The 230,686-nt window shown below is 70.1% G+C and carries 203 protein-coding genes, 3 tRNA genes and 2 pseudogenes (2 of these 208 running past the window's edge); 106 read left to right on the top strand and 102 right to left on the bottom strand.

Annotated features, from left to right (window positions below):
- Positions 1-451 carry the 5' portion of a MerR family transcriptional regulator gene (locus ISO16_RS17600; protein ID WP_072633829.1) on the bottom strand. The gene continues 281 nt to the left of window position 1, outside the view, so the window shows 451 of its 732 coding nt (coding positions 1-451); it begins with the start codon at positions 449-451; the stop codon falls past the left edge of the window.
- A gap of 54 nt (positions 452-505) precedes the next feature.
- Between ISO16_RS17600 and ISO16_RS17595 the strand changes: the two genes are divergently transcribed.
- Positions 506-814: a hypothetical protein gene (locus ISO16_RS17595; RefSeq protein ID WP_006942158.1), complete on the top strand. Its 309-nt coding sequence runs from the start codon at positions 506-508 to the stop codon at positions 812-814.
- Between the two features lie 78 nt (positions 815-892).
- Here the strand turns inward: ISO16_RS17595 and ISO16_RS17590 are convergent, their stop codons facing one another.
- The 5 genes from ISO16_RS17590 to ISO16_RS17570 form a co-directional block, all read right to left on the bottom strand.
- Entirely contained in the window at positions 893-1,807 is a 915-nt protein-coding gene (locus ISO16_RS17590) for a cutinase family protein (RefSeq protein ID WP_072633828.1), read from the bottom strand.
- A gap of 91 nt (positions 1,808-1,898) precedes the next feature.
- Positions 1,899-2,678, bottom strand: coding sequence for a YncE family protein (locus tag ISO16_RS17585; protein ID WP_230304378.1), 780 nt, complete (start codon positions 2,676-2,678; stop codon positions 1,899-1,901).
- A 106-nt stretch (positions 2,679-2,784) separates the two neighbouring features.
- Positions 2,785-4,236: a glutamate synthase subunit beta gene (locus ISO16_RS17580; protein WP_050034272.1), complete on the bottom strand. Its 1,452-nt coding sequence runs from the start codon at positions 4,234-4,236 to the stop codon at positions 2,785-2,787.
- Entirely contained in the window at positions 4,229-8,824 is a 4,596-nt protein-coding gene (gene gltB, locus ISO16_RS17575; RefSeq protein ID WP_072633826.1) for a glutamate synthase large subunit, read from the bottom strand. Before gltB ends, ISO16_RS17580 begins: the two co-directional genes overlap by 8 nt.
- Positions 8,825-9,144: 320 nt before the next feature.
- A complete protein-coding gene (locus ISO16_RS17570) occupies positions 9,145-9,696 on the bottom strand; it encodes a TetR/AcrR family transcriptional regulator (RefSeq protein ID WP_072633825.1) in 552 nt (183 codons plus the stop codon).
- Positions 9,697-9,751: 55 nt separating this feature from the next.
- Between ISO16_RS17570 and ISO16_RS17565 the strand changes: the two genes are divergently transcribed.
- From ISO16_RS17565 to ISO16_RS17555, 3 genes are all read left to right on the top strand, one after another.
- Positions 9,752-10,783, top strand: a complete 1,032-nt coding sequence (locus ISO16_RS17565) for an FAD-dependent monooxygenase (protein WP_072633824.1) — start codon at positions 9,752-9,754, stop codon at positions 10,781-10,783.
- 146 nt (positions 10,784-10,929) lie between these two features.
- Entirely contained in the window at positions 10,930-12,576 is a 1,647-nt protein-coding gene (locus ISO16_RS17560; protein WP_072633823.1) for an acetolactate synthase, read from the top strand.
- A gap of 320 nt (positions 12,577-12,896) precedes the next feature.
- Positions 12,897-13,229: a hypothetical protein gene (locus ISO16_RS17555; protein WP_029546827.1), complete on the top strand. Its 333-nt coding sequence runs from the start codon at positions 12,897-12,899 to the stop codon at positions 13,227-13,229.
- Positions 13,230-13,440: 211 nt separating this feature from the next.
- Here the strand turns inward: ISO16_RS17555 and ISO16_RS17550 are convergent, their stop codons facing one another.
- On the bottom strand, positions 13,441-14,184 hold the full coding sequence (locus ISO16_RS17550) for a methyltransferase domain-containing protein (RefSeq protein ID WP_083662356.1): 744 nt from the start codon (positions 14,182-14,184) through the stop codon (positions 13,441-13,443).
- Between the two features lie 283 nt (positions 14,185-14,467).
- Positions 14,468-14,553: transfer RNA gene (locus tag ISO16_RS17545), tRNA-Leu, on the bottom strand.
- Between the two features lie 138 nt (positions 14,554-14,691).
- Between ISO16_RS17545 and ISO16_RS17540 the strand changes: the two genes are divergently transcribed.
- From ISO16_RS17540 to pknB, 7 genes are all read left to right on the top strand, one after another.
- A complete protein-coding gene (locus ISO16_RS17540) occupies positions 14,692-16,053 on the top strand; it encodes an FhaA domain-containing protein (RefSeq protein ID WP_072633822.1) in 1,362 nt (453 codons plus the stop codon).
- A gap of 160 nt (positions 16,054-16,213) precedes the next feature.
- Positions 16,214-16,678: an FHA domain-containing protein FhaB/FipA gene (locus ISO16_RS17535; RefSeq protein ID WP_006942182.1), complete on the top strand. Its 465-nt coding sequence runs from the start codon at positions 16,214-16,216 to the stop codon at positions 16,676-16,678.
- The gene (locus tag ISO16_RS17530) at positions 16,675-18,126 is read left to right on the top strand and encodes a PP2C family protein-serine/threonine phosphatase (RefSeq protein WP_029546826.1); all 1,452 of its coding nucleotides are present in this window, start codon (positions 16,675-16,677) and stop codon (positions 18,124-18,126) included. Before ISO16_RS17535 ends, ISO16_RS17530 begins: the two co-directional genes overlap by 4 nt.
- Positions 18,126-19,577 (top strand): FtsW/RodA/SpoVE family cell cycle protein, encoded by a 1,452-nt coding sequence (locus tag ISO16_RS17525; protein ID WP_072633877.1) that lies wholly within the window; start codon positions 18,126-18,128, stop codon positions 19,575-19,577. Before ISO16_RS17530 ends, ISO16_RS17525 begins: the two co-directional genes overlap by 1 nt.
- The gene (locus ISO16_RS17520; RefSeq protein WP_050034268.1) at positions 19,574-21,058 is read left to right on the top strand and encodes a peptidoglycan D,D-transpeptidase FtsI family protein; all 1,485 of its coding nucleotides are present in this window, start codon (positions 19,574-19,576) and stop codon (positions 21,056-21,058) included. The genes ISO16_RS17525 and ISO16_RS17520 overlap by 4 nt, the downstream gene beginning before the upstream one ends.
- A gap of 2 nt (positions 21,059-21,060) precedes the next feature.
- A complete protein-coding gene (locus ISO16_RS17515; protein ID WP_044476249.1) occupies positions 21,061-22,584 on the top strand; it encodes a serine/threonine-protein kinase in 1,524 nt (507 codons plus the stop codon).
- Positions 22,581-24,494, top strand: a complete 1,914-nt coding sequence (gene pknB / locus ISO16_RS17510) for a Stk1 family PASTA domain-containing Ser/Thr kinase (RefSeq protein WP_072633821.1) — start codon at positions 22,581-22,583, stop codon at positions 24,492-24,494. The genes ISO16_RS17515 and pknB overlap by 4 nt, the downstream gene beginning before the upstream one ends.
- A gap of 35 nt (positions 24,495-24,529) precedes the next feature.
- Here the strand turns inward: pknB and ISO16_RS17505 are convergent, their stop codons facing one another.
- Positions 24,530-25,192, bottom strand: a complete 663-nt coding sequence (locus tag ISO16_RS17505; protein WP_006942196.1) for an aminodeoxychorismate/anthranilate synthase component II — start codon at positions 25,190-25,192, stop codon at positions 24,530-24,532.
- A gap of 20 nt (positions 25,193-25,212) precedes the next feature.
- A complete protein-coding gene (locus tag ISO16_RS17500) occupies positions 25,213-25,938 on the bottom strand; it encodes a DUF881 domain-containing protein (RefSeq protein WP_043799077.1) in 726 nt (241 codons plus the stop codon).
- A 114-nt stretch (positions 25,939-26,052) separates the two neighbouring features.
- Here ISO16_RS17500 and crgA point away from each other — a divergent pair, with 114 nt between their 5' ends.
- The gene (crgA, locus tag ISO16_RS17495) at positions 26,053-26,316 is read left to right on the top strand and encodes a cell division protein CrgA (protein ID WP_006942200.1); all 264 of its coding nucleotides are present in this window, start codon (positions 26,053-26,055) and stop codon (positions 26,314-26,316) included.
- 45 nt (positions 26,317-26,361) lie between these two features.
- Positions 26,362-26,832 carry a PH domain-containing protein gene (locus tag ISO16_RS17490; RefSeq protein WP_037201274.1) on the top strand — a complete coding sequence of 157 codons (471 nt, stop codon included), beginning with the start codon at positions 26,362-26,364 and terminating at the stop codon, positions 26,830-26,832.
- Here ISO16_RS17490 and ISO16_RS17485 read toward each other — a convergent pair.
- Entirely contained in the window at positions 26,817-27,743 is a 927-nt protein-coding gene (locus ISO16_RS17485; RefSeq protein ID WP_072633820.1) for a rhomboid family intramembrane serine protease, read from the bottom strand. The two genes, ISO16_RS17490 and ISO16_RS17485, sit on opposite strands and share 16 nt — an antisense overlap.
- A gap of 19 nt (positions 27,744-27,762) precedes the next feature.
- Complete coding sequence (locus ISO16_RS17480) at positions 27,763-28,290, bottom strand: peptidylprolyl isomerase (RefSeq protein ID WP_006942206.1); 528 nt, start codon at positions 28,288-28,290, stop codon at positions 27,763-27,765.
- Between the two features lie 89 nt (positions 28,291-28,379).
- On the opposite strand from ISO16_RS17480, the gene ISO16_RS17475 reads away from it, so the two are divergent.
- The gene (locus tag ISO16_RS17475; RefSeq protein WP_230304377.1) at positions 28,380-29,222 is read left to right on the top strand and encodes an alginate biosynthesis protein AlgP; all 843 of its coding nucleotides are present in this window, start codon (positions 28,380-28,382) and stop codon (positions 29,220-29,222) included.
- A 13-nt stretch (positions 29,223-29,235) separates the two neighbouring features.
- Here ISO16_RS17475 and ISO16_RS17470 read toward each other — a convergent pair whose 3' ends face one another.
- Positions 29,236-29,403, bottom strand: a complete 168-nt coding sequence (locus ISO16_RS17470; RefSeq protein ID WP_164528058.1) for a hypothetical protein — start codon at positions 29,401-29,403, stop codon at positions 29,236-29,238.
- A gap of 241 nt (positions 29,404-29,644) precedes the next feature.
- On the opposite strand from ISO16_RS17470, the gene ISO16_RS17465 reads away from it, so the two are divergent.
- Positions 29,645-31,588, top strand: a complete 1,944-nt coding sequence (locus ISO16_RS17465; protein ID WP_072633817.1) for an acyl-CoA dehydrogenase family protein — start codon at positions 29,645-29,647, stop codon at positions 31,586-31,588.
- 93 nt (positions 31,589-31,681) lie between these two features.
- Here the strand turns inward: ISO16_RS17465 and ISO16_RS17460 are convergent, their stop codons facing one another.
- The gene (locus ISO16_RS17460) at positions 31,682-32,974 is read right to left on the bottom strand and encodes a lipase family protein (RefSeq protein WP_170914004.1); all 1,293 of its coding nucleotides are present in this window, start codon (positions 32,972-32,974) and stop codon (positions 31,682-31,684) included.
- 169 nt (positions 32,975-33,143) lie between these two features.
- Between ISO16_RS17460 and ISO16_RS17455 the strand changes: the two genes are divergently transcribed.
- The gene (locus ISO16_RS17455; RefSeq protein WP_043799086.1) at positions 33,144-33,824 is read left to right on the top strand and encodes a hypothetical protein; all 681 of its coding nucleotides are present in this window, start codon (positions 33,144-33,146) and stop codon (positions 33,822-33,824) included.
- 24 nt (positions 33,825-33,848) lie between these two features.
- On the opposite strand, the pseudogene ISO16_RS17450 reads toward ISO16_RS17455, so the two are convergent.
- A pseudogene (locus ISO16_RS17450) lies at positions 33,849-34,132 on the bottom strand (alpha/beta-hydrolase family protein); the annotation flags it as partial.
- A 155-nt stretch (positions 34,133-34,287) separates the two neighbouring features.
- On the opposite strand from ISO16_RS17450, the gene ISO16_RS17445 reads away from it, so the two are divergent.
- On the top strand, positions 34,288-35,469 hold the full coding sequence (locus ISO16_RS17445) for a hypothetical protein (RefSeq protein WP_072633815.1): 1,182 nt from the start codon (positions 34,288-34,290) through the stop codon (positions 35,467-35,469).
- Between the two features lie 27 nt (positions 35,470-35,496).
- Here ISO16_RS17445 and ISO16_RS17440 read toward each other — a convergent pair whose 3' ends face one another.
- The 4 genes from ISO16_RS17440 to ISO16_RS17425 all read right to left on the bottom strand — a co-directional run bounded on the left by ISO16_RS17440 (position 35,497) and on the right by ISO16_RS17425 (position 38,873).
- Positions 35,497-36,456 (bottom strand): R2-like ligand-binding oxidase, encoded by a 960-nt coding sequence (locus ISO16_RS17440; RefSeq protein ID WP_006934498.1) that lies wholly within the window; start codon positions 36,454-36,456, stop codon positions 35,497-35,499.
- A gap of 152 nt (positions 36,457-36,608) precedes the next feature.
- Positions 36,609-37,793: a Dyp-type peroxidase gene (locus tag ISO16_RS17435; protein ID WP_006934496.1), complete on the bottom strand. Its 1,185-nt coding sequence runs from the start codon at positions 37,791-37,793 to the stop codon at positions 36,609-36,611.
- The gene (locus ISO16_RS17430; RefSeq protein ID WP_006934494.1) at positions 37,786-38,295 is read right to left on the bottom strand and encodes a copper chaperone PCu(A)C; all 510 of its coding nucleotides are present in this window, start codon (positions 38,293-38,295) and stop codon (positions 37,786-37,788) included. Before ISO16_RS17430 ends, ISO16_RS17435 begins: the two co-directional genes overlap by 8 nt.
- A 77-nt stretch (positions 38,296-38,372) precedes the next feature.
- Complete coding sequence (locus ISO16_RS17425; RefSeq protein WP_006934492.1) at positions 38,373-38,873, bottom strand: hypothetical protein; 501 nt, start codon at positions 38,871-38,873, stop codon at positions 38,373-38,375.
- Positions 38,874-38,990: 117 nt separating this feature from the next.
- Between ISO16_RS17425 and ISO16_RS17420 the strand changes: the two genes are divergently transcribed.
- Genes ISO16_RS17420 through ISO16_RS17400 form a run of 5 tightly spaced genes read left to right on the top strand, consistent with a single transcriptional unit; the run spans position 38,991 to position 42,524 of the window.
- Positions 38,991-40,121, top strand: a complete 1,131-nt coding sequence (locus ISO16_RS17420; RefSeq protein WP_072633814.1) for an FtsX-like permease family protein — start codon at positions 38,991-38,993, stop codon at positions 40,119-40,121.
- Positions 40,118-40,804 carry an ABC transporter ATP-binding protein gene (locus ISO16_RS17415; protein ID WP_006934488.1) on the top strand — a complete coding sequence of 229 codons (687 nt, stop codon included), beginning with the start codon at positions 40,118-40,120 and terminating at the stop codon, positions 40,802-40,804. The genes ISO16_RS17420 and ISO16_RS17415 overlap by 4 nt, the downstream gene beginning before the upstream one ends.
- A 17-nt stretch (positions 40,805-40,821) precedes the next feature.
- Positions 40,822-41,409 carry a TetR/AcrR family transcriptional regulator gene (locus ISO16_RS17410; protein ID WP_006934487.1) on the top strand — a complete coding sequence of 196 codons (588 nt, stop codon included), beginning with the start codon at positions 40,822-40,824 and terminating at the stop codon, positions 41,407-41,409.
- Between the two features lie 54 nt (positions 41,410-41,463).
- Positions 41,464-42,075, top strand: a complete 612-nt coding sequence (locus tag ISO16_RS17405) for a type 1 glutamine amidotransferase family protein (protein ID WP_072633813.1) — start codon at positions 41,464-41,466, stop codon at positions 42,073-42,075.
- Positions 42,072-42,524 carry a MarR family winged helix-turn-helix transcriptional regulator gene (locus tag ISO16_RS17400; RefSeq protein WP_006934485.1) on the top strand — a complete coding sequence of 151 codons (453 nt, stop codon included), beginning with the start codon at positions 42,072-42,074 and terminating at the stop codon, positions 42,522-42,524. Before ISO16_RS17405 ends, ISO16_RS17400 begins: the two co-directional genes overlap by 4 nt.
- A gap of 68 nt (positions 42,525-42,592) precedes the next feature.
- On the opposite strand, the gene ISO16_RS17395 is transcribed toward ISO16_RS17400, so the two are convergent.
- The 18 genes from ISO16_RS17395 to dnaA all read right to left on the bottom strand — a co-directional run bounded on the left by ISO16_RS17395 (position 42,593) and on the right by dnaA (position 63,863).
- Positions 42,593-42,665 (bottom strand) — tRNA-Ala (locus ISO16_RS17395).
- Positions 42,666-42,803: 138 nt separating this feature from the next.
- Positions 42,804-42,877, bottom strand: a tRNA-Ile gene (locus ISO16_RS17390).
- A gap of 75 nt (positions 42,878-42,952) precedes the next feature.
- Positions 42,953-44,146, bottom strand: coding sequence for a DUF3566 domain-containing protein (locus tag ISO16_RS17385; protein WP_072633812.1), 1,194 nt, complete (start codon positions 44,144-44,146; stop codon positions 42,953-42,955).
- Entirely contained in the window at positions 44,147-46,651 is a 2,505-nt protein-coding gene (gene gyrA, locus ISO16_RS17380; RefSeq protein ID WP_006934483.1) for a DNA gyrase subunit A, read from the bottom strand.
- A 150-nt stretch (positions 46,652-46,801) separates the two neighbouring features.
- Positions 46,802-47,635: an MHYT domain-containing protein gene (locus ISO16_RS17375; RefSeq protein ID WP_006934482.1), complete on the bottom strand. Its 834-nt coding sequence runs from the start codon at positions 47,633-47,635 to the stop codon at positions 46,802-46,804.
- A 157-nt stretch (positions 47,636-47,792) separates the two neighbouring features.
- Positions 47,793-48,629, bottom strand: a complete 837-nt coding sequence (locus ISO16_RS17370) for an MHYT domain-containing protein (RefSeq protein WP_006934481.1) — start codon at positions 48,627-48,629, stop codon at positions 47,793-47,795.
- Positions 48,629-49,183 carry a GTP-binding protein gene (locus ISO16_RS17365; protein ID WP_006934480.1) on the bottom strand — a complete coding sequence of 185 codons (555 nt, stop codon included), beginning with the start codon at positions 49,181-49,183 and terminating at the stop codon, positions 48,629-48,631. Before ISO16_RS17365 ends, ISO16_RS17370 begins: the two co-directional genes overlap by 1 nt.
- A gap of 13 nt (positions 49,184-49,196) precedes the next feature.
- Entirely contained in the window at positions 49,197-49,571 is a 375-nt protein-coding gene (locus ISO16_RS17360) for a DUF742 domain-containing protein (RefSeq protein ID WP_006934479.1), read from the bottom strand.
- Between the two features lie 13 nt (positions 49,572-49,584).
- Positions 49,585-50,001, bottom strand: a complete 417-nt coding sequence (locus ISO16_RS17355; protein ID WP_006934478.1) for a roadblock/LC7 domain-containing protein — start codon at positions 49,999-50,001, stop codon at positions 49,585-49,587.
- Positions 49,998-53,171: an ATP-binding protein gene (locus ISO16_RS17350; protein WP_195886167.1), complete on the bottom strand. Its 3,174-nt coding sequence runs from the start codon at positions 53,169-53,171 to the stop codon at positions 49,998-50,000. Before ISO16_RS17350 ends, ISO16_RS17355 begins: the two co-directional genes overlap by 4 nt.
- 338 nt (positions 53,172-53,509) lie before the next feature.
- On the bottom strand, positions 53,510-55,543 hold the full coding sequence (gyrB, locus tag ISO16_RS17345; protein WP_072633810.1) for a DNA topoisomerase (ATP-hydrolyzing) subunit B: 2,034 nt from the start codon (positions 55,541-55,543) through the stop codon (positions 53,510-53,512).
- Positions 55,544-55,709: 166 nt separating this feature from the next.
- The gene (locus tag ISO16_RS17340; RefSeq protein WP_072633809.1) at positions 55,710-56,612 is read right to left on the bottom strand and encodes an alpha/beta fold hydrolase; all 903 of its coding nucleotides are present in this window, start codon (positions 56,610-56,612) and stop codon (positions 55,710-55,712) included.
- An 8-nt stretch (positions 56,613-56,620) separates the two neighbouring features.
- A complete protein-coding gene (locus ISO16_RS17335) occupies positions 56,621-57,709 on the bottom strand; it encodes a PDR/VanB family oxidoreductase (protein WP_072633808.1) in 1,089 nt (362 codons plus the stop codon).
- Positions 57,706-58,596 (bottom strand): metal-dependent hydrolase, encoded by an 891-nt coding sequence (locus ISO16_RS17330; protein ID WP_029546805.1) that lies wholly within the window; start codon positions 58,594-58,596, stop codon positions 57,706-57,708. The genes ISO16_RS17335 and ISO16_RS17330 overlap by 4 nt, the downstream gene beginning before the upstream one ends.
- Positions 58,597-58,685: 89 nt before the next feature.
- Complete coding sequence (locus ISO16_RS17325; protein WP_006934465.1) at positions 58,686-59,234, bottom strand: DUF721 family protein; 549 nt, start codon at positions 59,232-59,234, stop codon at positions 58,686-58,688.
- Positions 59,231-60,484 carry a DNA replication/repair protein RecF gene (gene recF / locus ISO16_RS17320; protein WP_029546804.1) on the bottom strand — a complete coding sequence of 418 codons (1,254 nt, stop codon included), beginning with the start codon at positions 60,482-60,484 and terminating at the stop codon, positions 59,231-59,233. Before recF ends, ISO16_RS17325 begins: the two co-directional genes overlap by 4 nt.
- Before the next feature lie 27 nt (positions 60,485-60,511).
- Positions 60,512-61,696 (bottom strand): DNA polymerase III subunit beta, encoded by a 1,185-nt coding sequence (dnaN, locus tag ISO16_RS17315; protein ID WP_072633807.1) that lies wholly within the window; start codon positions 61,694-61,696, stop codon positions 60,512-60,514.
- A gap of 535 nt (positions 61,697-62,231) precedes the next feature.
- Positions 62,232-63,863 (bottom strand): chromosomal replication initiator protein DnaA, encoded by a 1,632-nt coding sequence (gene dnaA / locus ISO16_RS17310; protein WP_044475805.1) that lies wholly within the window; start codon positions 63,861-63,863, stop codon positions 62,232-62,234.
- Positions 63,864-64,471: 608 nt separating this feature from the next.
- Here dnaA and rpmH point away from each other — a divergent pair.
- From rpmH to ISO16_RS17265, 9 genes are all read left to right on the top strand, one after another.
- Positions 64,472-64,615 carry a 50S ribosomal protein L34 gene (rpmH, locus tag ISO16_RS17305; protein WP_006934459.1) on the top strand — a complete coding sequence of 48 codons (144 nt, stop codon included), beginning with the start codon at positions 64,472-64,474 and terminating at the stop codon, positions 64,613-64,615.
- 22 nt (positions 64,616-64,637) lie between these two features.
- Positions 64,638-65,015, top strand: coding sequence for a ribonuclease P protein component (rnpA, locus tag ISO16_RS17300; protein ID WP_006934454.1), 378 nt, complete (start codon positions 64,638-64,640; stop codon positions 65,013-65,015).
- A gap of 11 nt (positions 65,016-65,026) precedes the next feature.
- The gene (yidD, locus tag ISO16_RS17295) at positions 65,027-65,308 is read left to right on the top strand and encodes a membrane protein insertion efficiency factor YidD (protein ID WP_006934452.1); all 282 of its coding nucleotides are present in this window, start codon (positions 65,027-65,029) and stop codon (positions 65,306-65,308) included.
- 70 nt (positions 65,309-65,378) lie between these two features.
- Positions 65,379-66,497, top strand: a complete 1,119-nt coding sequence (gene yidC / locus ISO16_RS17290) for a membrane protein insertase YidC (RefSeq protein ID WP_072633806.1) — start codon at positions 65,379-65,381, stop codon at positions 66,495-66,497.
- Positions 66,498-66,518: 21 nt separating this feature from the next.
- Positions 66,519-67,064: a Jag family protein gene (locus ISO16_RS17285; protein WP_029546800.1), complete on the top strand. Its 546-nt coding sequence runs from the start codon at positions 66,519-66,521 to the stop codon at positions 67,062-67,064.
- 115 nt (positions 67,065-67,179) lie between these two features.
- The gene (gene rsmG / locus ISO16_RS17280) at positions 67,180-67,860 is read left to right on the top strand and encodes a 16S rRNA (guanine(527)-N(7))-methyltransferase RsmG (protein ID WP_029546799.1); all 681 of its coding nucleotides are present in this window, start codon (positions 67,180-67,182) and stop codon (positions 67,858-67,860) included.
- An 839-nt stretch (positions 67,861-68,699) separates the two neighbouring features.
- The gene (locus ISO16_RS17275; RefSeq protein ID WP_029546798.1) at positions 68,700-69,704 is read left to right on the top strand and encodes a ParA family protein; all 1,005 of its coding nucleotides are present in this window, start codon (positions 68,700-68,702) and stop codon (positions 69,702-69,704) included.
- The gene (locus tag ISO16_RS17270; protein ID WP_029546797.1) at positions 69,701-70,759 is read left to right on the top strand and encodes a ParB/RepB/Spo0J family partition protein; all 1,059 of its coding nucleotides are present in this window, start codon (positions 69,701-69,703) and stop codon (positions 70,757-70,759) included. The genes ISO16_RS17275 and ISO16_RS17270 overlap by 4 nt, the downstream gene beginning before the upstream one ends.
- Before the next feature lie 57 nt (positions 70,760-70,816).
- Entirely contained in the window at positions 70,817-71,506 is a 690-nt protein-coding gene (locus ISO16_RS17265; protein WP_006934444.1) for a hypothetical protein, read from the top strand.
- A gap of 9 nt (positions 71,507-71,515) precedes the next feature.
- On the opposite strand, the gene ISO16_RS17260 is transcribed toward ISO16_RS17265, so the two are convergent.
- The 3 genes from ISO16_RS17260 to trxB all read right to left on the bottom strand — a co-directional run bounded on the left by ISO16_RS17260 (position 71,516) and on the right by trxB (position 74,157).
- Positions 71,516-72,700, bottom strand: coding sequence for an N-acetylmuramoyl-L-alanine amidase (locus ISO16_RS17260; RefSeq protein WP_065923256.1), 1,185 nt, complete (start codon positions 72,698-72,700; stop codon positions 71,516-71,518).
- 127 nt (positions 72,701-72,827) lie between these two features.
- On the bottom strand, positions 72,828-73,157 hold the full coding sequence (gene trxA / locus ISO16_RS17255) for a thioredoxin (protein WP_006934442.1): 330 nt from the start codon (positions 73,155-73,157) through the stop codon (positions 72,828-72,830).
- A 31-nt stretch (positions 73,158-73,188) separates the two neighbouring features.
- A complete protein-coding gene (gene trxB, locus ISO16_RS17250) occupies positions 73,189-74,157 on the bottom strand; it encodes a thioredoxin-disulfide reductase (RefSeq protein WP_072633805.1) in 969 nt (322 codons plus the stop codon).
- Positions 74,158-74,408: 251 nt separating this feature from the next.
- Between trxB and ISO16_RS17245 the strand changes: the two genes are divergently transcribed.
- Positions 74,409-75,104 carry a hypothetical protein gene (locus ISO16_RS17245; protein ID WP_072633804.1) on the top strand — a complete coding sequence of 232 codons (696 nt, stop codon included), beginning with the start codon at positions 74,409-74,411 and terminating at the stop codon, positions 75,102-75,104.
- Here the strand turns inward: ISO16_RS17245 and ISO16_RS17240 are convergent.
- Entirely contained in the window at positions 75,049-78,234 is a 3,186-nt protein-coding gene (locus ISO16_RS17240) for a BTAD domain-containing putative transcriptional regulator (protein ID WP_170914003.1), read from the bottom strand. The two genes, ISO16_RS17245 and ISO16_RS17240, sit on opposite strands and share 56 nt — an antisense overlap.
- A gap of 47 nt (positions 78,235-78,281) precedes the next feature.
- On the bottom strand, positions 78,282-79,481 hold the full coding sequence (locus tag ISO16_RS17235; protein ID WP_072633803.1) for an NADH:flavin oxidoreductase: 1,200 nt from the start codon (positions 79,479-79,481) through the stop codon (positions 78,282-78,284).
- Positions 79,482-79,562: 81 nt separating this feature from the next.
- Here ISO16_RS17235 and ISO16_RS17230 point away from each other — a divergent pair, with 81 nt between their 5' ends.
- Positions 79,563-80,138, top strand: a complete 576-nt coding sequence (locus ISO16_RS17230) for a TetR/AcrR family transcriptional regulator (protein WP_029546793.1) — start codon at positions 79,563-79,565, stop codon at positions 80,136-80,138.
- Positions 80,139-80,150: 12 nt separating this feature from the next.
- Here ISO16_RS17230 and ISO16_RS17225 read toward each other — a convergent pair whose 3' ends face one another.
- From ISO16_RS17225 to ISO16_RS17205, 5 genes are all read right to left on the bottom strand, one after another.
- Positions 80,151-80,849 carry a hypothetical protein gene (locus ISO16_RS17225; protein WP_072633802.1) on the bottom strand — a complete coding sequence of 233 codons (699 nt, stop codon included), beginning with the start codon at positions 80,847-80,849 and terminating at the stop codon, positions 80,151-80,153.
- 52 nt (positions 80,850-80,901) lie between these two features.
- A complete protein-coding gene (sigM, locus tag ISO16_RS17220; protein WP_006934425.1) occupies positions 80,902-81,447 on the bottom strand; it encodes an RNA polymerase sigma factor SigM in 546 nt (181 codons plus the stop codon).
- An 83-nt stretch (positions 81,448-81,530) separates the two neighbouring features.
- Positions 81,531-85,367, bottom strand: coding sequence for a murein biosynthesis integral membrane protein MurJ (gene murJ / locus ISO16_RS17215; RefSeq protein ID WP_072633801.1), 3,837 nt, complete (start codon positions 85,365-85,367; stop codon positions 81,531-81,533).
- Positions 85,364-87,703 carry a DUF6049 family protein gene (locus ISO16_RS17210; RefSeq protein WP_072633800.1) on the bottom strand — a complete coding sequence of 780 codons (2,340 nt, stop codon included), beginning with the start codon at positions 87,701-87,703 and terminating at the stop codon, positions 85,364-85,366. The genes murJ and ISO16_RS17210 overlap by 4 nt, the downstream gene beginning before the upstream one ends.
- A complete protein-coding gene (locus tag ISO16_RS17205) occupies positions 87,700-88,293 on the bottom strand; it encodes an NUDIX hydrolase (protein WP_006934418.1) in 594 nt (197 codons plus the stop codon). The genes ISO16_RS17210 and ISO16_RS17205 overlap by 4 nt, the downstream gene beginning before the upstream one ends.
- A 98-nt stretch (positions 88,294-88,391) precedes the next feature.
- Between ISO16_RS17205 and ISO16_RS17200 the strand changes: the two genes are divergently transcribed.
- From ISO16_RS17200 to ISO16_RS17165, 8 genes are all read left to right on the top strand, one after another.
- Positions 88,392-89,846 (top strand): CCA tRNA nucleotidyltransferase, encoded by a 1,455-nt coding sequence (locus ISO16_RS17200; RefSeq protein ID WP_072633799.1) that lies wholly within the window; start codon positions 88,392-88,394, stop codon positions 89,844-89,846.
- Between the two features lie 132 nt (positions 89,847-89,978).
- Positions 89,979-90,422 (top strand): Fur family transcriptional regulator, encoded by a 444-nt coding sequence (locus ISO16_RS17195; RefSeq protein WP_072633798.1) that lies wholly within the window; start codon positions 89,979-89,981, stop codon positions 90,420-90,422.
- 40 nt (positions 90,423-90,462) lie between these two features.
- Entirely contained in the window at positions 90,463-92,649 is a 2,187-nt protein-coding gene (katG, locus tag ISO16_RS17190; protein ID WP_072633797.1) for a catalase/peroxidase HPI, read from the top strand.
- A gap of 266 nt (positions 92,650-92,915) precedes the next feature.
- Positions 92,916-96,971 carry a bifunctional nitrate reductase/sulfite reductase flavoprotein subunit alpha gene (locus ISO16_RS17185; protein ID WP_072633796.1) on the top strand — a complete coding sequence of 1,352 codons (4,056 nt, stop codon included), beginning with the start codon at positions 92,916-92,918 and terminating at the stop codon, positions 96,969-96,971.
- A gap of 60 nt (positions 96,972-97,031) precedes the next feature.
- A complete protein-coding gene (locus ISO16_RS17180; RefSeq protein ID WP_072633795.1) occupies positions 97,032-97,436 on the top strand; it encodes a TOBE domain-containing protein in 405 nt (134 codons plus the stop codon).
- A gap of 38 nt (positions 97,437-97,474) precedes the next feature.
- Positions 97,475-98,206, top strand: coding sequence for a molybdate ABC transporter substrate-binding protein (modA, locus tag ISO16_RS17175; RefSeq protein WP_072633875.1), 732 nt, complete (start codon positions 97,475-97,477; stop codon positions 98,204-98,206).
- Positions 98,203-98,997 carry an ABC transporter permease gene (locus ISO16_RS17170; RefSeq protein ID WP_072633794.1) on the top strand — a complete coding sequence of 265 codons (795 nt, stop codon included), beginning with the start codon at positions 98,203-98,205 and terminating at the stop codon, positions 98,995-98,997. Before modA ends, ISO16_RS17170 begins: the two co-directional genes overlap by 4 nt.
- Positions 98,994-100,052 carry a sulfate/molybdate ABC transporter ATP-binding protein gene (locus ISO16_RS17165; RefSeq protein ID WP_072633793.1) on the top strand — a complete coding sequence of 353 codons (1,059 nt, stop codon included), beginning with the start codon at positions 98,994-98,996 and terminating at the stop codon, positions 100,050-100,052. The genes ISO16_RS17170 and ISO16_RS17165 overlap by 4 nt, the downstream gene beginning before the upstream one ends.
- Before the next feature lie 78 nt (positions 100,053-100,130).
- Here the strand turns inward: ISO16_RS17165 and ISO16_RS17160 are convergent, their stop codons facing one another.
- The gene (locus tag ISO16_RS17160) at positions 100,131-101,675 is read right to left on the bottom strand and encodes a DUF4185 domain-containing protein (protein WP_072633792.1); all 1,545 of its coding nucleotides are present in this window, start codon (positions 101,673-101,675) and stop codon (positions 100,131-100,133) included.
- A gap of 73 nt (positions 101,676-101,748) precedes the next feature.
- Complete coding sequence (locus ISO16_RS17155) at positions 101,749-103,026, bottom strand: MFS transporter (RefSeq protein WP_029546780.1); 1,278 nt, start codon at positions 103,024-103,026, stop codon at positions 101,749-101,751.
- A gap of 122 nt (positions 103,027-103,148) precedes the next feature.
- Here ISO16_RS17155 and ISO16_RS17150 point away from each other — a divergent pair, with 122 nt between their 5' ends.
- Positions 103,149-104,018, top strand: coding sequence for a class II glutamine amidotransferase (locus ISO16_RS17150; protein ID WP_072633791.1), 870 nt, complete (start codon positions 103,149-103,151; stop codon positions 104,016-104,018).
- Between the two features lie 3 nt (positions 104,019-104,021).
- On the opposite strand, the gene ISO16_RS17145 is transcribed toward ISO16_RS17150, so the two are convergent.
- Positions 104,022-104,948: an NAD-dependent epimerase/dehydratase family protein gene (locus ISO16_RS17145; protein ID WP_050036214.1), complete on the bottom strand. Its 927-nt coding sequence runs from the start codon at positions 104,946-104,948 to the stop codon at positions 104,022-104,024.
- A gap of 129 nt (positions 104,949-105,077) precedes the next feature.
- Here ISO16_RS17145 and ISO16_RS17140 point away from each other — a divergent pair, with 129 nt between their 5' ends.
- On the top strand, positions 105,078-105,773 hold the full coding sequence (locus tag ISO16_RS17140; protein ID WP_072633790.1) for a TetR/AcrR family transcriptional regulator: 696 nt from the start codon (positions 105,078-105,080) through the stop codon (positions 105,771-105,773).
- A 55-nt stretch (positions 105,774-105,828) separates the two neighbouring features.
- Positions 105,829-106,437 carry a YqgE/AlgH family protein gene (locus ISO16_RS17135; RefSeq protein ID WP_006934398.1) on the top strand — a complete coding sequence of 203 codons (609 nt, stop codon included), beginning with the start codon at positions 105,829-105,831 and terminating at the stop codon, positions 106,435-106,437.
- Positions 106,438-106,449: 12 nt separating this feature from the next.
- Here the strand turns inward: ISO16_RS17135 and ISO16_RS17130 are convergent, their stop codons facing one another.
- Both ISO16_RS17130 and ISO16_RS17125 read right to left on the bottom strand, forming a co-directional pair.
- Positions 106,450-107,838, bottom strand: a complete 1,389-nt coding sequence (locus ISO16_RS17130) for a glutamate decarboxylase (RefSeq protein ID WP_072633789.1) — start codon at positions 107,836-107,838, stop codon at positions 106,450-106,452.
- A 97-nt stretch (positions 107,839-107,935) separates the two neighbouring features.
- Positions 107,936-108,889 (bottom strand): DUF1648 domain-containing protein, encoded by a 954-nt coding sequence (locus ISO16_RS17125; RefSeq protein ID WP_072633788.1) that lies wholly within the window; start codon positions 108,887-108,889, stop codon positions 107,936-107,938.
- A 133-nt stretch (positions 108,890-109,022) separates the two neighbouring features.
- On the opposite strand from ISO16_RS17125, the gene ISO16_RS17120 reads away from it, so the two are divergent.
- A complete protein-coding gene (locus ISO16_RS17120; protein ID WP_072633787.1) occupies positions 109,023-109,676 on the top strand; it encodes a hemerythrin domain-containing protein in 654 nt (217 codons plus the stop codon).
- A gap of 34 nt (positions 109,677-109,710) precedes the next feature.
- On the opposite strand, the gene ISO16_RS17115 is transcribed toward ISO16_RS17120, so the two are convergent.
- Together ISO16_RS17115 and ISO16_RS17110 are read right to left on the bottom strand one after the other, a co-directional pair.
- Positions 109,711-110,856, bottom strand: coding sequence for a response regulator transcription factor (locus ISO16_RS17115; RefSeq protein ID WP_072633786.1), 1,146 nt, complete (start codon positions 110,854-110,856; stop codon positions 109,711-109,713).
- A 121-nt stretch (positions 110,857-110,977) separates the two neighbouring features.
- Positions 110,978-111,382 (bottom strand): SdpI family protein, encoded by a 405-nt coding sequence (locus tag ISO16_RS17110; RefSeq protein WP_072633785.1) that lies wholly within the window; start codon positions 111,380-111,382, stop codon positions 110,978-110,980.
- A 104-nt stretch (positions 111,383-111,486) separates the two neighbouring features.
- On the opposite strand from ISO16_RS17110, the gene leuS reads away from it, so the two are divergent.
- Positions 111,487-114,366: a leucine--tRNA ligase gene (leuS, locus tag ISO16_RS17105; RefSeq protein ID WP_072633784.1), complete on the top strand. Its 2,880-nt coding sequence runs from the start codon at positions 111,487-111,489 to the stop codon at positions 114,364-114,366.
- 30 nt (positions 114,367-114,396) lie between these two features.
- Here the strand turns inward: leuS and ISO16_RS17100 are convergent, their stop codons facing one another.
- Positions 114,397-115,212, bottom strand: coding sequence for an alpha/beta hydrolase (locus ISO16_RS17100; protein WP_006934383.1), 816 nt, complete (start codon positions 115,210-115,212; stop codon positions 114,397-114,399).
- Positions 115,213-115,504: 292 nt separating this feature from the next.
- On the opposite strand from ISO16_RS17100, the gene ISO16_RS17095 reads away from it, so the two are divergent.
- From ISO16_RS17095 to ISO16_RS17075, 5 genes are all read left to right on the top strand, one after another.
- Positions 115,505-116,875 (top strand): hemolysin family protein, encoded by a 1,371-nt coding sequence (locus ISO16_RS17095; RefSeq protein WP_072633783.1) that lies wholly within the window; start codon positions 115,505-115,507, stop codon positions 116,873-116,875.
- Complete coding sequence (locus ISO16_RS17090) at positions 116,868-117,881, top strand: hemolysin family protein (protein WP_072633782.1); 1,014 nt, start codon at positions 116,868-116,870, stop codon at positions 117,879-117,881. Before ISO16_RS17095 ends, ISO16_RS17090 begins: the two co-directional genes overlap by 8 nt.
- A gap of 126 nt (positions 117,882-118,007) precedes the next feature.
- On the top strand, positions 118,008-118,391 hold the full coding sequence (locus ISO16_RS17085; protein ID WP_072633781.1) for a nuclear transport factor 2 family protein: 384 nt from the start codon (positions 118,008-118,010) through the stop codon (positions 118,389-118,391).
- Positions 118,392-118,536: 145 nt separating this feature from the next.
- The gene (locus ISO16_RS17080) at positions 118,537-119,823 is read left to right on the top strand and encodes a hemolysin family protein (RefSeq protein WP_072633874.1); all 1,287 of its coding nucleotides are present in this window, start codon (positions 118,537-118,539) and stop codon (positions 119,821-119,823) included.
- 51 nt (positions 119,824-119,874) lie between these two features.
- Positions 119,875-120,906, top strand: a complete 1,032-nt coding sequence (locus ISO16_RS17075) for a DUF6777 domain-containing protein (RefSeq protein ID WP_083662354.1) — start codon at positions 119,875-119,877, stop codon at positions 120,904-120,906.
- A gap of 7 nt (positions 120,907-120,913) precedes the next feature.
- Here the strand turns inward: ISO16_RS17075 and ISO16_RS17070 are convergent, their stop codons facing one another.
- On the bottom strand, positions 120,914-121,585 hold the full coding sequence (locus ISO16_RS17070) for an SDR family oxidoreductase (protein ID WP_043799138.1): 672 nt from the start codon (positions 121,583-121,585) through the stop codon (positions 120,914-120,916).
- A gap of 9 nt (positions 121,586-121,594) precedes the next feature.
- Complete coding sequence (locus tag ISO16_RS17065) at positions 121,595-122,257, bottom strand: SanA/YdcF family protein (RefSeq protein ID WP_170914002.1); 663 nt, start codon at positions 122,255-122,257, stop codon at positions 121,595-121,597.
- 39 nt (positions 122,258-122,296) lie between these two features.
- On the opposite strand from ISO16_RS17065, the gene ISO16_RS17060 reads away from it, so the two are divergent.
- Positions 122,297-123,325 (top strand): PHP domain-containing protein, encoded by a 1,029-nt coding sequence (locus ISO16_RS17060; RefSeq protein WP_006947543.1) that lies wholly within the window; start codon positions 122,297-122,299, stop codon positions 123,323-123,325.
- Between the two features lie 4 nt (positions 123,326-123,329).
- Here the strand turns inward: ISO16_RS17060 and ISO16_RS17055 are convergent, their stop codons facing one another.
- Complete coding sequence (locus ISO16_RS17055; RefSeq protein ID WP_043799140.1) at positions 123,330-124,217, bottom strand: spermidine synthase; 888 nt, start codon at positions 124,215-124,217, stop codon at positions 123,330-123,332.
- Between ISO16_RS17055 and ISO16_RS17050 the strand changes: the two genes are divergently transcribed.
- The 3 genes from ISO16_RS17050 to ISO16_RS17040 all read left to right on the top strand — a co-directional run bounded on the left by ISO16_RS17050 (position 124,216) and on the right by ISO16_RS17040 (position 126,191).
- A complete protein-coding gene (locus ISO16_RS17050; protein WP_072633779.1) occupies positions 124,216-124,476 on the top strand; it encodes a hypothetical protein in 261 nt (86 codons plus the stop codon). The two genes, ISO16_RS17055 and ISO16_RS17050, sit on opposite strands and share 2 nt — an antisense overlap.
- Positions 124,477-124,902: 426 nt before the next feature.
- Complete coding sequence (locus tag ISO16_RS17045; protein ID WP_029546763.1) at positions 124,903-125,730, top strand: alpha/beta fold hydrolase; 828 nt, start codon at positions 124,903-124,905, stop codon at positions 125,728-125,730.
- Between the two features lie 86 nt (positions 125,731-125,816).
- On the top strand, positions 125,817-126,191 hold the full coding sequence (locus ISO16_RS17040; protein WP_029546762.1) for a helix-turn-helix domain-containing protein: 375 nt from the start codon (positions 125,817-125,819) through the stop codon (positions 126,189-126,191).
- 107 nt (positions 126,192-126,298) lie between these two features.
- Here ISO16_RS17040 and ISO16_RS17035 read toward each other — a convergent pair whose 3' ends face one another.
- A complete protein-coding gene (locus tag ISO16_RS17035) occupies positions 126,299-126,961 on the bottom strand; it encodes a TetR/AcrR family transcriptional regulator (protein ID WP_029546761.1) in 663 nt (220 codons plus the stop codon).
- 141 nt (positions 126,962-127,102) lie between these two features.
- Between ISO16_RS17035 and ISO16_RS17030 the strand changes: the two genes are divergently transcribed.
- Genes ISO16_RS17030 through mhpA form a run of 5 tightly spaced genes read left to right on the top strand, consistent with a single transcriptional unit; the run spans position 127,103 to position 132,948 of the window.
- Positions 127,103-128,236 carry a VOC family protein gene (locus ISO16_RS17030; RefSeq protein WP_029546760.1) on the top strand — a complete coding sequence of 378 codons (1,134 nt, stop codon included), beginning with the start codon at positions 127,103-127,105 and terminating at the stop codon, positions 128,234-128,236.
- On the top strand, positions 128,233-129,171 hold the full coding sequence (locus ISO16_RS17025; protein ID WP_072633778.1) for a fumarylacetoacetate hydrolase family protein: 939 nt from the start codon (positions 128,233-128,235) through the stop codon (positions 129,169-129,171). The genes ISO16_RS17030 and ISO16_RS17025 overlap by 4 nt, the downstream gene beginning before the upstream one ends.
- Positions 129,168-131,057 carry an acyl-CoA synthetase gene (locus ISO16_RS17020; RefSeq protein ID WP_072633777.1) on the top strand — a complete coding sequence of 630 codons (1,890 nt, stop codon included), beginning with the start codon at positions 129,168-129,170 and terminating at the stop codon, positions 131,055-131,057. The genes ISO16_RS17025 and ISO16_RS17020 overlap by 4 nt, the downstream gene beginning before the upstream one ends.
- Positions 131,054-131,410, top strand: coding sequence for a DoxX family protein (locus tag ISO16_RS17015; protein ID WP_065923265.1), 357 nt, complete (start codon positions 131,054-131,056; stop codon positions 131,408-131,410). The genes ISO16_RS17020 and ISO16_RS17015 overlap by 4 nt, the downstream gene beginning before the upstream one ends.
- On the top strand, positions 131,407-132,948 hold the full coding sequence (gene mhpA / locus ISO16_RS17010; RefSeq protein ID WP_072633776.1) for a bifunctional 3-(3-hydroxy-phenyl)propionate/3-hydroxycinnamic acid hydroxylase MhpA: 1,542 nt from the start codon (positions 131,407-131,409) through the stop codon (positions 132,946-132,948). The genes ISO16_RS17015 and mhpA overlap by 4 nt, the downstream gene beginning before the upstream one ends.
- Positions 132,949-133,696: 748 nt before the next feature.
- Here the strand turns inward: mhpA and ISO16_RS17005 are convergent.
- Positions 133,697-133,939, bottom strand: a complete 243-nt coding sequence (locus ISO16_RS17005; RefSeq protein ID WP_230304594.1) for a hypothetical protein — start codon at positions 133,937-133,939, stop codon at positions 133,697-133,699.
- A 484-nt stretch (positions 133,940-134,423) separates the two neighbouring features.
- Between ISO16_RS17005 and ISO16_RS17000 the strand changes: the two genes are divergently transcribed.
- The 3 genes from ISO16_RS17000 to ISO16_RS16990 all read left to right on the top strand — a co-directional run bounded on the left by ISO16_RS17000 (position 134,424) and on the right by ISO16_RS16990 (position 135,621).
- On the top strand, positions 134,424-134,909 hold the full coding sequence (locus tag ISO16_RS17000; RefSeq protein ID WP_072633774.1) for a hypothetical protein: 486 nt from the start codon (positions 134,424-134,426) through the stop codon (positions 134,907-134,909).
- Complete coding sequence (locus ISO16_RS16995; protein ID WP_072633773.1) at positions 134,906-135,196, top strand: hypothetical protein; 291 nt, start codon at positions 134,906-134,908, stop codon at positions 135,194-135,196. The genes ISO16_RS17000 and ISO16_RS16995 overlap by 4 nt, the downstream gene beginning before the upstream one ends.
- Before the next feature lie 137 nt (positions 135,197-135,333).
- Positions 135,334-135,621 carry a hypothetical protein gene (locus ISO16_RS16990; RefSeq protein ID WP_006947522.1) on the top strand — a complete coding sequence of 96 codons (288 nt, stop codon included), beginning with the start codon at positions 135,334-135,336 and terminating at the stop codon, positions 135,619-135,621.
- Positions 135,622-135,798: 177 nt separating this feature from the next.
- Here the strand turns inward: ISO16_RS16990 and ISO16_RS16985 are convergent, their stop codons facing one another.
- The 4 genes from ISO16_RS16985 to ISO16_RS16970 all read right to left on the bottom strand — a co-directional run bounded on the left by ISO16_RS16985 (position 135,799) and on the right by ISO16_RS16970 (position 141,014).
- Positions 135,799-137,034 carry a fatty acid desaturase family protein gene (locus tag ISO16_RS16985; protein WP_006947521.1) on the bottom strand — a complete coding sequence of 412 codons (1,236 nt, stop codon included), beginning with the start codon at positions 137,032-137,034 and terminating at the stop codon, positions 135,799-135,801.
- 255 nt (positions 137,035-137,289) lie between these two features.
- Entirely contained in the window at positions 137,290-137,517 is a 228-nt protein-coding gene (locus ISO16_RS16980; RefSeq protein WP_006947519.1) for a hypothetical protein, read from the bottom strand.
- A gap of 1 nt (position 137,518) precedes the next feature.
- Entirely contained in the window at positions 137,519-139,249 is a 1,731-nt protein-coding gene (ctaD, locus tag ISO16_RS16975) for an aa3-type cytochrome oxidase subunit I (protein ID WP_075288596.1), read from the bottom strand.
- 655 nt (positions 139,250-139,904) lie between these two features.
- Entirely contained in the window at positions 139,905-141,014 is a 1,110-nt protein-coding gene (locus tag ISO16_RS16970; RefSeq protein ID WP_072636735.1) for an alcohol dehydrogenase catalytic domain-containing protein, read from the bottom strand.
- Positions 141,015-141,228: 214 nt separating this feature from the next.
- Here ISO16_RS16970 and ggh point away from each other — a divergent pair, with 214 nt between their 5' ends.
- Entirely contained in the window at positions 141,229-142,566 is a 1,338-nt protein-coding gene (gene ggh / locus ISO16_RS16965; protein ID WP_006932115.1) for a glucosylglycerate hydrolase, read from the top strand.
- A 46-nt stretch (positions 142,567-142,612) separates the two neighbouring features.
- Here the strand turns inward: ggh and ISO16_RS16960 are convergent, their stop codons facing one another.
- Together ISO16_RS16960 and ISO16_RS16955 are read right to left on the bottom strand one after the other, a co-directional pair.
- Positions 142,613-144,070, bottom strand: coding sequence for a catalase (locus ISO16_RS16960; protein ID WP_006932116.1), 1,458 nt, complete (start codon positions 144,068-144,070; stop codon positions 142,613-142,615).
- A 118-nt stretch (positions 144,071-144,188) separates the two neighbouring features.
- Positions 144,189-146,005, bottom strand: a pseudogene (locus ISO16_RS16955) (sigma-54-dependent Fis family transcriptional regulator).
- A 164-nt stretch (positions 146,006-146,169) separates the two neighbouring features.
- Between ISO16_RS16955 and ISO16_RS16950 the strand changes: the two are divergent.
- From ISO16_RS16950 to ISO16_RS16910, 9 genes are all read left to right on the top strand, one after another.
- On the top strand, positions 146,170-147,801 hold the full coding sequence (locus ISO16_RS16950) for a methane monooxygenase (RefSeq protein WP_029546748.1): 1,632 nt from the start codon (positions 146,170-146,172) through the stop codon (positions 147,799-147,801).
- Between the two features lie 84 nt (positions 147,802-147,885).
- Positions 147,886-148,929, top strand: a complete 1,044-nt coding sequence (locus ISO16_RS16945) for a 2Fe-2S iron-sulfur cluster-binding protein (RefSeq protein WP_072636734.1) — start codon at positions 147,886-147,888, stop codon at positions 148,927-148,929.
- Positions 148,930-148,979: 50 nt separating this feature from the next.
- Entirely contained in the window at positions 148,980-150,086 is a 1,107-nt protein-coding gene (locus ISO16_RS16940) for an aromatic/alkene monooxygenase hydroxylase subunit beta (RefSeq protein WP_072636733.1), read from the top strand.
- A complete protein-coding gene (gene mimD, locus ISO16_RS16935; RefSeq protein ID WP_029546745.1) occupies positions 150,083-150,424 on the top strand; it encodes a propane 2-monooxygenase effector subunit MimD in 342 nt (113 codons plus the stop codon). The genes ISO16_RS16940 and mimD overlap by 4 nt, the downstream gene beginning before the upstream one ends.
- 78 nt (positions 150,425-150,502) lie before the next feature.
- On the top strand, positions 150,503-151,546 hold the full coding sequence (locus ISO16_RS16930; protein ID WP_072636732.1) for an amidohydrolase family protein: 1,044 nt from the start codon (positions 150,503-150,505) through the stop codon (positions 151,544-151,546).
- Positions 151,543-152,301, top strand: coding sequence for an iron-sulfur cluster assembly protein (locus ISO16_RS16925; RefSeq protein WP_072636731.1), 759 nt, complete (start codon positions 151,543-151,545; stop codon positions 152,299-152,301). Before ISO16_RS16930 ends, ISO16_RS16925 begins: the two co-directional genes overlap by 4 nt.
- Complete coding sequence (locus ISO16_RS16920) at positions 152,298-153,323, top strand: NAD(P)-dependent alcohol dehydrogenase (protein WP_029546743.1); 1,026 nt, start codon at positions 152,298-152,300, stop codon at positions 153,321-153,323. Before ISO16_RS16925 ends, ISO16_RS16920 begins: the two co-directional genes overlap by 4 nt.
- A 39-nt stretch (positions 153,324-153,362) precedes the next feature.
- Positions 153,363-155,012: a chaperonin GroEL gene (gene groL / locus ISO16_RS16915; RefSeq protein ID WP_072636730.1), complete on the top strand. Its 1,650-nt coding sequence runs from the start codon at positions 153,363-153,365 to the stop codon at positions 155,010-155,012.
- Between the two features lie 106 nt (positions 155,013-155,118).
- On the top strand, positions 155,119-155,439 hold the full coding sequence (locus ISO16_RS16910) for a putative quinol monooxygenase (RefSeq protein ID WP_072636729.1): 321 nt from the start codon (positions 155,119-155,121) through the stop codon (positions 155,437-155,439).
- A gap of 105 nt (positions 155,440-155,544) precedes the next feature.
- On the opposite strand, the gene ISO16_RS16905 is transcribed toward ISO16_RS16910, so the two are convergent.
- Positions 155,545-158,691, bottom strand: a complete 3,147-nt coding sequence (locus ISO16_RS16905) for an NAD-glutamate dehydrogenase domain-containing protein (RefSeq protein ID WP_083662353.1) — start codon at positions 158,689-158,691, stop codon at positions 155,545-155,547.
- A gap of 177 nt (positions 158,692-158,868) precedes the next feature.
- Between ISO16_RS16905 and gabT the strand changes: the two genes are divergently transcribed.
- The 4 genes from gabT to ISO16_RS16885 are packed head-to-tail and all read left to right on the top strand — an operon-like array spanning position 158,869 to position 164,066.
- The gene (gene gabT, locus ISO16_RS16900; RefSeq protein ID WP_029546739.1) at positions 158,869-160,227 is read left to right on the top strand and encodes a 4-aminobutyrate--2-oxoglutarate transaminase; all 1,359 of its coding nucleotides are present in this window, start codon (positions 158,869-158,871) and stop codon (positions 160,225-160,227) included.
- Positions 160,228-160,261: 34 nt separating this feature from the next.
- Complete coding sequence (locus tag ISO16_RS16895; RefSeq protein WP_006932150.1) at positions 160,262-161,455, top strand: acyl-CoA dehydrogenase family protein; 1,194 nt, start codon at positions 160,262-160,264, stop codon at positions 161,453-161,455.
- A 32-nt stretch (positions 161,456-161,487) separates the two neighbouring features.
- Positions 161,488-162,954: an aldehyde dehydrogenase family protein gene (locus tag ISO16_RS16890; protein ID WP_072636728.1), complete on the top strand. Its 1,467-nt coding sequence runs from the start codon at positions 161,488-161,490 to the stop codon at positions 162,952-162,954.
- Positions 162,951-164,066 carry a CaiB/BaiF CoA transferase family protein gene (locus ISO16_RS16885; protein ID WP_006932154.1) on the top strand — a complete coding sequence of 372 codons (1,116 nt, stop codon included), beginning with the start codon at positions 162,951-162,953 and terminating at the stop codon, positions 164,064-164,066. Before ISO16_RS16890 ends, ISO16_RS16885 begins: the two co-directional genes overlap by 4 nt.
- A 112-nt stretch (positions 164,067-164,178) precedes the next feature.
- Here the strand turns inward: ISO16_RS16885 and ISO16_RS16880 are convergent, their stop codons facing one another.
- Positions 164,179-165,333, bottom strand: coding sequence for a hypothetical protein (locus ISO16_RS16880; RefSeq protein WP_006932156.1), 1,155 nt, complete (start codon positions 165,331-165,333; stop codon positions 164,179-164,181).
- Between the two features lie 403 nt (positions 165,334-165,736).
- On the opposite strand from ISO16_RS16880, the gene ISO16_RS16875 reads away from it, so the two are divergent.
- Together ISO16_RS16875 and ISO16_RS16870 are read left to right on the top strand one after the other, a co-directional pair.
- Positions 165,737-166,027: a type II toxin-antitoxin system Phd/YefM family antitoxin gene (locus tag ISO16_RS16875; protein ID WP_006932157.1), complete on the top strand. Its 291-nt coding sequence runs from the start codon at positions 165,737-165,739 to the stop codon at positions 166,025-166,027.
- Positions 166,024-166,305, top strand: coding sequence for a type II toxin-antitoxin system RelE family toxin (locus tag ISO16_RS16870; RefSeq protein ID WP_006932158.1), 282 nt, complete (start codon positions 166,024-166,026; stop codon positions 166,303-166,305). Before ISO16_RS16875 ends, ISO16_RS16870 begins: the two co-directional genes overlap by 4 nt.
- A 61-nt stretch (positions 166,306-166,366) precedes the next feature.
- Here ISO16_RS16870 and ISO16_RS16865 read toward each other — a convergent pair whose 3' ends face one another.
- Together ISO16_RS16865 and ISO16_RS16860 are read right to left on the bottom strand one after the other, a co-directional pair.
- Positions 166,367-167,917 carry a PucR family transcriptional regulator gene (locus tag ISO16_RS16865; protein WP_072636727.1) on the bottom strand — a complete coding sequence of 517 codons (1,551 nt, stop codon included), beginning with the start codon at positions 167,915-167,917 and terminating at the stop codon, positions 166,367-166,369.
- Between the two features lie 28 nt (positions 167,918-167,945).
- Complete coding sequence (locus ISO16_RS16860) at positions 167,946-169,505, bottom strand: PucR family transcriptional regulator (protein ID WP_083662352.1); 1,560 nt, start codon at positions 169,503-169,505, stop codon at positions 167,946-167,948.
- 111 nt (positions 169,506-169,616) lie between these two features.
- Between ISO16_RS16860 and ISO16_RS16855 the strand changes: the two genes are divergently transcribed.
- The 9 genes from ISO16_RS16855 (at position 169,617) to ISO16_RS16815 (ending at position 183,787) form a co-directional block, all read left to right on the top strand.
- Positions 169,617-171,680 carry a hydantoinase/oxoprolinase family protein gene (locus ISO16_RS16855; protein WP_072636726.1) on the top strand — a complete coding sequence of 688 codons (2,064 nt, stop codon included), beginning with the start codon at positions 169,617-169,619 and terminating at the stop codon, positions 171,678-171,680.
- Positions 171,677-173,638 carry a hydantoinase B/oxoprolinase family protein gene (locus ISO16_RS16850; protein WP_072636725.1) on the top strand — a complete coding sequence of 654 codons (1,962 nt, stop codon included), beginning with the start codon at positions 171,677-171,679 and terminating at the stop codon, positions 173,636-173,638. Before ISO16_RS16855 ends, ISO16_RS16850 begins: the two co-directional genes overlap by 4 nt.
- A gap of 157 nt (positions 173,639-173,795) precedes the next feature.
- On the top strand, positions 173,796-175,169 hold the full coding sequence (locus tag ISO16_RS16845) for a purine-cytosine permease family protein (protein WP_072636724.1): 1,374 nt from the start codon (positions 173,796-173,798) through the stop codon (positions 175,167-175,169).
- Between the two features lie 171 nt (positions 175,170-175,340).
- Positions 175,341-176,810: an amino acid permease gene (locus tag ISO16_RS16840; RefSeq protein ID WP_072636723.1), complete on the top strand. Its 1,470-nt coding sequence runs from the start codon at positions 175,341-175,343 to the stop codon at positions 176,808-176,810.
- Positions 176,811-176,970: 160 nt separating this feature from the next.
- Complete coding sequence (locus tag ISO16_RS16835) at positions 176,971-178,431, top strand: class I adenylate-forming enzyme family protein (RefSeq protein WP_072636722.1); 1,461 nt, start codon at positions 176,971-176,973, stop codon at positions 178,429-178,431.
- 87 nt (positions 178,432-178,518) lie between these two features.
- Complete coding sequence (locus ISO16_RS16830; protein WP_072636721.1) at positions 178,519-180,318, top strand: DUF3556 domain-containing protein; 1,800 nt, start codon at positions 178,519-178,521, stop codon at positions 180,316-180,318.
- Entirely contained in the window at positions 180,315-181,742 is a 1,428-nt protein-coding gene (locus tag ISO16_RS16825) for a phytoene desaturase family protein (RefSeq protein ID WP_072636720.1), read from the top strand. Before ISO16_RS16830 ends, ISO16_RS16825 begins: the two co-directional genes overlap by 4 nt.
- Positions 181,735-183,030 (top strand): PucR family transcriptional regulator, encoded by a 1,296-nt coding sequence (locus ISO16_RS16820; protein ID WP_072636719.1) that lies wholly within the window; start codon positions 181,735-181,737, stop codon positions 183,028-183,030. Before ISO16_RS16825 ends, ISO16_RS16820 begins: the two co-directional genes overlap by 8 nt.
- A 37-nt stretch (positions 183,031-183,067) precedes the next feature.
- Positions 183,068-183,787 carry a haloacid dehalogenase type II gene (locus ISO16_RS16815; protein ID WP_072636718.1) on the top strand — a complete coding sequence of 240 codons (720 nt, stop codon included), beginning with the start codon at positions 183,068-183,070 and terminating at the stop codon, positions 183,785-183,787.
- A 52-nt stretch (positions 183,788-183,839) separates the two neighbouring features.
- Here the strand turns inward: ISO16_RS16815 and ISO16_RS16810 are convergent, their stop codons facing one another.
- The 4 genes from ISO16_RS16810 to ISO16_RS16795 all read right to left on the bottom strand — a co-directional run bounded on the left by ISO16_RS16810 (position 183,840) and on the right by ISO16_RS16795 (position 189,571).
- Complete coding sequence (locus ISO16_RS16810) at positions 183,840-185,915, bottom strand: PhoX family protein (protein WP_072636717.1); 2,076 nt, start codon at positions 185,913-185,915, stop codon at positions 183,840-183,842.
- A 193-nt stretch (positions 185,916-186,108) separates the two neighbouring features.
- Positions 186,109-187,116 (bottom strand): VOC family protein, encoded by a 1,008-nt coding sequence (locus ISO16_RS16805; protein ID WP_072636716.1) that lies wholly within the window; start codon positions 187,114-187,116, stop codon positions 186,109-186,111.
- Entirely contained in the window at positions 187,113-187,976 is an 864-nt protein-coding gene (locus tag ISO16_RS16800; RefSeq protein WP_072636715.1) for an alpha/beta fold hydrolase, read from the bottom strand. Before ISO16_RS16800 ends, ISO16_RS16805 begins: the two co-directional genes overlap by 4 nt.
- Complete coding sequence (locus ISO16_RS16795; RefSeq protein WP_072636714.1) at positions 187,973-189,571, bottom strand: bifunctional 3-(3-hydroxy-phenyl)propionate/3-hydroxycinnamic acid hydroxylase; 1,599 nt, start codon at positions 189,569-189,571, stop codon at positions 187,973-187,975. The genes ISO16_RS16800 and ISO16_RS16795 overlap by 4 nt, the downstream gene beginning before the upstream one ends.
- 149 nt (positions 189,572-189,720) lie before the next feature.
- Between ISO16_RS16795 and ISO16_RS16790 the strand changes: the two genes are divergently transcribed.
- Positions 189,721-190,347, top strand: a complete 627-nt coding sequence (locus ISO16_RS16790; protein WP_072636713.1) for a TetR/AcrR family transcriptional regulator — start codon at positions 189,721-189,723, stop codon at positions 190,345-190,347.
- A gap of 72 nt (positions 190,348-190,419) precedes the next feature.
- Here the strand turns inward: ISO16_RS16790 and ISO16_RS16785 are convergent, their stop codons facing one another.
- The 6 genes from ISO16_RS16785 to ISO16_RS16760 form a co-directional block, all read right to left on the bottom strand.
- Complete coding sequence (locus ISO16_RS16785; protein WP_065923277.1) at positions 190,420-191,163, bottom strand: amino acid ABC transporter ATP-binding protein; 744 nt, start codon at positions 191,161-191,163, stop codon at positions 190,420-190,422.
- A gap of 3 nt (positions 191,164-191,166) precedes the next feature.
- Positions 191,167-192,969: an ABC transporter substrate-binding protein/permease gene (locus tag ISO16_RS16780; RefSeq protein WP_050036180.1), complete on the bottom strand. Its 1,803-nt coding sequence runs from the start codon at positions 192,967-192,969 to the stop codon at positions 191,167-191,169.
- Between the two features lie 50 nt (positions 192,970-193,019).
- Positions 193,020-193,961 carry a winged helix-turn-helix transcriptional regulator gene (locus tag ISO16_RS16775; protein WP_170914001.1) on the bottom strand — a complete coding sequence of 314 codons (942 nt, stop codon included), beginning with the start codon at positions 193,959-193,961 and terminating at the stop codon, positions 193,020-193,022.
- A 10-nt stretch (positions 193,962-193,971) separates the two neighbouring features.
- Positions 193,972-195,489: a carotenoid oxygenase family protein gene (locus tag ISO16_RS16770; RefSeq protein ID WP_072636711.1), complete on the bottom strand. Its 1,518-nt coding sequence runs from the start codon at positions 195,487-195,489 to the stop codon at positions 193,972-193,974.
- A gap of 10 nt (positions 195,490-195,499) precedes the next feature.
- Positions 195,500-196,726 (bottom strand): acetyl-CoA acetyltransferase, encoded by a 1,227-nt coding sequence (locus ISO16_RS16765; protein ID WP_072636710.1) that lies wholly within the window; start codon positions 196,724-196,726, stop codon positions 195,500-195,502.
- Positions 196,727-196,862: 136 nt separating this feature from the next.
- Positions 196,863-197,657: an LLM class F420-dependent oxidoreductase gene (locus ISO16_RS16760; protein ID WP_072636709.1), complete on the bottom strand. Its 795-nt coding sequence runs from the start codon at positions 197,655-197,657 to the stop codon at positions 196,863-196,865.
- Positions 197,658-197,749: 92 nt separating this feature from the next.
- Here ISO16_RS16760 and ISO16_RS16755 point away from each other — a divergent pair, with 92 nt between their 5' ends.
- Complete coding sequence (locus ISO16_RS16755) at positions 197,750-198,253, top strand: nitroreductase family deazaflavin-dependent oxidoreductase (protein WP_072636708.1); 504 nt, start codon at positions 197,750-197,752, stop codon at positions 198,251-198,253.
- Here ISO16_RS16755 and ISO16_RS16750 read toward each other — a convergent pair.
- Positions 198,234-198,872, bottom strand: coding sequence for a TetR/AcrR family transcriptional regulator (locus ISO16_RS16750; RefSeq protein WP_072636707.1), 639 nt, complete (start codon positions 198,870-198,872; stop codon positions 198,234-198,236). The two genes, ISO16_RS16755 and ISO16_RS16750, sit on opposite strands and share 20 nt — an antisense overlap.
- A gap of 203 nt (positions 198,873-199,075) precedes the next feature.
- On the opposite strand from ISO16_RS16750, the gene ISO16_RS16745 reads away from it, so the two are divergent.
- Positions 199,076-200,248, top strand: a complete 1,173-nt coding sequence (locus tag ISO16_RS16745) for an acyl-CoA dehydrogenase family protein (RefSeq protein ID WP_029546726.1) — start codon at positions 199,076-199,078, stop codon at positions 200,246-200,248.
- 9 nt (positions 200,249-200,257) lie between these two features.
- Positions 200,258-201,394, top strand: coding sequence for an acyl-CoA dehydrogenase family protein (locus tag ISO16_RS16740; RefSeq protein ID WP_072636706.1), 1,137 nt, complete (start codon positions 200,258-200,260; stop codon positions 201,392-201,394).
- A gap of 11 nt (positions 201,395-201,405) precedes the next feature.
- Here the strand turns inward: ISO16_RS16740 and ISO16_RS16735 are convergent, their stop codons facing one another.
- The 10 genes from ISO16_RS16735 to ISO16_RS16690 are packed head-to-tail and all read right to left on the bottom strand — an operon-like array spanning position 201,406 to position 206,897.
- On the bottom strand, positions 201,406-201,699 hold the full coding sequence (locus tag ISO16_RS16735) for a gas vesicle protein K (protein WP_072636705.1): 294 nt from the start codon (positions 201,697-201,699) through the stop codon (positions 201,406-201,408).
- Complete coding sequence (locus ISO16_RS16730) at positions 201,692-201,925, bottom strand: gas vesicle protein (RefSeq protein ID WP_065923282.1); 234 nt, start codon at positions 201,923-201,925, stop codon at positions 201,692-201,694. Before ISO16_RS16730 ends, ISO16_RS16735 begins: the two co-directional genes overlap by 8 nt.
- Positions 201,922-202,710 (bottom strand): GvpL/GvpF family gas vesicle protein, encoded by a 789-nt coding sequence (locus tag ISO16_RS16725; protein WP_072636704.1) that lies wholly within the window; start codon positions 202,708-202,710, stop codon positions 201,922-201,924. The genes ISO16_RS16730 and ISO16_RS16725 overlap by 4 nt, the downstream gene beginning before the upstream one ends.
- Positions 202,703-203,092: a gas vesicle protein gene (locus tag ISO16_RS16720; protein ID WP_006932229.1), complete on the bottom strand. Its 390-nt coding sequence runs from the start codon at positions 203,090-203,092 to the stop codon at positions 202,703-202,705. Before ISO16_RS16720 ends, ISO16_RS16725 begins: the two co-directional genes overlap by 8 nt.
- The gene (locus tag ISO16_RS16715) at positions 203,089-203,421 is read right to left on the bottom strand and encodes a gas vesicle protein GvpO (RefSeq protein ID WP_072636703.1); all 333 of its coding nucleotides are present in this window, start codon (positions 203,419-203,421) and stop codon (positions 203,089-203,091) included. Before ISO16_RS16715 ends, ISO16_RS16720 begins: the two co-directional genes overlap by 4 nt.
- Entirely contained in the window at positions 203,418-203,681 is a 264-nt protein-coding gene (locus ISO16_RS16710) for a gas vesicle protein GvpG (protein WP_043800940.1), read from the bottom strand. Before ISO16_RS16710 ends, ISO16_RS16715 begins: the two co-directional genes overlap by 4 nt.
- A gap of 3 nt (positions 203,682-203,684) precedes the next feature.
- Positions 203,685-204,482, bottom strand: coding sequence for a GvpL/GvpF family gas vesicle protein (locus ISO16_RS16705; protein ID WP_072636702.1), 798 nt, complete (start codon positions 204,480-204,482; stop codon positions 203,685-203,687).
- Positions 204,482-204,898: a gas vesicle protein GvpJ gene (gene gvpJ / locus ISO16_RS16700; RefSeq protein ID WP_072636701.1), complete on the bottom strand. Its 417-nt coding sequence runs from the start codon at positions 204,896-204,898 to the stop codon at positions 204,482-204,484. The genes ISO16_RS16705 and gvpJ overlap by 1 nt, the downstream gene beginning before the upstream one ends.
- Positions 204,895-206,178, bottom strand: coding sequence for an SRPBCC family protein (locus ISO16_RS16695; protein ID WP_072636700.1), 1,284 nt, complete (start codon positions 206,176-206,178; stop codon positions 204,895-204,897). Before ISO16_RS16695 ends, gvpJ begins: the two co-directional genes overlap by 4 nt.
- A 5-nt stretch (positions 206,179-206,183) precedes the next feature.
- Positions 206,184-206,897 carry a hypothetical protein gene (locus ISO16_RS16690; RefSeq protein ID WP_072636699.1) on the bottom strand — a complete coding sequence of 238 codons (714 nt, stop codon included), beginning with the start codon at positions 206,895-206,897 and terminating at the stop codon, positions 206,184-206,186.
- 292 nt (positions 206,898-207,189) lie between these two features.
- On the opposite strand from ISO16_RS16690, the gene ISO16_RS16685 reads away from it, so the two are divergent.
- Positions 207,190-207,411 carry a CsbD family protein gene (locus ISO16_RS16685; RefSeq protein WP_006932247.1) on the top strand — a complete coding sequence of 74 codons (222 nt, stop codon included), beginning with the start codon at positions 207,190-207,192 and terminating at the stop codon, positions 207,409-207,411.
- A gap of 26 nt (positions 207,412-207,437) precedes the next feature.
- Here the strand turns inward: ISO16_RS16685 and ISO16_RS16680 are convergent, their stop codons facing one another.
- The gene (locus ISO16_RS16680; RefSeq protein WP_050036166.1) at positions 207,438-207,953 is read right to left on the bottom strand and encodes a TIGR04338 family metallohydrolase; all 516 of its coding nucleotides are present in this window, start codon (positions 207,951-207,953) and stop codon (positions 207,438-207,440) included.
- Positions 207,950-208,759, bottom strand: coding sequence for a DUF2786 domain-containing protein (locus ISO16_RS16675; RefSeq protein ID WP_072636698.1), 810 nt, complete (start codon positions 208,757-208,759; stop codon positions 207,950-207,952). The genes ISO16_RS16680 and ISO16_RS16675 overlap by 4 nt, the downstream gene beginning before the upstream one ends.
- An 85-nt stretch (positions 208,760-208,844) precedes the next feature.
- Here ISO16_RS16675 and ISO16_RS16670 point away from each other — a divergent pair, with 85 nt between their 5' ends.
- From ISO16_RS16670 to ISO16_RS16645, 6 genes are all read left to right on the top strand, one after another.
- Positions 208,845-209,918 carry an ABC transporter ATP-binding protein gene (locus ISO16_RS16670; protein WP_072636697.1) on the top strand — a complete coding sequence of 358 codons (1,074 nt, stop codon included), beginning with the start codon at positions 208,845-208,847 and terminating at the stop codon, positions 209,916-209,918.
- A gap of 146 nt (positions 209,919-210,064) precedes the next feature.
- Positions 210,065-211,342: an ABC transporter substrate-binding protein gene (locus tag ISO16_RS16665; protein WP_006932272.1), complete on the top strand. Its 1,278-nt coding sequence runs from the start codon at positions 210,065-210,067 to the stop codon at positions 211,340-211,342.
- 14 nt (positions 211,343-211,356) lie between these two features.
- Positions 211,357-212,439, top strand: a complete 1,083-nt coding sequence (locus tag ISO16_RS16660; RefSeq protein ID WP_029546719.1) for a carbohydrate ABC transporter permease — start codon at positions 211,357-211,359, stop codon at positions 212,437-212,439.
- Positions 212,436-213,287 (top strand): carbohydrate ABC transporter permease, encoded by an 852-nt coding sequence (locus ISO16_RS16655; protein WP_006932281.1) that lies wholly within the window; start codon positions 212,436-212,438, stop codon positions 213,285-213,287. The genes ISO16_RS16660 and ISO16_RS16655 overlap by 4 nt, the downstream gene beginning before the upstream one ends.
- On the top strand, positions 213,284-213,481 hold the full coding sequence (locus ISO16_RS16650) for a hypothetical protein (RefSeq protein ID WP_006932283.1): 198 nt from the start codon (positions 213,284-213,286) through the stop codon (positions 213,479-213,481). The genes ISO16_RS16655 and ISO16_RS16650 overlap by 4 nt, the downstream gene beginning before the upstream one ends.
- A gap of 170 nt (positions 213,482-213,651) precedes the next feature.
- Positions 213,652-215,793, top strand: a complete 2,142-nt coding sequence (locus tag ISO16_RS16645; protein ID WP_072636696.1) for a transglycosylase domain-containing protein — start codon at positions 213,652-213,654, stop codon at positions 215,791-215,793.
- On the opposite strand, the gene ISO16_RS16640 is transcribed toward ISO16_RS16645, so the two are convergent.
- Complete coding sequence (locus ISO16_RS16640) at positions 215,696-216,472, bottom strand: TetR/AcrR family transcriptional regulator (RefSeq protein ID WP_072636695.1); 777 nt, start codon at positions 216,470-216,472, stop codon at positions 215,696-215,698. The genes ISO16_RS16645 and ISO16_RS16640 overlap by 98 nt on opposite strands.
- A 116-nt stretch (positions 216,473-216,588) precedes the next feature.
- Here ISO16_RS16640 and ISO16_RS16635 point away from each other — a divergent pair, with 116 nt between their 5' ends.
- On the top strand, positions 216,589-217,308 hold the full coding sequence (locus ISO16_RS16635) for a class I SAM-dependent methyltransferase (RefSeq protein ID WP_072636694.1): 720 nt from the start codon (positions 216,589-216,591) through the stop codon (positions 217,306-217,308).
- Here the strand turns inward: ISO16_RS16635 and ISO16_RS16630 are convergent.
- Complete coding sequence (locus ISO16_RS16630) at positions 217,286-217,849, bottom strand: TetR/AcrR family transcriptional regulator (RefSeq protein WP_006932287.1); 564 nt, start codon at positions 217,847-217,849, stop codon at positions 217,286-217,288. The two genes, ISO16_RS16635 and ISO16_RS16630, sit on opposite strands and share 23 nt — an antisense overlap.
- An 82-nt stretch (positions 217,850-217,931) precedes the next feature.
- On the opposite strand from ISO16_RS16630, the gene ISO16_RS16625 reads away from it, so the two are divergent.
- The 3 genes from ISO16_RS16625 to ISO16_RS16615 are packed head-to-tail and all read left to right on the top strand — an operon-like array spanning position 217,932 to position 220,998.
- Positions 217,932-219,182: an acyl-CoA dehydrogenase family protein gene (locus ISO16_RS16625; protein ID WP_029546715.1), complete on the top strand. Its 1,251-nt coding sequence runs from the start codon at positions 217,932-217,934 to the stop codon at positions 219,180-219,182.
- Positions 219,179-220,249, top strand: a complete 1,071-nt coding sequence (locus ISO16_RS16620; protein WP_043800920.1) for a phosphotransferase family protein — start codon at positions 219,179-219,181, stop codon at positions 220,247-220,249. The genes ISO16_RS16625 and ISO16_RS16620 overlap by 4 nt, the downstream gene beginning before the upstream one ends.
- Entirely contained in the window at positions 220,246-220,998 is a 753-nt protein-coding gene (locus ISO16_RS16615; protein WP_072636693.1) for an SDR family oxidoreductase, read from the top strand. Before ISO16_RS16620 ends, ISO16_RS16615 begins: the two co-directional genes overlap by 4 nt.
- A gap of 96 nt (positions 220,999-221,094) precedes the next feature.
- Here ISO16_RS16615 and ISO16_RS16610 read toward each other — a convergent pair whose 3' ends face one another.
- The 5 genes from ISO16_RS16610 to ISO16_RS16590 all read right to left on the bottom strand — a co-directional run bounded on the left by ISO16_RS16610 (position 221,095) and on the right by ISO16_RS16590 (position 225,083).
- Positions 221,095-222,183, bottom strand: coding sequence for an inositol-3-phosphate synthase (locus ISO16_RS16610; protein WP_006932291.1), 1,089 nt, complete (start codon positions 222,181-222,183; stop codon positions 221,095-221,097).
- On the bottom strand, positions 222,176-222,733 hold the full coding sequence (locus ISO16_RS16605) for a PadR family transcriptional regulator (protein ID WP_006932293.1): 558 nt from the start codon (positions 222,731-222,733) through the stop codon (positions 222,176-222,178). Before ISO16_RS16605 ends, ISO16_RS16610 begins: the two co-directional genes overlap by 8 nt.
- A gap of 120 nt (positions 222,734-222,853) precedes the next feature.
- Positions 222,854-223,405 carry a hypothetical protein gene (locus ISO16_RS16600; RefSeq protein WP_230304375.1) on the bottom strand — a complete coding sequence of 184 codons (552 nt, stop codon included), beginning with the start codon at positions 223,403-223,405 and terminating at the stop codon, positions 222,854-222,856.
- Positions 223,402-224,229, bottom strand: a complete 828-nt coding sequence (locus ISO16_RS16595) for a DUF1707 SHOCT-like domain-containing protein (RefSeq protein WP_072636691.1) — start codon at positions 224,227-224,229, stop codon at positions 223,402-223,404. Before ISO16_RS16595 ends, ISO16_RS16600 begins: the two co-directional genes overlap by 4 nt.
- Positions 224,230-224,252: 23 nt before the next feature.
- Positions 224,253-225,083 carry a DUF1707 SHOCT-like domain-containing protein gene (locus ISO16_RS16590; protein WP_072636690.1) on the bottom strand — a complete coding sequence of 277 codons (831 nt, stop codon included), beginning with the start codon at positions 225,081-225,083 and terminating at the stop codon, positions 224,253-224,255.
- Positions 225,084-225,177: 94 nt separating this feature from the next.
- Here ISO16_RS16590 and ISO16_RS16585 point away from each other — a divergent pair, with 94 nt between their 5' ends.
- From ISO16_RS16585 to ISO16_RS16575, 3 genes are all read left to right on the top strand, one after another.
- Positions 225,178-225,600 carry a DUF5318 domain-containing protein gene (locus ISO16_RS16585; protein WP_065923290.1) on the top strand — a complete coding sequence of 141 codons (423 nt, stop codon included), beginning with the start codon at positions 225,178-225,180 and terminating at the stop codon, positions 225,598-225,600.
- Positions 225,601-225,934: 334 nt separating this feature from the next.
- The gene (locus tag ISO16_RS16580) at positions 225,935-228,463 is read left to right on the top strand and encodes a transglycosylase domain-containing protein (RefSeq protein WP_230304374.1); all 2,529 of its coding nucleotides are present in this window, start codon (positions 225,935-225,937) and stop codon (positions 228,461-228,463) included.
- A 9-nt stretch (positions 228,464-228,472) separates the two neighbouring features.
- The gene (locus tag ISO16_RS16575) at positions 228,473-230,050 is read left to right on the top strand and encodes a glycosyltransferase family 87 protein (RefSeq protein ID WP_050036158.1); all 1,578 of its coding nucleotides are present in this window, start codon (positions 228,473-228,475) and stop codon (positions 230,048-230,050) included.
- A gap of 99 nt (positions 230,051-230,149) precedes the next feature.
- Here the strand turns inward: ISO16_RS16575 and ISO16_RS16570 are convergent, their stop codons facing one another.
- Together ISO16_RS16570 and ISO16_RS16565 are read right to left on the bottom strand one after the other, a co-directional pair.
- Positions 230,150-230,563 (bottom strand): DUF2752 domain-containing protein, encoded by a 414-nt coding sequence (locus ISO16_RS16570; RefSeq protein ID WP_072636689.1) that lies wholly within the window; start codon positions 230,561-230,563, stop codon positions 230,150-230,152.
- An 11-nt stretch (positions 230,564-230,574) separates the two neighbouring features.
- A protein-coding gene (locus ISO16_RS16565; protein WP_006932305.1) for a CD225/dispanin family protein crosses the window boundary here: on the bottom strand, positions 230,575-230,686 show its 3' portion. It continues 239 nt past the right edge of the window; 112 of the gene's 351 nt are visible here — the last part of the coding sequence; its start codon lies off the right edge, out of view; its stop codon occupies positions 230,575-230,577.

Below are 230,686 nucleotides of genomic sequence, written 5' to 3'. Positions count from 1 at the left end.
TCGCGCGGTCCGGGTGGGTGGCGAACACGAGGATCCACAGGTCGCGTTGCAGCTCCACCCATCGAGGCGTGAAGCCCCAACGATCCAGGCGCTTCAGATGGGTACCGACCTCGGGGGGCAGCGGTGTCAGATGCCCGGCGGCGAGCTGGCGCAGGCGCCCTTGCGTTGCCCGCAGGCCACGGATGCGGGCGGTGAGCTCGTCGTCGATCTCGCGCAGCGCCTGCTGGAACTCCTCGCCGGTCGCTGATCTCAGATCCCGGATACGGGCCAGAGGGACGCCGGCTTCGGCGAGCGTCCGGATCTTGATCAGGTCGATGGCGTCGTTCGCGCCGTACCGCCGGTAGCCGGACGCATCGCGGTTCGGCTCGGGGAGCAGCCCCTTGTCGTGATAGACGCGGACGGTCTTGATCGACACACCCACGTACCCGGCCAGCTGCCCGATGGTGATCACCCGGCCATCGTCCCACTTGACCTTTCCCCAGGGGCAGGGTTGCACGATGGAGTCATGGCGAACACGAACTTCGATCGGGAGACCCTGCGCGAACTGGCCGATGCGGGCAACGAGACCGCTCTGGACCGGCTGGCCGACCTCGCCGACGCAGCCGGTGACCTCGGGGAGCTGAACGAGCTGTTGGACGAGGGATCCGTGCGCGCCGGGTTCCTGCTCACTCGGCGCGCGGCCGCGGCCGGCGACCTGCGCGAGCTGCAACGGATCTCCGACGCCGGGTACGACGAGGCCGGGAACGAACTGGACCGGCTGCTGAAGGCGCCGGCCGACGAACACCGGGATCGAGGATCCGATCGCCCGCTGTAGCGGCGCTCCAGGCGCCGCCCTGCCCGCCGCGCGCGGCATCACCGTGCGCGCACGACGCGGCTCGCGGACCGGCCGGCGTCAGACCTTGGAAGCCAGCCAGTTCCGCAGCCACGTCGTCGCCGAGGTGCCGCTCACGTCGACCGCGTAGTTGGAGTAGTCCTGGTGGATCTGCGACTCGTAGAACTGCCGGAGCTTGATCTCGCGTTCGTCGTTGGCCTGCTCGGTGAGCTGGGACTGCAGGATGGGCAGACCGCCCGCGTTCATCAGGTCCAGGTAGATGGCGTCGGCCTCGGCGCGGTACCGGTCGACGGCGGACGGGTCGCCGCCGGAGGCCATCGCGAGGAATCCGGCGGCGCGGGTGACGAAATCGTCCTTGGGCGTCGAGCAGTACAGGTCACCCACGGCGCAGAAGGTGCGGACATCGCCGCTGACGAACCCGAACCCGCCGATGCGGGGCCCGCCGGCGCCGTTGCCCGCGACGGGCGGGCCGACCAGGATGTCCGCCTCGGAACGGCGCGGGTCGGAGAGCAGGCCGACCGCGGCGAGCCGATGCGGCGGGACCACGCCGAAGCCCGTGCCGATCTCGGCGGCGAGATCGCCGGCCGCGTCGGCGCCCTGGCTGTAGCCGACGAGGGCGAACCGGGCGCCGGGGCACGCGGCCGCGGTGGCGGCGACGATGCCACGGGCGTTGTCGACGGCCTCCTGCCGCGAGGCACCGTAGACTTCACCCTCCCACGGGAACGCCGTCGCGGCGTACCGGACGTAGTCCACCCGGGTGCCGGCGGGAAGGCCGGAGGTGACCGCGGCGAGCATGCCGTTGCCCCGCTGAGGATCGGGAGTATTCGAGGTTTCCCACGTGCCGGGCACGGCGACGACCTGTAGCTTCGGGCATCCGGCCGGGTCGGCCTGGACCGCGGGAGCCGTCGCGACCGACCCCACCACGGTCGCCGCGGCGACCGCCACCAGCGTCAACGTACTTCTCAACCCCACCACGGCCCCCTGAGGTCTCCTGCCGATCTCGACTCCGTCACGAAATGATGCCTAAGAAATATGACACAAAGATGAACGGGATGGGAGAGCATCTTTACTCGCGCAGGACGGTCACCACTCCTCCGCCGATGTTGGTGACGAACACGTTCCCCGCCCCGTAGTCGACCGCCGTCCCCACCGTGCCGCGGTCCACCACGCGCTGCAGCTGCCCCGGACGGTCCACGACGGTCACCGCAGAGCCGCCGATGTTGGTGACGAAGACGTTGCCGGTCAACGGATCCGTGACCACGACACCGGGAGGCAGCAGCTCCGCCGGCAGCGGTCCGACGGTCGGATCGTGGTCCGCGATCGTCACGTTGCCGGCGCCGATGTTCGTCACGTAGACGCCGTCGGTGCCGGCGTCGAGCGTGAGTTCGGGGGTGAGGCCCGCGAGCGGGGACCCCGCCGGCCGCTCCGGGGACGGCGGCGGCCCGGCGAGAGTGCGGTCGCGGTCGACGGTGACCGTGCCGACGCCGAGGTTGGTGACCGCGACGTTGCCGTTACCGCCGTCCACGCGCATCTCGACGGGCGCGCCGGAGGATTCACCGGCCGCACCGGCGGCCGGGCGCGGCGGGACGGTCACCGACACGCCGCCCGGACCCACGTTCGTGATGCACGAGTTCCCCGCTCCCCCATCGACTCCGAGGAGGCGCAGGCCGTCGTACCCGACCACCGGCGGCGCCTGCGGCGTGCCGTTCACGGTGACGGCGCCGCCGACGTTGCGCACGCACTCGCCGGGGGCCTGCGCGGCGGCGGGAGCGGCCGCCAGCGCCGCCAGGGTTCCGGCCCCGAGCATTCCTGCCGCAAGTGATCGTCTCGTGATCCGGTGACCCATGCGCACGACCATAACGCGCGAACCGTCCCGAACGGACGAAACGGGACGGGCGCGCCCACCGGATTTCCGGTGGGCGCGCCCGTCGTGGGTTCTGCTACCTCAGCGCTCAGCGCTGCGGCATCGTGGTGGTGGTGATCGGCGAAGGGAGCACCGTTGCACCCTCGAGGTACCGATCGACCGCCGCCGCGCAGGAACGACCCTCCGCGATGGCCCACACGATGAGCGACTGACCACGGCCCATGTCGCCGGCGACGAACACGCCGTCGACGTTGGTGGCCCACTCCGTCGAGCGGGCGACGTTGCCGCGCTCGTTCAGGTCCACGCCGAGGTCGGTGAGCAGGCCCGGCTTCTCGGGGCCGACGAAGCCCATGGCGAGCAGCACCAGGTCGGCCTCGAGTTCGAAGTCGGTGCCCTCGACCTTCTCGAAGCGGCCGTTCACCATCTTCACCTCGTGCGCCTTCAGGGCGGCGACCTTGCCGTCCTTGCCGACGAACTGCTCGGTGTTGACGGAGAACACGCGCTCGCCGCCCTCCTCGTGCGCGGAGGACACGCGGTACATCAGCGGGTAGGTCGGCCACGGGGTCGACTCGGCGCGCTGCTCCGGCGGACGCGGCATGATCTCGAACTGGTGCACGCTGGCCGCGCCCTGACGGTGCGAGGTGCCGAGGCAGTCGGCGCCGGTGTCACCGCCACCGATGATGACGACCTTCTTGCCCTTCGCCGTGATGGTCGGCTCCGGCAGGTCGCCGAGCTGCACGCGGTTGGCGATCGGCAGGAACTCCATCGCCTGGTGGATGCCGTCGAGCTCACGACCGGGGATCGGCAGGTCACGGGCCTCGGTGGCGCCACCGGCGAGCACGACCGCGTCGAACTGCTCGCGCAGCTCGTCGGCGGTGATGTCGACACCGACGTTGACGCCCGCCTTGAAGACGGTGCCCTCGGCCTCCATCTGCGTGAGGCGGCGGTCGATGACGGCCTTCTCCATCTTGAACTCGGGGATGCCGTAGCGCAGCAGACCACCGATGCGGTCCTCGCGCTCGAACACGGTCACCGCGTGGCCGGCGCGGGTGAGCTGCTGCGCTGCAGCCAGACCCGCCGGACCGGAGCCGACGACCGCGACCTTCTTGCCGGTCAGCTTCGACGGCATGACCGGCGCGACCCAGCCCTCGTCGAAGGCCTTCTCGATGAGCTCGACCTCGACCTGCTTGATGGTCACCGGGTCCTGGTTGATGCCCAGGACGCAGGAGGCCTCACACGGTGCGGGGCACAGCCGGCCGGTGAACTCCGGGAAGTTGTTGGTGGCGTGCAGGCGCTCGATGCCGTCGTTCCACTTGCCCTTGTAGGCCAGGTCGTTCCACTCGGGAATCAGGTTCCCGAGGGGACAACCGTTGTGGCAGAACGGGATACCGCAGTCCATGCAGCGGCTGGCCTGGACCTGGAGGGTGTCGAGCGGGAACGGCTCGTACACCTCCTTCCAGTCGAGCAGCCGCAGCGGAACCGGCCGGCGCACAGGGGTTTCGCGCGAGCCGTGCTTGAGGAAACCGGTCGGATCAGCCACGAGCCGCCTCCATGATCGCCTCGTCCACGTTTGCGCCTCGAATCTCGGCGTCCTTGATTGCCATGAGTACCTTCTTGTAATCGCGAGGCATGACCTTCGCGAAGTGACTGACCTGCTGCGACCAGTCGGCCAGAATGCGGGCTGCAACCTCGGAGCCCGTCTCGTCACGATGGCGCTCGATGGCGCCCTTGAGCCAGAGGAAGTCCTCGCCCTCGAGGTCCTCGAGATCGACCAGCTCGGTGTTCAGGTTGTCCTCGAAGTCGCGATCGGGGTTGTACACGAACGCGACACCCCCGGACATGCCGGCGCCGAAATTGCGGCCGGTCTTGCCCAGGATGACCACCTTGCCACCGGTCATGTACTCGCAGCCGTGGTCGCCGACGCCTTCGACGACGGCCGTGGCACCCGAGTTACGCACGGCGAACCGCTCACCCGCCACGCCGCGGATGAGAGCCTCGCCACTGGTGGCACCGAACAGGATCACGTTGCCGGCGACGATGTTGTCCTCGGCGACGAAGCCCGGCGCCGCGTTCAGCGGCGGGCGGACGACGATCCGGCCACCGGACAGGCCCTTTCCGACGAAGTCGTTGGCGTCGCCGAACAGCCGCAGCGTGATGCCCTTGGGCACGAACGCGCCGAAGCTGTTGCCGGCCGAACCGGTGAAGGTGATGTCGATCGTGTTGTCCGGCAAGCCCTCCCCGCCGTACACCTTGGTGAGCTCGTGGCCGAGCATGGTGCCGACGGTGCGGTTGACGTTGGCGATCTTGGTCTCGATCGTCACCGGCGTACCCGACTCGAGCGCCGGCCTCGCCTGCGTGATGAGCTCGTTGTCGAGCGCCTTGTCCAGGGCGTGGTCCTGCTCCTTGGTGCAGTGCAGGTCCTGCTCGCAGAAGATCGGCGAACGGGTCTGCTCCAGCAGCGGCGACAGGTCCAGCTTCGAGGCACGGTAGTGGTCGACGGCCTTGGTGGTGTCGAGCATGTCGACCCGGCCGATCGCCTCGTCGAGGGAGCGGAAGCCCAGCTCGGCCAGGTACTCGCGCACCTCCTCGGCGATGTAGAGCATGAAGTTCTCGACGAACTCCGGCTTGCCGGTGAACCGCTTGCGCAGCACCGGGTTCTGCGTCGCCACGCCCACCGGGCAGGTGTCGAGATGGCACACGCGCATCATGATGCAGCCGGACACCACCAGCGGAGCGGTGGCGAAGCCGAACTCCTCACCGCCGAGCAGGGCGGCGATGACCACGTCGCGGCCGGTCTTCATCTGCCCGTCCACCTGCACGACGATGCGGTCGCGCAGACCGTTGAGCAGCAGCGTCTGCTGCGTCTCGGCGAGGCCGAGCTCCCACGGCGCACCCGCGTGCTTGAGCGAGGTCAGCGGGGAGGCGCCGGTGCCACCGTCGTGACCGGAGATCAGCACCACATCGGCGTGGGCCTTCGACACACCCGCGGCGACGGTGCCGACACCGATCTCGGAGACCAGCTTCACGTGGATGCGGGCCTGCGGGTTGGCGTTCTTCAGGTCGTGGATCAGCTGCGCGAGATCCTCGATCGAGTAGATGTCGTGGTGCGGCGGCGGCGAGATCAGGCCCACGCCCGGCGTCGAACCACGCACCTCGGCGACCCACGGGTACACCTTGTGCGGGGGCAGCTGACCACCCTCACCCGGCTTGGCGCCCTGCGCCATCTTGATCTGGATGTCGGTGCAGTTCGTCAGGTAGTGCGCGGTGACACCGAACCGGCCGGAGGCGACCTGCTTGATCGCCGAGCGACGCCAGTCGCCGTTCGCGTCCGGGGTGAAGCGGTCCGGATGCTCGCCGCCCTCACCGGAGTTCGAGCGGGCGCCGAGGCGGTTCATCGCGATCGCGAGGGTCTCGTGCGCCTCCGCGGAGATCGAGCCGTAGCTCATCGCACCCGTGGAGAACCGCTTGACGATCTCGCTCGCCGGCTCGACCTCCTCGAGCGGCACCGCCGGGCGGGCACCCTTGCGGAACTCGAACAGGCCACGCAGCGACGCGAGCCGCTCCGACTGGTCGTCGACCAGCCTGGTGTACTCCTTGAAGATCGAGTACTGCCCGGTGCGGGTGGCGTGCTGGAGCTTGAACACCGTGTCCGGGTTGAACAGGTGGAACTCACCCTCGCGGCGCCACTGGTACTCGCCGCCGACCTCGAGCTCGCGGTGGGCGTGCTCCGACGGACGGTCCATGAAGGCGAGGGAGTGCCGGGCGGCGACGTCCTGGGCGATCTCGTCGAGGCCGATTCCGCCGAGCTGCGACTGCATCCCGGTGAAGTACTCGTCGACGACCTCCTGCGAGAGGCCGATCACCTGGAACAGCTGCGCACCGGTGTAGGAGGCGAGCGTGGAGATGCCCATCTTGGACATCACCTTGAGCACGCCCTTCGAGGCGGCCTTGATGTAGTTCGCGAGGGCCTTGTCGAGGGTGATGCCGTCCGGCAGGTCGCCGTTCTGCAGCAGCTCGTCGATGGTCTCGAAGGCCATGTACGGGTTGACCACGGCCGCACCGAAACCGCACAGCGCGGCGATGTGGTGCACCTCGCGGGCGTCGCCGGCCTCGACGAGCAGGCCCACCTTGGTGCGGGTCTTCTCGCGGACGAGGTGGTGGTGCACCGCGGAGGTGAGCAGCAGCGACGGGATCGGCGCGAGGTTCTCGTCGGACTCGCGGTCCGACAGCAGGATCAGGCGCGCGCCCTTCTCGATGGCCTCGGAGACCTCGCCGCGGATGTTCTCGAGCGCGCGGCGCAGACCCTCGCCGCCCTCGGCGACGGGGTACAGACCGCGGATGATGACGCTGTTGAAGCCGGGGAACTTGCCGTCGTCGTTGACGTGGATCAGCTTCTGCAGGTCGTCGTTGTCGATGACCGGCGCGGAGACGAGGATCTGCCGGCACGAGTCGGCGGTCGGGTTCAGCAGGTCGCCCTCGGGCCCGAGCATGCCGCCCAGGCTCGTGACGACCTCCTCCCGGATGGCGTCGAGCGGCGGGTTGGTGACCTGCGCGAACAGCTGCGAGAAGTAGTCGAACAGCATTCGCGGACGCGCGGAGAGCACGGCGATGGGGGTGTCGGTGCCCATCGAACCGAGCGCCTCGCCGCCGGTCGCGGCCATCGGCTTGACCAGGAGGTTGACCTCCTCGCTGGTGTACCCGAACACCTGCTGCCGCAACACGACCCGCTCGTGCGACATGTAGGTGTACTTGCTCTCGGGCAGATCCTCGAGCCGGGCGATGCCCTGGTCGATCCACTCCTGGTAGGGGTGCTCCGCGGCGAGGGCGCTCTTGATCTCCTCGTCGTCGATGATGCGGCCCTGCGAGGTGTCGACGAGGAACATGCGACCGGGCTGCATGCGCAGCTTGCGCACGACCTTCTGCGGTTCGATGTCGAGCACGCCCACCTCGGAAGCCATGATCACGAGGCCGTCGTCGGTGACCCACACGCGCGACGGGCGCAGGCCGTTGCGGTCGAGGACCGCGCCGACGACGGTGCCGTCGGTGAAGCACACCGACGCCGGGCCGTCCCACGGCTCCATGAGCGCCGCGTGGTACTCGTAGAACGCGCGACGGGCCGGGTCCATGGACTCGTGCCGCTCCCACGCCTCGGGGATCATCATGAGCACGGCGTGCGGCAGGCTGCGGCCGCCGAGGTGCAGGAGCTCGAGCACCTCGTCGAAGCGGGCCGTGTCGGACGCGCCCTCGGTGCAGACCGGGAAGATCTTCTCGAGCTTCTCGCGGCCGCCGAACACGTCGGAGTCGATGAGCGCCTCGCGGGCACGCATCCAGTTGGCGTTGCCGGTGACGGTGTTGATCTCGCCGTTGTGGGCGACGCGGCGGAACGGGTGCGCCAGCGGCCACGACGGGAAGGTGTTGGTGGAGAAGCGCGAGTGCACCAGGCCCAGCGCCGACTCGACGCGCTCGTCCTGCAGATCGCGGTAGAAGCCCTCGAGCTGCGGCGTGGTGAGCATGCCCTTGTAGACGAAGGTCGACGCCGACAGGCTCGGGAAGTACACCGTCTCGCTGCCGGGGCCGTCCTGGCCAGCGCCCTCGCGGCCGAGCTCGTGCTCGGTGCGCTTGCGGACCACGTAGGCCCGCCGCTCGAGCTCCAGGCCACCGAGGGTCCGGTCGGGCGAGGCGATGAAGATCTGGCGGAAGCTCGGCATCGCCTGCCGGGCCAGCGTTCCCAGGTCGGAGGGGTCGACGGGAACCTCGCGCCAGCCGAGGACCTGTAGGCCCTCCTCGGCGACGATCGCGTCGACCGCGGCGACGGCCTCGTCGGCGGCCTTCTCGTCCTGCGGCAGGAAGGCGATGCCGGTGGCGTAGAAGCCGATCGGCGGCAGGTCGAAGTCGACGACCTCACGGAGGTAGCGGTCCGGGACCTGGATGAGAATGCCGGCACCGTCGCCGGTGTTCGACTCGGAGCCCGCCGCGCCGCGGTGCTCGAGGTTCACCAGAGCGGTGATCGCCTTCTCCACGATGTCCCGGCTGCGGCGACCATGCATGTCGACGACGAATGCGACACCACAGGCGTCGTGCTCGTTCGCCGGGTGGTAGAGCCCTTGCGGCCCGGGAAGATGCTTCATACCTAGCCTTCGTTGCGTTAGATTGCAGCGACGACCAGCAGCGCTGATGGCCATCTACTTGCGTGAGCAAGTACCGACACGTGGTGGATCGGCACCGATCACCGTTCAGTATCCGCCCTTCCGCGACGATGCGGGTGCCAATTTTCGGCAGCTCGGGCCGGACCTCCCGGTCGGCTTGGACGTCGTGTGTCCACCGTGTTGCGTACAACGATATGTCAGCCGCCGGGGGACGACGCAACCAAGGCTATCCTATCCATCCCTAACGAGCCGGTGACCGCCCGTTAACACGCGGTTGACGCACGACCGGGCGGCGCGCCTCGTCACCGCAGCGCGCGCACCATCCGGCGGAGGTCGTCGCGCGGGTCGAGATCCACATCGTCCGAGGTCAAACGGTGCAGGATCATCCCGTCGAGGTGGTCGGTGAGCACGCGCGCCCCGGCGACGGGATCCGAGGATCCGAGGGCGGTGAGCACCGCCAGGCCCATGCTCCGCAGTTCGTCGCGGCGGCGCTGCACGGACCGTCGCAGCGACGGCGAGGCGGTGGCCTCGACGAACAGCGCGAACCGGGCGCGGGTACGTACGGCATCGGGGCCTGTCGCGAACATCACGTACCCGGCGAGCATGTCGACGAGCTCCTCCTCGGTGCGCGGGAGGTTTCCGCCGCCGAGGACGGCGACGTCGGCCCGGTCGCGCTCGACGAGGCGGTCGAGGACGCCCCCGAGCAGGGCCCGGCGGGTGCGGAAGTAGTTCGACGTGGAACCGGCCGGCACGCCGGCGGCCGCGTCCACCCCGCGATGAGTGAGCCCGCGCAACCCTTCCCGGCCGAGCAGGTCGATCGCGGCGTCGAGCACCGCTGCGCGCTTGTCGGTCACATCTCGACACTACAACAGTAGTGACATGACACTACATCCGTAGTACTTTGACTTCATGACCAGGAACAACGGCGGCAAGGCAGCGATCCTCGGCGGGGGCATCGGCGGGCTCACCGCAGCGAATGCACTGATCCGGCAGGGCTGGCACGTCGACGTGTTCGAGCGCTCCCCCGCGCTGCCGCCCACCGGGACGGCCCTGGGAATGTGGCCGGCCGCGCTCGACGCACTCGCCTCGGCAGGGCTCGGCGGCGGCGTCGAGCGGCTCGGCGTCGTACTGGACCGCGGTGCGATCCTGCGGCCCGACGGCCGCGAGCTCGCACGGTTTCGCACCCGGCGTCCCGCCGTACTGCTCTCCCGGCCGGCCCTGCTGGGCCTGCTCGCCGCGGGCCTGCCCGACGAGGCGGTACGGCTCGGCCGGCCCGCTCCGCCGCTGACCGAGCTCGCCGGCTACGACGTCGTGATCGGCGCGGACGGCCTGGGCAGTCCGACCCGTGACGCCCTCTTCGGCCCGGACCACCGGCCCGTCCACGCCGGCATCGCGGCGTGGCGCGGCTGGGTGGACGGCACCGTGGACACCGCGACCGAGACGTGGGGGGCGGGTGCGCTGTTCGGCATCACGCCCCGCGAGGGCGGCCTGATCAACTGGTTCGCCGCCGTCCGCGCGCCGGCCGGCACCACCGGCGGCGTCGACGACCTCGTCGCCCGGTTCGGCGACTGGCATCCGGCCGTGCGCGACGTGCTGAACCGCCTGGATCCGGCGACGGTCCTCCACCACGAGATCTACCAGTCCCCGCCGCTGCCGTCGTACGTGCGCGGCAACGTCGCACTGCTCGGCGACGCCGCCCATGCCATGACCCCCAACCTCGGCCGCGGTGCCTGCGAGGCGATCGTCGACGCGGCCACCCTCGCGGATCTGCTCGCCCGGTTCGACGTGCGCGACGCGCTCGGCCGGTACGACCGGGCCCGGCGACGCGCCACCCGGCTTCTCGTGCGGGCGTCGTACGCGGCGAGCCGGGTGACCACCGCCGAGCACTGGACGGGCCTGCGCGACGCCGTGGTCGGCCTCGCGACCCGGCGAGGGGCGTGACGCATCCATCTGTGCGTCTTTCCAGCTGTACTGCAACAACTTTCGATGGGAAGTCGGCCTCCGCCCCGGACCCCCGGCCCGGCGACCACGCTCGTGTTCCCCCGAACCCGCCCCACGGCAGTGCCCGCGGCCGTACCCTTCGCGCCATGAGCCCGGACCTCGAGGGGCACGGCGGCGATCACGCCGCGGCGGTGGCCCGCGCCCACGGCGTCGAGACGATGTTCACCCTCTCCGGCGCGCACGTGTTCCCGCTGTACGACGCCGCGGTCAAGGGTGAAGCACGCATGCGGCTGATCGACGTGCGCCACGAGCAGACCGCGGTGTTCGCCGCCGAGGCCACCGGCAAGCTCCTGCGGCATCCCGGGCTGGCCGTGCTCACTGCCGGGCCGGGCGTGACGAACGGCGTCAGTGCCGTCACCCAGGCATACTTCGCGGGGTCGCCGCTGGTGGTGCTCGGCGGCCGCGCGCCCAACGCCCGCTGGGGCACGGGCAGCCTGCAGGAACTCGACCAGCCGCCGCTGCTGTCTACCGTCACGAAGCTGTCCGAGACGGCGGCGACCGTGGATCGCGTCGGCCCGCTGGTCGACGAGGCGTTCACGACGGCCCGCACGTCGCACCGGGGGCCGGCGTTCGTGGACGTGCCGATGGACGAACTGTTCGGCCGTGCCACCCTGCCGCGTCCGTCGCCGCCGGCCGCGGTCCGGCTCGAGCCCGACTCCGAGTCGCTGGCGGAGATCGCCGCCCTGCTCGCCGGGGCACGGCGGCCGCTGCTGGTGCTGGGTACCGACGTGTGGGCCGATCACGCCGAGGAGGCGGCACTGCGGTTCGTCGACGAGGCCGGCATCCCGGTGATCACCAACGGCATGGGCCGCGGGGTGGTCCCGGGTGGCCATCCCCTGCTCGTCACCAAGGCCCGCGGCACCGCGGTGGGGACCTGCGACCTGGCGATCGTCGTGGGCACCCCACTGGACTTCCGCCTCGGCTACGGCCGGTTCGGTGGGCGCGACGGCGCGCCCGCGGCCCGGGTGGTGCACGTGGCCGACTCCCCCGGTCAGGTGTCGGCGCACGCCGAACTCGCCGGCTCGGTGTCCGGCGACCTCACGGCGTGCCTCGACGGCATCCTGTCGGCGCTGTCGTCGCGCCCGGACACGGACGTCTGGGTGACCGGACTGCGCGACGAAGTAACTGCCACCGCGGCGCGCGACGCCGCCCTGCTGGCCGCCGAGGCCGATCCGATCCACCCGGCCCGGATCTACGGCGAACTGCTGCCGCGGCTGGCCGAAGACGCCGTGGTCATCGGCGACGGCGGTGACTTCGTGTCGTTCGCGGGCAAGTTCGTCGAGCCGAAGCGGCCCGGGCAGTGGCTCGATCCGGGGCCGTACGGCTGTCTCGGCGCCGGGCTCGGCGCGGCGGTCGCGGCGCGGGTGGCGCGGCCGTCGAGTCAGGTGGTGCTGCTGCTCGGCGACGGTGCTGCCGGTCTGTCGCTGATGGATATCGACACCCTCGTGCGGCACGAGCTGCCCGTGGTGATCGTGGTGGGCAACAACTCGGCGTGGGGACTCGAGAAGGGACCGATGCAGCTGCTGTACGGGTACGACGTGGCAGCCGACCTGGCGCCGGGCACGCGGTACGACCTGGTCGCGACCGCTCTCGGGGCGGGCGGTGAGCTGGTGACGGATCCGCGGGAGCTCGGTCCGGCGCTGGACCGGGCCTTCGCGTCCGGGGTGCCGTATCTGGTGAACGTGCTGACGGACGTCACGGCGGCGTATCCGCGGGGCACCACAGGAATCTGAGAGCGGCCGGATCACCTAGCACGCGAACGTAAAAACCCCATAAATAACAACTGACCGCAGCGATTAAATCAGCTGCGGTCAGCGGTATCGAAAGGGTAACAGGGGGTGGTTAGGGTACGGAAACAAAAGTTCCGTGAAGTGAGTCACATCAGGTTTGGCCCTGTTCAGCCCCGGGAACCGTCCCCGGACGCGGATGCGCGGAGATGTCCGTCACAGGGCAACTGATTGAACACTCAACCATCTGGGCAAACGTCCCGAGTCGGGCAAAACAGTCCGTGCATCCTGCATGCAGGACGCGGGTACGTGCCAGACTGCTCGCCATGAGCACGACCCGCACGGCAACCCGCACGACCGCCCGGCCCGCGCGAGGGGGCGCGACGAACCTCGTCGACCTCGCGGCGGCCGGCGACGAGCACACCGTCGCCGACGCCCATCAGGGCCAGGTGTTCCTCGGCATCCTCCACCGCGAGAACGACAGCGTCGCCGCGGCACTCACGACCGCCGAGACCTGCGCGCGGATCGAACGCGGCAGCGGCTCTGTCGCCGCCGCACAGCGATACGAGGCGGAGGCCCGGCGGCTGCGCGAGACCCAGCGGGAACTGCACTGCATGATCGCGAACCTGCGGACGCGCTTCGCCGGCTCCGGCTCCTGAGCGGGCGCGCCGAGCGACCGGACAACGACTCGGGCCCCCGATCCGTATGGATCGGGGGCCCGAGGTGATGGTGTGCGGTTCGCAATACCTGGTCGGCAGCACTTTCTGCAGAGGCGTTCCAGAGCTTTTCCCTGAGTTCTCCGGAGCATTACCCGTCCTGCTCGGCGAGGGCCACCCTTGCGGACTTCCTGACCCGAGACGCGAGTCCGTATCAGGCCGAACCTGCAGCTTCCGGATCATGCGAGGTGATGTGGCGGCACACCAGCATGTGGTGAGCGCCCCTTTGGAACCGGTAGTCGACCTCGACGACTTCACCGGCGATGTCGTGGTTCCGAAGGTCGGTGAGCAGCTCGTCCACGCGGGGATAGCGAACCGAGGAACCCGAGACCACGAGCGGAAAGACCCGCAGTTCACCGCGGGCGACACGCATCAGTTCCCGGATCGCGTCGAGGTGGAAGGTGTGATCGAGGCGGTCGGAATAGCTGAACAGCAGGTGCGAGCTGAGCACGAGATCGAAAGCGGCATCGGGGAACGGCAAGGACGGCAACCGCCCGGCAACGTAGCGGCGCGGATGCCGGCGGATATCTGCGGCGAATTCCTCGACTGCCTGCCGACGCACGCGTGCATGCTCGTCGGGATCGGCGAAGAACGTCCAGTCGTAATGTTCGGCGTGGGCTCGGATGTACCGGTTCCCACGATCGGTTTCAGCTACCGCAACGACGGCGAGTTGTTCGGTCTCGCGGTCGAAATAGGCCATATCGCATGCGGTCACGTCACCGCCGAGGCGGTTCACTGCGCTGGTGAACCCCGCGGCGCCGCCCGGACAGTCCAGGATTGTGCGGGACAGGTCCTCGTCGGTGAGATTGAACATCGACCGGTACTCGTCCAGTGAACGGGAGCTGATCAGCATCTCGCCGATACCTGTCGTGGGTGCGGTATCGATGTCGTGGGTCACGGGGTGGTTCCTCTCGGATCGAGGCCACCTCACCCGCCGACCGGTATCACCGTCGTACAGGAAAGTGAGCGTCACCGACCGCGGAGAAGGCGGCCGGACAACACAGTCGACAAGGCCGCTAGAAGTACGGCCACCAGGGCTGTGTCAGGGTCATCACCGCTCTATGACAACACGGCCGAAGACCGAATCCGAATCGGACCGCCCGTCCGATCGATCAACGAAACGAGGCCACGACCTCTTTCGAGTTCGTGACCTCGTCCGTCGCAGTTCGTGGAACTGCTCATGGTGGGCGAAGGGGGACTTGAACCCCCACGTCCCGAAGGACACTGGCACCTGAAGCCAGCGCGTCTGCCATTCCGCCACTCGCCCGAGCGACTGGAGAACAGTAACACACCCTCCCGCCGAACAACGATTCGCCTGCACAGAGGCCCTTTGCCGACGCTGCACCGGCCCGCCGGGGCAGCGCCGCCCCCTCCACCGGGCCGGATCGGACGAAAAGTCGATACCATGCAGAAGCGAGCTCTGCATTGCGACACGCAGACCGGAAAGGGGGTCGCCGTGGGTATCGCGCAGCGATTCGAGCGCAAGCTGCAGGCTGCCGTCAGCGACGTGTTCGCGCGCGTCTTCGGTGGCGGTGTAGTTCCGCAGGAAGTGGAGGCCGCGCTCCAGCGCGAGGCCACCGACGGCGTCCAGCAGCTCGACCGGGGCCACATGCTGGCTCCCAACCGGTACGTGATCACGATCAGCGAATCCGATCACGAAGCCCTCGCCGCGGATCGGGACTTGACGGTGAAGGCGTTCGCGCGTCACCTTGAGGACTTCATCCGCGAGCAGGGGTGGCAGACCTACGGTCAGATCCAGGTCGCATTCGAGTCGTCGGCGGCACTGCACACCGGGCAGTTCCGCACGCACGGGTCGGTCGACCCCGACGTCGGGCGCTCACCGGTGCGCGCCCCGGCCTCGCGGACACCGCACAACCGTTCAACCGTGACCCCCGACCCAGGAGTTGGCTCGATGACGCAGAATCCAGGCTACGACCCAAGCCGTGACCCCGCCGAGAGCGCCGAACCGCAGTACGCGCGGAACGGTCACGCGCACGTAGGCCAGGATCAGCGCTACCAGCAGGGCCAGCGGAACGGCGGGGCGTATCCCGCCGCGCAGGCGCCCTACGGCGGCGAGCAGCAGGGCGGTTACGACGCCGGCGGCTACGACCAGCAGGACTACGGCCGGGCCGGCGGCCACGAGGACCGGGGCTACGGCGAGGAGCGGGGCTACGGCGGCCACTCCGGACAGGCGTACAGCCAGGACTACGGGCGCGACTACTCCCCGCAGTACCCGTCGCAGCAGGCCTACGGCGACGACCGCTACCAGGGCGGGTACGCCCAGCCCGGCGGCTACGACCAGGGCTACGCCGACCAGGCTTACGGCCAGCAGGGCTACGCCGGACAGGGTTACCCCGACCAGGGCTACGCGGAGCAGGGTTACGGCCAGCAGGGCTACCCCGACCAGGGGTACGCGGATCAGGGCTATGCGGATCAGGGCTACGGCGCCGGCGCGTACCAGCCCCCGCAGGCCGGCCGGGTGCTGACCGCGACGCTCCAGCTCGAGGACGGCAGCGGGCGCTACTACCAGCTCCGGGAGGGCAGCAACATCGTCGGACGCGGGCAGGACGCCCAGTTCCGGCTGCCGGACACCGGTGTCTCCCGGCGCCACATCGACATTCGCTGGGACGGGCAGGTGGCCATGCTCTCGGATCTCGGTTCCACCAACGGCACCACCGTCAACGGCGCGCCCGTGCAGGACTGGCAGCTCGCCGACGGCGACGTGATCCGGGCGGGACACTCGGAGATCCTGGTGCGCATTCTCTGAACGCCGGGGACCGAGACCCGATCGGAACCGGCACGAGACCCATCCGACGCGTCGGCAACGCGCCGGACGATGCGTCTCGTCGCCCGGGGTCCGTATTGTGGGTGACCGCAGCGCACCGGACGACACCGCACCGGGCCGATACGCAGAAGGAGGGCGAGCCGTGCAGGGGCTGATTCTGCAGCTGACCCGGGCGGGGTTCCTGCTCCTGCTGTGGTTGTTCATCTGGGCGATCCTGCGCACGCTGCGGTCGGACATCTACGCCGGTGCCGCGCGTCCGGTCCCGCGTTACTCGCCGCGCAACCAGTCGGTGCTGCCCTCGCTGGGCCGCGGCAAGTCCGCGAAGTTCCTGGTGGTGACCCAGGGCGCGCTTGCGGGCACCCGCATCACGCTCGGCACCCAACCCGTCCTGATCGGCCGGGCCGACGACTCGACCCTCGTCCTCACCGACGACTACGCCTCCACCCGGCACGCCCGCCTGTCGCCGCGCGGGTCGGACTGGTACGTCGAGGACCTGGGCTCGACCAACGGCACGTACCTGGACCGTGCCAAGGTCACCACCGCCGTCCGCGTACCCCTGGGCACACCTGTCCGGGTCGGGAAGACCGTGATCGAGCTCCGCCCGTGACCCTCGTACTGCGTTACGCCGCCCGCAGCGACCGCGGCTTGGTTCGTTCCAACAACGAAGATTCCGTGTACGCGGGGGCCCGCCTGCTCGCCCTCGCCGACGGAATGGGGGGCCACGCCGCCGGCGAGGTCGCCTCGCAGCTGATGATCGCGGCGCTCGCCCACCTCGACGACGACGAACCCGGCGGGGACCTGCTCGGCAAGCTCGCCGCCGCCGTGCGCGAGGGCAACGCCGCCATCGCCGATCAGGTCGAGGAGGAACCCGAACTCGACGGCATGGGCACCACGCTCACCGCCATCCTCTTCGCCGGCAGCAAGCTCGGCCTCGCCCACATCGGCGATTCGCGCGCCTACCTGCTGCGCGACGGCCAGCTCACCCAGATCACCCGCGACGACACCTTCGTGCAGTCCCTCGTCGACGAGGGCCGCATCACGCCCGAGCAGGCGCACAGCCACCCGCAGCGATCGCTGATCATGCGCGCCCTCACCGGCAGCGAGGTCGAACCGACCCTCACCGTGCGCGAGGCGCGCGCCGGCGACCGCTACCTCATCTGCTCCGACGGCCTGTCCGACGTCGTCAGCGACGAGACCATCGCCAACACCCTGAGCGAGGGCACGCAGGACGAGTGCGCCGACCGGCTCATCGAACTCGCGCTGCGCAGCGGCGGCCCCGACAACGTCACCGTCGTCGTCGCCGACGTCATCGACCTCGACTACGGCCAGAGCCACCCGATCGTCGCCGGCGCCGCGTCCGGGGACGACGAGGACACCCCGCCGCCCAACACCGCCGCGGGCCGCGCCGCCGCGATGCGTCCGCCGCGGGCCACGCCCAAGCGCGTCGTCGTGCAGAACGAGCCCGAGCCCAAGCGCAAGCGCAGCCGGATGTGGTGGCCGCTCGTCGCGGTCGTGGTGCTCGGACTGCTCGTCGCCGGGGCAGCCGTGGGCCGCACGATGATCCGCAGCTACTACTACGTCGGCGACGACGACGGCCGCGTCACGGTGCTGCGCGGCGTACCCGGCAACATCCTCGGCTACTCGCTGCAGGAGCAGTCCCTCGTCGGCTGCCTCGCCGACGACGGAACCTTGACCCTGACCTCCCCGCAGGAGGCCGACTGCCGCGTCATGCTGGTCGACGACCTGCAGCCGACCGCCCGCGAGCAGGTGCGGGCGGGCCTGCCCTCCGGATCCCTCGACGACGCGCGCACCCAGATGAACCGTCTCGCCGAGAACGACCTGCTCCCGGTGTGCGTCGAGGAACAGCCGGCGCCCGCACCGGCTCCGGCTCCGGCGCCCGAACCGGCGCCCGCACCGGCCCCGACGACCCCGCCGGCAGCTCCCGCGTCGGAGCCCGCACCCGCCGCGGCACCGGCCCCCGCACCGACCCCGACACCCGAGCCGACGCCGGCGGTTCCGCAGGTGCCGGGCCAGAACTGCCGGGTGGGCGCCTGATGTCGGTGTCCCACGCACCCGGAGCTTCCTTCCCCAGTCCTCCCGGAGGTTTCGCCCCGGCTCCCGCCGTGTCCACCCGGCGGGGCACGGAGCTGCTGCTCATCGTCGCCGCCATCGCGATCACCACGGTGTCGCTGATGCTGGTCGAGGCGAGCCAGGAACAGACCGTGACCCTGGATCTGGCCAAGTACGGGCTGACGTATGCGGTGCTGTTCCTCGCCGCGCACCTGGCGGTGCGCCGGTTCGCGCCGTACGCCGACCCGCTGCTGCTGCCGATCGTCGCGCTGCTCAACGGCCTCGGACTGGTCCTGATCCACCGGCTCGACCTCGCCGACGAGGAGAACGCGCTCTACCTCGGGCAGCCGATCCCCTCCCCCGACGCCAACCAGCAGGTGCTGTGGACGGCGCTCGCCGTCGCCGGCTTCGTCGCGGTGCTCGCGCTGCTTCACGACTACCGGCTCCTCGCCCGGTTCAGCTACACGCTGGGCCTGATCGGCCTCGTCGCCCTCGCGGTCCCGGCCCTGCTGCCGTCCCGCTTCTCCGAGGTCAACGGCGCCAAGATCTGGATCCGGCTGCCCGGGTTCAGCATCCAGCCCGGCGAGTTCGCCAAGATCCTGCTCATCATCTTCTTCGCCTCCGTGCTGGTGGCCAAGCGCGACCTGTTCACCACCGCCGGCAAACACGTGCTCGGCATGGACTTCCCCCGCGCCCGCGACCTGGGCCCGATCCTGGCCGCGTGGATCCTCTCGATCGGCGTCATGGTGTTCGAGAAGGACCTCGGCACGTCGCTGCTGCTGTTCAGCACGGTGCTGGTGATGCTGTACATCGCGACCGAGCGGGTGGGCTGGCTGCTCATCGGCGGTGCCCTGCTCGTCGTCGGCTTCTACTTCGCCTACCAGATGTTCGGGCACGTGCGGGTGCGGGTGGAGACGTGGCTCGACCCGCTGGCCGACTACAACAACACCGGCTACCAGATCTCGCAATCGCTGTTCGGTCTCGCCACCGGCGGCGTCGCCGGCACCGGGCTCGGCAGCGGACGTCCCGCGCAGGTGCCGTTCGCCAAGACCGACTTCATCGTCGCCGCGATCGGTGAGGAACTCGGGCTCATCGGCCTCAGCGCCATCCTCCTCCTGTTCCTGATCCTGATCATGCGGGGAATGCGCACCGCGATCGCCGTCCGCGACAGCTTCGGCAAGCTGCTGGCCGCCGGCCTGTCGTTCACCATCGCGATCCAGTTGTTCGTCGTCGTCGGCGGCGTCACCAAGCTGATCCCCCTCACCGGGCTCACCACGCCGTTCATGTCCTACGGCGGCTCGTCGCTGCTGGCGAACTACCTCCTGCTGGCACTGCTGGTGAAGATCTCCAACGCGGCCCGCGAACCCGCCGCCCCACGCAAGAAGGCACCGCCACCGATCGCGGACGCGCCGACGGAAATGCTGGGGCGCGGATGAACGCACCGCTCCGCAAGGTCGCGATGGCGGTGATGTTCATGGTCGTCGCGCTGCTCGCAAACGCCACCTACGTGCAGGTCATCAAGGCCGACGACCTGCGCACCGACCCGCGCAACTCCCGGGTGCTCATCGACGAGTACTCCCGCCAGCGCGGCCAGATCTCCGCGAGCGGACAGGTCCTGGCGGTGTCGGTCCCCACCGACAGCCGCTACAAGTACCTGCGCACCTACCCGGCCGCGCCCGAGCAGCCGATGAGCCCGCTCGCGTATGCACCCGTGACCGGGTTCTACTCGATGCAATACGGCAGCACCGGGCTCGAGCGCACCGAGGACGAGGTCCTCAACGGCTCCGACAACCGGCTGTTCGGCCGGCGCTTCTTCGATCTGGTCTCCGGGCGGGACCCGCGCGGCGGGAACGTGGTCACCACCGTCGACCCGGTCATGCAGCAGGTGGCCTACGACGAGCTCACGTCCAAGGGCTACACCGGCTCGGTCGTGGCCATCGAGCCGAGCACCGGCCGCATCCTGGCGATGGTGAGCACCCCGAGCTACGACCCCAACAGGCTCTCGGGTCACGACGGCGCCGCCACCTCGCAGGCGTGGGAGGAACTCAACGCCGACCCCGACAAGCCCATGCTCAACCGCGCCATCTCGCAGACCTACCCGCCCGGCTCGACGTTCAAGGTCGTGGTGACCGCCGCGGCCCTCGCCGCGGGCACCACCCCCGACGACCAGTTCACCGCCGCGCCGAACATCACCCTCCCCGACACCGCGACCACGCTGGAGAACTACGGTGGCGCGACGTGCGGCGGCGGCCCCACCGCCACCCTGCGCGAGGCCTTCGCCCGCTCCTGCAACACCGCCTTCGTCGAGATGGGCCTGAAGACCGGCAAGGACGCCCTCGCCGAGCAGGCCGAGGCGCTGGGCGTCGGCGAGTCCGTGGACATCCCCGTCCCCGTCGCGGCGAGCACGATCGGGCCGATCCCCGACGGCGCCGCGCTCGGCCAGTCCAGCATCGGTCAGCGTGACGTCGCACTCACCCCGCTGCAGAACGCCGTGATTGCCGCCACAGTCGCCAACGGCGGCGTCCGGATGCAGCCGCATCTGGTGTCGCAGTTGCAGTCGCCGGACCTGTCGGTGCTGGCGGAGACCACGCCGGTGTCGGCGGGACAGGCGATGTCACCGCAGGTCGCGGCCACCCTGACCGACCTGATGATCGGATCCGAGAACTTCTCCGGCGGCGAGGGGAAGATCCCGGGGGTCCAGATCGCGTCGAAGACCGGTACCGCCGAGCACGGCGACGACCCCCGTAACACTCCCCCGCACACGTGGTATATCGCCTTTGCGCCCGCCCAGCAGCCGACAGTTGCCGTGGCGGTCATCGTGGAGGACGGCGGCGACCGCGCACTCGCCGCCACGGGAGGCTCGGTTGCCGCGCCGATCGGACGTGCCGTGATCGCGGCGGGAATGCAGAGAGGCTGATTATGGCTTTGCACAGCGGCGCCATGATCGCCGACCGATACCGGCTGCAACGGCTCATCGCCACCGGCGGCATGGGACAGGTGTGGGAGGGGCTCGACACCCGTCTCGACCGCCGGGTGGCGGTGAAGGTCCTCAAGGCCGAGCTCTCCGGCGACGCGGACTTCCTGACCCGTTTCCGGTTCGAGGCGCGCACCACCGCGCAGCTCAACCACCCCGGCATCGCCGGCGTGTTCGACTACGGCGAGACCACCGACGCCGAGGGCCAGTCCATCGCGTACCTCGTGATGGAACTCGTGCACGGCGAGCCCCTCAACGCCGTCCTCGCCCGGGTGGGCCGGCTGTCGCTGCCGCACACCCTGGACATGCTCGAGCAGACCGGACGGGCGCTGCAGGCTGCCCACGACGCCGGGGTCGTGCACCGCGACGTCAAACCCGGCAACATCCTCATCACCCCCACCGGCCAGGTGAAGATCACCGACTTCGGCATCGCCAAGGCCGTCGACGCGTCGCCGGTGACGCGCACCGGCATGGTCATGGGCACCGCTCAGTACATCGCGCCCGAGCAGGCTCTCGGCCAGGAGGCGACGTCGGCGAGCGACGTGTACTCGCTCGGCGTCGTCGGGTACGAGGCCCTCGCCGGCCGGCGACCGTTCCTCGGCGACAGCGTCGTCACCGTCGCGATGAAGCACGTGCAGGAGACGCCCGCGCCGCTGCCCACCGACCTGCCGGCGGGGGTGCGTGAACTCATCGAGATCGCCATGACGAAGGATCCGGCGTACCGGTACACCAGCGGCGGCGAGTTCGCCGACGCCGTCTCCGCGGTGCGCGCCGGGCGGCCGGTGCCACCGCCGGGCAACGTGCCGCCGGTCACCGGTGCCACGCGGATCCTGCCGCCCGGGGTGCCGGGCACCACCGCGCCCACCGCCGCGACCCGCGCGCTCGGTCCGACCCCCCCTCCGCCGTCGCGGCCGTACTACGCCCCGACGTACGCGAACGGCGGCGACCAGCCGCCCACCGGACCCACCCCGTCCGGCGACAAGCGCTCCCCCAGCCCGAAGACCCTCGCCTGGGCGGCCGGGGCGGCGGTGGCCCTGGCGCTCGTCGCGTTGGCGCTGGTGCTGCTGGGCGGCGACAATTCGGGTGACGCGGGCCCCGCGCGGTCCACGACGACCACGCAGGCCCCGACGACCACCACCCGCGCGACGACGACCACGCGGCCGCCGCGGACCACCACCACGACGGAGGAACCGACCACCACGGCTCCTCCCACCACGACGCAGGCGCCCACCACGACCCCCGAGCCGACGACGACCACCCCGCCGCCGCCGACGACGACGGAGGCGCCGACGACCACCGCGCCGCCGACCACGACGACGGCCACGACGACCACAGCCGCCACCACGACGACGGCCGAGACGACCACCACCACGGTCTCGTTGCCGGATGGCGGCGACGGTGGTCTCGAACCCGGAGCCATAGACAACCCGTTCACCCCGATCGAGCCAGTCACCCGAGGACAGTCATGACCACACCCCGCAAGCTCTCTTCCCGCTACGAGTTGGGTGAGATCCTCGGCTTCGGTGGCATGTCGGAGGTGCACCTGGCCCGGGATCTGCGGCTCGACCGCGACGTGGCGATCAAGGTGCTGCGCGCCGACCTCGCCCGCGACCCCACGTTCTATCTCCGGTTCCGCCGCGAAGCCCAGAACGCGGCCGCGCTGAACCATCCGGCGATCGTCGCCGTGTACGACACCGGCGAGGCGGAGACCGAGGCCGGCCCGCTGCCGTACATCGTCATGGAGTACGTCGAGGGCGATACGCTGCGCGACATCGTGCGCTCCCAAGGGCCGATGACCCCGAAGCGGGCCATGGAGGTCGTGGCCGACGTGTGCGCCGCCCTGGACTTCAGCCACCGCAACATGATCGTCCACCGCGACGTCAAGCCCGCGAACGTCATGATCACCCGTTCCGGCGCGGTCAAGGTGATGGACTTCGGCATCGCCCGGGCCATCTCCGACGCCGCGAGCCCGATGACGCAGACGGCCGCGGTGATCGGCACCGCCCAGTACCTGTCGCCGGAGCAGGCCCGCGGCGAGCAGGTCGACGCCCGCTCCGACGTGTACTCGGTGGGCTGTGTGCTGTTCGAGATCCTCACCGGCAAGCCGCCGTTCCAGGGCGACTCCCCGGTGGCCGTCGCGTACCAGCATGTCCGGGAGGATCCGCCGCTGCCCTCGTCGGTGAACTCCGCCGTCCCGCCGGAGCTGGACTCGGTGATCCTCAAGGCGATGGCGAAGAACCCCGCCAACCGCTACCAGAGCGCCGCCGAGATGCGCAGCGACCTGATCCGCGTGCTCAGCGGCCAGAAGCCCAGCGCGCCGATGGTGATGACCGACGAGGACCGCACCACCATCCTCGGGGCCGTCGACGGCGCCGGGACACCGCGCAACGGCACGGACCGCGGGGCCGCCGGAGTCGTCGCGGGTGGGACCGCGGCCGCGCCGCAACGTTCCCGGGCACTGCGCAACACGCTGCTGGGCCTGGCCGCGGTCGTGATCGTCGGCATCGTCGGCGTGTTCCTGTGGACCTCGGGCCCCGGCTCGAGCGCCGCGCAGATCCCCGTCCCCGACGTGCGCAACCTCGCCGCGGAGATCGCGGAGAGCAGGCTGCAGGATGCCGGGTTCGAGGTGTCGGTGCAGATGAAGCCCGACGCGGTGGTCGCCAGCGGCAACGTCGTCAACACCCGGCCGGTCGCCGGGGTCCAGGCCGAGGAGGGCAGCACCGTCACCCTCGAGGTCTCGAGCGGGCCCGAACAGGTGCAGATCCCGCGGCTCGCGGGCATGAACCAGCAGGAGGCGCTGCAGACCCTGACCGAGGCCGGGCTGCGGCTCGATCCGAATGTGGCGCGGGCGCCGTCGTCGGCGGCCGAACGCGACACCGTCGTCGACCAGAGTCCCGCCGCGGGAGCGGACGCCGACCGCGACAGCGCGGTGAGCGTGACGCTCGGCAGCGGCCCCGAGCAGATCCGCGTGCCCAACGTCGTGGGCCAGGCCACCGAGGTGGCGCGCGACAACATCGAGGCCGCGGGCTTCACCGTCGTGGTCGACGAGATCGACTCCAGCCAGCCGGCCGGGACGGTCGTGTCGAGCAGCCCGGCGGGCGGAACCAGCGCCACGAAAGGCGACACGGTCACCATCCAGGTGTCCAACGGGAACCGCATCGAGATGCCGGCGTTGACGAACAGGACGGTGTCCGAGGCGCTGACAGCGCTGCGGGCGGCCGGCTGGACGGGTTCGCCGGCGCAACTCGTGCAGAACCGTGAGGCCACCCTCGACCCGGAGCTCGTGGGCAAGGTCATCGCCCAGCAGCAGCCCCCGGGGTCGGAGATCTCCAACTCGGAGACCATCACCGTGGGCGTGGGCGTGCTGGGTATCCGCTGAGCTGCGCTCGGATATCGGTCCGCGGAGCGGACGGCTCAGGCGGCGCCGCCCGCGAGCGCCTTCGCCATCTCCGCCTCCAGCCGGGCCACCAGCTGCTCGTCCGGCGCCTCGCCGCACACGGCCAGCCAGTTCGCCAGCATCCGGTGACCGCCCTGGGTGAGGACCGACTCGGGGTGGAACTGGACGCCGTGGATCGGCAGCTCGCGATGCCGCAGGGCCATGACGATGCCGCTCTCGGTGTATCCGGTCGGCACGAGCTCGTCGGGCATCGTCTGCGGCAGCACCGTGAGCGAGTGGTAGCGCGTCGCGGTGAACGGATCCGGCAGGCCGGCCAGCACACCGGTGCCGTCGTGCCACACCGAGCTGGTCTTGCCGTGCAGCAGCTCCGGGGCACGGTCGACCGTCGCGCCGAAGGCGGCACCGATCGCCTGATGGCCCAGGCAGACGCCGAGCAGCGGTGTGCTCGCGGCGGCGCAGGCACGCACGAGGTCCATGCTGGCGCCGGCCCGCTGCGGGGTGCCCGGACCGGGGCTGAGGAGGATCCCATCGAACTCGGCCGCGATCCGGTCCGCGGCGCCGGGGCCGGTGAGCCGCTCGTCGTCGTTGCGCCACACCTCGGCGCGGGTACCGAGCTGCCCCAGGTACTGCACGAGATTGAAGACGAAGCTGTCGTAGTTGTCGACGACGAGGATGCGCATGCGGAAAGGGTACCGACCCGTCAGCGCAGCGTCGTTCCGCCCGTGTAGGCGGGTACCGACAGGGCATCCGACGCCTGCTGCGTGTAGCCCAGCCCGTAGCGGGCCGCGTACTGCCTGTACACGCGGATGCCCGGCTCGGCGGCCAGCGCCGCCTCGAGCCGGGCGGGGTCGCCCAGCGCGGTGATCACGTACGGCGGGGAGTAGGTGCGGCCGTGCAGCAGCAGGGTGTTGCCGATGCAGCGCGGCGCCGACGTCGCGACGATCCGCTGATCCTGCATGGCGATCGCCTCCGCCCCGCCGGCCCACATCGCGTTGAGCACGCTCTGCACGTCCTGCTGGTGCACCACGAGATCGTCGGGCGACGCGTCCGCCGGATACCGGCCGTCGGCGCCGCGCGGGGCATCGGTGAGGCTGACGGTGACGCCCGGGCCACGCCGTGCGGTCAGCCCGGCGGGGTCCTCGAGGGCGGCGGTGTCGGCGAGCACCGCGGCGACGTCGTCGTCGGTGGCCGCGGCCTGCGCCTGCAGCTCGGCGACGCGTCCCGCGAGGTCGTCGCGGGTGGCGGCGAGCTCGTCGGCCTTGGCCTGCGCCGCCCGCACGAGATCGGACAGCCGCGCGGAGTCGCTCACGCGCAGTTCCGCGCCGTCGGAGACCCCGCGGGTGGTGCCGAGCAGCAACCCGGCGAGCAGGCACACGGCCAGCGCGGCGGCAGTCCACCCGAGCGCGCGGGCCCGGCCGTCCGACACGTGGACCCTCCGTTCCGGATTCTGCGTTAGCGTGTACTCACACTGGCAGTACACATCAGGTAGCTGCCCAACCTACCTGTCCGCCCCGCGCGGTACCGCACGAACGAGGACGTCATGCCCAAGTCGAAGGTCCGGAAGAAGACCGACTACACGATCAACCCGGTGAGCCGAACCCCCGTGAAGGTGAAGGCGGGCCCGTCGAGCACCTGGTACGTCGCGCTGATGCTCGGCTTCATGCTCGTCGGCCTGGCCTGGCTGGTGGTGTACTACCTCGCGGCCGAGCAGATCTCGTGGATGAACGACCTCGGTGCGTACAACTTCCTCATCGGCTTCGGGTTCATGATCGTCGGCCTGATCATGACCATGAGATGGCGGTGAGGTTACAGGGATGTAGTTCATCCCCACCTGTGGACAAACCTGTGGATGAACTGGGGAAAGCTCCCCGTGGCGACTGAATCGCTCCGCTGGTCCACACCCCCGCTCGCGATCGCCGCGCTCACGGCGGGCGGCATCGTGCTCGCCGTCGCCGCGGCGACGACGGCCGATGCCGCCGGTCGCACGCTCGTCGGGCTCGCGGCCGTGGTGGCGTTCGCGGTCGCGGCCCTCGCGGTCCGTCAGCGTCCGCGGCTCGAGGTGCTTCCGGACGGCGCCGGGCTGGCCGTCACCCGTCTGTCGGGACGACGCGAGCTGCCCCGCGCGGCCCTGATGCGGGTGCGGATCGTCGCGTATCCGCGGCTCGGCCGTCGCGTGCCGATGCTGGAGATCGACGTGCGCGATCCCCGCGGCGACGAGCAGCTGCTGATCTTCGGGCGCTGGGACCTGGGCACCGACCCCCGCACGGTGTACGACGCGCTCGCGGTGCGGGGGCTGGCGCCGGATCAGACGCCGAGCTGAGCCCGCAGCCGCAGGACCGCCAGCACGAGGACCAGCACGGTGACCCCCGTGACGGCTGCCAGCGCGAGCCAGCCCGTCCGGACGAAGCGGGCACGGTCGTCGCCCGCGCCCAGCGCCCGCGGCGCGAACAACAGCGCCGCCGTCGCCGCCGCACCCGCGGCCAGGCCGCCGAGGTGTCCCCACAGGGAGATGCCCGGGATGGTGATGCTGATGACGACGTTGAGGACGACGATCATCAGCACCGGCGCGGGGCTGCGCCGCAGCCGCATCAGGATCACCGCCTGCGCGCCCAGCAGGCCGAACACGGCGCCGGAGGCACCGGCGGTCACGGCGTCGGTCTGGAGCAGCATCACCGCGGCGGATCCGCCGAGGATGGACACCAGGTATACGGCCAGGTACCGGAGCCGGCCGAGGACGAGTTCGGTGTCACGCCCGATCACGTACAGCGCGAACATGTTGACCGCGAGGTGCAGCACACCGAAGTGCAGGAACCCGCTGCCGAGCACGCGGATGTACTCGTCGCGCACCGCGATCATCGGCGGCCACAGCGCCCACTCGAAGAACAGGCTCGACGAGCGCTCGTTGTTCATCACGCTGCCGGACTGGGCGGCGGTGATCGCGAAGATCGCGGTGTTCAGCGCGATCAGGATGTAGGTCACGAGGGGCGTGTTCGTCTGCGCCCGCATGGGCGCCCCCGCGACGGTGCGGGCCTGCGGGACATCGCGCTGGGCGGCCGCGACGCAGTCGACGCACTGCTGACCCACCGCGGCGAGCCGCAGGCAGTCGGGGCAGGCCGGTCGCCCGCATCGGCTGCACGAGAGCAGGGTCGGGCGATCGGGATGCCGGACGCACCGCGGCTGGGGCGGGTGGCCGCCCCCGCCGGCCGCGTGGCCCCAGCCGGGGTTCGTCATATCGGTCTCTTCCGGAGATTCAGGAGATGGTGATGCTCTCGATGACGACGGGCTCGACCGGGCGGTCCGCGCGGTCCGTCGCCGTCGTGGCGATCGCGTCGACGACCTTCTTCGACGCCTCGTCGGCGACCTCACCGAAGATGGTGTGGCGTCGGTTCAGGTGGGGGGTCGGCCCGACGGTGATGAAGAACTGCGAACCGTTGGTGCCCGGGCCGGCGTTGGCCATGGCCAGCAGGTAGCTGCGGTCGAACTGCAGCTCGGGGTGGAACTCGTCGGCGAACTGGTAGCCCGGGCCGCCACGACCGGTGCCGGTCGGGTCGCCGCCCTGGATCATGAAGCCGTCGATGACGCGGTGGAAAACCGCACCGTCGTAGAACGGGCCACTGGTCTCCCCCTTGGCGTTCTGAGTCTTGTACTCCTTGGTGCCGTTCGCGAGGCCGACGAAGTTCTCGACCGTCTTCGGAGCGTGGTTGCCGAAGAGCGAGATCACGATGTCGCCGCGGTTGGTGTGCAGAGTCGCGGTTGCGGTCTTTTGAGGTGAAGTCACCCCTCCATCGTGCCATCCGGGTCTGCGACACCGGGGCGGTCCGTCTCGCGAACCCCGGCCGCGGGGGTCCGCTGTGCAAAAGTGGGTACATGACGAGTGTGAGCGAGTCCAGAACCAAGATCGGGTCCGGCGGCGGCAGCGAACTCGTGCGCCCCCCGAAGAAGTCCGAGGGCGCCGGTGGCTACCTGAAGCTCGCAGGGCAGGGCGCTACGGCCCTCGCGCGGGGGCCGCTCTTCACCGGCCTGCTGGTCGCCCGCAAGGGTCTCGACCTCGCCCGGAACATGGCCGGAAGCCGAGAGTGCCGCCGCGCGCGAGCCGCGGCGACGATCGAGGCAGCACCCCGCGGGCGGGGCCGCAGGATCCTGGTGACGGTCGGCGCGCTCGGCGTCGTCGCCGCCGGCGGAGTGGTGTTCTACCGCAGCCGTCTCGGGGATCATCCGCCTGTCGCGCCGGAGCCGCCGCGGATCGAGCCGGTCACCCCCGAGCCCGGGCCCGTCGCGACACCGGAGGCTGCCACACCGAAGCCGGAGGCTGCCACACCGAAGCCGGAGGCTGCCGCACCGAAGCCGGAGGCTGGCGCACCCGAGGCGAAGCCCGGGCCGGCCGCGACGCCCGAGGCCGTGGTCCCGAAGCCCGAATCGGCCGCGCCGGGGAAGGCCGCACCTCGGGCCGAGGGCGGGACGGCTGCCCCCGCGGTGCCCGCGCCGACGCCGAAGGCGACCCCGACGGCAGCCGCGACGCCGAAGGCCGAGCCCACCACCGTCCCGAAGGGGACGGCCGAGGCGCCCCCGGCCGGAAAGCACGCGGCCAAGGAGGAAACGGCTCCGAAGCCGGCCGCCGAGCCGAAGAGCGAGGCCGCCGGCAGCAAGGGAACCGCGGCGAAGCCGAAGCCGTCGGCCGGTCCCGCGGGGGGCCCGAAGAAGCAGGACTGAGTTCCGCCCGGGGTCACGGGACGGAATCGGATCCGGGGCAGGTCGCGTCGATCGCGGCCTGCCCTTCCTTCTGCAGTTGTCGTTCGGTGACGCGCACTTCCAGGTCGACGATCCGGCCGGCCACGACATAGATCAGGACGGTCAGCAGCAGCACAACGGGTACGGACGCGAGGAATTCCATGTCGGCCTCCAGCGGTGGTCCGCGCGAGCGGGAAGGTGGAGGTGCTCGGGTACGTCGTCGATGACATGTCCAGCCTACGGACGCGGGTGGGGGCTCTGTCGCGCCGGCAGCCCCGTCGGACCGTGATCCGCCCCACCCCGCGCCGTCGGTTACTCATGGGTACCGATCCGCCGAATCGCGTGATGTGCATCACAGAACAGGTGGATACTCGCCGGTAGCAGTCCTATCGGGGAGGCATCACATGGCACAACAGGTACACGCCAGCGAGGAACAGTCGCGCGCGCTCGCAGAGGAGTCCCGCGAGACCACCTGGCACAAGCCGTCGTTCGCAAAGGAGTTGTTTCTCGGACGTCTGACCCTCGACCTCATCCATCCGTTCCCGCGGCCCACCCCCGACGAGGAGGCCCGTACCGAAGGGTTCCTGGCAGAGCTTCGCCGCTTCTGCGAGGGTGTGGACGGCAGCCGCATCGAGCGCGAGGCCCGGATCCCCGACGAATACGTCGCCGGATTGGTCGAGCTCGGCTGCTTCGGCATGAAGATCTCCCAGGAGTACGGCGGCCTGGGACTGTCGCAGGTGGCCTACAACCGCGCGCTGATGCTCGTGGCCAGCGCCCACCCGAGCCTGGGCGTCCTGTTGTCGGCGCATCAGTCCATCGGAGTGCCCGAACCCTTGAAGCTGGCCGGGACACCCGAACAGAAGCGCGCTTTCCTCCCGCGGTGTGCGCGGGGGGCGATCTCGGCCTTCCTGCTGACCGAACCCGACGTGGGTTCCGATCCCGCCCGTCTCGCCTCGACGGCGGTGCCGGTGGAGAACGGCGACGCGTACGAACTCGACGGCTTGAAGCTGTGGACCACCAACGGAGTGGTCGCCGAACTGCTGGTGGTGATGGCGCGGGTGCCGCGCAGCGAGGGCCACCGCGGTGGCATCTCGGCGTTCGTCGTCGAGGCGAACACCCCGGGCATCACCGTCGAACGCCGCAACTCGTTCCTGGGTCTGAAGGGGATCGAGAACGGCCTCACCCGGCTGTACAAGGTGCGGGTGCCGAAGGAGAACCTCATCGGCCGCGAGGGCGACGGCCTGAAGATCGCCCTGACCACCCTCAACGCCGGCCGGCTCGCGATCCCGTCGATGTGCGCCGGTGCCGGCAAGTGGGCGCTCAAGATCGCCCGGGAATGGTCCGGCACCCGCGTCCAGTGGGGTCGGCCGGTGGGCCGGCACGATGCGATCGCCGGCAAGATCGGATACATCGCCGCCACCACGTTCGCCCTCGAGGCCGTGGTGGAACTGACCGGCCAGATGTGCGACGAGGACCGCAACGACATCCGCATCGAGGCGGCCCTGGCCAAGCTGTGGTCCAGCGAGGTGGCCTGCGAGATCGCCGACGAGTTGATGCAGATCCGAGGGGGACGCGGCTACGAGACGGCGGCGTCGCTCGCGGCCCGGGGTGAGCGGATGGTGCCCGCCGAGCAGCTCCTGCGGGACCTGCGGATCAACCGGATCTTCGAGGGCTCGAGCGAGATCATGCGGCTCTTCGTCGCCCGCGAAGCCGTCGACGCCCACCTGCGGGTGGCTGGTGAGCTGGCGGATCCGAAAGCCACTCTGGACACGAAGGCCCGGGCCGCCGCCAAGGCGAGCGGCTTCTACGCCAAGTGGCTGCCCCAGTTGGTGGCGGGCAGGGGCCAGCTACCCACCTCGTACGGCGAATTCGGTCCCCTGGCACACCATCTGCGCTACGTGGAGCGGTGTTCACGCAAGCTCGCTCGGTCCACGTTCTACGGCATGGCCCGGTGGCAGGGCGGTCTGGAGAAGCGGCAGAATTTCCTGGGGCGGCTCGTCGATATCGGCGCGGAGCTGTTCGCCATGTCGGCGAGTTGCGTGCGGGCGCAGATGTACCACACCGACGGCCACCCCGATACGGACGCGGCCTACGAACTCGCCGACGTCTTCTGCCTCCAGGCGAAGCTCCGCGTGGACTCGCTGTTCGCCGCGTTGTGGACGCACACCGACGATGCCGACCGGCAGCTCACGGCCGACGTCCTCGACGGACGCTACACCTGGCTGGAGAAGGGCGTGATCGATCCCAGCGAGGGTACGGGCCCGTGGATCGCCGAATGGTCGCCCGGGCCGTCGGTGGAGCAGAACCTCGCCCGCAGATTCCTCGGCGCCGACCATCCGGTGGTGTGAACGGGCCGCCGGCCGCGCGGGCTCCGGTCAGCCGCGACAGCAATCGCTGTCGCGGCTGACCGCCCCTTGCGGCGGATCCGACGCCGTCGTGGGTCAGAAGGCGCCGCAGTTGGACGGGGCGGGCCGATTCGCGAACCGGTCGTTCAGGTAGGCGACCGCCTCGGGCATCCCCGCGACCATAGGAAGCGCGTGATTGACGGCCAGGCCCGGCAGGACGGGCGGGGTGGTGTTCGGGGAGAACTGGACGGTGGCGCCGAGGGCGCACCAGTCCGCCGCGAGCTGGCGACCCTGTCCGTAGGGCACGATGTCGTCCATCGTCCCGTGCTGCACGAGTACCGGCACCGACGGCTGCAGACGTCCGATCCGCTGCGCGGCGATGGCTTCCTTCGCCTCCGGCAACCGATCGACGACCACGCTCAGCGGCTCACCCGTACGGGTGTAGTCGCTCGTGCGCTGGAAGCCGTAACGGAAGATCGTCTCCGGCGCGCACTGGTTCGCCACCGAATGCAGCATCTCGCGTCCACGGTCGTTGACCTCGGCGTCGATGAGATCCCGGAGCTCGGGGTAGGCCTCGCCGAGGCCGTTGATCGTGTAGCCGATCACGCCGGTGAGCGCCGTTCCGTCGACCTGGCTGAGCGTGGCCTCGAGGTCCGCGGGCGGCGCGCCGGCATAGGCCCCCACGACGTTCAGCTCGGGCGCGTAGGTCGGCTGCAGTTCTGCGGCCGCAGCCACGGCACCGCCGCCCTGGGAGTACCCCCACAGACCGACAGGACCGTCGGGGGTGATGGACGTGGCGGGCAGGCTCTGCGCCGCCCGGACCGCATCCAGCACCGCGTGCGCCTCGGCGAGCCGGTTGACGTACGTGTGGTGCCCCGGTGTGCCGAGCCCGTCGTAGTCGGTGACGACGACGGCGATGCCCTGCAGCAGCATGGTGTTGATCGAGAGCAGTTCGTACTCGGTGAACAGGTCGAGCGGCGGGGTGTAGGACACGAGCGAGTTCAGCTGCTTGGACGGGGCACACTGGTCGCCCTGGCCCTGGGTGCCCGGCGCGATGGCGACGAGCGGTCGCGGCCCCGGCCCGTTCCACGGCAGCGACGGCTCGAGGTAGGTGCCGCCGACGGCGCTGGGTTCGCCGGTGGCGTCGAGGCTGCGGTACAGCAGCCGGGTGCCCTGCGCGGGGAACACGCCCTGCGGCGACGGGACGCGAATGGAGAGGTCGGACGGCCCGCTGCGGAGGACGTCGCCGGAGGCTCCGACCAGGTCGAGCGGAGGATCGTAGAAGTTCGCATCCGCGCTCGCCGTCGCCGGCGTGGCAAGCATCGCTCCTGTCAGTGCCGCGGCCGTCGCCGCAGCGCCGATCCACCGTCTGGTGATCCCCATCCCCATGGTCCCTTCACAGGTAGCTGTCCGTGTGTCGGACGACACAAGCGGTACGCACTGTAACACCTAACTTACCGGCGCGTAAGTACGTGATCCGGGGGCTCGCGAACCCCGATTCGCACCGCGGTCCGTCGTTCGCCCCCGGGCATCGCCGCTGGTCGGGGACAATCCGGTCATGACCGGGGAGCGCAGCGAACCGCAACTGCACCGACTGACCACACCGCACACCGCCGCCGTCGTCGGGATCGTGTTCGCCGTCCTGTTCGCGACGAGCATCGTCCTGATCCGTCAGGCGATCCCCGCCGATCCCTTCGGCAGCACCGAGTGGCTGGACGCCGGCCGCTCACGGCTCACCGTGGCGCTGACGCTGGCCCAGTTCGCCTGCATCGCGTTCCTGTGGTTCATCGGTGCGCTCCGGCACCGGCTGGGAGACCTCGAGGACCAGTTCTTCTCGACGGTCTTCGTCGGTAGCGGCCTGTTGTTCCTGGCGCTGATTCTCGTCACGATGGCCAGCGCCGGCGGGCTGCTCCTGGCGGACCGGGCGGAGGCGGTGCCCGCCCAGGAATCCGCCGCCTTCGCGCACGCGCTGATCCTGCAGATCAGCAACGTCTATTCGATCCGCATGGCCGCGGTCTTCATGATCTCGCTGGCCACCATCTGGCTGCGCACCGGACTCATGCCCCGATGGCTGGTCCTACCCACGTACCTGCTCGCCCTGGTCCTGCTGTTCGCGGTGACCGAGGCGCTGTGGCTCACGCTCGTCTTCCCTGCGTGGGTGATCGTGATCAGCGTGTTCCTGCTGACCCACGCCCGGCAGGCGTTCCCGCCCCGGCGGGCGTTCCGGCCGAGAACCTGACGGTGCCACGGCGACGGAGCGGCGTCACTCGTCGCCGGGCTGGGCGGACAGGGCGTTCTGCACCCGGTGGGTGACCGCGTCGTCCCAGCCGTCGGGGGCGAGGATGTCCGCCCACAACTGCGCGGCCTCCGGCCCGTAGGCGTGGCCGAACCCGGACGGGACGTCGGCGAGAACACCATGTCGAGCGTGACCTGCCAGAACGTGCCGAAGGGCAGCCACCGCATGCCCGGATCCACATCCGGGCCGAGCGGCTCCCGCAACCAGTCCGGCTCCCGCAGCAACAGCTCGAACGACCACCGGGTGATCGGCCTGGTAACCGCAGGGGCATACGGGCTGTGCTTACGTCACGCGCGGATCCTAGTGGGCACGGCAATCTCCCGCGCGGTCCTACGGCGCGGCTTCCCCGGACGTGGCCGAGTCGGTAGCAAGATGTACGCCGATCGTTGTCTACGGGAGGTGTGACATGGCTGTGGGAGTCGGTCTCCGGATCGGGAGCGTGGTGTCCACCGCGGTGCTCGCCTCCAACGACCCCGGCAGCCCCGATCCCGTCGTCATAGCCCGTGACACCGTCCTGCACATCGATTCCGACGGCACCACCGTCCTCGGCGGCGCCCCGCATCCCGCCGGCGAGGCCCGCTACCTGTCGGGCTTCCTCGGCCGCGTCGGAGATCCCGCCGGCGTCACCGCCAGTGACGGGCGTATCTACCGGGCCGAGGACTCGATGGCCACGGCGATCGCCTGCCTGTTGCACGAGTGCCAGCCGCTGCCGCCGGACGGCGGGCCCGACGGGGGTCTGCCCGCTGTCACCGCCACCTACCCGTCGCGGTGGGACCAGTCCACGGTGGCCGCGCTGCGGGCCGCGCTCGACTACGCGGATCTGCGGCACATCGCCCTCGTCTCGGACGCCGAGGCCGCGGCCACCTGGTACGCGTCGGAAATCTCGGAGACCCCCGGACAACTCGTCGGCATCTTCCACGTCGACGACGGCGGCTCGACCGTCAATCTCGTGCGCTCCGGTGTGTCGGCCGGCAAGGCGTTCCGCTTCGCCGCCAAGAGCGCCCCGTCTCCCGCGGCCCAGCTGGCCACCGCGCTCGGCGCGTTCGGCTGGCTTTCGCACAACCTCGACGCCGTGGTGGTGATGGGCGACGGGTTCGTCGCGCGCGACCGCTCGCATGTGCAGTCCATCGCGGACAGCCTCGCCGCGAAACTCGGCGTGCGCACTCTCGTCGGCCCCGGCCCCGAGCAGACCGCCGCCCTCGGTGCCGCCATCCTGGCGGCGGGTTTCACGCCCGCGCGCGTGGTCAAGGCGCGGATCGGACTGCCACCGTCGTACGACGTCACCGACGTCCTCACCGGTGGCATCCCACGGATCCGGGAACTCGAAGCGGCCGAACGAGCGAGGGCCGAGGCGGCCGCGGAACGAGACAGGGCGGCCGGCGCACCGGGGAGCCCCGCACCCGTCCCGGCGACGACCGCCTCCGACCCCCGGTCCGGCGACACCCGGTCCGATGACAGCAGCGCCGACGAGGCCTTCGGGACGACGGTCACCACCGTCACCACGCGGCCGAGCAGGAACTACTCGGCGATCGGGGCCGTGGTGGCAGTGATCCTGCTGCTGGCCTTCGCGGCCGTCGCGCTGCTCTGACCGTTCGGATTGTTACTACCGCGGAGTTCAGCCCTCCGTGAGCGAGTTCAGCTCCGCGGCGTCCTCCGCGCCGAACTTGTCCTCGAGCACCTCGGGGCTGTAGTCGAGGTCGATCTCCTCGACTGGCCGGCCGCGCGCGGATTCGATGGCCCCGAGGCGCCGCTGGGCCCGGTCGGCCGCGTAGGCGACGAACTCGTCGGGGTCGAGGCCGAAGGGCTGCTCCTCGAACTGGTCGTTGACCCACTGGATCATGCCGAGCGCCAGCGGCAGCAACTCCCCCATGCGCTGCTGCACGACATCCCAGTTCGAGTCGTCGGCTGCGACGTGGCGGCGGCAGGTGAACGTGCCCCACGCCATGTGCCGGCGTTCGTCGTCGCCGATCCGGCGTACGAGTTCCTGCATGCCGGGCAGGATTCCGCGTTTCGTGCACACCTTCTGCCAGGCGTAGTACCCGGTGAGGGCGAGACTGCCCTCGATGACGTGGTTGTAGGTGACGCTGGCGCGGACCTGATTGGCAGGACTCGGATCGGTCTCGAGGACGCGCAACGAATGGGGCAGTTCCTCGTAGAACAGCTGCCGGTAGTACGGATTGTCCGCGACGTAGGAGTGCAGGTCCGCGGTCAGGCCCACCGCGTCCATCCACAGGCGGAAGACCTGGGTGTGCTTGGCCTCCTCGAAGCAGAACTGGGTCAGGTACATCTCGTCGCCGAGCCGGCCCTCGGCGGCCATCGCCCGTAGGAACGGCTGGATGTCCTGTGTGACGGCCTCCTCGCCGGCCACGAACTGCGCGACGAGATAGGTGGCGCTGCGGTGCTGTTCGCTGTTGAGCTCGTTCCAGTCGGCCGCGTCCCGGCTGAAGTCCAGCTCGAGCGGATCCCAGAACTTCGCGTTACCCTTCGCGAACAGCCGCAGCGGGAAGGCGTCCCAGTGCAGACCTCCCGCGCGCAGCGTTCCGAAGCCCTGACGTTCCGGCAGTGCTGTGGTCATGAGCGTGCCCGCCTTCCCTCGCCCGGATGGACGCGTGTCCATCTCGACGGTAGCGCCATTTCGGCGGGGCGTGACGGGAACCATACAAACTGTAGGTACGACGGACCCCCGGCCGGGATCGTCGAGCAGATCCCGGCCGGGAGCGCTGCCCGTCAGCCCTCGAGCAGGGTGTCCCCCGGGTATCCGCCGGGGCCGAATCCGGGTGGGACGGCGAACACCGCCGACCCGATCGGCGTGATCCACGGGTTCAGCGCGTCGTGCTCGGCGAGCCGCTGCTGCACCGGAACGAACTGGGCGTCCACGTCGGCCTGGTACGACGCGAACAGCAGCCCGGCGCCGTCCGGGTCGTCGTAGTTGTAGCCGCGCCGCAGGAACCGCTCGTTCGCGTTCCGGGGCCGCGCCCGCGCGACGTGCGATTCCGGGGGGATCACCGGAATGCCGTGCACGTCGGTGGCGGCGAAGTCCGGATCGTCGTGCTCCCGGTTGCCGGTCAACGGCGCCCCCGAGGCCAGGTCCCGGCCTACGGCGAGTTCACGGGCCGGCCGGTCCAGCTCGTCCCACGTGTCGAGTTCCATGCGGATACGCCGCACCACCACGGACGTGCCCCCGGCCAGCCAGGCCGGGGTGCCGGGATTCCACACCTGCCGGTCGAAGTCCGTGCTTCCCGCGGCCGGGTTGACCGTGCCGTCGACCTGGCCCATGAGGTTGCGCATCGTGGTGCCGGCGGGCTTGGTGCCCGCCGCGTTGCGGAACCCGCGCTGGACCCAGCGCACGGTGGCCAGCGACCGCACGCTCTTGGCGAGGGTGCGGGTCGCGTGCGAGACGGTGACCGGGTCGTCGGCGCAGACCTGCACCAGCAGATCACCGCCCGACCAGCGCTCCTCGAGGCGATCGATCGAGAACGCGGGCAGCGGCCGCAGCCACTCGGGCCGCTGCGCCGCGAGGCCGGCCGCGTCGAACACGGCGGGACCGAATCCGACGGTCACGGTCAGCCGCGCGGGATCGTGGGCGAGTTCGGGCTCGGTGTCGCCGAGGGCAGGGCTGCCCTCGGTGAGCCGGCGGCCGTCCTCGGCCCACACCTTCATGATCCCGACGAGCGCCCGCCGGTCGAGGCCCGGGCGCAGATCCAGGGCGACGAACGCGGCGAAGGCCTGCGGTTCGGTGTCGATGCCGGCCTGGTGCACGCCGTGGAAGGCGACGGTGCGCCCGCCGGTGGGCTCGGGCTCCCGCGTGGCGGCATAGCCGAGGCCCGTCCCGATCCCGGCCGCGCCGATGCCCGCGACGCCGAGGACGGCGGCGCCGCCCCCGAGGAGGCGCCGCCGGCTCAGCTCAGCCACCGTGGTTCGCCCCCATGCCGGCGCTCGGCTGGTAGTTCTCCCGTGCGCCGGAGAAGTCGCGGACCTGCGCGGTGAACTCGGTGGTCGAGCCGTCCTCGAAGGTCAGCTCGAAGGTCACCTCGGTGCCGGGCAGGACGGGCTCGACGAGGTCCATCAGCATCAGGTGGTCGTTGCCGGGCGCGAGGGAGTGGGTGCTGTGCGCGGGAATGACCAGGCCGTCCTCCTTTTCGCGCATCACCATGGCGCCGCCGTCGCCGGCCGCCATCTCGTGGATCTCGGTGCGGGCCGAGCTGGGGCTGGCGGCGGAGACGATGTGGATGTCGGAGTCGCCGGTGTTCTCGAGCTCGGCGAAAGCACCGGTCATGCCGGATTCGGCGGCCTTCGCCCACGCCGAGGAGACGGTGAGCGAGTCCGCGGAGGCGGCGGCCGGCTCGTCGGACGAGCATCCGGCGGCGAACAGGGTCGCGGCCGCGGCGGCAGCGAGGAACAGGGTCTTCTTCATGAGGTTCTCCGAAATCGGTCCGGGTGCGCACGCGTGCGCGCGGTCCCGCGTAGCGGTGACCGTGAGGTGGGCTGGGATCAGACCGTGAGGGGAGGACCTCGGGTGCCGAGACCTGCGGCGACGAGCAGGCCGCGCCGCACCCGGGGATGGTGTGCGACGGGCGTCCAGCCGGGAACGGCGACGGGCGCCGGCGCGAACGGCGGCACACTCGCGCGCCGCACCGCGGTGAGCCCGACGCGGCAGCCGTGTTCGGCGCCGCGGACGAGCAGCGCCGCGACGACGATCGCGGCCGTGTGGGCGGCCAGCATGCCCGCGCCGGGGACGTGGACGTGTCCCGTGTCGAGGGAGAGGACGCCGTGGCCCACCACCTGCCCGGCGGCCAGCACGCCGACGATCGGCAGGCGCGTGCCCGCGGCGAGCAGACCCACCGCGGCCGCGGCGGCGAGCAGCAGCACCGCGGATGCCTGTCCCGGCGCGGCCCCGCCGGCGAGCGCATGGGCGGCGATACTCACCGCCCCCGACATGCCGCCGACGAAGGCGCCGCGCACGCGTGCGGCGAAGTCCTTCTCGGCAGACATGCAGCCAGGATACGCGCCTCCTACTACCGGAAGTAGTAACCGGCCTCACAGAACTTGCCGACACATTGTCGATAAGATGTCGACCGTCCGTCGATAAAATCTTCCTCAGGAGCCCGTATGTTCCTCGCGCTGCGCGAACTATGGTTCGCGCGCACCCGCTTCCTCCTCATGGGAACCGTCGTAGCCCTGGTGGGGGTGCTGATGGTCATCCTGTCCGGCCTGTCCTCCGGCCTTGTGGCAGACGGCGTCTCGGCCCTCCAGCGCACCCCGGTCCAGGCCTTCGCCTTCGCCGAGGGCACCCGCACCGACTCGGCGTTCTCGCGATCCGTCGTCACCGAGGACCAGGCCGCCGCGTGGCGCGCCCGGCCGGACGTCGCCGACGCCGCGCTGCTCGGCAACGCCATCGTCAACGCCCGGACCGCGTCCGGCACACCGGTCGACCTCACCCTCTTCGGCGTCGAACCCGGCTCGTTCCTCGAACCGGCGCCCGCCGAGGGGCGTCCCCTCACCGGCGACACCGACATCCTGGTCAGCGACACCGTGCGCGAGGCGGGCATCGCCGTCGGCGACACCATCGTCCTCGAGCGCCTCGGCACCGAACTCACGGTCGCCGGCTTCACCGCCGACAAGCGCACCTTCGGCCACGTCGACGTCGCCTTCCTGCCGCTGCGAACCTGGCAGGCGATCCACGCCGGAACGCGGGCCGGCGAGCTACCCGATCCGCGCGTCTACACCGAGGCGAGCGTCGTCGCCGTCCGGGGTGTCGACGACCGGCTGCCCGACCTCGCCGCGGGCGATGCCGCCGCCGGCACCGCCGCCAAGACCCTCGAGGAATCCTTCGACGCCTCCCCCGGCTACTCCGCCGAGATGATGACGATGTCCCTCATCAAGGGCTTCCTGTACGCGATCTCCGCCCTCGTCGTCGGCGCCTTCTTCAGCATCTGGACCGTCCAGCGCTCCCGGGAACTGGCCGTGCTGCGGGCCATGGGCGCCTCCACGGGTTTCCTCCTGCGCGACGGCCTGGCACAGGCGACGGTCGTGCTCCTCGCGTCGGTGACCGTCGGAGTCCTCCTCGGCCTCGGCCTCGGGTCGGGCCTCGAGGGCAGCGGCATGCCGTTCGCGCTCGAGACCGGCCCCGTCGCGTCCGGCGCCGCGATCCTGGTCCTGCTGGGACTGCTGGGCGCGGCCGTTGCCGTCGTCCGCGTCACCCGCGTCGATCCCCTCACCGCACTCGGAGAGAACCGATGACCACCTCGACCATCCCCACCACCGGCCTGGCCCTGTCCGGCGTCACCCTCCGCTTCGGCGACGGCGACAACACCGTCGTGGCACTGGACGACGTGAACCTGCACGTCGCCGCCGGTGAGCTCGTCGCGATCGTCGGACCCTCGGGCGCCGGCAAGTCGAGTCTGCTGGCCGTCGCCGGCGGTCTCACCCGCCCCACCACGGGTGTCGTCACGCTGGCGGGGATCGACGTCTCCGCCCTGCCGGATCGGGCGCTGACCCGGCTGCGGCGAGAGCGGGTGGGCTTCGTCTTCCAGTCCGGGAACCTCGTTCCCGCCCTGACCGCCCGCGACCAGCTCCGGCTGGTCCCGAAGATCACCGGTCGCCCCGGACGTGATCCGGACGAGCTGCTCGGGGCGGTCGGGATGAGCCATCGCGCCGACCGGCGACCCGGACAGCTCTCCGGCGGCGAACGCCAGCGGGTCGGCATCGCCCGGGCCCTCGTCTCGCGGCCGGCGCTGCTGCTCGTCGACGAACCGACCGCCGCCCTCGACCGCACCCGCAGCCATGAGGTGGTCGAGTTGCTTGCCCGGGAAACCCACGATGCGGGGGTGGCTGGCATCATGGTCACCCACGACCACGACGTGCTGGAGCACTGCGACCGCATCCTGGAGATGGTGGACGGCAGGCTGCACGCCCGCGGCTGACCGCACGAGGAGGGCCCGTGCCGAAGATCTCTGCGGCTACCGTCGCCGAGCATCGCGCAACCCAACTACGGGCACTCCTCGATGCGGCTCACGCACTGTTGACCGAGTCGCCGGAGCGCCCGCCGAGCCTGGGCGAGGTCGCGGCCCGGGCCGGGCTCGCCCGCTCCAGCGTCTACCACTACTTCCGGTCGCGGGAGGATCTGCTGCGCGCGGTCGTCGAGGACATGTTCCCGCGCTGGAACGCGAAGGTGATCGCCGCCATGGACGAGGCCGGCGATCCGGCCGGCCGGGTACTCGCGTACGTCGACGCCAACCTCCGGCTCGTCGCCGAGGGCGAGCACGCGCTCGTCGGAGCGCTCGCCACGGTCACGCCGCAGGCCTTCACCGACGAACGCATGCAGACGCTGCACCGCGAGCTCGTGCTCCCCCTCGTCGAGGCCCTGCGTGAGCACGGGACCACGCATCCGGAACTGGCCGCCGAACTGGTCGGCGCCGTGGTCCACAAGGGCACCGAGCTCATCGAATCCGGCCGGAACCTGGAGGAGGTCCGCCGGGCGGTCCGCGATCTGCTCGAGCTCATCGACGTTTCACGTGAAACGGGCTGAGATCTTTCGGATGCCCCTATTGACAATAGACTGTCAAATCGACAGCATATTGTCATGACTGAGACAGTGCATGTCGCCGTGTACGACACCTTCGCCGACTGGGAGGTCGGTCATGCGATCGCCCACATCAACAAGCCCCTCTGGCACAAGCACCCCGGCCGCTACGCCGTCGCCACCGTCGGCGCCACGCGCGAACCCGTCACCACCATGGGCGGAATCCGCATTCTCCCCGACACCACCCTGGACGAGGTGCGGCCGGAGAACAGCGCGATGCTCGTCCTGGCGGGCAACGACATCTGGAACACCGAGCAGTTCACCCCCTTCGCCGAACGGGCGCGCGACTTCCTCGAGGCCGGGGTCCCGGTGGCCGCGATCTGCGGGGCCACGGGCGGGCTCGCCCTCGCCGGCCTGCTCGACGATCGCGCGCACACGAGCAACGCCGCCGAGTTCCTGGCGAGTGTGGGCTACGCGGGCGGGAATCTCTACCGCGACGAACCGGCCGTCACCGACCGGAATCTGATCACCGCGAGTGCCACCGCCCCGGTCGAGTTCGCCCGCGCGATCCTCGAATGCCTTGAGGTGTTCGAGCCGCACGTCCTCGAATCCTGGTTCAAGCTCTACGGCCGACGCGACCCCGCCGGCTTCTACGAACTCATGGCCGGATGAGCGAGCGCCCGGAACAGGAACTGCTCAGCGGCCTCGCTCTGACGTCGTTCCGGCTCAACGGACAGTTCCTCGAGGTCGCCGAATCCCTCGCGCGTCCGGCCGGGCTCACCGCGGCGTGGTGGCAGGTCCTCGGTGCCGTGCTGCGCGAACCCCTGCCGGTCGCCGGCATCGCCCGCGCGATGGGGATCACCCGCCAGAGCGTGCAGCGGATCGCCGACCTGCTGGTCGAGCGAGGCCTCGCCGAGTACCTGCCCAACCCGGCCCACCGGCGCGCCAAGCTCGTCGCGCCGACCCCGGCGGGACGCGAGGCGGTGTCCGGGATCGATCCGGCGCATGCCGCCTTCGCCCGTCGCCTGGCCGACGCCGTGGGCGAGGAAGTCTTGGCCGGCGCACTGGCCGCGATGCGCCGGCTCTCGGCGGTCCTCGACGAGCTCGCCGAGGAGAAGTGACCGGGCACGACCACAGGCCCGGACATCCGTGATGTCCGGGCCTGTCGTCGATATTCGAGTGTGCGTTGTGGAGCCTAGGAGATTCGAACTCCTGACATCTGCCTTGCAAAGGCAGCGCTCTACCAACTGAGCTAAGGCCCCGTCTGCCGCCTCAGCGGCCGGTGACCTCGTGCCATTCGTCCTCGCTCCGCAACATCCGAGCGAGTCCGACGGCCACCAGCACCACGGTTCCCACAGTGAGAAGAACCTTCATGCTCGCTGCCCTTTCGGCACGGGGAGTGGGCCTAGGAGGACTTGAACCTCCGACCTCTTCGTTATCAGCGAAGCGCTCTAACCGCCTGAGCTATAGGCCCTCGAACCGAGTTGGAACACTACCCCACCGAGCCGCGAAGTCCAAAATCGGCTCGGCGGGGTCACGTTTTCCCAGCTCAGTCCGGGTCTGCGAGGGTGACCTGCACGCCCCCGACGAGGTCGGTGCACAGGTTGTAGATGAACGCCCCCAGGGTGGCCAGAGCGGTCAGCAGGATCGTGTTGACCAGACCGATCACCGTCGCGTACCCGAAGACCTGGCCGGCGGTGATGAGGCCACCCCCACCGGTGTCAGACACCATGTCGGTGAAGGCGCTGTTGAGCCGTTCCCACACGCCCATGCCCGCGAGCACGCCGTACAGCAGACCCACGGCGACCATCCACACGAAGAACAACGAGACGGAGATCACCGAGGAGATCTTCAGCATCGACCACGGATCGATGCGGCGCAGCTGCACGGTCGCCCGCAGCGGCTCACCCGGGACCCGGGCCGCGGCCGCCACCACGGCAGCCGGTTGCGCAGCCGCGGATTCCTCGGCCGGCGCGGACGGCAGCGGATGCTTCACCGTCGACAGGTCCGGCAGGTCCTTCGCCAGGTCCTTGCGTTCGATGTGCCGCGTCGGGCCGTCGATGACGGCCGCCTTCGTCTTGGCCGCCGACCGGTCCGCACCCGGCATCCCCGTCGTGGGCGCGTTCATCGAGGCGGCCGCCGTGCCGGTGACCACCGGACGGGTCGGCGGCGTCGCGGCACCGGACCGGCCGCCGGCCGGATTCACGCCGGGGCGAGCCGCCGCCGGCTTCGCCGGGCCCGGCTGCTGTCCTGCGGGCTGCGCCGATCCGGTCGGGGCCGCGCCGGGCCGCGGGGCGGTCTTGTCACCCCCGGGCCGCGTGGCGGTCTTGTCACCCACAGCGCCGCCCGAGGTGGGCACCGCGGGACGCCCGGTCGAGGACGACATCTGACCCGGGCGGGCCAGATTCGTCTGCGGCACGTTCTGCGGCGCCTCCTGCTGACTCCCGCGCTGCCACGGCGGCGTGGGGGGGCCACCCGGCCGTTGCTGCCCGGGACGCCCCGCCGGCGACGTCCCGCTCTCCGGCGTGGCGGGACCCTGCTTCGCCGCGCCGTCGGCCGGCGCGCCCGGGTTCGCTCCCGCGGCGGGATTCCGGGCGGCACCCGGCGCGTCCGACGGCCCCGCAGCGCCCTCCGGCTTCACCTCGGGAGCCTGCTTCCCGGGCACCTCTCGTCCGTTCTGTCCCTTCGGCGGCTGAGCGGGCGGCCCCTGCTCGGCCCCGTTCGGTCCCTGGGGAGTGCTCACTTACGACTCCTTCGCTTCGAGTACGGCGCTCTCCTCGGGCTCGTCGGCGTTGCGTGCGATCGCCAGCAACGTGTCCCCCTCCCCCAGGTTCATCAACCGCACACCCTTCGTCTGTCGGCCGGCCTTGCGCACCTGCTTCGCGGGGGTCCGGATGACGCCACCGCCCGAGGTGATCGCGTACAGCTCGTCGTCGTCGTCCACGATGAGCGCTCCGACCAGAGTGCCACGCTTGCGGTCGTACTGGATGGTCAGCACGCCCTTGCCGCCGCGGCCCTGCGCCATGTAGTCCTCGATCGGGGTGCGCTTGGCGTACCCGCCGGACGTCGCGACCAGCAGGTACGTGCCCTCGCGGACCACATTGAGGGAGAGCAGGGCATCGTCCTCGTTGAACCGCATGCCCTGCACACCGGAGGTCGCCCGGCCCATCGGCCGCAGCGCCTCGTCGCTCGCCGCGAACCGGATCGACTGTCCCTTCGCGGACACCAGCAACAGGTCGTCGTCCGACGAGCACAGCACCGCGCCGACCAGTTCGTCGTCGCCGCGCAGGTTGATCGCGACGATGCCGCCGGACCGGTTGGAGTCGAAGTCCGACAGGCGCGACTTCTTGACCAGGCCGTTGCGGGTCGCGAGCACCAGATACGGGGCGTCCTCGTAGGACTTGAGCCGGATGACGCCCTGGATCCGCTCGTCCGGCTGGAAGGCCAGCAGGTTGGCCACGTGCTGGCCGCGCGCGGTGCGGTTGGCCTCCGGCAGCTCGTAGGCCTTCGCCCGGTACACCCGGCCCTTGGTGGTGAAGAACAGCAGCCAGTCGTGCGTGGACGTCACGAAGAAGTGCTTGACGATGTCGTCCTGCTTGAGGTCGGCACCCTTGACGCCCTTGCCGCCACGCTTCTGGGACCGGTACAGGTCGGTCTTGGTGCGCTTGGCGTAGCCGGTCTCGGTGATGGTGACGACCACGTCCTCGCGGGCGATGAGGTCCTCGTCGGAGACGTCGCCGTCGGCCGCGACGATGCGGGTGCGACGGTCGTCGCCGTACTTGTCGACGATCTCCTTCAGCTCGTCCCGCACGATCGCGCGCTGGCGCTCGGGCTTGGCGAGGATGTCCTTGAGGTCGTCGATCTCGCGCTCGATCTCGGCGAGTTCGTCGACGATCTTCTGGCGTTCCAGGGCGGCGAGGCGGCGCAGCTGCATAGCCAGGATCGCGTCGGCCTGGATCTCGTCGACGTCGAGCAGTCCGATCAGGCCGGTGCGCGCGTCCTCCACCGTCGCCGAGGCGCGGATCAGCGCGATGACCTCGTCGAGCGCGTCGAGCGCCTTGACGAGTCCGCGCAGGATGTGGGCCCGCTCCTCCGCCTTGCGCAGCAGGTACCGCGTCCGGCGGACGATGACCTCGACCTGATGGTTGACGTACAACCGGATCATCTGGTCGAGCCGCAGGGTGCGCGGCACGCCGTCGACGATCGAGAGCATGTTGCAGCCGAAGCCGGTCTGCAGCTGCGTGTGCTTGTAGAGGTTGTTGAGGACGACCTTCGCCACGGCGTCACGGCGGACGGTGACGACGATGCGCATGCCCACACGGTCCGACGACTCGTCGTGGATGTCGGAGATGCCGGCGATCTTGCCGTCCCGGACCTGCTCGGCGATCGAGGTGATCAGGTTGTCCGGGTTGACCTGATACGGCAGTTCGGTGATGACGATGGAGGTCTTCCCCCGGGCGTCCTCCTCGATCTCCACGACACCGCGCATCCGCACCGAGCCGCGGCCCGTGGTGTACGCGTCCTTGATGCCCTGGCCGCCGACGATCAGGCCCGCCGTCGGGAAGTCCGGCCCCTTGATGCGCTCCATGACGGCCGCCAGGGTGGCTTCCTCGTCGGCCTCGTAGTTCTCGAGCGCCCAGTAGATCGCCTCGGCCACCTCACGGAGGTTGTGCGGCGGGATGTTGGTGGCCATGCCCACCGCGATGCCGCCGGAACCGTTGATCAACAGGTTGGGGATACGGCTGGGGAGAACCACCGGCTCGAGCGTGCGGCCGTCGTAGTTCGGCTGGAAATCGACCGTCTCGTGGTCGATCTCCCGCAGCATCTCCATCGCGAGCGGCGTGAGCCGGCACTCGGTGTACCGCATCGCGGCCGCACCGTCGTTGCCGCGGGAACCGAAGTTGCCCTGGCCGTCCACGAGCGGGTAGCGCATCGACCACGGCTGCGCGAGTCGCACGAGCGTGTCGTAGATCGAGGCGTCGCCGTGCGGATGGTAGTTGCCCATCGTCTCGGCGACGGCACGTGCCGACTTCACGTAGCCGCGGTCCGGGCGGAACCCGTTGTCGTACATTGCGTACAGGACGCGGCGGTGCACCGGCTTGAGACCGTCCCGCACATCGGGCAGGGCGCGGCCCACGATCACGCTCATCGCGTAATCGATGTAGCTGCTCTGCATCTCCTGCTGGATGTCGACGGGCTCGATGCGGTCGTGCCCCGGCCCCTCCGGCGGCAACGTGGTGTCGGTCATGAGCTCCTTCTTCTACTCGGCTCGAACGCCGCGGGCTTCCGCCCGGCGCGCGTCTCGCAACCACACGAGTCTATAGGTGCAGGTCAGCTCGCACACCGACCGATGCGGCGATTCCGCTCGACCGACCCTGCACGTCGCCCGGAATTCGCGTCACGATCGCGCCGGAACGGTCCGCGACGAGTCGGTGCCGTCGTCGTCGGTGGTCCAGCGGGCGAACTCCTGTTCCAGTGCCAGATCCCTCCGGCTGGGCGCGAGCAGCAGCGCCGCGATGGGCACGGTGAGAACGACGATGCCGAGCACGAAGGAGGGGAACAGCAGGGCGGTGACGGTCTGGCCCGCCGGCAGCGGGACGGTCGGGTCGACCTGGACGCGCACACCGGCCATGCCGGTGTAGTGCAGCGCGACGACCGCGCAGCCCATGAGCAGGGCGGCCGGCACCCGGAGCGTCCACCGGTCCGCGGCCTGCGCGAGCCACAGGGCGACCGTGGCCGCGACGACACCGATGGCCACCGAGGCCACGACGAACGCCGTGTCGTGCTCGAGCGAGCCCTGGATCCGGATGGCCCACATGCCGCTGTAGTGCATGAGGCTGACCGCCAGGCCCATCCCGACACCGCCGACGAACAGGCGGACGAGAGACGGGACGCGGTTCACCCACGCGGCGCGGGAGCTCACGAGCCAGAGCCCGAACCAGGTGGCGGCCACCGACAGCGCGACGGAGAAGACGGTCGGTCCCAGCGCGTAACGGACCGCGGTACCCGGGACGTCGAAGCCCATCATCCCGATGAAGTGCATGAGCCAGACGGCCACACCGCCGACGGACAGGGCGGCCATGGCCATCCAGCGGCGGTGGCCGCGGCCGGTCGGGGCGATCAGCGCCTGGCGGGCGCAGGAGAGCCCGACGAACGATCCGACGACGGAGGTGGCATAGGCGAGGAAGAACACCCACATCCCCATGGAGAAGTGGTGCATTTCGTGCGACATCGTGACCTTCTGAGCGTGGCACGCGGAAGTCGGTCCGCACTCGTGCGGTGGCGCGCCACACCGAATCGATACGGGCTGCGACTTCGCCCCCTCGACAGCGATCGGAGCGTATCGCATCGATGTAATTCGAACAGGGGCAGGTCCCGCCCCCGTGCGCTCAGGTGGCCGGACGCCGGGGATCGGCCGGGCTGTGCTGCTGCGCCCACGCCTCGGCCTCGGCCTCCAGTGCGGCCGCCACCCGGTCGGGAGCCATGAGCAACGCCATGATCGGGACCGTCAGGATCAGCATGCCGAGCACGAACACCGGGAAGAGGACGGCGAACACCTCGACCCCCGACGGGGCCGCGGTCGCCGGATCCACCGTCACCTGCACCGCCGCCATCGCGAGGAAGTGCACGCCGATCACCGCCGCGCCGGCGAAGATGCTGCCGCCGATCCGCATCCACCTGCTGTCGGCGACCGTGACCAGCCACAGGACCACCACCGCGGTGAGGCAGGCCGCCACCACGGACGCCGCCACGTAGGTCAGGTCGTATGCGACGGTGCCCTGCAGTTCCATCGCCCACATGATCGAGTAGTGCACGCCGGCGATCCCGGCGCCGAGGACCAGCGACCCGCCCAGCAGCCGTGCCGCCACGGCACCGCGCGACGGCCGGGCCCGGCGCGACACCCGCTTCGGCTGCACGACCACCATGGCGACGAAGGCGGACACCAGCGCCACCGCCATCGAGAAGACGATGCCGAGCAGGTCGTATCGGATGATGCTGCCGTCCACCGTGAAACCCGCCATCGGCAGGAAGTGCGCCAGCCACACCCCGACGCCCCCGGTCGAGAGCGCGGCTCGCATCAGCCAGTACAGCCGCGCCCGTTCCGAACCGGCGGACAACGACTTGCGGGCACTGGCCAGTCCCACGAGCAACCCGATCGCCGACGTCGCGTACGCCAGGACGATCACCCACGTGCCCATGCCGAACAGGTGCACGTGCGTGTCCATCAGGGCGCTACCGGCTGATGCAGCTTGCGCAGCGCGTACTCGGTGACCGTCACGAGCGCCGACTTGGCGGACTCGCGCTGCCGAGCGTCGATCGAGACGATCGGCACGTCCGCCGAGACCGCGAGGGCCTGACGGATGTCCTCGGTCGGGTACCGCGGGGCGTCGTCGAATTCGTTGATCGCGACGATGAACGGCAGGTTCCGGGCCTCGAAGAAGTCGACCGCCGCGAAACTCTCGTCCAGACGCCGGGTGTCGATGAGCACGATGGCACCGATCGCACCTCGGATCAGGTCGTCCCACATGAACCAGAACCGGTGCTGCCCCGGCGTACCGAACAGGTACAGCACGAGATCCTCGGCGAGGCTGATCCGGCCGAAGTCCATCGCGACGGTGGTAGTGGCCTTCTGCGGCGTCGCGCTCAGGTTGTCGACGCCGTCGCTGGCGTTGGTGACCAGCGCTTCGGTGCGCAGCGGAACGATCTCCGAGACCGCCCCCACCAACGTGGTCTTGCCGACACCGAAGCCCCCGGCGATCACGATCTTCGTCGAGGTCACCCGCTTCGGGGAGTTAGAGTTCGCGAAGTCCACTGAGGACCCTTTCAATCAGCTCACGACGCTCCGCGTCGCTCGAATCGTCTTTCAGGGTGGCCAGGATCCGTACGTGCCCGGCTTCGACGAGATCCGCCACGAGTACGCGCGCCACCCCGATCGGCACACCCACCCGCGCCGCGATCTCGGCGACCGACGGGGACTCTCTGCACAAAGCCACGATCGTGGCATTGATGTTGTCCAGGTCCCGGGCACGGTCGTCCGTGCCCGGGAGGACCTGGATCAGTGCCTCCAACGCCAGCTCGACCGCGGGGCTGGTCCGTCCCGAAGTCAGTGAGTACGGCCGGACCAGACTGGGCTGGGCCGGCGGCGACTCCGGCTTGCGTTCTTCCATGGCCACCTCGACGTCAGGACCCCAGACCGATGCGCGGAGTGGCCTCGACCGACGCCCCCACACGATCGACCAGGAGTGCCATCTCGTAACCGACCTGTCCGATGTCGCATTCCGAGGCGGTCAGGGTCGCAAGGTGCGAGCCGTCACCCACGCTCATCAGCAGCAGGTAACCGTGCTGCATCTCCACGACGGACTGGAGCACTCCGCCGCCCTCGAAGAGCTGGGACACGCCGTTGGACAGGCTGGCCAGGCCGGACGTGACGGCAGCGAGCTGCTCGGCACGGTCGACAGGCAGGTGTGCGCTGGCCGCCATCAGGAGGCCGTCCGCGGACACGAGCACGGCGTGGGAGACGCCGGGAACCTCGCGCGCGAAGTTCGACACCAACCAGTCCAGAGGACGAGTTACGTCGGATCCATGGTCAATGTTCATCGAACTCCCTGTTCGTCGGTCTGGGTGGACGCGTGCGCGGAGGCCCGCCCGTTGCGAACCCCTTGCTGGTGACGGCTCAGGTTGGCCCGGATGGCCTCCGGGTCGCGCCGCCGAACAGCCGGCACAGATCCGGTCGCCGGGGAGGCGACCGCACCGGGCACCAGCCTATGACCGGGTGCACGTCGCGGAAGACCCGCGGTGGTGAGTTGCTCCACCGGGGCTTGCGCCGCCTCCTGGGCGGCCCTCCAACCGACGTCCGCCCGCGAGTTCCACTCCGGCCGACGGTCCTCCGGCAGGCTCGTCGGATCGACGAGCCAGCTCGACATCATGTCGGCGAAGATCGGCGTGCCGGCACCCGGACGCAGCGTGTTGACGTCGGGCCGCGGCTGGAAGAACGCGGCCGTCTTGGCCGGGTTCGTTCGGTACCGATGCCGTGCGGCGCGGCCCGGCTGCCCGTCGGCTGCTGCGCTGCCGTGGCCGGCGGACGCGGCGGCCGGGTCTGCGGACTGCTCGGAATGCTGCTGCGGCAGGGAGGAATCGGCGGCGGCCGGCGGCGTCGGCAGCCCGGGAGTGCTCCCGGGGCGGCGCTGCGGCAGACCGTTGCCCGACGCACCGCTGCCCGACGCACCGTTCCCCGACGCACCGTTCCCCGACGCACCGCTGCCCGGCACAGCAGCGGACGGCTGCGGCGACAGGCCCGGCGTGGCACCCGGCCGGCGCTGCGGCAGACCATTGCCCGCGGTGGCCGGAGCCGGCTGCGGCGACAGACCCGGCGTGGCACCCGGCCGGCGCTGCGGCAGACCGCTGCCCGCGGTGGCCGGAGCCGGCTGCGGCGATAGGCCCGGCGTGGCACCCGGCCAGCGCTGCGGCAGACCGCTGCCCGCGGACGACGGAGCCGACTCGGGCGAGGCCGGAGCGGCCGCGGCGGGAGCAGGAGCAGACGAGACCGTCTCCGAGCGGCGCGGCGGCAGGACCGGCGTCGGACCGGGTTGCCGTCGGGGCAGTTCCGACAGCGGCGTGGGCTGGCGCGGCGCAGGACCCGGGATGACACCCGGCTGACGCTGCGGCAGACCGGGAGTCGAGCCGGGGCGGCGCTGCGGCAGACCCGGAGTGGTCCCCGGCTGGCGCTGCGGCAGACCCGCGGATGGCTCCGGAGGAACGGGTGCCGGCTGGCGCTGCGGCAGCGGCGATTCCGGCGCGGGGGTGCGTTCCGGCAGGGCCGGGGCCGCGACGTCGCGCGGCGGCCGCGGAGCCAGGGCCTCGGCCGGACGGCCGTCCTCGCCCATGCGCGGCTGCGGCCCGGTCTGCGACAGGGCGAGCGGCGAGACGAGGAGCACGTCGGGAATGTGGACGCTGGCGGTGATGCCCGGGTTGCGTGCGGTGTCGAACGTCGGGCGCAGCCGCACGGTGAGGCCGTGCCGCGCCGCGAGGCGCGAGACCACGAACAGACCCATGTGGCGGGCGGTGTCGGGACCGACCTCGCCACCGAGAGCAAGCCGCTCGTTGATCGCGTCGAGTTCCTCGGCCGGGATCCCGATACCGCGGTCGGCGATCTCGACGAGCAGGCCACCGTCGACGGCCCGTGCGAAGCTGAACGTCACGGTGCTGTCCGGCGGGGACGCCCGCAGCGAGTTGTCGACGAGCTCGGCGAGCAGGTGGACGATGTCCGTGGCGACCGTGCCGCTGAGTGCGCCTTCCGGCGTCGAGCCGATCTGGACGCGCTGGTAGTCCTCCACCTCGGACATCGCGGCACGCAGGATGTCACCGAGCTGTACGGGCGCGGAGTGGCCGCGCCGCATCCGGGTGCCCGAGAGGATCAGCAGGTTGTCGCCGTTACGGCGCATGCGCGCCGCGAGGTGGTCGAGGCGGAACAGGCTCTCGAGCCGGGCCGGATCCTTCTCCTCGTACTCGAGTCGTTCGATGAGGCCGAGCTGCTGCTCGACGAGCGACTTGCTGCGCCGGGCGAGGGTCTCGAACATGTCGTTGATCTGCAGGCGGAGGTGGGCCTGCTCGCCGGCGAGGCGCAGGGCCTGCCCGTGCATGTCGTCGACGGCGCGGGCGAGCTGGCCGACCTCCTCGGTCGTGTGCACCGGGACCCGCGTGAACTCGATGTCCTCGACGTTGTCACCCACCTTGATGCGGTCGATGGCGTCGGGGAGTTCCTGCCGGGCGACCTTGAGAGCGCCGTAGCGCAGGCGGCGGATCGGGCCGACGAGCGACCGCGACACGAGAAGCGCCAGGACGAGCGCGGCGAGCAGGGCACCGAGCACGATCGCGGTGTCGCGGAGGGCGGCGGAGCGGGTGTCGGAGGCGCGGGCGAGAACGGTCTCGCTGATCGCGTCGGACGCCTCGTCGATGAGGGTGCCGTAGACCTCGACGCTCTGCAGCAGCGACGAGCGCAGGTTCAGGATGGGCAGCGGCCCGTCGCCGGCGGCGTCGATCATCGCGGTGCGCTCGGCGACGCCGTTGCGCAGCTCCTGGATCTGGGCGTCGGACGCCGGATACGACCGGGCGAGCGTCTCGAGCATGGCGAGCTCGGAGCCGGACGCGGACACCAGGGTGGTGCCCGGCTGGTCCGGGTCCCGCAGGATCGCCACGATGCCCATCACTTGATCGAACAGGTAGCGCTGCGACGCCCAGGCGTCGACGAGCCGGGTGCCCTCGGCGAGCACGGACGGATCCTCGATCGGCTCGACGATCGCCTCGACGATGCGGATCAGGTCCTTGCGGATGGCATTGGTCTGCTCGTTGAGCTCGGGGAGCGGGATGTTGCCGGCCGCGATACGGTCTCGCAGCGCCTCGGCGGCGGCCACGGTGCGGGTGAGGTCCGCGGCGATGACCGGATCCAGCTCCGGATTCTGGGACACCGCCCGGACGCGTTCCAGTGTCGCGTCGAGGTTCTCGATCTCGTTCGTGATGCCGGTGCCGGCGGCCAGCGTCGCGGAGGCGGTACCGAAGGCGGTACCGAAGTCGACGAGGTCGGGCACGACGGCCACCTGGTCGGCAGCGGACGAGAAGTGGACGGCGTTGGAGAGCTCCTGCTGCACGCGCAGGCCGCCCAGCACCATTGCCACGGTCACGGGAACGGCGAGAACGGCGGTCACCTTCCAGCGAAGGCCCCACCCTTCGATGTTCCACCACCGCTGCCGAGGTGGCGATTCGTCACTCATCTTCACAGCTCACTTTCCACCCGGTTTCCGCCGCCGACCCACACCCGCGCCACACCGCTCGGTGTCGAGGAGGTGCGGCTGCGGGTGGAGTGGTCGGAAGAGACGTTCCTGAGTGCACGCACCATATCCGTCCGAGTGCGGATAACGAAAGGAGCACGACCACTCCCGGAACCGGCGGGAGTCGCGCCCCGAGCCGGTCACCGAGCCGAAAACTCTACCGACCAGTAACATTCGCGGCCCGGGAACGCGCACCCGACGCGCCGCAGGGCGACGAAAGCGGTGGTGTGAACCTCGTCACACACCCCTTCCGCCGCCCTCTCCGGCGCCGGGGAACCCGGTCAGACGTCCAGGAAGCGAACGTCCTTGGCGTTACGGGTGATGAAACTGCGACGTGCCTCGACGTCCTCGCCCATCAGGATGCTGAACAGCTCGTCGGCTGCGGCCGCGTCGTCGAGCGTCACCTGACGCAGCACGCGCACGCTGGGATCCATGGTGGTCTCCCACAGTTCCTTGGCGTTCATCTCGCCGAGACCCTTGTAACGCTGGATGCCGTCGTCCTTGTTGATCTTCTTGCCGGCGGCGAGACCGCGCTCGAGCAGGCCGTCACGCTCCCGGTCGGAGTACGCGAACTCGGGCTCGGAACGCTGCCACTTGAGCTTGTACAACGGCGGCTGCGCCAGGTACACGTGGCCGTGCTCGACCAGCGGACGCATGAAGCGGAACAGCAGCGTCAGCAGCAGCGTGGCGATGTGCTGGCCGTCGACGTCGGCGTCGGCCATCAGCACGATCTTGTGGTAGCGCAGCTTCGCGATGTCGAACTCGTCGTGGATACCGGTGCCGAAGGCGGTGATGATCGCCTGGACCTCGTTGTTCTTCAGCACGCGATCGATGCGCGCCTTCTCGACATTGATGATCTTGCCGCGCAGCGGCAGAATCGCCTGGTACATCGAGTCGCGTCCCGACTTCGCCGAGCCACCGGCGGAGTCGCCCTCGACGATGTAGATCTCGGACTTGCTCGGGTCGTTCGACCGGCAGTCCGCCAGCTTGCCGGGCAGCCCGCCGAGATCGGTGGCGGACTTGCGCCGGACCAGCTCGCGCGCCTTGCGGGCGGCGACGCGGGCCTGCGCGGACGAGACCGCCTTCGTCACGATGGTCTTCGCGTCGGCCGGGTTCGCCTCGAGCCAGTGCGACAGGTGCTCGTTGCAGGCCCTCTGCACGAACGACTTGACCTCGGTGTTGCCGAGCTTGGTCTTGGTCTGGCCCTCGAACTGCGGTTCGCCGACCTTGACCGAGATGATCGCGGCCAGTCCCTCGCGGATGTCGTCGCCGGTGAGGTTCGGGTCCTTGTCCTTGAGGAGCTTCTTGTCCTTCGCGTACTTGTTGACCACCGAGGTCAGGGCCGCGCGGAAGCCCTCCTCGTGGGTGCCGCCCTCGTGGGTGTTGATCGTGTTGGCGAAGGTGTGGACCGACTCGGAGTAGCCCGAGTTCCACTGCATCGCGACCTCGAGCTCGTGGCCGGTGCCCTTCGCGGTGAAGCCGACGACCGAGTTGTGGATCGGCTGCTTGGTGCGGTTGATGTGCCGCACGTAGTCCTCGAGGCCGCCCGGGTAGTGGTAGACGCGGGTCTTGACCTTGTGATGCTGTTCGGCCTCGGCCTGTTCCTGTTCCTCGGCCTTCTTCGGTGCCTCGGCGAGTTCGCTGACGACCTCGTCGGTGACCTCCTCGGGGGCGACCCGCTCGTCGGTCAGCGTGATCGTCAGGCCCTTGTTGAGGAAGGCCATCTCCTGCAGGCGCCGCGCGACCGTCTCGAAGTTGTAGGTCGTGGTCTCGAAGATGTCCGGGTCCGACCAGAACCGGACGGTGGTGCCGGTGGCCCGCGTGGGCTCGCCCCTGATCAGTTCGCCGGGCTTCGACGACAGGTACGTCTGCTCCCAGTGGTAGCCGTCGTTGTCGATCTCCACCTCGAGCCGGGTGGACAGCGCGTTGACCACCGAGATGCCGACGCCGTGCAGACCGCCGGAGACGGCGTAGGCATCGGAATCGAACTTGCCGCCCGCGTGCAGCTGGGTCAGCACGACCTCGACGGTCGGGATGCCGGAGGCGTGCATCCCGACGGGGATGCCGCGGCCGTCGTCGACGACCTGCACGCCGCCGTCCTCGAGGAGGGTCACCTCGACCTTGGTGGCATGGCCGGCCATCGCCTCGTCGACCGAGTTGTCGACGACCTCCCAGATCAGGTGGTGCAGGCCGCGCTCACCGGTGGAACCGATGTACATGCCGGGGCGCTTGCGCACCGCCTCGAGACCCTCGAGGACGGTGATGGAGGAAGCACCGTACTCACTGTTGCTCTTGTTCGACTTCTGGGCAGCCACGGGTTGGTAGCTCTCCTTCTTCCGCCTGGGTCTCGCGCACACGCGCACGCATTCGGAATTCATCCTACTGCCCGGAAGCGTACTTGCCCCGTCCGACACAGGACGGGCCGCCGACGCCGCTCACCGGCCCGCAGGCGCGGCGTCGCGAGTACGGGAGGGTGAATCGCTAGGGCGACGAGGTTCGGGCAGTGTGCCGCGCCTCGACGTCGCGCACGAAGCGCGCGGTCGCGGCCGCGAGCTCCCCGGCATGCGAGCGCGGCGACCAGTGCCCGGCGTCGAGCGGTTCCCGGCGCAGATCGGTGACCCACTTCTCGGTGTCCTCGTACCCGACCGGCCGCACCGCCCGGTCCCGCAGGCCCTGGATCAGCTGAACGGGGACGTCGGTGCGCCGCTCGCGCGGCGCGCGGAGCCGCCGGCGCAGGTTCGCCCGGTACAGCTTCAGGCCGTGCACCATGTCGTCGGCGAGCGTGGGCGCGACGGGTCCGATCAGGGCCGGGTCGGAGCGGTCGAAGAACCCGACGAATCCCGGCCAGTGCCGGGAGAACCACCACCGCAGCGCAGGCACGGGCAGGCCGGGGGTCTGGAACAGCACCGTGTAGGACGACGCCACGGCCTGCTCGAGCGGGCCGAGCGGGCGCCGCTCCCCCAGCCGGCGACGCATCCACAGCGCGAGGTGGTCGAGGTTCGGCCCGGACACCGAGGTGTACGACGCGATCCGCTCCGCCGCCCCGGGTTCGCACACGGCCTCCCAGCCCAGCACCGACCCCCAGTCGTGCCCGAGCAGGTGCACGGGCGCGTCCGGGCTCACCGCGTCGATCACCGCGAACAGGTCCGCGGCGAGCAGTTCGAGCCGGTAGGCCGCGACGTCGCGCGGCACGGTCGACGCGCCGGCACCGCGGTTGTCGAACCGGACGATCCGGAAGTCGCCGGCCAGCGCGGGCACCACGCGGTCCCACAGGGCATGCGTGTCGGGCCAGCCGTGGACCAGCACGAGGGTCGGCCCCTGCGGGTTGCCCTCCTCGACGAGGTGGAGGCGGACGGCTCCGTTCGTGACGGTACGAGTGGTCATGTTCTCCCTCAGAGGTCGAGTACGAGCCGGCCACCGTCGGCGCGCGAGACACAGACGAGCATCTCCTCGCGACGTTCCTCGGGGGTGAGCCGGTTCTCGCGGTGGTCGGGGGTGCCGGACAGGACCCGCACCCGGCAGGTTCCGCAGAACCCCTGCCGGCACGAGTAGCCGATGCCGGGCCGGCGCCGGCGGATCACTTCGAGCGCCGATTCGTCGGCCGGGACGGCGAGCACCTCTCCGGTGCTCGCCAGTTGGACCTCGAAGGCCCGGCCGTCGACGACGGGTGGGGCACCGAACCGCTCGAAGTGCAGGGCCGACGCCCCCGTGGCGTCGATGCCGGCACGCACCGCGTCCAGCATCGGGGTGGGCCCACAACAGTAGACGGCCCCGCCGGCGGGGGCGCCCGCGAGCAGGTCGGCGCCCGTCGGCGTGCCGTGCTCGTCGTCCGGACGTACGAAAACCCTTGACGGATCCCATGTTCCGATCTCGTCGAGGAACGGCATCGCGGCCCGGGTGCGTCCGGTGTAGACGAGCCGCCAGTCCATTCCGGCACGGTCCGCGGCGCGGGTCATCGCCAGGACGGGAGTGATGCCGATCCCGCCGGCGACGAACAGGGCCGCACCCTCGGCGACGAACGGGAACCCGTTGCGCGGACCGCGCACGGCCACCGGGTCGCCCGGTTCGAGGGCATGCATCTCGAGCGACCCGCCCCCGCCGCCGGGGATCCGGCGAACCGCGACGGTGTAGCGGGTGCGGTCCTCGTGATCGCCGCACAGCGAGTACTGCCGTCGCCGCCCGGAGGGCAGATGGAAGTCGAGGTGGGCACCTGGGTGCCACGCCGGCAGCTCGGCGCCGCCGGGGGCACGCAGCGTCAACCGCACCACGTCGCCGTCGACCGTCACCGGCTCCTTTTCGGTGACAACCAGATTCAGCTGCAGATCGGGGTCCCCGGCACCGGCGGCGCCGTCGTAGCCGAGAGCCGTGACGAGACGCAGGTAGCTCTCCACGACGGATCCGAGCAGGCCCATCGCACGGTCGGTCCGGTTCCGCCCGTGCAGGTCCGACGGGCGACGGTGCCGCGGCAGCACCCCGGTCATCGGGCTGCCGCCCGGGCCGCGGGGGAGGACGCCAGATAGCGGACCGCCTGACCGGTCGAGCCCTCGTGGCTCGGGTGGTACGAGCGGTGGAAGTACCGCGACATGCGCCTGCCGAGGTCCACCGGGCCGGGTAGCGTGCCGCGGCGACTCGCCGCCAGCCAGTCCGAAAGATGGGGTGCACGCACATGTTTCGATGCACGCGCCAGGTCCGGGTCGTGGGCCATGAGGAATCGGGCACCGCGGATCCACAACCACACGAGGACCGGGGTGACGAGGAGCTGGGTGCGGATCCGCCGGGCCTCCCCGGGGTCGAAGTAGCGCATCACGTCGTAGGCGACGCTGCGATGCTCGACCTCCTCGGCGCCGTGCCAGCGCAGCAGGTCGAGCATGGTCGGATCGGTGCCCGCCGCGTCGAGGCCCTTCGCATTGAGGACCCAGTCCCCGAGGAACGCGGTGACGTGCTCGACGGCGGCGATGATGGCGAGCCGCTCGACGAGGTAGTTCTCCGCGCGCAGTCCGGTCAGCGGTCGCCGGCCGAGCAACCGGCCGAACAGCCACCGCATCTGGTCCGTGAACGGGGTGGGATCGAGACCCTTCGACTCGAGTTGCTCGAGTACCCCCTGGTGAGCGTGGGAGTGCACCGATTCCTGGCCGATGAATCCCACGACGTCTTCGCGCAGCTGTTCGTCCTCGATGAGCGGCAGCGCCTCCTTGAACGTCTCGACGAACCACTCCTCCCCCGCCGGCAGCAACAGATGCAGGACGTTGAGCACGTGGGTGCTGAACGGATCGCCCGGCACCCAGTGCAGGGGCAGCGTGCTCCAGTCGAACTCGACGTTGCGGGCCTGGAGCAGGACGCGGTCCGGTTCGATGAGTGGTGTGGACATGGACATACCTCCCGATGCGGACGTGTGCGGCAGCGCACAACCGGCTGATTTCAACGTAACATCGGGTTACATATAAATCCAGGGTCGGATCAGCCGTACGTGTCCCGCGGTCCGCGCCCGCGGACGTGCCGCTCCCCCTTACGCCAGCTCGGCGCCGTCGGCCCGGTGATCCGCAGCTCCTTGACCACCCCGTGCCCGACCGCGGCGGCGATCTTCGCGAGGATCTGCGCCTGCATCATGCGCAGCTGGGTCGCCCACGCGGTCGACTCCGCCGACACGTGCAGCACCCCGTCGCGCAGCGTCGTCGGCGACGCGTGCGAGGCGATATCGTCGCCGACCACGCGCGCCCAACTGCCCAGCACCGTGCCCTCCGACACGCGCCCCGACCATCCCCGCTGCTTGGCCAGCGAGTTCGCCAGCGCGCCGAGCGGCTGCGGGTCCCGCTCGTCGGGGCCCGGGCCCGACCAGCCGCGGCGGCGGCGCCGTGGCCGCAGCGCCCCGCGTGACGCGCGCCCCTGCCCCACCGACTTCCCGCTCGCCTTCGCGGCCGCACGGGCCTCCTCCAGCGCGCGACGGGCCAGGTCGATCCCGCGCAGCGGCGGCTCGGGGAGTTGTTCGCCCGGATTCTCGGTGCTCATCGCAGTGCTCCGTCCACGGTTCCGTCCAGATCCGGCTGCGAGGGATCGCCGCCGTCGAGCCGGGTCAGCACCGAGAGCCGTCCCCGGTCGGTGTCCTCGGCCCGCACCCCGAACCGGACCGCGGACAGCTCCGCCGGCACGTCCTCGGGGACCGCGGCGGTGATGAGTACCTGCTCGGCCGAGGCCGCGACGGCGGCGAGCGCGGTGCGACGACGCCGATCCAGCTCAGCGAACACATCGTCCAGCATGAGGACCGGGTCGGTGCCGTCGGCCCGCAGGAGCGAGAAGGCGCCCAGGCGCAGCGCCAGCGCGAACGACCAGGACTCCCCGTGGCTGGCGAATCCCTTGGCCGGCTGATCACCCAGGATCAGGTCGAGTTCGTCGCGGTGGGGGCCCACCAGGCACACGCCCCGCTCGATCTCCTTCGTCCGCGCCTGCGCCAGCCGGGTCAGGAACGCGGCCTCGAGCACCTCACGGTCGTCGGATCGCGGCGCGCGGGCCGGGTCGGCGAACTCCGGCGGCAGCGCCTCGCCCACCGTGCTGCGGTAACGGAGCAGCGCCGGTCGTGACTCGGGGGCGATCGATCGGTACGCCTCGGCGACGTGCGGGGCGAGCTCGTGCAGCAGCGCGACGCGGGCCGCGAGCAGCTCGGACCCGTGTGCCGCGAGATGGCCGTCCCACACGTCGAGCGTCGCCAGTGCGCTCGCACCGTCGCCGGACCGGCTGCCGCGGCGCAGCGCACCCCCGGCCGTCTTCAGCAGGGCCGAGCGCTGTCGCAGCACCTTGTCGTAGTCGGCGCGGACCCCGCTCATCCGCGGGATGCGGGTGGCGAGCAGCTCGTCGAGGAACCGGCGCCGGTCGCCCGGGTCGCCCCGCACCAGCGACAGGTCCTCCGGCGCGAACAACACCGTCCGCAGGATGCCGAGGATCTCGCGCGGCCGTCGGGTCGGGGACTGGTTGATCCGGCCCCGGTTGGGCCGGCCCTCGTTGAGTTCGACGTCGATACCCAGTTCCCGGCCGCCGTTGACGACGACCGCACCCACCTGGGCGCGCGACGTCCCGCTCCGGAACAACGGGGCATCGCCGGACACCCGGTGCGAGGTCAGCGTCGACAGGTAGCCGAGCGCCTCGAGCAGGTTGGTCTTGCCGTGCCCGTTGCGACCGAGGAACACCGTCGGCCCCGGCGCCAGATTCAGCGAAACGGCTTCCCAGGAACGGAAGTCGCGCAACGAGAAGGTGCGAACGTACACAGGCTCCGACCGTTTCCTGCCCCCGGGTCAGCCCGGCAGGCGCACCGGCATCAGCAGATAGGTGTAGTCGCTGTCCGGGGCGGCGAACGTACCGGAGGCGTCGGGCTCGGGCGCTTCCTCGAGCGCCGGTCGCAGCACCGCGGGACGGCTCGGCGTCGTGAAGCCGAACGACACCTTCTCGCTGTGCAGCGAGCCTAGGCCGTCGAGCAGGTACCCGGGGTTGAACGCAATGATCAGCGGCTCGCCCTGGAACTCCGCGGCGAGGGACTCCTCCGCGCGCCCGGCGTCGTCGCCACCGGCCGACAACAGCAGACCGCCTTCGGTGAACTCGAGCCGCACCTGCGCCCCGCGCTCGGCGACGAGCGCGACGCGCTTGATCGCGTCCACGAGCGGCGCGATGTCGACGGTCGCCATCGCGGTGTGCTCGGTCGGCAGCAACTGGCGGAACTTGGGGAATTCGGCGTCGAGGAGGCGGGTGGTGGTGCGCCGGCCGTCCGCAACGATGCCGAGCAGGCCCTCGGCGCCGACCGACGAACCGGCACCCAGTGCGAGCTGGACGGGCGAATTAGAAGATCCGCCAACGGTTTTCGCCGACTCGGAGAGGGTCTTGGCCGGCACGAGGACCGCGGCGGTCGCGGTGTCGGCGGTGGGCATCCACTCGATCTTGCGGACCGCGAGGCGGAACCGGTCGGTGGCCGCGAGCACCATGTGGGTGCCGTCGATCTCCACACGGATACCGGTCAGCATCGGCAGGGTGTCGTCCTTGCCGGCCGCGACCGCGACCTGGCTGATCGCCTCGGCGAACACCTCCACGGGCAGCGAACCGGTCTGCTGCGGCAACTCGGGCAGCTGCGGGTAGTCCTCGACCGGCATGGTCGGCAGGGAGAACTTCGCGCTACCGCAGTTGATGAGCACCCGCGTTCCGTCGAGCACCACGTCGACGGGTTTGTTGGGCAGCGCGCGGGTGATGTCGGCGAGCAGGCGGCCCGACACGAGTACCTGCCCGAGGGTGATGACCTCTGCGGAGACATGGACCTGCGCGGAGACCTCGTAGTCGAACCCGGAGACGGTCAGTCCCTGCTCGTCGGCGCCGAGGAGGACGCCGCCGAGCACCGGCACCGGCGGCCGCGACGGAAGACTGCGCGCAACCCACGCGACGGAGTCGGCGAAGTCCTCGCGAGCGACACGAAACTTCATGCTTCCAAGCTCCATCGCCCGGCGGATCCTTTCGCTCTGATGGCTGTCGATCGATTCAACGAAGTCTGGCACAGGACCCCGACACCGAGGTCGGCAGCGGGGACGTCGCTCCACGGTATGCGCTCGTGGAGCACTTGGAAAGCCGGAGGCTCGAGGGGGACGCGGCTCTCGAGACCCTGTGCACTCGAGTCCTCCACAAGCCTGTTTTGAAAGAGGAATCTTCGAGAGAAAACACAGAAGTAGTAATAGGGGTTGTGGAATCTGTGGACGAACGACCGTCTACGCTGGTGGGGCGGGCTTCTCGAGCCCCGCACTCTCGAGGATGAACTCGAGGAATTCTCGAGGACGGATGTGGACATCTCGAGAGTGTTCAACATCGGTACACCGTCCGTCCACAAAGATCCCACGTTGTACACACGGTTGTCCACAGGTGTGAGTCACTGCCCATCCGTCTCGAGAATCACACTCACCGCCTACCGCCGGCCCGTCCCCGGATACGACGAAGGGCCCGGACGCGATCGTCCGGGCCCCTGCCACAGGGCGGTACGGCTCAGCGCTTGGAGCGCTGCTTGATGCGCGCAGTCAGCTCCTGCACCTGGTCGTAGACCTTCCGCCGCTCGGTCATCTCCTTGCGAATCTTCTTGTCCGCGTACATGACCGTCGTGTGGTCCCGGCCGAAGGTCTGCCCGATCTTGGGCAGCGAGAGGTCGGTGAGCTCGCGGCACAGATACATCGCGATCTGTCGCGCCTGGGCCAGCGGCCGCGCCTTGCCGGGCCCGCACAGGTCGTCGATCGAGGTGCCGAAGTACTCGGCGGTCACCGCCATGATGGTGGCCGAGTTGATCTCGAGAGCCGTCGAGTCGGGGATGAGGTCCCGCAGCACCACCTCCGCCAGCGTCAGGTCCAGCGGTTGCCGGTTGAGGGACGCGAAGGCCGTCACCCGGATCAGCGCACCCTCGAGTTCGCGGATGTTGCGTTCGATCCTGCTGGCGATCAACTCGAGGACGTCGTGCGGCACGTCCAGCCGGTCCATCCGCGCCTTCTTGCTGAGGATCGCGATGCGGGTCTCGAGTTCGGGCGGCTGGACGTCGGTGATCAGGCCCCACTCGAACCGGGTCCGCAGGCGCTCCTCGAGCGTCGCGAGCTGCTTCGGGGGACGGTCGGACGACACCACGATCTGCTTGTTCGCGTTGTGCAGGGTGTTGAAGGTGTGGAAGAACTCCTCCTGGATACCTTCCTTGCCCTCGATGAACTGGATGTCGTCGACGAGGAGGATGTCCGTCTCGCGGTACCTTCGCTTGAACGCCACCTTGCGGTCGTCGCGGAGGCTGTTGATGAAGTCGTTCGTGAACTCCTCGGTGGAGACGTACTTGACCCGCATGCCCGGGAACAGGCGCTGCGCATAGTGCCCGGCGGCATGCAGCAGGTGCGTCTTGCCCAGGCCGGAGGCACCCCAGATGAACAGCGGGTTGTACGCGCGGGCGGGCGCCTCGGCGATCGCCACCGCGGCCGCGTGGGCGAACCGGTTCGACGCTCCGATGACGAACGTGTCGAACGTGTACTTCGCGTTGAGGCTGCTGCTGCCGGTCGGTGCCGCGGCGGCGGGCGGCGGCGGCTGGGTGAAGTAGGACGGCCACGACTCCCGGACCGCGGTCATGGCCTCCCGGTCGTCATCGACCTCCTCGAGTTCGCCCGTGTCGACCTCGAGCATGCCGTGGTCGAGGGAGGAGGGGCGGCGCCGCCGGAACGGATGCACCATGTCGCGGGGGTCGGTCTCGCGCGGTCCGGTGGGAATCGGCCGCGTATCGAACGCGTGGGGCTCGGGCGCGCGGGGGTCCGGCGGCAGGCCCTCGAGGGGCAGCGTGTCCCGGGGCACGGCGTAGGGGTCCTCGGCGGGATCGTCGACGGCCGCCGAGGGTTCGATGCGCACGCCGAGTCCCTCGACGCGATGGCCGAGGGTGCGGTGGAGCGCGCGGAGGATCGGCTCGCGCAGATCCCGCTCGATGGCCTCCTGCGCGAACGAGGACGGAACCGACAGGAGGGCGAAACCCTGCGCCAGGGTGATCGGCCTGACCAGGGCGAGCCACGCCTTCTGGCCCTTGCTGAGGCCCTCGCCGTCGGCGGTCAGCTCCGCGACGACGTCCGGCCACACGTCGGCCAGCGCGTTCGGCTCGTCGTTCACGTCGCGTCCTCCCCAGTTCTCTCGATCCGAATTCCACACGATTATCCACAGATGTGGACAACCACAGGGTGGCGGCCTGTGGGATGTGGATTGGGAGTTGTAGAGAGCGGGGCACACCGAGGACGAGACGCGAGGTCCGGCTCGGACACGAAGTGCCCAGTGTGACATGTCTCGAGAAGCCCGGCGCGCGCGGCCCGGGCTAGCGACTGCGCGTGCCGGTCCGCGCGCAGACCGGCGGCCGGGCGCAGCGCCGGTGCCCGCGCGGCGGAAGCGAGTGGCCCCGCTCACCGCGGTGGTGGGCGACGAGGAACAACCCCGGCGAAACCATGAACGGGAGCGTACCGGAATGTGAACGGAGTCACACGACTTCGTGTTGCGAACGTGACGCACGGGAAAATGGGTGTGTGGCGTGTCGTCTTGCGTGTGCCGAGCCGGCGCGGTTTGATTTCGTGCTTGCCGCCGAGTAGCCTCGAACAGTCACTCATACAGCAGTGACGGATCCGTGCTGCCACGCAGTATTTTTCGCGTACGGCACGTGTCATGCGATTTCCGTACACGTTGGACCGAGGACGCCGACCGGCGTCATAGAACTTCGAGGAGTGTTGACCGTGGCCAAGGGCAAGCGGACGTTCCAGCCGAACAACCGACGCCGCGCGCGCGTTCACGGCTTCCGTCTCCGGATGCGGACCCGTGCGGGTCGTGCGATCGTGTCGGCGCGTCGCCGCAAGGGCCGCACTTCGCTCACCGCCTGATCCCCGATTCCGGGAGCTCGGGGTGCTACCTGAGCCGTATCGCCTGCGGCGCCGCGCGGACTTCTCCGAGACCGTTCGTCGTGGCCGCCGGCAGGGGCGGCGAGATCTGGTCGTTCACGCGATCGAGCGGGAGCAGGCCGAGCTGGTGGTGAGTTTCGGCGGTCCGCGGTTCGGATTCGTCGTGAGCAAGGCTGTCGGGCCGGCGGTGATTCGACATCGAGTCGCACGCCGGCTTCGTCATATCTGTGCGACTCTCGTCGACGAGGTTCCCGCCGGCGCAGACGTCGTCGTCCGGGCGCTTCCGGGTGCCGCCTCGGCCTCCTCGCAGGAACTCGACCGGCAGGTTCGCTCCGGCCTCGCCCGACTGGGTCTGGTCGCGACGGCGCGGCGGCCGGGATGAACACGGACGGGATGAACGCGGACGGCGTGCTGCGGTCGGTGCGCTCCGCACCGGCCCGGATGTTGATCTTCTGCATCGAGCTCTATCGCACGTACGTGTCTCCGACACGCATGCCGACCTGCCGTTTCACCCCGACCTGCAGCGAATACGCCGTCGAGGCGTTGCGAACCCGGGGGTTCGTGGTCGGCTCCGTGCTGACGGTCGTCCGCCTGCTCAAATGTGCGCCCTGGCACCCTGGGGGTTGGGATCCGGTGCCCGAGCGGCGGCATCGATCGGTCGACCGGGGTCCCTGACCGGCACTGAAGACTTCGGACCGACGCCGCTGGGTGGCGACCTTGGACGACCTGAGGAGTACATAGAGCCGTGCTCGACTTCATCTACTATCCCGTGTCCTGGATCCTCTGGGTCTGGCACAACGCCTTCACGGCCCTGCCCGGACTGGAGCCCGACGACGGCGCGACGTGGGCGCTGTCCGTGGTGTTCCTCGTCTTCACGCTGCGCGCGATCCTGTACAAGCCGTTCGTCAAGCAGGTCCGGACGACGCGGCAGATGCAGGAACTGCAACCGCAGATCAAGGCGCTGCAGAAGAAGTACTCCAACGACCGGCAGCGGCAGGCCGTCGAACTCCAGAAGCTGCAGAAGGAACACGGCTTCAACCCGCTGATGGGTTGCCTCCCGGTGCTGTTGCAGGCGCCGGTGTTCATCGGTCTGTTCCACGTGCTGCGCTCGTTCAACCGCACCGGTGAAGGATTCGGTCAGCTCGGCCTGTCGCCGGAGGAGAACGCCCAGCTCGGAAACTATGCGTTCAGCCCGGAGGACGTGCAGTCCTTCCTCAGTGCGCGCCTGTTCGGCGCGCCGATCTCGGCGTGGATCACCCAGCCCGAGGCGTCGCTGGTGGCGTTCGAGCCGTTCGGCGGCATCCCCTCCCGCCTCGACATCGCGCTCGTGGCGATTCCGCTGATGATCGTCGCGGGCATCGCGACCCACTTCAACTCCCGCGCCTCCGTCGCGCGGCAGAGCGCGCAGGCCGCGGCGAATCCGCAGGCCGCGATCATGAACAAGCTGGCGCTGTGGGTGTTCCCGCTCGGCGTCATCGTCGGCGGCCCGTTCCTGCCGATCGCCATCCTCCTGTACTGGGTGAGCAACAACATCTGGACCTACGCCCAGCAGCACATCGTCTTCCGCAAGATCGACCAGGAGGAAGAGGCCAAGAAGCAGGCCGCGATCGCACGCCGCAGCGACAACGCCCCCAAGCCGGGTGCCCGTCCCGATCGGACCGCGAAGAAGAAGGCTCCGTCCACCACCGGGGAGGACGCTGTCGCCGGTGCCGCGGACGCTTCGGAGATCTCGCTGGAGAAGCCGGCCGCGGACGACACCTCCGGCGGTGCCGGGCCGTCCGCCCCGCCGGCCGGAGGCCCGAAGAACGTCGCCGGATCGAAACGCCCCAGCGGCTCGAAGAACTCCAAGCGCAAGCGGCGCTGACCGAAGAAGAGAGAGCGAATCATGGCCAGTGACCTGGACAAGGCACAGGAGGATGCCGACGTGACCACCGAGACGCCGGATCTCGATGCGGATTCCGACTCCGAGGACGATCTCCTGATCGAGGAGGGCGAAATCGCCGGCGACTACCTCGAGCAGCTGCTCGACGTCCTGGACTTCGACGGCGACATCGATCTCGACGTGGAGGGCGACCGTGCGGTCGTGAGCATCGACGGCGGCAAGGATCTCTCCAAGCTCGTCGGCCGCGACGGCGAGGTACTCGATGCCCTGCAGGAGCTCACCCGCCTCGCGGTGCAGCAGGTCACCGGCGAGCGCAGCAAGCTGATGCTCGACATCGCGGGGTGGCGGGCGGGCAAGCGCGCAGAGCTCAGCCAGCTCGGTACGGCCGCCGCGAAGCGGGTACTCGAGACCGGGGAGCGCGAGGAGCTGACCCCGATGACGCCCTTCGAGCGCAAGATCGTCCACGACGCCGTGGCCAAGATCGAGGGTGTGTCCAGCGAGAGCGAGGGCGCCGAGCCGCAGCGCCGGGTCGTCGTCGTCAAGAACTGACCGGACAGCAGTATCGATCGGACAGCAGTAGCGATCGGACAGCAGTGCGTGGGAGGGATCTCGGCGGGTGCGTCGGGATCCCTCCTTTCTTCGAGGCCAGTGTCGTCGGGAGAGGATGTTTCACGTGGAACAGGACGAGGCGCGCATCCACGAGATCGCCGTTCGCGTCTTCGGTGAGCGACTCGGTCTTGCCGAGCAGTACCGGGATTCCCTCGCTACCGACGGTGTGGAGCGCGGTCTCATCGGTCCGCGCGAGGTCCCCCGCCTGTGGGACCGCCACCTGCTCAACTGCGCAGTGCTGGGTGAACTGATCGACGAAGGCGAACGTGTCGTCGATGTGGGCAGCGGTGCCGGGCTTCCGGGTATCCCGTTGGCGATCGCCCGCCCCGATCTGCATGTGACCCTCGTCGAACCCCTGCTGCGACGGTCGGTGTATCTGGCCGAGTTCGTCGAAACGCACGGCCTGACCAACGTGCTCGTCATCCGCGGCCGTGCGGAGCAGCCCGGCGTCGTGAAGGAAGCCGGCGGATCCGACGTCGTCACCTCGCGTGCGGTGGCGCCGCTGGCGAAGCTCGCCAAGTGGTCGCTGCCGCTCGTGCACGAGGGCGGACGGATGCTGGCGCTCAAGGGCTCCAGCGCGGCGGAGGAGATCGAACGCGATCGCGACGAACTCGCCCGTCTCGGTGCCGGCAACCTCGAGGTCCTCGAGTGCGGCGTGGGTCTGCTCGAGACCCCCACCCTCGTTGTGAAGGCGGAGCGGATGCCGCGGCCGGTGCGACGGCGCAAGAAGCGCTGATCAGGTTTCACGTGAAACCGCCCCCCTCCCCCACTCGAGCGGTCCCCCGCCTCGAGTGCGCCGACTCGAGATGTGCGCGACTCGAGACTCTCGAGCTGAACGATTCTCTCGAGCAGGCGCCACTGTTTTCGCTGCAACCCGTGCGAGCCGCCCCTCGCGTCCCGATGGCGTGACGCGGAAGGCTGCATCCTGACGGCACCTGCATCGCCCGCCGCTCACCGCGTGCGCCGCGTCCGGAAATCCCCTCCTCGACTGTGAACTCCGGTTCTGCGCCGCCGAGACCGCGTGGAAGTCCGCCGTCTGCCGTTCCTTTGATCCCAGTTTAGTCCGAAGTTGTTGCCTGCCTTGGCTTTTGGGATCACGAACGGAATTCGTCCGGGAGCGCGGATCTTTCGCGGCAACCGCCCATCCATCCACTCGATGGCATTTCGTCACTGTGACAGATAATTTCCCGCCCGCTCGGATGGCGCCCGGTCCGCCGCCGCCACCCGGTGGCGTTTCACGTGAAACGGCACCGGCGGGGAGATCTCTGTTTCACGTGAAACGTCAGGTTTCACGTGAAACATCATCTTCGTCGGCGACGTCGTCGCACTCCTCCGGAAGGTGGATGGGATACTGGTCGAAACGAGGAAACGGAGTGGGCCGGCAGGGTCGCCAACCTGCGCCGGCGCAACCCGCTTTCCGAGTTCACGCATCAGCCACTACGCCTCGGCTCACTCCGCCCGGTCGCGGGACCGAAACGGTGGCCGGCCGGGGTGGCCGGTCGTGGACCACCGGCGTGGTTTCGCGAGGGGGATGTACCGTGCCAACCGGGTGTGTCGACAACAAGGGAGCGGTCAATGTCGGGTGGATCTGAATCCGCTGTTTCACGTGAAACCGAGGCGCAGAGGCCGACGGGAGCCGAGTCCGAGTCCGTCGAGGACGAGTTCTCTCCGATTCCGTACGAGGGGCTCTCGCCGTTGGACACACCGATCGGCGCCGCTGCGCACCGAGCCAGCCAGGTACTTCACCCGAGTTCCGTGAACGCACTCCCCAAGCCGGCTCGCCGCCGCGTCATTACGATCGCGAACCAGAAGGGTGGCGTCGGCAAGACCACGTCCACGGTGAACCTGGCGTCGGCCCTCGCTGTTCAGGGGTTGACCGTCCTCGTCGTCGATCTCGACCCCCAGGGCAATGCCAGCACCGCCCTCGGGGTGCCGCACCACTCCGGCGTCCCGTCGAGCTACGAGGTGCTCCTCGGGGAGGTGAAGGCCGCCGAAGCCATCCAGCAGAGCCCGCACAGCGAGCGCCTGTTCTGTATCCCGGCCACCATCGACCTCGCCGGCGCCGAGATCGAACTCGTCTCGATGGTCGCGCGGGAGAACCGTCTCAAGAACGCTCTCTCCCCCGCCGCGCTCGGCGATGAGGACTTCGACTACGTCATCATCGACTGCCCGCCGTCGCTGGGTCTCCTCACCGTCAACGCGCTCGTGGCGGCGAAGGAGGTGCTCATCCCCATCCAGTGCGAGTACTACGCGCTGGAGGGGGTCGGCCAGCTGCTGCGCAACATCGAACTCGTCCAGTCGCACCTCAATCCCGAACTGCACGTCTCGACCGTGCTGCTCACCATGTACGACGCCCGCACCAAGCTCGCCGATCAGGTCGCGGAGGAGGTTCGCGCCCACTTCGGCAGCGCGGTGCTGCGGTCCGTCATCCCCCGCAGCGTGAAGGTCTCGGAAGCTCCCGGTTACGGGATGACTGTTCTCGACTACGATCCAGGTTCGCGCGGTGCGATGAGCTACCTCGACGCGGGACGCGAACTGGCGGCACGCGGATACCGGAACGAGAAGCAGGGGAACGAATGAGCGCGACACGCAAAGGCGGGTTGGGGCGGGGTCTGGCATCGCTGATTCCGACCGGCCCGGCGGCCGCCCCCGGCCTCGGTAACGCTGCGGCCGACGTGATCATCGGCGACAACCGCAAGAACGCCGCTCCGAAAACCACGTCGAACAAGGCCACCGCCACCGAACAGGCGACTCCCCCGGCCGCGAAGGCCGCGGGTAACGGCGCCCCGGCGCCGGCGGACACGCCCCTCCCTTCCCCCGCCGGAGCGGTCTACCTCGAGATCGAGGCGGACAAGATCGAGCCGAACCCGCGCCAGCCGCGGCAGGTCTTCGACGAGGAAGCGCTCGCCGAACTCGTCCACTCCATCCGTGAGTTCGGGCTCATGCAGCCCATCGTCGTGCGCAGGCTCGACGGAGAGCGGTACCAGCTCGTCATGGGCGAGCGCCGGTGGCGTGCCGGCCAGGAGGCCGGTCTCGCCACGATCCCGGCGATCGTCCGTGAGACCGACGACCAGTCCCTCCTGCGTGACGCGCTGCTGGAGAACATCCACCGGGTCCAGCTCAACCCGCTCGAGGAGGCGGCGGCGTATCAGCAGTTGCTCGAGGAGTTCGGCGTCACCCACGAGGAACTGGCGGCCCGCATCGGCCGATCCCGGCCGGTGGTCACCAACATGATCCGTCTGCTCAAGCTGCCGATCCCCGTCCAGCGGCGGGTGGCGGCGGGTGTGCTCTCCGCCGGGCACGCTCGCGCGCTGCTGTCGCTCGAGGCCGGACCCGACGCCCAGGAGGTGCTCGCCGCGCGCATCGTCGCCGAGGGCCTCTCCGTGCGGGCCACCGAGGAGGCGGTCATGCTGGCGAACCGCGGCGACGGGAAGGACCCCGCACCGCAGCAGCGCCGCAAGCCCATCCAGATGCCCGGCCTCCAGGACGTCGCGGAGCGCCTGTCCAATTCCTTCGACACCCGTGTCACAGTCAGCCTGGGCAAGCGAAAGGGCAAGATCGTTGTGGAGTTCGGCTCGGTCGACGACCTGGAGCGGATCGTGGCGATGATGGAATCTCAGGCCAACCCCTCTTGACGCCTCGGCACGTCAGGACGACAGTCGAGGATACGGACTTGGAGGCTGAGTAACCCAGTGTCGACTCGAGTCACAACACTCACCCTGGGCGGAATGGATCAGCTGTCGGCACACGCCCGGCGCTGTGTGTTCTGGGAGATGGACCCCGCGGCGGTACACGACGCGGGCGGGTTCTACGATCCGGAGTTCGAGAAGGAGGCATGGCTGTCGATGGTCATGCTCCAGTGGGGTTCCTGCGCCCAGGTCGCCACGCTCGACGACAAGCCCGCCGGTAGCGCGTTCTACGCCCCGCCGAACATGGTGCCGCGCGCTCAGCTGTTCCCGACGTCCCCGGTGAGCGCGGATGCCATCCTGCTGACCACCGTCCGGATCGAGCCGCTCGCGGAGGGCAGCGATCTCGGGGCGGCACTGATCCGCGCGGTGATCTCCGATCTGGTCCGCCGTAACGTGCGCGCGATCGAGGCGTTCGGGTATCGGACTGCCGGCGAGGACGAGAGCGACGTTCCCGGGGCAACGGCCGCACGGGACTGCTCCCCCGCCGAGTGCATGGTCGAGGCCGGCTTCCTCGAGGACATGGGTTTCGAGGTCGTCGCTCCCCACCACCGCTTCCCGAGGTTGCGGCTCGAACTCGACCGCGACCACGAATGGAAGGTGGGGGTCGAGGCGGCGCTGGATCGACTGCTCGAGGAGGCCGCGCTCACCGTCGCGGGCATGTCGGGGCGTACCCCGGTGGGGGCGGCCCGCTGAGCGAACCGCTCAGCGGGTCTCGGTGATCGACAGTTCCTCGGCGAGCAGTTCGGCGAAGGTGTAGGTGCCGGTGGGCTGGTCGTCCTGACCGAGCAGGTACAGCCGCTTGACCGAGATGAGGATGGCTTCGGCGATGATGTCGCGCGAACGCGGGTTGGCGAGGACCGCGGCGTCCTGCGTGTTCGTGAGGTAGCCGAGGTCGATCTGTACGGTCGGCATGTTCGTCAGGCGCAGCAGATCCCAGGTGCGACCGTGGCTACGGCAGTCCCGCAGCGGCGTGCGGGCCGTCACCTCGCGCTGGATGAAGCCGGTGAGCACCTGGCCGATCATCGACTCGGAGCCGTGCGCGTTGCCGTAATGGAAGCTCGCGATGCCGCTCGCGGCCGGATTGGGGCTGCTGTCGCAGCGCAGGGAGATCATCAGGTCCGCGCCGAACGCGTTGGAGGTGCCGGCCCGCTCGATGTTCGACGGATTCGCGTGGTACGGCCGGGAGAGGAAGGTCTCCATTCCGGTCGCGGCCATGCGGCCCTCGAGGCGACGAGCGAGGTCCCACAGGATGTCGGCCTCGGAGATGTCGCCATGCGGGCTGCGCACGATGATGCCGTGGTCGCGGCCACCGAGGCCGGGATCGATGACGATGCGCTTGCCGCTCAGGTGCGGACCGGACCGGCGGACGATCTCCTCCTCGCTGATGGCGTGCGGCGATCCGCCGGTGACCCGGGTGCCGAGCAGTTCCAGCGACCGGAGGGTCTCCGCGCCGCAGATGCCGTCGGGTGCGAGGCCGATCTCCCGCTGGAAGGAGCTCAGGGCCTCGTGGGTGCGCGGCCCGAAGTAGCCGTCGACCCGGTCCACGTAGAACCCGAGATCCTGCAGGCGTCGCTGCAACGTCGCGACGTCGTCGCCGTAGAGCGGTGCGGAGAGCTGATAGATGAGGGTGCGGGCGCCGAGCCGATACGAGGCTTCCTTCAGCGACCGGTAGGTGGCGGGACCGACGACGCCGTCGACGAGCAGACCGCGCTGCTGCTGGAACGCACGCACCGCGCTGTCGAGCTCACGGTCGAACACCGCATCGGAGCCCACCCAGCTGTCGCCGGCGGAGACGTCGGACTCGCCGTGCAGAAATCCGAGGCCGGTGAGGGTGCTCCGGATTTCGGCGACGGCAGGGCCATGGTCGCCGTAGCGCAGTCGGTGCATGTCTCGGCCCTTTCCGTGCTGCTGACCTGCTGTGCCCGGTGTGACACCAGACCATCGTTCGATTGTCGCAGATGCGCCCGGATCACGAATAATCCGGGCGCATCCGTGTCGACGGGGAAACGGTGACTCAGAGCACGTCGGCGAGGTCGCGGAGGAGAGCCGCCTTGCCCTTCGCACCGACGATCGTCTTCACCGGCTTGCCACCGGAGAACAGGATCATCGTCGGGATCGACATGACCTTGTAGTCGCGCGCCGCGGCGGGGTTGGCGTCGATGTCGAGCTTGGCGATCTTGAGCTTCTCGGAGTGCTCCCCGGCGATCTCCTCGAGAACGGGAGCCACCATCTTGCACGGGCCGCACCAGGTCGCCCAGAAATCGACCAGTACCGGCTTGTCGGACTGCAGGACGTCCTCGACGAACGAGGCGTCGGAGATGGTGACGGTGTTCTTCTCGGCCACGATGGCTCCTACTCGATGGGTGTGGAAGGGGTCAGTATCCGGCGTTGACGGTGATCGGGTGGCGGTCTTCCTGCTCGGCGAGCCAGCGTTCGGCGTCGAGCGAGGCGGAACAGCCGGTGCCGGCGGCGGTGATGGCCTGGCGGTAGAGGTGGTCGACGAGGTCGCCCGCGGCGAAGACGCCCGGCAGGTTGGTGGCGGTGGTCGGGGTCTGCACCTGGACGTAGCCGGCGTCGTCGAGGTCGATCTGGCCGCGGACGAGTTCGCTGCGCGGGTCGTGGCCGATCGCGACGAACATGCCGGTCACCGGGACGGTGCTGCGCTCGCCGGTGACGGTGTCCTCGAGGACCAGGCCGGTGACGGCGGTGTCGCCGAGCACCTCGACGGGCTTGGCGTTGGTGACGATGCGGATCTTCTCGTTCGCGCGGGCGCGGTCGAGCATGATCTTCGAGGCGCGGAATTCCTCGCGGCGGTGGATGAGGGTGACGCTGCGGGCGAAGCGGGTCAGGAAGGTGGCTTCCTCCATGGCGGAGTCGCCGCCGCCGACGACGGCGATGTCCTGGTCACGGAAGAAGAAGCCGTCGCAGGTGGCGCAGGCGGACACGCCGCGGCCGAGGAGCTGCTCCTCGCCGGGGATGCCGAGGTAGCGCGCGGCGGCACCCATCGCCAGGATGACGGCGCGGGCGTGGTAGGTCTGTCCGTTGGCGACGACCTTCTTGACCGGGCCGGTCAGGTCGAGTTCGTCGACGTCCTCGGTGCGGATGTCGGCGCCGAAGCGCAGGGCCTGCTCGCGCATCTGGTCCATCAGGTCCGGTCCCATGATGCCCTCGCGGAAGCCGGGGAAATTCTCGACTTCGGTGGTGGTCATCAGGGCGCCGCCGAACTGGGTTCCCTCGAACAGCAGCGGGGACAGCTCGGCGCGGGCGGCGTAGATCCCGGCGGTGTATCCGGCCGGGCCCGAACCGACGATGATCAGGTCGTGGATCGTGGATTCAGTGGTCATGCGAGCCTTCCGGTGTCTGCTGGTACTTCTGTCTGCTGGTACTTCGATACGGGACGGTCGAGCCTGGAGGCCCGTGACCGGGACGTCGGTGGTCCACAAGACGTCAGTGGTCCACAACATGGGTCAACAACAGGGTAAGGGGTGTTGTTCCTCGAGTGCCGTGCGTCACGCCACACCGAGGCGTACCCTGCCCACCCGGACGGCAAGCGGACGGCAAGGGAACCGCAAGGCCGAATCGTCACGCTGACGGTATGACCGTAACTCCCGCACTGCTGTACCGCCTCGGCGCGGTGTCCGTCGTCGCCGCGTTCCCGTTGAACCTCGCCGGCGGCCTCCTGCATCCCGTCGTCGACGGCGCCGCGCATTCGGTGCCGGCGCTGTCCGCTCCGATCAATCCCCTCCCCCACGTCCTCCTGCTGTCGGGAACGCTGCTGTTGATGCTCGGTGTGCCCGCGCTGTACGCCTGGGTCGCCGCCGGAACCGGAATGCTCGGTCTCGTCGCGTACGTCACATACTTCCTGTCCTCGGTGCTGGTGGCGTTCTCGCACCTGGTGATCGAAGCCTTCGTCTCCGTGCCGTTCTCGCGCGATCCGGCGACGGCAGGGGCGATCTCCGGGTCGGACACCCTCCTCGACTACGAGCCCTATGTGCTCCTGCAGACCGTCAGCGGACTCGTCTTCATGGGCAGCATGATCCTGTTCGGCATCGCGCTGATCCGTTCGCGTGCGGTACCGGTGTGGATCGGCGCCCTCATGGCGGCGGGCGGTGCCGTTCTCCTGCTGCCGATTCCGGCGATGCCGGGCGTGACCGGACTGGTCGTCGAAATTCCACGCGGTTGCGCGTTCGCGGCGATCGGGCTGTGCGTCCTGTCCGCGACACGACGGAACGGGCTCAACGCCACGCCGCCCACGCCGGGTCGTGCAGTTGTGCCGACACCGTCGCGGTGAGTGTCTCGGCCGCATCGCGGAATCGGTGTGCCGAGTCCGCATCGCCGAGCATCGCCGCGGTCTCGGCGAGGGCAGCGTCCACGGGGCCGGCGTGGAACGAGCCGGAATCCAGGCCGGCGATGCGGCCGCTGAACGGCAGCAACTGCGCATGGCAGTCCCGTGCCGTCGCCGTGTCCGCGAGCCGGGCCGCGGCACGGGCGCGCAGGCATGTCATGGCCAGCCAGTAGTAGTCGCGCCGGAACGGCCGCTGGGCGCGCCACAACTGCCGCGCCCGTTCGTGTTCACCGCTGTCGAGCAGGGCGAGGACCAACGGGAACCGGACACTGTGCGGCCGTGCCGATTCGAGTGCGGACAACTCGGCGACGAGCGGAGCGAAGTCGTCGCGCGCCGTTGCCACACCGATGCGTCCGACGGTACCGATCCACCGGGCCGAGGCGGTACCCTCCGCCTCGAGTTGTGCTGCGACGGTGTCATATCCGCGCTGTGCGCCGTCCTCGTCGCCGGCGAGGAGGCGCACCAGGGCGCGGAACAGTTCGACCACGCCGAGCAACTGGGAGAGCTGCCGGCCGGCCGCGTACCGCACGGCGAGTTCGGCGTGGCGACGGGCCTCGTCGAGTTCGGTGTCTGCGGCGGCGGCGAGGAACCACTGGAAGTGTGCCTGCGCCTGATACGCGGCGTCCCCCGCGTCGCCGGCGACGGTGAGGAGTTCCGCGGCGATGTCACGCCGCTGCGCCACGAGGTCCGGGCCGTACGCGACGAATCCGAGGGCGTTGAGCGCACGGCAGCGCAGCCCGGCGTCGGCGGTTCCCCGCGCGAGGGCGTGCGCGCGGCGGGCCGCGGCGAGGGCGGCCACCGAGTCGGCGCCCTCGAGTTCGAAGACGGCGGTGACGAGCAGCAGGACCCGGTCGTGGTCGCCGAGGGCGGTGGTGGCGAGGAGTGACTGCACGGGGTCGAGGATGCGCCGGTCCGGTTCGTCGTCGACCCGGACGGTCCAGGTGACCGGCGCGGACCACGAAGTGAGCGCCGCAACGAGGGCCGGCGGGTCACCGATCCGCCGGGCGAGATCCACGGCGCGTTGGCGCACGACGCGTGCGGTGACCACGTCGCCGGTGTGGGCGAGCGCTCCGACGTATCCGGTGAGCAGCGGCAGCAGGCCGTCTTCCGGTACGACGGTGGACATCTCGTGTGCCGACACCGCAGCGCCCCACAGGGTGACCGCATCGGCTCGGGCGCCGAGAGCGTCGGCGCGACGGGCCGCCGCGGTGAGGTGCGCGACGGCGTGGTGGGCGGTGGACGGGGTGGCCGCGAGCGCCGCATGGTGTGCCGTCGCGGCCACCTCGGCCGGCCGCAGGGCGGACAACGCCGCGAGGGCCGCGCCGTGCAGACGGGTGCGCCGGAGGCGTGACTGCCCCGCGTACAGGGTTTCCCGGACGAGATTGTGGGTGAACCGGATCCGCTCGGGCGCGGGTTCCTCGAGCAGGCGGGCGCGCAGGGCCGGCTCGAGTGGCTCGAGGAGGGACTCGAGGTCGGTTCCGCACATCGCGGCGAGCACGTCCAGGTCGGCTTCGCGTCCGAGGACGGCGGCCGCGGACAGCACGGCGACGGTAGCCTCGGGCAGCGTGTGGATGCGGTGGTGCAGTACGTCGGCGATCCCGGCCGGCACGTCGTGATGGAGTGCCCGGACGCCCCGGTCGGCGATCAGCAGAGCAAATTCTCTGACGAACAACGGATTTCGGTCGGTCCGGGCGACGAGCAACGCCATGTCCTCGGGCGCCAGGGCGACGACGCCGCATTCGCGGACGAGGCGGGCGATGCCGTCGTCGGTCAGCGGGGCGAGGCGGAGCTGCCGGCCGGGGCACGCGTTCGTCGCCGCGCGGACGGCGGCGAGTTCGCTCCCCGCCTCGGTGGGCCGATAGGTGGCGACGGCGAGCAGCGGCCGGGTTCGCAGGGCGGCGAGGGTGAGGCGCAGCAGGTGCAGGGTCGGTTCGTCGGCGCGGTGCATGTCGTCGATGCGGCCGAGGTGCCGCGTGAGCGAACGGGCGAGCCCGAACGTGTCGAGGCCGGTGCCGGGCACGGCCAGCCGGGACGTCATCGTGGCCGTGCCGTCGGGGTCGGTGTGGGCGAGGGCGTCGAGGATCTCGATCCAGGGCCACCCCGGTGGCGCACCGTCCACCTCGGGGCAGTTGCCGCGGGCAACCTGCCAGCCGTCGCCCTCGAGAGCGACGGCGAGCAGCGTGGTGAGATGGGTCTTGCCCGCCCCGGGTTCCCCGGCCAGCCACGTCAGACGCGTCTCACCGCGGGCGGCGCGTCCGGCCTCGTCCAGCAGGACGCCGAGTTCGGCGGGGCGGACGTGGTCGGCGATCGGCGCTCGGTCCCGGGCAGGACCGGCCGTACCGGTGAGGATCTCGTGCTCGACGGCCCGTAGTGCCGGACCGGGGTCGAGGCCCAGTTCGGTGGCCAGGTACTGCCGCGAGCGGCGGATGACGGCGAGGGCGTCGGCCGGGCCGTCGGCGCGGTACCGGGCGCGCGCCAGGAGCCCGACGGCGCGTTCGCGGCCGGGGTCCGCCGCGACGATGTCGCTCAGCGACGCGATCAGCGGCGCGACGGGAGCACCGAGTTCGAGCGCGGTCTCGGCGTACTGTTCCACCGCCGTGCGGCGCAGTTCCCCGAACCGGTCGGATTCGATTGCCGCCCAGGGATATCGATCGATGTCGGGCAGCGGATCCCGCCACCGCTCGAGGGCCTGCCCGAGGTGCCGGAGCCGGTCGTGGGGTGCGGTGACGGTGCGGGTGACGGCGTCCTCGAACGCCCACGCGTCCACCGCGGCGACAGGCAGGTTCAGCGCGTACCCGGCGGCGCTCCGTGGCAGCGGGTCGTGGCCCGGACCGAGCACCCGGCGCAGGTGGGAGATGTGCGCCTGCAGCGCCGCCACCGGTTTGGCCGGCGGTGCCCCGCCCCACAGGTCCTCGACGAGCCGGTCGGCGGAGACCGGGTGCCCGCGTGCCGCCACCAGCCGGGCGAGCAGCGCACGACGGACGGGACCGCCGAGGGCGACGAGCTGCCCGTCGACGAGCGCGGCGACGGCGCCCAGCACCCGCACCTGCACGGGCGGGGTCGTCGCGTTCGTCACCGCCCACCGTCCATGGTGTTGCAGGATAGCTGCGGGCCGGCGCACCGTCAGGGGCTGTGCTCCACGTCGCGCAGGGATTCGCGCACGACGCACCGGGTTCCGGTGTAGATGGTGGGCATGCACTTGTTGCAGTGGATGCACAGCCCTTCGCGCACGCGCTCGTCCCGGAACTTGTTGACGAGGTACGGGTCTCGCAGCAGCGCCCGGCCCATCGCGACGAACTCGAATCCCTCGTCGAGCGCGTTCTCGATGGTGTCGATCCGGTTGATGCCGCCGAGGAGTATGAGCGGGGTGCGCAGCTCGGACCGGAACTGCCGAGCCATCGGGCGGAAGAACGCCTCCTCGAAGGGGTAGGTCGGGAAGAGCCGCGGCCCGTAGAACCGCAGTCCCAGCCCGACGAGCCTGGGCTGGGACGCGACGAACTCGGCCAGCGGGACGTCGCCGCGGAAGAAGTACATGCCGTTGAGCAGGGAGCTGCCGCCGGTGAGTTCCATCGCGTCGATGTGGCCGTCGGATTCGATCAGCCGCGCCATGGGCAGGCTCTCGTGGAGCCACAGGCCCTTGGGGACGCCGTCCGTCATGTTGAACTTGACGATGACGGCGACCGAGTCGCCGGCCGCCTTGCGGACCGCCTCGAGAACGCGCCGGGGAAACGCGGTTCGCTTCTCGAGACTGCCGCCGTAGCGGTCGCTGCGCTTGTTGAGATTCGGGCTGAGGAACGAGCTGAGCAGATAGTTGTGCCCCAGGTGCACCTCGAGCGCGTCGAATCCGGCCTCGACGGCGCAGCGGGTCGCGTTCTCGTAATCGGTGACGACCTGATCGAGCTGCGCGAGACTCGCGCCCCGCACCAGGCCCATGGCGGGGGCGCTGATGCGGGTGGACGGGGCGAGGGTCTTCGTCCCGTTGGAGATCTGGTTGGCGACGAGTCCGGCGTGCCCGATCTGCGCCGAGGCGAGCGCGCCCTCCGCGTGCACGGCGTCGGTGAGGCGGCGCAGGCCCGGCACGGTGTCGCGGTCGAGGACGACGGTGTTGCGGTGTACGCGTCCGCCGGGTGCGACGGCGCAGTACGCGACGGTGGTCAGTGCGGTGCCGCCGCGGGCGACCTCGGCATGGAACTCGACGAGTTCGTCGGTGACGCGACCGCCGGGCATGACGCCCTCGAACGTCGCGGCCTTGAGGATGCGGTTGCGCAGGGTGAGCGGTCCGAGCCGAACGGGTTCGAACACGGCGGGTCGCGACGAGGTCATGCCCCTACTTTCGATGCCAGTGGTTCTGTAACGTGTTGCAACTATAGTGCCGCGCCGTGCCGTGCACCACAATTACCGGTGATGACCGCATCCCACCGCTCCCCCACGCCCGCCGGCCGCCCCCGCGATCCGCGCATCGACGCCGAGGTCCTCGCCGTGACCCGCGCGATGCTGCTCGAGGTCGGCTGGGAACACCTGAGCCTGCGTGGCATCGCGGCCCGGGCCGGGGTGAGCCGGGCGGCCCTCACCCGGCGGTGGCCGTCGAAGGCGCACCTCGTGCTCGACTCGCTTCTCGGTTCCGCGCCGGACCTGACCCCGATGCACGGGACGGACCGCCGCGGCTGGATCGAATGGGTCGTCAGGGGCAGCGCGGACCTGTTCGCCCGCCCCGACGTCCGCGCCGCCCTGCCCGGACTCATCGCCGCACTCCGCGATCACGACGATCTGCGGAACACCCTGTGGCGCACCTTCAGCGGCCCCAGCACGGCACTGTTCTCCCACGGCGACGGCTCCTCTCCCGCCGACCTCGACGCACGTGCCGTGCTCGTCCTCGCCGCGGGTGCGGCGCTGTTCGCGAGCATCGTTGCGGCCGAGGACGACACGTCCGCCCTGCGGGAGCGGATCCTCGATCTGTTGCTGCCCGCCGCGGACGGTTGAACTCCTTGCGAATCAGCCGATCTGACGGATCACCAGAGTCGCCGGATCGGAAGCGCCGCATCCCGTGCCCACCACCAGTGCCGTCAACCGCGGCGACGCGGCATCACCCAGGACCAGCGCGACCGCCTCCCGGCCGTCGAACCGGATCGTGCGTGACCCCAGCAGTGGCCGGGATTCGTCGATGCCGTTGGCCTCGAGGCATTCTCGGAGTACTGCGTGATCCGACAGCGGGCCGGGGTCGGACGCGCCGATCATCGCGCGCCAGGTCGCCGGGTCGAGCACGTCGGCACCGGGTGCAGCAGAAGCCGGCGCGGCAGCGGCGGGCGCGGCCATCGGCGCCGCGGCCTCGGGGCGTCCGGCGCCGTGGGCGGTGACGGCGAATCCGATCGCCACCGCGGCCGCGGCCCCCGTCCCGGCCGCGGCGAGCAGCCACCGTCGCCGTCGACGCGCGGCGGCGTCGGCGGTCAGTGCCGCATCGATGCGGGCCGCCACTTCCGGCGGGATCGGCGGGCTCTCAACATCTTCGGCCGCACCGAGGGCCCGGAGCCGGCGGCTGACGGAGTCGAGCGCGGCGATCACCGCCATGGCGTCCGGATCCCGCCGCACCGCCGGCCACAATCCGGCGGTGACGTCGTCGTCCAGGGCCCCGGCGTGCAGGTCGGCGAGCAGGTCGGCAGAATACGGCGGCCGCGGCAGCTCGTCCTCGGTCATCCGCTGTCCTCCCCGCCTTCCGGTGCCCTCACCAGGATAAGACGGCCGCCGATCACGATCGGTTCCCCGTATCCCGCAGGTCACCGAGAAGCACCGCGAGCCGCCGGCGCCCGCGCGCGCAGCGGCTCTTGACCGTGCCCTCGGGAACACCGAGCCGCCGGGCCGCCTCGCTCACCGGCCAGCCCTCCACGTCGACGGCGACGACCGCGGCGCGTTGCTCCGGTGGCAGGGTGAACAACGCCGCCTCGATGTCGAGCGCGATCTCCCGCTCCGCGATGCGATCCCGTTCGTCGCGGGCATCGGTGCCGTCGTCGTACAGCGGGACGGTCGGTCGCGCCTTGTTGCGCCGGATGCGGTCCAGGCACGCGTTCACCACGATGGTGTGCAGCCAGCTGCGAACCGCCGCGGTGTTCCGGAATTTCCCCGCCGTACGATGCGCCGACAGCAACGCCTCCTGCAGGGCGTCCGCGGCATCCTCGGGCGAATAGCTGGTGCGGCGCGCCACCTGCCACAGATGGTCGTAGTGCCGTTCGAGCAGTTGCGCGAACGCGCGTCGGTCCCCCGCCGCGTGCGCCGCCAGTAACTCGGCGTCGGACACGGCAATTCCTGCGATCCCCCCCAAAATTCGCACGCGCGGATGGTAGCCGATCGAGGTGGGCGACCGGAGGCGCGTGCGCCGGGCTATTCGGCGGCGGTGAACGTCACCTCGGCGATCGAGCTCTTGTTGCCGCCGCCGGACGTGCTCAGCCCCGTGATCCACACCAGCACATCGGAGGTGCGGCCCTCGGCCTCGACGGGGATCTCCGTGACGCCGGACCGCAGCGTCGCCGAGCCGATCACCTGGGTCTGGTCCAGGGAGGCCTGGTCCGACGGTGCGCTGCGGATCTCGACCTTCGTGCCCGGGCTGTCCGACGTCACCGACACCGACGAGAGCGCGGCCGGCTCGGCGAGCGCCACCATCAGTCCCACACCGTTCTTCAGGGCGGGAAACGGCTGGAAGTAGGCGTCGGTGCTCCACTCCGTCGACGGATCACCGTCGATGGCCAACCGCGCCGTCGCCGGCGAATCCGGGGTGCCCTGCGGGGAGAACACCGAGACTGCCGATGCCGCCACCGGTCCGGCCGCTGCGGCCGGGGTCGGCGCCTGGGCGACCGGCTCCGACGGCGCCTCGGAGGTCGGGGTGAGGCCGAAGTCCTGGCTCGTGAGCGGCTCGTCGGAGTTGCCTCCGGCGAGCAGGTTCGCGATCCACCAGCCGATCAGGGCGAGGAGCACCACCGTGGTGATGCCGAGGCCGACGAGCGCGAACAGCATCCGCTCGGATCGCTTCTTCTCCTCGGCGAGAGCCTCCGGGTCCGCGAGGGCGTGGTCGGTGGCGCCGGCACTGCGCTGGCCGAGCCGCAGCGCCGGGATCATGTCGGTCTTCTGGTCCACGACCGAGGCCTGGCCGAGGATGTGCTGCACGGTGGCCGCGGTCCGGATTCCGCCGTCGGCGGCGAGCGCACGCACCGCCACCGCGGAGATCTCGAACGGCACCTCCGGCCGCAGCGTGCGGGGCTCGACCGCGATGCCCTCGGCGGTCAGGTCCGCCGGGCGCATCCCGCCGATCGTGCCGCCGGTGTGCGCCGGGGGCTGCTCCCCGGGCGCGGCCTGTTCGGGCAGCGGCCAGCGGGCGGTGATCAGGCCGTAGAGGCTCGCGCCGAGGCCCCGGACGTCGGAGGTCACGTCCGCGTCGGCGAAGGTGGCGGGGAAGGCCAGCACCGCGTCGCCGGCGACACTGATGCGGATCCGGTCGGGGTGATCGATCGAGAGGGCGCCGCCGCTGCGGTGCGCGGCCTCCGCCGCGGCCGCGAGGGCCTGCACAGCGCGGGCCGCGCCGAGCGGGGACGGCTCGGTGCCGGACATCTCGCGCAGCGAACGACCGGGCGTCCACTCGGCGACGACGATGCCGCCCGAGCTGCCGCGGACCACGTCGAGCACGCGTGCGAGCCCCGGTGAGTTGATCCGGCCCAGCCGCAGGGTGCGCGACAGGATGGCCTGCGGACCGTCGGGACCGGTCACGTCCCCGGCGCGCTGCTCGGCGTCGACGAACGTCAGCGCCACCTCGCGGTCGAGCTTGACGTCCTGCGCCTGCCAGAAACGCAGACCGCGCGCGCCGCCGTGCGGGGCGAGCAGACGGTAGCGGCCACCGGCGACCGACGCGCCGGGGATCAGCTTCGGCCCGCGCATCGGGGTGCGCGGCGCGGACCCCGGCACACGCAGCGGAGGCAGCTGGGGCGAGCCGATCGGGATGACGCCGGTGTCGACGTGGGGATCGCGGCGGGGCCGGCCGGCACCGGAGCGGTTCTCGGCGGGGCTGCCGGCGGACTTCTGCGGCGAGGCGGAACGGTCGGGGATGCCGGCTTGCGGGGACTGCGTCGACGTGCCGTCGGCGTCCGTGGACACCGAACCCGGGTCCGTCGATGCGGACTCATCGACCGTGGACTTACCGGTAGCGTGGTCGTCGCTCACCCTCACTCCTTCTTGTTCGACTCGCCCGCCCCGGAGGTAACCGGGAGGCCGTCCGGCATCCGCGAACCGGCGCGATCCGTCCCGGGTGGTACGAACCTGCCGTCGACCAGGGTACGGGAGTTGCCGGTGTGCATCGATGTGGCTCGGCACGTCCCTGATGGCGGGAATCACCTCGGTGACCGCGTCGTACGGGGCCACCCCGTAGTCGCCGTAGTCCAGGCGCGGCAACACGATGGTCTTCTCGGCCTCCGATTCCTCGAAGCGGGCCGCCTCGAGTTCGGCGATCTCGTCGGCATCCGCCTCGGCGACGGCCGGCTCGACGGGCGTGCGTCCGCGCAGCGCGTCGACCTTGCGCCGGACCGCCGCGGTGATCGCCAGGATCTCGGGCACCTTCAGCAACCACATCACCGTGAGGGTCACCAGCAGCATCAGCGCGCCGGTGATCGCGACCCGCACCATCGAGCCGATGCCGCCGAACCGGTCGCTCAGCGCACCGAGCCGCAGCAGCCGATCGGTGAGCAGCATCGCCGCCGAACCTGCGGCCGAGGCGATCACCACGTGCCACACGGTCCGGCCCACGTTCGCCATCCGCAGGTCGCCGAGGGCGCGGTGCAGCAGGAAGCCGCCGATGCCCGCCCCGACGGTGAAGGCCAGGCCGGTCGCCACGCCCAGCAGCAGCACCACCTGGTCGTCGTTGCGGGCGACGACGGGCGCGATCGCGGACAGGCCGATCTTCACGGCGGTGATGCCGAGGATGATCCACGTGGGGGTCCACGCCTGCTCGCGTGCGTAGAACACGCGCAGATGGATGAGGACGAGGGCGTACGGGATCAGGGTGAACGCCGACCAGCTGACCGCCTGGCCCAGCCGTTCGGCGTTGCCCTCGCCGAAGCTGCCGTAGCCGTACAGGGCCGTGCCGATCTGCGGGCCGGCGACGGTGAAGAACACGACGATCGGGATCAGCGCGATCATCGTCAGCCGGGTCGCGACCGACAGGTCGTCCACCACCGCGGGGGTGTCCTCCTCGGCGGCGTTGCGGCTCAGCCGCGGCATGATCGCGGTGAGCACCGTGACGCCGAGGACGCCGTACGGCAGCTGCAGCAGCAGCCACGCGTTGTTGTAGATCGCCGGGCCGGCCGCGTCGGCGCTCGACGAGACGTGTGTCGCGAACACCATGCCGGCCTGGCTGATGAGCACGTACAGCACGATGGCCGCGGCCATGCCGCCGAACTGGCGCAGCCGGTCGTCGAGCCCCCACAGCGGCTTGAGGCTGATCCCCTCGCGGCGCAGCGCCGGCACCAGGGACATCGCCTGGGTCACCACACCGAGGGTGACGCCGCAGCCGAGCAGCAGCAGGTGCGGGTCGCTCATGCGCACCGGGTCGAGGGTGATCTCCCCGGGCAGCAGGAAGTACAGGACCAGGACCGTGATGACGACGATGTTGTTCAGCACCGGCGCCCACGCGCCCGGTTTGAACACCTGCCGCGTGTTCAGGATGGCGGTCAGCAGCGCCGACAGGCCGTAGAACAGGATCGCCGGCAGCAACAGATACGTCAGCGCCGTGGTCAGCGTCGTCGACACCTTGCCCGTGTCGTCGAGGAAGAACCGGGTGACGAGGACCGGCGCCGCGGCGGTGGCCAGCAGGGCGGCGAGGCCGAGCACGGTGACGGAGACGGTGAACAGGCGCCGGACGAACGCCGTACCGCCGTCCGGGTCCTCGCGTTCCGCGCGGACCAGCACCGGCACGACGATCGAGGTGAGGACGGCGCCGAGCACCAGCTCGGAGATCATGTTCGGGATCTGGGCGGCCACCGTGTACGAGCTCGCGACGGCGGCGCCGAGCAGGGTCAGCAACAGCACCTGCTTGACGAAGCCGGTGATGCGGCTGATCAGGGTCGCGAAGGCGATCGAGCCGGTCGCGGCGAGCAGGCCGGGGTTCTTGCGCGGGGCCGGCTCCGCCGCCGCGGGGGCGGGCGGGGCGACGTCCTCACGGGTGGGGTTCCCGGTCATCGTTTCTCGTACCCTTCGTCGGCTGGATCGGGCTCGCCGCGGAAGCGGTGCAGGAGACGACGGCCCGCCAGGAACAGCAGCAGCGCCCCCGCACAGCCGGTGACGATCGCGAGAACCTGGCCGTACGCGTTGGACCGTACCGTCACGTTCGTCGGGGTGCCGAGCGGCAGCCCGGACTCCGTGGTCAGGGCGAACTCGACACCGATCTTCCGCGAGTCGCTGATCTGCGCCGGCACCGTGAGGGTGCGGCTGCCGCGCGGGGGCAGCTGGGTGGGCCCGATGTCGGTGATCTTCATCGCCGACGGCGCGTCCACGTGCAGCCGCACGGTGATGCCCACGGGCAGATCGTTGCGCGCGACCAACAGTAGGGGACTCTGTTCCGAGGTCAGCGTGTAGACACCGCCCGGTGAGAGCACGGTCACTCCCGCGAACATCCCGTCGACGGCGTCGCGTACCTCCTCGCCGCGCTGCCCCGCGTCGCGCGCGGCGGCGCCGGGGTCGGGCCCGCGCCGGCCCGCCAGGCTCATCGCGCGCAGCAGGTCCTCGCGCAGCGGTGCGGTGAACTGCTGCGGTGTCAGCTGTGCCTGCGGATCCTCGACGAGCGCCTCCTGGAACGAGTCGAGCCGGGGTGCCTGCTCGCGGGCCGCGTCGATCACCTCGGCCGACGCACCGTCGACGATGGCCTGCTCCGGGTAGGACAGCGCGACGGTGGGGGCGTCCCCGGCGGCGGGTGCGAACAGGGTGTCGAACGGACGCGGGGTGGCCAGGCCGGAGCGGATCAGGGTGCCGACCATCGACAGGACCGCGGCGGCGTCGTCGCCGGACGCACTCCACGACTGCGGCGGCACGAACAGCGCGGAGCCCGGGGCCGCGGACGCGCCGTCGCCGGTGGACACGGTCCGGGTGGCGCTCTCCGACGTGCGCAGCGCGGACCAGCTCAGGGCGCCCAGCGCGTCCTGCAGCCGGGCGCCCGGGGAATCCTCGGTGAGGTCGTAGCGGGCGTCCTCGGCGGTGAACGACGGTGTCTGGGGAGCGTCGCCCAGCGCGGCGAGCGCGGTGGCGGCGGCGCTGTCGAACAGGACCGTGGACAGGCCGTCCACCCCCCGCACGGGCATCGGACCCGTGCCCGCGTCCGAGTCCGCGGCGTCGACCGCCGTGTCGGCGAGCAGGGTCGTCACCGGGCCGTCGGCGGCGAGCAGCGCCCCCGCCTGCTCGGTGAGCACCCCGGCGTCGGGCCAGACCACGTCCTCCCGGGTCGTGGTGATCCCGAGGATCGTGTTCACGATCTCGGTCGGTGCGGCGAGCGCGGGCCCGGCGAGAGAGGCGTCGTCGAGTTCGGCGAGGGCGGCCACGTCGACCTGGGCGAAGGGCACCGCGACCGTGCACATCGATGCGGCCAGGGTGCGCAGCCGTTCCAGCCACGCGACGGCCGCGGCCGTCCCCTCCCCGTCGTGGGCGTCGCCCCTCGGCTCGGCCGTGTCCTCGACCACCAGGTAGCCGCGGGTCATGTTGGCGACGGTGACGAGCAGATCGGGGTCGACGGCCAGGCACATCGCGTCGGCGACGCGGCGGTCCTCGGCGGTGGCCGCGCGCTCGGCGGCGTCGAGCAGTCCGTCGAGCCGGCCGCCGTCGGCGAGCGACGTCGCGAGGTCGTCGTCGACGAGACGGACCGGGTCCGTCGCCGATCCGGGCACCCCCGCCGCGAGGCGCGGCCGGTCCGCGAGCGGCCACAGCATCGTGACCCCCACGGGTGCGGACGTGTCCGGGGGCACGGGCCGGCTCTCGCTGCTCTCGCCCGCGGGCACCCCCAGCACGGGCAGCAGGAACCGGGCGTCGTCGAGCCGTGCCTGACCGCCGTACTCGGGAGCTCCGTTGACGTTGACGAGCAGCGGATACACCCCGGGGGTGTCGATACCCAGCGAGGGGCTGTCGGCCGAGCGCAGCGCCAGCTCGAGGCGGAACTGCCGCTCCTCACCCCGCTCGAGGACGTCGGTGACCGATTCGAACGGCCCGGTGCGGTCGTAGGCGGTCTGATCCCAGGTCAGCGCCGTGCGCAGCTCCTCGGCGGAGTCGACCGCCGGGGCGCGCTGCAGCCGCACGGCGATGTCCTCGACATCGCGGTCCCCCACGTTCTCGAGCGTGCCGGTCACGGTCACCACCGGCTCGCTGCTGGTGGACATCGTCGTCGGCGTCACCGAGTCGATGCGCAACTCGAGGAAGCGCGGGGCGTCGGACGCGTCGCTGCGCGGCTGGGCGACGGCCACACCCGCCGTCGTCAGGACGAGCGCGAGCACGGCGAGAACGGCCGCCGCGGCCCGGCGAGCTGCCGAGGTCATCCGAGACGGGCCTCCGGTCCGCCGGGTCCGAGCAGCATCGACGGATCCATCTCGGCGATCAGCTGGTCGGCGACGTCGGCGAGCCTGCGCTCGTCCGCGTACGCCAGGCGCGAGCGCAGCTCCGGCAGCGGCACCCAGGCCACCTCGGTGACCTCGACGTCGGCGTCGGAGAGCTCGCCGTCCAGGTAACGCAGCAGGTAGTGGTGCACGGTCTTGTGGACGCGCCGGCCCTCGGTGACGAACCAGTAGTCGATGCTGCCGAGCGTGGCGAGGACGGTGCCGTGGATCCCGGTCTCCTCGTGGACCTCGCGCATCGCCGTCTGCTCGGCGGTCTCGCCCTTCTCGATGTGTCCCTTCGGCAGCGACCACAGCAGCCGGCCGCGCCGGTCCGTGCGGCCGATCAACGCCGCGCACAACTTGTCGGGTGGCCCGCCGAGGCCGTCGACCACCAGTCCCCCGGCCGATGTCTCGCGGACCGTGCGCAGGTGAGGCTTCGCCGCGTCGGAGGTGGCCCGGCCACCGGACTTGGCGCCCGCGCCACGCCGCCGCGAGGTGCGGCGGTTGCGGTTGGCACGTTCTGCGGGCGACACCTCATCGATACTAGTTGGCGGGACGTAGCCGGCGGTCCAACCAGGCACGTCCGGATCGCGCGACTGCGCGTTCGGCCACCTCGGTAAGGTTCGAAGACGTGAACTCTCCCTCCACCGACACCGAGCGGCGCGCCCGACTGCTCGCCGGCGCCGACGCGACGCTGCGTGCGCTGTCGGACATCCTGGCCCCGCTCGGTGAGCGCTTCACCGCCGCCGGTCACGAGCTGTACCTGGTGGGGGGGAGCGTCCGCGACGCGGTGCTCGGTCGCCTCGGCACCGACCTGGACTTCACCACCGACGCGCGGCCCGAGCAGGTGCAGGCGCTGCTGCGCGGCTGGGCCGACCACCAGTGGGACACCGGCATCGACTTCGGCACGATCAGCGCGGTCAAGGGCCCGGAGCAGATCGAGATCACCACGTTCCGTAGCGACGCGTACGACCGTGTCACCCGCCACCCGATCGTCGAGTACGGCACCAGCCTCGAGGACGACCTGATCCGCCGCGACTTCACCGTCAATGCCATGGCGGTACGGATCGGCCCGACCGGCGCGGAGGACTTCGTCGACCCGCTCGGCGGGATGGACGCCCTGCTCGCCGGGGTCATCGACACCCCCGCGATGCCGAGCGAGTCGTTCCACGACGATCCGCTGCGGATGCTGCGCGCGGCGCGGTTCGTCTCCCAGCTGGGGTTCGGTCTGGCGGAGCGGGTGCACGACGCGATCGTGGCCATGGGCGACGAGATCCTGCGCATCAGCGCCGAGCGGGTGCAGGCCGAGCTCGACAAGCTGATCCTCGGTGCCTACCCGATCGAGGGCATCGACATCATGGTCGAGACCGGCCTCGCCGAGCGGGTGATCCCGGAGATCCCGGCGATGAAGCTCGAGATCGACGAGCACCATCAGCACAAGGACGTGTACTGGCATTCGCTGACCGTGCTCAGGCAGGCCATCGACCTCGAGGACGGGGATCCCGATCTCGTGCTGCGCTGGGCGGCCCTGTTGCACGACATCGGCAAGCCCGCCACGAAGCACAACGAGCCGGGCGGCGGCGTCAGCTTCCACCACCACGAGGTCGTCGGGGCCAAGCTGGTCCGCAAACGGATGCGGGCCCTGAAGTACTCCAAGCAGATGGTCGACGACGTCAGTCAGCTCGTGTTCCTGCACCTGCGGTTCCACGGCTACGGCAAGGGCCAGTGGACGGACTCGGCGGTCCGGCGCTACGTGCACGACGCCGGTGACCTGCTGCCCCGGCTGCACAAGCTGGTCCGGGCGGACTGCACCACCCGCAACAAGCGCCGGGCCGCGGCGCTGCAGGCCACCTACGACGATCTCGAGACGCGCATCGAGCGGATCGCCGAGCAGGAGGACCTGGCGAAGGTGCGGCCCGACCTCGACGGCAACGCCATCATGGAGCTGCTCGGCCTGAAACCTGGCCCGCTGGTCGGGCAGGCCTGGAAGTTCCTCAAGGAGCTGCGGCTCGACCGTGGTCCCCTCGACCGCGACGAGGCCGAGGCCGAGCTGCTGAAGTGGTGGGCGCAGCAGCCGAAGCCCTAGCGGCCGAGTAGCCGGACGGGTGAGGGTCCGCGCGACCGCCACCCGCGCCACCGAACACACGCGCGAGTTCTGATCACGCTGCGGTTACCCAAAGTCGTGACTCATTCCAGAAAAGTGCGTCATAGTATCCACGTGCCCTCGACGCGGGATTACGTGGAGCAGTTGCGTACGGCGGAGCTGCGCGTGACCCGGCCCCGGATCGCGGTGCTGGAGGCGGTGCACCAGCATCCGCACGCCGACACGGAGACGATCTTCGGAGCCGTGCGCACCGGTCTGCCGGAGGTTTCCCGGCAGACCGTGTACGACGTGCTGCACGCCCTGACCGGTGCGGGTCTGGTGCGGCGGATCCAGCCGTCCGGTTCCGTCGCCCGGTACGAGTCGCGTGTCGGGGACAACCACCACCACCTCGTCTGCCGGTCCTGTGGGGCCATCGCCGACGTCGACTGTGCCGTCGGCGAGGCGCCCTGCCTGACCGCGTCCGACCACAGCGGCTTCCTCGTCGACGAGGCCGAGGTCATCTACTGGGGCATGTGCCCCGACTGCTCGGCAGCACACGCTTCGCGATCACATCCGTGATCACCGTCCGATTCACCGAAACCCGGAAGGAAGGGCCGACGTGTCCAACAGTGAAAGCGAAAATCCGGTAATCCCGTCCCCCGAGCCGAAGCCGCATCGGCCCAGGACCAACCGGGACTGGTGGCCGAACCAGCTGGACCTGCAGGTTCTCCACCAGCACTCGCCCCTCTCCAATCCGATGGGCCCGGACTACAACTACGCCGAAGAGTTCGCGACCCTCGACGTCGAGGCCCTGAAACAGGACATCTTCGAGTTGATGACGACGTCGCAGGAGTGGTGGCCGGCCGACTACGGCCATTACGGGCCGCTCTTCATCCGGATGAGCTGGCATGCCGCAGGCACGTACCGCATCGCCGACGGCCGGGGCGGCGGCGGCAAGGGCGCCCAGCGCTTCGCCCCCCTCAACAGCTGGCCCGACAACGCGAGCCTCGACAAGGCACGGCGGTTGCTCTGGCCGATCAAGCAGAAGTACGGCCGGAAGCTCTCGTGGGCGGACCTGCTGATCTTCGCCGGCAACTGCGCCTACGAATCGATGGGGTTCAAGACGTTCGGTTTCGGCTTCGGGCGCGAGGACATCTGGGAGCCCGACGAGGTGTTCTGGGGACCCGAGGACACGTGGCTCGGGGACGAGCGTTACGCCGGCGACAGGGAACTGTCCGGCCCGTTCGGCGCCGTGCAGATGGGCTTGATCTACGTGAATCCGGAAGGGCCCAACGGTAACCCGGATCCGATCGCCGCGGCCCGGGACATCCGGGAGACGTTCGGCCGGATGGCGATGAACGACGTCGAGACCGCGGCGCTCATCGCCGGTGGTCACAGCATCGGCAAGACCCACGGCGCCGCCACGGCCGACCACGTCGGTCCCGAGCCGGAGGCCGCTCCCATCGAGCAGCAGGGTCTCGGCTGGAAGAACTCCTTCGGCACCGGCGTGGGCGGGGACGCGATCACCAGCGGTCTGGAGGGCGCCTGGACGCCCACCCCCCGGCAGTGGGACAACAGCTTCCTGGAAACCCTGTACGGCTACGAGTGGGAGAAGACCAAGAGCCCCGCCGGTGCGTGGCAGTGGATCCCGAAGGACGGGGCCGGCGCCGACGCCGTCCCCGACGCCCACGACCCGTCGAAGCGGCACTCGCCGGTGATGCTGACCACGGACCTCTCCTTGCGACTCGACCCGATCTACGGACCGATCACCCGGCGCTGGCTGGACAACCCGAAGGAGTTCGAGGAGGAGTTCGCGAAGGCCTGGTACAAGCTGCTGCATCGCGACATGGGACCCGTCGCGCGCTACCTCGGACCGTGGGTCCCCGAGCCGCAGCTGTGGCAGGACCCGGTTCCCGCGGTCGATCACGAACTGATCGGAGCGGACGACATCGCCGCCCTCGGGAGCAAGATCCTCGAATCGGGCCTGTCCATCCCCCAGCTGGTCGCCGCGGCGTGGGCGTCGGCGGCGAGCTTCCGCGGCACCGACAAGCGCGGCGGAGCCAACGGGGCACGCATCCGCCTCGAGCCGCAGAAGAACTGGGAGATCAACGAACCGGGCCGGGTGGCCGAGGTGCTGCAGACCCTCGAACGGATCCAGCAGGACTTCAACGGCGCGCAGTCTGCGAGGAAGGTCTCGCTCGCGGACCTGATCGTCCTGGCCGGCTGCGCCGCCGTCCAGCAGGCAGCGAAGAACGCCGGCGTCGAGATCACGGTCCCGTTCACGCCGGGCCGCACCGATGCCTCGCAGGAACAGACCGATGTGGAGTCGTTCGCCGTGCTCGAACCCGCGGCCGACGGGTTCCGCAACTACCTGCGCGCCGGCGAGAAGCTGCCGCCGGAGCGGCTGATGCTGGACCGGGCGAACCTGTTGACGTTGACCGCTTCGGAGATGACGGTTCTCGTCGGCGGGATGCGTGCCCTGAACGCCAACTTCGGGCAATCCGCCCACGGCGTGTTCACCGATCGGCCCGAGGCACTGACCAACGACTTCTTCGTGAACCTGCTCGACATGCGCACGGAGTGGAAGGTGTCCGAGTCGACCGAGAACGTGTACGAGGGTCGTGATCGCGCCACGGGCGAGGTCAGGTGGACGGCCACGGCCGTCGACCTCGTCTTCGGCTCGAACTCGCAGCTGCGCGGTATCGCCGAGGTCTACGGCAGCGCCGACGCGCAGCAGAAGTTCGTGCAGGACTTCGTCTCTGCGTGGAACAAGGTGATGAACCTCGACCGGTTCGACCTCGCCTGAGCAGCGCTCGATGATCGGCCCCGGGGCCGATCATCCACACCCTCGTGCGGCATCCCGCCGGCTGACACAGCCCGCGGGGTGCCGTGCGTCGTTCCGGCGCCCGGGGGCCGCCGATCGGGCCGTTCGGGCCCTCTCACCGCCGCGCGCGGCGAATCGTGAGCCAGATGTCACCGGGGACTCACCACGGTTAATGCCCACGAAACACGGTGTCGGGAGCATGAGACCTGGCCGGAGGAACGTGGCCGACCCAGGTGAGGAGCGGTTCGATGCAGGGCGAGATCACGAAGGTCAAGACCGCCTGCTCATACTGCGGCGTGGGCTGCGGCATGGTGCTGGAGGTCGGCCTCGACCCCGCCACCGGCGCCCGCCGGGTGCTCGACGCGTACGGCGACAAGGAGCACCCCACCAACCTCGGGCGCCTGTGCACGAAGGGGGCGACCAGCGCCGAGGTGCTGGCCGCCGGCGGGCGGATGGAGAGCGCGTACCGTCGCGCCGAACGCGGCGGTGCGCCGGTGCCCGTGGAGGTCGACGCCGCGATCGCCGAGACCGCCCGCCGGTTGCGGGAGGTGCTCGACGAGCACGGACCCGACGCCCTGTCCTTCTATGTCTCCGGCCAGATGTCCCTCGAAGCCCAGTACCTGATCACCAAGCTCGCGAAGGGGTTCGTCGGCACCAACAACGTCGAGTCCAACTCGCGGTTGTGCATGGCCAGCGCCGGCACCGGCTACAAGCAGTCGCTCGGCGCGGACGGCCCGCCCGGCTCCTACCAGGACTTCGACCACGCGGACCTGTTCTTCGTCAGCGGCGCGAACATGGCCGACTGCCACCCCATCCTCTTCCTCAGGATGATGAACCGGGTCAAGGCCGGTGCGAAGCTCGTCGTCGTCGACCCCCGCCGCACGGCCACCGCCGAGAAGGCGGACCTGTTCCTGCAGATCGCGCCGGGGACCGACCTGGCGCTGCTGAACGGCCTGCTGCACCTGATCGTCGAGAACGGGCACGTCGACCGGGCGTTCGTGGCGGAATTCACCGAGGGCTGGGACGCCATGCCCGGGTTCCTCGCCGACTACACCCCCGCACGCGTCGCGGAGATCACCGGACTGGCCGAGGAAGACATCCGCACGGCCGCGCGGTGGATCGGCGAGGCCGGTGACTGGATGTCGTGCTGGACCATGGGCCTGAACCAGAGTACCCACGGCACCTGGAACACCAACGCGATCTGCAACCTGCATCTGGCCACCGGCGCGATCTGCCGCACCGGCAGCGGCCCGTTCTCGCTCACCGGCCAGCCCAACGCCATGGGCGGCCGCGAGATGGGATACATGGGGCCCGGCCTGCCGGGGCAGCGCTCCGTCCTCGTCGACGCCGAGCGGGCCTTCGTCGAACAGCAGTGGGGGCTGCCGTCCGGCGCGATCCCCACCACGGTCGGCAAGGGCACCGTCGACATGTTCGAGCAGATGGCCGCGGGCGTCATCCGGGCCTGCTGGATCATCTGCACCAATCCGGTTGCCTCCGTGGCCAATCGACGCACCGTCGTCGAAGCTCTCGAGAAGGCCGATTTCGTCGTCGCGCAGGACGTCTTTCTCGAGACCGAAACCACCGCGTATGCAGACGTCCTGCTGCCGGGAGCGCTGTGGGCGGAGTCGGAGGCGGTGATGGTCAACTCCGAGCGCAACCTGACGCTGCTGCAGCAGGCGATCGATCCGGTCGGCCAGGCCCTGCCGGACTGGCAGATCATCGCGCGCGTCGCCTGCGCCATGGGCTACGCCGAGGCGTTCACCTACTCCTGCCCCGAGGAGATCTTCGAGGAGATCACGCGCTTCTGGAACCCCAAGACCGGATACGACCTGCGCGGAATCACGTACGACCGGTTGCGCGAGACCCCCGTGCAATGGCCGTGCCCGCCGGACGCCGCGACCGACCGGAACCCGATCCGCTATCTCAACGACGGGGTGAGCCAGACCCTGCTGAGGTCGGAGGACGGCACCGCCCCCCGGCTGCGGTTCGCCACCGCCACCGGCAGGGCCGCGTTCCACCCCCGACCACACATGCTGCCGGCCGAGATGCCCGACGACGACTTCCCCGTCGTGCTCGGCACCGGCCGCGTCCAGCACCAGTGGCACACTCTTACCAAGACGGGGAAGGTCGCCAAGCTCAACAAGCTGAACCCCGGACCCTTCGTCGAGATCAACCCCGGCGATGCGCAACGACTCTCGATCGCGGACGGTGACCAGGTGGAGGTCGCGTCCCGCCGGGGCCGGGCGGTGCTGCCGGCCGTGGTCACCGACCGGGTACGGCCGGGATGCTGCTTCGCCCCGTTCCACTGGAACGACATGTTCGGGGAGTACCTGTCGGTCAACGCGGTCACCAACGACGCCGTCGATCCCGCGTCGCTGCAGCCGGAGTTCAAGGTGTGCGCGGTGTCGCTGACCAAGGTGGCAACGCCCGCCCGGCCCGAACCGTCGGGTGCACCGGCCGACCGGCTCGCCTCGACGCTCGGACTGGGGGACGTCGCGCCGCCCGTGCTCGATGATCTCGAAAAGCGTTATCTGACTGGATTTCTCACGGGATTCCGGGAGTCCGGACAGGCGGGTGTGCCGGTGCTCCCGGCGTCGGCTCCCCTTCCGGCTGCCACCCGGGCATGGGTGGACGGGCTGCTCGCGGGGCACTTCGCGCACGCCGCACCGGACCGCGACGAGGCCGACGGGGCGCCGCCGGTGGTGGTGGCGTGGGCGTCGCAGACCGGCAACGCCGAGGAGTTCGCCCGGATGTGCGCCGAGCGCCTCCGCGCCGCGGGCCGGCCCGCCGCCCTGGTCGGGATGGACGACTACGACGTGTCCGCGCTGACCGGGGTGCGCGACCTGCTCGTCATCACCAGCACCTTCGGCGACGGCGACGCCCCGGACAACGGCACCGCCTTCTGGAACGCCCTCAACAGTGACGACACGCCCCGCCTTCCCGACACCCGCTACGCCGTGCTGGCGTTCGGGGACTCGAGCTACGACGACTTCTGCGGTCACGGCCGCCGCATCGACGAGCGGCTCGCCGAACTCGGGGCCACCCGGCTCACGCAACGGGTGGACTGTGAGCCCGACTACGACGAACCGGCCGGCGAATGGCTCGCCGTCGTCGAAAAACTCGTGCGTCCTGACGGTGCCGCACCGGCCGCGCCCACCCCGGGACCCCCGGCGAAGCCCGAACCCGCCTACAGCCGGAAGGTGCCGCTCGTCACCCGGCTGACCCGGAACGTCCCGCTCAGTGGACCGGGGTCGTCGAAGGACGTGCGCCAGTTCGGATTCGAGCTGTACGACCCGGACTTCGTGTACGAGGCGGGAGACGCGCTCGGCGTGATGCCCACCAACGGACCCGAGACGGTCGACGAATGGCTGCAGGTCACCGCGCTCGACCCGGAAACACCCGTGGAATTCGCCGATCTGCCGACCATTCCCCTGCGCGAGGCCGCCACCCGGCACCTCGAGATCGCTCGGGTAACCCCGGAGCTGCTGCGGTTCGTCCACGAGCAGACCCAGAGCACGGAGCTGGCCAAGCTGCTGCGACCGGGTAACAAGATCGAGCTGCAGCAGTGGTTGTGGGGCAAACAGGCGATGGACGTGATCTCGGCGTATCCGTTCAAGGCGCCGATCGAGGAGTGGCTGCCCGTGCTCAAGCGGCTGCAGCCCCGTATGTACTCGATCTCGTCGAGCCCGCGGACCAACCCCCGCGAGGTGCAGCTGACCGTCTCGGTGGTGCGTTACAGCTACGAGGGCATCGGCCGGGCCGGGGTGTGCTCGAGCTTCCTCGCCGACCACAGTCACGGCGTCGACATCCCCATCTTCGTCCAGCGCAGCACCCACTTCCGGCCGCCCCGGACGCCGGAGACCCCGATGATCATGGTCGGTCCCGGCACCGGCATCGCGCCGTTCCGCGCCTTCCTGCACGATCGCCGCGAGATGGGCCACACCGGCCGGAACTGGCTGTTCTTCGGCGATCAGCGGTCCTCCACCGACTACCTGTACCGGGACGAGATCGAGGCGATGCACGCCGACGGCTTCCTCACCCGGCTCGACCTGGCCTTCTCCCGCGACCAGCGGCAGAAGGTCTACGTGCAGGACCGGATGCGCGAGCACGGGGCGCAGCTGTGGAAGTGGTTGCAGGACGGTGCCCACTTCTACGTGTGCGGCGACGCGAGCCGGATGGCCAAGGACGTCGACGAGACGCTGCGCGAGGTGGTGCAGGTGCACGGCAGGCTCGACGAGGAGGACGCCGAAACGTACGTCAAGCAGCTCGCCGCCGAGAAGCGCTACGTGCGCGACGTGTACTGATCCGCAAATTCGTTTCAGTACGCTTGATAGGTCCGCAGAAGCGGAAGTAGTGTCTGTTTTGTGACGCAGATTCGCATCAAGGATGCCGCCCGGCTGCTCGGCGTCAGCGACGACACCGTCCGGCGGTGGATCGACCAGGGCGCCCTGGCGGCCGGCAAGGACGGGGCCGGCCGCAAGATCGTCGAGGGGGCCGACCTTGCCGAGTTCGCCCGCCGTCAGGCGGACGAGGCACCCGATCTGCTCGGCGTGGGCAGCTCCGCCCGCAACCGGTTCGCCGGGATCGTGACCCGCGTGGTGTCCGACACCGTCATGGCGCAGGTGGAGATGCAGTGCGGCCCGCACCGCGTCGTGTCGCTGATGAGCACCGAGGCCGTCCGTGAACTCGGCCTCGAACCGGGCAGCCTCGGGGTGGCCGTCGTCAAGGCCACAACGGTGATCGTCGAAACCCCGGCGGGTGCGTCGTGAGACGGCGGGAGGCAGTCGTCGTCGTGCTCTCGGCGCTGATGCTCGCCGCATGCGGCTCCGGTGGCGACGGCGACCCTGCGCCCGCCACGGCGGTCACCGGCGAGCTGACCGTGTTCGCGGCCGCGTCGCTGCAGGTACCGTTCCGGGAGATCGAAGTGCGGTTCGAGGCCGAAAATCCCGGCACGGATGTTGTTTTCGACTTTGCCGGCTCGGCCGACCTCGTCGCGCGGTTGTCCCAGGGTGCCCCCGCCGATGTCTTCGCCTCCGCAGACACGGCGAACATGACCAGGGCCGTCGATGCCGGTCTCGTGGCCGGCGAACCCGTGAACTTCGCGGCCAACACCCTCACCATCGTCACCGAACCCGGAAACCCCGAGGACGTGCAGACTTTCGCGGATCTGAGCCGTCCCGGACTCGACGTCGTCGTGTGTGCGCCGCAGGTACCGTGCGGCGCCGCGGCCGCCCGCGTCGAGGACGTCGCCGGCGTCACCCTCGAGCCGGTCAGCGAGGAATCCTCGGTGACGGACGTGCTCGGCAAGGTCGCCACCGGGCAGGCCGACGCCGGGCTCGTCTACGTCACCGACGCTCTGCGCGCCGGCGACGACGTGACCGCCGTGCCGTTCCCCGAGTCCGCGGCGGCCGTCAACACCTACCCCGTCGCCGTCCTCGCCGAGGGCGCGAACCTCGTGACGGCGGCGGCGTTCGTCGCGTACGTGACCGGCTCCGAGGGACGACGGATCCTCGCCGAGAAGGGATTCGCGGCCCCGTGACGCGCGTCCGACCGGCCGGGCTGCCGACGTGGATCCACGTCCCCGCGATCGTCGGCGGACTGTTCGTCGCCCTGCCGCTGCTGTCGCTGATCCTCGCCGTCGACTGGCGGCGCTTCCCGGAACTGGTGACATCCGAGGCATCCCTGCAGGCCCTGACGCTGAGCCTGCGCACCGCGGTGGCCGCCACGGTGCTGTGTGTCCTGCTCGGCGTGCCGATGGCGACCGTGCTCGCGCGCAGCACCGTGCGTTTCCTTCCGGTGCTGCGCTCGCTCGTGCTGCTGCCGCTCGTGCTGCCGCCCGTGGTCGGCGGGATCGCACTGTTGTACACCTTCGGGCGCCGCGGACTGATCGGCGAGCACCTCGAGGTGCTCGGAATCCGTATCGCGTTCTCCACCACGGCAGTTGTCCTCGCGCAGACGTTCGTCGCGCTGCCGTTCCTGGTGATGAGCCTCGAGGGCACCCTGCGCACCGCCGGCACCCGGTACGAGGCGGTCGCCGCGACGCTCGGGGCGCCGCCCACCACCGTCTTCCGCAGGGTCACCCTGCCGCTCGTGCTGCCGGGCCTCGCGTCCGGCACCGTGCTGGCCTTCGCGCGGGCCCTCGGCGAGTTCGGGGCCACCCTCACCTTCGCCGGCAGCCTCCAGGGTGTCACCCGCACGTTGCCGCTCGAGATCTATCTCCAGCGCGAGACCGACGCCGACGCGGCGGTGGCGTTGTCGCTGCTGCTCGTCGTGGCCGCCCTCGTGATCGTCGTCGCCGCGCGGGGGCGGCGGATCGCGGGCGGACTGTGACCGGCCTGCGGCTGCGTGCCCGGGTCGGGTCCCGCGACGTCGACCTGGCTGTCGCCGTGGAGTCCGGCCGCGTGCTCGCGGTCCTGGGACCCAACGGCGCCGGCAAGTCGACGCTGCTGAACGTGCTCGCCGGATTGCTGCAGCCCGACGACGGTCGCATCGAACTCGACGGGTGCGTGCTCACCGACACCGCGGCGGGCGTGGCCGTGCCGCCGCACCGTCGCGGGGTGGCCCTGCTCGCGCAGCAGCCGCTGCTGTTCCCGCACCTGAGCGTCCTCGACAACGTCGCCTTCGCTCCCCGCAGCGCGGGCCGCGGCCGATCGGCCGCCCGCGCCGCGGCGTTGCGGCAGCTCGCCGCCGTCGACGCGACGGAGCTCGCCGACCGCCGGCCGCACCAGCTCTCCGGGGGGCAGGCCCAGCGCGTCGCGATTGCCCGCGCGCTGGCGGCCGACCCGCGTTTGTTGCTGCTCGACGAACCGATGGCCGCCCTCGACGTGACGGCCGCCCCGGCCGTGCGGTCGCTGCTGCGCACCGTCCTGCGCGGTCCGGGACGCACGGCGCTGGTGGTCACCCACGACCCCCTCGATGCCCTGGCGCTCGCCGACCGGGCCGTGGTGCTCGACGACGGCCGGATCGTCGAGGAGGGCACGGTGCGCGACGTGCTGTCCCGGCCGCGCAGTGCCTTCGCGGCCCGCATCGCGGGCCTGAACCTGCTCGCCGGCACCGTCACCGCGGACGGACTCGACACCCCCGTCGGCCGGGTCCGCGGTGTGCTCGACGACGACTGTGCCCCAGGGAATTCGGCGGTGGCGGTGTTCACCCCCGCCGCCGTCGCGGTCTATCCCGAGGAACCCCACGGCAGCCCCCGCAACTCGTTCGCCGTCGTCGTCGGCGAGCTCGAGGTCCACGGTGCCACCGTCCTCGTCCGGGCCGCCGAGTCCGGAATCACCGCCGAGGTCACCACGTCCGCGGCCGCCGATCTCGCGCTCGCACCGGGTGCGACGATGTGGTTCGTCGTCAAGGCCACCGAGGTCCGCATCCATGCCGCCCGCTGACCGAGCGAATGTATCGTTCCGTCGGACTGAGGAGGTGAACGATACATTCGCTCGGCTCACGTTGCGCGCGAGAGTGATTCAGTTCAGGCGGGCGCGCATCAGGTAGACGTTGTAGCTGTCCCACTCGGACACGGTGAAGTACAGGTCCGCGCCGTGGGACCACGGGTGCATGAAGCCGCCGTATGCCTTCGGGTAGTCCGAGGTCCGTACCAGCGTCGCGGCATCGGACCAGACGCCCTGCGGCGAATCCGACTCGCGGAGAACGATTTCGCCCGCGATCGGTTCCAGGTAGCTCATCTGCCAGCGGCCTCGTCCGGCGTCGAACCGCACCGACAGCTCGCTCGCCGCGCCGTCGGCGAGCGGGGTGGCGAGCTGCTCGAAGACGGGCATCCAGCGGTCGTGCACCCAGTACTGGTACGCGGAGGGATCGAGCACGTCGTCGACCGGCACGCGGGCCAGGCCCACCGATCCGACGCGGCCGTTCGGAGTGCCGAACATGTAGACGTGGTCGCCGTGCGGCACCATCGTCGCGACCTGGAACCGGCCGAGCCCGAACACGTTGTCCCAGCGGGCATGCGGGTCCTTCGTCCATGTCTGGCCGTGGTCGTCGGAGTAGGCGATGCCGCCGTGGTTGGTGTACCACATGCCCGGCACGACGCTCCACCGTCGCACCGACATGTAGCTCAGGTACTGGCGGTCGCCGATCGCGAAGCCGGAGGTGGGGATGACGGTCGTCTCGAAGTTCTTCACATGCCGGGCGTCGAGGATCTCCGCGGCGTGGCAGGGGCTGTCCTGCACCATCGCGTCGATGGTGAGGCCGTCCGCCAGGTCGGTGTCGCGGCTGAATGCCAGGACGTTGCTGCGCCAGTCTCCGCCGGCCCCGCCCGGCGGCGTCCATTCGAGCCCGAACGTGTCCCCGAAGGCGAGGGCGACCTCGCCGGGGCGCGTCTCCCACACGATGCCGAGGTCGGTGCCGTGCACGGCCCAGCGCGCATCGGTGCGGTTCTCCGAGCCGGGACCGGTCAGCTGGGAGACCAGCTCGACGTCGCCCACGGCGGGGGCGGGTGGCCGGGCGGTGACGGTACCCGGCTCGAACGGCGGATTCTCCCGTGGCGGGGCCGGTGGGACGGGTGCACCCGGCGCGCCGGGCACGGGAATCGGGATCGTCTCCGGCTGCGGATCCAGCTCGACGCGCGGCAGGTAACTCGAGGACCCGCTCGAGCCGGCAGACCCACTCGAGCCACTCGAGCCGCTCGAGCCACTCGAGACGCCGGGCAGGGCGTCGGGAGCGCCCGTCGCGAAACCGAGGTCCGGGCACGGGTCGGCGCACGGGTCGGCGGGCAACGGCTCCTGCGGCACGCGGGTGTTGTCCGGCGCCGGGCCGGGGACCGGGACCGGGACGATCTCGGGGTACGGCAGGGGGATCTTCACGACGGGCGGGATCTCGATCCGTGGCAGCTGCGGCGCGTCGGGGTCCGGGGGCTCGACCGCGGGATCGAAGCCCGGTTCGCCGCACGAGTTGACGGGCGGGGCGGGCGACGCCTGGGCGGGCAGCGCGAACAGCGGCAGGGTCGACGAGACCAGGGCGAGAACAGCCAGCGGCGTGCGGTGCCTGCGTGCCATCGCGTTCTCCTCCGGATACTCGGGGAAATGCCCCGGAGAACCTAACAAATCCGGCGCCCGAAACCGCGGAGACTCACATGCGGAGCCGCCGGATCGTCGTCGCCGCGACCAGACCGGCGACGTACACCGCCACCCCGGCGAGCGCGAGCGCCGGGCTGCGGCCGTCGGGCGCGACGACCAGGGCGCCCGCGACGATCGCCGCGAGGAACGCCATGTTGAACACGGTGTCCTGCAGGGCGAAGACCTGCCCGCGACGGGCGTCGTCGATCTCGATCTGCATCGCGGCGTCCCCGGTGAGCTTGATGGTCTGACCGACGAGACCCAGCAGGAACGCGGCGACGAGCAGTCCCGTCTCGTCGAACCCGGTGACGAGGACGAGCTGGACGACGCCCGCGCAGATCAGTGCCGTGACGACGGTGCGGGGCCGGCCGAGGCGCGGGATGACGAGCGGGGCGGCGACCGCCGCGACGAGCATCCCGGTGGCGGTGGCGCCCACGGCGACGCCGAACCCGACGAGCCCGCCCGGCAGCGTGGCCCCGTCGGCGTCGCGCAGCACCAGCACCATGATGAGTGTGTCGATGCCGAACACGATGCGGTGCGCACCGATACCGATCATCGCGACCGTGACCCCCGGTGCCTCCCACACCGCCGTGGCACCGGTGTGCAGACCGGCGGCGACGGCCCGGATCGGGTGGCGCAGCACGGCACGGTCGGGACCGAGCGCATGACGGGCGAAGCCGCCGGCGGCGAGCGCGGCGACCACGGAGCCCGAGACGCCGAGCGCCACCGCCACCCCGGAGCCGAAGTCGCCTTCCCCGACGAGGCCGATCGTGGTGACCGCGATGCCCGCCCCGAGGGCAGAGATCCCCGATCCTACCGTCGCGAGCACGGAATTGACCGGTACGAGCCATGATTGGCGCACGACGTGCGGGAGGGACGCCGACACCCCGGCGAGCACGAAGCGACTGACGCCGACGGCGGCGAGCGCGAGCAGCAGCAGCGCGGTGGATCCGCCGCCGGTGAGGAGCAGCGCCGACATGGCGAGGATGAGCACGCCGCGCAGGGCATTGGCGGCGAGCAGCACCAGCCGGCGGTCCCAGCGGTCGAGCAGCGCGCCGGCGAACGGCCCGACCACCGAGTAGGGCAGCAGCAACACCGCGAATCCCGCGGCGATCGCGGCGGGATCGGTCTGGCGCTCCGGATTGAACAGGATCGCCCCACCGAGGGCGGCCTGGAACAGTCCGTCCCCGAACTGGCTGGCGAAGCGGACGACCGTCAGCCGCGCCAGTCCCGGCGATCGGCGCAGAGCCGTCGCCGTGGATCGCCACGCCTGCCGTCTCGACTCCCGCACAGTGTCCGACACTATCCGTCCGGTGCGGGGTCGCCCCGCGACGACGGTTCCGCCTCCCCGGCGAGGTTTTCCGGCCTACCCTCGGCGCAACCGGCAACTTCCGGAAGAGGGGACGTCCCGTCATGTGCCGACTGTTCGGGTTGACCGCCGCGCCGCACCGGGTGCACGCCACCTTCTGGCTGCTCGACGCATCGGATTCGCTCGCCCGGCAGAGCCGGCGTGAACCGGACGGCACCGGGCTCGGGACGTTCACCGACGACGGCCGCCCGGTGGTGGAGAAGCAGCCGCTGGCGGCGTACGAGGACCGCGCGTTCGCCACGGAGGCGAAGGAGCGGCGGTCACAGACGTTCCTCGCACACATCCGGTTCGCCTCGACGGGAGGCCTGGACGTGGGCAACACGCACCCGTTCGAGCAGCGCGGGCGGCTGTTCGCCCACAACGGCGTCCTCGGCGATCTGCCGCGGCTCGAGGCCGAGCTCGGCCCGTACCGCGACCTGGTGACGGGCGAGACGGACTCGGAGCGCTTCTTCGCGCTCGTCACCCGTCGCATCGACGAGCACGGCGGCGACGTCGGCGCGGGGCTGACTGCCGCGGTCCGGTGGGCCGCCGAGAATCTGCCCGTCTACGCGTTGAACGTCGTGCTCACGACCGCGACGCAGTTGTGGGCGCTGCGTTATCCGGACACCCACGACCTGTTCGTCCTCGAGCGTCCCGCCGGCGGCCCGCAGGGCGGCCGCCATCTCGAGCATGCCAGCGAGGCCGGCACGGTCCGGGTGCGCTCGGGCCACCTGGCACGGCACCCGGCGGTCGTGGTCGCCAGCGAGCGCATGGACGAGGATCCGGGTTGGTCGGACCTGCGCTGCGGGGAGCTGCTGCACGTCGACGGCGAGCTCCGGGTCACCCGCACCGTCGTCGTCGACGAGCCCCCGCGGCACCCGATCACGCTCGCGGACCTCGACGAGCGGGCGGCCGCCTCCCAGACCGGGAAGTGAGTGTCACCGCTCGCGCCACCATCGCACCGTCGCGGCCGCGGCCTCGGGCAGCGGCGTCGGGCGCAGGCCGAGGAGTTCCTCGCTGTACGCGGAGTCCATGACGAACGGATCGGTGAACTGGTAGAGCATCTCGGTCAGTTCGCGGGCGTCGCGGTTGACCAGCGCGGCGCCGCGCAGCATCCAGGTGGGAATCGTGCCGACCTTCGGAGCCGGCACCTGCGCGGCCGCGGCGAACGCGGCGACGAGGTCGCGCTGCGTGCCGGCCGGACCGGTGGGAGCGTGCAGGACCCGGTTCCACACCGCGGGATTCGCCGCGGCCGCGATCATGGCGGCGGCCAGGTCCGGCACGTACGTGAACGAGTGCGGCACGTCGGGTGAGCCGAGCACGCGGGGGCTGCGCCCGGCCAGGATGGCCGGCACCATCCGCTCGCCCGCGTGGGCGGTGCGGGCGTGGGGGCCGAAGAAGTCGGACGCGACCACGCTCACGGTCGGGGTGGCGCTTTCGGCGCGGCGGTCCAGCAGTCGGGCCCGCACGCCCCGCTTGCCGGTGGTGCTCGCGCGCGGCGAGTCCTCGGTCATGACCCGGTCCGGTTCGCTGTAGGAGTACAGGCTCTCGGGGAAGACCACCACCGCGCCCGTGCGCCCGGCCGCCTCGAGGACCGTGCTCTCCGCCGCCGGCAGTTCGCGCTCCCAGATGTCGGCGCGGTAGGCCGAGCCGTGGATGCAGTGGTACACGGCACCGGCACCCTCGAGCGCGGGGCCGAGCCGGGCGGGATCGGAGACGTCGACCCGGCGGCGTTCGACGAGCGGGTGCTCGGGGCCGTTGCCGGACCGGGTGAGGACGCGGACGCGGTGGCCCCGGTCGGCGAGTTGTTCGGCGACGGTCCAGCCGACCGGCCCGGCTCCGGTGACGACCTGCAGATTCGACATGGTGGTCAGCTCCTTCGAAATGTGAGCACTGCTCTCTGTCTGACATCACGATGCGCCCCCGGGTGCGCAAAGTCAAGAGCAGTGCTCACTTTTGTTGACGGTGCTCGCACATCTGGCAGGGTGAGGGACATGACCGGAACCCCCCGCGCCCGCGCCCGGCAGCAGACGATGGCCGACATCCTGCGGATCGGCCGCGAACACCTCTCCACCCACGGAGCCGCCGCGCTGTCCCTGCGCGCCGTCGCCCGCGACCTCGGCGTCGTCTCCTCGGCGGTGTACCGCTACGTCGCCAGCCGCGACGAACTGCTCACCCTCCTCGTCGTCGACGGCTACACCGAACTCGCCGACACGGTCGACGAGGCGCTCGCCGACGTCGCCGCGGACGCCCACGCCGAGCAGTTCCGCGTGCTCGGCCACGCGGTGCGCGCCTGGGCGCTGCGCGAACCCGCGCGCTACGCCCTGCTGTTCGGCAGCCCGGTCCCCGGCTACCACGCCCCCGCCGAGCGGACCACGGGTCCGGGCACCCGTGTCGTCGTCCGGCTCGTCCGCATCCTCGGCGACGCCCACGCCGCCGGCACCCTCCGCATCCCCACCACCGTCGCCGTGCCGGACACCCTCACCGCCGACCTGGGCCGGATCCGCGCCGAACTCGGCACCGGCGTTCCCGACGCCGTCCTCGCGCGCGGCGTGCTGGTCTGGGCCGCCCTGTTCGGGGCCGTGAACTTCGAGGTCTTCGGCCAGTACGGCACCGACACCTTCACCGACCCCGGGCAGCTGTTCGACCATCACCTCGCGGTGCTCGCCGAGACCGTCGGGCTGTCCTGAACAACTCCCCCGCCTTGCCGCCACGCGCCGTCGGCGACGGTGGGATGATGTCGGGGTGGCGCAGCATCAGGACGAACCCGAGGACCGCACGGCACCGGCGACACCGGCCGTCCGGCCCGGAACCCTGCTCGTGTCGGCCACCGACCTCGTCGAGCCGACCTTCCGGCGAACGGTCGTCTACATCATCGAGCACGGCGACGTGGGCAGCCTCGGCGTGGTGCTCAACCGCACCAGCGACACCGCGGTCCAGGCCGTGCTGCCGCAGTGGACGGCGCTCAGCGCCGATCCGAAGGCGCTCTACGTCGGCGGCCCCGTCCGGCGCGACTCGGCGCTGTGCCTGGGCACGCTGCGCGTCGGCGTCTCCGTCGAGGGCGTGCCGGGGGTGCGCCGGATCGACGGGCGGGTGGTCATGATCGACCTCGACTCCGACCCGGCCGTCATCGGCCCGCTCGTGGAAGGCATCCGCATCTTCGCCGGCTACGCCGGGTGGAGCGCCGGCCAGCTCGATGGCGAACTCCGCAACGACGACTGGATGGTCATCTCCGCCCTCCCCCAGGACATCCTCGGACCGCCGCGAGTCGACCTGTGGGCGCGGGTGCTGCGCCGGCAGCCGCTACCGCTCGCATTGCTGGCCACGCACCCCATCGAGGTCGAGCGGAACTGAGTGACCCGGCGGTCAGTGCGCGAAGTGCTGTTCGCTGGTGTGCCGGAGCGGTCCCTCCTTCCGCAACTCGGCGCACACCCGCGCGAGGTCGGCGAACAGCTGCCGCGCGAGGTCGGCGCTGAACCCCTCCCGGACCACGATCCGCAGGACCGCCACGTCCTGGGCGTCGGCCGGCATCGTGTAGGCCGGCACCTGCCAGCCGTGTGTCCGCAGCTCGTGCGAGACGTCGAACACGGTGAAGCCCGGATCCCCGGTGAGCTCGAACGCGATCACCGGGATGGCGGTGCCGTCGGAGATCAGGCGCATCCCCTCGATCCCGGCGATCTGCTCGGCCAGCCGGCACGCGGTGGACCGTAGCGTCTTCATCACCCGGCGGTATCCGTCGCGGCCGAGCCGCAGGAAGTTGTAGTACTGGCCGACTATCTGGTTCCCGGGCCGGGAGAAGTTCAGGGTGAAGGTCGGCATGTCCCCGCCGAGGTAGTTGACCCGGAAGACCAGGTCCTCGGGCAGGTACTCCTTGTCGCGCCACACCACGAACCCGATGCCCGGGTAGGTCAGGCCGTACTTGTGCCCGCTGACGTTGATCGACACCACACGCGGCACCCGGAAGTCCCACTCCAGTTCCGGATGCAGGAACGGCACGACGAATCCGCCGCTCGCCGCGTCGACATGCAGCGGCACGTCGGGACCGCCCGCGTCGGCCACGTCGTCGAGCATCCCGGCGATCTCGGCCACCGGTTCGAGCTCACCGGTGTACGTGGTACCCAGGATCGCGACGACACCGATCGTGTTCTCGTCCAACGCCTCCCGCACCTGATCGGAGGTGATCACGTAGCGGCCGGGTTCCATCGGCAGGTACTTCGCCTCCACGTCGAAGTAGCGGCAGAACTTCTCCCACACCACCTGAACGTTGCTGCCCAGCACCAGATTCGGGCGTGAGGCGTCCTGGCCGGCCGCCTGCCGCCGGGCCCGCCAGCGCCACTTGAGCGCCAGGCCCGCGAGCATCACCGCTTCGCTCGAGCCGATCGTGGACACACCCGTCGCGGACGCCGCATCGACGTCGGACAGTCCCGGCGCGTGGAACAGGTCGGCGACCATCGCCACGCAGCGTTCCTCGATCGCCGAGGTCGCCGGGTACTCGTCCTTGTCGATGAGGTTCTTGTCGAACGTCTCGGCCATGAGTACATCGGCCTGCGGCTCCATCCACGTGGTGACGAAGGTGGCGAGATTCAGCCGCGAACTGCCGTCGAGCATCAGCTCGTCGTGGATGTACCGGTACGCCTCCCCCGGATCCATCGAGTGCTTCGGCAGCCGCAGCGCCGGAACCGGCTCACTGTCGATGCGCCCGGTGTACGCCGGTTCGAGGACTCCGTCTGGGTGCAACTGCTTCCGATGGCTCACGTCGGCCTCCGTACTCGTCGGCAATCGCTCCCATTAGACCGGATCAGCCGCGTACGCGCGGGCTGTTCGCGTAGCCCGCGTCCTCGGATCGCACCGGTCAGCGACGATCGGCGAGGGTGTTGAGCGCGCCGGCCATGCGCTCGGCCTGCGACGCGGTGACGGTGAACTCCTGCCCTCCGGCGACGGTGACCACCAGCGCGGGACCGGTGATCGTGACGAGGCCGTACCGGCCCCGGCCCTTGGCGCGCAGTCCCCACCCGCCCCAGTCCTGGAAGGGACGCACGTGAGCGACCTTCGCGCCGACGATCTCGTCGAGACCGTAGTCCACCGCGGTCATCCCGAGGTTCTGCACCCGCACGCCCGTGTCGTCGACGACGACGCGGAACCGCAGCAGGCTCAGCACGAGCACGGCGACCGGCAGGAAGATCGCCAGCGGCCACCAGCTGCGCGCCGCGCCGCACACGAGGACCGCGGGGGCCAGGACCAGCGCCGCGAGCACGAGGGTGGTGCGCGTTCCGGTGCCGACCTGCTCGACGATCGGCAGCTCGACCGGGCCGCGCGGCAGCGCCGGATCGGGGCGGGCGACGGCGGATCGCCGGACCCGGTGGTCCCGCAGCAGCGACGCCCCGAGTATCCCGACGGCGACGCCGAGCGCGACGCCCGCCCCGATGCTCCACATCGGCAGCTGCGCCTGCTCGGCCGGCGCGTCCAGTTGGCCCACGAGCACCGTCGCGCACAGGGTGAACAGCAGGCCGGTCACCCCGAGACCGAGCACCAGCATGTAGCGCCGCATCATCAGCATTGCGGGGGCCAGCGCCGCGATCGCGCTGCAGCCGCCGCCGACCAGCAGGATCACCAGCGCCATCGTCCACGAGAACGACGCCGGGTCCGAGAATCCGTCCGGTGCCGACCCGGACCAGTGCGTGGCGATCCGCGGGGGCAGGCGCGACTCCCACAGTCGCGGCAGCAGCAGCGCCGCCCCGGCGGCAACGAGGGGCAGCCCCAGCCCGAACAGGGCCCCGGCGGGGTCGATCACGCGGCGGGTGGTCACGGGCCCAGCGTAGGGAACGGCGAACCGCCGCCGCCCGCCTCCCGATCTCCCCGAATGTGGGATTGAGCGCCGCCCTCGCCGGTCGCACGCTCGAAAGCAAGGGTTCGAGCACGACGGGATCGAGGTCGACGACATGACCACCACCAAGTCCACTGCATTGACCGACGACGACATGGACGTGATGACGCTGCTGCACGCCGCGTTCCGCCGCGACGCCACGCGCCTTGCGCACGTGGCCCAGACCTACGGCACCGAGAACGACGAGACGCACGACGCCCTGCTCGTCGGGTGGCACGGCTTCAGCCGGGAACTGCACCACCATCACCGGATCGAGGACACCCACATCTGGCCGCTGATGCGCCGCAAGCTCGCGGACCGCCCCGACGACCTCGCAGTGCTCGACGACATGGAGGCCGAGCACTCCCTCATCGATCCCACGCTCGCCGCACTGGAGGACGCGTTCGACGACCGGGAGCACGGCCCGCGGCAGGTGCCGCATCGGATCGACGACCTCGTGGCGCTGCTGCAGTCGCACCTCGCGCACGAGGAGCGCGACGCGTTCCCGCTCATCAAGGAGGTGATCACCGCGCAGGAATGGCAGGCGCTGTCCAAGGCCGCCGTCAAGGAACTGGCCTACAGCGACATCGCGCAGCTGGGTCCGTACGTCGTCGAGGGGGCCACCCCCGAGCAGGCCCGCCGCGTGCTGAGCGAGCTGCCCGTGCCGCTGCGGCTCGTGCACCGGTTCTGGTGGAACCCTCGCTACCGGCGCGTGCGGCGCTGGGAATGAGCTTCGCAGGCCGAGTCGCCGAGGGGCGCGCGGTTCAGCTCTTCGGGGCCGAAGCCGGCTCCGGGGAACGTCGTTCGGTGAAGAAGCCGTCGGGGCCGATGCGCTGACCGAGGCGCGGTACGTACTCGGTGTGGGCCAGCTTGGCGACGAGACTCGCGCGGCTGTTGACGCCGGTCTTGGCGAACACGGCCTTGAGGTGATCCTGCACCGTGTACGGGCTGATGCCCAGGACACGGGCCATCTCGTGACGGGTCCTGCCGGCGAGAACCTGCGTGAGTACCTCCGACTCGCGCCGGGTCAGCCCGTGCGCTGCCGCGGCCAGGCTCACGATCTCCGGGAGTTGCGCCCGCTCCACGGTCATCAGCACGCGCCGCGGCGGGTGCTCGCCGTCGAACCGCCCGACGCGGATCACGACCCACTCACCGTCGAGGGTGCGGGCCCGCAAGACCGCGGAATCCGTCCCGGATCGCCGCAGCCACAGTGCTGCCGACACCGCGGGCGCGGTGGGCACGGGCCTGCCGGGCGGCCCCCAGCCGAGCCGTTCGAAGTACTCGAGTGCGGGGACGGTGATCGACTCGAACTCGTCCTCGGGGCCGACGATCGCGACGGCAGGTCCCTCGGAGCCGGGGTGGGGGGTGCGGGTGCCGTCGCGGAACAGGGTGGTGCGCAACCCCTCCCCGATGTCGGTGAGCACCGTGCCCAGGGTCTCGAGCTCCTCGTCGGCGAACTCCGGGCCGGGCCGCCTGCTCATCGTGCACGCGCCCCAGCAGGCTCCGTCGCGGCCGCGGAAGAGCATGCGTACCTCGTCCTGCATCCCGTAGGGCGCGAGCAGTTCGGCATACTGCCGGCTGCTCCTGACGCGGTTGCCGGTCACCTCGCGGAGGGTCCGGATGGGGACCTCCCGGTGCAGCAGCGAGTCGAACCGGCCCGGTTGGGGGTCCTCGCCGTACTCGAACTCGAGGGCGGACGCATAGGCCCGCGGCACCTCGTATCCGCGGGTCGTCAGTGTGGTCGGGACGAGAGCCGCGGGATCGATGGTGGCCAGACAGACCCCGTCGTACGGCACCCGGGCGCGGATCGCGTCCAGGACCACCTCCCGGAACTCGGCGGAGTCCGTCGCCGCGGCGGCCGCGTCGCGGATCGTCGACTTCAGCCGGGCACCGGCCAGTGCCGGAGTCACCCTGTCAGTATCTCCCCCGGACGCGGGGTTGAGAACCTCTCGACCGGAGGGAACCGCGCTCAGGCGGTCACCCTGCGCCGTGCGCTGCGCTCAGGCGGTCACCCTGCGCCGTGCGCTGCGCTCAGGCGGTCGGCTCGCAGGCGCCGCGCAGGCTGCACGCCCCGCACGACGTGCCGCACCCGGCGGTCTCGGCCGGTGCGCTGGCCGCCGCGACGCGGGCGCCGATGGAGCCGCCCACACCGGCGGTGAAGAAGGCCGCGATCACGGCACCCACGACGGCGATCAGACCCGGGACCGTATCGAGCGCGAGCACGCCCACGCCGCCGAGGACGAGCAGGCCTGCCGCACCGAGCTGACTGGGGGCGGCGACCTTGTTGGCCAGGGCAAACGTCGTCTCGTCGCGCAGGGCGTCGGCGGTGCGCACGCCCGCCCACCGGTTACGCGGCAGCCGCCCGGTCAGTCCGGCGACGGCGATCCCGCCGACGGCGAGAGCGAGCACGAACAAGACGATGGCGACGATCAGCACCCCTCGAGGATACGTGGGAGGCACAGCCGCTGGTCGGGCCGGGTCGGGCCAGGCTCTACCCTGGTCGGAGGTAAATGACGTCAGCCAAGTAGATAGCGACCACCGTGACTCGTCCTGCGCAGCCTTCCACACCGTCGTCCGACGCTACCCCGCAACACCGATACACCGCCGATCTCGCCGGCCGGATCGAGCGGCGTTGGCAGGATCTGTGGCGTGAGCGCGGCACGTTCAACGCGCCGAACCCGGTCGGCCCGCTCGCCGGCGACGTTCCCGAGGACAAGCTGTTCGTGCAGGACATGTTCCCCTACCCGTCCGGGTCGGGCCTGCACGTGGGTCACCCCCTCGGCTACATCGCCACCGACGTGTACGCCCGGTACCACCGCATGCTGGGCCACAACGTCCTGCACACGCTGGGCTACGACGCGTTCGGGCTGCCGGCCGAGCAGTACGCGGTGCAGACGGGCACGCACCCGCGCACCACGACCGAGGCGAACATCGAGAACATGCAGCGGCAGCTGCGCCGGCTGGGGCTGGGCCACGACGAGCGCCGCTCGGTCGCGACGACGGACGTCGACTTCTACCACTGGACCCAGTGGATCTTCCTGACGATCTACAACGCCTGGTACGACCCGGAGCAGAACAAGGCGCGCCGCATCGACGAGCTCGCCGCCGAGCTCGCCGCCGGCACCCGCACCCTCGCGGACGGCCGCGACTGGGCGTCGCTGTCGAAGGCGGAGCGGCTCGCCGCCCTCGACGAGTACCGGCTGGTGTACCGCTCGGACTCCCTCGTCAACTGGTGCCCGGGTCTGGGCACGGTGCTGGCCAACGAGGAGGTCACCGCCGAGGGCCGCTCCGAGCGCGGCAATTTCCCGGTGTTCCGCAAGCACCTGCAGCAGTGGATGATGCGGATCACCGCCTATTCCGACCGCCTCATCGACGACCTCGAGTACCTGGACTGGCCCGAGAAGGTCAAGACCATGCAGCGCAACTGGATCGGGCGCTCGCACGGGGCGCAGGTGACGTTCGCCGTCCGGGGCGAGCGAAGCGCCGCGGAATCCGCCGCCGGCCGTCCGGATGCCACGATCGAGGTGTTCACCACGCGCCCCGACACGCTGTTCGGCGCGACCTACGTCACGCTGGCGCCCGAGCACGCACTCGTCGACGAGATCGTCGCCTCTGCATGGCCGGAGGGTGTCGACGAGCGCTGGACCGGTGGCGCCGCCACCCCGGCCGAGGCCGTCGCCGCCTACCGGGCGTCGATCGCCGCGAAGTCCGATCTCGAGCGGCAGGAGAGCAAGGAGAAGACCGGCGTCTTCCTCGGCGCCTACGCCGTCAACCCGGTGAACGGGCAGTCGCTGCCCGTGTTCATCGCGGACTACGTGCTCACCGGGTACGGCACGGGCGCGATCATGGCCGTGCCCGGCCACGATCAGCGCGACTGGGAGTTCGCCACCGCGTTCGGCCTGCCGATCGTGGAAGTGATTGCGGGCGGAGATATCTCGGAGGAGGCGTACACCGGCGAGGGGGCGCTCGTGAACTCCGGCTACCTGAACGGGCTGAGCGTCGCCGACGCGAAGAAGGCGGTCGTCGCGAAGCTCGAGGAGTCGGGTGCGGGCACCGGCACCATCCAGTACAAGCTGCGGGACTGGCTGTTCGCCCGGCAGCGGTACTGGGGAGAGCCGTTCCCCATCGTCTACGACACCGACGGAAACCCGCACGCTCTGCCGGAATCTGCTCTGCCGGTGGAACTTCCGGACGTCGAGGACTATGCGCCGGTGTCGTTCGATCCCGAGGACGCGAGCTCGGAGCCGTCGCCCCCGCTGGCCAAGGCCGACGAGTGGGTGAACGTCGAACTCGACCTCGGCGACGGGCTGCAGCACTACACCCGCGACACCAACGTCATGCCGCAGTGGGCCGGCAGCTCGTGGTACCAGCTTCGCTACATCGACCCGACGAACCCGGACGAGTTCTGCGCCAAGGAGAACGAGGCGTACTGGACCGGTCCGCGCCCGCAGATCCACGGCCCGCACGACCCCGGCGGGGTCGACCTGTACGTCGGCGGTGTCGAGCACGCCGTGCTGCACCTGCTGTACGCGCGGTTCTGGCACAAGGTGCTGTTCGACCTCGGCTACGTCACCTCGTCCGAGCCGTACCGGCGCCTGTTCAACCAGGGCTACATCCAGGCGTACGCCTACACCGATTCGCGCGGCGTGTACGTGCCCGCCGACGAGGTCGAGGAACGCGACGGGAAGTTCTTCCACCGGGGTGAGGAAGTCCACCGCGAGTACGGGAAGATGGGCAAGTCCCTGAAGAATTCCGTTGGGCCGGACCAGATCTGTGACGACTACGGCGCCGATACGCTGCGTGTGTACGAGATGTCGATGGGCCCGCTGGACCAGTCCCGGCCGTGGGCGACGAAGGACGTCGTCGGGGCGCAGCGGTTCCTGCAGCGGGTGTGGCGGGCCGCGATCGACGAGGAGACCGGCGCGCTGCGGGTCACCGACGCCGAGCCGACCGACGAGACGCTGCGCGCCCTCAACAAGGCGATCGCGGGCGTGTCCGACGACTACGCGGGCCTGCGCGACAACACCGCCATCGCCAAGCTGATCGAGTACACCAACCACCTCACCAAGGCGTACCCGGACGGGGCGCCGCGGACGGCGGTGGAGCCGCTCGTGCTCATGCTGGCCCCGGTGGCCCCGCACCTCGCCGAGGAGCTGTGGTCGCGGCTCGGGCGCACCGAGTCGCTGGCCCACGGTCCGTTCCCGGTGGCGGACGAGAAGTGGCTCGTCGAGGACACGGTCGAGTACCCGATCCAGGTCAACGGCAAGGTGCGCAGCCGTATCACCGTGCCGGCCGACGCGGACCGGGAGGCGATCGAGGCCGCGGCGCTCGCGGACGAGAAGATCGCCGCCCTCCTCGAGGGTGCCGCTCCGCGGAAGGTGATCGTCGTACCGGGCAAGATGGTGAACGTGGTCAAGTAGGCGGCTGCGCCGCCGTGGTGTCCTTTCGGATCACCCCCGATCCGGAAGGACCCCACGCACGAAATCGACGACGTCGTCGAGCACGTCGTCACGGTTGGTCTCGTTGAAGATCTCGTGCCGTGCCCCGGGATACACCTTCGACGTCGACCGTGGTCCGGCGAACGTGGCCCAGCCTTCGCGGCTGCCCGGGAGCGGGACGAGCTGGTCGTCCTCGCCGTGCAGCCACAGGACGGGCACGTCGCCGACGGTGCCTGCCCCGGTGACGGCGTCGAGGCAACGCTGCAGTGCCTCGACGGTGGGCCGCTTGAAGGGGCCGTGCCAGACGAGTGGATCGTCCACGTACGCGCGGCCCACCTCCGGGTTGCGCGACAGCGTCGCGGGGTCGATGGGTGCGTCGGGGATCTCCTCCGCCGCGAGCATCGCCTCGAGGGCGGGCCAGCGGCCCAGCACCGGACCGGACAGCACCACCGCGGTCAGTTCGGAACCGTAGCGCTGGGCGTAGCGGGCGGCGATCAGCCCGCCCATGGAGTGCCCGACGAGCACCACCGGCAGGCCGGGATGCTCGCTGCGGGCCTTGACGTCGAGCAGACGGAAGTCGTCCACGACCTTCTCGAAGTCCCCGATCAGGACGCGTTCCCCCTCGCTGAGCCCGTGCCCGGCGTGGTCGACGGCATAGACCACGGCACCGTCGGCGATCAGTCGGGTGGCCACGTATTCGTAGCGGCCGGCGTGCTCGCCGTAGCCGTGGCACAGCAGCACGACGTACCGCGGGTCGTCGTGGACCCAGCACCGGGCGGACAGGGTGCCGGCGTGTCCGGGCAGGGGAAAAGCGGTGGTGTCGCTCATCGAGGCTCCTCACGATGTGGCCGTCTGCCAGAACAGCCAAGCACTGCCGACGGCTCCGGCGCGGTATTCGCGCCGTCGTCGCCCGGGTGTCGCGTCGTCGTGCGGTGCCGGACCCCTGTGACCGGGTCGGCACCGCACGAGGGAACTCGTCGGCGGCCCGATTCGTCGTATTCTGTGACAGGAAGTCGTCGTCTATTGCAGAGAGAGCCATGAGACGCGCCAAGCGCAAACCTCGAAGACCCTCCCCGCCCCCGAGTGACGCCCCGTCCGTCACCGCCCATCGGAGCCGACCGTGCTGACCGTCCTCGGTATCGCACTCGGCATCCTCGTGGTCCTGGCGATCACGGCCCTGACCGGCTATTTCGTGGCCCAGGAATTCGCCTACATGGCGGTGGACCGGTCCCGGCTCAAGGCGCGTGCCGAAGCCGGCGACGCCGCCGCGGCCCGCGCCCTGTCGGTCACCCGCCGCACCTCGTTCATGCTCTCCGGCGCTCAGCTCGGCATCACCGTGACCGGCCTGCTCGTCGGCTATGTCGCCGAACCGCTCATCGGCAGCGGTCTCGGGGAGCTCCTCGGTGGTGTCGGCATCCCGACCGCGGTCGGGGTGGCGGTCGGCACGGTGCTGGCGGTGTTGTTCTCCACCGTGGTGCAGATGGTCTTCGGGGAGCTGTTCCCGAAGAACCTCGCGATCGCCCGGCCCGAGCCGGTCGCTCGATGGCTGGCGCTGTCCACCACGCTCTACCTGAAGCTGTTCGGCTGGTTGATCCGGTTGTTCGACGCCTCGTCGAACCTGCTGCTGCGCGCGCTGCGGATCGAACCGGTGCACGACGTGGAGCACTCGGCCACCGTCCGCGACCTCGAGCACATCGTGGCCGAATCGCGCGACGCCGGCGATCTGCCCACGGAGTTGTCGACCCTGCTCGACCGGATCCTCGACTTCCCGACCCGCACCGCCGAGCACGCCATGATTCCGCGTGCCCGCGTGGACTACGTCCGCGCGGGGGAACCCGTGACGCGGGTGCTGGCGAGGATGAGCGAGGGCCACACCCGGTACCCGGTCGTCGGCTTCTCCGCCGACGACCTGCGCGGTGTGGTGCATCTGCACGATCTGCTCGCCCTGGACGCGACGACCGGGACGGCCGGGACGGTGTGCCGGCCCGCGGTGATCGTGCCCACGACGCTGCCGCTGCCCGATGTGCTGGCCCGGTTGACCGAGGGGCAGGAGGAGATGGCGTTGGTGGTCGACGAGTACGGCGGCTTCGCCGGCGTCGTCACCGTCGAGGACATGGCCGAGGAACTCGTCGGGGAGATCGCCGACGAACACGACACCGCCGTCGAGACGCAGGTGATCACCCGCCAGGGTGAGGGCTGGGTCATCCGCGGCGACGTGCACCTCGACGAGGTCGCCCGCACCCTAGACCAGGAGCTGCCCGAGGGCGACTACGAAACCCTCGCCGGCCTGGTCATCGCCGAGTTCGGCGGCCTGCCCGCCGTCGGCGACACCGTCGCGATCCCGCTGGAGCCCGACCCGGCCGATCTGGTGCACGAGAGCGCACCCCCGGCGCGGACGCTGATCGCCGAGGTCCGCGAGATCGACCGGCGTGTGCCGTCCTCGGTGCTGGTGACCGTGCGCACCGACGGCGAGGTGACCGGCGATGAGTAATCCCTGGATCGTGCTCGCCGTGACCGTCGGACTGATCGCGGCGAGCGCATTCTTCGTCGCGGTCGAGTTCGCGCTCATCGCCGCCCGCCGGCACCGCCTCGAGGACGCCGCCCCGCACAGCCGTGCCGCCCGCGCGGCGCTGCGCAGCGCCTCGGAGCTGTCGGTCCTGCTCGCCGGGTCCCAGCTCGGCATCACCGTGTGCACCCTGGCCCTCGGTGCGGTGACCAAGCCCGCCGTGCACCACTGGCTCACTCCCGTGTTCGAGGACTGGGGCGCTCCGCTCTGGCTGGCCGACGTCGCCGGCTTCGTCCTGGCGCTGATCATCGTGACGTTCCTGCATCTGGTGGTCGGGGAGATGGCCCCGAAGTCCTGGGCGATCGCGCACCCGGAGAAGTCGGCGACCATGCTCGCGCTCCCGATGCGCGCGTTCATGTGGTTGACCCGGCCGGTGATCGTGCAGCTCAACCACCTGGCCAACTGGTGCCTGCGGCGGGTCGGTGTCGTCCCGGTCGACCAGGTCGGCGCCGGACAGGACCCGGATGCGTTGCGGCACCTGGTCGAGCACTCGGCCACCGTGGGCACCCTCGACGAGCGCTACCACGGGCACCTGACCAGCGCGCTCGAACTCGAGGCCCTCACCGTCGGCGACATCGTCCGCCCCAACGCCCGCCCGAGCAGTGTCACCCCTGACGCGGACGCCGCGCAGATCCGGGACACCGCCCGGCGCACCGGGCACCTGCGGTTGCTCGTGCGGGGCAACGGGCACGTCGACGGGGTGGTGCACGTGCGGGACAGCCTGCACGCCGCGGCGGGGATCACCGCGGTCGAGTTGATGCGCCCGGCGCTGACCCTCGAGACGGCGGTGCCGGTGTACGAGGCGCTGCGCACCATGCGCGAGACCCGCAACCACCTGGCCACCGTCACCGACAACGGCCGGGTGGTCGGGCTGATCACCCTCGCTGACGTCCTCGAACGCCTGCTCCCGACGGCCGACGCGGGGGCCTGATCCCCCGGCGTGGGGATCCCGGTGCGCGGGCCGAGGCGCAGCGGCGGCAACGCCGGACATTCCCAGTCCCGGCGCGCGCTGCTAACCTCCGTTGCTAGAACACGTTCTAGCAACGGAGGTTTTCGCATGGCCCCGACTCCCGTCGCGATCCGCGCCACCGTCGAGTCCTACATCCGGTCGGTCGCGAAAGGGACCACCGACGAGGTGCTCGCCCTCTACGCCCCCGGTGCCACGGTCGAGGACCCGATCGGCACGGACGTTCGCACCACCGAGGCGTCCCTGCGTGAGTTCTACTCGATGATCGAGCCGCTCACCCAGACCGGCGAGTTGCTCACCCTGAGGATCGCCGCCGGCAACGCGGCCTTCCTGTTCCGGCTCACCACCCACCTCGGCGAGCAGGATCTCGTCATGGAGGTCATCGACGTCATGACCTTCGACGACGACGCGCGGATCACGAGCATGAAGGCCTACTGGAGCCAGGAGGACATGCAGACCCTCCCCGCCTCCTGAACCCGAACTGTTTCACGTGGAACATCCCCCTCCGGAGGCCGTGCGATCGGTATCCGAACCGCCGCCGCGTTCCTAGACTGGGAGCCGTATCCCGCGTCTTCCCGGTGAGGAGACACGACATGGCCGACGGTCCCGGGTGGCCGCCATGACCGGGTCGGCGCTCGTCGACATCCTGCTGGTCCTGGTGTTCGTCCTGATCGGCGGCGTCTTCGCCGGCACCGAGCTGGCCCTGGTGTCGCTGCGCGAGAGTCAGATTCGTGCACTCGAGGAACGCGGCCGGCGCGGCCGCCGGACGGCCGCGCTGGCGAAGGATCCCAACCGTTTCCTGTCCGCGGTGCAGATCGGCGTCACGGTGGCCGGGTTCTTCTCCGCTGCCTACGGCGCCTCGACCATCGCACCGAACCTCGCCCCGGCCCTCGAGTCGTGGGGGCTGCCCGCCGCGGCGGCGAGCGCCGCCGCCCTCATCGGCACCACACTGGTGATCGCCTACCTCTCCCTGGTGCTCGGCGAACTCGTCCCCAAGCGCATCGCCCTGCAGCGGGCCACCGGGGTGTCGCTGCTGACCGCACCGGCCCTGGACCGGTTCGCCACCCTGATGCGACCGGTGATCCGGCTGCTGTCGGTCTCCACCGACGGACTCGTCCGGCTGCTCGGAGCCGACCCGGCGCGCCGGAGCGAGGAGATCACCCACGAGGAGCTGCGCGAACTGCTGCTCGGCCATTCGGCAGTGCCGGAGGACGAGCGCACGGTGCTCGCGGAGGTGTTCGACGCCGGACAGCGATCGCTGCTCGAGGTGATGCGTCCGCGCACCGAGGTCGACTTCCTGCCCGCCGGCACCCCGATCCCGGCGGCGCGCGAACAGGCGCTGGCGGGTACGCACAGCCGGTACCCCGTCGTCGGATCGTCGCTCGACGACGTCGTGGGCTTCGTGCACCTGCGCGACCTGCTGCTCGCCGATCCGGCGAACGCCTCGACCGTCGCCGACGTGTGCCGGCCCATCCTCTCGTTGCCCGGCTCCAAACCGGCACTCGCGACACTGTCGCTGATGCGCCGGAACAACGACCAGATCGCCCTCGTCGTCGACGAGTACGGCGGCACCGCCGGGATCGCGACGCTCGAGGACATCGTCGAGGAGATCGTCGGCGAGATCGGCGACGAGTTCGAACCGACCGAGCAGGCCTCGGTCACGCCCGCTCCGGCGCAGCCCGAAACACAGCAGGTGGACGGTCTGCTGATCGTCGAGGACTTCGAACGCGCCACCGGGATCGGGCTGCCCGAAGGCCCCTACGAGACCGTCGCGGGGTGCATGCTGCACCGCCTCCAGCGCCTTCCACGACTCGGCGACAGCATCACCGTCGACGGCCATCGCCTCACCGTGAGCGAGTTGGACGGCCGTCGGATCGCCCGCCTCCGGCTGACGCCCGAGGGCTGAAGCCGACCGAAACCACCCGAGATGCGGAGGGGTTCCGCCTACCATGGGCGGGTGGCCGCCGGCACCGCTGCGCGCGGATTCGGGATGGTACTCGCGCTGACTGCGCTCGCCGTGGGGGGATGCTCCACGGACGGTCCGTCGCGAACCGAGCCGGTACGCCTGGACCTCGCGACGTCGCGCGGTGAGCATCCGTGGAGCGTCCTGCTCCTGCCCGACCAGGTACCGGTCGCCGTTCCACCGGCACCGCAGGCCGAGCTTCCCGTTCCCGACGACGGCCCGGTGACGGTGTCCGGAGACCGGACCGGGCTCTACGGCGGCAGCCTGGAGCGCGAGCTGTGCGACCGCGAGCGGCTCGCCGGCACGCTCGAGCAGGACCCGGCCAAGCAGGAGGCCTGGCTCGACGTGTTCGACGTCGCCGACGCCCGGGGATACCTGCGCACACTGACGCCGGTGCTGCTGCGTGCGGACACCCGGGTCACCGATCACGAGTATCGCGGCGGGCGCGCGGTGCCCGTGCAGTCCGTCCTCGAGGCCGGAACCGTCGTTCTCGTCGACGACCGGGGCGTCCCCCGCGTGCGGTGTGCACCGGGGAGCCCGCTGCTCTCCCCCGTCCTGTCCTCGGGTCAGGATCTCGAAGGCGAGGGCTGGTCGGGCCTCGACGAGGAACGGCTGTTCGTGGTGCAGCCGGGTGCGGCGCCCGTCGGTGAATTGACCGTCGTCGACGTCACCACCGGCAATCTGCTGGCGGTGCCCATCGGTGCCGGCCCCAAGCAACCGGCACCCGGGGCGATCGACCCGGTACCGCCGCCCGCACCGGAACCGTCTCCCGCGTTGGTGCCGGACGTGGACATTGCGGCGCCCGCGCCGCGGGCCCCGGCGCCACCCCCGGAGCCGCCGCCACCACCGCCGCCACCGCCACCGCCACCGCCACCGCCGCCTCCCCCGCCGCCTGCGCCGGAGCCGCTTCCCCCGGCACCGGCACCGGCTCCGGCGCCTGCCCCGGCGCCTGCCCCGCCGCCACCACCGCAGATCCGCATCCAGCTGCCGAACGGGGCGCCGGTCGTGATTCCGCTGCCGTTCTGACGACGGCTCAGCGGGGCCGCAGCACGATCTCCGTCGGGTGCGCGTCGGCCGGTGTCTGGACCGCCTGGCGCACTGCGCGCGCCACGGTCGACGCCTTCAGGAAGCGTTCCGGTTCGTAGGTCCGGCCCTCGCTCGCGACGATCGCACGCTGCATGTCGGTGTCGATCCGGCCAGGATGCACCGATGTCACCCGCAGCGCCGGCTCCTCCTGCCGCAGGACGTCGGAGAACGCGCGCAACGCGAACTTGCTGGCGGCGTACGCACCCCAGCCGGCCTTCGCGTTCAGCCCGGCCCCCGAGTTGAGCAGCACGACATGGCCGTTCGCGGCCCGCAGCGCCGGCAGGAGCAGACGCGTCAGCTCCACCACCGCCACCACGTTCGACTCGAACATCTCCCGCCACTGCGCGATTCCGCCGTCGGCGATCGTCCCGAGCTCGGCGAGGCCCGCGTTGTGCACCAGCACGTCCAACCGGTCGATGCCCGAGCAGGCCGTGGCCACCGCCTCGTGGTCGAGCAGGTCGACCGGCCACGGCACCGCCTCCGGGATCTCCTCGCAGATCGCCCGGAGCGACTCCGCGCGCCGGCCCCCGAGCAGCAGGTCGTGGCTGGGGGCGAGTTCCCGGGCGATGGCGGCGCCGACGCCGCGGCCGCCACCGGTGATCAGGGCTGAAGGTCGCATGCGACGACCCTAGGCGAGGATCCCGGTCGACGTGCCGTCCGTGGCCGACCCCACGCGCGGCGGCCGCGGAAAGTGCATCTCCACAAGCGCTTTCGGCCGCGACAGCAGATACTCGCGCAGCACGTTGCGCACCCGGGTGCGCAGCCGGCAGTCGCACCCGGCCACCACGCCGGCCATGTCGATCCCTGCGCGCCGCCCCAGCGCGACGGCCCGCGGAAGATGGAAGTCCTGGGTGGCGATCAGGGCCGTCGTCACGCCGTAGACCTGTGCGGCGCGATGGCAGGTGTCGTATGTGTCGAGCCCGTAGGGGTCGGTGGCGATCACTTCCCGTCCCACGCCGTGCGCCACCAGATAGCCGGTCATCGCCGCGATCTCGTCCCCGGACCGGCCCCCCGCGTCGCCCGAGACGAGCACGCTGCGGGCGCGGCCGTCCGCGAGCAGAGCGACGGCGACGTCGAGGCGCCCGCGCAGCATCGGCATGGGCCATCCGTTCCGGACCCGGGCACCCGGCACGATCACCACCGGCGCCGTCGGCGCGTCGGCGAGGGTGTACAGCCGCCCCGCCGCGGGCGCCGCGACCCGGGCCGAGACCCCGGCCAGCGCCAGCGTCCCTCCGGCCACCCCGATCGCGGTTCCGGTCACCGTCCGCCGCCACCTCGCATTTGTGCGCATGTGCCCCACGCTACGGACCGCCGTGGCGAGAATGGACGCATGGACCCGGTGGACGCCCTGCGGGAGGTCGCGTTCTGGCTCGAACGCGACCGGGCCGAGAGCTACCGCGTGAAGGCCTACCGCCACGCCGCCGACGTCGTCGCCCGGTTGAGCCCCGAGCAGCGCGCCGCACGGCGCCGTACGGACAGCTGGACCGCCCTCGCCGGCGTCGGCCCGAAGACCGCCACCGTGATCCGGGAAGCCTTCGACGGGGTGCCCGCGTACCTGCAGCAGCTGCGCGCGGAGGCCGAGCCGATCGGCCGCGGCGGTGCGGAACTGCTGGAGGCCCTGCAGGGCGATCTCCACGTGCATTCGGACTGGTCGGACGGTGGCAGCCCGATCGCCGAGATGATGCGGACCGCCGCGGCACTCGGGCGCCGATACTGCGCGCTCACCGACCATTCCCCCCGGCTGAAGGTGGCCAACGGGCTCACGGCCGAGCGGTTGCGCACCCAGTTGGGGGTCGTCGCCGACCTCAACCGCGTCCTCGCGGACAGCGGCCGCCCCTTTCGCATTCTCACCGGGATCGAGGTGGACATCCTCGACGACGGCACCCTCGACCAGGACGAGGGTCTGCTCGCCGAACTCGACGTCGTGGTGGCGAGCGTGCACTCGAATCTGCGGGCCGACCGGGCGGTCATGACGAAGCGGATGCTGAAGGCGGTGCAGAACCCGCACGTCGACGTGCTCGGGCACTGCACGGGCCGGCTGGTGCAGGGTGGGCGCGGCACCCGCCCGGAGTCGCGGTTCGACGCCGAGGCGGTGTTCTCGGCGTGCCGCGACCACAGCACCGCGGTGGAGATCAACGCGCGCCCGGAGCGGCAGGACCCGCCCGAGCGGCTGATCGACCTCGCACTGAATCTCGGTTGCCGCTTCGCGATCGACACCGACGCGCACGCGCCTGGACAGCTGGACTGGATCGGGTACGGCTGCGAACGGGCCGCCGAACGCGGGGTCGAAGCCGGGGACGTGATCAACACGTGGCCGGTCGAGGACCTGCTCGCCTGGACCGCCGGCCGGACGGGTTGACGGGTCAGCCGGTGGCCACCTCGTCGGCCGGGACCGTGGCCGGCGGGCGGCACTCGGCGTCGAGGAGGACGCGGGCGTCGGCGGCGAACCGGCGGACCTGTGCGTCGGTCCAGACCTGGGCGGGCACTCCCCCGCCGAGCAGGTCCCTGGCCAGGGCCGGGGACTGGCCGAGCGGTGCGTCGCTGCCGGCGATGACGATGTTGCCGTAGCGGCGGCCCTTGAGCATCGCCGGATCCGCGATGATCGCGGTGTGCTCGAAGATGCTGCCGATGGTGGCCGCCTCCCGCCGGGCGGTGGTCAGATCCCGGGTGTCACCACAGTTGACGACGTAGACGCCGCCCGCATCGAGCACCCGGCGGGCGTGCCGGGTGAACTCGACCGTGGTCAGCGCGACGGGTGTCCGGTTGATCGCGAAGACGTCGCGGACGATCACGTCGCGGGTCGCGTCGGTCAGCGAGGCGAGGACCGCCCGCGCCTCCCCCACCCGGATCCGCAGCAGCGGGGCACGGGGCAGGTCGAACCAGTCCCGGACGAGTTCGGCGAGCCGGCCGTCGATCTCGACCACCACCTGCCGCGCGTTCGGATAGGTGGCGGCGAGGTAGCGGGCCATGGAACAGGCCCCTCCGCCGAGGTGCAGCACGCGCAGCCGCTCGTCCCGGGGCCGCTGTGATTCGAGCAGTTGCGCGATCCACCGCATGTACTCGAATTCGAGCAGCGTGGGATCGGCGAGATCGATGTGGGAGCTGGGCACCCCGTTGACCTCGAGCACCCAGCCGTCCGGCAGGTACCGGTCCTTGACGAGCTCGCAGGTGCCGGTGTCGATGTCGTAGATGCCCTCGGCCGGACCGCGACCGGACCCCGGCGCGGCCCGACGCTCCCGCTGCCTGCCCATGACATCGAGGGTAGCCGGGCCGCGAGGGCCGTCGGGATCCGGTCTCCGGGCGCGCTCGGTCGGCGCGCTCCGAGGGTTCCTGGCCGAGGGAACCGAGCGCGCCTACGCGAAGGACTACCGACTGCTCTTCGGGTTGCTGTATCGGCACGAGAAGTACTGGGACGAGACCGATTACGAGGAGATCTACGACGACGAGTTGTCGCGTCGGCGGTCGGTGGACAACTCTCGCCGCATCGGCGGCAGCACATGGGCGCGATAGTTGTTTGCGGTCAAGCACGGGATTGGTTGTGCGACAGTGGTTTACATCTGTATGGAGGTGGGGGACCGCTGCCACCGGACGGGGTGGGAGGACCGCCTCGACCGTCGCGTGCGGACCCGATCCGGGTGATCGGCGAAAGGGAACGCCCCCTCCCGCCGCCCACGGCGTGTCCCGCTCTGTGTCATCGGGTTCATGGTGCATCGCCGGTGTCGCGCGTGAGGGCCTACGTGAGCGTACGGAATGTCGGATATGTTGTCCGACAATGCCTCTGCGCGTCCGGGCTGCGGCTCGCCGACCGCCCCCCGCCCGGCGGGCCTGGTAGCTCTCTAGCTGATGTGAAGCTTGCAAGCAAGCACCCCGAGGGGTAATCTGTCTCACAGTCGCGTTGCACTCCAGGCGCGGGGTCAACCGAGAGGCGGTCATCCCATGCAGAAGAAGACGCCGAGCGCTTCGACGCTGGAAGAACCACAGTTCATGAAGACGGCGGGGCTGCGTGTCCGCTACCGAGTCCGGGGCGACGGGCCGGCCCTGCTGATGATCAACGGTATCGGCCTCCCCCTGGAGTTCTGGCGTCCACTCGAGGCCCGGCTCGGGCGGTTTCGGACCATCACGGTCGACCCGCCGGGGTCCGGGCATTCCTCGGTCCCCCGCGGCCGCTTCGGCGTCCGCGAGCACGCGGGCGTCATAGATGATCTCCTCGAGCACCTCGGGATCGACTCGGCCGGCGTGCTCGGCCTGTCGTTCGGCGGGATGGTGGCGCAGGAGCTGGCGCGCCGGAGTCCCGGACGCGTCGAGAGGCTCGCGCTTGCCTCGACGAACTGCGGCCTGGGCGGCATGCCCAGCCCGCCGAGGGCGCTGACCGCCGTCTTCAACCCGGTGAGCTTCTACTCCCCGGCGTATTTCCGCAAGGTCGCCCCGCTGATCTACGGCGAGGGGATCGTCGACGATCCCGCGCTCCTCGACGAGCACCTCGAGATCCGCCGGGACTGCCGGCCGTCGTTGCGGGGCCATGTCGTCCAGCTCCGCGCGGCCTTCGAGTGGACCAGTCGACCGTGGCTGCGCCACCTGCCGATGCCCGTGCTCGTGATCGCGGGGAGCGACGATCGGCTCGTGCCGACCGTCAACGGCCGGATCATCGCCAAGGCCGTCCCTCACGGCCGCCTGGAGATCATCGACGGGGGCAGCCACCTGTGCGTGCTCCAGGAGACCGCCCGGGCGGCGCAGCTCATCGGGGACTTCCTCGATGAGGACTGAGCCGGCCGTGCCCTGCGATACTGCGCACCTGTTCCACGGGCTTCGAGCGTGTGTTCAGCCCCGAGCGTGTCAGTAAACTCGCGAGTATGAGGAGACCGTCGGCACAGCTCGGGGAAATCATCCGACGGCAGCGAGAATTCAACAAGTTCACCCTGCGGCAGTTCGCCGAGATGGCCGGGATCTCGAATCCGTACCTCTCGCAGATCGAGCGCGGACTGCGCGCCCCCTCGGCAACCGTCATCGATGCCATCGCACGCTCGCTGAACATCAGCGCCGACATTCTCTACGAGCAGGCCGGCTTTCCCGCGGGCGACCGCGACGGCGACGACGCACGTGCACGAATCGAAGCCGCCCTCGAGGCCGACCCGGCCCTCGCGCCTCGACAGCGACGCGCCCTGATGGAGATCTACGACGCCATGGTGATGGCGGGTCCGGTTCCTCGCCCGCGCCGCCGCAGTTAGTCCTCGCCGCGTGATGCTCGGCAGTCGATCCGCACCAACGATTCGAGGTTCCAGATCACGGCGGGTGGGAAGCCGCGCCTGCCGACGATCCTGACGAAGCAGACGAGCTATGTGGCGGTTGCGGCTGGGGGCTGATAGTCGGCGTCGGGTAAGGGGCGTCGGCAGATTTCGTGGGCTTCGTCGGCCGAGACGCCGAACATGCGCAACAGGTCCTCGGTGACCTGGTCGGTGGCCTCCGCGTCGTCACGTTCGGGGTGGTCGTGCAGCAGTTGACCCAGGCATAGCGCGGCGCCTGCTGCGATTGTCATGGCCAGTTCGGGATCGCGCACGCTGAACCGGCCCGACCGGGCAGCTGCCTCGATGTCCCGGCGAGCTCTCGGCGCCAGGCCCTTGTCCGAGCCGATCAGACTCAGACCGTTGCTGAGCAGAACCTTGCTCAGCTCGGGATTCCTGCGATGGAGGCGTCCGGTCAGACGGAAGCTCTGCGCAAAGACCTGGGCGGGGTCGTCCAGATCCGCGGTCAGTTCGTCGAGCACCGCCCCATGGCGGTCGAGGGCCTCCTCCACGGCAGCGTGGAAGAGCTCCTCTTTGGTCTGGAAGTGGTTGTAGAAGGACCCCATCCCGACATCTGCGGCTTGGGTGATCTCGAGAATCGGGGCGGTCGGTTTCCCTGCCGCCATGAACGACTGGGCTGCGCGTACGAGTGCGGCGCGGGTGCGCGCCTTGCGCCGGTCCAGACGGTTCGGTGCATCGGTGTTCTGCTCGGTCATGCCTGCGTGCCCTTCTCTCTGATCCGTCCGACCTGGCCTTACCCTACGGCGCGTCATCAATTGTGACGAATTCCTCAAAAACTCTTGACTGACGATATCTTCGTAAGTGACGATATCGTCATAACTTGAAGGGAGTGGTCCATGAGTGTCCACCATGACCCGCATTCCGGACTGCACAGTGAGCAGGGCGCGCTGGCGGGCGAGCACCGGGGGAAGGCCGCCGAGCCGATCATCAAGGTGTTCGACCTCGCGTGGCTGGAGTTCGAGAAGCCCGACCTCGATCGGGCGGAGGCGTTCGCCCATGCCTTCGGTTTTGCGACGGCGCTCCGAACGGCGCACGAACTACAGTTGCGCGGCACAGACCCCGGTTCGCCCTGCGTGCTCATCCGCCGAGGCCCGCGTTCGCGGTTCGTCGGTCCCGCCTTCCGGGCAGCCGACTCGACCGACGTGCTGCGACTCGCGGACGCAGTCGGAGGTGCGGTCGTGCCCCTCCCCGAGAGCCTCGGCGGGATCGCTGTCGATCTCGTGGATCCAAGCGCTCTCGGAGTCCGCGTGGTGTCCGACACGTTCGAGTTGCCGGCGCTGGCCGCCCAGGCTCCGCTCCACTTCAATTTCGGACACGACCGCGGGCGGGTGAACGCCACCCAGCGGCCACCCCGCGCGCCGGCCACCGTGCAACGGCTCGGTCACGTCGTGCTCCAGACGACGAAGTACCTCGAAACGCTCAACTGGTACCTCGAGCACCTCGGACTGATCGTCAGCGACTTCCTCTACTACCCGGGGCAACGGGCCCGGGGCCCGATCATGAGCTTCATCCGCTGCGACCGGGGTGCCACGCCCACCGACCATCACACCCTCGCGATGGTTCTCGGCCCGGCCAACCGCTATGTGCATTCGGCATATCAGGTCGCCGACCTGGACTCCCTCGCGGCGGGAGGCGAGTACCTGCTCGACCGGGGCTACCGCCGGTCCTGGGGCATCGGCCGGCACATCCAGGGCAGCCAGATCTTCGACTACTGGCGCGACCCCGACGGATTCATGGTCGAGCACTTCAGCGACGGCGATCTCTTCGACAACACGCTCGAGGCGGGCTGGGCACCGATGACCGCGTCCGGACTGGCCCAGTGGGGGCCGCCCGCCACCAAGGACTTCCTCGGACTGAGCCCCGGTCGGGACTCACTCCAGGAACTGCGCGCCATCGCCCTCGCGCTGCGCGCCGACAACGAATTCGACCTCCACCGCCTACGCGGCCTTCTGAAAGTTGCCAGCTCATGACCATCTCTGTCCTCCGCACCGCCGACGCCTGGTGGGTCGTCACACCGACGGGTGCCGCCCGGGTAGACACCGAGGCCACCACCACCGCTCAACTGCTGGCCGACCGACCAGCCGTCGAGGCAGCGGCGTCCAGCGAGGGCACCGTGCCCGTCGAGACCCTCTCGTTGCTCTCCCCGGTCACCGCCCCCTGCCGTGTGGTCGCACAGATGACGAACTTCACCTCGCACGTCAAGGACGCCGGGATGAACCCCGACACCATTCCGTTGACCTTCTTCCGAAAGGCATCCGGTTCGATCGGCGGTCCCCACGACGACGTGATCCGTCCTGCCCATGTCCGGCTACTGGACTACGAGGTGGAGATCGGGCTCGTCTTCGGGCGTGAACTCCCCGTCGGCACCACGATCACCGCAGACACTCTCGCCGATCACGTCGCCGGCCTGGTTGTCACCAACGACATCTCCGCGCGCGACGTCCAGCTTCCCAAAACGCAGTTCTACGAGGCCAAGTCGTACCCGACGTTCACCCCGGTCGGCCCCGCGCTCGTACTGCTCGATGCCGACGAACTGAAGCGGTTCACCGACCTGCGCCTGCGGCTCTGGGTCAACGGTGAGCCTCGCCAGAACATGACCGTTGCCGACATGATCTACCAGCCGGCCGAGACTCTGCAGGCGCTGACCCGGTTCCAACGCCTCGATGCCGGAGACCTGCTGCTGACCGGAACACCGGTCGGGACGGCGCTGAGCGCCCCACCGAAGCCGATCGAAATCCTCTCCTCCCTGCTGCCGCCGGCCGTCAAATGGAAGCTCTTCTTTGCGGGCCAGGCCCGGAATTCGAACTATCTGCAGGACGGCGACGTCATCGAAGCCACCGTCGCCACAGACGACGGGACGATCGACTTGGGGCGGCAGCGCACGGTGGTGAGGTACGCGCGATGACCACCGACCTGCTGTGGCCGCGGTACGCAGCGCCCACGGATGTGACGGCGATCGAGGCCGTGCCGCTGAGAGATCGGGGGCTTCCGGAGTCCACCTATGCCTTGCTCACCCGAGCGGCCCGCATGTGGCCGGACCGCCTCGCGCTCACCGTCCTCCCGGACGCCGCACGGTGGCGGGAGCCGTTGCAGCGCAGTTTCTCCGAACTACTCGACGATGTTCACCGCTATGCGAACCTGCTCCATCGTCTGGGCGTGCGGCGCCACGACCCGGTCGCCTTGATGGCGCCCAACTGCGCCGAACTGATCCCCGCGACTCTCGCCGCGCAGCTTGCCGGCATCGCTGCCCCCATCAACGCGGCACAGTCGCAGCAGCACATCGCTGAACTGTTACGCCGCTCAGGTGCCCGGGTACTCGTCGCGGCCGGTCCGGAACTTGCGGCCGACACATGGGAGGTCGCGCACGAGATTGCCGTGAGCGGAGGGGTGGATGCAGTGCTGGCCCTCAGGCCCACCGGTGCCGCCGGCGTCCCTGCGGACCTGCCCGAAGTCGACGGAGTGCGGATCGGCTATTTCGGTGCGCTGTCGGCCGACATCGACTCCTCCGGCTTCGCCGGTGATCCCCCTCGTGGGTTCGACATGGCGGCACTGTTTCACACCGGTGGTACCACCGGTGTTCCGAAGCTGGCCGCCCACACCCACGACAACGAGGTCGCCAATTCCTGGATGCTGGCCGCGAACTCGTTGTGGGACCAGGACTCCGTGGTATTCGCCGCCCTGCCGCTGTTCCATGTCAATGCCTTGATGGTCACGCTGTTGGCACCGCTGTTCAAGGGCCAGGGTGTGGTGTGGGCCGGCCCGCTCGGCTACCGCGACCCGGTACTGCTCAGCGAATTCTGGAAGATCGTCGAGCACTACCGCATCGCGTCGATGAGCGCGGTGCCCACCGTATACGCGGCCCTTGCGGAGCGCCCGGTCGACGCCGATATCAGTAGTCTGCGATTCGCCATGGTCGGAGCGTCGCCTCTGCCGACTGCGGTCGTCGAGAAGTTCCGGGAACACACGAGTGTGCCCCTTCTCGAAGGCTACGGCCTGACGGAGGCAACCTGCGCGAGTGCACGCAGCTTCACCGACGCGCCACGACCCGGCGCGGTGGGCCTACGGATGCCCTATCAGCAGGTCAAAGTGGTACGCGTCCGCGAAGACGGCAGCTGGGAAGACCTGCCCACCGGAACGACCGGCGTGCTGGCCATCAGCGGTCCGACGGTGTTCGCCGGCTACGCTGTCGCCCACGACGAACACGGACACGTGCTCGACGGTATGGGCAAACTGGTCGACGGGTGGCTCGATACCGGCGACCTGGCGCGCGTCGACAGCGACGGTTTCATCTACCTGGTCGGACGCGCGAAGGACGTCATCATCCGGGGCGGGCACAACATCGATCCAGCGGTCATCGAAGACGCCCTACTGGCCCATCCGCAGGTCACCGCGGTCAGCGCGGTGGGACGACCCGATGCCCACGCGGGCGAAGTGCCCGTCGCGTACGTCACCGTTGCCGCAGACGCCGGCATCACCGAGGATGAGCTGCAAGCCTGGGCGGGTGAGCGTGTCCCCGAACGGGCCGCGGCACCCAGAACGGTGACCATCCTCCACGCCTTGCCCGTCACGGCGGTGGGCAAGCCCTACAAGCTCGCACTGCGCGCGGACGCGACACGGCGCGAGCTCGAGCAGGCCCTCGCCACCATCGCAGGGGTCGACAGCATCCATGCGTCCGTAGCGGACGGTTCGATTCTTGCCACTGTCGAGATCGACGGATCTGCCGGCGAACCGGCGGTCAAGGCGATCTTGGACCGATATGCGATCAATTGGAAGGTAATGGTGCGCAAATGATTACCGCATCCCTAGTTCTGGCGGTCTCGCTCGCAGTCCTCTACCTCCTGCTCGGCGTGAGCAAGATGGCGGCAACCTCGCCGATGCGGGAACGGGCAGCCCACGTTGGTATTTCCGTCAGCACGTATCGGGGTATCGGTGCGCTCGAGGTCGCCGGTGCAGCCGGTCTCCTGCTCGGCGGACTCGTGCCGGCGCTCGGCGCCGCGGCCGGCGTCGGGCTCCTGCTCCTGATGGCAGGGGCCGTCGTTACGCACGTACGCAACGGAGATGGATTGCGTGAGATGACGCCCGCCATCCTCGTCAGCGCGCTGATCCTCGCCTACCTCGCCGTCCTGTTCGGATCGATCCGATGAGCGAGCGGGTTGTCCCGGTCGTCATCGTCGGTGCCGGACCCACCGGACTGACCGCCGCCACGCTGCTTGCTCAGCACGGGGTCGAGTGCCTGATACTCGAGCGCTGGGAGGGCGTCTATGCGCAGCCGCGGGCGGTCCACCTCGACGGTGAGATTCACCGGATCCTGGCGCACCTCGGGATCGCCGACGAGTTCGCGGCGATCTCCCGGCCGTGCCTCGGGTTGCGGCTCCTCGACCGGGACATGCGAATTCTCGACGAGTTCCACCGAGACCCCGGCCCGGGCGTACACGGCTACCCCGAGGCCAACATGTTCGATCAGCCGCAGTTCGAGGAGATCCTGCGCGCCAATCTGGAACGGTACCCAGGGGCCTCTCTGCGCGGCGACGTCGAAGTAACCGGGCTGGCCCACGACAAGACCGGCGGCATTCGCGTCGACTTCACCGACCGAAGCACCGGCGTGCACGAATCGGTACGGACCAGATACGTGTTGGGCTGCGACGGCGCCAACAGCATGGTCAGAGAACAGATTCAGGCAACGATGCGGGATCTGAAGTTCGAACAACGCTGGCTGGTTGTCGACGTCGCCACCACCGCGGACCTCGGCGAGTGGGAGGGCGTGCACCAGGTGTGCGACCCCGTGCGCGCGGCAACGTACATGCGGATCGGAAAAACGCGCTACCGCTGGGAGTTCCGTCTGAAGCCCGGTGAGAGCGCCGAGGACTATCGCAAAATGGCCCGACTGCATCCCCTCATCTCGCCATGGACAAGGAACACACCGGCCGAAGACCTGGAGCTGGTCCGTCTGGCCGAGTACACCTTTCGAGCCCGAATCGCGGACCGATGGCGCGACCGGCACGTGTTTCTGCTGGGCGACGCCGCCCATCTCACACCGCCGTTCATCGGACAGGGGATGGGGGCGGGGATGCGGGACGCGATGAACCTCGCCTGGAAACTTGCAGGCGTCCTCCGCGGGGATCTGCCTGAGAGCGCTCTGGACACCTACGAGATCGAACGCAAGCCCCACGCACTGGCGCTGATCCGGCGGGCCAAGTTCGTCGGAATGGCCATGACCGAGGGCGGCGAACTCGGTAATCTCATCCGCCGCGTCGCCCTACCGCTGTTGCACCGCGTGCCGGGCCTCAGCGACAAGATCATGGACAACGAGACCCCGGCTCTCCGCCGCTCCAGTCTCATCGAGCGACCCCGACTACGCAGAAGCCGAGCGGGCCGCCTGATCCCGAATCCGGTCCTCGACGAGGGTCGCCGATTCGCCGAGGTCGTCGCCGGCCGGTTCGCGGTGGTCACCTCCGTCTCCCCGACCCCGGAAGAACGCACCGCCATCGAACAACAGGGTGGCACAGTCCTGCTGGCCCGGCCGGACACCGATCTGAACCGCTGGCTACGCCGCGGCCGGGCGCGCGCTGTCATCGTCCGGCCCGACGGCGCCGTCCTTCGTAGCGGCAACGAACTGTCCGCCCTCTGCGCCGCCCTGCCCCGCTTCCACACCGACCACTCGGCAACGTTCCTCACACAGTGAGCCACCCCTGACGGGTCTCCACTGCGCACGCGTGCGGATGCTCCGAGCTGCCGGCCGCCGAGTGCTCACGCCACGTCATCCTCGATTCCGACCCGATTCCCCCGCGCTTCGCCGACTCGGACCGGTGGTGTGGTTGTCGCGACAGGGAGTGTCCGATAAGGACACTCCCCATCGGCGACCGACGGACCGCACCCGCGCGGGGGCGTGTGGCGGGTCCGTCGAGACCCCGGCGGATGTGGGTCGGTAGGGCCGTGCGGCGGTTCCGACCCTACGGTGCGGCCTCCGGTATGCGGGCTGTCGGCAGGTGGCTCGTGCCGGCAGTCGCGGAGGTTGAGGCGGCGAACTGTCAGCAGGACGAGGGTGGGGACGCCGATCAGCAACAGGACGGGGGCAAGAGCGTCGAACATCGGGATTCTCCGATCGGAGTGAGAGGTCACGCTCGCACGGGGTGGCGTGGACCGAGGCGAGACGGTTGCGGGTGTGGCAGACGACGGCATCGGCCACCGGCACACGTACCGGCGATGCCGGAACGTCCGGCGGACCGTGCACATCCCGGCCACCAGCAGCGGCAAAGCAACCGCGAGGAGCCAGGCACCGGCGGTGCCGGCCAGGACCGTACCCATACCACTGAGCAGTATCCGTCTGCGCCACCCGGGCCCACGCGTGCACCATCAGTGCCGCACCATCGCCGTTTGGGCAAGGGTGAAATCGACGAACACGCCGATCGCGCACAGCGGCACGGGGGTGGTCATTCGACCGCGATCAGCAGCAGCACATCGTCGTCGGCCGGCGGGAATTGCAGTCGAGTCCGCTCTGCGGCCGGAGCCGGCGAGCAGTAGCGGACCACCGGGATCCCAGAAGGCGGCACCGGCGGGCGACGGACATAGCGCAGCGGTGCCCGGGCCGTCGGCCGGTCCGAAGCGGTGTTGAGGTAGCGGATGACCAAGGCGGCTGTCACGAACGCCCCGAGGAGCATCCACGTGGTCAGCATGTCGCTCACGCGCACGTATCCTTCCTTCGCGTCGACGGGTTTCGACCACCAACGAGCATCGGCCCGTCCCGACCCGGCAGGGAAGACTCGCCGTCGGATCCTTGCGAAATCTCTACGCCTCCGGACCGAGGAGCCGCCGCCCCGTGCCCGTCACGGCGGGCAACAGCACACCGCGTTGTGGCCTGCGCCTCTGATTCGCTTCTCCTGCATCGCTCGATCGAACCCGACCGCCGGCACGGGATGCGCTCCGATGCTCGAGTATTCCGATCTGCATGCCGAACGCTCCGAGCCTCCGACAGTCGCCCCCGTTCCGAGCGAGGGCGCCACGGGCCCCGCGAAGCTGGGTGATGAGTAAGCACCGCATCAAGCTTTCGGTCCAGAGCATAAGGAAAGCGTCAAGACGCATCCGTTTCGATCCTCGGCGGCGGTATGGGTGGAAGGACCCGCAACGGCGCGGGCCACCTGATCAAGGAGAAGGTCCGCAATGCTCGCCCATTGGCACCTGTTCGCCCGATCACGGCCGAAGCAGAACGTCTGGATCCACGTGTCCGAGTGCGCCGCGGACGTCGGCACGATCGATGCCGGCGTCGAGCGGGTGTTGCACCGACAGCACCTGCGCCTGGCGGGGATGTGCTGCGCACTCGAGACTCCTGGGGCCGGGGAACGCTGCCTGGATGCGTGTATCGACCGTGCGGTCGCCGCGATGGAACACATCCGGCGCCGCCACGGTGTGCTACTGAGTCAACTGGCGATCACCATCGCGGACACGAGAATTCCTGCGGCTGCGGCATTGGAGCAACGCGAGGTGAGTGCCGTGATCGAGGACTGCCTTGATGCGGCCTGCGCCCGCTACCGTTACCCGCGCCCGACCGTGACCCTGCTGCTCCACACTGTTGCGAGCACTCCGACCGGCTCCTCGCACGCCAGCACACTCGACATGGTCCGCGACGCGACCCTCGAACTCTCATGATCATCGCATCCGTCCGCCCCGGTCCGGTGGGGCCAGCCGATGCCGAGGCTGCGGCCCGCCGTGCCGACCGGGCACAGGCTCAGCTCTTTCTCGGCGTGCTCGAGCGAGAGTTCGAGCAGGTCACAGCGCGGATCAACTTTGCTGAGCACTGCGCCGCCGATGAACAACGGCACGGCTTCGCGGTCAGTGCCCAACGATTCGAGGACGAAGTACGCAGACTGTGGGTCACCCTCGGTGAACTCCACCGTATGATCGCCGCCCTGCGTGCCCGGCAGACCCGGCCTTGACGCACGAACGCCGGTCACAGCATGCGCCGCGGCCGAGCCGAGACGCCCCTGCCCGGCGCACGAGTAGTGCGGCGAGATCCAGCGGTGCGAGGCACCATGGACGGACATGATCGCCTTGTCCTGAATGGGGAGCTGATATGCCGCCACACCGTTCCACCGAGTCGCCGTTCCGCAACGGTGCGGGTAGCACCGCGCTTGTCGCGGGAATCACCGCCGCGGTGTTCGCCTTCGTTCCCCTCATCGGTGACCTGATCACGATTCCCGCCGGGCTGGCCGCGGTGGTCTGCGGCTGGGTCGGCCTGGACCGGGTCGACAAGGGCCTGGCAACGAACCATCGGGAGGCCCTCACCGGTGCCGTCCTCGGTACCGCGGCACTGTTCGTGGTGTTCGTCGTCTTCGCCGCAACCCACAGCGCCGGCGGATGACCATCGGCCCGCCCCCGGGACCCGCCGACCGTGGTGAGTTCGGTGCGCGGGGTGCGCCGGGGTCCGGTGCAGGCGGGGAAACGGCGCCACTGGTTCGGCGGGTGCGCGGCGATCATCTCGTCGGCCGTGCCCGGCTGTGAGTCCGCACGACGGCACTTCGAAACACCTACGCGGCGATCAGCGCATCCCCAGAAGTCGGCGCACGCCACGAATCCGGCGGTTCGCGCGGATCGTGGTGGCCAGTCCGCGCCGCCGGCCGGTGACGGGATCGACAACCGGCATCCCGCCGAAGCCGCGTTCGGATGCGGTCTCGGGAGCGGCGTCCGAAGTGTCTTTGAGGTACTTGTTCGGCAGCGACAGTTTCGCGATGGTGCGCCACGTCTTGAGGTACTGCACCGCGAGCGGACCGCTGGTGTAGGGCAGATCGTACTTGCCGCACAATGCGCGCACCCGCACGGCGATCTCGGCATACCGGTTCGACGGTAGGTCCGGGAACAGGTGGTGCTCGATCTGATAGCTGAGGTTGCCCGTCATGAAATCCATCAACGGACCACCGGAGATGTTGGCGCTGCCGAGCATCTGTCGCAGATACCAGCGGGCCTGGCTCTCGTTGTCGACGTCCGCCTTGGTGAACTTCTCCGCGCCGTCGGGAAAGTGCCCACAGAAGATCACCGCGTTGGTCCACAGATTACGGATCACGTTGGCAGTGATGTCGGCCGTCAGGGTGGACTTCCACGCCCTCCCGGTGAGGGCCGGGTACAACACGTAGTCCTTGCCGATCTGTCGGCCCACCTTCCGGCCCACCTCACGCAGCTTACGGCTGGTTTCGGCACGGTCGTCCCGGCCCCTGGCGACCTTGCCGAGTTCGAGGTGCTGGATGGCGACGCCGTATTGGAACAGCAGCGCGAGCAACGCGTTGTAGACGAGGTTGCCGGCGTTGAACGGCTTCCACCGTTGGTCCCGGGTGACCCGGATCAGGCCGAATCCCACGTCGTCGTCCATGCCCAGGATGTTGGTGTACTTGTGGTGCAGATAGTTGTGGGTCTGCTTCCAGTGCGCCGACGGGTCGGCGTTGTCCCATTCCCAACTCGCGGAGTGGATCTCGGGATCGTTCATCCAGTCCCACTGCCCGTGCATCACGTTGTGCCCGAGTTCCATGTTGTCGATGATCTTCGACACGCCGAGCAGACCCGTGCCGAGCAACCACAGCGGACGGCGCCGGCTGCCGAACAGGGTCACTCGCCCGGCGAGTTCGAGGCTGCGCTGCAACCTGATGGTGTTGCGGATGTATCGGGCGTCGCGTTCGCCGCGGGAGTCCTCGATGTCGCGACGGAGGGCATCGAGCTCTCGGCCGAGGGCCTCGACATCCGCGTCCGTCAGATGCGCGAATTCCTGAAGATCTGAGATGGCCATGCGACTACCCTAGCGTAAGTTACGACACCGTAAGTTACGGCACCGTAAGGATGTGGTGGCGGCCGGAGCCTCGCGTGCACACGCCGTGGCGCCGTACCCACGCTCCCGCAGGGGCGCGACGACATGCTCCACGGAATCTCCGCCTGGTGCCGGCACTGGTCGAACTGGCGCAGCGCCGGCCGGACCAGTGCCCGCGCGCCACCACACACCCCCACATCAGACACTGTCGATGCAGTACTCAGCCCGGGCGGGACGTCAAGACCACCGGGTCGGCACGATCGTCCTCCGGCTGGTGGCACCGACCGCGACCGTGCCGGCGAGGGCCGCGACGATCAGCAGCACGGCCGGGGCCGGGGCCAGCCACCACGGGGACGCGAGCAGCACCGCCAGCACCAGCATCGCGATCAGCAGGGCCGTCGGGTCGGGGCGGGTGCGGGTCTCGCCGAGTGTCGTGTACCGGCGGAACCGGCGTCCGTCCTCCATGTCAGTGCTTCCCCTCGATCGCGCGAGCGGTCTGGGCGTGCGAACCCCAGCCCACGTGCGCCTCGGACCGCATTTTTTCGCTCATGTGCGGGTAGTGCAGCTCGAACGCCGGGCGCTCGGAGCGGATGCGCGGCAGCTCGGTGAAGTTGTGCCGCGGCGGCGGGCAGCTCGTCGCCCACTCGAGGGAGTTGCCGTAACCCCACGGGTCGTCGACGGTCACGACCTGGCCGTACCGGTAGCTCTTGAACACGTTCCACAGGAACGGCAGGGTCGAGGCGCCGAGCACGAAGGCACCGACGGTCGAGATGATGTTCAGGGTGGTGAACCCGTCCGAGGGCAGGTAGTCGGCGTAGCGGCGCGGCATGCCCTCGTTGCCCAGCCAGTGCTGCACCAGGAACGTGGTGTGGAAGCCGAGGAAGGTCAGCCAGAAGTGCCACTTGGCGAGACGCTCGTCGAGCATGCGTCCGGTCATCTTCGGGAACCAGAAGTAGATGCCGGCGTAGGTGGCGAAGGCGATGGTGCCGAACAGCACGTAGTGGAAGTGCGCCACGACGAAATAGGACTCGTGCAGCTGGAAGTCGAGCGGCGGGCTGGCGAGGATGACGCCGGACAGGCCGCCGAACAGGAAGGTGACGATGAAGCCGACCGAGAACAGCATCGGCGACTCGAACGTCAGCTGGCCCTTCCACATGGTGCCGATCCAGTTGAAGAACTTCACGCCGGTGGGCACCGCGATCAGGAACGTCATGAACGAGAAGTACGGCAGCAGCACGGCGCCGGTGGCGTACATGTGGTGCGCCCACACCGCGATCGACAGCGCCGCGATGGCCAGCGTCGCGTAGACCAGACCCGAGTAGCCGAAGATCGGCTTGCGCGAGAACACCGGGAAGATCTCCGAGACGATGCCGAAGAACGGCAGCGCCAGCACATACACCTCTGGGTGACCGAAGAACCAGAACAGGTGCTGCCACAACATGACTCCGCCCGTTCCGGGGTCGAAGATGTGAGCGCCGAACTGGCGGTCGACGAACAGGGCGATCAGCGCCGCCGCGAGCAGCGGGAAGATCAGCAGGATCAGCAGCGAGGCGATGAAGGTGTTCCAGGTGAAGATCGGCATCCGGAACATGGTCATGCCGGGGGCGCGCAGGCACACGATGGTGGTGATGAGGTTGACCGCACCGAGGATCGTGCCGAGACCGCCGACGGTGAGTCCGAGGATCCACAGGTCGGCACCGACGCCGGGCGAGTGCAGCGAGTTCGTCAGCGGCACATACGCCGTCCACCCGAAGTCGGCCGCGCCTCCGGGGGTGAGGAAGCCGGTGGCGGCCATGAGCCCGCCGAAGACGTAGAGCCAGAAGCCCACCGCATTGAGTCGGGGAAAGGCCACGTCCGGAGCGCCGATCTGCAGCGGCAGCAGATAGTTGGCGAAGCCGAAGAACACCGGAGTCGCGTACAGCAGCAACATGATCGTGCCGTGCATGGTGAACAGCTGGTTGTACTGCTCGTTGGACAGGAACTGCAGGCCGGGCACGGCGAGCTCACCACGGATGAGCAGCGCCATGAGGCCGCCGATGAGGAACCACGCGAAGGCCGCCACGATGTACATCACGCCGATGACCTTGTGGTCGGTGGAGGTGACGACCGTGAGGATCGTCGAGCCCTTCGGGCGGCGGGTCGGAGGATACGGCCGCTGCGCGTCCGGCCTCCTCAGTATCGGCGCGACATCAACCATGACCACGACTCCTGACTTCGGCCCCACCGTCGTCCGGGTGGGGCATCGAGCTCCGACCTGCTGCCGCGAGAGGGTGGATCCGCGTCCTCCCGTTCGGCCGACGAGACGGCGGCGCAGGCGTTCGTCCCGGAACGGAGCGGAGCCGTCGACCGTCGGCGCGCTGACTCTTGCACCGTGGCATCGGCATCGGCAATGAGACGTGGAGCACGTCCGCGGGGCGGCGAAGGCCCGGCGGCGGGTGTCGGCAACGGCCGCTGTGCCCGGACAGACGGGACGGGCGCGGGAGCCGAGGCGGTAGTCGATCGGGTCGAAAGGTACTGATCAACAGGTTGTTCCACAGGTGTGGACATGCTCGCGCGCAGGCGAGCCGGGCGGTGCGGGCACCGACCGCACACCGGCGGGACCGGGAGCGCTCCCTCGACTCTGTCGCCGTCGGCGGGACCGAGGACTCGGAGAAAGGGCCCAAAGTCTCCCGCCGACTGTGCCCATCGGCCGGAGCACTCCGGCGCCCAGCGAGGGACCGAGTGGCCGGGTCGGCCGGGCACCTCGTCCCGTGCCGCTCGACGGGTCGCTCGGCCGTCCGGAAAACCACTTCCCGCAAGATATCCGGTCCGGGACCTTGGTCCCGGACCGACCGGCACTCGGCCTCTTACCGTCAGTCGTCGAACATGATGACCTGACGCACGGCCAGCCCGTCGGCGAGCTGGTCCATGGCCTCGTTGATGCGCGACAGGGGGATCCGTGCGGAGATCAGTTCCTCCACCGGGAGCCGGCCCTCCCGCCACATCCGCGCGTACTGGGGGATGTCGCGGCGCGGCACGGCCGAACCGAGGTAGCTGCCGACGATCGTGCGTGCCTCCGCGGTCACCGTCAACGGGGAGATCGCCGCCGTCGCGGCCGGCGCGGGCAGGCCGACCGTCACGGTCGTGCCGCCGGGCGCCGTGAGACCGAACGCGGTCTCGAACGCCCGTGCACTGCCGGCACACTCGATGACGTACCGGGCCTTGACGCCCCGCTCGACCGCCTCGGCCGGCGTGTAGGTCTCGTGTGCTCCCAGCTCGCGGGCGCGGGTGAGCTTGTCGTCGAGGGTGTCGATCGCGACGATGCGCGAGACGCCCTGCGCGACGGCCGTGAGGAGGGCGGCCATGCCGACCCCGCCGAGGCCGACGATCGCGACGCTGTCCTGCGGCCGCGGCCGGGCCGCATTGAGAACGGCGCCCCCGCCGGTGAGCACGGCACAGCCGAGCACCGCGGCGACGTCGGGCGGCACGTCGTCGTCGACCGCGACGGCCGACGCGCGGTCGATCACCGCGTGCGTCGCGAAACCCGAGACCCCGAGGTGGTGGTGCACCGGGTGGCCGTCGCGGTGCAGGCGACGGCCGCCGTGCAGCAGTTCCCCGGCGTTGTTGGTGGCGGACCCGGCGGTGCAGGGCAGCCGGCCGTCCTCCGCGCAGCTGTCGCACGCCTCGCATCTCGGCAGGAACGACATGACCACCCGCTGCCCCACCCGGAAGTCGTCGACGGAGGAGCCCACCTCGACGATGCGGCCGGCCGCCTCGTGCCCGAGCAGCATCGGTACGGGGCGGACCCGGTTGCCGTCCACGACGCTCAGATCGGAGTGGCACACCCCGGCCGCCTCGATCTTTACCAGCAGCTCGGTCGGTCCCGGCGCGTCGAGCTCGAGTTCGGACACGCTGATCGGGTTCGACTCGGCGAACGGCCGCGGCCGGCCGATCTCCTCCAGGACTGCGCCGGTGATCCTCATCTGCCGATACTCCTCGGGTCCGCGGGACGGTTTCCGGATCCCACCGTAGGTCTCGTGCGGGAAGGTTGGTGGGCGTCGGCACCGATCGATGCGCCGTTTCGGACAGAAACAACGGTCGGGACGCGTGAAGATGTCCGATTTCCGGCACCCCGCGACGGGCGGTCCACCTGCCCCTCGGCGCGCGCCCACGCCGGGACGGTCGCACAATGATGCGATGCCGGACCGCGGATTCACCCACACCCAGCTCGCCGCGCGGGCTGCCTACCTGCTGCGCGGTAACGACCTCGGCACGATGACCAGTGCCGCCCCGAAGCTGTATCCGCACATGTGGAGCTGGGACGCGGCGTTCGTCGCGGTGGGGCTGGCCCCGTTGAGCGTCGAGCGGGCCGTCGTCGAACTCGACACCCTGCTCTCGGCGCAGTGGCGCAACGGCATGATCCCGCACATCGTGTTCGCGAGCGGGGTGGACGGTTACTTTCCGGGTCCGGCGCGCTGGGCCTGTACCGATCTCGCCGCCGCCGCGCCACTGGGCCCGCAGACATCGGGCATCACCCAGCCGCCCGTGCACGCCATCGCGGTGCAGCGCATCCTCGACCACAGCCGCCGGCACGGCCGCAGCACCCGCGCCGTCGCCGAGGAGTTCCTCGACCGCCGCTGGCCCGACCTGGTGCGCTGGCACCGGTGGCTGGCCCGCGCCCGGGACCTCGACGGCAACGGCCGCATCGCGCTCTACCACGGCTGGGAATCGGGCATGGACAACTCGCCCCGGTGGGACGCGGCCTACGCGAACGTCGTCGCCGGGGCGGTGCCGACGTTCCGGCGCGAGGACCTCGCCCACGTCGGCGACCCGAGTCAGCGGCCGACGGACGCCGAGTACGCCCGCTACCTGTGGCTGCTCGAGGAGATGAAGGAAGTGCGCTACGACGACGACGCCCTGGCCACAGCCATGAGCTTCGCCGTCGAGGACGTGTTCGTCAGTGCCGTGTTCGCCCTCGCGTGCGACGTGCTCGCCGTCATCGGGGAGGAGCATTCGCGCCCGAACGCCGACGTCCGCGAGCTGCACGAGTACGCCGACCGGTTCCGCCGCGGCGTGCTCGACACCACCGATCCGCGCACCGGCGCCGCCAAGGACTTCGACCTGCGCAGCGGCCGCTGGATGGCCACCGACACGCTCGCGATGTTCGCGCCGTTGTTGTGCGGTGGCCTGCCCCGCGGCACCGAACGGGCCCTGCTGCGCACCTTCGAGGGCCCGAAGTTCTGCGGCCACCCCGACCTGCGCTATGCGGTGCCGCCGTCCACCTCCCCCGTCTCCCGCGATTTCCGTCCGCGCGAGTACTGGCGCGGGCCGGTGTGGCCGGTGATGACGTGGCTGTTCTCGTGGACGTTCGCCCGCCGCGGGTGGGCGGAGCGCGCTCACCTGCTGCGAGCGGAGGGTCTGCGGCAGGCCAGCGACGGCTCGTTCGCCGAGTACTACGAGCCGTTCACCGGCGAGCCGCTCGGCAGCATGCAGCAGTCGTGGACCGCCGCCGCGGTACTGGACTGGCTGGGGTGAGGCGGTGTCCCCCGCACCCGCACGGGGCCGGGGGACACCACGGGACTCACAGCGCGCCGAGTGCCTCGCAGGCCTTGCGAACTCCCTCGCCGTAGGCCGGATCGGCCTGGGTGCAGTTGGCGATGTGCCGCTCGATCGTCGCCGCCGATGCCCCTGTGATGGCACGCGCGGTGTTCTCGAACAGCACGGTCTGCTGCTCGGCGGACATGCCGCGGAACAGGATTCCCGGCTGCTCGAAATAGTTCTCGTCGTCCGCCCGATGGTCGAACCGGTCCGCGACCGCGCCCACCGCGAGCGGCGGTTCGGCGTACTCGGGCTGCTCCCGGAAGCGGCCGTACGAGTTCGGTTCGATGCTCGGGACGCTGCCCTGGTTGCCGTCCACGCGCATCGCGCCGTCGCGGTGGAAGGAGTTCACGTGCGCGGCGGCCCGGGGGCAGTTCACCGGGATCTGGTGGTGGTTCACGCCGAGCCGGTAGCGCGCGGCGTCCCCGTACGAGAACAGCCGGCCCTGGAGCATCCGGTCGGGTGAGAACCCGATGCCGGGAACGATGTTCGCCGGGGAGAAGGCGGCCTGTTCGACGTCGGCGTGGTAGTTGTCCGGATTGCGGTTCAGTTCCAGCTCGCCGACCTCGATGAGCGGGTAGTCCTTCTTGGACCACACCTTGGTCAGGTCGAAGGGGTGGTACCGGTACGTCGCCGCGTCGGCCTCGGGCATGATCTGCACGTACAGCGTCCACTTCGGGTGGTTGCCGGATTCGATCGCCTCGTACAGGTCCCGCTGGGCGGATTCGCGGTCGCCGGCGATCACGGCCGCGGCCTCCTCGTCGGTGAGGTTCCTGATGCCCTGCTGGGTGCGGAAGTGGAACTTCACCCACGAACGGGTGCCCTCGGCATCGACGAACGAGAAGGTGTGCGAGCCGAATCCGTGCATGTGCCGGTACCCGTCGGGGATGCCGCGGTCGGACATGACGATCGTGACCTGGTGCAGTGCCTCCGGCAGGTTGGTCCAGAAGTCCCAGTTGTTCTCGGGATCGCGAAGATTGGTCCGGGGGTCCCGCTTCACGGCGTGATTGAGGTCGGGGAACTTGAGCGGGTCGCGGAAGAAGAACACCGGCGTGTTGTTGCCGACGACGTCCCAGTTGCCCTCCTCGGTGTAGAAGCGGACGGCGAAGCCGCGGATGTCGCGTTCGGCGTCGGCGGCACCGCGCTCTCCCGCGACCGTGGAGAACCGGACGAACACCTCGGTCTGCTTGCCCACGGCGGAGAACACCGCGGCCCTGGTGTGCCGGGTGATGTCGTGCGTGACGCGGAAGGTGCCGAATGCTCCGGAACCCTTTGCATGCATCCGTCGTTCGGGGATGACCTCGCGGTCGAAGTGCGCGAGCTTCTCGAGGAACCACACGTCCTGGAGCAGCATGGGTCCGCGCGCCCCGGCCGTGAGACTGTTCTGGTTGTCCGGCACCGGCGCGCCGGCGGCGGTGGTGAGTCCGTTGTGGTCGGTCATCGATCACTCCTGTCTGGTCACCCCGGGCTGGCGGGGCGAACGTCTCTGCGCTCAGCAGTGTTTCCTGAGGAGCGGTGTCCCGGTGTCTCAATTTGACACGGGCACTTGATATTCGGAATCAGAGGGTGATGCCGAACTCGCGGATCTTGCGGTAGATCGTCGCCCGCGACATGCCGAGCGCCTTCGCGGCCGCCGCCTTGTCGCCTCCGTGCAGGGCCAGTGCGTCCACGATCGCGTCCCGCTCGAGGGACTCGAGCCGGGTCAGGTTCCGGCGGGTCGTCGCCCGGCACTCGGCGGGCAGGTCGCCGATCTCGACGGTCCCCGAGCGGCGGCGCCGGCAGGTCTCTTCGAGGACGCTGCGCAGGTGGGTCACGTTCCCCTGCCACGACAGTCGCATGAGCTGGTTCGCCGCGGCCGGCGAGAGCGTGAGGTCGGTGGCGCCGGCGGCGTCGAGGAGGAAGCGCACCAGCTCGGGGACGTCCTCGAGATGATGGCGCAGCGGGGAACGGAGAGCGTCTTCGGAAAGAGCCGGAGCAGGGAGTGGGTGTCGCTCTCCTCCTGCGGGGGTTGCATGGTCAGCGCCACCCACGGGTCGTCCGGAAGGGTGTCCGGCGTGACGGTCTGCAGGAGCTGGCCGAGACCGGCGAGATCGTCGTCGCCGAGCGCATGGGCGTGCAGCACCGCCAGGTCGGAGCCGCCCTCGAGCGTAGCCGACGCCTGCTCCAGCAGCTCCCCGCCGTCGACCGCGGCCGCGTCGAGCACCGCGAGGCCGCGGTCGCTCCGGACGTGCTCGTGCGCGGCCCGGATGAGCGCGGTCTTGCCGACTCCGGGCTCGCCGTCGAGCACGAGCCATTCCCGTCGCCGGCAGGCCTCGACGACGCCGTGGACGGTGTGCTGCCACTGCGCGCTGCGACCGGCCAGCGCGCGCAACGCCGGCTGCTTCGCGGCGCGCGGGCTCCGGGTCCGGGCGAGTTGCTCCTTGATCCGCACGACCCCGCCCGCGAGCCTGTCCTCGACGAAGGTCGGCTGGTAGGACAGCCGCGCCGTGATCCCGCTCGGCAGGTCGGCGAGCATCGTGAACGGTTCGGCCCGCCCGCGGGCGTCGCGGGTCCGGTCGATGATCGCGGCCTGGTCGCGTGAGTCGAACTGCTGCTGGGTCTGGGCGTTCATCATCAGGACCTCGTCGCCGACGGCGATGACCGGGCGACCCGAATGCTGGCAGGCCGCGTGGTAGTCGTGCAGGAGGGCCCGGTCCAGTTCGTTGGCCTCCTCGAGGATCCGTTCCCTGATGCGGGTGGCGGCCAGCTTGGCGAAGGACAACAGCAGCGAGTTCGTGTTCTCGGTCTTGGTGGTCAGGTCCACGACGCCGAGGAGTGTCCCGGTGATCGGGTGCGTCACCAGGGCCCCGGCGCAGGAGAACAACCGCAGGTGCCCGCTGTAGTGCTCGTCCCCCCGGATCAGCAGGGGTGCACCGACCTCGAGCGCGGTCCCGATGCCGTTGGTCCCCACCTGGGACTCGGCGTAGCGGAAGCCGGGAGCGAGGTCGACCCGGTCCAGGGCGGTCAGCAGGCCGCGGTCGCCGCCGTAGCGGCTGAGCACGGTGCCCTTGGCGTCGGTGAGGATCAGGGACACCGGCTCGTTCTCGATCTCCGCCGACAGCGCGGACAGCACCGGGCGGGCCGCGCGGGTGAGGACGGTGTCGACCGGGAGCGGTTCGACGTAGCCGGCGCTCGGGCGGTCCACGTCGACCTTCGCCGCCCGAGACCGCAGCCACGAGACCCGCAGCCAGTTCCGGACCCGGCGGTCGCCGGGATCGTCCGCGGCCTGATCGGCCGAGTGGAACGCCTCGCGTGCCTCCCGGAGTGACGTGTGGTCCTGGGAACTGCTTCGGCTGAATTCACCCACCTCGGTCTCCCGGTCGTCTGGAGTTGTCACGGGGACATTCTCATCGGGCCCTGCGTCCACAAGGGTAATTGTGCCGAATGTGACCTGCGTCTCACATTGAGACAGATCGGGGTGGCGCCCGCGGGTTGTATCTGCATCCACACCCCACCGTCCACGGCTGGCACCGAGCCGGCTCCCGATCCAGGAGGCGCACATTGAGTAGGCAGAGCCTGACCAAGGCCCATGCGAAGATCACCGAGCTGTCGTGGGAACCGACGTTCGCGACGCCGGCCACCCGCTTCGGCACCGACTACACGTTCGAGAAGGCCCCCAAGAAGGACCCTCTCAAGCAGATCATGCGGTCCTACTTCCCCATGGAGGAGGAGAAGGACAACCGGGTCTACGGCGCGATGGACGGCGCCATCCGCGGGAACATGTTCCGGCAGGTCCAGCAGCGCTGGCTGGAGTGGCAGAAGCTGTTCCTCTCGATCATCCCGTTCCCGGAGATCTCGGCGGCCCGCGCGATGCCGATGGCCATCGACGCGGTGCCCAACCCCGAGATCCACAACGGGCTCGCCGTGCAGATGATCGACGAGGTTCGTCACTCGACGATCCAGATGAACCTCAAGAAGCTCTACATGAACAACTACATCGACCCCGCCGGGTTCGACATGACCGAGAAGGCGTTCGCGAACAACTACGCGGGCACCATCGGCCGGCAGTTCGGGGAGGGCTTCATCACCGGTGACGCGATCACCGCGGCCAACATCTACCTGACCGTGGTCGCGGAGACGGCCTTCACGAACACCCTGTTCGTGGCGATGCCCGACGAGGCGGCCGCCAACGGCGACTACCTGCTGCCCACCGTGTTCCATTCGGTGCAGTCCGACGAGTCGCGGCACATCTCCAACGGCTACTCGATCCTGCTCATGGCGCTGGCCGACGAGCGGAACCGGCCGCTGCTCGAGCGGGACCTGCGCTACGCGTGGTGGAACAACCACTGCGTGGTGGACGCCGCGATCGGCACCTTCATCGAGTACGGCACCAAGGACCGCCGCAAGGATCGCGAGAGCTACGCCGAGATGTGGCGGCGGTGGATCTACGACGACTACTACCGCAGCTACCTCATCCCGCTCGAGAAGTACGGGCTGACCATTCCGCACGACCTCGTCGAGGAGGCGTGGAAGCGCATCACCGAGAAGGGCTACGTCCACGAGGTGGCCCGGTTCTTCGCGACGGGCTGGCCGGTGAACTACTGGCGGATCGACGCCATGACCGACGCGGACTTCGAGTGGTTCGAGCACAAGTACCCGGGCTGGTATTCCAAGTACGGCAAGTGGTGGGAGAACTACAACCGCCTCGCCTACCCCGGCCGCAACAAGCCGATCGCGTTCGAGGAGGTGGGATACCAGTACCCGCACCGCTGCTGGACGTGCATGGTGCCCGCCCTCATCCGCGAGGACATGGTCGTGGAGAAGGTGGACGACCAGTGGCGGACCTACTGCTCGGAGACCTGCTACTGGACCGACGCCGTCGCGTTCCGCAGCGAGTACGAGGGACGTCCCACCCCGAACATGGGCCGCCTCACCGGTTTCCGTGAATGGGAGACCCTGCACCACGACAAGGATCTCGCCGACATCGTGCAGGACCTCGGGTACGTGCGCGACGACGGCAAGACCCTCGTCGGTCAGCCGCACCTCGACCTCGACCCGAAGAAGATGTGGACCCTCGACGACGTGCGGGGCAACACCTTCCAGAGCCCGAACGTGTTGCTGAACCAGATGTCCGACGCAGAACGCGACGCCCACATCGCCGCGTACCGCGCCGGCGGCGCAGTTCCTGCCTGATTCAGGCTCGGTGGGTGGCGCCGCGGCCACTCCGGCGCCACCCACCGCCTCACCATTCATTCCACGAGCCCAGGAGACACCCCCGTGGCCGACAAGCACCGCATCAATTTCGAGCCCGTCGACATCGAGATGGAAGTCGGCGAGGACGAGTACATCCTCGACGCCGCCTTCCGGCAGGGCATCCATCTGATGCACGGCTGCCGCGAGGGGCGTTGCTCGGCCTGCAAATCCTTTGTCCTCGAAGGCGACATCCAGATGGAGGACTATTCGACGTTCGCCTGCAACGACGCCGAGACCGACGAGGGGCACGTACTGCTCTGCCGCTCGACTGCATACAGCGACTGCACCATCGAATTGCTCAATTTCGACGAGGACGAACTCCTGGGTGGTATCCCCATTCAAGAAGTGCGCACCCGGATCACCGCGATCGAGCCGATGACCAAGGACATTGTGTCGCTGCAACTGCAGCCCGTCGAACCCACGGAGTACGAGTTCAAACCTGGTCAGTATTCCGACCTGCAGATACCGGGAACCGAGGAACATCGGTCCTTCTCCATGGCGACGACCCGATCGACGCCGGGACATGTCGAGTTTCTCATCAAGAAGTACCCCGGTGGCAAGTTCGCCGGCTTGCTCGAGGACGGCATCTCGGTGGGCGACGAGATCACCCTGACCGGACCGTACGGATCCTTCACCCTCAAGGACGGTCACGTCCTGCCGGTGGTCTTCGTCGGCGGCGGCGCCGGCATGGCCCCGATCCTCTCGCTCCTGCGGCACATGAGCGAGACCGGCAGCACCCGGCCCGTCCGGTTCTACTACGGTGCCCGCACGCCGGCGGATCTGTTCTACCTCGAAGAGATCCTCGAACTGGGAAAGACCCTGACGGACTTCGTGTTCGTGCCCTGCCTCTCGGAGTCAGCGGAGCCGGTGCCGTCCGGACTCCCGGAGGTCGAGGAAGGCAACGTCACCGACATCGTGGACCGCCGCGAGCCGGACATCCACCGGAGCGAGGTCTACCTGTGCGGGCCACCCCCCATGGTCGATGCAGCCCTGGAATTGCTCGAGGTGCACAACACCCCGAAAGACCAGATCTTCTACGACAAGTTCACCAGCCCCGCCTTCGAGTAGGCGCCGTAGGAAACCACCCTGCTCCTTCACCGACAGAAGTGAGAAACGAGATGACCGCATCTACCGACTCCAAGCACCGTAGCTTCCCGAAGATCGAGTTCACCGACTCCGAAGCCGGCGCGCTGGACTTTCCCAGCTCCCGCAGCCGCACCTTCACCTACTACACGCCGGCCAAGAAGCGGTCGACGATGTACGAGGACGTCACCGTCGACGTGCAGCCCGATCCCGAGCGGCACCTGTCGCAGGGCTGGATCTACGGCTTCGGCGACGGACCGGGCGGATACCCGAAGGAATGGACGGCCGCGAAGTCGTCGAACTGGCACGCCTTCCTCGACCCGAACGAGGAGTGGGACCAGACGATCTACCGCAACAACGCGGCGGTCGTGCGCCAGGTCGATCTGTGCCTGCAGAACGCCAAGCGCGCCCGCGCCTACGACGGCTGGAACACGCCGTGGCTGAAGTTCATCGAACGCAACCTCGGCGCCTGGATGCACGCCGAGAACGGCCTGGCGCTGCACGTGTTCACCTCCATCCAGCGGTCCGGGCCCACGAACATGATCAACACCGCGGTGGCGGTCAACGCGGCACACAAGATGCGGTTCGCACAGGACCTCGCGCTGTTCAACCTCGACCTGTCCGAGGCCGGGATATCGTTCGACGGGGCCGCCCACAAGGAGGTCTGGCAGTCGGCGCCCGAATGGCAGCCCACCCGCGAGGTCGTCGAACGGCTCACCGCGGTGCCGGACTGGTGCGAGCTGCTCTTCGCCACCAACATCGTCTTCGAGCAGCTCGTCGGCTCGCTGTTCCGCAGCGAACTGGTCATGCAGATCGCCGCCCGCAACGGCGACTACATCACGCCGACGATCGTCGGCACCGGTGAGCACGACTACGACCGGGATCTCGCGTACACGCGCAACCTCTTCCGGCTGCTCACCCGCGACGAGCAGTTCGGCGAATCGAACAGGGAGCTGTTCGGGACCTGGCTGGCGACCTGGGTGCCGCGCTGTCTCGACGCCGCGCGCGCCCTGCAGCCGATCTGGTCGCAGCCGGCCGATAAGGCGGTCACCTTCGCCTCCAGCCTCGAGGCGGCCGAGGCGAAGTTCCGTTCCCTGCTCGAGGACATCGGGCTCGACATCGCGAAGGAGCTGGACAAGTGAGCATGCAATTCGGATCGGCCACCGAGTTCTCCAACATGTGTGGCGTCACCCTGATGAACACCCCGATCGGCCGCGTGGTCGCCGAGGTCATGGGCGCCAAGGACGGCGTGCAGCTGACGGAGTACCCGTCGATGATCCGCGTCGACGGCGTCAACCGCCTCGAGTTCGACTACGAGGAACTTACCGACGCTCTCGGCTCCGACTTCGACGGCTCCGTCTTCGAGGAGATCAGCTCCACCCACTACGGGCGCATGGTGCACCTCGATGACAAGACCATGCTCTTCGCCAGTCCCGAGGACGCCGCCGAGTACATCGGATTCGATCTCACGGCGCACTGACCGCGGCCGTCCGGGCCCGCAGACCGGGCCCGGACGGCTCCCGATCCACCACCGGCACACGACAGAACGAGGGAAGCGATGTACGAGAAGGACGGGCAGCAGTACTTCATCGTGGACGGGCACGTGCACATCTGGGACGGCCGCGAGTCGAACCAGAAGAACGTGCACGGGCGGCAGTTCATCGACTGCTTCTACGACTACCACAAGAACCTCAGCCCCGAGGAGGAGGTGTGGGACTACGACACCTACACCTACTACGGCGGCGAACGCCTCATGAAGGACCTGTTCGTGGACGGTCACGTGGACCACGCGATCTTCCAGGCCACCCTGTTGAGCGACTTCTACCGCAACGGGTTCGGGCAGACCGAGGAGGCGTTCGGGCTCACCCGCAAGCACCCCAACAAGCTCACGTACAACCATGCCTACGATCCCCGCCACGGGGAGGCCGGCCTCGAACAGCTGCGCCGGGACGCCGAACGGATGAACCTCCAGGGCGTCAAGCTCTACACCGCCGAATGGCACGGCGACTCCCGCGGATACAAGCTCGACGACCCGTGGTCGAGGCGCTACCTCGAGGAGTGCATCGAGCTGGGGATCAAGAACATCCACGTGCACAAGGGCCCCACCATCCGGCCGCTGGACCGCGACGCCTTCGACGTCGCCGACGTGGACAAGGTCGCCACCGACTACCTCGACCTGCGCTTCGTCGTCGAACACGTGGGCCTGCCCCGGCTCGAGGACTTCTGCTGGATCGCCACCCAGGAGTCCAACGTGTACGGCGGTCTGGCCGTGGCGATGCCGTTCATCCACACCCGTCCCCGGTACTTCGCCCAGATCATCGGCGAATTGCTCTACTGGCTCGGCGAGGACAAGATCCTGTTCGCCAGCGACTACGCGCTGTGGACCCCGAAGTGGCTGATCGAGAAGTTCGTGGACTTCCAGATCCCGGAGGACATGACCGAATACGCGCCGATCACCGTCGAACAGAAGAAGAAGATCCTCGGCCTCAACGCCGCGGCGCTCTACGACATCGACGTCCCGGAACACCTGCGGCTGCCCGAGCCGGCCGGACAGGAGGGGGTCGAGGTCGCCGCGGGAGCCCAGCAGGCGGTGTCGTCGTGACCGCGGCTCCGGTGTCGGGCAGCGACGTGCTCGCCGCGCTCGGCACCGTGGTCGATCCCGAACTGGACGAACCGATCACCGATCTCGGCTTCGTGCGGTCGGTGGTCCTCGACGACGACGGGGTGACCGTGCACCTGCGGCTGCCCACCGCGTTCTGTTCGCCGAACTTCGCCTACCTCATGGCATCCGACGCGCAGGACGCCCTGCGGGCGATCGAGGACATCGGGCACGTGCGGATCCTCCTCGACGACCACCACGACAGCGGCAAGATCAACCGCGGGCTCGCCGCCGACGCCGGCTACCGGGGCACCTTCGGCTCCGAGGCGGAGGAGAACCTCGACGAGTTGCGCCGCACGTTCCGGCGCAAGGCGCACCTCGCCGCCCTGGAACGCTGCCTCGAGAACCTGCTGAAGCACTCGGAGCTCACCGTCGACGACATCCCGTCGCTGACGCTGAGCGACATCCCGCCCGGCCGGCAGAAGGCGGCCCTGATACGCCGGCGGCTCGACATCGGCCTGAGCCTGTGCCCGGCCAGCCGGGTGTTCGTCGACGACGACGGGCGGCCGATCCCCCGTGAGGCGGTACCGATGCGGCTGCGGTTCGCCAAGTCCGTGCGGATCTCCATGGAGGGGAACGCACACTTCTGCCGCGGGCTGCTCGCGACCCGGTACGCCGACAGCGACGGCGGATCGGCAACACCCCGGGTCGCCGACATCCGAACCAGTTGTTCCGCAATCGTCAGGAGAGTGTCATGAAGGCCGTGCAGGTGGTGGGGTACCACACCAAGCTCCAGCTCGAGGAGATCCCCGAGCCGAAGATCGAGGGCCCGCTCGACGTCGTCGTCCGCATCGGCGGAGCGGGCGTGTGCCGCACCGACATCCACATCCTCGAGGGGCAGTGGGCCGAGAAGAGCGGCGTCGTCCTGCCGTACACGATCGGCCACGAGAACGCCGGCTGGGTCCACGCCGTCGGCGACGCCGTCACCAACGTCGCCGTCGGCGACAAGGTCATCCTCCACCCCCTCATCACGTGCGGACTCTGCCGCGCGTGCCGGTTCGGCGACGACGTGCACTGCGAGAACAGCCGGTTCCCCGGCATCGACACCAACGGTGGCTACGCCGAGTACCTGCGCACCACCGCGCGCAGCGTGGTCCGGATCGACGACTCGCTCGAGCCGTCCGACGTCGCAGCCCTCGCCGACGCCGGGCTCACGGCCTACCACGCGGTCGCCAAGGCCGCGCGGGCGACGCGACCGGGCGACGTGTGCGTCATGATCGGCGCGGGCGGCCTCGGCCACATCGGCATCCAGGTCCTGAAGGCGGTCTCCGCGGCGACCCTGATCGTGGTGGACCGCAACCCGGCCGCCGTCGCGCTGGCCGTCGGGATCGGTGCCGACCACGGCATCGTCGCCGACGGCACCCACGTGCAGCAGGTCCTCGAGCTGACCGGCGGCCGCGGCGCCGAGGCCGTCGTGGACTTCGTCGGCGAGGGCGGCGCCACGAGGGACGGCGTCGCGATGCTGCGCCGCGCCGGCAACTACTACGTGGTCGGATACGGCGAGAACATCGACGTCCCCACGATCGACGTGATCTCCACCGAGATCAACTTCATCGGCAATCTCGTCGGCTCCTACAACGACCTGCAGGAGCTCATGGCCCTCGCCGCCCAGGGAAAAGTCACGCTGCACACCACGAAATATCCGCTCGAGCAGTTCCAGCAGGCGATCGACGACCTCGACGCGGGACGGGTCCGCGGCCGCGCGATCCTCGTCCCCTGAACCGCACCCCGCACAGTCAGCACGAAAGGAAGTCCAGCCATGGCCAAGGATCTGCGGTTCAACCAGGAGGCACGCCTCCTTCTCGAGTACGGGGTCAACGCGCTCGCCGACGCGGTCAAGGTGACCCTCGGCCCCAAGGGCCGCAACGCGGTGCTCGAAAAGCTGACCGGCCCACCCACCATCACAAACGACGGTGTCACGATCGCCCGCGAGATCCAGCTGCGGGACCCGTTCGCCAACATGGGCGCGCAGCTGGTCAAGGAAGTGGCGATGAAGACCAACGGCGTCGTCGGTGACGGCACCACGACCGCGACCGTGCTGGCGCAGGCCATGGTCCGCGAGGGGATGCGGGCCGTCGACGCCGGTGCCAATCCCATGCGGGTGCGGCGCGGCATCGAACGCACCGTTCCCGTGGTCGTCGAGGCACTGCGGGACCGGTCGGTGCAGGTCGACGGACGCAAGGATCTCGAGCGCATCGCGACCCTCGCCGCGAGCGACGACGAGGCCATCGGCGAGGCCATCGCCGAGGCGGTCTCCCACGTGGGCAGGTCCGGCATCGTCACCACCGAGGAGAGCGAGACCCTCGGGATGTCGGTGAGCGTCGTCGACGGCATCGAATTCGACCACGGCTACATCTCCGGCTACATGGTGACCAACCCCGAACGCATGGAAGCGGTCCACGAGAATCCGCTGATCCTGTTGACCAACAAGAAGATCACCCAGGTGCAGGAGATCATGCCGAGCATCGAGGCGGCCAAGCGCGCCGATCGGCCCCTCGTCGTGCTGGCCGAGGACGTCGACGGCCCCGCCCTGCAGCTCCTCGTCGGCGGCAACATGCACAACACCATGCACTCCGTCGTCGTGCGGGCGCCCGGTTTCGGGCACCGGCGCGTCGCCGAGCTGCAGGACCTCGCGGTCGCGCTGGGCGGGCACGTCGTCGCCAAGGACACCGGCGTCGAACTGTCCGAGGTGACGGCCGAGCACCTCGGTTCCTGCGACCGCATCACGGTCACCGAGAACGAGACGACGATCGTCGGCGGCCACGGCGATCAGAGTCTCCTCGATGCGCGGATCGCGCAGCTCGAGGCGCAGCTCGGACGGGCCCGGATCGACGCCGACCAGGACAGCCTCCAGCTGCGCATCGCCCGGCTCACCGGGCGGGTCGCCGTCATCCGCGTCGGCGGCGCCACCAGCGTCGAACTCAAGGAACGCATGCTGCGCGTCGAGGACGCCCTGGCCGCCACCCGGGCCGCCCTCGAGGACGGCATCGTCGCCGGGGGCGGCACCGCCCTGGGGCAGGCGCACCGGGCGCTGGCCGACCTCGACCTGTCCGGCGACGAAGGCATCGGCCGCGACGTGGTGCGGCGTGCCCTGCCCGAGCCGCTCCGGTGGATCGCGGTCAACGCCGGCTTCGACGGCGACGAGGTCGTGGAGGTCGTCGCGGGGCTGCCGTCGGGACACGGGTTCAACGCGCTCTCCGGCAAGTACGGCGACATGTTCGACGAGGGCGTCGTCGACCCGTTCAAGGTCACCCGCGCCGCGCTCGAGAGCGCCGCGTCCATCGCGGCGCTGCTCATCACCACCGAGACCGCGATCGTGGAGGAGGTCTTCGGCAACCCCGGGGCGATCCACGCGCCCGGCTTCGGGGACCTGGCCGAGGGCATGGTCCGCCCGTCCAACATCTACTGATCGCCGGGGGATCGTCTCGGCGGCGGCCGGGCCTCGTCGGTCGCTTCCCTCCGAGGCAACCGGCCGCCGCCGTGCCCACCACGGCTCGACAGGAAGGGAGTGCGCAATGATCTTCATCGTGGTCAGGTTCCGGGTCCGTCCCGAATGCCGGGACGACTGGGTCGCCCTCACAAAGGAATTCACCGAGTCGACGCGGGCCGAACCGGGCAATCTGTGGTTCGAGTGGTCGCGCAGCGTGGACGACCCGTCCGAGTACGTGCTCGTCGAGGCGTTCCGCGACGGTGAGGCCGGTGCCGCCCACGTCGGTGCCGACCACTTCCGCAAGGGGCTCGACGCCATGCGCCCGGCGCTGAGCGAGACCCCGCGGATCCTCCACACCGAGATCCCCGGCATCGAGTGGTCCCGCATGGGCGAACTCGAAATATAGGCGGCTCGCCGCCGTGACACTCTGGCGGCTCGCCGCCGTGACACTCTGGCGGCTCGCCGCCGTGGTGCCCTTTCGGATCTCCCCCGGTCCGAAAGGGCACCACAATCAATGACTCTCGCGCACGAGCAGGCGCAGTTCCGCGCCGAGCGTGCACGCCCGCGGCAGATCGACGAGCCCGTCCTCGCGCAGTTCGGTGGTCAGGCGCGTCACCCGGGCGATCGCGTCCGGGACCCGCCGCTGCCACCGCGCCAGGACCTCGTCGACGTCGGCCGGAGCGATCGGGGTGCCGTCCCGGCGCAGGATCGCGGCGACGAGGGCGTGGTGGCGTTCGGCGAGCTCGTCCCGCACCGTGGCGATCGCCGTGCTGTCCCACCAGGTGTGGGATCCGGCGGACAGGTCCGGCGACGTCCCGTCGAGCCCCAGCAGCGAACCCGTGCCGGCGTGCACCCGGGCGACGGTGCGCGCCGGGCAGTTCAGCGTGTACGCCGTGTCGACCAGGGCCGGGTACTCGCCGAGTAGCCGGAAGTCCGGCCCCCCGTCCGCCCCGGTGTCGCTCAGCAGGTCCTCCACTCCGGCACGCAGCCGGGTGATCTCGGCGCTCACGTCGAGCGGCGACGGCCGCAGCCGCAGGATCCACGAGGCCGCATGCTCGACGAAATTCTGCACGGTGCCGAGCCGCGCCCAGCGTTCGGCGCCGGAACCGGGGCGGTCCCGCGCCTCGGCCCACAACCGGTCGGTGTCGAACACCGCCCGGATCACCGCGTACGCCCGTGCGACCGCCGGCGTGCGCACCCCGAGTCGTTCCTCGAGCTGATAGATCATCCCCGGTCCGACGTGGTCGACGAGGTCGGAGGCGATCCGGGTCGCGACGATCTCGCGGCGCAGGGGATGATCCCGGATCTCGTCCTGCAGCAGTCCGCGCATGCGTTCGGGGAAGTACGCCTGGGCGACGTCGGCGAAGACGGGGTCGTCGGGCACATCCGACTCGAGCAGGTCCCGGCACACGACGTTCTTCGACCGCGCGAGCAGCACCGCGATCTCCGGCCTGGTCAGCCCGCGGCCGGCCCCGGCCCGCGCGGCCAGCTCCTGCACCGTGGGCAGTACCTCGGTGCTGCGGCGGATCCCGTCACCGGTCTCGAGGTGGCTGATGAGCCGCTCGTGCCGGCCGAGGAGCCGGGCCGCGCGCGAGACGGCGAGCCCGAGCGCCACCGACTGGTCCCGGCTCGTGCGCAACACCGTGCGGGCCACCTCGTCACGGGCGTCGCCGAGCAGGCGGTTGCGTTCCTCGAGTGTCAGACGTCCGCTGCGCCGGGCGGATTCGAGGGCGATCTTCAGGTTCACCTCGGCGTCGGAGGTGGCGACGCCGGCCGCGTTGTCGATGAAGTCCGCGTTGATGCGGCCACCCGCCGCCGAGAACTCGATGCGTGCCCGCTGCGTGAAACCGAGGTTGCCGCCCTCGCCGACGACGCGGCAGCGGAGCTGTGAGGCATCGACGCGGACGTCGTCGTTACCCGGATCGGCTGCATCCGTGTGACTTTCGGAGGTGGCCTTGACGTAGGTGCCGACGCCGCCGTTCCAGAGCAGGTCCACCGGTGCGGTCAGCAGCGCCTTGATCAATTCGCTCGGGGTGGTGGTGGGGTGCGGCAGACCGAGCAGGCGCCGTGCGGGTTCCGGGACGGTGACGGACTTCGCGGAGCGAGGCCACACCCCTCCGCCGGGCGAGAGGACGTCGCGGTCGACATCGTCCCAGCTCGATCCGGGGCGCTCGAACAGCCGGCGGCGCTCCGCGTAGGCGCGGGCCGGGTCCGGGTCCGGGTCGAGGAAGATGTGCCGGTGGTCGAACGCGCCGACGAGGCGCAGGTGCGGGGAGAGCAGCATCCCGTTGCCGAAGACGTCGCCGGACATGTCTCCGATCCCCACCGCCGTCACCTCGGTGGTGTCCACGTCGACACCGAGGTCGGCGAAGTGCTCGCGAACCGCGACCCACGCGCCGCGCGCGGTGATGCCCATGGCCTTGTGGTCGTATCCGCTGGATCCGCCGGAGGCGAAGGCGTCGCCGAGCCAGTAGTCGTACTCCGCTGCGATGGAGTTCGCCAGGTCGGAGAACGCGGCGGTGCCCTTGTCCGCGGCCACCACCAGATATCCGTCGTCCCCACCGTGGACGACCGTACGGTCCGGGTGCACGATCTTCCCGTCGACGATATTGTCGACGAGATCGAGCATTCCCCGAATGAACGTCGAATAGGCCTGAGCCGGAGAGACATCCGGGTTTCGCCGCACGAACGCGCCCTTGGCGCCGACGGGGACGATGGGAGCGTTCTTCACCACCTGGGTCTTCATCAGGCCGAGTACCTCGGTGCGGTAGTCCTCCGGGCGGTCCGAGAATCGCACACCGCCGCGGGCGACGGTGCCGCTCCGCACGTGGATGCCCTCCATGTCGTCCGAGTGGACGAAGATCTCGCGGTGGGGGACGACGGGCCCGGGATCGGTGAGACGTCCGGAATCGAGCATGAATGCGCCGTACGATTTCGGTGCGCCGTGTTCGTCGCGCTGGTACCAGTTGGTGCGCACGGTGGCGGTGACGAACGACTCCAGGCTGCGCAGGATGCGGTCCTCGTCGAGGCTTTCCGCCGCGCCGCGCCGCGCGGCGAGCGCCCGCTCCGCCCGCTCGGCGGCGACGTCCCGGTCGCGCCGGTCCGGGTCGAAGCGCGCGGCGAAGCAGGCGACGAGGGCCTCGACGAATCCTGGATGCCGGCAGAGGGTATCGACGATGTACCGCTCCGACATGATCAGACCGGCCTGGCGGGCGAAGCGGCCGGCGGCCCGGACCAGGGCGATGTCCCGCACGTCCACATCGGCGACGACGGCGAGGCGGGCGTACCGGTCGACGACGGTGCGGCCCTGCGCATGGGCGTCGACGACCGCCGCTACCCGGCAAGGCGAACCCGGCCCCCACTCCGGGGGCGTGACGAACGCGAACCGATGCACCCGGCGATCCTCGCCGTCCCCCGTCAGGAGTTCGTGATCGTCGATCCGCAGCCCGAAATGTTCGAAGGTGTGGACGGAGTCGGACAGCGACGGATCGCGGCCCGGCCACCTCATGACGGCGTCGGCGACGCCGTCGCGGGCAGCGCGCTCGACGAACAGGAGGGCCGGATGCTCCCCGCGTGACCCGGCGAGGTGCCGCGCGGCCCCGGCGACGTCGGTGGGCAGCGGTTCGTGTCGATGCGTGGTGGCGGTATCGGTGGTCATCGGCGTGTCCTTTCGATCACCCGGTGTGGGCCGTGGTGTGCCGCCAGTCTGCGGGCGACCCCTGGAGACGGACATGTACTCGATGTCCATGTATGCGGCGGAACTTGTACTTCCAGTCCATGAGTGACCGGCGTTCTCGCCCCTACAGTTCGAGGAAACCGACGGAGGGAGAAGGACATGACCGCAGTGGAACTCGTACGGGGCGGGCCCGGACTCGAGCAGGCACGCCGCATCGTGACGGAAATCCCGGGCCCCCGGTCCCGCGAGCTGGCGCAGCGCCGCGCCGCCGCGCTGCCGGCGGGCCTGGCCAGTGGCGCCGAGATCTACGCGGCGGCGGGCGGCGGGGGTGTGCTCGTCGACGTGGACGGGAACTCCTTCATCGACCTCGGTTCCGGCATCGCCGTCACCACCGTCGGCAACTCCGCGCCGCGCGTCGTCGAACGTGCCACCGCGCAGCTGCAGCAGTTCACCCACACCTGCTTCCTCGCCACGCCGTACGAGCCGTACATCGAGGTCGCCGAGGTCCTCAACCGGCTGACCCCCGGAACCCACGCCAAGCGCACGGCACTGTTCAACACCGGCAGCGAGGCCGTCGAGAACGCCGTGAAGTACGCCCGCGCGGCGACCGGTCGTTCCGCCGTGGTCACGTTCGACCACGCCTTCCACGGTCGGACGCTGATGACGATGACCATGACGGCGAAGAACCAGCCCTACAAGCACTCCTTCGGTCCGTTCGCCCCGGAGGTCTACCGCGCGCCGATGGCCTACCCCTACCGGTGGCCGAGCGGGCCCGACCGCGCCGCGGACGAGGCGTTCGAGCAGTTCCGGCTGCTCGTCGACGCCCAGATCGGCGCGGACCAGGTGGCGTGCGTCGTCGTCGAACCCATCCAGGGCGAAGGCGGGTTCATCGTCCCCGCCGACGGATTCCTCCGCCGCGTCGCCGATTTCTGCCGGGACCGCGGCATCCTCGTCGTCGCCGACGAGGTGCAGACCGGCATCGCCCGCACCGGAGCATGGTTCGCCTGCGAGCACGAAGGCCTGGTGCCGGATCTGATCGTCACGGCGAAGGGACTCGCCGGCGGGCTTCCGCTCGCGGCCGTCACCGGCCGGGCCGAGATCATGGACCGCGCCCACCCGGGCGGCATCGGCGGCACCTACAGCGGCAACCCCGCGGCGTGCGCGGCGGCACTCGGGGTGTTCGAGACGATCGAAGCGGAGCATCTGCTCGACCGGGCTCAGGAAATCGGCGCGCTGATGCTGCGGGAACTGCGCGACATCGGCACCCACCACCCCGTCGTCGGCGACGTCCGCGGACGCGGCGCCATGATCGCCGTCGAACTCGTCGAGCCCGGTACGACCACTCCCAACCGCGAGGCCGTCGCGGAGATCGTCCGGTACTGCCAGGCCCACGGGGTCCTCACCCTGACCGCCGGCACGTTCGGGAACGTGCTCCGTTTCCTGCCGCCGCTGTCGATCTCCGACGAGCTGCTCACCGAGGCGTTCTCGGTGCTGCGCGACGCGTTCGCCGCCCTCTGACCACCACCGCTCCCTACTCCGCGAGGACCAGCACATGACCACCACCGCACCCGCCCGCACGACCGGTCCGCTGCGACCGCTCGAACTCCTCGGCGCCGACACACTGCTCGACGCCGACGAACGCGACATCGCCGCCACCGTCCGCCGCTTCGTCGAGACCCGGCTCGTCCCCGAGGTCGGCGACTGGTTCGAATCCGCGACGCTGCCCAAGGAAGTGGCGAAGGAGTTCGGCGCCCTCGGCGTCCTCGGCATGCACCTGGACGGGTACGGCTGCGCCGGCACCAACGCCGTCAGCTACGGCCTGGCCTGCCTGGAACTCGAGGCCGGCGACAGCGGATTCCGCAGCTTCGTCTCGGTGCAGGGTTCGCTGTCGATGTTCTCCATCCACCGCTACGGATCCGACGAACAGAAGCAGGAATGGCTGCCCCGCCTGGCCTCCGGAGACGCCATCGGGTGCTTCGGCCTGACGGAACCCGACTTCGGGTCCAACCCTTCGGGAATGCGCACCCGCGCCCGCCGGGACGGTTCGGACTGGATCCTCACCGGCACCAAGATGTGGATCACCAACGGCAATCTCGCGGACGTCGCCACGGTGTGGGCCCAGACCGACGAGGGTGTCCGCGGGTTCCTGGTTCCCACCGACACACCCGGCTTCACCGCCAACAGGATTCACCGCAAGCTGTCGCTGCGGGCTTCGGTGACCTCCGAGCTGGTCCTCGACAACGTGCGCCTGCCGGGCTCGGCCGAGCTTCCCCTCGCCCGCGGCCTCGGGGCTCCCCTGTCGTGCCTCAACGAGGCCCGTTTCGGCATCGTGTTCGGCGCGCTCGGCGCGGCCCGGAACAGCCTCGAGACCGCGTTGGACTACGCCGCCTCCCGGGAGGTCTTCGACCGCCCGCTCGCCGCCTACCAGCTCACCCAGGAGAAGCTGGCCGACATGACGCTTGAGCTCGGCAAGGGCTTCCTGCTCGCACTGCACCTCGGCCGCCTCAAGGACGAGTCCGGTGTCACCCCCGAGCAGATCAGCCTCGGCAAGCTCAACAACGTGCGCGAGGCATTGGCCATTGCCCGCGAATGCCGGACCATTCTCGGCGCCAGCGGCATCACCCTCGAGTACTCGCCGCTGCGGCACGCCAACAACCTCGAGTCGGTGCTGACCTACGAGGGCACCAGCGAGATGCACCTGCTCTCGATCGGCCGCGCCCTGACCGGTCACGCCGCATTCCGCTGACCCGCACCGTCGAAGCGTCGAAGGGACACACGATGACGACACCCGTTCTGCTGCAGCACTACATCGACGGCGAGTGGTTCGACGGCGGGGCCGAGGCCCTGGCGAGCATCAGCCCCGCCGAGCCGGACGTCACCGTGGCCCGCGGTCGTGCGGCCACGGGCGACGACGTCGACCGGGCCGTGGCCGCCGCGCGCGCCGCGGCCCGGCCATGGGCGAGAACCCCGGCGCACGAGCGCGGTGCCGTCCTCGCCCGGGCGGCTGCCGTCGTCGAATCGTCCGCGTCGCAGTGGGGCGCGGAACTTGCCCGGGAGGAGGGCAAGACGCGGGGCGAAGGCGTCGCCGAGGTGCTCCGCGCGGCCCAGATCCTGCGCTTCTACGGCGGCGAGGGCGACCGGGAGGCCGGCGAGATGTTCGCCTCTCCCCGCCGCGGTGAGCAGATCCTGGTCGCGCGCAAGCCCGTCGGCGTGGTCGGGGTCATCACCCCCTTCAACTTCCCCATCGCCATCCCCGCCTGGAAGATCGCCCCGGCACTGACCTACGGCAACACCGTGGTGTGGAAGCCGGCGGGCACCGTGCCGCTGCTGGCCATGCGGCTGATGCAGGCCCTCGCCGACGCCGGCCTGCCGCCGGGGGTGCTCAACCTCGTCATCGGTGGCCGGGCGGTCGGCGCCGGCATCGCCGACCATCCGGGTGTCGACGCGCTGACCTTCACCGGTTCCACGGCGGTGGGCCGGAGCCTCGCGGCGGCGGGAGCCGCCCGGGGGGTGCCGGTGCAGGCGGAGATGGGCGGCAAGAACGCGGCGGTGGTGCTCGGCGACGCGGACCTCGATCTCGCCGCCGAACAGGTGCTGCTCGGCGCGTTCCGGTCGTCGGGGCAGAAGTGCACGGCGACCTCCCGGCTCATCGTCACCGACGACGTCGCCGACAAGTTCGTCGGTGAACTCGTCGCCCGGATCGGGAAGTGGACCGTCGGCAATCCCCTGGACGAGGACGTCCACATGGGTCCGGTGGTCGACGCCGCGGCGCGGGCGTCGATCCGGGCGGGGGTCGACGAGGCGGTACGCCAGGGTGCCCGAGTGTTGTGCGGGGGCCGGCCCTACGAGGACGGTGAACTGGCGGCCGGGTTCTACGTGCCGCCCACCGTGCTCGAGCTGCCCGGCACCCGGCTCGACGTGTGGCGCGAGGAACTGTTCGGGCCCGTACTGGCCGTGTGCCGGGCGGCCGACGCCGAGACGGCGTTCGCGCTCGCCGACGACAGCGAGTACGGCTTGTCGGCGGCGGTGTTCACCCAGGACCTCACCCGCGCCCTCGGGGCACTCGACGACCTGGACGTGGGCATCCTGCACATCAACTCCGAATCCGCCGGCGCCGACCCGCACGTCCCGTTCGGCGGCGCGAAGAAGAGCGGGTACGGCCCGAAGGAACAGGGCCGCGCCGCACGGGAGTTCTTCACCCACACCACGACCGTCTACCTTCGCGGCGGGAGGCCGATCGCATGAGCAGGGGCGCACTCGACGGCATCGTCGTCGCCGACTTCACCCGGGTCCTCGCCGGCCCCTACGCCACGATGATGCTCGCGGACATGGGTGCCGAGGTCGTCAAGATCGAACGTCCCGGCACCGGCGACGACACCCGCGCGTGGGGACCGCCCTACGACGACGAGGGCTCGGCTACGTACTTCAACTCGGTGAACCGCAACAAGACCTCCGTGGTCCTGGACCTCGCGTCGGAGGACGGCCGCGCCGAGGCCCGCCGGCTCGTGGCGCGCGCGGACATCGTGGTCGAGAACTTCCGGGCGGGCACCATGGAGCGGCTCGGCCTGGGCTACGACGAGCTGCTCGACGTGAACCCGGGGCTGATCTACTGCTCCGTCACCGGGTTCGGGAGCGGGGACGGAGCGGCCCTGCCGGGCTACGACCTGCTCGTGCAGGCCGTCGGTGGGCTCATGAGCATCACCGGACCCGAGGCCGGTACGCCGACGAAGGTGGGTGTCGCGGTCGTCGACGTGCTCACCGGCCTGCACGCCCTCGCCGGCATCCTCGCCGCTCTGCATCATCGGGAGCGCACCGGCGAGGGGCAGCGCGTCGAGACCAACCTTCTTTCCGCGCTCCTGTCGTCGCTCGTCAATCAGGCGTCGGCGTACCTCGGTGCCGGGGTGGTGCCCGGCATCCTCGGAAACCGGCACCCCAGCATCGCCCCGTACGAGGTGTTCACGACCAAGGACCGGCCGCTGGCGCTGGCGGTGGGCAACGACAAGCAGTTCACGCGGCTCGCCGAGACGATCGGCGCGCCGGAGCTGGCCACCGATCCGCGCTTCCGCAGCAACCCGCTGCGCGTCGCACACCGCGAGGAACTGTGCGCCGAGATCACCTCGATCCTCGTCACGGCCGGGGCCGACCACTGGTACGACGAACTCTCCCGCGTGGGTGTTCCGGCCGGACCCATCAACGACGTCGCCGAGGCATTCGAGTTCGCGCGGCGTCTCGGCCTCGATGCCGTGGTGTCCGTGCCGGGAAGCGCCACGCCGCAGGTCGGAAATCCGTTGAGCTTCTCCAGGACTCCGGTCCGGTACCGTTCGGCCCCGCCACCCCTGGGTGGAGCCGCGGACTGACCGGCAGGAACCGGAGGAGTGCCCGTCCCGTCGCGTCCGGCCGCGGCGGGACGGGCGTCGTGCCGCACCGAACCGAACGGCGGGCGCCTCCGTCGTCCGTCCCCTCCCTCGATCAGGGATGCGCGACGGCGCGATCCTCGGGGGCGGGAACGGTGGCTGCGGGCCGTCGCAGACCGAAGGACTCGAAGCCGACGACGTACAGGAGCGTCACCAACGCGAACAGGTCCATGAATCCGAGGGCGTTGCCGTGCAGGCCGCCGGCGACGGCCGGCTCGTGGAGCACGATCTCGGCGATCACGTAGTAGTACAGGACGAACGTGGTCACGGCGAGGGCGAACGTGATCGCTGCGCGGGACAGCAGGTTCACCACGGCCCCGCCGCCCGTCGGCCTGTTACCGAAGGCGTTGGCCCACAGAATCATCCATGCGACCCAGCACACGCCCAGCTGGGCCGGGAACTGATCGAGCGGGAAGCCCGGTTCGGCTGCCGTGCCGGGTCCGACGAGCACCGCACACACCGCACGCAGTGCCGCGAACAGCACGGTGCCGAGCACGATGTTGCCGACCGTCGAGACCAGTGCGACCCGCATGCGGCTGCCGGCGAGCCGCCACGGCCAGTTCTCCCAGGTCTGTCCGGTGAGCACGATCGCGACGATGATCGAGTAGTACCAGCCGAGCAGTGTGTCGATGCCGAGCAGTGCTGTGCCCTCCCGAACCGTCTCCGAGACCGCGGGTACACCCAACACGAGATAGAGCAGTGCGGTGGGGACGAGGAGGGAGACGATCTCGCAGGCGCCGACCCACGGCTGTTTCAGGCCCAGATCGGTCCACGGCCAGTGTCCCCAGTTGAGCACCACCAGGACCCACGTGGAGAAGCCGAACAGGACGAACAACGCGCCCGTGAAGTAGCCCAGGCCGTCGGGACGCGCGGCCGCGTAGTCGGGATACAGGTGGCCGATTCCGCTCGCCAGGGCATACGTGACAACGACGGCGAAAGCCGATGCGGCGCCGAGGAACGCAATGCCGCGCCAGGGTTGACGTAGCCGGTCGAATCCCCAGAGTTCGAGGTTGAATCCGGCCCACACGACGAACAGCAGGGCCCAGAACAGGGCGGCGTTGAACGGCAACGGATACAGGTCGAACGGGCTGAGCCGCGGGTCGGCGAGCAGATACCACGCCGCGACGGAGGCGGTGGTGATCACGGCGGTGTTGGCGACACCGAATCCGAGCCACCCCGGGGACGTGTCGGCGTGCGAGCGTTCGGGCATGGGGTACCGAAACCTTCTGTGATGCCCTCGAAACGAGGGGCGAGGGGAACGTCGGCCGAGGAGATCGGTGAGTGGTGTGGTGGCCGGAGTCGGCTGCCGGATCGCGGACCGTGTCCTCGAGGGTTCTTCGTCAGCTCCGCCGGCGCAGTTCGGGACCGGCCGTGGGAGCGTGGAGCATCGGAGTGTCCTTCCCGTGAGAATGCGACTCGTGAGAATGTGACTCGGAGCACACTCGAAACGATCGCGCGTCACAACTGTTGCGCCGCGTTGCATCCCCCGCTCGGGTCCGGATCGTCCGCCACGGCCGCCCGGCATCTCCCGGACCTCGACGGCCGCTCACCACTCCGGCCGGGTATGGATCGAGTCGAGGTCGCAGCGGTCAGCCGAAATGTTGGCTGCAATTATGTACATGACGACTCTTCCGGTGGCCGAGGCGCGGGCGCAGTTCTCCCGTCTGGTCGACGAGGCCGAGCGCACCCACGAGCGGTTCGAGATCACCCGAAATGGGCACCGGGCCGCGGTGCTGCTCGGTGCCGACGACTACGACGCGCTGCGCGAGACCATTGCCGTGCTGGCCGAGAAGTCCCTGCTTGCCGACCACCTCACGGGAATGGCCGAGATCGAGGCCGGGGACAGCCTCGATGCCGCATCCCTCGCCGAGATCATGTCCGCGGGCAAGCCCGGCGACGAGTGAGCGTTCCCGGCGAGCCCTACACCCTGATCGTGGCCCGTACCGCTGCCCGTGCGCTCGAGCGGACCCTGCCCGAGAAGGTCGCCGCCGCGGTGTACGAGTTCCTCACCGGACCCCTCCTCGAAAACCCGCACCGGGTCGGCAACGAACTCGCCCCACCGTTGGCACCGGCCTGCTCCGCCCGCCGCGGCTCCTACCGGGTGCTGTACCTGATCGACGAGAACACCCGCCAGGTCCGAGTCACCGCGATCTCCCACCGCGCCGACGCGTACCGCACCTGAATCTTCCGGGGCGCGGCCGGGGTGAGGATCTCGTCGAGGCGCTGCGACCGGACGTCGGCACCTATCCGCCACGGCCGTCCAGCATCTCCCGGGCCTTGACGGCCAGCCACCACTCCACCCGGGTGTGGATCGAGTCGAGGTCGCGGCCGGTGAGTTCGGTGATGCGGGCGAGCCGGTTCCGCAGGGTGTGCCGGTGGATGCCCAGCGCGGCGGCGGTGCTCTCGGCCTGGCCGTTGTGCTCGAGGTACGCGGCGAGGGTCTCGACCAGTCGTCCGCTCGATCCGTGCTTCGCGTCGTAGGCATCGAGTGCTTCGAGTCCGGTGCGGGCGATGGCCTGCAGCGCGTCCGGGTCCTGCATGCCCAGCAACACCGAGAAGGTACCTAGCTCGGCGAACTCCACCGGTGTCCGGCCCCCGTTCCGCGCTGCCCTGACCGCCGAGAGAGCCTGCTGCACACTGGTGTTCGCGCCCTTCACGCCGCACGGACCGCCCAGCCCGCACCGGACCGGCCGGCCGAGCTGCGCGCGGACCCGGTCCTGGACCCGGGTCGCGATCTCGCGTGCCCGGTCGGCCGGCAGAACCACGGCGACATCCGCGCCGACCGAGGCCGCCAGATGGGGTACGCCCTCCGCGGCGAGGACTGCGCCGACCTGCCGTTCCGCCGGCAGCAGCGGGCCGACCTCCGTCAGCACGGCGACGGCGACGGTGTCGGTCGGTTCGAACCCGAAATAGCGGAGCAGGCCGGCGTCCATGCGTTCGGGTGCGTCGAAGAGTGTCCGGGTGACGACGGCCCGCAGCCGCTGTTCTGCGCTCTGCACCTTCGCGGGCTTGCCGAGCTCGATGGAGATCAGCGACACGGCGTGGGCGAGGAGCAGACGGTCGGCCGGCGGGAGCGGCTCCGCGGTGCCGACGGCGAGGTATCCGTAGAGGTCCTGGGCCGCCGCGATGCTCTGAACGGTGTAGTGCCCGGCGGCGTCGGCCAGCACCTTGCTCATCTGCCGCCGCCGCGGAGATCGGGACGCCGACTCCGCCACCCCGCGCGCATGCCGGACCGCCCGCGTCGTGTCGGACCCGTATTCGGCGAGTACGCGATCGTCGGCGTCGACGACGGCGACGGCTCCGGCGAGGGCCTGACCGAGCGCGGTCACGACCGCGGGCACACCCCCGCGCAGTGTGGCCCGGGCCAGCCGCTCCTGCTGATCGACGACCCGCTGCACCGCGCGGACCTGGTCGGCGGTCAGTTCGTCGATGACCGCCCGGGTGATGGCGATGAAGGGCGTCGAGGCGGGCACGGCGAGCACCGGGAACCCCAGCGCGTCACCCGCGGCGCGCAGACCGTCGGGCACGCGGTCGAACCGGGTTCCGGTGTCGAACGCCAAGGCCGCGCAGCCGGCCCCCACCAGGCCCTGGAGGTACGCGAACTGCTCGTCGGCGCCGGCGCCGATCTCCAGTCCGGTGGTCATCACGAGCTCTCCACCCGAGAGCCACGGGGTGGGGTCGGGAAGCTCGATCGGATGCGCCCACTCGATGACACGGTCGGCTCCGTCGCGACCCGCCACGAGAGTGAGCCCGAGCTCCGGCAGCGTCGTGAGCCGACGCACGGTGATGGCCATGATGACGATCCTTCCCCGCACCGGGCGGCTAGGAGGTGGGGTGTTCGGCGAGGACTTCGAGGGCCAGATGCACGTCGGTGACGTCCCGGGGGGAACGCAGGGACCGGCCCAGCAGGTCCTCGACTCGTTTCACCCGGTGCCGCACGGTATTCGGATGCAGGTTCAGCTCCCGCGCCGTCCGCCCCACGTCCAGGTCCCGGGCCAGGTGGAGCACGAGGAAATCGACCAGGTCGTCGTGGCCGTCGAGCAGTGGGGCCAGGACCGCGGTGGCGCGCGCGAGAGCAGGCCCCGGGTCGCGGCCCGCCAGCAACCAGTCCGCGAGGCTCACGTCCTCGAAGCGCTGGGTGCTGCGGCCGAGCCGCTCGGCGGCCCGTCGCGCCCAGCGCGCCTCGCGCAGTTTGTCGGGCCCGCGCGCGGGATCGGTGAACGGCTCGCTCGAGCCGCACGTCAACCCCTGTGGAAGGTTGTTCGACCAGGAGTCGAGAGCCTCCGCCCGGGCGGGGACCACTCCGACGAGGCCCCCCTCGCCCCGGGCGAGCAGCAGGGTCAGCCCGATGTCGCGGGCCAGCCCGGACACGTCCGTTTCGACGGCATCGAGCAGCGAGTTCGCCCGGAACACCCATCGGCGGTTGTCGTAGTCGGGTGCGGCGGACAAGGCCAGCATCCGCATATCGGGCTCGGGGCCGAACCGCAGCATCTCGAGCTGGTCCAGGACGGTGTCGGAATCGGCCGGATCGCCCGACGCCAGCGCCCGCACCAGTGCGGCGTGCCGCGCGCGGTTCTCGATGGTGGCGCGCTGGCGGGTGCGTTCGATCGTGTTGAGCAGCCTCAGCGACACCTCGACGGCGGGCGCGGTGAGCGGATCGGTGAGTTCGTTGCTCTTGGACGCGAGGGCGAACCAGTAGTGCTGGCCGCCCGGCGAGATCGAGTGCGCGCTCACCGACCATCGGCCCACCCGGAACAGCAGCCGGCCGTCCCGGCCGCGCAGCTGATTGCGGATCAGGTGCACCGGTGCGCCACCCGCCGAGGCCACGACGTCGCCGACCTCGTTGTAGAGGACCACGCTGCTGCGGAGCATCCCGGCGAGCCGGGCCACGAGGTCGGCCTCCGGGGACTCGGCCGTCATCGCCTCGAGCAGGTGGTTCTGCATCTGCAGCGTGCGGCGCAGCAGCATCGAGTCCTGCGCCTGCGCCGCGGCGTTGACGCGTCCGACCACCTCCATGAACGGCAGTTCCGGCGGGATCGCCACCACGGCGAACCGATGGCGCTCGGCCTCGTCGAGCAGGGGCCGGGGGACGTCGTCGGTGATCACCCCGACGCCGTACCCGAGCGCGGCGATGCCGGACCCCACGAGCTCGCGGATCAGTTCGCGATAGGCCTGCTGCGGGTGCTCGTGGCCGGGGAAGCGCGAGCCGGTGGTGAGCATCATCGACCCCGGCCGCAGCCACCGGGTCGGGTTCTCGATCTCGATCGGGTGCGCGCCGGTGATTCCCACGTTGGGGTCGGCATCGGTCGCCAGCCGGAGCCCGAGGTCGGGTTCGAGCAGCAGGTCGACGAGCCGGAAACGGTCCGGAAGCATGCCCGACATCTTTCTCCCATGGGTGTGAAGATCTCCAACGATTCGGGGAACTCGATTCACTTTCTCCAATTGATGGCCCCGCGACCAGGCCGAATACTGAGTTCCACCCGACCCAGGAGTATGACGATGATCACATCCCGCAATCCCCACCTGCGCGTCGCCGTGGACGTCGGAGGCACCTTCACGGACGTGTGCATCTTCGACGAGAGCGCATCGACCACCCGCATCGCGAAGGTTCCCTCGACCCCGGACGATCCCATGCGCGCCGTGATCGACGGTGTGCGCACCGCGGGCATCGACCTGACCGAGGTGACCCTGTTCTCCCACGGCACCACCGTCGCGACCAACGCGCTCATCACCCGCAACTTCCCGCCCGCGGCCCTCGTCACCACCCGCGGGTTCCGCGACGTGCTCGAGATCCGCGACGGCACCAAGGACGAGTTGTGGGACACGTACGTCGACGTCGGCACCCCCTACATCCGCCGCCGTGATCGGTACGAGGTCACCGAACGCATCGACTACGCCGGCGAGGTCGTCACCCCGCTCGACGAGTCGGAGGTCCGGGAGATCGCCCGCATCCTGCGCCGCAAGAACATCAAGACCGTCGCGGTGTGCCTGATCAACAGCTACGTCAACAGCGCACACGAGCAGCGCGTGCGGGCACTGCTCGAGGCCGAGCTGCCCGACGTCACCGTCTCCACCTCCAGCGAGATCCTCCCCGAGATCTTCGAGTACGACCGCGCCTCCACCACCGTCGCCAACGCCGTGCTCGCACCCCTGGTCAGCGGGTACGTCAACCGGCTCGAAGCGCAGCTGCGCACCGACGGATACGACGGCGACCTGCTCCTGCTCCATTCCGGCGGGGGCTCGATGACCCCCGCGATGGTGGAGAAGTATCCCGTCCGGCTCGCCGCCTCCGGCATCGCCGCCGGCGCGATCGCCGTGGCCGACATCGCCACCCGCTGCGGATACCCCAACGCGATCGGCCTGGACATGGGCGGTACCAGCACCGACATCTCGCTCGTCTACGACGGCGAGGTCCGCACCACCAAGCAGTGGCAGGTCGAGTACGGCTTCCCCATCTCCTTCCCCAGCATCGAGGTGCTCACCATCGGCGCCGGCGGCGGATCGCTGGCCTGGCTCGACGAGGCAGGCTCGCTGCGCAACGGGCCGCAGTCGGCCGGCGCCTCCCCCGGACCCGCCTGCTACCTGCGCGGCGGCACCGAGCCGACGAACACCGACGCCAACGTGCTGCTCGGCCGCCTGGGCACCGCCCTCATCGGCGGCGGCCTCACCCTGGACGTGGCGGCCGCGGAGAACGCGATCAAGCAGAGCGTGGCCGGACCGCTCGGTCTCGACGCCGACACCGCGGCCAGCAACATCATCCAGGTGGCCAACGCCAACATGGCGGATGCGGTGCGGCTGTTGTCCATTCGGCGCGGCTACGATCCGCGCGACTTCGTCCTCGTCGTCTGCGGCGGCGCGGGCGCCCTGCACGGCGCGGCCCTCGCGAAGGAACTGTCCATTCCGACCGTCGTGGTGCCGCCCCATCCGGGCATCACCTCGGCGCAGGGGTGCCTGCTCGTCGACATCCGGCACGACCTGTCGGCCATGTTCCAGGGCCGCGTCGACGAGGTCGACACCACCGCGCTCGAGCGCGAATTCCTGCGGCTCGAGCAGGAGGGCACGCAGCGTCTCCGCCACGAGGGGGTCGAACCCGAACGGATGGTCCTCGATCGTCATATCAGCATGCGCTACGCGGGGCAGTGGCGTTCGCTCACCGTCGCGGCCGGCAGCGGCCCCGGCTTCCTCGCGGAGGCCGTCGAGCGGTTCCACGAGGAGCACGAACGGGACTACTCGTTCCGGCGCGACGACACACCCGTGGAGATCTACCAGATCGGGCTGCGCGCGGTGGGCACCACGCCGAAGCCGAACTTCCCGCGCACCTCCGAACCCACCACCGCGGAGCCGGCGCCCGTCGAGCGGCGCAACGTCTACTTCGACGAGGCGCGCGGCCGGCTCGACACCCCCGTCTTCGACCGCGACACACTGGAATTCGGTACGCGCATCCCCGGCCCGGCCGTGATCACCCAGCTCGACTCCACCACCGTCGTCCCCCCGGGGACCACCGCCACGATCGACGAGTGGGCGAACATCCGCATCGACATCCAGGAGACCCGATGACCACCACGTCCCCCACCCTCGATCCGGTCACCTTCGAGGTCCTCAAGAACGCGTTCGCCACCTCGGTCGACCTGATGTCCGAGCAGATCCTGCGCACCTGCTACTCGTTCGTCATCTACTCGCGGGACTTCTCCTCCGCGCTCTGCGACGCCGAGGGCAACACCGTGATGCAGGGCAGCCAGGACATCGCGGTCCACGTGGGCACCCTCCACTTCCAGTGCAAGGCCGTGCTCGAGGAATTCGGCTCCGACATCAACCCCGGCGACATCTTCATGGTCAACGACCCCTACCGGGGCGGCACCCACCTCAACGACGTCAGCTTCGTCCGGCCCATCTTCGCCGACGGCGTCCTCATCGCCTTCGCGCAGAACAAGGGGCACTGGGCCGACATCGGCGGCAGCGTCCCCGGGTCGTTCGACGTGACCGCCACCGAGCATTTCGGTGAGGGCCTGCGGATCACCCCGGTCCGGGTGTGGCACGAGGGCCGATTCCTGGCGGACGTTGCGAAACTGCTCGTCGCGAACACCCGGTCGCCGGAGATCAGCATGGGCGACCTGCACGCCCAGGCGGAGGCTACGGGCGTGTGTGAACGTGAAATCCACCGACTCGTCGACAAATACGGGCGCGGCACCGTCACCGACGCGATGCGCGAGGTCCAGGACTACGTCGAGCGCATCGTGCGCAGCCGGGTCGCCGACCTGCCGGACGGCACGTGGACCACCGAGGACTACCTCGACTCCGATCCCGCCCGGCCCGAGGGGCTCGTCCCGATCCGCGTCACCATGACGATCGAGGGCGACCAGCTCAGCTACGACCTGACCGGCAGCGCACCGGCGGTCGCCAGCTTCCTCAACAGCGGCTACGGCACCGCGTTCTCCGGGATCGTGGCGGGCACCAAGTCGTTCTTCCCCGACGTGCCGCTGAACTCGGGCCTGTACAACGCGATCCACACCGACCTCGGACCGGAGGGCACCGTCGTCAACGCGGGCTGGCCGCACGCGGTGACCGGGTTCTGCTCCGGTCCCTACGAGAAGATCATGAACGCGATCTTCGAACTGTGGTCGAAGGTCGTGCCCTCCCGCGCCATCGCGTGCTCGTTCAACCTCGAGTACCTGCTCGTCGGCGGCCGCGACGCCCGCACCGACGACCGGCCGTTCTTCATGTGGTACGACTGGATGGCCGGCGGCTGGGGCGGACGCAGCTCGAAGGACGGATCGAGCGCCACCGCACCGGTGTTCGGTATCGGCCTGGCCGTGCAGCCGTGCGAGGGGCAGGAACGCCTCACCCCCGTGCTGACCAGCGAGCACGCCATCATCACCGATTCCGGTGGGCCCGGGGAATACCGCGGCGGGTGCGGCCTGTCCAAGGGCGGCATCCTCACCGACAGCGACAGCAGCGTGATGTCGTACTGCTGTGACCGTTCCCGCTCGGTCACCTGGGGCATCGAGGGCGGCCTGCCGTCCATCCCGCACGGTGTGTGGCTCAACCGCGGCACCCCCGAGGAGCGCTTCCTCGGGTCCGTGTTCTCGAATGTGCCGGTCCAGTCCGGAGATTCGTTCGAGCGGCCGTCGGCGGGCGGTGGTGGCTACGGGGATCCGCTGCAGCGGGACCCGGACGCCGTGCTCGAGGACGTGATCGACGGATATGTCTCCGTCGAGCGCGCCGCCCTGGACTACGGCGTCGTCGTCGTGCCGGTGGACCCCGAGATCGACCGCTACGAGCTCGACCACGACGCCACCGAGCGCGTCCGCGAGGAGATCCGCGTGTCGCGCAAGGGCTGGCTCGACGAGGACCCCGAAGCCGTCGCCGGCCGCTACCGCAGCGGTGAGCTGTCCATGCTCGATCTCGTGCGCCGCTATGGCGTGATCGTCGACTGGGGCACCGGCGAGCTGCTGCCCACGACCACCGCCCAGTTCCGCGATCTGCTGCGGACCCGCTCCGTCGCACACTGGTCCTGAATCCCCGTTGTGGGGCAGTGACACCGCTGCCCCGCAACGGGTTTCGCGCTCTCCACCCTCCCTCGAAGCTCCCCTGCCGAACCTCCCGCCCCCGGTGCTGCGGGCGGTCGTGCGCCCCTGCGCCGGTTCGGATTCCCTCCCCCCGAGAGGCGACCCCATGTCCGATCACCTCACCGAATCTGCTCCCGGATCCCCCGCGGAGCGGGAAATCGTGCCCGAATCCGGGCGTCTGTCCCGCTGGTCGCTGACGATGGCCTGGTGGGCCATGTTCAGCGCCATGTTCTGGCTCTACATCGCGGTTGCCTCGGCCGGCGCGGTCGGGGTACCGGCCACCCTCGCCGGGATGGCCGCCTCCATCGCCACCTTCGGCGTCGTCAATCTGCTGCTCTCCCGCTATGCGATCCACACCGGCCTGTCCGTCGAGTTGCTGTCCCGGCGCATGTTCGGCGCCGTCGGCTCACTGCTCGCCCCGGCGCTGTTCGCGGCCACCGCGCTCTACTACGGGGTCTTCGAGGGTTCCATCGTCGCCGTGGCTCTGCAGGAGTACTTCGGCGGCGACATCAGGCTGTGGTACCTGCTCTGCACGGTGTACATGATTCCCGTGGTGATCGGGGGTGTCGCCGCGTGGCTCGACAAGCTCAACGGGATCCTGCTGCCGTTCTATCTCGTCGGCATGGTCGCCGTCGTGGTGGCCGCGACCGTGCGCCAGGGCTACCCCACCGGATGGCTCACCGCCACGGTGGCATCGGGTCCGCTTCCGGGCTGGCTCACCGCCTACCTCGTCTACATGGGCGTCTGGGTGCTGATGATGTACACCTTCGACTACGCGAGGCTCGGTCGCCGCACCGACGCCGCCTTCCACGGCACCGTCACCTTCGGCTGGGTGTTCTATGCGCTGACCTTCGGTGTGAACGGGCTCGTCGGCCTCTATCTCCTCGGCGCCTGGGACATCGCCGGAACCGAGACCGGCGTGGTCGAGGCGGTCGTCGGCTCCCTCGGCTTCGCGGGGGTGCTGCTGATCATCGTGTCCCAGACCCGCATCAACTCGGCCAACTTCTATCTCGCCTCCACCAACCTCCAGGTGTTCGTCCACCGGGCACTGCGCATCGACATGCCCCGAGCGGTGTGGGTGGTGGTCACCGCCGTGCTCGCATACCTGCTCATGCTCACCGACGTGCTGGGGTACCTGCTGCAGGCCCTCGCCTGGCAGGGCGTGCTGATCACCGCCTGGGTGGCGATCGCGGTGGTCTACGTGCTGCGGGATCGGGGCCACGCCATGCCCCGCACCGCGTCCGGTGGGGCGCTGGCGTGGCTGATCTCCTCGGTCGCCGGCATCGCGCTCACCGTGCAGGAGGTCAGCGCGACGTGGGCGCAGCTCGCCCCGGTGGTGACGGTGCTGCTGGCCGCGGGCAGCTACGTGCTGCTCACCCCGCGGGTGACGGATCGTGCGCCCTCGGAACCCGAGGCGGCGCAGGGGCCCGAAACGTCGCAGGCACCCGAGGCGGCGCCGGATGGGGCGCAGCCGGTCTGAATCCGGCGGACAATCGCCCCGACGGCGGGTGTGACCCACGATTGTGTACATCACGGACATGTCGTGGGTCACATCACGGCCATAGTGTTCTCCCATCCGAGCGACAGCGCCGCCGTAACGCCGGAACCGGCACACGACGGCGGCCGCACATCAGGTCTCGAAGGGAGTGCCGTGCATACCGATCCACCGGCCGAAAGGTCCGACACCCTGGGCCACGCGCTGAAGAAGCGCCATCTCACCATGCTGTCCATGGGAGGGGTGATCGGGGCCGGGTTCTTCGTGGGGATCAGCGCGATCATCGGTCAGGCCGGCCCCGGCGCCATCCTCACCTGCCTGATCTGTGGGCTCATCGTCTTCCTGGTCATGCGCATGCTCGGGGAGATGGCCGTCGCCAAGCCCTGCACCGGCTCGTTCACCGAATACGCCCGCGACGCCATGGGCAACTGGGCAGGCTTCGCCACCGGCTGGCTGTTCTGGTACTTCTGGGTGGTCGTCGTCGGGATCGAGGCCGTGGTCGGGGCCACCCTGCTCGCCCGCTGGCTCCCCGGCGTGCCGCTGTGGCTGATGGCCGCCGGCCTGCTGCTGATCATGACCGTCGTGAACCTGTTGTCGGTCGGCAACTTCGGCGAGGCCGAGTACTGGTTCGCCGGGATCAAGGTCGCGGTGATCATCGCGTTCCTCGTCCTGGCCGGTCTCTACGTGCTGGGCGTCTGGCCCGGGGCCGAGCTGTCCTTCGGCAACCTGACCGCACACGGCGGCTTCCTGCCCCACGGCTTCACCCCCGTCATGGTCGGGGTGGTCGCCGTCATCTTCTCGATGACGGGGGCCGAGCTCGTCACGATCGCCGCGGCCGAGTCGAAGGAGCCGGCCGCGGCGATCCGCCGGGCCACCAGCACCGTCGTGTTCCGGATCCTGGCGTTCTTCGTCGGCGCGACGTTCCTGCTCGTGACCATGCTGCCGTGGGACAGCTACGTCGTCGGCGAATCCCCGTTCGTGGCCGCCCTCGACGTCCTGGGCATCCCCGGGGCCGCCGAGATCCTCAACTTCGTGGTGCTGGTCGCCGTGCTCTCGTGCCTGAACTCCGGGCTCTACACCGCCTCGCGCATGCTGTTCGTGCTCGGTGCCCACCGCGACGCACCCGCGTGGATGACGGCCGTCAACTCCCGCGGTGTCCCGCTGAAGGGCGTGCTGTCGTGCACGTTCGTCGGATACGTGTGCATCGTTGCGGCCTACGTCTGGCCCGACACGATCTTCCTGTACCTGGTCACGTCGTCCGGTGCGATCTGCCTGTTCGTGTACATCATGATCTGCCTGTCGGAGCTGGTGCTGCGCCGCCGCTGGGAACGCACGTCGCCGGAGATCCTGCAGTTCCGGGTGTGGCTCTACCCGGTCCTGCCGGTCGTCGTCACGGCGGTCATCGTCGCGATCCTCGTCGGCATGTGGTTCACCGGCGCCCGCGCCGAACTGGTGCAGTCGCTGATCGCGCTCGCGGTCATCGTCGCCGCGTACCACCTCAAGACCCGGTACCTGCGCCGGCGCGGCGGCGAACGGACCGCTGCGCCCGAGGAGGCGGCACTGGCCCGGGCGATGCACGTCGCGGCGGCGCCGCAGCCCGCAGCCTCGGGCGATCCGGCCCCCTGACGATCCGTTCCGCGCCGCCGGCTGCCTTCCGCAGCCGGCGGCGCGGTGTTTGTGCTCGGAGGACAACACCCGGCCGGAACTCGAGCCCGCGAGGCCGTAGTCGGGACGTGATCCCCGTCACTACCGTTGTGGTCAGCCGAAGAGAAAAGGACCGACGGTAGTGACGATCGAATATCTGGTGTGGCACCGCGAATCGGACCGGCCCTGCGTGCGGGACGACGACCGGGAACTCACCTACGCCGAATTTGCCCGCAGAGTCGACGGTTTCGCGGCGCAACTCCAGCAGCACGGGATCGCTGCGGGTGACGTCGTCGCGGTGATGCTGCCGAACCGGGCCGAACTCCTCGTCGCCCTCATGGCGGCGTGGCGGCTGGGTGCGACCGCCACCCCCGTCAATCCCGCGTTCACCGCGACCGAGGCCGAGTACCAGATCGACGATGCGGGAGCCGCACTCGTCCTGGGCGCCGGTCCCGACGCCCCGTCGGGCGGCCGCCCGCTGATCCACGTGGACGACATGGCTACCGCCCCGCCGGCCGGATGGTCGGCCGGCGCCGATCCCCGTCCCGACGACACCGCCCTGCTGATCTACACCTCCGGCTCGACCGGCCGCCCGAAGGGCGTGCAGCTCGCCCACGCGAACCTGCAGTTCATGGCCGACTCGTTCCGCACGCATCTGCAGCTGACCGAGGCCGACCACTGCCTGCTGATCCTGCCGCTGTTCCACGTCAACGCGATCGCGGTCAGCTTCCTGGCGCCGATCCTGGCCGGGGCGCAGCTCAGCATCACCGGCAGGTTCTCCCCGGCCCGGTTCTTCGACGACGTGGCCCGGCTGCGGCCGACCTATTTCTCGGCCGTGCCCACCATCTACGCCCTGCTGGTCTCCCAGCCGCTGGACACCCCGGTGGACACCTCGTCGCTGCGCTTCGCGATCTGCGGCGCGGCCCCGATCTCGAAGGAACTTCTCGATCGGGTCGAGCAGCGCTTCGGCCTGGTCGTGGTCGAGGGCTACGGGCTCACCGAGGGCACCTGCGCGTCGGCGTGCAACCCGATCGACGGCCCCCGCAAGCTCGGCACCGTCGGCCCCGCGCTGCCCGGCCAGCAGATCGCCATCGCCGGACCCGACGGGCGGCACCTGCCGGCCGGTGTCACCGGCGAGGTGCTCATCAAGGGCCCCAACGTGATGCGCGGCTATCTCGGCCGGCCCGAGGAGACCGCCCGCACCGTCGTCGACGGCTGGTTGCACACCGGCGACGTCGGCCGGCTCGACGAGGACGGATACCTCACCCTCGTCGACCGCATCAAGGACATGATCATCCGCGGCGGGGAGAACCTGTATCCCAAGGAGATCGAGAACGCCCTCGCCACGCACCCCGCTGTCCTCGAGTCCGCCGTGATCGGCGCGCCGCACGAGGTGTACGGCGAGGTTCCCGTCGCGTACGTCGTGACCTATCCCGAGCGGACCGTCACCGACTCCGAACTGCTCGCCCACGTCGCCGAGCGGCTGACGAGGGTCAAGGTGCCCGCCGAGGTGCGCGTCGTCGCCGCCCTGCCGCGCAACCCCGTCGGCAAGATCGACAAACCCGGCCTGCGGCGCAGCCACGGTGCTCCCGTGCACGCCTGACCGCTCCCGAGGACACCACACGCTCCACCCCGACTCGCCGGCCCCGGGCCGGTGGGGCGGCAATCCCTACCCGAAAGGCGAATTCCCATGGGTTTCAAGACCGGCCACTTCCCGGAAGTGGACCCCGCCACGTTCCGCGACCTCCCGTTCCGGGATCGGTTGCGGGCCATGTCGACCCACTGGGTCGACTACGGATTCGGCACGCCGAAAATGGTGCACACCGTCTACATTCTCAAGCTGCTGTTCCTCTACATCGGCGCCGGCACCGCCCTGGCGACGCTGACCTCGGGCCTGTCGTGGCTCGACGTCTCGTCGTGGTGGAACCAGCCGATCGTCTACCAGAAGCTGATCCTGTGGACCGTGCTGCTCGAGGCGCTCGGTCTCGCCGGGTCGTGGGGTCCGCTCGCCGGGCACTTCAAGCCGATGACCGGTGGCTTCCGGTACTGGCTCAAGCCCGAGACGATCCGGCTCCCACCGTGGCCGGGCAAGGTGCCCGGCACGTCCGGTGACCGCCGCACCGTCGGCGACGTGGCGCTCTACGCCCTTCTGCTCGTCAATCTGATTGTCGCCGTGGTTCTTCCGGGTGTGCATACCGCCTCCGTCGACGCGCTCGTCGCCGACAACGCCGGCCTCGTCCGCCCCGCGGTCGTGGCGCCGCTGATCGTGCTGCTGATCGTGATCGGCCTGCGGGACAAGGTCATCTTCATCGCCGCCCGCAGCGAGCAGTACCTGCCGGCGATGGTGTTCTTCACCTTCCTGCCCTTCGTCGACATGATCGTGGCCCTCAAGCTGCTCATCGTCACCGTCTGGGTCGGCGCCGGCGTCTCCAAGTTCGGCCGCCACTTCGCCATGGTGGTCCCCCCGATGATCAGCAACACCCCGTGGATGCTGTCCAAGCGGGTCAAGCGCATGCACTACCGCAGCTTCCCGAACGACCTGCGGCCCTCGCACCTCGGCAGCGGCGTCGCCCACGTCCTCGGCACGTTCGTCGAGATCGTCACCCCGCTGGTGCTGCTGTTCTCCACCAACCGCACGCTCACGCTGCTCGCGGTGCTGCTGATGGTGGCGTTCCACTTCTTCATCGCCTCGACGTTCCCGCTCGCGGTGCCGCTGGAATGGAACCTGCTGTTCGCCTACGCCACGGTCTTCCTGTTCTGGGGCTTCCCCGCCTGGGACGGCTACGCCGTGACCGACATGTCGTCGCTGTGGCTGGCGGGCGCGATCACCGCCGCGCTGTGCTTCTTCCCGGTCCTCGGCAACCTGCGCCCCGACCTGGTCTCGTTCCTGCCGTCGATGCGGCAGTACGCCGGCAACTGGGCCTCGGCCACCTGGGCGTTCGCCCCGGGTGCGGAGGAGAAGCTGAACCGGCACATCGTGCGGGCCGCCGAGAACACCCGCACCCAGCTGCTCGCGACCTACCCCGCCGACGTCGCGGACGTCGTGATGCACCAGCTCCTGGGCTGGCGGTCCATGCACAGCCAGGGCCGGGCGCTGATCTCCCTGATGATGCGCCACCTCGGGGACGACATCGACACCTACGATCTGCGCGAGGCCGAGTTCTCCTGCAACTCGATCGTCGCCTTCAACTTCGGTGACGGGCACCTGCACAACGAGCACCTGATCGCCGCGATCCAGCGGCGCTGCAACTTCGCGCCCGGCGAGTTCGTCGTCGCCTGGATCGAATCCCAGCCGATCCACAAGGGCACCCAGGAATACAAGGTGATCGACGCGGCCCTCGGCGTGATCGAACGCGGCACCTACAGGGTCGCCGACGCCGTCGCCGAGCAGCCCTGGTTGCCCAACGGGCCCATCCCGTTCGACGTGCAGTGGACAATGGACCGCGAGGGCGCCCACCGGGCAGCCGCACAGCGGGAGGTCACAGCGTGAGTACGGCGGTCGTGGTCGGTAGCGGACCCAACGGGCTCGCTGCCGCCGTCCACCTCGCCCGCAGCGGCGTGGACGTCCAGGTTCTCGAGGCAGCCGACGAGATCGGTGGCGGCACCCGCTCCGGCGAGCTCACCGTCCCCGGCCTGGTCCACGACCACTGCTCCGCCTTCCACCCCATGGGTGCCGGCTCCCCCTACCTGCAGACCCTCGGCCTCGATCGCTACGGGCTGCGGTGGCGGTGGCCGGAGATCGACTGCGCCCATCCCCTCGACGGGGGCGAGGCAGCCCTGCTGCACCGATCCCTCGACGTCACCGCGGCCGGCCTCGGCGAGGACGGCCCGCGGTGGCGGCGGATGTTCGCCGACCTCGCAACCGGGTTCGACGGGCTCGCCGCGGACCTGATGCGGCCGGTGCTCAACGTCCCGCGGCACCCGCTGCGGCTGGCGGCGTTCGGGCCCCGGGCCCTGCTGCCCGCCACGGCCTCGGCCCGCTGGTTCCGCACCCCCAAGGGACGTGCCCTGTTCGGCGGGGTCGCCGCTCACGCCTACCACCGGCTGGACCGGCCCGCCACGTCCGCCGTGGGTCTGATGATCACCGCCGCCGGCCATCGCTACGGGTGGCCGGTGGCGGAGGGCGGCTCCGCCGCGATCGCGCGGGCACTGACCGCGCAGCTCGCGGAGCACGGCGGCAAGGTGCACACCGGGGTCCGGGTCCGCCGTGCCGCGGATCTGCCGCCCGCGGACGTCGTGCTCCTCGACGTCGCCCCCGAGGCCGCCCTCGGCATCCTGGGCGACGCGGTACCCGCGCGGATCGCCAAGGCCTACCGCAGGTTTCGCCACGCTCCCGGAGCCTTCAAGGTCGACTTCGCGATCGACGGTCCCGTTCCGTGGGCCGACCCGGAATGCGGGAAGGCCGGCACCGTCCACCTCGGCGGCGAGTTCGCCGAGATCGCCCGGGCCGAACGGGACGTCGCGACGGGACGCATGCCGGAGCGGCCGTTCGTGCTGCTCGGCCAGCAGTACGTCGCCGACCCGACCCGCTCCCGCGGCTCCGTGCATCCGCTCTACGCGTACGCCCACGTCCCAGCCGGCTACACCGGCGACGCGACGGACGCGATCGTCGCCCAGATCGAGCGGTTCGCCCCGGGGTTCCGGGACCGCATCGTCGCCACCGCGGTCACCGCGCCCGCCGACCTCGCGCGACAGAACCCCAACCAGGTCGGCGGTGACATCATCGGCGGCGCCAACGCCGACCTGCAGGTGGTGTTCCGGCCGCGAATTGCTCTGGACCCCTACAGCACCGGGGTTCTCGGGGTCTACCTGTGCTCGGCCTCGACCCCGCCCGGGGCGGGCGCGCACGGGATGTGCGGCTACAACGCCGCGGAATCGGCGCTGCGGCACCTGCGGAGCGCCGGCCGTGGCTGAGCCGGTGGTCTCGGGGCGGTCGACGGGCGCACCGTCGGCCGCCGACGAGGTTCAGCGCGTCGTCGCCGAGGTCGCGCGCCGGTTCGACGCCCGCCAGCGGGAGATCACCCGTTCCATGACCGCGATGATGGCGCGGGAGATCGCTCACCTCGACGAGGATCCGCATCTCGTCGAGCTGCTCGAGGCGAGCGTGCACGGCAACATCGCGACGATCATCCACGTGCTCACCAACGAGATCCCCGCCGAACACCTCCAACCCACCACGGCGGCAGTGGAATATGCGTTGCGGCTGGCGCAGCGCGACGTGCCGTCGCACTCGCTCGTCCGTGCGTACCACATGGGACAGAACGACCTCATGCGGCTGTGCTTCGACGAGGTGCGATCGATGAACCTCCCGCCGCAGGTGACACTCGACGTCATCGAGCACATCTCCGCGGTGGTCTACCGGTACATCGACTGGATCACCCTGTACGTGTTCGACGCGTACGAGAAGGAACGGCGCCGGTGGTCGGCCGTGCGCGGCAACGTGCACTCCGCCCTCATCCACGGCCTCGTCGACGGATCCGAAACCGACGTCGCGGCGTTCGAGGCGGAGACCCGGTACCGGCTCGACCGCTGTCATGTCGGGGTGATCGTCTGGACGACAACCGAATCCGCGGACGGCGCGATCAATCCCCTGGACCGGCTGGTGCGCGCGGTGGCGGTGCACCTCGGGTCGGATGCCCCGCCGATCCTCACCGCCATCGACCGGCGCACGGTGTGGGCGTGGCTCCCGTTCGATCGGCGCCGGCCGACGATCGACACGGCGGCACTCGACGCCGTCGTGCGCTCCCATCCGGCCGGCCGTCTCGCGGTGGGCCTGCCCGGTTCCGGCCTGACCGGTTTCCGACGCTCGCACGAGCAGGCCCAGGCGGCGTATTCGATTGCGGTGGCCCAGGCCACGTGCACCCGGCGGGTCGTCGGTTTCGGGGACCGCGGCGTCGCGGTGGTGTCGCTGCTCGCCCGCAACCTCGACGCCGCGCGCGCGTGGGTGGGCGAGATCCTCGGTCCGCTCGCCGACGACACCGAGCAGGCCGCGATGCTGCGGGTCACCCTCGGCACCTACTTCGCCACCGGTGAGAGCCACCTCCACACCGCCGAGCGGCTGAACCTGCACCGCAACACCGTCAAGTACCGGATCAACAAGGCGCTCGGCGATCCGACCAGCGCACCCGCGGTGCACGACAAGCTGGACATCGCGTTGGCGCTGCAGGCGTGCGAGTTCCTCGGGGCGGCGGTGCTGCGCTGACGCGCACCGGATCGGCGGTTCTGGGAGGATGCGGCGTATGAGCATCTCCGGGGTGAAGGCACTGGTCTTCGACGTGTTCGGCACTGTGGTGGACTGGCGCACCAGCATCGCGCGGGAGGCGGCGCCCCTGCTGGCCCGCTACGACGAGTCGATCGACCCGCTCGTGTTCGCCGACGCCTGGCGGGCTCGTTACCAGCCGGCGATGCAGGCGGTGCGAGCCGGTACCCGGCCGTTCGTGCGGCTGGACGTGCTGCACCGGGAGAACCTGGACGAGGCCCTGCGTGCGGTCGACATCGACCCGGCCGCCGTGCCGGGGGCCGAGCTCGATCGGCTCAATCTCGCCTGGCACCGGCTCGATCCGTGGCCCGACGCCGTCGAGGGACTGACCCGGCTGAAGCAGCGTTTCGTCGTCGCGCCGCTGTCGAACGGCAACATCGGCATGATGGTGGACATCGCCAAACGGGCCGGTCTGCCCTGGGACGCCGTCCTCGGTGCCGAGGTCGCGCGCGCCTACAAGCCCATGCCGGAGGCGTATCTGCGCACGGCCGAGGTGCTCGGCCTGGAACCGGGCGAGGTGTGCATGTGTGCCGCCCACAACGAGGACCTGGCGGCCGCGCGGGCCTGCGGCCTGAGGACCGCATTCTTCGCGCGACCCGGCGAGCACGGCCCGGCCCAGACCACGGATCTGCATGCGGAACAGGACTGGGACGTGATCGCCGACGACATGATCGACCTCGCCCGCCGCCTCGGCGCCTGACGGCACCCGTGCGCGCTTCTGGTAGCGGCTACTACCAGAAGCGCGCACGGGGTCAGGCGCCGATCAGGCCGTCGGACTTCCAGGCCGCGACGACGGCCGGGCGCGGTTGGGCGGTGCCCCCGTCGGGCCAGTGCGACGACGGGGCGTCCCACGTGGCGTCGTCGGTCTCGCCCGGGTGCTGCACGCACACCACGACGCGGTTCTCCTGCACGATCGGCCCGCACGTCTCCGCGCCGACGGGGACGGTGAGGAACTGCCGGGTTTCGCCGCGGCGCGGACCGTCGAGCACGACGCTGAACAGCCCGTCGTTGGACTTCAGCGCGTTGCCGTCGGTGGAGATCCACAGGTTGCCGTGCGGGTCGAACGCCAGGTTGTCCGGGCACGAGATCGGGCTGACCTGAGCCTTGTCGAAGCCGCCGAAGTAGGTGTCGGCGGCCTCCGGGTCGCCGCAGACCAGCAGCAGGTTCCACGTGAACGACGTGCCCGCGTGGTCGTCATCGAGTTCGAGCACCTGCCCGTTCTTGTTGTTGTTGCGGGGGTTCGCCACGTCGGCCGCGGTCTTGCCCTCCTCGCCGCGCTTGGAGTTGTTGGTCAGCGCCACGTAGATCTTGCCGGTGACCGGGTTCGGTTCGAAGTCCTCGGGCCGGTCCATCTTGGTGGCCCCGACCTTGTCCGCGGCCAGGCGGGTGAACACGGCGACCTCCTCGGCGGTCATGCCGTCGACCAGGGACTCGCCGCGGCCGTCCTCGGCGGTGCGCAGCAGCGGGATCCACTCCCCCGTACCGGTGAACGTGCCGGAGGCGGGAAGCATACCGCTGCCGTCGATCTCGTCCGGCGCATCACCGGTCAGCTTGGCCACGTACAGGGTTCCGGCGTCGAGCAGCGTCATGTTGTGCCGCATCGCGGCCTGCGACGTGCCGCTCTGCATCGTCCGGGAGGAGACGAACTTGTACATGTAGTCGAAGCGTTCGTCGTCGCCGCTGTAGGAGACGACGGTGCCGTCGCCGGTGACGTGGATCGTCGCGGCCTCGTGCTTGAACCGGCCGAGCGCGGTGTGCTTGACCGGCACGGACGTCGCGTCCCACGGGTTCACCTCGACGACCCAGCCGAACCGGTTGACCTCGTTGGGGGTAGCGACGATGTCGAAGCGCGGGTCGAAGCGCTCCCACAGCCGTTCCGAGGCGCCGCCCTCGAGGCCGTACCGGGCCAGTCGCTCGGCAGCCACGGGATCGGTGATGTTCTCGGCGTTCGCGAAGTACTGGTTGAAGTTCTCCTCGCCGGAGAGCACGGTGCCCCACGGGGTGAGCCCGCCGGCGCAGTTGTTCAGGGTGCCGAGCACGCGGGTTCCGGTGGGGTCGGCGGCGGTCTTGACCAGGTCGCTTCCGGCGGCGGGACCGGTGAGGGCGAACTCGGTCAGGCCGGTGATCCGGCGGTTGTACGGGCCGAATTCGGGTGTGAGGCGCCCGGATCCGGCCTCGCCCTTGACCTGCACGACGGACAGCCCGTGGTTGGCCCAGCCGATGCGCACCTGCTCCTCGGTGGGGTTCTCGGCGTCGTAGCCGGCGAACATGAACGGCTCGGACGTGTACTCGTGGTTGACCACCAGCAGGTAGGTGTTCGGCACGCCGTCGACGGGCAGCAGCCCGGCGAAGTCGTTGTTGTAACCGAACTGCTTCTCCTGCGCGGCCGCGGTCTGGTTGCCGATGTCGAAGGCCGGCGCGTCGGGCAGCACCGGGTCACCCCAGCGGATCACGACGGCCTGGTCGTAGCCCTCGGGGACGGTCACGGCGTCGTCGGTGTTCGGCGCGACGGCGGTGAAGTCGGTGCCGGTGGGCACGGGGCCGAGGTCCGCCGGGCCCGACGTCGTGGTGCCGCCGGTGCTGCCCGCGTCGTCGGAACACGCGGCGAGCACGCCGCCCGCACCGACCGCGAGAACCGCCATCGCTCCGCCGCGCAGCACGCCGCGCCGGGTCAGGGCGGTGCGCACGATGTCGCCGAAGTACTCGCCCCCGGAGGTGTTGGGCACCGCGTGGGAACACGCGTTGCCGCACTTGTAGCGGCAGGTGACGGCGGCGCGCGACGATGTGCCGTCGTGCGTGACGATCAGCGGCAGGGGCTTCGGACTCACAGGTACTCCCTCGTCGAATCGGTTCAACGCGGGCACCGTAGGAGACCGAAACCAGGTAAAGGGAACGAGAAGGTGAACGGGCGGTGAGCCCGCCCCTCGGCACATCCGCGCCCCGCCCGGTCAGCCGCGACCTCGGACTGCTGTCGCGACCGACCGGGAATCGTGCGGATGCGGAACCCCCACCGAGGAGCGATCAGTCGTCGGCGATTCCGGTTTCGCTGAGCGCGGGGACGGTCTGCTCGGAGCGGCGCAGCGACAGTGCGGCCGTCTTGAACTGGGCCAGCTTGTCGACGACGGTCTGCCCCTCGGGGGTGTGGCCCCAGATGCTGATGCCGCGGTGCGTGGTCGGCTCCCAGGTGGATTCGTCGACCACGATGGGGTTCCAGCCGACCTCCCACTCGAACCCGGACGGTGTGCGAGCGTAGTAGGACAGCTCGCGATCGTTTGTATGCTGGCCGACGCCGAGGGCCATGTCGAAGCCGAGTTCCTTGACACGCTGGTAGGACCGAGTCATGTCGTCGAGCTCGGTGACCTGGATGTTCAGGTGCTGGATCCGGGTGCGGACCGGGTCGACGGCAAGACCGCGCACCGCGGCGATCGCCACCGAGTGGTGGCGTTCGTTGACGCGCAGGAAGCGGATCGCGAGTTTGGCACCGCTGATGGTTTCGTCGATGTAGTCGGACAGCCGGGCGTCGAAGACGGTGCCGTAGTAGCCGTGCAGCGTGTGCGGCCGGGTCGAGGTGATCGCGACGTGTCCCATTCCCGATGCGCCGGTGACGAATCCGGCGTTGCTCATCGCCAGCGGCGTGGTGGTGGTGCGGGCGCGGGTGAAGATCTCCTGGTCGATGCCCTTCGGCCCGGGGAAACGCAGCAGGCGTTCGACGCCGCGCAGGGCCGCCTCCTCGTCGGTGCCTTCGGTGACCGGGACGCCGCGGTCGCGCACCCGGGCGACGATCCGGTCGAACGATCCGTGATCGTCGATCTCCCAGCCCAGGGCGGTGACGTCCTCCGCGTCGCCGCGTTGCAGCAGGAACCGGCATTCGTGGTCGTCGAGCCGAAATCGCATGGCCTGGGCGGAAAGCCGGTCGGCGTGCAGGCCGATCGCGTCGCGGCCGAAGCGGTGCCAGTCGGCGAACTTGTTCGTTTCGATGACGACGTAACCGAGGTGGACGGAGCCGAAGAGTGAGTCCGTGGTGGTCATCGGGTGCTCCCGGTGAGGAAGGCCGTGGTGACGGCGTTGAAGAAGTCGGCGCGTTCCCACTGCACCCAGTGGCCGGTGTTCGCGGCGAGCAGCAGGTCGCAGTTGGGCATGGTGTGTGCCAGCATGCGGCCACCACTCGGACGATTGACCTTGTCGTCGGCGCCCCAGATCACCAGCGTGGGGGTGGCGAGCCGGCGCAGTCGCCGGTCGCGGGTGAAGTCCATGCCCCACAGCGTGCGCAGGGCGCCGGGCCCGGAGGGACGGCGCAGCGGCGGATCGGCCACCACGGCCGGATCGATGCTCGACCGGTAGCGTTCGTCGATCACCTCGTCGGGTACGGTGGCCCCGTCGAAGACCAGGTACTTGCGAATGAAGCCTTCGAGCTTGTCGCGTGAGGGACCGTCGCCGGTGTAGTACGACAGCAGCGATTGCAGGCCGGGAGTGGGCAGCCCGCGCGTGGTGCCGATGCCACCGGGGCCCATGAGCACCATCTTCTCGACCCGTTCCGGGGTGTCGAGAGCCAGGCGGAGGGCGCAGGCACCGCCGTAGGAGTTGCCGACCAGGTGGGCACGGCCGAGGTTCAGGGCGTCGAGCAGTCCGCGGATGTTGTCGGCGAGGTAGCCGAACGGATCGGACCGGTCGACGCCCTTGCTCGAGCGTCCGTAACCGGGCAGGTCCGGCACGATCACCCGGAACTTCCGGGCGAGCTCGTCGATGTTGCGGGAATAGTTGGACACCCCGGAGGCGCCGGGCCCGCCGCCGTGCAGCAGTAGTACCGCCGGCCCTTCTCCGGTTTCGGCGAAGAAGATGTCCTTGCCGGCGACGGTCACGGTGCGTTCGGTCAGCGCTGTGCGGGTCATGCGAGGGTCTCCGTTTCCTCGGAAAGGCGAATGGATGGGGCGGCTTTCATTCCCGGCGGGGGCGGCGCCAGGTTGGTGTCGGGTCCGGCGGCGGCGTAGACGACCCCGTCCGGCCGCAGGGCCAGGACGGTGGCACCCTTGGCGCGCATCCACCGGATCAGGGTGCCGTTCGTGTCGACGACGGTGTCGGCGGCCGGGGCGGCGCCGGGACCGGCCAGGCGCACGGTCGGTACGCCGGCGGTGCGCCAGCCGGGCCACGAGTCCGGCGAGCCGACATGCAGGATCGTCCATCGCCCACCGAGCACGTCGTCGAGGCGTTCGAGGCTGCCCTTCTCGTCCAGCACCCACGGCTGCGGTACGAGCCATCCCACCGCCGCCGACGCGACCGCCTTCGGGCCGGCCAGCAGGCCTCGGGGGTAGAAGGCGTCCGGGATCCACCGATTGTCGCGTAGCCATTCGGGAATCCCCGGTACCCGCATGGCAATCCGGAAGAACCGATCACGCACGGCCGCGAGTACAGGGTGCCGCTGGGTGATGAGCCGGCCCACCTTGACCGCGCGGTCGGTCACCTCCCGCACATGGGGCAGGCGTTCCAGTTGATAGCTGTCGAGGATCGATTCGGGCAGGGTGCCGTCGAGCACTGCGGCGAGCTTCCAGCACAGGTTTGCCACGTCGCGCACCCCGGCGGACATGCCCTGGCCGATCCACGGCGGCATCGCGTGGGCGGCGTCGCCGGCGAGGAAGACCCGGCCGACGCGCCAGCGGTCGGCGAAGCGCACGTGGTGGCTGTAGACGACTGCGCGGAGAATCCTCACCTGCGTATCGGTGATGCCCTGGTTGTTGAGTACGCGCCAGATCGCTGCGTCGGTGACCAGTTCGTCCTCGTCCTCGTCGTCGCGGACCGGGAATTCCCACCGGTGGTGTCCGAGCGGTGTCGGGCAGTCCACGGTCGGACGGTCGGGGTTGCAGTGGAACCGGAGCCGATCGTGGCCCGGCCACTCCTGCAGCACCTTCGTATCGATGACCACCCACCGTTCGGCGTAGGTCCGGCCCTCGTAGCCGATCCCGAGCTGAGCACGGGTGGGGCTCGCGCCACCGTCGGCGGCGATCACGTAGGACGCACGCACGCGTTCGAAGGCGTCGTTCCGTAGATCGGCCAGCATCAGCTCGACCCCGGTCGCGTCCTGGAGGACCCGCAGGCACTCGTGCTCGAGCAGGACATCCACGTTGGGGAATCGTTCGACCCCGCCGCGCAGCACCTTCTCGAGTGCGGGCTGGTAGATGAACTGCTGAGGCGGGTGACCGGATCCGTGGGACACCGGTGCGATCTCCGTGAACGGTGCGCCGTTCGCGTCGACGAAGGTAGCGGCGTTGCCGGCGAGCATGTCCTCCTGCAGGCGGTCCGCCAGGCCGACCTGCTGCCAGATTCGCAGCACCTCCTCGTCGGTGGAGATTGCCCTCGCCCTGCCGTAGATATCCGGATTGCGCTCGATCACAAGCACTTTCAATCCGATCTGACCGAGGATGTTCGCGGCGGTCACGCCGGTGGGGCCGTAGCCGATGACGGCGACGTCGTAGTGCGGGATGTCGGTCACGTCGAGACCTCTCGTCGAGCGGGGAAGGGTGTCGATCGGCGGGGTGGAATCCGGCCGCCGAAGATCAGGGATTGTTCCTGTAGTGGTCACTACAGTAAGCTGGCGTGCAGTGTGAGTCAATACACACCGTCGCAACCTGAGGAGCGCTCGTGGACGAGCAGAAGAGGACCCGGCAGCGCCGCGCGAACGGCGAGGAGTCCCGTCGCCGGATTCTGGACGCCGCCGTGGAGGTCGCCGCCGAGCGCGGCTACGAGGGCACCAGCATTGCGCTGGTGAGCAAGAAGTGCGGTCTGCCCGCGAGCTCGATCTACTGGCATTTCAAGGACAAGGACGAGCTGATCGCCGCGGTGATCGAGCGCAGTTTCGACACCTGGCTGTCCGGGTGGACCGTACCGGACGGCGACGACCCACGCGAGCGCATCGTGGCCCTGGCGATGCAGGTCGCGAAGACGCTGTTGGATTCACCGGACTTCCTGCGGCTGGGGCTGATGCTCACCCTCGAGCGGCGCCCGGTCGAACCGAGCGCCCGCACAATGTTCTTGCAGGTGCGTGAGCAAGCACGCCTCCGCCTCGTCGACGCAATCCGCGACCTCGCGCCCGGCCTGTCGGACGGCTCGGTCGCCCTGCTGACCACGTACGCGATGGCCGGCGCCGACGGGCTGTTCATCGCCAAGGAGATCGGCGGCGACAGCGTCGATCTCGTCGCCCTGTTCGAACTACACGCCCATTCGCTCTACGACGCGGCGCAGCGGTTGAGCACTTCCGAAGGAGGCTGACCTCGCGCACCGCGCCGGTGCGTCCTTTGGGCGGCTGGGGCAACCCGAAGGACGCACCGGCCGCGGAGCGGCCTACAGCACCTGCGACAGGAACTGCTGCAGTCGTTCGGTCTTCGGGGCATCGAAAAGTTCGTCGGGGGGACCGGTTTCCACGACCGCGCCGTGGTCCATGAACACCACCGTGTCCGACGCCGAGCGGGCGAAGCCCATCTCGTGGGTGACGACCACCATCGTCATGCCGCCGGACGCGAGATCGGCCATCAGGGCGAGGACCCCTTTGACCAGTTCCGGGTCGAGCGCCGAGGTGGCCTCGTCGAAGAACATCACCTGCGGGGCCATCGCGAGCGCGCGGGCGATCGCGACGCGCTGCTGCTGCCCGCCGGACAGGTTGCCGGGACGGGAGTCGGCCTTGTGCTTCAGGCCGACGAGATCGAGTTGTTCGAGGGCGAGCGCGCGGGCCTGCTCCTTCGACAGCCCCTTGAGCTTGCGGGGGCCGAGCGCGATGTTCTCGGCCACCGTCTTGTGCGGGAAGAGGTTGAAGTGCTGGAACACCATCCCGATCCGCTGCCGCAGCTCGTCGGGGTTGTCCTTCAGCACCGAGCGGTCGTCGAGGAGGATGTCGCCGGCGTCGGGTTCGTGCAGCCGGTTGAGCACGCGCAGCAGGGTCGACTTGCCCGAGCCGGACGGGCCGATGACGGTGACGGTCTTGCCGGCGTCGACGTGGATGTCGACGCCGCGCAGCACCTTGTTGGTGCCGAAGGCCAGGTGCAGTCCGGTCCCGGTGAGGGACACGCTGTCCCGGATGGTGGTCGGCATCGGTCAGCCCCTCTCCACGACGAGTTCCTGCTCGAGCGGGTCGAGGGTGGCCTCGGGCCGGCCGGTGCGCAGGCGGTGGTCGATGTAGTTCACGAGATGAGTCAACGGCACGGTGAGGATGAGGTAGAACAAGCCCGCCGCGACGAGCGGCGAGAGGTTGCCGGTCTGCGCGTTCAGGTCGCGGCCGACGGCGAACAGTTCGCGCTGGGTGGCCAGCAGACCGAGGAAGTAGATGAGCGACGAGTCCTTGATGAGCGAGATGAACTGGTTCATCAGCGCCGGCAGCACGCGCCGCACGCCCTGCGGGATCACCACCAGTGTCAGCGCCCGGCGGTAGCTGAAGCCCAGGGCCCGGGCCGCCTCCATCTGCCCCGGTTCGACCGACTGGATGCCGGAGCGGAAGATCTCCCCGATGTATGCGGCCGCGAGCAGCGCCAGCGCCGCCGCGCCCAGCCAGTACGGGTTGTTGCCCGTGGCGCCCTGCACCACCGGGCCGAGGCCGAGGCCGACGAGCAGGATGATCACCACCGCGGGCAGGCCGCGGAAGATGTCGGTGTAGACGCGGGCGGGCCAGCGCAGCCAGCGGGTGCGCGATATCCCCGCCATGGCGAGCAGCATGCCGAGGACCGTGCCGGCCAGCCCGGAGGTCAGCGCCAGGATCAGGGTGTTCGGCAGACCGGTCTTCAGCAGATCCGGGAAGGCGTGCCGGTACAGCTCCCACGAGAAGAACGTCTCGCGCAGCTGTTCGAGCGTGGACTTCGGGGCCGTGGCCGCCGGCTCCTCGCCGCTGGCGGTGTTTTCGGCGGCCAGCGCCGCGAAGTCCGGCAGGTCGGGTTCCGGCGCGGCCTTGCTGCCGGGCTTCCAGCCCTCGGGCAGTTCCCGGGGGACCCATTCGGTGTAGAGCTCGGCCCAGGTGCCGTCGGCGATCACGGCGTCGAGCCCGGAGTTGAGCGCGTCGATCAGCGCCTGGTTCTCCCGGGACACGGCCCAGCCGACGTAGTTGTTGAGGCTGAACGTGTTCTGCACGATCGACGTCGGATCGCCCGGCGCGATCGCGCCCTCGGCCTGCTGCGACGGCGCCACCCACGCGTCGATCTGGCCGGTCTTCAGGTTCGCGTACGCGGTGTTGTAGTCCGGGAACTTCACCGGATCGAGACCGAGGGTGTTGACGACGTAGTCGTCCTGGACGGTTCCCTGCACGACCCCGATACGGGTGGACGCGTTCAGGTCCCCGAAGCCGCGGATGGGACTGCCGTTCTGCACGACCAGCGAGAAGTAGCCGAAGTCGTAGCCGTTGGTGAAGCCGACCAGCCGGCGACGTTCGTCCGTGGTGGTGATCGACGACGAGCCGACGTCGAAGCGCCGGCCGGCCACCTGGGCGAGCAGGCCCGCGAACTCGGTGCCGACGAACTCCACGCGGAGACCGAGTTTCTCGGCGATGGCCTTCAGCAGTTCGTTGTCGTAGCCGGTGAACTCGCCCTGGGAGTTCACGCAGATGCTCGGTGGCGCGTCGGAGAGCGTGCCTACGGTGAGCACACCGGGGGTGATGAGGTTCAGCCCGGAAACGTCGATCGACTCGAGCGGCACCACGCCCGGGGTGGTGTAGCGGTCCTCCGCGGCGGCGGCCGACGTGTCGAGATTGGTCGGTGCGGCGGAGGCCCCGCCGACCCCGGGAGGGGAACACAGGTCCTGGGGAGCCGACGGTCGACCACCGCCCGAGGAACAGGCCGTCGCAGTCAGCGCCAGGAGCACCGCCAGGAGCAGCGCCGCCACGGTGCTCCGTTTCGCCATCACGGATTCGGGCATGGTGGGAGCCTAATCCGAATCGCGCCGTCCGATGGGTGTGCCGGGGCGGGTCAGCCGCCGGTGGGTTCGATCGAGACGGTGGAGGCCCGCAGCCGCTCCCTGCAGTGACTGCACGTCAGTGCGGGTGCGAAGCTGTGGCCGCAGTGGCGGTGACGCAGGACGATCGCCGGTCCCTCCGGTGCGCGGAACCAGCGCAGCCCCCAGTCGATCATGCAGGCGACGACGGGGAAGAACGCCCGCCCCTTGTCGGTGAGGTGGTAGGTCACCCACGCCGGGCGGTCGGGATTGGGCAGTTCCTGCAGGACGCCCAGCTCGGTGAAGCGCCGGAGCCGGTCGGCCACCACCGTCGGAGGTGCCCCCATGCGTTCGGCGAACTGCCCGTAGCGGGTGGCGCCGAGGAACGCCGCCCCGAGCAGCGCCGCCGACCACCGGTCGCCGAGCAGTTCCATCGTGTGCGGCAGGATCTCCGGCGCGCGAGCACGGCCGGACCGTCGGCGACCGGTCGCGGCCGGCACACTGCGCGGCCACTGTCCGCTGGGGCCGAGCTGCGCGTCCACGTCGGGTGCGCCGGCGGGCCGGTCGCAGTGGCCGCAGACGAGCACCGGTGTGAACCGGGCGCCGCAGACCCCGTGCCGCCTGGCCGGGAGCTGTCCCCGGTGATCGGGCGCCCACTGCTGTTCCCACGCCCACATGGTGAGCAGAACCGGCCACACGCCGTGGCCGCGGGCCGTCAACCGGTACTCGTGTCGAGCCGGCCGCTCCTGGTACTGCACCCGCTCGAGGAGTTCCGCGTCGGTGAGGCGGGCCAGGCGCGCGGTCAGCACCGCGTTGGAGATCTCCCCCCGCTCGATCCAGTCCCGGTAGCGGCGGTCGCCCTGCAACGCGTACCGCAGAATCCACAGGTTCCACTCGTCGCCGAGGATGCCGAGGGTGACCGCGATCGCGTTGTCACCGCCCGGCTCGAGTTCGGTGACCGTGCCGGAACCTGCCATCGACAGCTGATCATAGGTTCAGGACGTCGCCTGCCCGGTCCGCGTCCCGCCACCCCGGGAGGTCCGAACCCGCCGCCCAGGTCGAGTGGGTGCCGCTCGAGACCCGTTCGGGGAGTCCGATCCGCGCGAGCGGTCCGTCCCCCGGTTGCCGCGCGTCGAAGACCAGGCATTCGGACCGGTCCCGGTTCATGTCGGTGGTGATCGTGATCAGGTAGCCGTCGTCCTCGGCGGCCGACCCGGTGCGGGGCGCCATCACGGTCTCGCTGCCGAAGACGCCCTCGCCGAACGAGTAGTGCTCCTCCGCCCCCGTCTGCACGTCGTGTTTGACGAGGCCGTCGAAGAGGAACCAGCCCGGCACCCCCGTCGCGGCGTAGGTGTAGCGGTGGCGGACGCCGCCGTGATGCGGATTGATCATCCCGAATTCGGTGACGGACTCGGACAGCCGTTCCTCGGTGAGCGAGCCGGTGCGCAGGTTCAGCCGCCAGCGGTGCAGGTGGGTGCCCATGCGGTCGAGCGCCAGCGAACGGAACAGCCGCCGGTAGATCGGTCCGGTGCCGTCGTCCGGCGGTTCCGGTGTCTCCTGATGGAATCCCTCGAGCACGATCTCGTCGCCGTCTTCGTAGGCGTTGGTCCAGTGCAGCACGTAGGTCGGGTCGGCGTCGAACCAGGTGATCTGGTCGGGACGGCCGCGCCGGGGAATCACGCCGAGCCGCATCGGCAGGTCGGGGTGGTAGCGCGGCACGTACTTGCCGCGCGCGAGGGCCTCCGGGATCCAGAACAGGGGGCAGTCGTTGAGGATCGCGTAGTTCTCGGTGAACGCCATGTCGTGGGGCAGGCGGGGGCCGGGCAGGGGGATGTCGACGTAGTGCACCAGCCGATCGTCGGCGTCGACCACGCCGTAGTGCAGGTACGGGGCGTCGGTGCCGTAGTTGAAGAACAGCAGTTCGCCGGTGCGGGCGTCGACCTTGGGATGCGCGGAAACGCCCCAGTCGGAGGGGAATCGGCCGTCCCACGTCGCCTTGCCGAGGGTCTCGAGCGTGGTCGGGTCGAGGCGGTAGAGGTCCCCGCACTGCCAGAAGCTGGTCAGGGCGACGCCGCGATGCACGGTGACGTCCGTACTGGAGGCATCCTTCATGCGGCCGCGGGCGCCCCAGCCGTCCTGGCGGATCGAGTTCTGCGGCCGTTCGGCGATGCCCGCCCACAACGGGCCACCGGCCTCCTGCTCGGCCAGGAAGCCGTCGGTCTTCACGAATCTGTTGCGGTAGAAGGCTTTTCCGTCGCGAAATCCGACGACGTGAATCATGCCGTCACCGTCGAAGGGATGATAGAGACCTTCGAGTGCCGGGTGCGCCGGGTTCTCGGTGTTGCGCAGGTACACGCCGTCGAGGTCGGCCGGCAGGTCGCCGATCACCTCGAGGTCGTCGGCACGCCGCTCCGTGTGTTGCGGGCGCCACGGACCGGTGCGGTACGGGTGGTCGTCGTCCGCGGGCAGGGTGGACAGTGCCCGTCCCAGAATCTCGAGTTCCATGGATGTCCTTTCAGCCGACGACGAAACTGACCGTGGTGGTCGTACTTCCGCCGATGTTCAGGGTCGCGGCTCGTGTGGCGCCGGGGACCTGGTAGTCGCCGGCGCGGCCGGTGACCTGGCGGTGGCAGTCCAGCAGCATCCGGACTCCGGTGGCGCCGACCGGATGCCCGCCGCCGAGAAGCCCCCCGCTGGGGTTCATGGGGATGCGGCCACCGATCTCGAGGTCGCCGTTCTCGATCGCCTGCCAGCTCCGGCCGGGGGCGGTGATCCCGAAGTGGTCGACGGCCAGGTATTCGCTGACGGTGAAGCAGTCGTGTGTTTCGATCAGGTCGAGGTCCCGGACGCCGCCGATGCCGCTCCGCTCGAACGCGTCGACGATCGTGGCGCGCACGTGCGGCATGACGAGGGGGTCGTCGCCGTCGCGGGCGAGCTTGCCGGACAAGGACAGTCCGACCGTGCGGTGGCCCCAGCCGAGGATGCGGGACATGTCGTCGACGGTGCGTGGGTGCCGGCTCAGGTAGCGGTTGCTCAGCAGCGCCACGCCCGCGGCGCCGTCCGTCAGCGGACTGCAGTCGGTCCTGCGGAGGCGTCCCTCGACCACCGGATTGGCGGCCTCGTCCGGGCCGAAACTGCCGGGTCCGTAGGTCCGGTTGCGGGTCTGCGCATTCGGATTGGCGCGGGCGTTGCGGATGTTCAGTTCCGCGATCGCCCTCAGGTGCTCGTCGTCGAGGCCGTAGCGGCGGTCGTACTCGTCGGCGATCTTGTCGAACATGTACGGCCACATGTACTTCGCGTCGGCGCCTTCCTGTCCCACCCAGGCCGCGGCGTTCATGACCCGGGTGCCGGCGTCGCCGGGGACGCACCGTTCGAGTTCGACGCCGAGCACGAGGGCGCAGTCGTAGCGCCCGGCCTCGAGATCGGCCATCGCGGCGAGCACGGCAAGGGAGCCGGACGCGCAGGCCCCCTCGTGCCGGGTGGCCGGGATCCCCCACAGCTCGGGCAGCACGGAGGCCGGCATGCCGCCGAGGTGTCCCTGACCGGTGTAGAGCTGTCCGAAGGCATTGCCGACGTGGATCACCCCGACGTCGGCGACGTCGATGCGGGCGTCGCGCAGCGTTTCCGTCACCGTCTCCGCGACGAGGTCCGCGATGTTCCGGTCCTCCCGGGTCAGGTTCCGCGCGAAGTCGGACTGGTATCCACCGGCGATCCACACGCCTTCAGGGTTCACGCCGCTCACCGCCTTCCGCGGGGGTCGACCATACGTGGCTTCAACTACAGTAAACAGAGTGACCAGGCGGACGCAACGACGATGTGCGCGCGGGCAGCCGAGAACCGGACCCCGGTTGCCGCCTCCCGGCCCTGGGGTGGCCCGGTCAGGCCAGCCCGGACAGCGGCGGTGCGGAGTTCTCGTCCCGCCACCCGATCGCCTCGAGGAGGCCGCTCAGGTCGTAGTCGGGACCGCCGACACCGACGGTGAACAGGGTGACGCCCGCGTCGACGAAGGCGGCCGCGTGCGCGGTTCCGGGCCACGGCACGGACCGCTCGACCTCGTTCGGTGAGCGGCCGGCGTCGGCGCAGCGCGCCGCGAGGATCTCCGCCTTCTCCTTGTGGGTGTCGAGGTCCCCGAAGCTGTGCCAGATGTCGGCGTACTGTGCCACCAGCGGGATGGTCTTGCGGGGTCCGCCGCCGCCGATGAGCAGCGGGATGTGCCGGGTTGGCTGGGGGTTGAGCTTCGCGAGCCGCGCGGTGATCCGGGGCAGGTATTCGCCGAGCAGTTTCAGCCGGGAACCCTTGGTGCCGAAGTCGTAGCCGTACTCGACGTAGTCCTTCTCGAACCAGCCCGCGCCGATGCCGAGGATGAGCCGGCCGCCGCTGATGTGGTCGACGGTGCGGGCCATGTCGGCGAGCAGCTCGGGATTGCGGTAGCCGCCGCCGGTGACGAGCGCTCCGATCTCGACGCGCTCGGTCTGTTCGGCCCACGCGCCGAGCATCGTCCAGCATTCGAAGTGGGCGCCGTCCGGGTCTCCGGAGAGGGGATAGAAGTGGTCCCAGTTGAAGACGATGTCGGCGCCGGCGTCCTCGGCGCGGAGCACGGTGTCGCGGATCTTCCCGTAGTCGGGCTGATGCTGGGGCTGCAGTTGAAGACCGATGCGAATGGGACGGTGCATGAGTCAACGGTAGGGCCGTCGCGCCGGTCCCGCAGCCGATCCGTGTGGGCGTCCCGGTGGTGCAGCGGACGGATCGGGCGCACAGTGAAGGAATGCGCATCACCGAGCCTGCCGCACCACCGACCGGACTGCGCCGCCGATTCCTGCGCGCTCCGATCCACCTCTACCGGATCGGGCTGGGGCGGGTGCTGGGCCGCCGGTTCCTGCTGCTGCACCATGTCGGCCGGCGCAGCGGACTGCCGCGGCAGACGGTGCTCGAGGTGGTGAACCACGAGGACACGTCCGGCGGATTCGTCGTGGCCGTCGGCTTCGGGAAGCAGACCGACTGGTACCGCAACCTGCGGGCGCATCCCGCGGCGCGGATCGAGTCGGGCCGCGAACGGGTCGCGGTGGCCGCGGAGTTCCTCGATCCGGAGGAGGCGGCGGAGTTCATGGCGCGGTACGGGCGCCGGCACCCTAAGGTCGCGCCGCGGTTGTGCGCGGCGATGGGCTTCGACGTCGACGGCAGCGAGGCCGACTTCCGGGCGGCGGGCCGGCATCTGCGGTTCGTGCGGTTGCGCCGTACCTACAGACCGGTCAGCGGTCCGCGCCGGTGAGGCTCGCGAACCGCTGCGCCAGGCCCTGCAGGAACGACTCGAGCGCCAGCTCGAAGCCGTCGCGGTCGATCTCGTCCGCGTGCTCGCGCAGCCGGTGTGCCTGGGACAGATGGGGATAGCGCTCCCGGTAGATGGTGAGGTCGTCGAGGAAGCCGCCCGAGAACGAGGCGATGGCCGAGCCGACGACGATGTACTTGATCGACGCGCCGATCAGGGTCGCGGTCCGTGGCGGCCACCCGGCCCGGGTCAGGCCGCCGTGCACGGCGTTGGCCTGATCGAGCGCGACCTCGCGCCGGCCCGGGCTGCGCGCGAGGAACGGTACGAGGTTCGGGTGCTCGGCGAGAGCGGCGCGGTAGGACCTCGCCCAGCCGCGCAGCGCCTCCTGCCAGTCGTCGGTGTCGAATCCGCTGATGTCGACGGACTCGCCGACCTGGTCGGCGATGTCGTCGAGCAGCTCGTCCTTGTTCGAGTAGTGGCTGTACAGCGACGGCGCGCTGACATGGAGCTCGGCGGCGATCTTGCGCATGGACAGTTCGTCGAGTCCGTGCGCGTCGACGAGGCGCAGGGCGGTCTCGCGGATGAGCGGGCGGCTGAGCAGCGGGGTACGGGGTCGTGCCATCGGCGCTCCTTCCTCGGCGTCGGTCCGGGGGTCGGTCCCGGGGTCGGCCTGGACAACCTAACAGTGTCAAGTTACAGTACGGGTGTACGCAGCACCAGGGCGAACGAGCCCCCATCCCTCCGCGAATCATGCAGCGTGAAAACGGGATCGGGCCGTGGTCCCATGCTGCGCTCGCACAGGCACAACCGTGACGGAAGGCCCCCATGAACCTGAAGCTCACCGACGAAGAGCTCGCGTTCCGCGACGAACTGCGCACGTTCTTCACCACCGAGTTCCCCGCCGAGATCCGAGAGAAAGTGGCTGCCGGCCGGCACCTGGACCGCGACGAGGTCGTCCGGAGCCAGCAGATCCTCAACGCCAAGGGTCTGGCGGTGCCGAACTGGCCCGTCGAGTGGGGCGGCAAGGACTGGACTCCCGTGCAGCGAAACATCTGGCTCAACGAGATGCAGCTCGCCTCGGTGCCCGATCCGCTGCCGTTCAACGCGTCCATGATCGGTCCCGTGATCGCGCAGTTCGGCTCGCAGGAGATGAAGGAGCGCTTCCTGCCCGCCACCGCGAACCTCGACATCTGGTGGTGCCAGGGATTCTCGGAGCCCGAGGCCGGCTCCGACCTGGCCTCACTCAAGACCCGCGCGGTGCGCGACGGCGACGACTACATCGTCAACGGCCAGAAGACGTGGACCACCCTCGCCCAGCACGCCGACTGGATCTTCTGCCTGGTGCGCACCGACCCGGATGCGCCGAAGAAGCAGGCCGGCATCTCGATGCTGCTCATCGACATGACCACGCCCGGCGTGACCGTCCGCCCGATCAAGCTCGTCGACGGCAGCTACGAGGTCAACGAGGTCTTCTTCGAGAACGTGCGGGTCCCCGCCGAGAACCTGGTCGGCGAGGAGAACGCGGGCTGGAGCTACGCGAAGTTCCTGCTCGGCAACGAACGCACCGGCATCGCCCGCGTCGGCGCCACCAAGGTGCGGCTCGCCCGCGCCAAGCAGCTCGCCGCGCAGACCCGGACCGGATCCGGCACCCTGATCGACGATCCGCTGTTCGCCGCGCGCCTCGCCGAGCTCGAGAACGAACTGCTCACGCTCGAGCTCACGCAGCTGCGGGTGGTCGCCGGGTCCGCCGACGGCAAGCCCAATCCGGCGTCGTCGCTGCTGAAGCTGCGCGGCTCGGAGTTGCAGCAGGCGGTCACCGAACTGCTCACCGACATCGCCGGACCCGACTCGCTGCCCGTCGGCGCCGCGGGCATCGACTCGCCGGAGTGGGCGCAGCACACCGCCCCGACCTACCTGAACTACCGCAAGGTGTCCATCTACGGCGGGTCGAGCGAGGTGCAGCGCTCGATCATTGCCTCCTCCATCCTCGGATTGTGAGCCACTGTCATGAACTTCGAACTCGATACCGAACAGGACCTGCTCCGCAAGACCGTCCGCGACGTGCTCTCGGGCACCTACGACACCGAGACCCGTAACAAGGTCGCCGACACCGACCGCGGCTGGAGCGACGAGGTGTGGCGCCAGCTCGCCGAACTCGGCGTGCTCGGCCTGCCGTTCGCCGAGGAGCACGGCGGAATGGGCGCCGGACCGGTGGAGGTCATGGCCGTCATGGGCGAGATCGGCCGAGCCCTGGCCCCCGAACCGCTGCTGAATGCGGTGTTCCTGCCGGGCGGCCTCGTCGCCGAGGTCGGCACCGACGAGCAGTGCGCGGACCTCCTGCCGCGGCTGTCCGAGGGCGCGCTGCTGCTCGCGTTCGCCCACGACGAGCCCGGCAGCCGGTGGCCCGCCACCGAGGTCGCCACGACCGCCGCCCGCACCGGCGACGCCTGGTCCCTCACCGGCCGCAAGAACCCTGTGCTGCACGGGGATTGCGCCGAGACGTTCGTCGTGTCCGCCCGCCTTCCCGAGGGAGGTGCCGGGCTGTTCCTCGTCGACGCCGACGCGGCCGGCGTCACCCGCACCGCGTACCGCACCCACGACGAGCGCCGCGCCGCGCAACTCGTCCTCGACTCGGCCGTCGCCGTGCCGCTCGGCGAGGCCGTGGACGCCACGGCGGCGATCACCGCCGCCCAGGTACGGGCCCAGGCCGCCCTGTGCGCGGAGGCGGTCGGTGCGCTGGCCGAGACGCTGCGCCTGACGACCGATTACCTCAAGCAGCGCAAGCAGTTCGGCGCCCCGCTCGCCCGCTTCCAGGCCCTGACCCACCGCGCGGCCGACATGTACGTGCTGCTCGAACTGGCGTCGAGCATGAGCCTGTACGCCACCATGGCCCTCGCCGACGGCATCGTCGACCCGACCATCGCGTCGCGGGCCAAGCTGCAGGTGGGCCGGTCGGCACGGAAGGTCGGGCAGGAGGCGATCCAGATGCACGGCGGTATCGGCATCACCGCCGAATACCCGGTCGGCCACTACGTGAGCCGGCTGACCGCGATCGAGCACACGCTCGGCACCGTGGAGGATCACGTGCGGATCCTCGCCGGGGCCGTCGCGGATCACGACCGCATCGAGGTCGCCGGCATGTGAGCGGCGCGGGCTCACTCCCGGGGCAGCAGTGTCCCCAGCGGTCCGAGGTCGATGTTGAGATCCTCGGGGGTGAGCCCGAAGTGGTCACGCAACTCCCCCATGCGTTCCTCGAGCAGCATGAGGGTGGTGCCGATGCGCTCGATCTGCTCGTCGCTCAGGTCCCCCTCGTCCACGCGCCGCAGCGCCTGCCGCTCCATCAGCTGCCGCAGCAGCTCCACGAGGGTGAGGACGAGCGTGACCAGCCCACGCTCGACCGACTCGGGATCCGAGTCGATACGCGGTGAAATGCCGTCGAATTCACTCATCCGGCGCCTCCAGGGCGTCGCGGGGGACGGGCGGTTCGATCCCGGTGACCGACAGCGTACTGATGGACGAGATCAGGGCACGCAGCGAGATCTGCACCATGTCGACGTCCGCGATGGACAGCTTGATGTCGCCGGTGATGACGACCCCGCCGGCGAGCACCCGGTCCAGCAGGTCGATGAGGGCGATGCGGCGCTCGCCGTCGGCGCTCTCGCTGACGTGATTCATGTGGATGTCCGCTCCACACCGGCGAACGAATACGGCGGCCACGGCCCGGTCAGCTCGAGCCGGATCCCGGGAAACTCCTTGCCGAGTTCCTCGACCGTCGCCGCGAACTCGTCCGCGCGGTCGTCGTCCACCAGATACGTGCCGTTGAGCACCATCCAGTCCCGCCGGCCGCTCAGCGCCGGATCCGTCGCGGCCTGACGCCGGCCCGCGGCGGCCTGCCGCACCAACCGGGAGTGGATCTCGTCGGCACGGGCCGCGGCGTCGCGCTCGACGGACTCCTGCGCGGACAGCTGGGCGCGGCGACGGAGCAGGTAGGCGGTGCCGGAGCCCTTGGCGCTGCCCGCGATCTGCGCCTCCGCCACCGCGTCTGCGAGGGCCCGCCGGTCGCCGTACGCCTTGACACCCCACTCCGTGCGGCCGGTCACCAGGGCCAGCGCCGACTCGAAGTCCGCACGCCGCTCGTCCAGCAGATCGCGCACGCGGGCGTCGTCGAGATAGACGGTGGCCAGGCGCAGCGGGATCACCGCACCCCGCCGCACGAGGGCGGACACCACGGCGTCGTGCGCCCGGGCCGTCGCCTCGAGCCACTGCAGATCCTCGAGGTTGTGCCGCAACGGCTCCTCCCCGAACACCTCGAGCGGCACCGAACCCACGACGGCGGAGTGGCCCCCGGCGGTCACGGCGCGCACCGCTTCCCCTGCGACGCCGGTGAGCCCGCCGAGGTCCTCCTCGGCGAGCCCGTCGTCCGTCACGGCGTACAACCACACTCCGGTTCCGTCAGTCACGATCCTCCTCTTCCACACGAGCGCTCTCGACGGCCTCGCGGCGGCCCTGCCCGGACTCGAGTTCGGCGATCCGCTCGCGCAGCCGCCGGTTCTCGAGTTCCAGCTTGTCGTCCTCCCGATCGATCTCGCGGTTGCGGGCCTTGCTGCTGAGCCACGGATCCGACTCCCACCAGTCGATGCCCACGGCCTTCGCCGTCTCGAGGGAGGCGATCACCAACCGCAGTTTGATGGTGAGCAACTCGATGTCGAGCAGATTGACCTGGATGTCGCCGGCGATCACCAGGCCCTTGTCGAGGACCCGCTCGAGGATGTCGCCGAGGTTCGTCGACTGGTGACCGCCCCCGGACGGCTGCGGCGACGAGCTGCCCCCCATCACGGTCATCGCCGGTCCCTTTCGCCGATGTCGCTGCTGCCGCGGCCGTAGCGCTTGGTTCGGCGGTATGCCAGCAGGTTTCCGTCCAGGTCGATCTCCACCTCGTAGAGGGCCAGCATGTCCGCCGACGACGGGATGCGCCGATCCTCGAGCACCTCGATCTCCACGGTCCAGCCGTGATCGGCCGGCTCCACCGAGGTGGCCCCCTGGGGCTCCTTCGAGGTCAGCTCCACGAGGTGCTCGAGGGCGGCCGCGGCGGCCTCGCCTGCCGTCAGAGGCGGCGGCTGGTCGTCGTCGTGGACGTCGTCGGAATCCTCGGGCGTCGCCCTGCCGCTCACAGGTTCTCACTCCCCCCGGCGGGTGTCGTACCGCCGCCCGGCCGGATCATGCGGTCGAGGACCGCCTGCTGTGCCTTCTCCTTCTCGTCCTCCGACAGTCGACCGGCCGCCGCCGCCTCGTCGATCTCCTCGAGTTCCCTCCGAATGGTCGCCGGGTCGTGGAGTGTCTGCTCGACCTGGTCCTGGATGACTTCGCCGAGCCAGAGCACGCCTTTGACCGGGGCGAGCGGCAACAAGAGGATGGACGAGATCAGTCCCATGTGTCAGCCCTCCGGTTCCCGCTTCATCACGAAGTCGTACGCCGCCATCGGGCCCAGCAGCGTCATCTCGACCCGGCCGTCCCACTCGTGCGCGAGCGACCCCACCGCCTCCTCGAGCTCGCCCTGACGGTCGAGTTCGACGAGGACGGCGACGTGGGCCGCGTCCTCCTCGTGGGTGGGCTGCCGCTCGTTGACCATCGGTTCGAGGGCCTCGAGGGCGTCGATCACCCGGCGGGTGTCCTCGGCGCGTTTGGCCTCGATCGCCTGGCTGATGATCTCCCCGAGGGCCATGCGGGCGTCGCGGGTGGCGTCCTCCGACTTGTCGCGGATCTCGTCGCGCAGCCGGGCGGCCTCGGAGTTCTCGTCGAGCACTTCGCGCAGGACCGCGTTCTCGACGTAGCGGCCCTTGATCACGAACTGCGCACGCCCCTCGAGTTCGTCCAGTGCTGCCTTCAGCTCGTCGTGGTTCTCCTCGAGCAGCTCCCGCTCCACCGCCTCCGCATCCGTCATCACCGCCCCGAACCGCAGCGGCAGCACGGGCGCGACGGCCGCGGAACCGTCCAGCAGTTCCGCGTGTGCCTTCAGATCGTCGGGCGTGCCGAGCGGCCGGTCGACCGAGATCTCGCTGACCAGCGCGGCGATGTCGCCGTGGCGCACCACCGCGACGTCGCTCTGGGGCTTCCCCACGCCCTTCGCGTGCTCCTCGGGCTCCACGTCGGCCGGCACGATGCCGTAGACGTACATCGCGGTGCTCTGCCCGCCTTCGCTCTCGGGTGCCTCTGCGGCCTGATCGGTGGACATCAATCCCCCCTTCTCTTCGGTCGGCTGGCCGTCTGCCGCTTGTCTTCCACGTCGCCGAGGAAGTCCATGACTTTCTCGCCCGCGGCCTCGAGCGCGCCCTTGGTCTTGTGCTTCGCCCCGCCCTGGGTGATGTCACCGACGAGGTCGGGCAGGCCCTTCGGTTCGTTCTGCGAGATCTCGAGCCGGTTCACCGCCTCGGCGAACCGCAGATAGGTGTCGACACTGGCCACCACGATGCGTGCGTCGATGGTCAGCAGTTCGATGCCCACCAGCGACACCCGCACGAACGCGTCGATGACGAGTCCCTTGTCCAGGATGGTGTCGATGACGTCGGCCAGACCGGAGGAGTTGGGGCGGGCCATCGTGCCGCCGCCACCACCTCCGCCGCCCCCGCCGCCGGCGGGTTGGATCGTCATGTGCGTGCTCCTTGCCTGCCGCCCTTACGGGTGGCCGCGCGCCGTCGCCGTGAGGGTGCCGGTTCCTCCTCCGGCTCCTCGTCGGCTTCGTCCTGCAGGCCCTCGTCTTCCTCGTCCTGATCCTCGGGGAGCTCGTCCTCCGCCTCGTCCTCGGAGAGCTCGTCCTCGGCCTCGTCCTCGGCCTCGTCCTCGGGGAGTTCCTCCTCGTCCTCGGTCTCGTCCTCGGGGAGTTCGTCCTCGGCCTCGTCCTCCGCGCCTTCGTCCCCGACGTCCTGCTCCTGGTCCTCCTGCTCCTGTTCTTCCTCTTCGCGCCGGGCGGTCTCGTCGTCCTTGACGACCTCGCTGTCGCGGATCTCGCCGTGCCAGCCCTGGATGTCCTCGGCGTGCAGGACGGCCTCGGTCATCACATGGCGTTCGAAGTGCTTGAGCTCCAGTCGTGCTCGTCGTCCCACGGCTCGCCACAGGTTGGCCGTCTTCTCGAACAGCCCCTTGGGGTGGTACTCGAGCACCATGATGATGCGGGTCAGGTTGTCGGTGATCTCGTGGAAGGTCACCGCCCCGTCGATGTAGCCCTTGGCGCCCTTCGAGCGCCACACGATCCGATCGAACGGAACCTGTTCGAGAATCGTCGACTCCCACGTCCGTCGCGACCAGAAAACCTTCCCGGTCCATTGCAGCTTCTCGTCGGAAGCCTGCTCGACCTGCTCGACCTTCTTCATGAACTTCGGCCAGTCCGCGAACTGGGTCCACATGTCGTAGGCAAGTTCGATCGGGACGCCGACGTCGATCTGCTCGACGATATTGGTGAGCTTGATCTTCTTGCCGCCGGCGCCCTTGCCTTTTCCGCCTCCGCCGAGGGATTCCTTGACGCCCTCAAACTTGTCCTTGGCGGTCTGCTTGATGTTCTCCAGGCCGGTGCTCATGGCGGACTTGACCGACGACTCGCCCTCCGCGGACTTCTGGCCGCCGGTCAAGGCGCTCATCAGGTTGCCGCCCCCGCCCTCGGCATAGTCGTTGAGGCGCCCAGCAGTCCCGGTCACCTTGTCGGAGACCGTCGACAGGGCACGCTCGGCAAACGTCCCGGCCAGACCTTGCAGCGACTTCTGCAGGTGCTTGGTGGGTGAGAGGTCCTGCACCGCCTTGCCGGCGCTTCCGGCCGCCCCGGTGGCCGTCTTACCGGCCTGTCCCGCGGTGCCGGCGGCGGTCTTGCCGGCCTTGCCGACGGTCTCCGTGGCGGTCTTGCCCAGCCGGCGGGTGGCGTCTCCGAGTGATCGCGTCATCGGACTCACTTCCTCGTGCGCCGGACCGGAGCGCGTCCGGTGGAGGGTGTCTCAGCGCGGGTGCTGCGTCGCCGGGGCTTCGACGGCTCCTCGCCCTCGTCGCCGGACTCCTCCGGTTCCTGTGGCTTCGACTTGGCCCGGGATGCCTTGGGACGGCTCGCGGATTCCGAGGTGCGCCGTCGGGCGGCCGGCCGCCGCCGCGCGGGCTTCGGGGCCTCCTCCTCGGCTTCCTCGGCCTCTTCCGGAGCGCCCTCTTCCTCCTCCGGGGATTCCTCCTCTTCGGCTTCCTCCTCCGGGTACTCCTCCTCTTCGGCGGACTCCTCGCCCGGCTCCTCCTCGTATTCGCCTTCGGCGTACTCGTCTTCGGGCTCCTCGCCGGCGTACTCCTCTTCCTCCGGCTCCTCCTCGGCAGCCTTGGAACGTCCGGCGGCGCGCTGCTGGAGCCGATCGTTGAGCGAATCGATCCGGTTGCTCGCGGCGGTGACCGCGGCTGCGCGGGCGGCGCTCATCAGTTCGCCACGAACCGAATCGGTGATCTTGACGAGTTCCGGTGAGGACCCGACCATCGAGGCCCCACGCTTGAGGATGTCCTGCGGGTTGCTGGGCAGGCGTCCCGTCAGGCCTGCCCCCGCGAGCATCAACGCCAGCCGCATCTTGTGCGTGCGACCGAGGAAGTACCCGATACTCACCCCGGCAGCGACTCGTGCCCCACCTTTCATGACCATTCTCCTTCGCCTGCAAGTGGCCGCGATGCGGGCAGGTTCTCGGCTGCGCACGATGTCTGGTCCGGTGCGTCGGGCCCGCGGTGCGGTTCGAATGTGGTGTAGCCCACACTACGCATTTCAAACATCGGTTCGCTGACGATCAACAGGAATGCGCGTGCGGCACCACCAGGGTGTGATAAAGGACCGATCGGTATGTCCCGGAGGCGTTTCCCGGCGGCACCCCGGGGGTATGACAACCCTCGACGGGGCGCGGCTCCGTCCCCGCAGAAATGCTAAGGAGGGCACCATGGCTCACCTCGCCAACAAGGTGATGCACAAGGCCGAGGAAGTGGTCGGCAAGACCCGGTACAACCTGGGCAAGCGGACCGGAAACAAGAACCTGCAGAGCGTGGGCAGGCGCGGCCAGGTCTCCGGGCGCGTCAAGCAGTTCGGCGACCACCTCACCCACGCGGTAAGGAATGCCCAAGGGCGATTCAAGAATAGGTCACATCGTTCCGATCTCCGCTGAGCCTCCCGGCGGGCCGCCGGCGGGTGTCATTCGCAGGCAGCGAAGCCGCAGGCGCGCAGGGCGAACGCCGCCTCGGGCCCGATGATCTCGCCGACCAGGGTCAGGAACCGGTCGACGAACGCGGGCCCGTGCGGCGGCTCCGCCGGATCGTCCGGATCGGACGCATCCAGATGGTGCGCCAGCTCGTGCAGCACCACCAGCTCGCGGAACGCCCACGCGGTGTTCGCGCGGTGCTCCGGGAGCGCGATTGTGGCGCAATCGCTTTCGTAGTGAGCGGCGGCATGGCCGGCGCGTGCCCGGACGCGCACCCGCACCGACGCCCGCGGCCAGCGCGCCCGCACCCAGTTCAGCGCCAGCACCGAGTCCACGTACGCCTGGACGGAATCGATGGAGGCGAAGCGCCGCTCCACCGGCAGGGTCACCTGCGACCCGGCCAGCTCCACCACCCGGAGTCCGCGCTCGTCGGCGCGGTCGAACATCTTGCGCACCAAGGACTCCGCCTCGTAGACGGCGGTCCTCTGGGTGTCGCGCAGGCGGGTCACCGCGGCAACCTCCGGGCCGGGACCGGCAGTTCCGGCGCCGTACCCAGGCGCGCCTGCCGTCCCGCCCGGTCCCCCGCGCGACGGGCGTCGGACGAGTGCCCCACCCCTACCCCCGGCCCGCGCCAGCTGCCGCGCGCCTCGGACGTGCTGCGGTAGAAGTCTCGCAGCTCGATCTGCTTGTCCCGCAGTGCCAGGTCCGTGCCCGGTGCGGCGGCCGCCGCCTCCTGCTCCGCGTCCTGCTTCGCCTCCGCGAGCCGCCGGCCGATCCGCGCCGCGAACGCCGACTGGAAGTTCAGCCGCGCGGTGACGGCCGCGACGGGCCGGCGCACCCGGGCCCGCACCCGCCGCCCCCCTCGGGTCTCGACCACCGTGCGCACCGTCGTCTCCTCCTTGTAGGTGCCCGAGCGCAGGTACGCGTCGGAGGCGCGGACCATCTGCACCAGCAGCGAGGAGTACAGCGCCTCGCACACGTCGATGTCGGAGGCGAAGCCGTAGGCGTAGATCACCGTCGACGTCGTGGTGATGTCACACTGGACGTCGTTGGCGGCGGCGATCGCCAGGAACAGCTGCGCGTACGTCCGCAACCCCTTCCGGCCGGCCTCGCCGATGGTGATCAGGCGCTGCACGGGGGTGGCCCGGCGCTCCCGGCCCGCCGTGTGGGCACGCGCCACCGCCAGATCCACCGACGCCGCCGTGGCCAGCCGCTGCGCGGCGGCGAGGAACGCGTCGGCCTCGTGGGGGTTGTCGGTGGATTCCGCCTGACGGAGCAGGCCACCGATGCGGGTCAGCATCTTCTCCGAACTCACCCAGGCAGGCTACGCCGTGGTGCCCTTTCGGACCCGTGGTGATCCGAAAGGACACCACGGCGACGGGGTCGCCTATTCTCCTGCCATGGCCCCAGTGACCTTCGACCACGCGACCTGTCTGTTCCCCGGGTCGACCACGCCTGCCGTCGACGCGTTGAACCTGGAGATCGAGGACGGCGAGTTCCTCGTCCTGGTCGGCCCGTCCGGCTGCGGCAAGTCCACCTCCCTGCGGATGCTCGCGGGACTCGAACAGGTGCACAGCGGACGCATCCTCATCGGCGGCCGCGACGTCACGGCGCAGGAGCCCAAGGACCGGGACATCGCGATGGTGTTCCAGAACTACGCCCTCTACCCGCACATGTCCGTCGCCGAGAACATGGGCTTCGCCCTCAAGCTCGCCAAGACGCCGAAGGCAGAGATCCGCGCGCGGGTCGAGGAGGTCGCGAAGATGCTCGACCTCGAGCAGTACCTCGACCGCAAGCCCAAGGCGCTGTCCGGTGGGCAGCGGCAGCGTGTCGCCATGGGCCGCGCCATCGTCCGCCAGCCGCAGGTGTTCCTGATGGACGAGCCGCTGTCCAACCTCGACGCGAAGCTGCGCGTGCAGACCCGCACCCAGATCGCGCAGCTGCAGCGCCGCCTCGGCACCACCACCGTCTACGTCACGCACGACCAGGTGGAGGCCATGACGATGGGCGACCGCGTCGCCGTGCTCGACAAGGGGATCCTGCAGCAGTGCGCGTCGCCGCGCGTGCTCTACAACAAGCCCGCCAACGTGTTCGTCGCCGGATTCATGGGCTCGCCGGCGATGAACCTGTTCAGGCTGCCGGTCTTCGACCGCGGGGTGATGCTCGGCGACACCGCCGTGCAGGTGCCGCGCGACGTCGTCGGCCAGGTCACCGAGTCGGAGGTGGTGGTCGGCATCCGTCCCGAGCATTTCGAGATCGCGCCCGACGGCCTGGGGATGGACGTCGACGTCGTCGAGGAACTCGGCTCCGACGCCTACATCTACGGCCGCGCCCAGATCGCCGGCCGCCCGCAGCAGGTCGTCGCGCGCGGGGACTGGCGCAATCCGCCCCACAAGGGCGAGCGGGTGCACCTGCGGTTCGACCCGGACCAGGTGCACGTCTTCACCACATCCGACGGCCGTCGCCTGGGCTGAGCCGAGCGGCAGGGCACGACACGGAACCGATCAAGGTCGCGCGGAATCCCTGCACTCCGGTGCCCTCCATGCCAGAGTAAGGGCCGATGTCGGTGGCCGGGTGCCGCCGACGAGGCTTTTCTCACGATCTCAACGGGGAGTCATTCATGATTCTGAACTCGAAGGCGATGCGCCGCGCGGCGGTCGCGGCGTCCGCCGCGTCGCTGCTGGTGCTCACGGCCTGTTCCTCCGACGGCGGCTCGGACTCGGGCAGCGAAGGGGGCACCGCCGCCGGCGGTGAGGGCCGCGGCCCCATCACGATCGTCGAGGGTCAGGATCCGCTGAACACGGCGCTCGAGAGCATCATCGCCGACTGGAACGCGGAGCACCCGGACGAGCAGGTCACCTTCAAGCCGCTGGGCAAGGAAGCGGACCAGCAGCGCGACGACATCACCCAGCGCATGCAGGCCCAGAGCGACGAGTACGACCTCATCGCCGTGGACGTCACCAACACCGCCGAGTTCGCGGCCAACGGCTGGCTGCGGCCGCTCGAGGGTGACTACGCGATCGAGACCGGCGGCCTGCTGCCCGCCACGGTCGACTCCGCCACCTACAACGGCACCCTGTACGCGGCGCCGAAGAACACCAACGGCGCGTTCCTGTACTACCGCACCGACCTGGTCGACAAGGCCCCCGCCACGTGGGCGGAGCTGAAGGAGCAGTGCCCGAAGGCGCAGGAGGCGGGCATCGACTGCTACGTCGGCCAGTTCAAGAACTACGAGGGCCTGACGGTCAACGTCTCCGAGATCGTCAACGCCTACGGTGGCAGCTTCGTCGCCGAGGACGGCACCACGCCGGCCATCGACGACAAGACCGCCGAGGGGCTGCAGTTCGTCGTCGACTCGTTCAAGGACGGGACCATCCCCGAGGCCGCGCAGACGTACACCGAGGGCGAGTCGCAGAACGCCTTCGGCGAGGGCCGCGCCCTGTTCATGCGCACCTGGCCGGGATTCTTCACCGACGGTGAGTCCTCGTCGGTCGCCGGCCGCTACGGCATCGCGGTGCTGCCCGGCGTGGACGGCCCCGGCGCCTCCACCCTGGGCGGCTACAACGTCGGCATCAGCGCGTTCTCCGATGCGCCGGCGACCGCCCGCGACTTCCTCGAGTTCATGCAGACGCGCAAGTCGCAGACCTACTACGCCGAGGCCGGTGGCGCGCCGGTCCTCGAGGAGGTCTACGACGACCCGCAGATCCTCGAGCAGTACCCGTACTTCGCGACGCTGAAGGAATCCCTGGCCAACGCGCAGCCGCGTCCGGTCACCCCGTACTACTCGCAGGTCTCCAAGGCCATCCGCGACAACGCCTACGCGGCGATCCGCGGTGAGAAGACGGTGGATCAGGCGCTCGCGGACACCAAGGCCGGCATCGAGACCGCCGGCAACTGATGCAGGAGTAGTACATGGCGAAGCCGCAGGTCGAGCCCGCGGACCAGTCGCCCACCACCACGGTCGGGACCGCAGTGATCGGTCCCGACCGTGGCCGTGGAGGCGGCCGGCACCGGGCTCCCGAGCCCCCCGAGCCGCCGGCCGCGGCAGTGAAGGCGCGCCGGCGGATACCGGTGTGGGCGTTCGTCGCGCCGACACTGGTCGTGCTGGCCGTCGTCATCCTGTATCCGCTCGGCCGGGCGGTGTGGATGTCGTTCCACGGCGACGCGAAGAAGCTCGATCCCGAGACGGGCCGGTTCGTCACCGGCGGCTTCGTCGGCGTCGAGAACTACGTCCGCTGGATCACGCAGAGCTGCGGCACCGCGACGGGCTCGATCCCGTGCCCGCCGGGCACCCTCGGCTCGCAGTTCTGGGGTTCGGTGGGCAACACCTTCTTCTTCACCGTGGTGACGGTGGCGCTGGAGACGGTCATCGGGTTCGCGATGGCGCTGGTGATGGCGAAGTCGTTCCGCGGTCGCGGCCTGCTGCGCGCGTCGGTGCTGGTGCCGTGGGCGATCCCCACCGCGGTCACCGCGAAGCTGTGGTTCTTCATCTTCGCCAACGACGGCATCGCCAACCAGATCCTCGGCACCGAGATCCTGTGGACGGCCGACCCGTGGCCCGCGCGGTTCGCGATCATCGTCGCCGACGTGTGGAAGACCGCTCCGTTCATGGCGCTGCTCATCCTGGCCGGGCTGCAGATGATCCCGTCGGACGTGTACGAGGCCGCCAAGGTCGACGGCGCGTCCGCCTGGCAGCGGTTCACCCAGATCACGCTGCCGCTGGTGAAGCCGGCGCTCATGGTCGCGATCCTGTTCCGCACGATGGACGCGCTGCGCATGTACGACCTGCCCGCCATCATGATGGGCTCCAACCCGGCCACCTCCACCATCTCGGTGCTGGTGGTCGACCAGATGCGCCAGGGCGCGAACTCCGCGTCGGCCCTGTCGACGATCACGTTCCTCATCATCTTCGCGGTGGCGTTCGTCCTGGTCCGGTTCCTCGGCGCCAACGCGGTGCGCACGCAGGAAGAACAGCGGAAGGGGACCCCGGCATGAGCCGACCGGGCACCGGCAAGGCCCTGCGCGGCAGCATCGGCACCTACGCCGGCGTCGCACTCATCGTCGTGTGGGGCCTGGCCCCGTGCTACTGGATGATCGTCACCGCGCTGCGCGACCCGGCGGACACGTTCAGCACCACGCCGTGGCCGACGAACCCGACGCTGCAGAACTTCGCGGACGCCCTGGACCCGTCCGCGAAGGTCAACTTCTCCCGGGCGCTGCTCAACAGCGTGATCATCGCCGGGGCCACCACCGCGATCGCGCTGCTGGTCGGTGTCTTCACCGCCTACGCGCTGTCCCGGTTCGACTTCCGCGGCAAGTACTTCGTCACCGGCATCATCCTCGGCGCATCGATGTTCCCCGTCGTCGCACTGGTGACGCCGCTGTTCCAGCTGTTCACCGACATCGGCTGGATCGGCAGCTACAAGGCCCTGATCATCCCGAACATCTCGTTCGTACTGCCGCTGACGATCTACACGCTGACCTCGTTCTTCTCCGAGCTGCCCTGGGAGCTCGAGGAGGCCGCCCGCATGGACGGCGCCAGCCGGGGCCAGGCGTTCCGGATGATCATGCTGCCGCTCGCGGCGCCGGCGCTGTTCACCACCGCGATCCTCGCGTTCATCGCGACCGTCAACGAGTTCCTGCTCATGTCGCAGCTGTCGAGCGAGAAGACCGCCCCGGTGACCGTGGCGATGGCCCGGTTCACCGGGACCGACCCGTATGTGACGCCGTATGCGTCGATCATGGCGGGCGGCACCCTGGTGATGGTGCCGCTGGTGGTGATGGTGCTGATCTTCCAGCGTCGCATCATCGCAGGCCTGACCGCCGGCGGCGTCAAGTCGTGAGCCGCCGGCCGTCGCGCCGGCAGCGGCTCGAGCTGCTGCTCGGGTTCCTGACCATGGTCACGCTGCTGGCGCTGGTCGGTGCGGTCGCCGAGCTGCTGTCCGCCTCGCCCGGGGTGGTCCCGTCGCTGGTGCTGCTCGGGTGCGTGGCGGCGTGGGGGCTGACGTTCCGGGCCTGGCGGCGCGCGGGCTCCTGAGGGGTGCCGTATCGCCGCAGCTCGGAGGCGGTTTCTCCGCCGGGGCGCGCGGGCAGGGCGGTGTCCGCGCGGCCTGCGGTACCCGTCACATCGGGACGGAACTCCGTACCATGCGATCGAGAGGGTGCGATCATTCGTCGGACCCGGATCTTTCCGAGAAAGTGGTACGTGTGAGTTCTACGACCCCGTCGAACCCCCAGCACAGGAAACCCACCGCCGCTGCGAAAGCGCGGCGGTGGCGCATCGTCGGCAACATCGCGCTCGCCGTGGTGGCCGTTCTGGTGCTCGTGCCGGCGCTCGCGTTCGCGGTGGCGTACATGTCGACGGACGTGCCCCGCCCGTCGGACATGAGGACCAATCAGGTCGCGACGGTCTACGCCGCGGACGGTACCACCGAGCTGAGCCGGATCGTGCCACCCGAGGGCAACCGTGTCGAGGTCGACCTCGCGGAGATCCCGGAGCACGTGCGCAACGCCGTGCTCTCGGCCGAGGACCGCAACTTCTACAGCAACCCGGGCTTCTCGGTCAGCGGCTTCGCCCGCGCGGCCCGCGACAACGTGCTCGGCAAGGAAACCGCCGGCGGCGGGTCCACCATCACCCAGCAATACGTCAAGAACGTGCTCGTCGGCGCCGACCGGACCGTCACCCGCAAGATGCGGGAGTTGGTGATCTCGACGAAGATGGCCAGGCAGTGGTCCAAGGACGAGATCCTGCAGTCGTACCTGAACACCATCTACTTCGGCCGCGGCGCCTACGGCATCGCCGCCGCCGCGCAGGCGTACTTCGGCAAGCCGGTCGGGGAGCTGTCGGTGGCCGAGGGCGCTGTGCTCGCCGGAGTGATCCAGACCCCGTCGGCGCTCGACCCCGAGTTCAACCGGCCGGCGATCGAGGCGCGCTGGAAGTACGTCCTCGACGGCATGGTCGAGATGGGCGAGCTCGACACCGCCGAACGCGACGCCCAGGAGTTTCCTCCGACGGTGCCGGCCGCGCAGGCGACACAGGCCAACGAGGCCGGCGGGCCGGAGGGGCTGCTGCGCACCCAGGTGATCCGCGAGCTCGAGGCGGCGGGCATCAGCGGCCAGGTGCTCAGCACCGAGGGCCTGCAGATCACGACGACGATCGATCCGCGGGCGCAGCAGGCGGCGATCGACTCGGCTCGCGAGACCCTCGAGGGCGAACCGGCGAACCTGCGCACGGCCGTCGTGTCGATCGATCCGCGCACCGGCGCGGTCCGGGCGTACTACGGCGGCGAGGAGGGCGCCGGGTTCGACTTCGCGCAGGCACCCGTGCAGACCGGCTCGGCGTTCAAGGTGTTCGGCCTCGTCGCGGCGCTGAAGGACGGCATCGGCCTGAACGCCCGGTTCAGCAGCGCTCCGCTGACCGTCGGCAATCTCGAGATCGGCAACGTCGAGGGCGAGTCGTGCGGCGTGTGCACCATCGCCGAGGCGCTGAAGCGGTCGCTGAACACCAGCTTCTACCGGCTGATGCTGGCCATGGAGGACGGGCCGCAGAAGATCGCCGACGCCGCCCACGAGGCCGGCATCCCGCTCGAGATTCCCGGCATCGAGGGCCCCACGCTCAGCCACAACGGCGGCGCGCCGGAGGGCGGCATCGTGCTCGGCCAGTACCAGTCGCGGGTGATCGACATGGCGTCGGCGTACGCCACGCTCGCCGCGTCGGGGACCTACCACCAGCCGTACTTCGTGCAGCGGGTCGTCAACGCGGAGGGCGAGGTGCTGCTGGACCGGCCCGCGTCCCCGGGCGAGCAGCGCCTCGACCCGGCCGTCGCGGACAACGTCACGCAGGCGATGCAGCCGATCGCCGCGTACTCGCGCGGACACGCGCTCGCGGGCGGGCGGCCGTCGGCGGCGAAGACCGGGACCACCCAGCTCGGTGACACCGGCCTGAACAAGGACGCCTGGATGGTCGGGTACACCCCGTCGCTGTCGACCGCGGTGTGGGTCGGCACGCCGGACGGCACCGCGATCACGAACAGCTGGGGCGGGTCGATCTACGGTTCGATGCTGCCGTCGGACATCTGGAAGGGCACGATGGACGGCGCCCTCGAGGGCACCGAGGTCGAGAGCTTCCCGTGGCCCGAGCCGATCGGCGGGCAGGCGGGCGTGCCCGTCGACACCGGGGTGACGGCCCCCTCGAACAACGTCCCGGCGCCCGTGCAGCTGCCCCAGCTGCAGCTGCCGGAGCTGCCGCCGATCACGATCCCGGCGCCGCCGGTGGAGCTGCCGCCGGAGATCCAGGTGCCGCAGCAGATCGAGGTCCTGCCGGGCGTGACGATCCAGATTCCCGGATAGGTGATGGCGCCGCCGTGGGGGTGAGCGGCACCTCCGCCGTGGGGGTGAGCGGCACCGCCGCCGTGGGGGTGAGCGGCACCGCCGCCGTGGGGGTGAGCGGTACCGCCGCCGGACCCCCGGGTCGGACCGGCCCGGGGTCCGAGAGACGCCACGGCCGCGCCGCGGCCTCGAACGTGGCGAACGCCTGCGCGGCCGTCAGCTCGCCCGCGGCGACAGGACCGAACAGGCCGACGATCCCCCACGCGAGGAACCGCACCGCCGGATCGCACTCCGCCTCCCCCGCCTCGCGCTGTTCGCGCAGGTGGCCGGCGAGGACCTCGTGGACCATGTGGGTGGTGGCGCGCACGAGCACGGCGTCGCTGCGCCGGCCGGCCAGCGCCTCGTACAACCGCGGGTGCTGCTCGCACAGGTCGAACACGGTGCGCACCGGTCCCCACGGCGTCCGCCGTCCCCGAGCGCGTTCCTCGACGGCCCGCTGCACATATTCGGTGCAGCTGACCACCAGCAGGTCGTCCTTGTCGCGGAAGTGGTGGTAGAACGTGGAGCGGCCGACGTCGGCGCGATCGAGGATGTCGCGGACGGAGACGCGGTCGTAGCCCTTCTCGGTGAGCAACTCGATCAGGGCTCGGTGCAGTTCGTTGCGGGTCCGTCGGACCCGGCGGTCCTCGGTGGGCGGCACGGGTTCTCCTGCGGTCGTCGGCGTTACCGCACATTGTGCGCCCGAGTGTCCGGAACCGGACACTTTCCGGGGTTTCGCTCCTGGCGTCGCGCGGCGACCGTCGTAACCATGGAGCCATGAGACACAACGACTTCCAGCGACAGTCCACCGTCCACGACGACGGACCGGGGGTGCTGATCACCCGGGTCCGTGGTTATGCCGCCTTCAACACGATCTTCTTCGCCGGTCGGCGATCGCGGGTCGACGCCGCGGCGGCGGACCTGCTCGGCCTCCAGCGCGGGCAGGCCGTTCTCGACATCGGTTGCGGACCGGGGGCATTCGCCCGCGTTCTGGCCGAGCGGGTCGGTCCCACGGGGCACGTGGTGGGGGTGGACCCGTCGCGGCAGATGATCGACCACGCGACCGCACGGGCGCGAAGGCTGCCCCACTGCGAGTTCCGCGTCGGTACGGCGCAGGAGCTCGACGACCCCGACGAGTCGTTCGACGCGGTGACCGCGACGTTCTCGATGCACCACATCCCCGAAGGCCGGCGCGACGACGCGCTGGCCCAGTTCTTCCGGGTGCTCCGTCCGGGCGGCCGGTTGCTGCTCGCCGACATGTACCCCACCGACCGGATCCGCCCGATCACGGTGCGGGTCCTGACCCGTGCGATGCGCCACCGTCACGACGAGGCCGGCGCATCGGACGTCGCCCGGGCGGTCGACCCGATCGCCGCCGTCGACGTCCGCAACTACGCCGGCGCACTGCGGAGGGCCGGATTCGACGAGCCGGCCTTCCACGAGATCCGGCCGTCGACCGGCTGCCTGGTGGCGGTCAGACCCGGTCCTCGCGGATGAGCCGGACGGCATGGTCGACGACGTCGTCGACCGACACGGACGGCTCGGCGGTCCGGTCGATCGAGAGCGACTCGACCATCGCCCACCAGCCCCGCAACCGCATGATCGTCCATGCGTCGCCCTCGGTGCCGAGCGCGGTCAGGGTCCGTTCGACCATGGTGCCCCGCATGGCCTCGCGGATCTCCCGGATCTGTGGGTCGGCGCCGAATCCGCCGTGGAACAGCGCCTGATAGTTCTGCCCGTGCCGGTCGATGAACGAGACGAAGGCATACACGACGGCGCGCAACGGATCGGTGTCGTCGGGATCGGGGACCGCGGCCCGCAGCAGGCGCCGCGCGGCCGCGGCCACGACGGCGACGTAGAAGTCCTGTTTGGTGGGGAAGTAGCGGAACAGCAGACCCCGGGAGATCCCGGCGATCTCGGCGACCCGGTCGACGGACAACGCATGGATGGGCCGGGCGGCCAGTTCCTGCAGGCCGATGGCGACGAGCTGGCGTTTGCGTTCCTCCGGAGGCAGGCGCCGCCGCTTCTCGGTGCTCACGGATGGTCCCTCCCTCTTGATGGTGTGCTGCGCGCCCGGCTAGTCTAACTAAGCATTGCTCAGTTAGAGCCACGGAGGCCTCATGGATTTCGGTCAATCGGAACGCTCGCGCGAGTACCTCGAGCGGCTGCGCAGCTTCGTCGCCACCGAGGTGGTGCCCGTGGAGGAGAGGCTGCGCCGGGAGCGGGTCGCCCCCTTCGCGGCGCGCGGCGACAGCTCGGGTGCCGCGACGTGGTCGGTGCCCGACGAGTTCCGCGAACTGCAGCGCAAGGCCCGCGCCCAGGGCCTGTGGAACCTCTTCCTCCCCGATTCCGAACTCGGTGCGGGCCTGTCGAACGTCGAATACGCCCCCCTGGCGGAGGAGATGGGCCGCTCCCCGTTCCGGTCGTCGATCTTCAACTGCGACGCCCCGGACACCGGCAACATGGAGGTGCTCTACCACTACGGCAGCCCCGAACAGAAGGAACGCTGGCTGCGTCCCCTCCTCGACGGCGAGATCCGCTCGGCGTTCTGCATGACCGAGCCCGGTGTCGCGTCCTCGGACGCGACGAACATGGCGGCCACCGCCGTCGTCGAGGGCGACGAGGTGGTGCTCAACGGAAGCAAGTGGTGGAGCACGGGCATCGGCAGCCCCGACTGCAAGATCCTCATCTTCATGGGCCTCACCGACCCGCACGCACCCAAGCACCAGCAGCACTCGATGGTGCTGGTGCCGATCGACACCCCCGGGGTGAAGGTCGAGCGGATGCTGTCCGCCATGGGCTTCTACGACGAGCCCGGCGGCCACGGCGAGGTGTCGTTCACCGACGTGCGCCTGCCGCTCGACGCGATCATCGCCGGCCCTGGCCGCGGATTCGAGATCGCCCAGGGCCGCCTCGGTCCCGGCCGCGTCCACCACTGCATGCGCCTGATCGGGCTCGCCGAGCACGCCCTCGAACTCGCCTGCCGCCGGGGCCTCGACCGCGTCGCGTTCGGCAAGCCCCTGGTCAACCTCGGCGGCAACCGCGAGCGCATCGCCGACGCCCGCATCGCGATCAATCAGCTGCGGCTGCTCGTGCTGCACACCGCCTGGCTGCTCGACACCCAGGGCCTGTCCGGCGCGCGTTCCGCCGTCTCCGAGATCAAGGTCGCCACCCCGCGCGTGGTGCAGCAGGTGATCGACTTCGCGATCCAGATCCATGGCGGCGCAGGTCTTTCGGACGACTTCCCGCTCGCCGGTGCCTGGACGGCCGCGCGGGCGCTGCGCCTGGCCGACGGCCCCGACGAGGTGCATCAGGGCCTGGTGGCCCGCTTCGAGCTCGGCAAGTACAACAACCCGGAGGGGCGCAAGTGACGATTCCCGACAACGCCCGCGCCGTCCGCGACGAGGACGCCTTCGACGTCGCGGCCGTCGCGGCCTGGCTCGGCGAGCACGCCGGCATCGCCGGGACCCCCGAGGTCCACCAGTTCTCCGGTGGCGCTTCGAATCTCACCTATCTGTTGCGCTACCCCGACCGGGACCTCGTGCTGCGCCGGCCGCCGGTGGGAGCCAAGCCGTCCTCCGGTCACGACATGGTCCGCGAGTACCGCATCCAGTCGCTGCTCGCGCCCGCCTACCGGTACGTGCCGCGCATGGTCGGCCTGTGCACCGACCACAGCGTGCTCGGCAGCGACTTCTACGTGATGGAGCGGGTACCGGGGACGATCCTGCGGGCGAACCCGCCGGCCGAGCTCGACCTGACACCCGAGCGCACCCGCACGCTGTGCCTGCGGATCGTCGACCTGCTCGTCGAACTGCACGGCGTCGACCCCGCGTCCACGGGTCTGAGCGAATTCAGTCGCGGCTCGGGGTATGTCGCGCGCCAGGTCGCGGGATGGACCGCGCGCTACGAGAAGGCGCGCACCGAGAACGTCCCGGACTTCGCGCGGGTCACCAAGTGGCTGGACGAGACCCAGCCCGCCGACGTGGCATCGGCGGTCATCCACGGGGACTTCCGGCTCGACAACGTGGTGCTCGACGAGCACGACCCGCTGCAGCCCGTCGCGGTGCTGGACTGGGAGCTGGCCACCGTCGGCGATCCGCTCATGGACCTCGGCTCGTCCCTCGCCTACTGGGTGCAGGCGGACGACGATCCGATGCTGGTCGCCACCAAGCGGCAGCCGTCGGACCTGCCGGGCATGCTCACCCGCCGCGAGATCGTCGACTACTACTCGCAGAAGACCGGCCTCGCCGTGGACAACTGGGGCTTCTACGAGGTTTTCGGGCTCTTCCGGCTCGCGGTGATCGCCCAGCAGATCTACTACCGCTACCACCACGGGCAGACCACCAACCCGGCATTCAAGGACTTCTGGGTGATCGTCGGCTACCTGGACTCGCGGTGCAACACGCTGATCGACGAGATCGAGGGGGGACGCGCATGAGCACGCGGAGGAACATCCTGATCACCGGCGCGAGCTCCGGCCTCGGCGCCGGCATGGCCCGCGAATTCGCCGCGCGGGGACGCAACCTCGCCCTCGCGGCGCGACGGATCGAGCGACTCGAGGAGTTGCGCGACGAACTGCTCGCGAAGCACCCGGGCATCACCGTCGCGGTGCGGCGGCTCGACGTGGACCGGCACGAGGACGTGTTCACGGTGTTCCGGGAGCTCGACGACGAACTCGGCGGCCTCGACCGGGTGATCGTCAACGCGGGCCTGGGCAAGGGACAGCCGCTGGGCACGGGCTACTTCCGCGCCAATGCGCAGACGGCGAACACCAATTTCCTGGGCGCGCTGGCGCAGAGCGAGGCCGCCCTCGAGCTCATGCGCCCCCGCAACGCCGGTCACGTGGTGCTGATCTCGTCGGTGAGTGCGGTGCGCGGGATGCCGCGCAATCTCACGACGTACGCGGCGTCGAAGGCCGCCGTCGCGGCGCTCGGCGAGGGCATGCGTGCGGACCTGGCCCGCACGGGCATCCGGGTGAGCACGATCTTCCCGGGGTTCATCCGCTCGGAGATCAACGAGAAGGTCGAGAACGTGCCGTTCATCGTCGACACCGAGACCGGGTGCCGCGCGCTGGCGGCCGCGATCGAGAAGGAACCGCACAAGGCGTACGTCCCGAGCTGGCCGTGGACGCCGCTCGCCTATGCGATGAAGGTGCTGCCGCTGTCCGTCGTCAGCCGGATGGTGTGAGTTCCCGCCCCCGACGCGAAGTGGCCGAATGTCACATTCCTTCAGTTGGATCGAAGGAATGTGACATTCGGCCACAGAGGCGGTGGAAGCCGCGGATCAGGCGTCGGCGCCGATGATGAAGGCCTCGAGCTCGGCGCGAGCCTTGTCGTCGGCCATCTGGACCGGCGGGGACTTCATCAGGTAGGCGGAGGCCGGCAGCACGGGGCCGCCGATGCCGCGGTCCTTGGCGATCTTCGCGGCGCGGATGGCGTCGATGATGATGCCGGCCGAGTTGGGCGAGTCCCACACCTCGAGCTTGTACTCGAGGTTCAGGGGCACGTCACCGAAGGCGCGGCCCTCGAGGCGGACGTACGCCCACTTGCGGTCGTCGAGCCAGCCGACGTGGTCGGACGGGCCGATGTGGACGTCGTTGGCGCCCATCTCCTTCTTGAGGTTGGAGGTGACGGCCTGGGTCTTGGAGATCTTCTTCGACTCGAGGCGCTCACGCTCGAGCATGTTCTTGAAGTCCATGTTGCCGCCGACGTTGAGCTGCATGGTGCGGTCGAGCTGCACACCGCGGTCCTCGAACAGCTTCGCCATCACGCGGTGGGTGATGGTGGCGCCGACCTGCGACTTGATGTCGTCGCCGACGATCGGGACGCCGGCCTCGGTGAACTTGGCGGCCCACTCCGGGTCGGAGGCGATGAACACGGGCAGCGCGTTGACGAAGGCGACGCCGGCGTCGATGCAGCACTGGGCGTAGAACTTGTCGGCCTCTTCGGAACCGACGGGCAGGTAGGACACGAGCACGTCGACCTTCGCGTCCTTCAGCGCCTGCACGACGTCCACGGGCTCGGCCTCGGAGAGCTCGATGGTCTCGGCGTAGTACTTGCCGATGCCGTCGAGGGTGTGGCCGCGCTGGACGGTGACGCCGCTCGGCGGCACGTCGGCGATCTTGATGGTGTTGTTCTCGCTGGCGAAGATCGCCTCGGAGAGGTCGAAGCCGACCTTCTTCGCGTCCACGTCGAACGCGGCGACGAACTGGACGTCGCGCACGTGGTACCGGCCGAACTCGACATGCATCAGGCCCGGAACGGTGGTGCCCGCCTCCGCGTCCTTGTAGTACTCGACGCCCTGGACCAGGGACGAGGCACAGTTCCCCACGCCTACAATGGCCACGCGCACCGAGGTGCTGTTCTCACCCATGGTCGGGTTCTCCTTCTGTGTTGCGTTGTGCTGTCGACTGCTCGGCGGCGATCAATTCGTTGAGCCAGCGGACCTCGCGCTCGCTCGACTCGAGCCCGAGCTGATGAAGCTGACGGGTGTAGCGGTCCAAGGTGCCGCTCGCCCGCCCGATTGCGTCGCGGAGCCCCTCTCTGCGCTCCTCGACCTGGCGGCGCCTGCCCTCGAGGATCCGCATCCGCGCCTCGGCGGGGGTGCGGCTGAAGAAGGCGAGGTGCACGCCGAAACCGTCGTCGGTGTAGTTCTGCGGCCCGGTGTCGGCCACCAGCTCGGAGAAGCGCTTACGGCCCTCCGGGGTGAGCTGGTACACGCGACGGGCTCGTCGCATGACGGTGCCGGGTGCTCCCGAGTCCTCCTCGATGAGTCCGTCGGCCTGCATACGTCGCAGCGTCGGGTAGAGGGAACCGTAGGAAAAGGCGCGGAACGCGCCGAGCAGTCCGGTCAGTCGTTTGCGGAGCTCGTAGCCGTGCATGGGCGACTCGAGGAGCAGCCCGAGGATTGCCAGCTCGAGCAAAGGGCCTCCTCCACCGTGTCGATGAACTTATCCGAGTGATGCGATTGTCGATTATATCGCACCGATATATAGGACGATACTGGAGCGGAGTGCATGTAACAACGGGTATCGGTAAATCGGTCAGGGTTCGTACGGGAACACCGCGATCGGCGTGCCGTCGAACGCGAAGACGAGATGCCCGCCCTGATCGGTGCCGGGACGCTGCGCGTGGACCACGACCGTGGCCCGGCCCTCGTCGTCGACGTCGACGCCGACCTGCTCCACCCGGCCGTCGGGCACCCGCAGCGTCGCGGGAGCGCCGAGGATCATCTCCGACACCGCGACCAGGTCCAGGCCCGCCAGATCGAAGGCCACCGCATCCGACGGCCGGGTACTCGGACTGCTCCACGAGTCGAACTCGCCGTCGAAGGTGTACGAGAGATACCGGTGCGGATCGCCGGCCACCGCCCGGTCGAACGACGCATGCGCCGGGAACAGGGTCAGGTCGTCGACCAGCGTGTCGCCGAACTCGGCCCGATAGTCCTCGACGAACCGAGCCAGCCCCTGCGGCGACGTCAGGTCCGGCAGCGGCTCCGGCCCGTCCGCCGCGTTCCCGACGACTCCCGCCAGCGCGCCCGTCACGGCCCCCACCGCGACGGTCGTCGCCGCGATCACCACACGCCGGGCCCTCACCGGGTCCCCCGGTTCTCGAACCGATGCAGCTCGATCAGTTCGCCCTGCGGCGTCACCTCGAGGAATCCGGTCTCGCCCGCCGTGTTGCGCACGAAGATGCGCACCGACGGCTGGTCGTACGAGAAGCCGACGGAGATGTGGCCGACCGTGCCGTCCGGCACGCCGACGCTCTGCGGCGCCCCCGCGACGTAGCGGGCGATCTCGTCGACGTCCAGCGTCGCCAGGTCGACCACCGGGGTGTCCACGGCGCGGGTCCGGGGCGCATGGTCCGGGTCGAAACCGCCGCGGTAGGTGTACGACACCATGCGGTCCGGGACGTCGGGGACGGAGCGGGTGATGCTCGCGTGCTGCTCGAAGAAGTCCACCTTGTCGACGAGCGCGTCCCCGAACGCCGCCAGGTGATCGGCCCGGTACTGCTCGAGGCCCGCCCGGGTCACCAGGCTCGGCGTCGGCACCACGACCGGTCGCAGCGCCGCCGGGTCGAGGTACAGCGCCTGCTGCGCCCCGGCGGGTGGCGGGTCGGCGCGCACCCAGCGGAACGTCGCCACCCCCGCCACCACCGCCGCCGTCACCACGGCCCCGGCGAACACCCAGGGACCCCAGGCGCGGACCCGTGCCGCGGCGGCGGCGTCCGGGCTCGCCTGCAGGTCGGCGACCAGTTCGTCGAGCTCGCCGAGCGTGTCCGCCGCACCGGCGCGCGCATCCCGGACCTCGTGCTCGGCGCCCGAGAGCTGACCGTCCGCATACGCCGCGTCGAGCCGCGCCCGGACCGCAGCCCGATCGGCGTCGCGTGCCCTGGTGGAAGGCGAATGGCGGCCGATCATGCGGGAGATCGTAACGACGCAGCTCAGAACACGCCCAGCACGCCGCCGTCGAACAGAATCTTCACGTACCGCGTGCCGTCGCCGGACTCGATGTAGATGGTCACCGCCGGGGTGCCGTCGTGGGCGAACGACACGTGCGAGACCGTGCCGCCGGGCAGGCCGACCAGCGCGGGCGCCTCCGCGATCCGGGCGGTCACGGCCCCCGCATCGACCGCGCCGAGGTCGAAGTCCTGGTAGCCGGGGAAGCGCTGCACCGTCACCGGTTGGGCCCGCAGTGCCCCACCCGCGTAGGTGTAGGTCGCGATCCGGCCCGGCTCGTCCGGCAGCGCCCGTTCGATGTGGGCCCGCTCCGGACGGAGGACCAGCCGGTACACGACCGTGTCGCCGAAGCGGTCCCGCACCGCCGCAAGAACCGCCTCGAACCCGCCGGGCTCGAGCGGCCGGACCGGGGTCACCACGATCGGATCGACACCGTCGTCGGGGACCGCCACCGGCGCGGCGGGCTGCTCCCGCACCGCCGCGGGTCCCGGCGCCGGGCCGTCCCCATCCGACAGCATCACCGCCGCGCCGGCCGCCGCAGCCGCCACCGCGACCGTCACGGCGGCGGCCCGGCGCAGACCGGGCCGGCGGCCCGGCGGCGGCGCTGCGAGGTCCCCGGAATCCTCCGGTGGCTGCAGGTCGCGGACCAGTTCCGCGAGCTCGCCCAGCGTCTTTGCGGACATCGCCCGGGCCGTCCGATCCCGGTGCTCCCCGAAATCGAGCTGGCCGTCGGTGTAGGCGGTGTCGAGACGGCCACAGACCAGTGCCCGGTCGATGTCGCGTGCCCGCGTTCGCGGCGTGTGTCGGCTCACCACCCGGGCAGCCTAGAACGCCCGATATGGGCGCGTCGCGCAGTCGCGCGCCCCACACCCCGCCCACCCACGTGCCGTCCGCACGTACTCTGGACCCGTGCGGATACAGCGGCAGGTGGTGGACTACGCGCTGCAGCGCAGGTCGCTGCTCGCCCAGGTCTACTCGGGGCGGACCGGCGTCGCAGAGGTGTGCGACGCCAGCCCCTACCTGCTCCGCGCCGCCAAGTTCCACGGTCGGGGCAGTGACGTGGTCTGCCCGATCTGCCGCAAGGAGCAGCTGACACTCGTGTCGTGGGTGTTCGGCGACAAGCTCGGCCCGGTGTCCGGGTCGGCCCGCACCGCGGAGGAACTGGTCCGCCTGGCCGCCAGCCAGGAGGAGTTCTCCGTCCACGTGGTCGAGGTGTGCCGCACGTGCAGCTGGAACCACCTTGTCCAGTCCTATGTCCTGGGGGCGGAACCCGCGCCCAAGCGGCCCCGCCGCAGGTCGACCGGCCAGAGCCGCCGCACCGCGAGCGAGTGAGCCGTGCGCGACCCCTGCTGAACCGCCCCGTCACCGCGGACCCCGTCCCCGGTGACTCCGTCCCCCTGTGACACTGCACTGCCCGAAGAACACTGCACTGCCCGAACGCGCGCTGCCCGACGAGACCGAAGTCTGCAGACGTGAAACGAGGACGCGTGCCACCGCGTCCGCGCTACCGGTTGGAGATGAGTACGTGAGTTCCCCCCACAACGATCCGCAGGGCGAACGGCCGAGGCCGCCGCACGGGAACGGACCGGCAGGTCCCCCGCCGCCGCGGCGACCGGGACCCGTGGGGGAACCCCCGCCCGGACGCGCACCCGGGGGTGGGCCGCCCATGGATCGGCGGATGCCGCCGCCGGGACGCCCCTATCCGCCGCAGCCGCGCCCCCAGCAGGGCGGGCCGCAGCCGTACCCGCCGCAGCAGTTCGCCGCGGGGAACCCACAAGCGCCGCGACCGCAGCAGCCGCCGCAGGACCGCACCCGGCAACTGCCGCCCCAGAACCGGCCCCCGGTGCCGAACCAGAACCGTCAGCAGCCGCCCAACCGGCCGGCTGGCGGCCCGCCCGGGCCCGGCGGGCGTCCCCCCACGCCTCCGCCCACCGCGCGCGGCGGTGGCGACGAGCCGCCCCGCGGTGGTGGCGAGCCCAAGTCGACGCGCTGGCGCACCGTGCGGCGCGTCGGCTACGCGGCCGTGGCGCTGGCTCTGGTACTGCCCATCCTCGCGTTCATGCTGGCCTACGTCGTCCAGGAGGTCCCGCGACCCGGTGACCTGAAGACCAACCAGGTGGCCACCGTCTACGCGGCCGACGGCTCGACCGTCATCACCAAGGTGGTGCCGCCCGAAGGCAACCGCACCGAGGTGCGGCTCGACGAGATTCCCGAGCACGTCCGCAACGCCGTGCTCGCCGCCGAGGACCGCGACTTCTACAGCAACCCGGGATTCTCGGTCAGCGGCTTCGCCCGCGCGGCCCGCGACAACATCCTCGGCCGGGAGAGCGCCGGCGGTGGTTCGACCATCACCCAGCAGTACGTGAAGACGGCGCTGGTCGGCTCCGAGCGCACCCTCACCCGCAAGATGAAGGAACTCGTCCTCGCGTCCAAGATGGCCAACCAGTGGTCCAAGGACGACATCCTCGCCGCCTACCTGAACACCATCTACTTCGGGCGCGGTGCGTACGGCATCGCCGCCGCCTCCACGGCGTACTTCGGCAAGCCGGTCGGCGAGCTCAGCGTCGAGGAGGGCGCGGTGCTCGCCTCCTCCATCCAGCTGCCGTCGCTGCTGGACCCGGAGACCAACCCGGAGGGCGCCCAGGCGCGCTGGAACTACGTCCTCGACGGGATGGTGTCCGCCGGCACCCTGAACGCGGCCGACCGGGCGTCGATGCAGTACCCGCGGTACGTGCCGCTGGCCGAGGTCGACAACGGCGGCCAGAGCAACGGGCCGGAGGGCCTGCTGCGCAACCAGGTGCTCCGGGAGCTCTCCGAGGAAGGCATCGACGAGACCCTGCTCAACACCGAGGGACTCCAGATCACCACCACGATCGACCCACAGGCGCAGGAAGCCGCGCTCGACGCCGTCCGCACCAACATGGAGGGCGAGCCGGAGGAGCTGCGCACCGCCGTCGTGTCCGTCGATCCGCGCAGCGGCGCCGTCCGCGCCTACTACGGCGGCGACGACGGCGCCGGGTTCGATTTCGCCCAGTCCGGCCTGCAGACCGGATCGTCGTTCAAGGTGTTCGGCCTGGCCGCCAACCTCGACCAGGGCAACCCGTTGTCCGCCATGTACGACAGCGGCCCGCTCACCGTCAACGGCATCTCGATCGGCAACGTCGAAGGCGAGAACTGCGGCACCTGCACCATCGCCGAGGCGCTGAAGCGGTCGCTCAACACCAGCTTCTACCGGATGATGCTCGAGATGGACAACGGCCCGCAGGCCATCGCCGACATGGCGCACCAGCTCGGCATCCCCGAGGAGATCCCCGGGGTCGGCGAGACCCTCACCGAGCCGGGCGGCGTCGGCCCCAACTACGGCATCGTGCTCGGGCAGTACCAGTCCCGCGTGATCGACATGGCGTCGGCGTATGCGACGCTCGCCGCGTCCGGCACCTACCACGAGCCCTACTTCGTGCAGAAGGTCGTCACCGCCGACGGCACGGTGCTGCTCGACCGCGGCACCCCGGCCGGGGAACAGCGGGTCGACGAGGCCGTCGCCGACAACACCACCGCCGCGATGATGCCGATCGCCGCGTACTCCAACGGGCACGCCCTCGCCGGCGGCCGGCCGTCCGCCTCCAAGACCGGCACCGCCCAGCTCGGGGACACCGGCTCGAACAAGGACGCCTGGATGGTCGGCTACACGCCGTCGCTGTCCACGGCCGTGTGGGTCGGCACCGAACAGGGCCTGCCCCTGGAGAACAGCTGGGGCGGCATGATCTACGGCTCCGGCCTGCCGTCGGACATCTGGAAGGACACGATGGACGGCGCCCTCGACGGCACCGACGTCGAGAAGTTCCCGACGCCCGAACCGATCGCCGGACAGGCCGGCGTGCCGGCGTACTCCGCGCCGGCGCCGCCGAAGACCACGACGCCGACCCCCACGACGACCGAGCGGACGACGCCGGAGCTGCCCACGCCGCCGGAGATCACGACCCGCAACGTCGAGATCCTCCCGGGCGTGACCATCCCCATGCCGGGGGTGGCGCCGCAGACGACCACGCAGCGGGTGCCCACGCCGACTCCCACCACGGAGGCGGACACGCCGGGCTTCGGGACACAGGACGACTCGACCGGCACCGGTGAAGACCAGCAGTCCGGCAACAGCCGGTTCCAGGAGGACCCCGTCGGCGCCACACCCGGCGGGTAGCCTCGCGGGGTGACCGAGAAGAGAGAGCTCGCGTCGCCGGGTCCGCTCGTCGCAGATCGCCGATCCGCGGACTGGCGCGACGCACCCGGATGGACCGACCCGACGGTGTCGCGCCTGTCCACCGTCATCGGCGGACCCGTCGGGCGGTACGCCCTGCTCGGACGCACTCGCTTCTTCACGCCGCTGCGCGCGATGCTGCTCCTCGCGGTGGTGTTCCTCGCCCTCGGCTGGTTCACCAAGGCCGCCTGCATCCAGCAGGGACCGGTCGGCGAGGGTGGCGCGCTCGGACTGGACTGGAGCGACAACCGGCAGTACGTCGCCATGTGCTACTCCGACGTCGTGCCGCTCTACGGCGCCGAACGCCTGAGTACCGGCGCCTTCCCGTACAAGACGTCGTGGGAGGAGCCCGGCCCGGACGGGCAGACCCAGGTCCGGTACATGGAGTATCCGGTCCTCGCCGGCCTCTACCAGTACGTCTCGATGCGGGCCGCGAAGGCCTGGGACGCCACGTCGTGGCTTCCGGGCGGCCTGCAGGTGGCGATCTACTTCGACATCGTCGCCGTCGGTCTCGCCATGGCCTGGCTGGCCACCGTGTGGGCCACCGCCCTCTCCGCCGGCCGCCGCATCTGGGACGCGGCGCTCGTCGCCGCCTCGCCGCTGGTCGTCGTGCACGCCTTCACCAACTTCGATGCGCTCGCCACCGCGTTCGCGGCCGGCGGGTTGCTGGCCTGGGCGCGACGGCGACCGGTGCTCGCCGGGGTGCTGCTCGGACTCGGTGCCGCCACCAAGCTGTATCCGCTGCTGCTGTTCGGCCCGCTGTTGCTGCTGTGCCTGCGCACCGGGAAGCTGCGGGCGCTCGGGCAGGCGGCCGGTGCCGCGGCCGTCGCGTGGCTCGTGGTGAACCTGCCGATCATGGTCCTCTACCCGCGCGGCTGGGCCGAGTTCTTCCGGCTCAACACCGACCGCGGCGCGGACCCCGATTCGATCTACAACGTCGTGCGGTCGCTGACCGGCTGGTCCGGCTGGGACACCTCCACGCTGAACTCGGTGTCGCTGCTGCTGTTCGCCGTGGCCTGCGCCGGCATCGCGTGGCTCGCGTGGACGGCTCCGCGCCGCCCCCGCCTCGCCCAGCTGTGCTTCCTCGTGGTTGCCGCGTTCCTGCTCACCAACAAGGTGTGGAGCCCCCAGTACTCGCTGTGGCTGGTGCCGCTCGCCGTGCTGGCTCTGCCGCACCGGCGGATCCTGCTGGCGTGGATGACGATCGACGCCCTCGTCTGGGTGCCGCGCATGTACTTCTATCTCGGCGCCGAGAACAAGGGCCTGCCCGAGCAGTGGTTCACGACCACCGTCCTGCTGCGCGACCTCGCGGTCGTGGCGCTGTGCGCGCTCGTCGTCCGGCAGATTCTCCGGCCGGCCGAAGATCTCGTGCGCTACGGCTTCGTCGACGACCCCGTGGGTGGCGTGCTCGACCATGCCCCCGACGCTCCCCCGCGCCGGCTCCCGGGCCGTCTCCGTCCCGGCATCCGGCGGACATCACCTCCCGAATCGGCCGATCGGCAGACACCCGCGACGAGCACCGTCCCGTAGCCCCGGCCCGAGCCGCGCGCGACGGGTGCTGCCTGCGCGCGTAAAAACTTGCGCGGGAAGCATTTTCGCGCGCAAGTGCTCGTCCGCGACGAGCGCCGTCTACACGCGGAGCGCGTTGAAGGGCGCGACGGGGAGGTTGCGGACGACGAACCAGCCCAGCACGACCCACAGCACGAGCTGCGGCGCCCACCGCCACTGGTACCACTGGGCGATCCGGTGGTCACGGACCCGGCCGGCCGTCCACACGGCGAACGACCACCCCAGGAGAAGCACGGCGAGCACCCCGAGCGCGTTGTACCGCAGGGCGGCCGGAACATCGAGATGCAGCAGCGAATACAGCATCCGCGACGATCCGCACCCGGGACACCAGATGCCGAACAGGACGCGGGTCGGGCACGGCGGGATCGGGCCGCCCGGCGTCGTCGGGTCGGCCCACGCGACGGCCGCGCACACACACGCCGACACGGCCGCCACCCCGACGGGTGCGGCGAGCCGGGCGGCGAGCGTCTGCACGACCGGATGCCTCAGTAGCTCGACGACGAGACCGCCGCGGCGAGGACGACGATGTAGAAGACGACGATCACCACCCACACCGCCACGCTCGCCACCACCGACCAGATCGCCCACTTCTTCGCG

It is taken from the genome of Rhodococcus sp. M8, assembly GCF_015654185.1.
GTDB classification, from domain to species: Bacteria; Actinomycetota; Actinomycetes; order Mycobacteriales; family Mycobacteriaceae; genus Rhodococcus; species Rhodococcus aetherivorans.
Note: the sequence above shows the minus strand (reverse complement) of the source record. Positions and strands in the feature narration are given on the sequence as shown.

Excerpts from the sequence above, each read along its gene's own strand:
- ISO16_RS16985 (WP_006947521.1), bottom strand. The coding sequence starts at position 137,034 with ATGGCCATCTCAGATCTTCAGGAATTCGCGCATCTGACGGACGCGGAT.
- ISO16_RS16690 (WP_072636699.1), bottom strand. The coding sequence starts at position 206,897 with ATGAAAGGTGGGGCACGAGTCGCTGCCGGGGTGAGTATCGGGTACTTC.
- ISO16_RS16920 (WP_029546743.1), top strand. The coding sequence starts at position 152,298 with ATGAAGGCCGTGCAGGTGGTGGGGTACCACACCAAGCTCCAGCTCGAG.
- ISO16_RS17585 (WP_230304378.1), bottom strand. The coding sequence starts at position 2,678 with ATGGGTCACCGGATCACGAGACGATCACTTGCGGCAGGAATGCTCGGG.
- ISO16_RS17225 (WP_072633802.1), bottom strand. The coding sequence starts at position 80,849 with ATGACCGAGGACGAGCTGCCGCGGCCGCCGTATTCTGCCGACCTGCTC.
- gyrA (WP_006934483.1), bottom strand. The coding sequence starts at position 46,651 with ATGACCGACACCACGTTGCCGCCGGAGGGGCCGGGGCACGACCGCATC.
- ISO16_RS17465 (WP_072633817.1), top strand. The coding sequence starts at position 29,645 with ATGGCACAACAGGTACACGCCAGCGAGGAACAGTCGCGCGCGCTCGCA.
- ISO16_RS17090 (WP_072633782.1), top strand. The coding sequence starts at position 116,868 with ATGAGTAATCCCTGGATCGTGCTCGCCGTGACCGTCGGACTGATCGCG.
- ISO16_RS17475 (WP_230304377.1), top strand. The coding sequence starts at position 28,380 with ATGACGAGTGTGAGCGAGTCCAGAACCAAGATCGGGTCCGGCGGCGGC.
- ISO16_RS17050 (WP_072633779.1), top strand. The coding sequence starts at position 124,216 with ATGACATCGAGGGTAGCCGGGCCGCGAGGGCCGTCGGGATCCGGTCTC.
- ISO16_RS16890 (WP_072636728.1), top strand. The coding sequence starts at position 161,488 with ATGACGACACCCGTTCTGCTGCAGCACTACATCGACGGCGAGTGGTTC.
- gvpJ (WP_072636701.1), bottom strand. The coding sequence starts at position 204,898 with ATGACGATCCAACCCGCCGGCGGCGGGGGCGGCGGAGGTGGTGGCGGC.
- ISO16_RS17335 (WP_072633808.1), bottom strand. The coding sequence starts at position 57,709 with ATGACCGGGGTGCTGCCGCGGCACCGTCGCCCGTCGGACCTGCACGGG.
- ISO16_RS16770 (WP_072636711.1), bottom strand. The coding sequence starts at position 195,489 with ATGGAACTCGAGATTCTGGGACGGGCACTGTCCACCCTGCCCGCGGAC.
- ISO16_RS17445 (WP_072633815.1), top strand. The coding sequence starts at position 34,288 with ATGGCTGTGGGAGTCGGTCTCCGGATCGGGAGCGTGGTGTCCACCGCG.
- ISO16_RS17000 (WP_072633774.1), top strand. The coding sequence starts at position 134,424 with ATGCTCGCCCATTGGCACCTGTTCGCCCGATCACGGCCGAAGCAGAAC.
- ISO16_RS16970 (WP_072636735.1), bottom strand. The coding sequence starts at position 141,014 with ATGAGGATCACCGGCGCAGTCCTGGAGGAGATCGGCCGGCCGCGGCCG.
- ISO16_RS16580 (WP_230304374.1), top strand. The coding sequence starts at position 225,935 with ATGGATCGGCGGATGCCGCCGCCGGGACGCCCCTATCCGCCGCAGCCG.
- ISO16_RS17355 (WP_006934478.1), bottom strand. The coding sequence starts at position 50,001 with ATGAACATTGACCATGGATCCGACGTAACTCGTCCTCTGGACTGGTTG.
- ISO16_RS17560 (WP_072633823.1), top strand. The coding sequence starts at position 10,930 with ATGAGCCCGGACCTCGAGGGGCACGGCGGCGATCACGCCGCGGCGGTG.
- yidD (WP_006934452.1), top strand. The coding sequence starts at position 65,027 with ATGAACGCGGACGGCGTGCTGCGGTCGGTGCGCTCCGCACCGGCCCGG.
- ISO16_RS17245 (WP_072633804.1), top strand. The coding sequence starts at position 74,409 with ATGACCGTAACTCCCGCACTGCTGTACCGCCTCGGCGCGGTGTCCGTC.
- ISO16_RS17045 (WP_029546763.1), top strand. The coding sequence starts at position 124,903 with ATGCAGAAGAAGACGCCGAGCGCTTCGACGCTGGAAGAACCACAGTTC.
- ISO16_RS16880 (WP_006932156.1), bottom strand. The coding sequence starts at position 165,333 with ATGCCCGAACGCTCGCACGCCGACACGTCCCCGGGGTGGCTCGGATTC.
- ISO16_RS17140 (WP_072633790.1), top strand. The coding sequence starts at position 105,078 with ATGACCGGAACCCCCCGCGCCCGCGCCCGGCAGCAGACGATGGCCGAC.
- ISO16_RS16960 (WP_006932116.1), bottom strand. The coding sequence starts at position 144,070 with ATGACCGACCACAACGGACTCACCACCGCCGCCGGCGCGCCGGTGCCG.
- ISO16_RS17030 (WP_029546760.1), top strand. The coding sequence starts at position 127,103 with ATGAGTGTCCACCATGACCCGCATTCCGGACTGCACAGTGAGCAGGGC.
- mhpA (WP_072633776.1), top strand. The coding sequence starts at position 131,407 with ATGAGCGAGCGGGTTGTCCCGGTCGTCATCGTCGGTGCCGGACCCACC.
- ISO16_RS16635 (WP_072636694.1), top strand. The coding sequence starts at position 216,589 with ATGAGACACAACGACTTCCAGCGACAGTCCACCGTCCACGACGACGGA.
- ISO16_RS17235 (WP_072633803.1), bottom strand. The coding sequence starts at position 79,481 with ATGACCTCGTCGCGACCCGCCGTGTTCGAACCCGTTCGGCTCGGACCG.
- dnaN (WP_072633807.1), bottom strand. The coding sequence starts at position 61,696 with ATGGAGCTTGGAAGCATGAAGTTTCGTGTCGCTCGCGAGGACTTCGCC.
- ISO16_RS17340 (WP_072633809.1), bottom strand. The coding sequence starts at position 56,612 with ATGACCACTCGTACCGTCACGAACGGAGCCGTCCGCCTCCACCTCGTC.
- ISO16_RS17555 (WP_029546827.1), top strand. The coding sequence starts at position 12,897 with ATGAGCACGACCCGCACGGCAACCCGCACGACCGCCCGGCCCGCGCGA.
- ISO16_RS16705 (WP_072636702.1), bottom strand. The coding sequence starts at position 204,482 with ATGTCCACCGATCAGGCCGCAGAGGCACCCGAGAGCGAAGGCGGGCAG.
- ISO16_RS16615 (WP_072636693.1), top strand. The coding sequence starts at position 220,246 with ATGAGCACGCGGAGGAACATCCTGATCACCGGCGCGAGCTCCGGCCTC.
- ISO16_RS17490 (WP_037201274.1), top strand. The coding sequence starts at position 26,362 with ATGAACTGGGGAAAGCTCCCCGTGGCGACTGAATCGCTCCGCTGGTCC.
- ISO16_RS16755 (WP_072636708.1), top strand. The coding sequence starts at position 197,750 with ATGCGCATCACCGAGCCTGCCGCACCACCGACCGGACTGCGCCGCCGA.
- ISO16_RS16980 (WP_006947519.1), bottom strand. The coding sequence starts at position 137,517 with ATGGAGGACGGACGCCGGTTCCGCCGGTACACGACACTCGGCGAGACC.
- ISO16_RS16740 (WP_072636706.1), top strand. The coding sequence starts at position 200,258 with ATGAACTTCGAACTCGATACCGAACAGGACCTGCTCCGCAAGACCGTC.
- ISO16_RS17540 (WP_072633822.1), top strand. The coding sequence starts at position 14,692 with ATGCAGAAGCGAGCTCTGCATTGCGACACGCAGACCGGAAAGGGGGTC.
- ISO16_RS16850 (WP_072636725.1), top strand. The coding sequence starts at position 171,677 with ATGACCACCACGTCCCCCACCCTCGATCCGGTCACCTTCGAGGTCCTC.
- ISO16_RS16780 (WP_050036180.1), bottom strand. The coding sequence starts at position 192,969 with ATGCCCGAATCCGTGATGGCGAAACGGAGCACCGTGGCGGCGCTGCTC.
- ISO16_RS17415 (WP_006934488.1), top strand. The coding sequence starts at position 40,118 with ATGACCACCTCGACCATCCCCACCACCGGCCTGGCCCTGTCCGGCGTC.
- ISO16_RS17375 (WP_006934482.1), bottom strand. The coding sequence starts at position 47,635 with ATGTCGCACGAAATGCACCACTTCTCCATGGGGATGTGGGTGTTCTTC.
- ISO16_RS16885 (WP_006932154.1), top strand. The coding sequence starts at position 162,951 with ATGAGCAGGGGCGCACTCGACGGCATCGTCGTCGCCGACTTCACCCGG.
- ISO16_RS17325 (WP_006934465.1), bottom strand. The coding sequence starts at position 59,234 with ATGAGCACCGAGAATCCGGGCGAACAACTCCCCGAGCCGCCGCTGCGC.
- ISO16_RS16990 (WP_006947522.1), top strand. The coding sequence starts at position 135,334 with ATGCCGCCACACCGTTCCACCGAGTCGCCGTTCCGCAACGGTGCGGGT.
- pknB (WP_072633821.1), top strand. The coding sequence starts at position 22,581 with ATGACCACACCCCGCAAGCTCTCTTCCCGCTACGAGTTGGGTGAGATC.
- ISO16_RS16845 (WP_072636724.1), top strand. The coding sequence starts at position 173,796 with ATGTCCGATCACCTCACCGAATCTGCTCCCGGATCCCCCGCGGAGCGG.
- ISO16_RS17100 (WP_006934383.1), bottom strand. The coding sequence starts at position 115,212 with ATGAGCGACACCACCGCTTTTCCCCTGCCCGGACACGCCGGCACCCTG.
- ISO16_RS16800 (WP_072636715.1), bottom strand. The coding sequence starts at position 187,976 with ATGACCCGCACAGCGCTGACCGAACGCACCGTGACCGTCGCCGGCAAG.
- ISO16_RS16860 (WP_083662352.1), bottom strand. The coding sequence starts at position 169,505 with ATGTCGGGCATGCTTCCGGACCGTTTCCGGCTCGTCGACCTGCTGCTC.
- ISO16_RS17055 (WP_043799140.1), bottom strand. The coding sequence starts at position 124,217 with ATGGGCAGGCAGCGGGAGCGTCGGGCCGCGCCGGGGTCCGGTCGCGGT.
- ISO16_RS16830 (WP_072636721.1), top strand. The coding sequence starts at position 178,519 with ATGGGTTTCAAGACCGGCCACTTCCCGGAAGTGGACCCCGCCACGTTC.
- ISO16_RS17400 (WP_006934485.1), top strand. The coding sequence starts at position 42,072 with ATGAGCGAGCGCCCGGAACAGGAACTGCTCAGCGGCCTCGCTCTGACG.
- ISO16_RS17360 (WP_006934479.1), bottom strand. The coding sequence starts at position 49,571 with ATGGAAGAACGCAAGCCGGAGTCGCCGCCGGCCCAGCCCAGTCTGGTC.
- ISO16_RS17080 (WP_072633874.1), top strand. The coding sequence starts at position 118,537 with ATGACCGGGTCGGCGCTCGTCGACATCCTGCTGGTCCTGGTGTTCGTC.
- ISO16_RS16610 (WP_006932291.1), bottom strand. The coding sequence starts at position 222,183 with ATGGGTGAGAACAGCACCTCGGTGCGCGTGGCCATTGTAGGCGTGGGG.
- ISO16_RS17145 (WP_050036214.1), bottom strand. The coding sequence starts at position 104,948 with ATGTCGAATCTGCAGGTCGTCACCGGAGCCGGGCCGGTCGGCTGGACC.
- ISO16_RS16805 (WP_072636716.1), bottom strand. The coding sequence starts at position 187,116 with ATGACCACCACGGACTCACTCTTCGGCTCCGTCCACCTCGGTTACGTC.
- ISO16_RS16865 (WP_072636727.1), bottom strand. The coding sequence starts at position 167,917 with ATGGCCATCACCGTGCGTCGGCTCACGACGCTGCCGGAGCTCGGGCTC.
- ISO16_RS16730 (WP_065923282.1), bottom strand. The coding sequence starts at position 201,925 with ATGAATCACGTCAGCGAGAGCGCCGACGGCGAGCGCCGCATCGCCCTC.
- murJ (WP_072633801.1), bottom strand. The coding sequence starts at position 85,367 with ATGACCGGGAACCCCACCCGTGAGGACGTCGCCCCGCCCGCCCCCGCG.
- ISO16_RS16910 (WP_072636729.1), top strand. The coding sequence starts at position 155,119 with ATGATCTTCATCGTGGTCAGGTTCCGGGTCCGTCCCGAATGCCGGGAC.
- ISO16_RS17405 (WP_072633813.1), top strand. The coding sequence starts at position 41,464 with ATGACTGAGACAGTGCATGTCGCCGTGTACGACACCTTCGCCGACTGG.
- crgA (WP_006942200.1), top strand. The coding sequence starts at position 26,053 with ATGCCCAAGTCGAAGGTCCGGAAGAAGACCGACTACACGATCAACCCG.
- ISO16_RS17270 (WP_029546797.1), top strand. The coding sequence starts at position 69,701 with ATGAGCGCGACACGCAAAGGCGGGTTGGGGCGGGGTCTGGCATCGCTG.
- ISO16_RS16785 (WP_065923277.1), bottom strand. The coding sequence starts at position 191,163 with ATGCCGACCACCATCCGGGACAGCGTGTCCCTCACCGGGACCGGACTG.
- ISO16_RS17455 (WP_043799086.1), top strand. The coding sequence starts at position 33,144 with ATGACCGGGGAGCGCAGCGAACCGCAACTGCACCGACTGACCACACCG.
- ISO16_RS16905 (WP_083662353.1), bottom strand. The coding sequence starts at position 158,691 with ATGACCACCGATACCGCCACCACGCATCGACACGAACCGCTGCCCACC.
- ISO16_RS16720 (WP_006932229.1), bottom strand. The coding sequence starts at position 203,092 with ATGACCGTGATGGGGGGCAGCTCGTCGCCGCAGCCGTCCGGGGGCGGT.
- ISO16_RS17520 (WP_050034268.1), top strand. The coding sequence starts at position 19,574 with ATGAACGCACCGCTCCGCAAGGTCGCGATGGCGGTGATGTTCATGGTC.
- ISO16_RS17025 (WP_072633778.1), top strand. The coding sequence starts at position 128,233 with ATGACCATCTCTGTCCTCCGCACCGCCGACGCCTGGTGGGTCGTCACA.
- ISO16_RS16815 (WP_072636718.1), top strand. The coding sequence starts at position 183,068 with ATGAGCATCTCCGGGGTGAAGGCACTGGTCTTCGACGTGTTCGGCACT.
- ISO16_RS16995 (WP_072633773.1), top strand. The coding sequence starts at position 134,906 with ATGATCATCGCATCCGTCCGCCCCGGTCCGGTGGGGCCAGCCGATGCC.
- ISO16_RS17440 (WP_006934498.1), bottom strand. The coding sequence starts at position 36,456 with ATGACCACAGCACTGCCGGAACGTCAGGGCTTCGGAACGCTGCGCGCG.
- ISO16_RS16710 (WP_043800940.1), bottom strand. The coding sequence starts at position 203,681 with ATGGGACTGATCTCGTCCATCCTCTTGTTGCCGCTCGCCCCGGTCAAA.
- ggh (WP_006932115.1), top strand. The coding sequence starts at position 141,229 with ATGCCGGACCGCGGATTCACCCACACCCAGCTCGCCGCGCGGGCTGCC.
- ISO16_RS17120 (WP_072633787.1), top strand. The coding sequence starts at position 109,023 with ATGACCACCACCAAGTCCACTGCATTGACCGACGACGACATGGACGTG.
- ISO16_RS17430 (WP_006934494.1), bottom strand. The coding sequence starts at position 38,295 with ATGAAGAAGACCCTGTTCCTCGCTGCCGCCGCGGCCGCGACCCTGTTC.
- ISO16_RS16745 (WP_029546726.1), top strand. The coding sequence starts at position 199,076 with ATGAACCTGAAGCTCACCGACGAAGAGCTCGCGTTCCGCGACGAACTG.
- ISO16_RS17015 (WP_065923265.1), top strand. The coding sequence starts at position 131,054 with ATGATTACCGCATCCCTAGTTCTGGCGGTCTCGCTCGCAGTCCTCTAC.
- ISO16_RS16655 (WP_006932281.1), top strand. The coding sequence starts at position 212,436 with ATGAGCCGACCGGGCACCGGCAAGGCCCTGCGCGGCAGCATCGGCACC.
- modA (WP_072633875.1), top strand. The coding sequence starts at position 97,475 with ATGCTCGCCGCATGCGGCTCCGGTGGCGACGGCGACCCTGCGCCCGCC.
- ISO16_RS17370 (WP_006934481.1), bottom strand. The coding sequence starts at position 48,629 with ATGGACACGCACGTGCACCTGTTCGGCATGGGCACGTGGGTGATCGTC.
- ISO16_RS16940 (WP_072636733.1), top strand. The coding sequence starts at position 148,980 with ATGACCGCATCTACCGACTCCAAGCACCGTAGCTTCCCGAAGATCGAG.
- ISO16_RS17420 (WP_072633814.1), top strand. The coding sequence starts at position 38,991 with ATGTTCCTCGCGCTGCGCGAACTATGGTTCGCGCGCACCCGCTTCCTC.
- rsmG (WP_029546799.1), top strand. The coding sequence starts at position 67,180 with ATGTTTCACGTGGAACAGGACGAGGCGCGCATCCACGAGATCGCCGTT.
- ISO16_RS17260 (WP_065923256.1), bottom strand. The coding sequence starts at position 72,700 with ATGCACCGACTGCGCTACGGCGACCATGGCCCTGCCGTCGCCGAAATC.
- ISO16_RS16875 (WP_006932157.1), top strand. The coding sequence starts at position 165,737 with ATGTACATGACGACTCTTCCGGTGGCCGAGGCGCGGGCGCAGTTCTCC.
- ISO16_RS17425 (WP_006934492.1), bottom strand. The coding sequence starts at position 38,873 with ATGTCTGCCGAGAAGGACTTCGCCGCACGCGTGCGCGGCGCCTTCGTC.
- ISO16_RS16665 (WP_006932272.1), top strand. The coding sequence starts at position 210,065 with ATGATTCTGAACTCGAAGGCGATGCGCCGCGCGGCGGTCGCGGCGTCC.
- gabT (WP_029546739.1), top strand. The coding sequence starts at position 158,869 with ATGACCGCAGTGGAACTCGTACGGGGCGGGCCCGGACTCGAGCAGGCA.
- ISO16_RS17275 (WP_029546798.1), top strand. The coding sequence starts at position 68,700 with ATGTCGGGTGGATCTGAATCCGCTGTTTCACGTGAAACCGAGGCGCAG.
- ISO16_RS16750 (WP_072636707.1), bottom strand. The coding sequence starts at position 198,872 with ATGGCACGACCCCGTACCCCGCTGCTCAGCCGCCCGCTCATCCGCGAG.
- ISO16_RS17035 (WP_029546761.1), bottom strand. The coding sequence starts at position 126,961 with ATGACCGAGCAGAACACCGATGCACCGAACCGTCTGGACCGGCGCAAG.
- ISO16_RS17515 (WP_044476249.1), top strand. The coding sequence starts at position 21,061 with ATGGCTTTGCACAGCGGCGCCATGATCGCCGACCGATACCGGCTGCAA.
- ISO16_RS16930 (WP_072636732.1), top strand. The coding sequence starts at position 150,503 with ATGTACGAGAAGGACGGGCAGCAGTACTTCATCGTGGACGGGCACGTG.
- ISO16_RS16775 (WP_170914001.1), bottom strand. The coding sequence starts at position 193,961 with ATGGCAGGTTCCGGCACGGTCACCGAACTCGAGCCGGGCGGTGACAAC.
- ISO16_RS16695 (WP_072636700.1), bottom strand. The coding sequence starts at position 206,178 with ATGACGCGATCACTCGGAGACGCCACCCGCCGGCTGGGCAAGACCGCC.
- ISO16_RS16735 (WP_072636705.1), bottom strand. The coding sequence starts at position 201,699 with ATGAGTGAATTCGACGGCATTTCACCGCGTATCGACTCGGATCCCGAG.
- ISO16_RS16660 (WP_029546719.1), top strand. The coding sequence starts at position 211,357 with ATGGCGAAGCCGCAGGTCGAGCCCGCGGACCAGTCGCCCACCACCACG.
- ISO16_RS17070 (WP_043799138.1), bottom strand. The coding sequence starts at position 121,585 with ATGCGACCTTCAGCCCTGATCACCGGTGGCGGCCGCGGCGTCGGCGCC.
- ISO16_RS17060 (WP_006947543.1), top strand. The coding sequence starts at position 122,297 with ATGGACCCGGTGGACGCCCTGCGGGAGGTCGCGTTCTGGCTCGAACGC.
- ISO16_RS17020 (WP_072633777.1), top strand. The coding sequence starts at position 129,168 with ATGACCACCGACCTGCTGTGGCCGCGGTACGCAGCGCCCACGGATGTG.
- ISO16_RS17470 (WP_164528058.1), bottom strand. The coding sequence starts at position 29,403 with ATGGAATTCCTCGCGTCCGTACCCGTTGTGCTGCTGCTGACCGTCCTG.
- gltB (WP_072633826.1), bottom strand. The coding sequence starts at position 8,824 with ATGAAGCATCTTCCCGGGCCGCAAGGGCTCTACCACCCGGCGAACGAG.
- ISO16_RS17525 (WP_072633877.1), top strand. The coding sequence starts at position 18,126 with ATGTCGGTGTCCCACGCACCCGGAGCTTCCTTCCCCAGTCCTCCCGGA.
- ISO16_RS17160 (WP_072633792.1), bottom strand. The coding sequence starts at position 101,675 with ATGGCACGCAGGCACCGCACGCCGCTGGCTGTTCTCGCCCTGGTCTCG.
- ISO16_RS16685 (WP_006932247.1), top strand. The coding sequence starts at position 207,190 with ATGGCTCACCTCGCCAACAAGGTGATGCACAAGGCCGAGGAAGTGGTC.
- ISO16_RS16625 (WP_029546715.1), top strand. The coding sequence starts at position 217,932 with ATGGATTTCGGTCAATCGGAACGCTCGCGCGAGTACCTCGAGCGGCTG.
- ISO16_RS17230 (WP_029546793.1), top strand. The coding sequence starts at position 79,563 with ATGACCGCATCCCACCGCTCCCCCACGCCCGCCGGCCGCCCCCGCGAT.
- ISO16_RS16895 (WP_006932150.1), top strand. The coding sequence starts at position 160,262 with ATGACCACCACCGCACCCGCCCGCACGACCGGTCCGCTGCGACCGCTC.
- ISO16_RS17565 (WP_072633824.1), top strand. The coding sequence starts at position 9,752 with ATGACCAGGAACAACGGCGGCAAGGCAGCGATCCTCGGCGGGGGCATC.
- ISO16_RS17330 (WP_029546805.1), bottom strand. The coding sequence starts at position 58,596 with ATGTCCACACCACTCATCGAACCGGACCGCGTCCTGCTCCAGGCCCGC.
- ISO16_RS17505 (WP_006942196.1), bottom strand. The coding sequence starts at position 25,192 with ATGCGCATCCTCGTCGTCGACAACTACGACAGCTTCGTCTTCAATCTC.
- ISO16_RS17040 (WP_029546762.1), top strand. The coding sequence starts at position 125,817 with ATGAGGAGACCGTCGGCACAGCTCGGGGAAATCATCCGACGGCAGCGA.
- ISO16_RS16595 (WP_072636691.1), bottom strand. The coding sequence starts at position 224,229 with ATGATCGGCCGCCATTCGCCTTCCACCAGGGCACGCGACGCCGATCGG.
- ctaD (WP_075288596.1), bottom strand. The coding sequence starts at position 139,249 with ATGGTTGATGTCGCGCCGATACTGAGGAGGCCGGACGCGCAGCGGCCG.
- ISO16_RS16760 (WP_072636709.1), bottom strand. The coding sequence starts at position 197,657 with ATGCACCGTCCCATTCGCATCGGTCTTCAACTGCAGCCCCAGCATCAG.
- groL (WP_072636730.1), top strand. The coding sequence starts at position 153,363 with ATGGCCAAGGATCTGCGGTTCAACCAGGAGGCACGCCTCCTTCTCGAG.
- ISO16_RS17285 (WP_029546800.1), top strand. The coding sequence starts at position 66,519 with ATGGCCAGTGACCTGGACAAGGCACAGGAGGATGCCGACGTGACCACC.
- ISO16_RS17210 (WP_072633800.1), bottom strand. The coding sequence starts at position 87,703 with ATGACCTCGGCAGCTCGCCGGGCCGCGGCGGCCGTTCTCGCCGTGCTC.
- ISO16_RS17460 (WP_170914004.1), bottom strand. The coding sequence starts at position 32,974 with ATGGGGATGGGGATCACCAGACGGTGGATCGGCGCTGCGGCGACGGCC.
- ISO16_RS17150 (WP_072633791.1), top strand. The coding sequence starts at position 103,149 with ATGTGCCGACTGTTCGGGTTGACCGCCGCGCCGCACCGGGTGCACGCC.
- trxB (WP_072633805.1), bottom strand. The coding sequence starts at position 74,157 with ATGACCACTGAATCCACGATCCACGACCTGATCATCGTCGGTTCGGGC.
- ISO16_RS17005 (WP_230304594.1), bottom strand. The coding sequence starts at position 133,939 with ATGCTGACCACGTGGATGCTCCTCGGGGCGTTCGTGACAGCCGCCTTG.
- ISO16_RS17485 (WP_072633820.1), bottom strand. The coding sequence starts at position 27,743 with ATGACGAACCCCGGCTGGGGCCACGCGGCCGGCGGGGGCGGCCACCCG.
- ISO16_RS17350 (WP_195886167.1), bottom strand. The coding sequence starts at position 53,171 with ATGAGTGACGAATCGCCACCTCGGCAGCGGTGGTGGAACATCGAAGGG.
- ISO16_RS17085 (WP_072633781.1), top strand. The coding sequence starts at position 118,008 with ATGGCCCCGACTCCCGTCGCGATCCGCGCCACCGTCGAGTCCTACATC.
- ISO16_RS17065 (WP_170914002.1), bottom strand. The coding sequence starts at position 122,257 with ATGCGCACAAATGCGAGGTGGCGGCGGACGGTGACCGGAACCGCGATC.
- ISO16_RS16670 (WP_072636697.1), top strand. The coding sequence starts at position 208,845 with ATGGCCCCAGTGACCTTCGACCACGCGACCTGTCTGTTCCCCGGGTCG.
- ISO16_RS17185 (WP_072633796.1), top strand. The coding sequence starts at position 92,916 with ATGCAGGGCGAGATCACGAAGGTCAAGACCGCCTGCTCATACTGCGGC.
- ISO16_RS16855 (WP_072636726.1), top strand. The coding sequence starts at position 169,617 with ATGACGATGATCACATCCCGCAATCCCCACCTGCGCGTCGCCGTGGAC.
- ISO16_RS17595 (WP_006942158.1), top strand. The coding sequence starts at position 506 with ATGGCGAACACGAACTTCGATCGGGAGACCCTGCGCGAACTGGCCGAT.